The sequence below is a fragment of the Paenibacillus sp. AD87 genome, assembly GCF_001659845.1.
GTDB lineage: Bacteria > Bacillota > Bacilli > Paenibacillales > Paenibacillaceae > Paenibacillus > Paenibacillus marchantiae.
The window spans coordinates 230,686-448,061 of record NZ_LXQN01000019.1 but is presented as its reverse complement, the minus strand read 5'-3'; the positions used below and the strand labels follow the sequence as shown (position 1 = coordinate 448,061).

Sequence of the window (217,376 nt, the reverse complement as noted above, 5' to 3'; positions counted from 1 at the left end):
CCGAAATTGTACTGTGTTCACCAGTATATAAGAGAAGAATGAGATTTTCATGAGAGTGGCCCGTTCTGTACAGATGTGGGCAAAATAATCGAAGCCTCGGTTCCCCTGCCCTCGGTGCTGTTCAGTTCAATACGCGCGCCCACGGCTTCTGCGATATCTTTGGCCAGGGAAAGTCCCAAGCCCGAACCGCTTGCTCCACCGCTGCGTGTTCTGGCCGAATCTACGCGATAGAAACGGTCAAACACCTTGGACAGTTCCTCTTCCCGCATACCGATTCCCTTATCCACAATACGTATCCGACATTCCTGCCCCTTTGCCTCCAGCCGGACTTCAATGGCATCCTCACTATATTTACGAGCATTGTCCAGCAAAATAAAAAGCAGCTGCTTCAGCTTGCTCACATCGCTAATCGCCCATATCCTGCCCGGATCATCACAGTGCACTTCCCGATGATAGGCTTCGCGAAATGCACGTGTGGAATCCAACGCAAGACGGGTGATATCCACCCGCTCCAGCTGTACATTCCACTGCTCTGGCTGCTTTGCCAGCAATAGCAGCTGCTCGGTCATCTCCCGCATGCGCACAGATTCGGACAGAATGGCTTCTACCGCCTCGTCGAATACTTCGGGTCGTTCCTTACCTCTTCGTTGCAGCAGACTGGCATAACTTTCAATGATGGTGAGTGGTGTTTTCAGTTCATGAGAAGCATCGGAAACAAAGCGCTCCTGTCGCTCGAAGTTGGATTCAAGCAGATCCATCATACGATTGAACGTCTGCCCCATCGTTTTCAGCTCATCCTTGGATTTTTCATCAAGCGGAAGCCTCTTGAACTGGCCGCTCGACTGGATATCACTCATCGTACGTGTCATCTGCTGGATCGGCCGTGTCATCCGGTTCGCCAGAATACGGCTGGAGATGATGGCCGGAATCAGCGCGATGATGGTCACGGCAACAAGAACCGTACGAAGCACAGACAGGCGATTCTCGGTATCCTCAATGCTCTCGGTGACTTGTAGATTCACCACTTCTCCGTCCGGCCAGATCACTGGAACAGAGACCCAGACATAACCGATTTGCTCAACTTGGGTATACTCGGATTTTATTTCGCTTTCGTACTTGTAGGAAAGCTTGCTCAGCTGCTCCTCTGCTGAGGTCGTCACCGGCGGGGAGCTGGTGCCGTCTTCATTGACGATCCGCAGCATGCCGTCCACCGGCGCGTAGGCCCGGAGCAAGTCGTCCGGCGGAATGGAACCGGCAGACTGGCGCACTCCTTTTACAATAGACTCGGCCTCAGCCTCTACCCGCTTGATCTCGTTATCGATCGACATCCGTTCGAACACGATATACACCGACAGGTTGACGGCAATCAGCAGCACGGCAAACAATACGGACGAATATCCGTAGATTCTGCTGCGCAGACTCATACTTGCTCCTTCAGAACGTAACCAACACCCCGAACGGTATGTATTAAGGGTGGTGTGAATCCGTTATCGACCTTTTTGCGCACATAACGGATATACACATCCACCACATTAGTATCTCCATAATAATCGTATCCCCAGACGGCCTGAACAATCTGGTCCCGGCTCAGCACCCGGCGCTGGTTTTGCAGCAGATACACCAATAGATCGAACTCACGCGGGGTAAGCTCAATCGATTGACCATCCCTGGATATCTCACGGGTTCCTTCATTCAGCTTCAATCCACCTGCGGTGAGCCAGCCTGTCTCATTTTCCGCCGTGTGCTCCGATGATTGCGCCGTGTCCCGTGGGACCGAAGTGGCAGAGTGGGCAGCAGCCGATGCAGCACTCAGGCGCAGTGCAGCGCGTACTCTCGCGAGCAACTCTTCAATACGGAACGGCTTTGTAATGTAATCGTTGGCTCCGAGATCGAGTCCGGATACTTTGTCCTCCACAGAGTCTTTGGCTGTGAGCATCAGAATGGGCACGGTCGCATCTTTGGTACGTATCCGTCGCAGCACTTCAACCCCACTCAGACCCGGCAGCATAATATCCAGCAAAATCAGATCCCATTGCCCGTTCCCATAGATCTCCAGCCCTTCCGTTCCGCTGCCTGCCTTGCCTACCTGATATCCCTCATACTGTAATTCCAGTTCAAGCAGGCGTGCAATTTTGGGCTCATCCTCGATCACCAGCACGGCTTCATTCATGCAGAGCTCCCCCTCATTCCATCATTCCATTCTCCCGTTATATTACAATACGAATTACAATTTACCTAAGGCATCCTCAACCAATTCATCCCCAGCGATCAGATCAAAAGCCATTCGATAAGTCTTCTCCTCCTGGAGGGAAGCAGCGATTACACGAGCCACATCTTCACGTGGAATACTTCCCGGTTTCAGATCTGTTCCTACAGAGATTTTGCCGGTACCCGGATCATTTTTCAAACCACCTGGACGGATAATGGTGTAATTCAGATCACTTGCGAACAATACCCGATCGGCATAATGCTTCGCCACGTAATACGGCTTAATGGCGTCCGACCATTTCTCTCGCTGATCTGCCCCAAACGCACTGACCAGAATGTATCTGGTAATTCCCTGTTGCTGTGCCGCCTCCATTGTTTTCACCGCACCATCGAGATCAATGAGCAATGTTTTGTCTTCGCCCGTAGATCCACCGGAACCCGCTGTAAATACAATGGCATTGTGGTCCTTCATTGCCTCGGCCAGATCATCCACGCTGCCTTCCAAATCGCCAATTACGACATTGGCACCTAGCTGCTTCAGTGCATCTGCCTGCTCCGGTTTGCGAATCATCGCAGTGACCTGATGTTTCCCTTCCTGTGCCAGTTGCTGCACCAGAAATTTGCCGATTTGTCCATTCGCTCCAATCACTAATACGTTCATATGTCATTCTCCTCTCGGTTTTCCTTTTTATAAGCTAGCTTTTTTATAAAACAGACTTGTCTTTAATTTAAACGAAAGCCGACGCTTCTAAGCGCCGGCTGCTATGTATTACTACCGTTCAGCGCATCTGGCAAGATGCGGATAACACGTCTTTCCTTTAATATACCATACACCCTATACGGTTATACCGAGCACTTTTTTCTTCAATACATATCTGATAACAACGGTTATACTTCCGCTTTCACTTCATTGAACTTAGCCCCTATGCCAAACGGATGCTGGTTAAAAATAAAAAAAGGCACCCCAAGTGGGGTGCCTTTCTGCTGCATGGCGTACAGATATTAGTAAGCCAGTGCAAACAAACCGTGAATATGAGCAAGGTAACGGATGTTACTTGCTTCTTTCATCATGGTTGCTGGCAGACCTTTCAGACGAGTCTGGTTGCCACCGATCATGCCGACAGCATCCTTACGACCCAGACTTCCCAGTGTACCGGAGAATACTGGTGTGAAGGATTCCATTGCGCCACCTTTGAACATTACGCCCAAGTTGTGACCAATAGTTTCACCCATTTGCCAAGCCAATTGTGCTGTTGGAGGATATGGACGAGCGCCTTCGCTAGGGAAGACCACTGCGCTGTCACCAGCAACAAACACGTCTTTATGGGATGTGGATTGCAGTACTTCCGTAACTTTCGCACGGCCACGATCCACTTCAATTCCGCTGTTGGCAACAACTGCATTACCTTGAACGCCGCCTGTCCATACGAGTGTGTTCGTAGGGATCGAGCTTCCGTCTTTCAGCAGAACTTCATTTTCTTTCATTTCGGTAATCGCTACGCCAACGATGAAGTTAACGCCACGTTTTTCCAGACTCGCTTTTGCACGCTCAACCAGTTCTGGCGGGAATCCTGCCAGGATGGAAGGACCTGCTTCAACCGTGTACAGGGAAACTTCTTTGAAGTCGATACCTTTTTCTTGGCATACAGCCGGAAGAAGGTCAGCAAACTCACCAACAAGCTCGATACCTGTCAAACCACCGCCACCGATAACAAACGTAGCGTCTGCTTTGTTTCCGGATTGTTTGTAAGCATCCAAACGAGCTTCCACGTGTGCACGAATGCGGTTAGCATCGCTAACGGATTTCAGCGTGAAGCTGTACTCCTGCAATCCCGGAATTCCGAAGAATGCCGTTTCACTGCCCAAGGCAACAACGAGTGCATCGTAAGAGTAAGTAGAACCGCTGGTCATGAGAACTTTTTTCTCGTCCGGCTTGATTGTATCCACCGTATCGATTTTCAAGTTCACATTTTTACCACTCAGCAATTTTTCGAGTGGAAGGGCAACTGCTTTTTCAGCAATGCTTCCTGCTGCAAGACGGTGCAGTTCCGTAATAATTTGGTGCGTAGGGTAACGGTTCACGACTGTAATAGTCGCTTCTTCCGGTGTCAGGTATTGACGCGCAGTCAGCGCAGTCAACAGACCACCGTAACCTCCGCCCAAGATCAAAATTTGCTTCGACATATCCATCCTCCGTTCTTCTAATCTTAACGTTGCTGTTGTTGACGCTCGTTCAGGATGCTCAGGAATGATTGAGCAAAACGAAGCGTTTGTTGTACGTTTGGATCTTTAAGCATTTTGAGCATAGCGAACAAACCAACCGAAGTTTGCTCAGCTTGCGCACGATCACTTGCTTCGATGGCAGCAGAAGCTACACCTTTAGCTTTGTCTACAACAGGTTTAGCAAACTCGCCCATTGCGCTCATTGTGTCGCTGATCAGAACTTTGTCTGTAGCTACGCTTTGTGCAAAGTCATAAGCTTTGGTCATAGCAGTGACCATTTCAGCCAGTTTAGGCAAGTTCTCCACCAGAACGGTCAGAGACTCCTGTACCTCAGGCTTCATCAATTGATCCAGTACGTCCAAGGACTGGCGTTGGGAAACGTCGGCACCTTCTGTAACCGGCACCTCTTGTTGAGTAGGCGATTGTGACATAAGAGAAAGTCCTCCTTTACTTTGGGATAGAAGTCCGCGACTTTCATGATGCCTGTCAAGCAGAGCCGAACCACAAATACATCCAATACAACTAAATGTACCAAATTTCACACAATAGAATGAGCATAGCCCAAGGGCCGTTCCCACATCGTGTATTGTATCTTGGGTCTATTGCGGACAACATGTGTTGACGCAAAACGACAAGCAGGCCGAAACCGAACTCTATACCCCTATATTACACCTCTTACACATGAACATGAAAAAGAAATTTTTTACACTTGTGAAGATATTGTGAACATTGTAACAAAATCGATTTTTTTGTCAAGCATTGTGGTCGGATTAAAATCGATTATTCTCCTGTCCCAGATCCGTCATCCTACCACATGTGGTAGGATAACAAGATCACATATGACCATATGTGCGATATGTACACAAGGAAGGATTTTTTCAACTAAATTTTTCAGGAATTTTTTTCCAAAACCATGAATTTCATGCAACGAAATTGGTCACTGTCGTTATTATGCAGCTAGGGGTGCAGCCTTATTCCTGAAATGACATCATTTCTTGTTCAAGTATGAACCTATCTTGGCATGAAAGCAAAAAAGACAGAAAGAAGGCCTGACGGATCGTCCTGCCTCCTGATATTTCTTTCACTGTTCGCCAGATCTGATCGTTACATTTAGGTCACACCATAACAATTTCCGGGGAATGCTGAGCCATTCCTTCAAGCAACGATTCTATTGCAACGACGGCGGCTCGCTCCAATTCCTCCACCTCCAGAAGTATCGAGATAGCTTGATCGGCATGAAGCTTCTCATTAGGCCGTCCTCCATCTGGAAAAGGAAAACACTGTTTGAGCATGTTTAACCTTTGGGACATGTTTCGATATATTTCTTCCGCCTGAAGACAGAATGGCATCAAGCTGGAATAGTCGGGAGTCGAAGCCCACTTTAGAGAAAGTTCTTTGAAAAATTCACTTGCATAACGTCTTGCATCCCTCAAAACCGCAATGTTATAGGCGTGACCGTTCGGCTCTACCCGTCTACATTCTAGGGCTTCTCTCCAGACCGCATAAGCAGCCAGACCACTGACTGTGTTCGGCAAGGTATACGGGTCCTCCCCACGATAATGAGCCAAAACATCCGTCAGTGCCGCGCGCAAGTTCATTTCTCGTATCATGCCATCTGATTCCGCTGCCAGTACAAATACTTCCTGATTCACACCCCGGCCTACATGATCATAAGGAATTATTCCTGATTTAATAAAATCTGTACCGTATAGGGTCCGGGCTGCATCATCATAGCCATAGATCAATCCGAATTCAGGAATATTCAGGTCCCATACGACCGCCGGAATCCCCCGATGAATGGAGTAACGGATCAGGGAAAGGGCCCGAACCAATCTTGGATTTAGCAACCTTTTCCCCTTCGCTTTCTCCTCTAGCATCGAAGGATCGACCAGATTGGCATTGAGTCCCGCTTCGCTCGCCAAAGCCTCAACCGCATGGGAACGATAACCCATATGGTGCAATCCTCTGGTAAGTACCTCTTTGAAGTTATAGGCGGTGGGTCCAGCGATATGTATGTCCTGAGGCAGGATGGTCAGACGAAAAGAAAGTCCACTCATCCCCATAACCATGGGGAGAGATGGAGATGAACCGATATAACCTAACATCTCGTGAATGGATGCTGCTGCCGAGTTCCAGGTTTGGGGAGCCCGAAACGAAAGGGGTTCCTCCAAAATCAATCGATTTTGTCCGAGTGAATTCCACTCTGCCAGCATTTCTTCTACGGATAAATGAATATGAAGCTGGGACACTTTTTTACGTGAACGGGACAGAATTTGATACGCATTGGCACTTGTCAGATTGAATTTACAGGCAATTTCTTGCGGTGACAGCTGCTCCATCCAATACGATGTGAAGACCTGTTGCTCTCTTTCATTCAGACAACCCAGCAGCTTGTAGAGATTATTTCTCATTTCCTGCTGAGCAACAGCTTGATACGGATCATAGCCTGTTTCCTGCGATCTCCGTTCGGTGTTGTTCAGAAGATGATTCAGCGTCATGTCGAGCGAGTCTTGATCGCTCCATGAGGCGTCATCGGCTCCAAATGCAAGGAAAGAAGAAAAATGTTGTTCACGCTGCTGCTCTCGGCGTTGCATATGTGAGTACGCCTGATTACGCACAATGCGCTGCATCCAGGCCATAAAACGCTCGGCATTCTGAAGCTGCCCCATATGAATGAACGCCCGAATAAGCCCATTCTGTAAAATGTCTTCTGCGAGATAAGAATCATGTGTAAGTGCTCGCACATAACGGAACAATTGCCCACGGTAACGGTGAATCAATTCACCAAAAGCCTCTGTATCGCCAGTTTGGGCTCGTTGGATAAGCGCGACATCCGACTCCTTTTGCCGATTCTCGAATGTCTCATCTTCCCCTGGCCTGATATGGTGATTGTCAGCTAATTCATCCATGTGTATCTCCCTTTCTCATAGCCTTGCTTCAATTACATTATTCCATCTTCAAAATAGCATCTTCGATCATGGCTTCCGTCTCCGCGAGTGCCACCATGATTGTCGCAGCAGCCTCCCAGTTCCGGGAGACAAGACGGGATTGGCATTCCCCGAATTGGCGGGATTGTGCGTATTTCAAAGCAGAAAGGTCAGGATGGATTGTTTTAAAAAACAAGCCATAATCATGGGCACGACGCGCGCCTACTGGCAGAGCAAAATACACATAATGAGCCCACTCATTACCATCGATTGCTTCAGCACGAACCTGCTCCGCCTTATGCAGAATTGCTGAAGCTCCGGTTCGTCCTTCCTGTGCAGCAATATCATGGATCTGTTCTGTAAGGGTTGATTTGAACCAAGTAAAAGCACGGCGGTTAATCTCCTCCAGATCAGGCTGTTCAATGCGTTCAGGACTCCACCATCGTCGATACACACCGCTACTCCACGGGAATTCAGACTCCCATGCTTCCTCAAGTGTATCCAATGTCAGGAAGACATTCGGGAATCCAGCCGGGTCATGCAGGCATATTTCATCGCCCTCCATATTCAGCGCCACTACATAATGATCGCAACCACCCAGGTTGGGAGAGTTGGGATTGTAGACAAGTTTGCCCATATCCAGCGGACCCATCATCACAGGACCCTGCTTCAAAGCCTCTCTTAGCTCATCTACAGGCATCTCTGTGCCCCGTGATTGCACACTTTCGCGCACACTAAATCCCAGAATGCTCATCGCCTTGCTGATGGCCAGATCCGGACTAGAGGTACAGTTATCAAAAAAGAGAAGGTCTTCCTGCGTTCGAAAGGCCCCTAGTGAAAAGCCACCAACTGTTTCAAGCAGACCGGGGTCTACCTTTTCTCCAATGGACGACAGCAGCATTGAAGCTGAATTAGCGTAGCAATATGCACCATTCCCAATATAATTGCTCATATCATAACATCCTCTCATTTCTTTAATGAAGCACGCGGTTATGCAATGCCTATACTTATACTGACCCTTCGTACTGATCATTTCTGACAGAATATCCAGAACAAATTTCTGCCCTTATCACAATAGCAACGTTTAGAATACGGGCATCCCGGTTAATAAGGACTACACCAGAAACGAAGGAGATGTTCGATATGAGTAATTCAACTAGCGATAAAATCAAAGCAGGCGTAAACAAGGCCAAAGGCGAAGTGAAAGATCAGATCGGTAATGCGACTAACAACAGATCCCTTCAGGCTGAGGGCAAGAAAGACAAAGCCAAAGGTGCTGTGCAGGACAAAATTGCTGATGTAAAAAAACATCACTAGATCCATTTGTTAAACGTGAACACGCACGACAATTCGTGCAGTAAATATAAGATCATTGCCCGACCGTCCATACCGGCTGAAAGCCGGGATTCGAAGGGGGCGCAAAAAAGCCAAGGAAGGTGTTATTCACTACACCCTTCCCTGGCTTTTTTTGCCCTGGTTAGATAGCCGGAACTGCATATCTCGCCATATCGATAATAAAACTGCGTGCTTCTCTTGTCGTGTGGTATTCACGGGTGAATTGTCTTACCCATTCGGGATGTTCCTGATACCATCGAAAGGTCTGCTCCAGCCCCTGCTCCAGCGTCGTCTGGGGGAACCATCCGGTCTCTGATCGTAACTTTCCAGAGTGAACGACCAGACTCGAACCTCTGGACTGGGTGGGCTCATGCTCCCGAATTTCCGCTGTTCCATTAGAAGTATGCAATTGTTGCAAATGATCTCCGATCTCTTGCATGGTCGTTCCTTGCCCTGTCGAAATGTTATAGATCTGCTGATCTTGTCCATTCAGCATAATCTGTTCAATCGCTCGCAGTGCATCATCTACATACAAAAAATCACGTACAGCCGATCCCTGAATATCCAGAGGAAGGCCGTCCATCATTCGGCCAAAATTACGCGGGATAATCCGGTCCGGCAACTGCCAAGGTCCATAGAGATTGGTCAAACGAAATATTTTTACAGGAAGCTGGTAACATTGAGCGTAGGATCGTGCGAGCATCTCACAGGCTACTTTGGAAGCGGAGTAAGGGGATACCGGAGCATATTCATCGGATTCATGATACACTCTGCCCATCTCCCCTCCGTATACCTCAACAGATGAAGCCAGCACCACGGGAATATGGTGATCGGAAGCGTATTGCAGAATGGCCTGTGTACTGAGGGTGTTGTTACGAAACACTTCTCCGGGGTGATGATACGAATAATCTACGTGTGGCATCGCTGCCAGATGAATAATATAGTCTGTTTCGTGCGGCAAGCTGAATCTGTCCTTCGCGAGATCACAACAGATAAAGGCCATCTCATGAAGTGGAGAGCTGTGAACAAGCCTCTGACAATAATCATCCTGGTCCACCAGGGTGATTCGATGGCCCTTTTGCGCCAAATACTGTGAAAGGTTAAACCCTACAAATCCAGAAGCCCCTGTAATGACAATATTCAAGCACATTCCCCCTTGGGATTAATACAACAAGTTCACTGAAGAGAGTCTATGTTCTGATTATAACCTTAAAGCGATACATTTTGTATCATTTTACAATTGTTTTTTGTTCTTCACCAGAAATAAACGGGTAATGCCATAGAGAGGTGAACTTTACGATGAAAGAGGACATGAACAATATACAAACGATGTTATTTCAGGACGATGGTGTGATCCCCAATCATCCGAGTCTGCCTGTACTTCTGTATAAAGGAATTTGGGCAACAAATTCAGCTCGTGCAGAGTCGTTGCTGAACCAAAACGGATGGGGAAACAGCTGGATTAACGGTGTGTTTGATTATCATCATTTTCACAGCAATGCTCATGAAGTACTTGCAGTGGTGAGTGGCTCGGTTGAGCTCATTCTTGGTGGGGAACATGGAAAGGTTGTGTGTCTTCATGCAGGAGATGTGGTCGTATTACCTGCGGGAACCGGACATAAGCGGCTGAGTGCGAGCCTTGATTTCCGCATTGCAGGGGCCTATCCAGGTGGCATGAGCTATAATACCCGAACGGGTGAACTGGGGGAGCGTCCCAAAGTTCTGCGTGAAATTCAGGAGGTTCCCATCCCGGATACAGATCCAGTCTATGGACAAGAGGGGCCACTATTGGAGTTATGGAATCAGAATAAGGCATGAAAGAATAAATGGACTGCTCCGGGATAAAAAAACTACCGGGAACAGTCCATTTCGGTTACTGGGGGAGCCTCACACTGTAGAATCGCATGGCGTGTGGCTTCCCTTCCATCTCAAGCTGTCCTTGTATGATCAACTGTCGAACACGGTATTCAATGAATGCGTCTCCGACAGCTTGTTCAAGATGGCCCAGCACCTCACCTACGACGCGGGCTGATTTTATAAACTCGCCAGGCTGTCTGGTTAACGTGACCTCTCTAGCCTTCTGCATAATGTACTCATCGATCGCGTCTTCGGGCACGCTCTGAATCTCGCCATCCTTCATTAATCGCAGAAGTCCAGGCTGTACAGCCAGATTCACCCACTCTTGCTCCATGTGTTTTCGTTTCTCCACAGATAACGGTTCAGCATTCACACAGTGTTGCCACATCGATAACAACTTCTCAGAAAAAATTTCAGCTGTTCTAGGAACATCATACTGAACTTCAGAAGGTTTGAATAATTCCTGATATAATGCACCGGTATCGATCAAATAGATAGGCCCCAGCCTTTTACGCAGCAAATGCATGGCATATAAAAGCCCCGTTCTCTCATGAGCATTATTCGCATACCAGATGGTGATTCGCGTATCTTCATCAATTGAACTCAACATGTTATTTAATTGAATCAGCTCATCCATGCCTTGGACGGCATAACTTCCATGCTCACCCAAATAAAGTTTCTCAAGTAGCCAGAGGTGCCTGCGGTGTAAATCCGCCTTGTTCGTCAGATCGCCCAATGGACCGATGGCATAGTAGTCATTCATTGAGAAAAACCGCCGCTCCAAGCGCCCTGGAACCTTGCCCATCGCAACCTTAATGCTGCCTAGCGGCGATTCTCCAATCGCTATATGAATTTCACGTGGTTTCTGTGCCATCAATGCCTGTTTCTCAGCTTTCTCCCGGTTCCGATTCTCGTCCAATGTATTAAGTATCGACTGAATTTTCGTTGCAAAATGATCAGAATGTTCTTCCGCTGACTGAACACTGACTTCCCTTTCTGCAATGAGATAAAGCGTACGCAATAACGAACGCAGCTCGTCCTCATCCATACGGTACAGCTCCTGATCAAAATCAAAGACATTGTCAATCATGTTTATCCCCCTCTAAACAGTCTGAACAGATAGTCATCTCCACACTTAACCATTCAAAATCGAGTACGTATTTGTATCATCGTAAGTTTACGAAGAAATAGACTTTCCAGAGGAATGACTCCGTTCATTCATTTCCTCACGATTGGATGACGAACGGGTGAAGTGCCGCTCCAACTTCCGACTTGCCCACAGGGATACTGCGATAAACAGCAACACGCCGCCCCAGCGCACAGGGTGTTCCATAAACTGAGCTACATTGGAACCGATATACGTCACACAGAAGATCATAATGGCTTTGCCAAAACTCACCGCAAGCAGGAAGGACATTAATCTCATCCGCGCGATACCTGCCGCAACATTGATAATTACGAACGGACCCACTGGAAATATACTCAGCAAAAATACATAACTGAACGCATTCCGCCGAATCCATACCATACTGCGCTGCACACGGGGTTTGTTGGCCCAACGTTCCACAAAAGCCGATTTCCCAATTTCTCGTACAATCAGGAACGTAACGGTACATCCCAGGACCATCCCGATCCATGAATATAAAAACCCTGCCCATAGCCCATACACTGCTCCGTTAACCCCAACAATGAGCAGTGTAGGCAGCGGGGGCACGAATGATTTCATAAAGGTAAGCAAAATTGCAGGTAAAGGGCCCAGGGAGCGGAACTTCTCCAGCCAAAAACGAATATTCTCTTCCGTAATATAGGACATGATGTCCAAAGATGCCGGGTTCATCTGCTTCCCTCCAATCTATACAGTTCAAATTTTCTAAAGATGTGGTGCCCATTATAAAATACATCTGGTAAACCGATGTGAAGTTTCACGACTCACTTCTCCCCAGTATAACGTACATATGAGCGCTGTACCGTTGTCAATTTGAAGAAATTTCACCAGCGACGCTGAAAAACAAAAAAGCACACCCGGACCTGTTCAGTCTTGGTGTGCTCTATATATCGCATACCCGCTTGAAACCATTGGTCAACAAGCTTGGGGCAGTATTTGTATTTCGCATAAACCGTTTATTCTAGCTGAGCTTCCTGCATTGCCAATTCATTCAGCTCTTCCTGATGCGCAGCATTCCACTCGGGAATACCGGAACGCATGAATTCCTCGGCATCCATCGCTGCTTTGGACTGATTACACAGATTGCAGGCGCAGACACAGTTAAGTGGGGTGGTATGCCCACCTTTGGCTCGCGGCAGAAGATGGTCGATCGTGTCTCCATACGATCCACAGAAGTAGCAGGTATAGTTATCACGGGTCAAAATAAACCGTTTGAAATCCTTGTTGCTAAACAATCGGCGGATCGTGTACCGATTAACCACAACAGCGGCTTTTTCCTTGACCAGCGTGACCGCCAGCTCCATATCCACTTCCTGATGCCAGCGCCGTCCTTTGTCTGTCTTGCCCCGCATGCGCACCATACCCTGCCGATTTGTCCGAAGCGATGCCGGATCTTCCGGGTCAATCGCTACAGGCGCCGACGGAGTATGACGGCGGTGACGGCTTTCCGTTCCAGCCCCATTACTGCGGCTGGAATGTGCAGGCGCCCGCTGCCCGGATGATCCGGCACGGGCTACGTCTTCGCCGCCCGCCTTAGGCGCACGCTCCTTGCGTGCCGGGCGCGGCTTCGACCCGGGCGAGCCTGGCTGGCGCACGGGTGCAGGAGGCGCAGCCTCCATGGCCGTGCCCGGCGCTTGGCCGGGGGCGGGCTTTGCAGCAGCGGCAGGCTGCGCGGCTGCTGCTGGGGGTCCGGCGACCGCGGCATCGCCACGGTCGCTCAGGTTCGGCACACTGGCCTCAGCTATGCTGCGGGCCTGTCCTGCGCCGGACAGCAGCGCAGCAGCACGTTTGCGGCGCCGCTTGCGTTTGCGCTTGGCTGCGGTCGGCTGATCCGCAGCCCCTGGCTCTGCTGCTGGGCCTTGCGGCTTAGCTGGCAGCAGAGCCTTCGCCGCCGCAATCTCCTGCTCGGCGGCCTGATCCGTGCCAGCGGCTAGACGCGCGCGGGCACGCTTCGCAGATGGATCCGCATTCGCTGTATGCACCTGCGAATCCCTGTCTTGCAGATCAGCCCCCGTCTGAGGCTGATCTACAGTCTCGCTCTCCTTGTCAGTTCGGGAGAGCGATTCCGTTTGCTCATTACCCGACTGCAACTCTGGACGCTTCGCCTTCCTCCTCCTTCTCCTCTTCTTGCGGTTGCCCGAAGACGAAGAGACAGTTGAAGAAGCAACGAAGTCAGCCGTTTCACCTTCCATCGAAGAAGATGAAGTTACGGACGGCTTTGACTCCCCATTTCTTTCTGAAGTAGCAGCAATAAAAGACGTACCATTTGCTGTATCGACGATCCGTTCTGCTGTATGACTTGCAGATGCAGAAGGCCGTGCAGCCGCAGCACCTTTATGACTCTTTACTGCCTCATCCGTAGGCCGGATTGAGGTGTTATCGTTATCCGCGTGTCCACCAAGCTGACGACAGTAGCGACAAGCGCCACGTCTGGCTCCGGGGCCAGCCCGCTTTCCGGTTCTTCGTCGAAATTCGGACAAAGGTCGCTTTTGCCCGCAATACATACATGTCTTGGTCAGTTGCGCTTCATGTTCCGTCATTTCCTGCCGGAAAGGGGCCGAGCCCATCTCCATGTTGTCACCTCGGTTCCGTATGAATCCGGTTTCTTTCTATTGTATCACATCTGCTCGCCAACACACTCATAGCCAGATGTCCCATAGTCTTTTGTCTTGTACTCCTGGGTCTGCCCAACGCATTCGTGAAGGATGTGTTCCACATATTCCAATATATCTTGCATCGGTTTCCCGCATTGTTCACATGTTGTCATTGTTCTCACCTTAATCCTGTTCTTAAAGTTCTCTGCTTATCAAAGCATAAATTGTGTTCCGCCTTCTCATTACCCTTCGCTTATGAAAAAGAAACCCGTTCCCCATGTATGAATCTAATCGGCAATCAAAAAAACCGTTCCCCGCTCAACCCTAATGGTCGACCAAGAAACGGTTTATTATTCCTGTATTAGCATAAATATTTTAACGAACGTCGAGTTGTCCCGAGTTTTGTTGTGGTACCAGACGTGGCTTCGGTTTTGGCAAATTGCCGAAAATCACCCATGCAAACGGAACAAATCTTGCAGTGAGTCCAACCACAATCCACGATGCGATTAACGCCACACCAAAACCTCCGGCGTACCACAGATGAATCAGCCAGGATACCCCGGTTTGTGGTGGATAATTCCGATAGACCAACAGGAAGAATGGATGAATCAGATAAATACCGAAGGACAATGCCCCAAGCCGATTGAGCGGCTTAACGATCAGCGATGGTCCTTTACGATAGAGCAGGTACGCAATCTGAATGAGCACCAGCGCACAGGCGAACGTATGCAGATTCCAGAAAAACTCGTACCACAGCGTGTTATACGTCGCAATTTTCAGGCGCAACAGATAATAAATGTATACATGGCCGAGTCCGGCAAAAATCCATACCGCCCACAGCACAATCCATGAAACTACACGAGCTTTAGTTGCATTTTCCCGACTAATGACAAACCATTGTTTAATCTTCGGAAAGTATACCCCGATAAATGCACCCAGCATGAAATAAGAGAAGTACGAGAATGCCCAACTTCCCTTGTTCGGCACCTGGAAGCCATATTTATTACTTACGATAAATGCCCACTGAATGAGCAACCCAATCGGTACCGACCATTTGACAACTGAGGGATATTTCTTAAGCAGCCACAATACCAACGGGAATAAAAGATAGAATTGCATATTAATAAATACAAAGTACAGATGCGTATACGCCTTGCCAGTGAACAGTTTCGTTATGAAGCTTACTGCTGATTCACCGAACGGACGGCCCTGATAATGCGTGAAGTGCAGGATAACAAAATACATTAATGAAAATAGAAAATACGGTAGTAAAATGTAAACAAATCTTTTTTTGTAAAAATTGCTGACCAGCTTCTTATCTAGCGGACGAGAATAATAGTTATAGAACAGTACAAAACTGCTCATGAAAATAAACGTTGGTGTACCATATTTCATAAAAATATTAATAAAATTGTACAGCCAGTAATACCCTGAACCCGTCATGTCTACCGTCGCATATGAAGTGGAATGCACACACAGCACGCCGATGATAGCCATTGCCCGTACGAGATTCAGCTCTGGGATTCGCTCTCTTTTGATTGTTTCACTCATAATTAGCGTTTCTCCTTAATATGTTTCGTTGATATGTCTAAGATGACTTAATACGATAAGCACACTATCTATTAAAAAGCATAAAGCTTAAGATGGGTAGTCCAAATTCTTAAAAGTTCCTAAATATTCAACATGTTTCACAGTCTTTTCATGTCTATATATGTAAAAAAGACCGCTATGACGCGGCCTGCGAGCATGTTTCGTATCTGTCCAAAATATTGCTGGTTCACTGGGATGAAAATGGTAAACTTCAATGCTGACGACTGGCTAGAATTTGTTTATAGATCTCAATAGCCGATTGTCTTGATGTTTTCAGATCCACAATGGCATCCTGGCGAGGCTGATGAATCTCTTTGCTATGCAAACCCTTCAGGTCAGGCAGCCATTTGCGGATATAATCCCCTTGGGGATCATACTTCTCTGACTGTGTCACCGGATTGTTCACCCGAAAGTATGGAGCTGCATTCTCGCCAAGTGATGCACACCACAGCCAGTTGCCCCGGTTTTGAATATTGTCATAGTCACGGAGCTTACGTCTGAAATACGCTTCACCCAGCGTGTATGGGCACTGCAGATTTTTTGTAAGAAACATTGCGGTCAGAATACGAAGCCGATTCGGCATATGTCCAGTCTCATTCAGTTCCGTCATCGCTGCGTCGATAATCGGAATGCCTGTTTCGGCCTTGCACCATCGTTCGAAGTGAACCTCGCTGAGCGCCGAAAGATCATAAACTTTTTCATATGTAAAATAATGACTCTCATACACTGCCCGATACAGGTAGAAGTCACGGAAACACAATTGTCTGATCCATTCATCCGAATGCTCCGTGCGTTTCGCAGCATCGTACATCTTGCGGATGGATACAGCCCCCACAGCTACATAAGAACTGAGCCGGCTCGGTTCATAAGCTTCATATTCATCCCGATGGTCGCCGTAATCGGCAATTCTATCAGATAAAAATCCATCCAACATTAGATGAGGATCATTCAAATCAGATACATCATATGCCAGCAATTGTTGTGGTACCTGGAAGGTCTCTGGCCATTCTATCTGCTGATCACTGACCTTCACCTCTGCAACCGTAGTGGTTGAAGCTGGATTGGGATGCTCATTCATGAATTCCACCCAGCGTCGGTGGAAGGCAGCAAATACTTTATATGGCTCGGACTTGCCCGTAAAATCAGCGAATCCCTTCAAATCCATCAGCAGATGATCCGTCAGCTGCGTAAATGTGACTTCTCGTTCCTCGGTTACCTTGCGTATTCCACGGTCCCGTTCAATTGCATATGGGGTCATATCCCGATGAACTACAACTTCATCTATACGACCTTGCATCTGTTCGAGAATATAATCAATCACCTCAGCTGGTTTGCCATAAGCCATGTGCAGCGTACGGCCTGACTCGCGGTACCGCTTACCAAGCTCTACAGCATGCTGTAGAAAATTCACTCCACTATGTTCCTGTTCACGACCTTGCCGCAGCAGAAACGGATCATAGATGAGCACATGCAAACTCTCTGCATCCTGGTTCCGCAAATAATCGAATGCGACTAGATCATCTGTACGCAAATCTTTGCGATGTATGAATAACTTCATGCTTCATCCTCCTGCTGAACTTCTGCCTACTTTGCCGTTAAATCTTCATACAGCCTGCTTGTCTCCGGCTCCGGTTGATGTCCCAGTTCCTCAAGCAGGGTCAGCGTAAATGAATGATATATTCTGAGTATGGCTTGTTGATCATCCATGGATGCACTTACCCTCATCATTAATCGGCAGATTTCTTCGGCATATGGCTCCCGTTCCTGTAGTTCACTCAACTGCTCCATCGCTTCCTTGCCCCGTCCATGCTTCATGTCCCATTCCGCGATATCCATAACCAGTCCTATATACTTACTTCTCAGATCTCTCGCTTTGGCTTGAGCCCAGCGATAATCATGCTCCTCCAGATAGTCACCACGGTAGAGCGGGACGATATCCCGCAGTTGATCGACATTGTCTGATGTAACGTCAGCGTATGCCATACCTTGCTCGAACTGCTCTACATCACTCACCAGATTACCCGATAACAAACGATAGCGGTTCATGTTGTATTCCAACTTGCCCGTCATGTTCCATTCTTTCAGCAGTTTACGGATCTGATAAACGGAAGTATGCAGATGCGTTAGCCCTTTCTCTTGCGAGACATCCGCCCACAACTTATCGAGCAGAATCTCTTTGCTTACCCAATCCCCTCTATGGTGAAACAAAAAAGCAAACAGTTCTTGCGATTTGGCTGTGCGCCACTTGTGCTTCTCTGCTTCCTGATCCAAGCTTCTGTAGATATCCAGATGTTTAAAAGTAAGCAATCCAGGCACACGGGTATCCAACTCCACAGCCTCAGATTCCTGAACCTCAGCGGTTGCAGCAACCTGAGAGGATGAGGATATCATGCCTGCGGCAATGCGATCGATTGTTTTGGCAAGCCTCGCTGAACTTACCGGCTTCAGCACATAATCCAGCGCCTGAAGTTCAAAGGCTTCAACCGCATGATCGGCGTAAGCCGTTATAAATATAATGCGAATACTGCTGTCCAATTGCTGTATATATTCAGCCGCTTCCAGTCCATTCATTTCCGGCATGCCAATGTCCAGAAACACAACGTCCACACGCTCTTTTGCCAGAAAATCCAGACCGGCACGGGCTGTTGAAAAACACTGCACGGGGGTAATCCGCCCATCCGATCGTAACAGGCGTTCCAGATGAAGCTGCGCCGGTTTCTCGTCATCGATTACAATGGCTTTCATCGCTCTTCCAGCCTCCTGCCGTGAATTATTCAATGGGAATACCGATTATCTTGGCATTCGTTTAATAATCTGTTAACCAAATTCGCCTAACTCGGCCCATTATTTGGAACCATTTTTCTTCTCCACAGGTATGCGAAACCGTATTAGCGTTCCTTTCCCCGAATGACTCTGAATCTCCAGCCCTTGACCATATAAAGACAACAGGCGCCGATTAATATTCTGTAGCCCTACACCTCCAGGACCTTCGATTCGCCCTGAACTTACCTGAGCCAAACGCTCAGGAGGTATGCCTACTCCATCATCCTGTACCACAATGACGATGTGCTCATCCTCCCTGGTAATGCCCAGGTTAACCGTACCCCCTGCAGCACGCTCCATCACTCCGTGACGAATCGCATTCTCCACAAGCGGTTGAATACTAAGCGGTGGCAGGTAAAGACGAACATCTGGGTCGATATCATAATGGACCACCAAACGTTCCTCGAACCGTGCTTGTTCCAGATGTACATAGGACTCCACTAACTCCAGTTCCTTCGCCAGCGGAACCAGTTGGTCGCGGTTCTGGAAGTCGAAACTTCCCCGCAAGTAATGACTCAGTTCAATAAGCAAATCGGTCGCTTTATCCGGATTGACGGCGCATGTCGCTATGATGACGTTGAGCGCGTTATATAGAAAGTGCGGCTTGATCTGGGCTTGCAAGAAAGCCATTTCCGTACGAACAACCTCCTGTACCGAGGTACGCATCTCAATTAACGTCCGTACTCTTGCACGCAATTCACCTGCATCCACAGGTTTGCTCAGAAAATCATTTGCTCCTGCCTGGAATCCCATTTTGATATCCTCTGGCAGCCCACGAGCTGTCAGCATTAGAATGGGCAACTCGGACAAGGAACTGTTCTCACGAAGCTTGCGACACAGCTCAAGCCCGGACATTTGCGGCATCATCCAGTCTGTAATGACAAGATCAATGGAGGGGTGTTCTTCACGAAGCTTCAGTGCAGCTGCCCCGCTATCTGCTGCAATGACACGGTAACGTTCCGTTGATAGAAGATTGAACAATACCTGTCGATTCACAGGATCATCGTCCACAATCAGAATGGTATGCTCTGCTTCCAGATTATCATCCGTCTCATCCCAATCCACGGCTGCTGCCGTATCCTGCGTTCTTCTTTCTTGAGTAGATACATATTGGGCTGCAACAGGCCTCGAACTCGCTTGCAGCAAAGGAAACTGCACAACTGGCAGGGTAAAATGAAAGGTCGAACCTTCACCTGGCTCCGAATCTACCCAGATGGTCCCTCCGCCAAGCTCGACTAGTTTGCGAGTGATACTCAGTCCAAGACCAGTTCCCCCGTTAACCCTCTCACTTGTTCCATTGCCCTGTTCGTAAGACTGAAATATGTCTTCCAGTTTATCTTGGGTGATACCGACACCTGTATCAGCGACAGATACCGTCACCATAGCTCCATCCACACGAGCATAGATACGAATCTCACCCTGCTTCGTGTACTTATACGCATTGCCCAGCAGGTTGTACAGTATCTGCCTTAGGCGATCCTCGTCCGCTTCAACCAACGGCAACGCTGGAGGCCATTGCTGGATCAGTACAACCGGTTTATCATCTTCAAAGGTAAAACCAGAGACTTCAACAACCGTTCGGGCAACGGACTCGAGGTCCACAGCACTCCGTTTTAATTCAATTTCACCATTTTTGAGCTTGGAAAAGTCCAAAATATCGTTTACCAGCAGCGAAAGCCGCTTTCCAGTTGAGGTGATCATGGACAGATTTTTGGCCTGCTTGGGGGTGACCGCTCCAGCCGCCCCTTCCAGCATCGATTGAGCAATGTTAATGATGCCATGCAGGGGAGTTCTCAGTTCATGGGACGTATTCGCCATAAACTCATCCTTGAGACTGTCGATGGCAAGCAAACGTTCAGACAACGCTTCAACTTCACGGAATGACTGTGCAAACCGAATCGCTGTTAGAATCATCTGTGCAAAGACAAATAACAGCAGTTCATACAGTGCTAGAAATGTCGTATCCACGGTAGTGAAAGCACCAACGGTGTGCAGCACAACCACCATGAATATACTCATCATGCTCATCAGGACAAAATGACCGTCATTCGGTTGCTTTTTCAGCCAATGGAGCATCGCTCGCAGCGTGTAACCAATCACCACGAGTGAGATCAGCAGCATGGGCAGCTCCAGCATGGAGAACAGAACAGGAGACAATGTTAGACCCACCGTGCATTGGACGAGTACCAGAACCACACCCAAGCGAACAAACCATTGATGAACAGCTCCAGGTACAAGCGCATCCATATAACGGAGCAAGAAATAATACGCAAGAGCCGCGCTGATTAGTTGAAGCCGCAGAATTTCATTATTTGTTAAGAACGGTAACAGGGTTCCCAGCAACTTCTCTCCATGAGTCAATGCGTACATCGCACCGGACAGGCTGAATAACCCCAGATACCGGAGCTCTTTTTCACTGCGCCGCAGCCGGAAGAGCATCAGGAAGAAGGCCGCTGGCAGAATAAATCCGAACAGTGTCATCAGATCCTTGAGCCAGTCCTGCTGTTGGCCTTTCAGAATGCTGTGCTCGTCTCCGAACAAAATGGATGCAACAATGCCGCCAGACGAGTAGCTGTAATTCGATACCTGAATGATAATATCTGCGACATCACCTTCTATGGAGGTAAATCCCGTAAAAGGCAAATTGAGCTGAATATCGGTATTTTCCGTTGTACCTGGCAGCCCTTTGCCGCCAATCTCTTTGCCATCTATGAATAAACGATGGGCCATGCGGATATTTTGAGTACGTATCCCATAATCGTTCTTCTCTAATCTCGGGGGAATGCGAACACGCAAATGATAGGTCCCATACCCGTGCGCCTCTCCAAGAGTTCCATTCCATCGGGATGGGACATGGATGGGGAGAGGCTTGGAAAGTGGCTTGCGTCCGGAGACATCCGCCTCAAAGTCAACGGGTGCCAACAATTGGCCCGGATAGAAATCCCACGTACCATCCAGGGAAGCAGCCCCCTGTCTATCGAAATTCCAGCCGGTCAGGTCCATAACCCCATCATTCGCATGAGGGTTGCCGCGCTCGGTAAATATCGTTTGTACAATGGAACCCAGAGGAAAAACAACAATACATATAAAGCTAATGGTGAGCATAATCCAGTGTTTTCTCATCTATGTAATCCTTCCGCCTCCATGGCGAGAGACGTCTAATTTTGTCGTTTTATACCTATAACTCCATGTTACACGTTTCTGTTGCTGACGGAAATAGTTCTTACATGATATTTTAACGTCAAAAAAGCCACAGGCTCAGCTACCGGAATGCAGACCGGAGTAAGACCTGTGGCTTTCTTGAATTTGTTGACTATCTGTTTTACTTCTCTCGTTTCCTTAAGCTTGTCCAACGACCTGGGCCAGTTTCTGCACGATTCCAGCCCATCCCTGCTCCATCCGTTCACGAATGATGGCATGAGCCTGTCCAAATTCAGTCAGTTTGTCCGCGTCCCAGCCACTGTGAATCAAGATAAAGTCGGTGTCTTGTCCTTGCTCCGTCAGTTCAAACGTAAGCGTCCAGTCCTTACCCCATTGGAATGACAGCTTGCGTGGCGGCTGAACTTCCGTAACTTTACACGGTGATTTTCCGAAGGGTCCAGCTTCCAGTATAAATTCATGCCCTTCCACTGGCTCTAGATTGCTTGGCATAAACCATGATTCCAAGCCTTTTGACGTCGATACAATCCCCCATACTTTCTCCACAGGCGCGTGAAGCAACAGCTGCTCCCGAATATCTGGCAATGCACTTGAAGATTCCATGATATCTCTCCTTCTAAATGGATATAACTCATTGTTCAAGATTAGATGATGTGTGTCAAATATATTCTGCTAACAACAGGTACTCTGGCAGGCGCTTTGTTGACCGGCTCTCAAAGCCACCCTATAATTGGAACATATTACATAAAAGGTGTGTGATTTCTCATGATAGTCTGCTCTGAAAAATTCAATTCCAACCGTTGCCGGAAGGGATAAACATCTCACAACCACTCCCTTCCGCATTCTCATTTTAATTATGTTGTGGAGGAAACGTTACATGTCTTTTAGTTATTATGGTCCATTATGTACCGAGGTTTATAATGCCACCAAACCCGTTGGTCAATCTCTTGGAGGCGATATTGAATTTTACCGTGATTATCTGATGAACTGCAATGGACGCATCCTGGAAGCGATGTCTGGTTCAGGTCGAATGCTAATTCCATTACTTGAGGCTGGTTTGAACGTAGACGGTCTTGATTATTCAACGGATATGCTCGATTCATGCCGTGCTCTTTGCTCCATGCGGGAATTGCCCATGCCTGAATTGTTCGCTGCTGATCTGGAGACACTTGATCTTCCTTACCGGTATGAAGTCATTATAATTGCCGCAGGCTCCCTGCTGCTTATTCAAGACAGGCAGGCTTCCATAAAGGCACTGCGTAATCTGTATCAACATCTGGAACCGGGAGGTCGACTCGTGCTGGACCTCTTTCTACCCGATGTAGCGAATACGACCTCACACTACTCAGGTACCCCGACTGTTCAATTACCGGATGGCGATACGATTACAATGGAGAGCAAAGACATCGAAGTCAATATGCTTCAGCAGTACAAAGTAAGTCTGATACGCTACGAAAAGTGGCGCCATGGCACCCTCATAGCCACAGAACTGCAACAGCTTGCATTACGTTGGTACGGTGTGGAGGAGCTGCGCATGATTCTGGAACAGATCGGTTTCATCGACGTTGTTGTATATGCTGACTTCGATCCCAAACAGGCACCTTCGCGTTCTGATCAGAAATTTGTGTTTGAAGCTACACGTGGAGTGCCCTCGAAGTGATTTCACTTTCAGGCCAAAGCGCTAACGAATCGATCTCACCGGGAAGGATCCAAGATCGAGGAAGTAACGCGCCTACGATTCGTTAATCCGTAAATCTGTTGAAATTGCAGCGAATAGCAGCTGCTCGGTTCGTTAGATTGTAATGACGCTAAAAAGGGATGTCCTCCGTCATGTTCATGACCTATGGGACATCCCTTTTTAATTGCATTTATATAAATGTTCTAATTAAGATCAGTATCCGCGGGAATACGGCTGTGCAATAGCCGCTTTATCTTTGCTAACACCCAGTTCCAGAGCTGCATGAGTCGCCCAGTAAGGATCACGTAACATGCCTCTGCCAACTGCGACCAGATCTGCATCACCGTTGCCGATAACTGCTTGAGCCAGAGCTGAATCCTCAAGCATGCCTACCGCAATGACAGGAGCGTTCAGTTCTTCACGGAAACGACGAGCAAACGGCACTTGGTAACCAGGGTAGTTACCCGGTTTACGTTGTCCGGAAGGTCCTTCACCACCGGAGCTAATGTGGAACATATCCACGCCTGCTGCCTGATAGGCACGGGAAATTTCAATGGTATGATCAATATCATATCCGCCATCAGCGTACTCCACTGCCGAAATCCGCATAATCAGAGGCATATCTTCAGGCATTTCTTTTTTCACTGCATGAATAATCTCGACACCAAAACGGGAAAGATCCTGTCCATACGCATCCTCGCGATGGTTCATCAGCGGAGAATGGAACTGGTGGATGAGGTAACCATGTGCACCATGTAGCTCAATAGCATCGACCCCAGCAGTTACTGCGCGGCGTACACCGTCCGCAAACTTCTGTACCATGGCTTGTGTTTCCTCTGTAGTTAAAGCATGTGGCGTATTGAAGCTCTCTCCAGGGAAGGTAACCACCGATGGAGCTACAGGTCGAGCCGCATCCTCTGCTTTACGTCCAGCATGCGCGATCTGAATCGCCACCTTGGAGCCATAAGCGTGAATGCCATCCACCAGCTTGGTAAAGGCAGGAATGTGTTCATCTGACCAGATGCCCAAATCATTGTCGGTAATACGTCCGTCTGGATCAACATCCGTCATCTCGATCACGATCAACCCTGTACCCCCAACCGCACGACTTACATAGTGTACCTGATGCCAATCGTTCGGAATACCGTCTTTGGCAGTAACGGAATATTGGCACATCGGTGCCATGACGACACGGTTATTTAGTTGAAGTCCCTTGAATTGATACGGGGAAAATAATTTCTCTGTCATTTCAATTACATCTCCTATTCAATATGATGATATATGTTGAGGCAATTCCTTGTTTTCCAGATCGGAAAACAGCTGCCCATGCTTGCCGCAGTTGTCCTGCTCCAAATCCTCAATAACCATTATGAACCTAACCTATAGAAATACAAGTACGTACTTTTTTGTGAGATAGTACCCTTTTTTATACCTAGTTGACCCTTTCCTCTGATGCATTCACCACAACTCGAAATGACCCCAAAACATGATATGATAGCCATACAGACATACAGGTTATACTATACCCAACTATATTAAACCGAGCCGAAGGAGCGATTACTGGTGAAAGATATTTTAATTCAAAGACTGACAACCTATGCTCAAATGGATACACAATCCGATGAAAATAGTGAGACTTGCCCTTCCACACCAGGCCAGCTGGTCTTGGGTAAATACCTGGTTGAAGAATGCAAATCCATTGGATTGCAGGAAGTGACCATGGATGATAATGGCTACGTGATGGCGACATTGCCATCCAACACCGACAAGGATGTTCCAGTGATCGGTTTCCTCGCTCATCTGGATACAGCAACCGACTTCACAGGCAAAGATGTCAAACCACAGGTAATCGATAACTATGATGGACAGGATATTGTGCTGAATCAGGAATTGGATGTAGTGTTATCCACCACTGATTTCCCTGAACTGCGTGAATATAAAGGCCACACCCTGATTACAACAGATGGCACAACACTGCTTGGTGCGGACAATAAAGCCGGTATTACCGAGATCATGACGGCAATGGCCTACCTGATTGAACACCCGGAATTAAAACACGGAAAGATTCGTGTTGCTTTTACCCCGGATGAAGAGATTGGCCGTGGGCCGCATAAATTCGATGTGCCTGCTTTTGGCGCCAAATATGCCTACACGGTGGACGGCGGACCTCTCGGTGAGCTGGAATACGAAAGTTTCAACGCGGCGGCTGCCAAAATTACAGTACGGGGCACCAACGTGCACCCGGGCACAGCCAAAAACAAGATGGTCAATTCCGCTAAAATTGCGATGGAGTTGAACCGCCGATTGCCTGCGGAGGAAGCTCCCGAATTCACAGAAGGTTATGAAGGATTCTATCATTTGTTATCTATCGAGGGAGACGTCGAACTGACCAAGATGAGCTACATCATCCGGGACTTCGACCGGGAGAAGTTTGAGAAACGTAAAGCGTATTTGTTGGATGTCGTGGGCGAATTGAAAAGCAAATATGGCGAGAAAAGCATTTCCATTGAATTGAATGATCAATACTATAACATGCGTGAGAAAATCGAACCTGTGCGCCAGATCGTCGATATTGCACATGAAGCGATGACTCGCCTGGATATCGAACCTGTCATCCGCCCAATTCGGGGAGGCACAGACGGTTCCCAGCTCTCGTACATGGGTATGCCTACACCCAACATCTTCACGGGCGGGGAGAACTATCACGGCAAATTCGAATATGTATCGGTGGATAATATGGTGAAGGCCACACAGGTCATCGTGGAAATTGCTCAATTATTTGAACAGCGTGGAGATATTTAATTCAAACATAAAGCTACAGCACAGCAATTCAAATGGATCATCCACCGACAGGTGGATGCAGGACACCCTCTGGCATAGGACATGCAGAGGGTGTTTTTGTCGTACTAATGGATTAAGAATGCTGTATAATAGCAGATCTATCCTTATTTATTCGTACATATTACCTCCCGCAATTTCGCGCAACTGATCCAGATTACAGATGACAATGTTGCGCTGTTCTTTGCGGATGATTTCACGATCGCGGAGGTCATGGATGACCCGGTTCAAGTGTCTATAGCTCGTGCCCAGCATATCCGCCAGCTCTGTTAGCTTGGAGGTCTGGATTTCTTCTGTGATCTGCTCCCCCTGCTCCATCGTGGACAACAAATAGCTTGCAAAACGGCTCTCGACAGGATAAAGCAGATTAAGACTCGACAGATTCGAGAAGGTATATAATTTGTGGGTCACATGACTGAGCATAAAATGGAGAAACTTCGGGTTTTCAGCATATGTATTCTTGAGATAGCGATAGCTTACACCGAGCAGCAGGCTCTTATTGACGGATTCCACCGTGTTTTTGGCTTCCTTGCCATTGACCAGCTCCAGATCACCTACCAGCGCAGGAGGCATACTGAAACGAAGCAACAAAGACTTGCCATTCGGCAGTGTTGTATAAATCTTGAGCTTACCCTGGACGAGAAAATATAATCGTTCGGGCCGTTCACCTTTGGCACATATAATCTCACCTTTGGAGGCTTCGAGCAACCTTAATTCAGCAAGCGCAGGTTCGTCGAGCACCTGATCCAGGCCATGCTCCCGCGCAAGCTGGCGCAGCAATCCAAAGTCCATAATTTCTCTCATCTCGGATAAACCCCCTGTGTGAATCTACATATACAATGGACACATGTCCCATAAACGATATAGGTTCGTACAAATATCTTGATATAAAAATAGTTACAACTAGATTTTATATCCAATACATTCATTTAAATGGGAAATATTCTAAAAATCAGCCTTCAAAATGACAATATTTTATGAAAAAAGGAGTACATGATAGCGCACTCTTATCCGATGAAAGATAAAGCAATAAGCATAGTTACAACTGCTAATTTAGAATCCAAATAAAGAAAGGATGGTTCGACCTACTATGAACGTTGTAGATGCCCTTTTGAAAGTAATGCCTTATATCCGTCTGATTCTTAGAGAACCAGCCAGTCTAACGGTGTATGATCACGAGAAGGTATTGTATTCTGTCTCCACCGAAAAGTTCAATCTCGGATTCAACGAAGGCGATCCTCTTTTGGATGGATATAAGAACTTTACCGCTCTCAAGAACGGAAACGAAGCCTCTCTGACCCACCTGCCGGCAGAATACTACGGTATTGAGCTGGATGTCCTTAATATACCGATCTTTGATGACAATCATCAGGTCGTTGCTATTTTCTGCGTATCGTATGATCAATCGAACCAGAATCAGCTTGAAGCTATTATACAAGAAAACCAAACGATTAATGGAAACCTGGTTGAAATGGTCCAGCACGTTGCCGCTCATGCGGAGGAATTGCAGGCCACCAGCGAACAGATTCTGGAGAATACACGCCTGGCGGTAAAGAATTCGTCTCAGATCAACAAAGTTGCCGGGTTCATTCGTGAAATTTCTGAACAGACCAACTTGCTTGGGCTCAATGCCGCTATCGAAGCTGCGCGTGTAGGTGAAGCCGGAGCAGGCTTTGGTGTGGTCGCAACGGAAGTGCGCAAACTTTCTGTCGATGCCAAACAGGCTACCAGCGATATTGATATCAGCTTAAAAGATGTACAACAGGTTATTAAACAGATGGAAGTCGAAGTATCCCAGATTGCAGCTTCTTCTCAGGAGCAAGCCACGCTCGTATCCTCCTTTACGGATGTCATCGAGAAGCTGAATGAAGCCGGAGAACGCATGAAAGCTCTGTCTGAACAACTCATCAGTTACTCTGTGAACGATTAAGGGCAGATACATCGCCCGATAGGACGGTTACCCATTCCACCAGATATACTGAACATTAACTACTTTATATGTAATAAACAGGACTTGGAGTCCCCGTCCCCGTGACGGAAATTCTAAGTCCTGTTTTTTCATTTGTCTTTTTATCGTAGTGTATGTGGATCTCTTGTTGTATTTGTATCCGTTATTTCTTCGTTATTTAGCAACTTCACTTCATTTTGTTCCTACTACCTCGGCCTCCGACTCCCAGCATTCCACTTCGCCCGGAATGTGAATACGGTCCCGAGTAAAGATCGGGTCACGTCCTTCGGCCTTTTGTTTCTTGTAATCTTTCAGCGCATCGAATGTCACCTTGGACAGCATCAGGATGGCAATCAGATTCACCACAACCATCAGCCCCATGAATAGGTCCGCCAAATCCCATACCAGCTGGACCTTGGCAACGGCACCGAACAGCACCATCGCGATAACACACACACGGTATACCCACAGCCAACCTTTATTGGATTTGATAAACTCAATATTGGTCTCCCCGTAGTAATAATTCCCGATGAGCGTACTAAAGGCAAACAGGAACACCATCACTGCCAAAAATCCGGACGCCCATGAACCCATATGCACACTTAATGCCGCTTGAGTTAATTCAATTCCACCCAGATTGGAACCTTTGTATACACCTGATAGCAAAATAATCATGGCCGTGCTTGTACAAATGACCAAGGTATCCGTCAACACGCCAAACGCCTGAATAAGCCCTTGTTTGACCGGATGTGTTGTATCCGCCGTAGCCGCAGCATTCGGCGCACTACCCATACCCGCCTCATTGGAGAACAAACCACGTTTGACACCATTCATCAGCGCGGCTCCAAGTGTACCACCAGCGACCTGTTCAATGCCGAAGGCATTTTTCACAATCAGCGCAATCATGGCCGGAAGTTGTGTGATGTTCGACAGAACAACAAATGCAGCCACGCCAATGTACAGCACAGCAAGGACAACGACGATATATTCGGACGCCTTGGCAATCCGTTTAACACCACCCATGATGATTGCCGCAAACACAACGGCCATAATAATACCTACCGTCAACCGATCGATGCCGAATGAATTTTTGAATGCGACTGTAATCGTGTTGGACTGCACAGCATTAAAGACCAAACCAAACGACAACGTAATGAGAATTGCGAACAATATCCCCATCCATCGTTTCCCGAGGCCACGCTCCATATAATAAGCCGGCCCTCCGCGGAATCCGCCTTTATCTTTGATTTTATAAATTTGAGCAAGCGTACTCTCCACAAAACTCGAAGCCGAACCAAAAATTGCGATAACCCACATCCAGAATACAGCCCCTGGTCCCCCCAGTGCGATTGCCAGTGCAATACCGGTAATATTCCCGGTTCCCACGCGGGCCGCCATACTGATACAGAATGCCTGAAACGGCGAAATTTTGCCGGGCTCCTTGCTCTTTGGCTCCTTGAGCACTTTCACCATATCCCCAATCATGCGGAATTGCATGAACCGGGTCTTGGTCGTAAAATACAAACCACATACGACCAACAAGATGATTAACAGCTTGGACCACAGAAAATCATTGAAAACTGCAATAATATCTTGTATTGTTTGCTCCATTGGCTATGCCCCTTTTCGTTGACGGTTCGTTAAAAAGCGTTCCCCAGCTGTATGACTGAGCGAAAAATTCTCATACTACTTCATAAAGGCATGCAGTTCTATCGCTCCAGACGGACAGATCTCTGCTGCAGTACGATAGTTAAGAGATCGTTTGCACCATTCTGCACATCTCGGAATCCACATTTTCGGGTGTTACCTATACTACAGGGGCATCTACGGAAACCGACAAATACCTACACGGAAACATTTAAATTTTTTATAAATAAGCAACGTTTATCCATTCACTGTTACTTTATCTGACATATCCGTCAGCATACACGGGTCTTCACATCGGGATATACAACCAAGTATGATAATAGGGGACATTAATAGCAGGGAAAGATCATTTATAGATGCAGAGAACGGAATATATAGGAGTTAACTTAATCAGAAAGGAGGACACGGAAATGCGTTATTTTATTGTGGATGATGATCCTGGGGTTCGATCCATGCTGATGGATATTATTGAAGATGAGGGGCTCGGCGAGATTGCTGGGGAAGCTGAAGATGGAGCTCATATTCATGCTGAACTGCTGGAGCTGCATAAGGTGGATGTTCTGCTGATTGATCTGCTCATGCCGCAGCGAGACGGGATTCAGACGATACGTGCACTTGAAGGAAGGTTCGATGGCAAGATCGTGATGATCTCCCAGATTGAGTCGAAAAATATGATCGGGGAAGCCTATTCGCTTGGCATCGAATATTATATTACGAAGCCGATTAATCGGCTGGAGATCCTGTCTGTTCTGCGTCTGGTGGACGAACGTCTGCGTATGCAGCAATCCATCGCAGATATTCAGCGTACGCTGCAAGGACTGTCCAGACTGCAATCTTCCGAACGTGCTTCAACACCAGCCCCCGACAAAACGATTACCACAGCAGGACATTTCCTACTATCCGAGATGGGCATGATCGGAGAAGCGGGCAGCAGAGATTTGCTGGACATGCTGGAATACCTGGAGCAGATTGAAACGGAGGAGCATAAGCTCTCTCCATACACGTTCCCATCACTTAAGGATATCTTCCAGAATGTAGCCATACGCAAACTGGGTTCCGATGCCTCACCAGCGGAAGTAACGAAGGAGATTAAAGCATCTGAGCAGCGCGTTCGCCGTGCAATTTTCCAAACATTAAGCCATGTCGTATCGCTCGGACTCACGGATTACACACATCCGAAGTTTGAGAATTACGCGTCGAAGTTCTTTGACTTTACGGAGATTCGCAAGAAAATGCTGGAACTACAAAACAATGTGGAGCCCTCCTTGTCCCAGACCCGCATTAATACCAAAAAGTTCGTTCAGGTACTGTATCTGGAAGCCAAGCGGCTGTTGCATTGAGGAGTAACAAAAAAAACATGCGCTCATGATTGAACTGGAATGATACAGCATTCGTTCTTCCTGCTGTCTATTCCAGCTATTATCATGTGCGCATGCAAAAAAAGCTCATCTATATCCATCAAGCCCTCGGCTTGCTTAAGTGCATTCGATTATACTCATTGATCAATTCATCCAGTACCATGGACTGCTGAAGCACATCGGGATGTCCAAATCTACCCTCGTTATGCTCTACCAACATATGAAGGTTATGTCTGGCTTTCTCTATTTGATTTTTCAATTCCAAACTCATAACCATCGCGTCTAATCCCTCCCTATTTCTGTGTTACATTTTAGGTTTTCCTGTCAATCTATAGTTGGATTAACATATGGCATAGTTCACATGGATGTTTTGTATCCTTCTCCAATTTTTGAAAGTCTCTAAAGCTATCCCTAGAAGACGATCCGAAAATGGCTCTGCAACGCCTAATTGAAGGCCAGATTACAATTTCATAAGCAAATTTTCCCCACTAACTTCATATTCAAACAGTTGTGTCATTATTGTGTATGTTAAAAAACCAAAAAAACACCTCTCTATCTACAGGCTTACCCAAGGGGTTACCCTATACCGATAGAGAGGTGCTTCATCGTTAGATCACTTTAATTCGTTGATCCATTCCACAACATATTCATACTATCCCTTCTTCCAGGGAATGCACATGTAATTTTCCGTCTTTTTCCACCAAAAAACCGATCTCTTCGTTCTTGATCTCTAACACAAGCCTTACAAAGGAACGGATAATGCCCCAAAAGGTAATAAAATCCCTTTTCATACGAAATACATTCAGGTACAATAGGGCGACGTGTGTGTCCGGACCAGGCGGATACGAATTACGAAGTATAGAGGACGGTTCAGTTCGAACGAATCATCCTGATTTGATTATTGGAGGCTCATCAACACCATGCAAACCGATTCACAGACTAAAGTCAAAATCATAAACGCCGATCCCAGCGCGATGGGATTATTTGGGTTGGCCATCGTCACTCTGGTCGCTTCCTCCCAAAAGCTTGGCATTACAGACGGCCTTAGCTACGCCATTCCTTGGGCGATTTTCCTCGGTGCCTTTGCCCAGTTGTTCGCTTGCATTCAAGATTCCAAACGCAACAATACCTTTGGTACAACTGCCTTCGGCGCATACGCATTCTTCTGGTTCGCGATGGGTGCCAACTGGCTGATCAAAATGGGCGTGTTTGGCTCCACTCTTGCGGAACAGGCAGATGGCAAGCAGCTCGGATTTGCTTTTGCCGGATACCTCGTGTTCACCCTGTTCATGACGCTGGGTGCCGTGGAAGCCAACAAAGTATTGCTCATCATTTTCATTCTCATTGACTTCCTGTTCCTTGGCCTGACCTTTGACGCTTTCGGCGTAGCTCCTCATATCTTCCATACCATCGCAGCTTATGCTGAAATGGGAATTGGAATCGTGTCGTTGTACGGCACAGGTGCTTCCGTACTGAACGCTCACTTCGGCTATACGTTCTTGCCCATCGGCAAGCCGGCTGGCATTTTCAGACCCAAGGCTTAATATACAGCATCAAACCGCCAGCGCGCCGGTCCGCGCCTGGCGGTTTTTTTGAATTATGCTTCACTTGAATAGGGATGTGACCGACACCTATACTAGAACTAACATATAGAGAGGATGGACGTGGCATATCTTGCAGAGTCCATCAGCCATACTGTCAGGAGGACTACAAAGAATGAGAGAGATACCTAAACCTACGGAATTAGATCAAGTGGAGAGAAAGTATGTGCGCGAAACACGTTGTTTCAAGACGGCAAGAGTATTTCCAACCGATGTAAATAACCATAATACCTTGTTTGGCGGCAAACTCATGTCCTATATCGATGACATTGCATCCATCGCCGCATCCAAGTTGTGCCGGGTCAATACCGTTACGGCTTCGACCGATTCGGTCGATTTCTTGTATCCGATTAATCCGACGGATTCGGTGACGTTGGAATCCTTCGCATCGTGGACGGGACGAAGTTCGATGGAGATTTTTGTGAAGGTGATCCGCGAGGATCTGAAGACGGGGGAGAAGAAGATTGCGGCGACCGCATTCCTTACCTTTGTCGCTTTGGATGAAAATAACCGTAAACTCATTGTCCCTCGCATCATTCCGGAGACGGAGGAAGAGAAGAAATTATACGAGACTGCTCCAGCCCGGGCGGCCATGCGGAAACAACGGCGGGCAGAAAGCAAGAACTTCGCCGACTTCCTCACCGTTAGTTATCCTTGGGAATAAGAGAATCAGGCACGCTATTCAGTCCTGAAGCATGCGTTCATGAATGGTCCGGCCCTTCTGCCCTGGTTCAATCAGGAGACGGGTCGGTTTGATGTTAATTAGCGCGGTCAGCTGTTCTCCCATGTAGTGGGAAGAATACTTGAACCCAATCTCCGCCCAGTGCATAATCACACCAACGGTCGCAGATACCAGGTAACTTAGCATGATATCGTAATTAATGGTGTAGTCGCTGTCTTCGGTCACCAATACAAAATCCTCGGTTAAATATGTTCTGAACATATTGCAGAGTCTCGTTCCCATATCCCCATGCATCGTCATCAAGGCTCGAAAGATATCCTGATGTGCTTCGATATATTCAAATACAGGCATCGTTGATGGCAGCAATGCCGTCATATCCACTTCTTTTAACTCGGCGTAAGGTGATTCATAAGCTTGTCCCACGCCCTGCATGAAATCATCCAGAATGAATTGCAATAGCTCGGGTTTACCAGGAAAATGTAAATAGAACGTTCCCCGGTTATAATCTGCCCGCTCCGTAATGTCACGAATCGTGACGGCTTCAGCTCCCTTTTCCAATATCAAAGAAACTGCCGCAGCAATGATGGCATCCTGCGTTCTTCGTGCTCTCCGATCCTGAGGGTGTTCGATAATCAACATTCCCACCTCCTCTGTCCATTATTGTAACCTAAATGAACACCGCTTACATCTCTGTCCGATAGCTGACATATGCGCTGTCAATGATGATTGTCACATTACTATGTATATCTTAACATTGAGATAGGAACGTTAGACCACAGGTTGAATGTTCACTCACAGTTCACCTGATTTCATTTTATAAGGAGCGAATACATGATGAGTACATCATATACCCAAACAGCCGTGATTACAGGAGCAGCCGGAGGCATCGGTAAAGAATTGGCACGCCGCCTTGCTGAGCGCAAAATTAATCTGGTGCTGGTCGACCTGAACGAAGAAGCCATCCAGCAAACCATCACGGATCTGAAACTCGACAAGGAGCACGTCATTGCGGTGAAAGCAAACGTATCTCAGGAAGCCGACGTGAAAAACTATGTGCAGCAAGCACTTGATACGTTTGGTCGTATCGATTATTTTGCCAACAATGCCGGCATTGAAGGTCCAACCGGACTGATCGAGGATCTGAGCGTTGAAGCGCTCGACCTCGTATATAACGTCAATGTGCGCGGCGTATTCCTTGGTTTGCAGAACGTCATCCCTGTCATGAAAAAACAAAAATCTGGTGCGATTCTGAATACCTCTTCCCTCGCAGGTCTGATGGGTGCTCCAGCCGTATCTCCATATATTATGTCCAAACATGCCGTGATTGGCCTCACCCGCACAGCAGCGAATGAACTCGCGCCTCATGGTATTCGGGTTAACGCGGTATTGCCAGGCACCATTAATACCCGTATGATGCGTCAAATCGAAGCAAACTCCGGTAATGTGGAAGATTATCAATCAGCTACCGTATCCGCAATTCCGATGGGCCGCTATGGTGAACCGGAAGAAGTCGCAGCCATCATGAACTTCCTGTTATCCGAAGAAGCTTCGTATGTCACCGCTTCGCTCTATACTGTCGATGGCGGTATGATGGGTCAATAAGAAGAATGTGGCTAGCCTAACTTGGCTGACGCTTTAAAAGGTATTTCCGAGTGTACAATCCAAAATGACCTCAAATTCCACAATAACGTGGAGGCTGAGGTCATTTTTTTAATAGATTGATTTAAATTTAATCCACGTAGCCTGCGAGACCTTTTTCCATCAAGTAGTCCATTTCAGCATCCAGTATGCCTTCAACGGTTAGTTCATCCAGCTTTACATCTTTGCGGCTCAAAATGTAGTCGGCCAGATCGTCACCGTCGATATCCACGTCGCCTTTGGCATTTTCATGCGCCTTGTTAATGTACGCCTGCTCATGCTTCAGGACAAGAGCGATATTCGCTTCGCTTGCCTTCGTCTTCTCTGCAATATATGCCTTCATTTCCTGTTCATTCATTGAATTTGCTTCAGTCACGTTAAAGTCAGCTCCTTGATTCATACGTTCTGTTGCCATTGTAGCATAGGTTAACCCACAACAGACATGCCTTATTCCTTATCCCTAGGATAAACGAACGTAAAATGTTGCACCTTCCCCTACTACACTGCGGGCGTAAATCTCACCTTTGTGCTGTTCCACGATCGACCTTGCAATCGCAAGACCCAATCCATGTCCACCATGTTTCCGTGCTCTGGAGGCATCCGTGCGATAGAAGCGATCGAAGATCCGGTCCAGATGTTCGTGCGCAATGCCTTCTCCCGTGTTGGAAACGGCCAGCACAACGTCATTGTTCTGTTTCTTCAACGATACGTTGACCGAGCCCTTGGCTCTGGAGTATTTCACAGCATTATCGAGCAAAATCAGAATGACCTGCTTGATCTGTTCGCTGTTGCCATGGACCATGAGCTGCGGCTCAATGCTGTAGTCCAGAGATATATTTTTCTCAAAAATTACGGCTTCCATCGTCAAAATAATCGTCTCCACCGCATCGCTCATATTGAATTTGGCATGAATCATCGAGGATCTTGAATCGTCAATTTGAGTCAGATATAACAGATCATTCGTCAGTCCCGACATGCGTTCCGTCTCCGACTTGATGTAATGCAGCCATTTAGCTTGATTCTCAATCGTATCCTCCCGGTTCGCGAGAAGCACATCTGTGTTGGTATTAATGATCGCCAGCGGCGTTTTCAATTCATGTGAAGCATCGGCTATGAACTGCTTTTGCTTCTCAAAGGCTTCCTTAACCGGGGTAATGGATCGATTGGCGAAATAGCGGCTCAGGAAATAGATAACGATCAGCATGATCAAACCTACGACGGCAAAAGTATAAATCAGATTCGTAAGGATGCCCTGTTGGGCCGTCACATCGATGAACACAATCATATGCCCTGTGCTGCTCGGGTCGATCACATAAGCCCAGTCCGTTCCATTCAGTGTAAACTGTCCGGTCTTCCGATCAAGATCTTCGACTTTATTCACCTTTTGCAAAGCTTCAGTATAGAACGTGTCATCCATATCAAACCTGGAGTGTGCATCGGTGATTTTCCATTCACTGTCCGTCTTGACCATGAACGATACAGAGCGTCCTGGCGGTGAATTCGGATCACTCCCCGGTGCTCCATCGGCAATGGAATCGGATGGCTGAGATCCTGCCACTGAACCCCTGTCATCACCGCGCGGCATCTTGCTGGAGTTGTACGGACCATGATAGAAATCCGACACTTTGAACAACTCCATGTTGGTTTCCCGCTGTACATTCTGGTACGTAATGATGTAGATCGTGGCAAAGGCAACCAGCATCATAATCGAGATGGATACCAGGTTCACGATCAGAAATCGGTTTCTGAGTTTCTTGAACATCAGGACGTCACCTCAAGTACGTACCCCACACCCCGAATCGTATTGATGCGGACCGAGGAGTTCAGGAAGGTTAATTTTTTGCGTAAAAACGAGATGTACACCTCCACATTGTTATACTCCACTTCCGAATCGAAACCCCACAACTTCTCAATAATCTGCTCTTTGGAAGTAATGGCCTGTTTGCGCGTGATTAGCAGTTCCAGCAGTTCATTCTCTTTCAGATTCAGCTTGATCTCCTTGCCTTGCACACTCAGCTTCAACTGCGTCGTGTTCAGTTCGATGTCACCGAACTTCAGTCCATCCTCTGGAACGACTTCTCCCTTCCTTCTCAAGGCTGCCCGAATCCGTGCGAGCAATTCCTCCGTGGCAAAGGGCTTTGCTATATAATCATCGGCTCCATAATCCAGCCCGGTCACTTTGTCTGAAATTTCTCCTTTAGCTGTGAGCAGAATGACAGGCGTATGATTGCCTTCGCTGCGCAGTTTCTTCAGCACGGTAATCCCGTCCATTTCCGGCATCATAATGTCCAGCAGCAACAGATCATAGATTCCACTTAGCGCGTAATCCAGACCCGATCTCCCGTCATGCACCATGTCTACAGAGTAATTGTGTTTTTTCAATATTTGCGATACGGCTTCTGCCAAATGAACCTCATCTTCCGCAATTAGTATTCTCATCGGTTCTTCATTCCTCTGCATGAATTGGTTTCGATATATGTCAATCTATTATACCAACGATTGTAGCAACCGAACCTTGAATCAATCTTAATTTCAGTTTTTTCGCGAACTATTAAAGGAAGGTAAAAAAAGATCAACAGAATGTAAAATCATTTAAGATTCATTCAAGGTTGGCGCTCTAAGATACAGACATGGAAGCAATACACGATGCAACAAAACATACAAAACATGGATGAAAGGACTGAACCCCAATGGCAATTGAAGTATTCAACCGATATGAGAGCAAGTATCTCCTGACAGATGAGCAATACGAGAACTTCTACACCGATCTGCTGAAGTATATGGAGCTGGACGCCTTTAACAAGAAACACGAGTTTTACTCCATCAGCAATCTGTACTTCGACACTCCGCAGGACTCCCTGATCCGCGCAAGTCTCTCCAAACCCAAATACAAGGAGAAGCTGAGACTACGGGCATACGGAGTTCCTGAAGAGAATGCGAAGGTATATCTGGAGATCAAAAAGAAAGTATTTGGCCTGGTGAACAAACGCCGAACTGCCCTGAAGCTGGATGAAGCCTACGAATTCGTTCGGACAGGCAAAGCGCCTGATCTCGCCGATTACATGAACAAACAGGTTGTCGAAGAGATCAAGTATTTCCTCCGGCTGTACGATCTGGAACCAAAAGTATATCTGGCGTATGAACGCAAGGCACTGTTCGACAAGAACAGCCGCGATCTCCGCATCACCTTTGATACCAACATCCGCAGTCGTAGATACGATCTGAAGCTGGAGCAAGGAGATTATGGTGAGCCGCTGGTGAAAGACGGACGCTGGCTGATGGAAGTCAAAGCCGAGAAAACCGTTCCGATGTGGCTCTCCCAACTGTTATCCGAACACGGTCTTTACCGCACCGGATTCTCGAAATACGGCAATGAGTACAGACATCTGGCCAGAACAACCAACCTGAACTACCAGACTGAACGAGAATTGCTGCCGGGTACCGATTTCAACCCATCCATAGAACAAGAAAAAACAATCACAGAAAGAGAGCGTGTCCTGTATGCTTGATTCCATCTTTAGTTCTGCACTAACCGATACAACTCTGACCTTCAGCAATGCCATTGTTACCATCGGCCTTGCCATCATTATGGGGGCCATTATCAGCCTGACATACATGAAGACCAATCAAAGCACCTACTCCCAAAGCTTTACACTAACTATGGTCGTCTTGCCAGTCATCGTAGCCATCATCATTCTTCTGATCGGCAGCAACATTGCCCGTGCATTCAGCCTCGCGGGTGCCTTCTCCATCATCCGATTCAGAAGTGCGCCTGGTGACCCGAAAGACATTGCTTATGTTCTGTTCACCATGGCTTCCGGTCTTGCCTGCGGTGTAGGCGCATTCGGTTATGCCGTAATGTTCACCATCATCCTGTGTGTACTGATGTTTGTCCTGAGCCGCTTCAACTTCGGAGCGAAGAAAAGCCAGCAAAAAACGTTGAAAGTGACTATTCCCGAGAATCTGAGTTACGAAGAAGCACTGGACGAAGTATTCCACAAATTCAATGTCGTACATGAGCTCAAAAAAATCAGAACAACCGAACTTGGCAGTCTGTACGAGCTGGTCTACAACGTAACCATTCATGAAAGTGTCAATCAAAAAGAATTCCTCGACATGATCCGTACCCGAAACGGTAATCTGGATATCTCGTTAACTATGAGTCCAACAGCCACTGAATATTAAAATTCGAAGGGAACGATATAATATGAAAAAGAAAATCATAACTGGCAGCAAACTGTGGTCCGTCGCGATGATTACTGCAATGGTTACGGCTTGCAGCGCTCCGGCAGCAACCAACAGCACTGCAAACGCCGCAGTGTCAACGACAGGGACAACCAAAACCGTATCCGTCAGTGAACAAACCTCGGTGAAGTATGCCGATCTGGTCACAATGGATGCAGACGATACCAACGTTAGCTGGAGTGCAACAGATTCCACAACGATTAAGCTGAACGGGACGACCGCTTCCATCACAGGATCGGGTGCAAAAGCAGCAAATGGATCAGTAACCATCTCCGCAGCGGGTACCTATGTACTTAGCGGCAAGCTTACCGATGGACAGATTGTAGTTAATGTTGCTGATAAGGGCACCGTACATCTCGTATTAAACGGAGCAACAATCAATGATAACGACAGTGCAGCCATCTATATCCAGAAAGCGGGCAAAGCTATCATTACGCTGGAGGAAGGAACCGAGAATGCTGTCTCCGATGGCAAGACATACGTATACGCCGACGCTACAACGGATGAGCCGGATGCAGCCATCTTCAGCAAGGCAGACCTGACGTTCAATGGTACAGGCAAGCTGACGGTTACAGGCAACTACAATGAAGGTATTACGAGCAAGGATGATCTGAAAATCGTCAGTGGCACAATTAACGTCAAATCTGCGGATGATGGCATCAAAGGTAAAGATATGGTGGCCATTCAAGCCGGTACCATTACCATTGATTCAGAAGGTGACGGCATTAAATCCACAAACGATACGGATACGACTAAAGGCTTCGTTGCCATTGCTGGAGGTACATTCAACATCCAGAGCGGCAGCGACGGCATTCAAGCGGAAACCGCATTGGTTACGGATGGCGGCACATTTAACATCGTAACCGGAGGCGGCAGTGCCAATGCACCAGAAAAAGTAGAAGAAGGACCATTTGGCGGCGGCGGATGGGGTGGCGGTACACCTCCAACCGATATGGGTACACCACCGGATGGTGAACCACCTGCTGATATGCCGAGCAATAATGGCACGAACGCAACAGGCGCAGCTCCATCCAGCTCTACAAATGCCAAAGCACCTGCTGATTCCACTGCGGATGCAGACACAAGCACAACAACAGAAGAAGAAACGACGAGTGCCAAAGCACTTAAAGCTGGAGTTGACCTCACCGTCAATGGCGGTACGTATACGATTGATTCCATGGATGATTCCCTGCACAGTAACAACAATGTAATTGTCAATGACGGCAAGTTCAGCATTGAATCCGGTGATGACGGCATTCATGCAGATCAGGAGCTTACCATTAACGGCGGAACGATCACCATTGCCAAGAGCTACGAAGGCCTTGAAGGTGCAATCATCACCCTGAACGATGGGGATGTGGATGTGACTGCATCAGATGATGGCGTGAATGCTTCGGGTGACATAACTGCAACTGACGCTGATGCTGATGCTGCAACCACTGCAGATGACAGTACTAAAGCAGCCGATACCGATACAACTGCAGTCTCCAACACTTCTGTTACAGAGACGACTGGCACAACATCAACTACGGATCAGTCCAATCAAAGTACAGACGCGAATAGCAATGCTCGCCCACAAGGCGGTGGGCCAGGTGGTATGCCGGGTGAATCCGCCAGCAACAGTGAGCTTCATATCAACGGCGGTTCCCTCACCGTAAATGCAGGCGGCGATGGACTGGATTCGAATGGCTCCATCTATATGACAGACGGAACGGTCATTGTGAACGGTCCAACGGATAATGGCAACGGTCCACTCGACTATGATGGTACATTCGAGATGAGTGGTGGATATTTGGTCGCTGCCGGCAGTTCCGGCATGGCACAAGGTACATCCGATACATCAACTCAAAATACAATCGTGATGACATACCCTGAAACACAAAAAGCAGGCACACTCGTTCATGTGCAAGACAGTGAAGGCAATAACATCCTGACCTTTGCTCCAGCGAAAGATTATCAATCTGTTGTGGTTAGTTCCCCTGATCTGAAGAAGGATGGATCTTACGTGATTTACTCCGGCGGAACATCGACGGGCAAAGCATTGGATGGACTCTATACAGACGGAACGTATAGTGGTGGAACCAAAGTGGTTGCCTTCCAATCCACAAGCAATGTAACTTGGGTGAATGAATCTGGTGTAACAACTGCCAATTCAGGTATGGGTGGTCCAGGCGGAGGTCGCGGCCAAGGCGGATTCGGAGGCGGCAGAAACAGAACAGAGTCTGGTACATCGGGCACAACAACCAACACCACAGGTACAACGGATAGCGCAAAATAAGCTAAGATTCCGACCATAAATGACCCACATAAAAAGATGATTTAAAAAACAAGGGATGTCCCATAAGTCATGAATATGACGCGGGCCATCCCTTGTTTTTGATATTTTGTTCTCTAACGAACCTGGTACACGCTATTCACTCCCATTTCCCTTGGTTTGAAATCTAACGAATCGCCGTGACGTTATTTCGTCAATTGGGCCGATTTTGTAGGTTCTGACAACGTATTGTGAAGGAATAACGTTACTAAGGTTCGTTAGCACTCAAAACGTATACACATACACCTTGGTGCGCAGCGTATCCCGGCATGTAATCGTCCGTAGCGGTATCTTTCCTGGCAATGCAAAACAGACGCTAATCACCTTTGCTCCCGGAGGCAGCTCCCGAGTGAACTTGTCGACGAGTCGATTCATTGCTCCAGGGAACAAATAACAGATGACGCAATCTGCGTGTTCATATGAACTGGTATAGATGTTGCCACGGATGAATCGCAACCGTCCCTCCAGAGAGTGGCGCTTTCCCTTCGCTCGCCGTAAACGGACACTTAGAAAAGCTATCAGTTGGGAGGCCCATAAGGGAACAATTGAATTCTCAATACCCGTTAGCCGTTTGCCTGGACAATGCCTCACTACGTCCAGTGCGAGCGTTCCCCAGCCGGAGCCTGCTTCAATCACGTCACCGTAACCGGGAATACGGTTGACCTCTTGAATGACTGCCTGCCTGACGATGCTGGATGTGGGCATCGGTGAGATTCCATTTTCCCAACTGACCAGCACGATGGATACTACCGATATAAGTGTCACCACAGCAATCAGCCATGGGATAAATTGAAATATGAACATAACCTCAACCCTTTGGATTTTAATTAAGAGGTGGCATTTGCACCTTCATCATAACAAAAGAAGCTTCCCCAGGTCTAAAAAACCTGACAGAAGCTTCCTTCTTCTTATTCTATTTTGGCTGTATCTCCATTCCATCCCGCTGCTCATTCCACGCATTCAGTCCGGCACATGGGACTTCATGTATACACCCTTTTTGTACACCGATTTGATTGTAAAATGTACGCCCAGCTTGCGATTCGTCCGGTAGATCAGCGAGTTAATCTCGTCAATGCCTACCGGTTCACTCTCCAGCATGCTTCTCTCCGGCCACACTTGGCCGACAATCTGCTCCCGTGTCACAAAGTGATCCAACTGGCTGTACAATAGCTTGAACAGTTGGTACTCCTTCTTGGACAGTGGAATCTCCACTTCTCCAATCTGCACCGTTTGCAGGTGATCCTGTAAACGCACGCCTTCGCCCAGCAGGTCAGATAGCCGATATTCTCTCGTTTCTTCGAGATCCCCTTCTACGCGGAGCTGAATCAAGCCGTTGACCAGGGTCAGGCTGTCTCCTTCGGCAAACGGGTATTTCTCATAAGGAACGAGGCGCTGCCCGTTCAATTCCGTTCCATTTTTACTATCCAGATCCTCAATCCAAAGTTGCTGCTGCACATCATAATGAATGCGGCAATGCCGCTTCGATATCAACTGATTGTAGACAGACAAGTCCAGTTCATCTCCACCCGTATAACGCCCCACTGTAATAGAACGCCCCTGGCTGACATAAGCGAACGAACCGTCACTTTCCTGCCCTGGCGTACGAATGACGATTTTTGCCGTCTCCCGCATGTTATTCTCCCACCTTCAAATATCACTCTATCTCTATGAGCGTCCCGTTCATAAATAATGATAAATTCATCAGATTTGTTCCATTGTTTGCATCCATAATAATTTATATAGTGTATACAGGCATCGTTATATGCTTTTCTCTACTATACCAGACGTTGTGCCTTTTTTCTCATAACAGTCGTATCCATGCCCTGCCCAATCAACAAGAGAGGTCCCTCATCATGAACAAAAAAAACATTTTCATATATGTGCTGCTCGCCTTCACCCTGTCCATTACATTAACGGTGCTCTCCCGCATCAATGATGATCGCGGAGAATCACTGAAAGGCACAACCACAACCGAAACTTCATGGTTGCAACTGAATACCCAGCCGTAAGTATACTCTATTATAACGTGATCAACAGAAAAAACGTTTCACGAATGTCATCTTATGCTGGGTCATGCTATTCTGAATGAGGTTCAGATCATAATCCGTTCATCAGAATAAGGCCCCTGGACGCTAAAAACCAGCGCTCAAGAGCCTCATTTTAATGCATATTTATGATATGGATACCAAAAGTTCATCCGATAATGACTTATGTCAAAAGCGATGTTGCAACGGCATTCCCCGCCCTCAGCGCCGCTTTTTTCTGATACCAAGTTTCCTCCACCCATACACAATAAGAGTTACAGAGCCAGCAATCCATAATAATTGCCATAACATGATACTCAGATCAAATCCCATGTTGTATCCCTCCCCCAAAGATTGTGAATGCTGTATCGAATATCCTAAAATTGGTTTTTTCCATCCTACGGCAGATCGGATTCATTAGACTGTTCTATCTCTCTAGCCTGAATTTCCTCCATCCGGCTCGACACCTTCTGATACAGATAAGAAATGCCAAGCAGCAGTACGCCAAAGCTGAAATAGGCAATGATCTTGCTGCCCGATGTAAGCAATCCCACATCATAGAACACCATTTTCCCGGTGGAAAACAACGTCAGGCCCAGACCGAGGCGCCGAATCATCACATATTTTCTTCGGAACCCGTAGGCGATGTACAGGATCGCAAGCAACAGATAGATTAGGCTAAATAACAGCCCTACATCTCCCCAATGAAACTGGACTGTCAGGAAAACGGTGATGACACCCAGCAGATAGACCCCTGCGATAACCGGATACCATTCAACGCTCTTGAACTGCCCGCGGATTGCCGTGATCAGCAGATCCCTTCCTGCAAAGAACACGCCCACATTAAAGATGATTAATACGAGTAAACCTACGACTTCAGCCGCTGTATGCTGCTGAACATCCGACTGAAGTGCCGGCATGGATAACGTTACTGCCAGTGCAATACAGCAGCCCACCGCATGCAGGAAGACGATGTAACCCTGCACGATCCGATCACGCAAAAGCCTCACTTTACTCAATCCATAGGCCATGGCAATGGTCAGCGCAGCGAACATCAGCCATTTGTAGAACAGGTATAACAGGAATGAGTCATCAACTGCTTTCATATACAATTCATTCGATTCATACAGCACATATAACCACAGATTGGCGAGTGTGATGTACTTGAATGCATTCAAAAAGCCAAGCTCTATCTGGCTATAATGATATTTCTCTCCGGATAGGGAGCCGTTGCGATCCAAGGCGTAATAGAGTGTAATAAGTAGCGCACCCAGCGTGATGCAGGAGTATTTTAGCATGAAATAGGATTGCTCCCCCATGATGAACAGCACCAGCACGTCATAGTACACAAAGGTGAACATGCACAGAAGCACGATTCCCCATCCAGCACGTTCCACCAACTTGAACCGCTTCAGATGTCCGAGCGTAACCAACAGAATTCCTTCGATCAGCCAGCCCATAGACAGCCACTTCGCACCAAACTGGAACGGTATAATCAGAATGGCAAAGGTCAGTGAAGTCACGTAGAACAATAGAAGGGTCTGCTTTTCCTGAGGCATCCTCTGCTGGATAAAACGGGCGAGCCCGAAATAGACCAGAGCAAAAATCAGAGCAAGCAAACCTTGTGCGTCATTCCAGCCCGCTGCATCGAACAATACATATAACATCAGGCAGCTGATGCTCGTATTCATGGCGAGCAGTGCAAAGTCCCACCAGGTTAACTTCACCCGATGTTTAAACGGATACGCCAGTGTAATGCCGAGATATAATGCAAATGTCACAATGGAATACACCATGCCAATCTTCTCACTTGGTGAGAGCCATAACAGGATGAGCATGGACGGTGTGTTGAACAGAAAACTGATATAGTGCACGATTGGCCATCGTTTGCCAAATGAAATCAAAACAATAATTCCGTTTAAGAGCAGAAGATAGATCATGGCAACATACACAGCCGAACCTTGAAGGCCGAAATAGGCCATGTAGGAGATTAACGGTAAATACCCTCCAACCAAACCAAGTGAGCAGATGGTCCTGGACTGATACCTCAACGATAGCAGCACGGATATGGCCGAAACCAACACCGACAAGGCAAGTCCCGTATATAACCCGATAATATGCAGTAAAAAGTAACTGTAGAAGATCGAGCCAAATAGAACGGAAATCCCACCTCCCAGCAGCCCCATCGCGAACGTCTGACGCTTGCGGCGGAACAGCCACTCACCCCCGGCAAGCATGAGCACGCCGAGCAGGAAAAACGCGCCGCCTTTCATCTCATCGTTGAACCAGGTCGCATATGAGTAGCGAAAAGCCGCTCCAACGCCAAGAATAATGAGCAGGATGGCGACCTTATTAATCCAGCTCAGGCCAATCTTCATCTCCATCCGGTTCTGGCGAATGCGCCGCTGAATGGTCTCTTCGCTTAAGCCTTCTTCCGCCATATGCTCATATCCTTGTTGCATCTGACCGCGTAGTGCCTCTTCTCTCTCCCACAGGGTCTGTCTATGCGCCTCAATTCGTTCCTGCACCTCAGCAGCCAGATGAGCAATTCTCTCCTTCATCTCACGGGCATCACCCTGAAGTTCCTCTGAAGCTCGGTTGAATATGGCATTCAAATTCACTTTGGCGCGGTGCTCATGCGCCACGAGCCGATCATTATGTACACTCGTCTTTCCCCGAAAGTAGGTCTCCATCTTCTCCTGGGATACACGAATGAGATTCAATTTCTCATCCAGCATCTGTTCGGATAGAGCCATGCGAAGACGGGCATTCTCCTCTTCCATTTTCCGTGTGCGTACTTCAAGCTGTTGCAGCTTGAGTTGGTGCGCTTCATATTGCGTTCGCAGTTGTTCGTTCTGCACGATCAGGTCATCGGATTGATAGTCCTGAAGCAGAGCATTATATTCCTTTACCAGCTGCTTCTGCTGCTCCTGAACCTGGTGAAGCCGATCCTTGAACTCTTTCATGAGCTTCCTCCGTTGGTTGATGTTGAATTCATCCCCTATATTTTACTATATTATGGAACAAATAAAGATGTTCTTACCCAAAGAATAAATAAAAAAAACATTAGCATCCTGTTGTCTCTTAAACAACTTATGGATATACTAATGCTTCGCTTCTATGTTTCTGTCCCCAAAATTAAATTTCCAGTTCTCATTAGAATAAAATTAGTTCGGTAAAAACATTTTTGAGTTAATTATGAATTTAACTCTATAAAATCTGTTTTTCGAATAGAAATACTACTTTTGACAAGAGTCCATCTTTTATCCATAAAATTCTGTACTAAAGCCACTTCTGAATATACTTCGTCTAATTTCTTATCACTAACTATTCCTTTATCCATCTCAAAACTCAAGGAGTATTTAACAGTTTCATCATTTAAATCTTTTTGTGTAAATCTCAAATTTTTAATATAGGGCATTGTTTTTTTTGGTAATATATAATTAATCTTGGATTTATTATTTTTCGTAATCACTGCATACATAGTGTACTTTCCTTTTTCAAAACTATCGTGATATTGTTCTATAATCATTAAATCACTTTTGTAATTAGAAAAATCATCCATACTAAACTTTTCTAGATAATACTCACCCACATCAAGTTTTAGATCAGTACCATTTTTTAAATTTATATACACATTATTGAAATAAGGTATGAAGTCATTTAACTGTATAACTAATTTATTTTCTTCTTTGTTAATGATCGTTACGTCTTTCATGACTTGATCTTTATCAGCATAAAGTGAAATATGATCTATATCTAAATTCTCAATGGCGAATGTAAATGTCAAAGTTATATTCTTCTTTTCAAAAGAATCTGCATTATAAATGAAATGATTTTCGTTAGATACATCTAAATTTCTTAGTTTGTTGTACAACTCGTTTTGTTCCGAAGATTGACTAGTTTCTTTAATTGATAAATTTTCGCTTTTAGTAGAACATCCATTTATAAAAATGACTGTAAATATTGTAAGAAAAATCAGTTTATTAAATATTTTCATTCATTACCATCCTTATCTTTTTAGTCCTCCTGTATGAAAAGGAGGACTAAAGTTAATAAAATTTCTCACATTGGATGAGTAAATATCCATTTCTCAATTCCACCATTATTGTCATAACTTGAAGCCGATAAACGAATTTCAGGCCCCATTGATCCATCATCAGAATAATTATCAGTATACATATAATTTCTTTGAACAGCTTTTACTGCTGTTTTAAGTTGAGTAACATTATAGCCCGGTACAATTACCTCAATATTAGTAGTTCTACTAAATGTTGCGCCTACCTTCATGGACATATCTACCTCTGCAACACTGAAAAAACCAAATTTTGTGCTACCTGATAATTCAGCAGTCATAGATGATGTAGTGCTTACAGACAATTTCGCTGGCTCTTTACTATAATTATTTGTTGTATCGTAATCATGCCCCGTATAGTAAGATGACTGACTAACAAGTGTCCATTTATTAATTCCCATTGTGCTAATCACATCTTCATTTAACTTTTCAACTTTAATGTTTCTTTTAGTCTGTTCCAAATCAATTTTTTTGATATCATCTTGTGTGTAATAAGGCAGCCCATCTATGTACTTCTGCCCATTTTTAACTGTTTCTACTGGAGCTCGGTAGTGCGTATCATCTTCACTAACCGAATCGGCGAAAGCACTAATCGCAAATAGATTAAATGCTAGCCCTCCTACCAACAAAGTTTTCATTATTTTTCTCACTTAAAAACCTCCATCTGTATTTTTTTGAGCCAACTAACCATATAACAAAAAATTATAATTTAATACATTAATAGTTAAATTAATCATAAAGACTATATTTCGACAATTTTTTTAGTTAATAATTCTTATTGTATTTATATTTTCCAGTTCTACTAACTCAAATATTAATACTCTTGAAAAAATATAATTAATAATCAATATTAGTCATAATATATTTTAACTAATATTAAGAAAAGAAGCCCCAGAAATATTAATCTTCTTTGGGCTTCTTTCTAAATTGTCCTGATAACGTATATTGTTAATGGAAGTCTGTTGCCAATAAGTTACGCCGGATCTTTCGTATCCGCCGTCTCCGGCTCCATAATTTCAGTGGCATCCGGGTCCAGCCAGTTGGCAAGCAGGGTCCGCACATATTGCAGATCACTCTCTGACAAATCATAGTACCATGTGCCGCTACGCGTTGCGCCCTCACCCTTCAGCATGTAATTGCTGATTGTTGGCGTGCTGTCTTTCATATATAGAGACTCGGCAAATTTCACGATGAAATCCGAGTTCATGTTGGTTGTAAAATTCGATCCAGCGATTTGGATAACGTCCGGGATCTTGGTCAGGTTTTTGACCTCAAGCGCACGATTCATGAAGGCACTTAGAAAAAGACGGTGCCGCATCGTCCGATTGAAATCGGAATCTTCCCGGTAACGCACATAGCCCAGCGCTTCTTCGCCGCTGTAGATCGGTTTGTTCGCTTCAACAAACAGCTTCTCATGTGCTTTCGATTTGTTCTCAATATTTTTCTTAATCGGCAATTCAACACCGCCAACCGCATCAACGATATCCTTGAGTCCGTTAAAATTAATCGCGGCATAGAAATCGACTTTGTTTTCCAACAAATGCTCCACGGTATCCATCGCCATCTTGGCTTCACCATGTGCATAGGCTGAATTAATCTTCGACTTCACATCCCGGCCGATAATATCGGTGTAGGAGTCACGTGGAATCGACAGCAGCAACACTTTATTTTCTTCCGGACGCACAACAGAATAGATCATGGTATCAGAACGGCTTGGTTCGTTATCCCGTTGGTCAATTCCTAGCAACAACAGCGAGAATGGATTGGTATGTTCTACAACGGGTGCATCCTTATCGCCAACAGGCTTGAAGGATTCATCGAGCGTTTCCTTTACGGTTTCCGAAGCAAACAGATTAAATGCAAACACAACGAGTTGCTTTTGATAGATAAATCCGAGTCCCCCCAGCACAATCAAAGTACTCAGGATGATAATCAAAGGTTTCTTCCATCTCTTCTTCGGTTTCTTCGGCTTCCGTCTGGTTAAATGTGCGGCACTGTTCTCCATCATATCTCCTTTAATAACGGTCTTAGAATCATTTAACTATATTAATAACACGTTTTCAATAGATTACGTTATAATCTGCTATACAAGAAATGACACAGAAGGAGCGATGAACGATGGAATATCGACGTTTGGGGAATAGCGGACTGCGCGTTTCCGCACTTGGACTCGGCACCAATGCCTTTGGTAAACGGGCGGACGACCCGACTTCGATCCGCATTATTCATGCGGCACTGGATCAGGGAATCAATTTTATCGATACCGCCAACATCTACGCCGGAACAGAATCGGAGCGGATTATTGGACAAGCCTTGAAGGGCAGACGGGAAAACGCTGTGCTTGCTACCAAAGCCGGACTTCCCCGGCATGAGGGTCCCCATGGGCGCGGTTCCTCCCGCTATCATTTGCAGCAAGAGCTTGAACATAGCCTGCGGCGTCTGCAAACGGACTATGTGGATCTGTATCAGATCCATACTTTTGATCCGCACACACCGCTGGATGAGACGCTGCGCACATTGGACGATATGGTCACTTCCGGCAAAGTCCGCTATATCGGAGCTTCCAACTATGCAGCCTGGGAGCTGATGAAGGCCCTTGCTACCAGCGAACTAAAAGGATATGTACGTTATATCTCGACCCAAACCAGCTACTCTCTGGCTGATCGCACACCTGAGCTTGAACTTGTACCGATGTGTCTTGATCAAGGCGTAGGTATCATTCCATATTTCCCGCTGGCTGGTGGCATTCTGACAGGCAAATACAACGGTGAAGCGAGCGTGCCTTCCGGTTCCAGAGCGGATACCGATCCGGCCTTCAATCGTTTCCTGCTGGAACACAATATTAAATTAGGTGAGCAGGTCAGCGAAAAGGCATCGGCGTATGGCTGCTCTCCAAGTGTCCTGTCGCTTGCATGGCTGCTGGCACGCCCTGCTGTTTCGACGGTTATCGTTGGGGCAACGAGCACGGAACAGCTGGAGCATAATCTGGCTAGCCTGGACATGAAACTGACCGATGATATAATCTCGCAGCTCGATCAACTCAGCGACTCTTTCCGTCATGGTAAGCCATTTGCGACTTATCGGATTAATTGAACCAATACAAAAAACCTCCCGGCTAAAAAGTCTGGGAGGTACAACTTCACTACACTCTGTAGTCTAATAAAGCATAGAAAAAATCTTTCTATGAATTAAACATCTGTTTTATGTTGGATAAATTCCTGCATGATTTCCATGTATTCATCCTTACGATCACTTAACACATCAAAGAACACCTTGTCCGCGGCTTCAACAAGATGAATACCTTCAAGCGCCAAGCGGGTTCCTTCCGGCGTTGTTGTAATAATATTCGCACGGGTATCAGTAAGATGACGCTTGCGAGTTATCAACTCTCTCTTTTCAAGAGCACGGAGAACTTGAGAAGTAACGTTAACATCCACATTGGCAAATTGCGCAAGCTGGACCTGAGTTACTCCTTTACCCTCGTTGTCGCGTTCATTGAGCCACACACAGGCATGTAATAATACAAATTGGGGTTGTGTTAATTCCAAAGGCTCGAGCACCCTGCGTATTTCCTTTTGCCACATCGTAGTAACCTGCCATAGCAGATAACCCGGACTTTCCTGAGCATTTTTATATCGTGAGCTTTCCATCTCAATATACCTCCATCATTACACCTTGAGCTTCATCTTTTCTTATAACGTTTGTCGGAACGCATGTGTTTCAACGTAGTACATTTTCAGCGGAAAACATTAACGCGAAGGAATAAATTGCTTGACCCATTGGCCAAATCCATGCGGATTACGACTCTGAATCAGGACTGTCCCTTCACCCCGAAATCGGCATACAAGCCCTTCTCCACTGGTCACGCTGGATAACCAGCCTTGTGATGCTTTCTCAATACGATAATCCATATAATTGGGCCATGCCACCAAATGGGCATTATCTACGATTACTTCTTCACCCGCAGCCAGATTGATCGTATGGATTGCACCATAGGATGATAGGAACACGGTTCCTCGCCCACTGATCTCTATAATAAAGAAACCCTCTCCCGAGAAGAGACCTTTCTTCAAGTTTTGCATTTTGGTATTCACCTGGATGCCTTCCGTTCCGGCCAGAAATCCATCTTTCTGTACGTAAAGCGAATAGGAGCCATCCAGTTCAATCGCCTCCACATCCCCCATGCTGGAGGGTGACAACAGAATCTCCGCAGATCCCCCTGCAGCCGTTAATTCCTGAAAAAAGAATTTCTCGCCGCTGATCATTCGTCCGAATCCGGCAAACATACCGCCTTCAGCAGATCCCTTCAAGTCAACGGTTGGTGTCATGGATACCATGGCCCCGCTTTCTGCCTTGAACCGTTCTCCCCGTTGCAATTGCACTTTAAGCATCGCAAATGCACCATCATATAGAATTTCATAGTTCACGGCTTCATCAGCTCCTTATTGTCCGTGTTAAAATCATTTAACCCATTATCCTCCAACACTGAGAATTTGTCTCCGTATTCCTTAATAATGTGCTGATCTCCCCAGTTACAAAGGGCATTTAGAATCGGTTCCAAACTTCGGCCATATTCACTCAGTTCATACTCCACCTTGGGAGGTACCTGATTATATACAATGCGGTTCACAATCCCGTCATCTTCAAGCTCTCTCAGCTGCTGCGTTAACATTTTCTGCGTAATTGCGGGCATAATACGCTTGAGATCACTAGTGCGTTTCTTTCCGTGTGTCAGATGGCAGAGGATAACACATTTCCACTTGCCACCGATGACTTCAAGTGTCGCTTCAACTGAAATATTATACTTCTTTCTGATCATGCTGAATGTCCTCCCGGAAAATGTTATTCATAAAAGCAATTGCTATATAGGCACTAAAAAGTACGTAGGGTACTAAAAAGTACGTACTATTCATTTTATGTCGAATAACTCATAATAGCATTTGCCGGTACGTAAATCTACATTCTGGGGAGTTGAACAAGACATGTTACATGATTCAAAACGCAGTACCTGGGCACTGCTGGCGCTGGCAATCAGTGCTTTTGCCATCGGCACCACTGAATTTATCAGCGTTGGACTGCTGCCCCTTATTGCAGATGACCTGGGCATTTCCGTAACGACAGCGGGACTGACCGTTACTTTATATGCATTAGGCGTAACCTTCGGGGCACCAATTCTGACCTCATTAACGTCAACGGTGTCACGCAAGACGCTGCTGCTTGCCATTATGGTTGTTTTTATCGCTGGTAACACCATGGCGGCGCTCTCGAGTGGAATTACCATGCTGCTCATTGCTCGAATTGTCTCCGCTCTGGCACACGGCGTATTCATGTCCATTGGTTCCACCATTGCGGCAGACCTGGTACCTGCAAACCGCCGGGCGAGCGCCATTGCCATCATGTTCTCTGGCTTGACCATTGCTACCGTAACCGGTGTACCGCTGGGTACTCTCATCGGTCAAAACTGGGGCTGGCGCGCAGCTTTCATTCTTATCGTTGTCGTAGGTGTTGTGGCCTTCATTGGCAACATGCTTCTCGTGCCATCCACGTTGCAACGCGGAACGCGAACTGCCTTCCGAGAACAACTGAAGCTGGTGACAGGCGGACGGTTGCTGCTGGCTTTTGCCATTACCGCTGTGGGATATGGGGGAACATTTGTAGTGTTCACTTACCTGTCCCCACTGTTGCATGATATCAGCGGGTATTCTGAGAAAACGGTCGCGGGAATTCTGCTGCTGTACGGGATCGCCATTGCTATCGGTAATATTATTGGAGGGAAAGCCGCCAACCGCAATCCGCTCCGAGCACTCTTCTATATGTTTATCATTCAGACCGTCATTCTGGGCATACTGTATTTCACCGTTCCATTTAAGCTGGCAGCATTACTCACCATACTCGGCATGGGTCTGCTTGCCTTCATGAATGTGCCAGGGCTTCAGATGTACGTCGTGACACTCGCAGAACGATATGCTCCACAAGCCAAAGACGTCGCCTCCGCCTTCAACATCGCAGCCTTTAACGCAGGTATCGCAATCGGGGCATATTTGGGCGGTGTAATCACGGACTCCATCGGTCTAATTCATACCACATGGGTTGGTGCAATTATGGTTCTCGCCGCTGTTCTTCTGACTGGCTGGGCAAGAGTGCTTGATCGTAAAGATCCCTATTCTCCTTCTGAGATGTAAGACAGGACCGTCAGAAATCAGCCTAAACATGCGTCTTTCCAGTGTTAAAGTTACAACTCGGAACCGGTTTCGCCCTTTATTTTAATCTAGTATAATACGTTAATTCGAATTTAATCTACTATGACTTAATGAAGGATATCAGGAGTTATCGTTTCACATCGTTACTACCATTTTGATTCATAATATGAGGAGGACTTCACATGACAGCACAACATTTACAATCTACAGTAGCTTTAAATAACGGCGTTCATATGCCTTGGTTCGGACTTGGTGTATTTCAGGTAGAAGAAGGATCTGAATTAATCGAAGCCGTCAAACAAGCGATTGCTCACGGTTACCGCAGCATTGATACAGCCGCTATTTATGGCAACGAATCCGGGGTAGGACAAGCCATTGCCGAGGCATTGAAAGAGAATAATCTGAAACGTGAAGAACTGTTCATTACGTCCAAAGTGTGGAATGCAGACCTCGGATACGAAGAAACTCTTGCTGCTTTTGATGTCACGCTGAACAAACTGGGACTGGAATATCTGGACCTGTATCTGATTCACTGGCCAAAAGCAGGCAAATATAAAGGCGCATGGAAAGCGATGGAGGAGCTGTACAAAGCAGGTCGCATTAAAGCCATTGGCGTCAGCAACTTCCAGATTCATCACCTTGAAGATCTGTTGCAGGATGCTGAAGTGAAGCCAGCAATTAATCAGGTAGAGTACCACCCTCGTCTGACCCAAGCTCCACTTAAAGCATTCTGTGAGAAAAACGGAATTCAATTGGAAGCTTGGTCCCCGCTGATGCAGGGTCAACTTCTGGACAATCCAGTTCTGACCGAAATTGCCACTGCGAAAGGTAAATCGGTAGCACAAGTGATCCTGCGCTGGGACTTGCAAAACGGTGTCATCACCATTCCCAAGTCTACCAAGGAAAAACGTATCGTCGAGAACTCTTCCATCTTCGACTTTGAATTGTCCAATGATGAGATGGAGCGTATTAGCGCTCTGAACGAAGATGTTCGCGTTGGACCCGACCCGGACAACTTTGATTTCTAATTGAAGATTCAAATTATGTCGGAGTATATTTCTTCTAGATAAACTAAGTAGGGCAAAGCCTTGTTGGAGCCTGCTTTGACATACCATAGCCAAAAACCACCGGATCAAGAGCCGGTGGTTTTTGGTCTTCCCTTTTCTTATCTTCTTCTGTTTAGCGCCGAGAAACAATCCATGTGTCATATTCTCTTTCCACTAACTAAGCTCGCCAACACTGCACATTTCAATTAAAAATGTTGTATTTCAATTTTTAACTATTGAAGCTGCCACAAGGCAGGAACGTTGGATGGTTCCCATCCTGCCAAGGAGGTGTGGGGCTGCAAACATTTATACGTCTTGCCGCTATATGTGACCAGTTGTCCCGCAGTATAAGCTGTGTTGACCTGCCATGCGGATACACCAGGATTTGTCGTTTCGGCGGCTGTCTTCACACTCACCGCGTTGCTCGCTGCAGACACGTTACCTGCCGCATCCTTTGCTTTTACCGTAAATGTATACGAGGTATCCGCAGCAAGTCCGCTGATCGTTGCCGTCGTACCGGTTACCGTTGTTGCCAGTGTCGTTCCGTTGTACACGTCATAACCGGTTACACCCACATTGTCAGTGGATGCCGTCCAGCTCAGCGTTATGCTGGATGTCGTTTGCGCGGTCGACGCAAGGTTCGTTGGTGCAGTTGGTGCTTGCGTATCGCCTCCCGGCTGAGCCGTTGTACTTACAGTTACAGCATTACTGGCTGCAGACAGATTACCTGCCGCATCTTTTGCTTTTACCGTGAAGGTATATGAAGTACCCGCTGTAAGTCCGCTGATTGTTGCTGTCGTTCCGGTGACCGATGTCGCAAGATTAGCGCCATTATAGACGTTATAACCGGTAACCCCTACATTATCCGTTGAAGCATTCCAAGCCAGCGTCACAGAGTTTGCCGTCACACCTGTCGAACGAGCATTCCCGGGTACGCTTGGTGCCGTCGTATCTACTGGTGGCACTGTACCTCCAGTAGGCAGATCGGCTTTCAGTTTGTTTTGAAGTGTTTTGTTACGGTCACCGCTGAGCTCCCAGAACATCGCTCCGCCGAGTCCTTTGCTCTTGATATAAGCCGTTTTATATCCAACGGACTCCGCATCGTCATAACTGATAAAGCGCTTGTTGGACGCATTATAGAGATATGGCACTTTGGCTGTGTCATTCCAGTAACGCGTGTACCCGTTTTTGTTGATGTAATTGGCTTCCAGATCGTAGAAGTCAAAGGAGCCTGCTTCCCATGTTCCAACGGAAGAACCACCCGTGCACGTCTGATACTGGCCGTTGCCTGCTTGTGCGCATCCATCCCAGCCACGGCCGTAGAATGGAACACCAAGCACGAGTTTAGCGGCCGGTACGCCTGCATCCAGATGCCCTTGTGCTCCAGCTGCCACATTAAATGTATTGGCATCTGGCACGCCAGCAGCTGAAGCTGCAGGATCATAGTTCAACGGCGCATTATGTGCGCTGATCTTTTGCCAAGCCCCGTTAAAATCGTATGTCATAATGTTAATCCAGTCGACGATGGCAGCAATTTTTGCAAGCTCCGTATTGGCAGCATAGGTCGCAGACGCACCGCTTGCAATCGTAAGCAGATACTTCTTGCCGTCCACAGCTCCCGCTGCATCCAATTTTTCACGGATTTTGCTCAGGAGCAATGTGTAGTTTTGCTTATCTTCAGGACGTTTGCTGTTACCATCGAGTCCGCCTGATACCGGGTACTCCCAGTCCAGATCTACCCCGTCAAAATTGTATTTTCTCAGGAAGTCCACGGCAGAGTTAGCAAAGACCTCCCGGGTTGCAGCAGTCGCGGCTACATCAGAGAAACGGTTGGACCACGTCCATCCTCCGACGGAGATAATAGTCTTCAGGTTAGGATTGGTTTGTTTCAGCTTGTTAAGCTGATTGATATTACCTGCAATGGGCTGATCCCACGTATCCCCTGCAAATGTCTTGCCCGTATCGATCCATGGATCGCCGAGCACAATCGTTCCGTTCGGAACATTGATCGTTTGGCTTTTTTCATTCTGGCAGGTCCAGGTTACAGGATTGGGGCCCGAAGGGTCCGGATTTCCATGAATGCCGTTCCAGCAAATATCAGCAAACGCATAGTTGATATGCGTCACTTTGGTCGGGTCGATGTCAGCTACATTATAGTTTCTGCCGTACGCAGCCCAGGACGGATAGTAACCAACAATTTTATAAGAATCTGCTGCTTCGGCCGTAGCAGGTTGGAGCGCGAAGGAAGGAACGATGACCGATAAGAGAAGGGACAGACCAAGGACAAACTTTGCAGTCTTCTTAAAAGCAGTGTGTTTATTTAAATGTATCATTTAATACACAACCTCCTCTGTCTTTTGCGTGCTAAGCCCATTCAGGAATGGACGATGTGCGTTCGAGAACTGGTTATTCGTATACGCGTCCCAGTTGATTGACCAGGTCATAATGCCCTTGAGACCGGCATAGCCCGCAGGCTGGCGCAAGGTATAGGAACCGCCGTATGATACTCCTTTGATCAGATAATTCAATGCCTTTTGCAGCTCAGCTTGCGCCGTATAGCCGCCTCCAGCCGCTTGCTGGGAAGCTGGTACGCCAATCGCAATTTGGTCCGGGCGCAGAGGACTAAAGAATGGACCCGAGCTTCCGCCTACGTTAAACCCTTGAAGCAGCATATCGGCCATGGCGACATGGAAATCGGCTGTCCCTTGAGCGTAAGAACGTCCATCCAGCCCCACCATCGAACCGGTGTTATAGTGCTGCACATGAAGTAGGGTCAGGTCATTGCGCAAGGCATGAATCACTGGAAGATACGCCCCCCAAGGACCACCATAGTTCAGATATCCGCCTTGTACATAGGCCGTTTCCGGTGCAGCGGTCAGGACGAAATTAGCACCAAAGTGTGATTTAAGCGCTTTCACACCGTTAATCAGGTTAACGATCTTCGGAGTCGTTGGACTGCGGAAGTCGGTATCGCCCGCATTTAAAGACAGAGAGCTTCCTTCAAGATCGATGTCGAGACCATTGAATCCGTAAGTCGAAATAATGGATTTTAGGGAATCCTCGAACTGTTGTCTCTTGGTCGCATCTGTGAGCTCAATCGTGCCATTGGCTCCTCCCATAGATATCAGTACCTTCTTCCCTTGGCTTTGAAGGTACGCAATGTCCGACTTGAACTCTTCTACCGTAGCGTTATACGGAGTAAAAGCGAGCGTTCCGCTGCCGGGTGAAATCGGCTCGGCAAAGGAGACATTAATAACATCATAGGCTGTTGAAACGTTGCGCAGTTTAATGTTGGTAGAGCCATTATCGAAGTTGTGCCAGTAGCCGATCAGCCATTTGCTGCCGCTAGGCCCAGGATTCGAAGATCCGGTGGAAGTGGTAACGCTGAGAGAGGTGCTTGCTGCGGACAGATTGCCTGCCGCATCTTTTGCTTTGACTGTAAAAACATATGTGGTACCAGCTGTCAGTCCTGTGACTACAGCCGTAGTCGTTGAAGTGTTCGCCGCGAGAGTACCGTTCCGGTACACTTCATATCCGGTTACGCCCACATTATCCGTGGAAGCGTTCCAGGTAAGATTGACCGATGTATCCGTGACGAGGGATGAGGTTAAACCTGCAGGGACGGTAGGTGGTGTCGTATCCGGAGTTGGAGTTCCTCCTCCCGTACCTTCCCCGACGTATTTCCACAATGCGGGCACATTTGAGGGCTCCCATCCGGTCAAAGCCGTATGGGGCTGAATACATTCATAATCTTTATTTAAATAGGTTACTAGATCTCCTTGTTTGTATGCGGTGCCTGCCTGCCACTGGGCAGCGGCATCTGCTCTTGGTGCAAACCACGTAATAATCAGAATAAATGCCAAAGCGAATGTAATGACCGGGCGGAATCGAACAGCTTGATTCAAGCAAAATCCCTCCTGTATTCAGATTATTTTCACCTTGCAAACAAAGCTTCACTGGTGCACTTACATGTGATCCGCGATCTATAGAGCTTATAAAACCGTCTGACGATGAGTATCGCTTCACTCCCTTCCCTTATCAAAATGGACCTTCCCTCTCGTTTTCTTTTTTTGCAGACATCATCCAAATTTACAGGGAATTTACAGATCCTCACCCTGTATTTAATCAGTAAAATGCAATTGAGATAAGGGATAAATTATTTCTATGGGGGGCGAAAAATGTAATATACCGCGCAAAAAGGCCGTCTACTAAGTCATTAAGAGACTTGATAGACGGCCTTTTTTTATTTTTATTTTATAAATAAACGGATGTATTACCACGCTTATTTTAACTTCGAGGAGACTAGTTCAAATGACAGCAGACCTTCGAAAGGTTGCCAACCATCCTCCCCGGATAAAATAACAGGCACAGTATATTCGGCCGCTTCCTGATCACTGAGTATTTTCGCCCATGGAACTCTCCCCATCACACTTCCGGCCCCAGGTCCGGCACTATGATATTCGAAGTACGCTACCGTCGCTTCCGCATCGTTCTTGTTCCAGTTATGCCAACCCTCCTGCTTCACATGCGCCCCCATCCAGCAGTTCAGGAAGCAGACTTTGGCATGATTTCGCCACGGTCTGCCTAGATATACGGACTGAGCGGGGGCGTTGCTGGTCAGGTCACAATCGATAAACACATAGCCATAACGTGCATCCTCTGGTGTGGAAGCAGCCGTGATCCAGCCATTCACTTCTCCCTCTGCAGCAGCAACATCGCTCAAGCGATTCTTCGCAAAAATCTCACAGCCCTGAAACACAGCCGTAGCAGAGCCAAAAATAAAATCCACATCGCCCTCAATGAAACAGTCCTCATAATATTGGCGCAGCTTCCGCCGCTCTGCCCCGTCACGCGGCCCCCCGAAGAAACTCCGGTCAATGGGCTGCTCGGGCAGCGGTCCGGTAAAGATCGTGTCCTGGTGACCTATAAATCGGCAATGCCTGAAGGCTGCACGGTCCCCATCCACGTAGACAGCCAACGCCTGACCCACCTCACGACCAGGTCCAGCCGAGTTGATGAAGGAAAGTCCTTCAGCGGTGAAATCATCTGCACCAATAAAGGCCGTGTACGAATGAAAGGTATGATACAACTCCCCGTTCGGGAACTTTTTGAGCGCATAATCATCATACATGATGATAGTCTGATCAGCTCCCGCACCGACGAGGTGAACCATCGGCTTCTCGATGTGTAGTTTTTCAATATAAGTGCCTGGCTTTATGCGAATCGTATACTTTTCAGTGCAGTCGGCCGGAATCGCATCAATGGCAGCCTGAATAGTGGGAAAATCGCCGCTTCCGTCCGCAGCAACCAGGTAACCATTCCTGTACAGATCCACATCTGATCCATGTGACAGAGGTTTGTTCATGGCAATCGCTCCATTTCCAGCGCAGCCAGCAAGAGCGGTGCCATGCCCATGAACGAGTCACTTACAATCTGCTCGCCGACATAATAACTGTATGAACCATCCCGATCCAGACTGAGCCCTGCCCCGTGACAGATCGCGTTCAACTTCACGCCTTCCTCCGTTTCTTCCATCAAACGGGACGTCAGTCCATGCCATCCCTTCTCTGCGGCCTGCCTGAAATGCGGCTCAAGGTAACGCAAGCGAACGCCCTTCGCCATGGCATACACAAACATGCTTGAACCGGAAGCTTCCAGATAATTGCCCTTGCGGAATCCCTGGTCCAGCACCTGGAACCAGAGCCCGCTCTCCTGCTCCTGTACACGTACCAATGCATTACACATGCGCTCGAAGATGCCAATGATTGTGCCCCGTTTCGGATGATGAATCGGGAAGTGCTCCAGACTATCCACGATCGCCATCGCATACCAGCCCATCGCCCGGCTCCAGAAGTGTGCGGAGCATCCGGTTACGGAGTCGGCCCAGACCTGCTCCTTCGATTCATCCCAGCCATGATAGAGCAGACCCGTGCGCGGATCACGCGTCTTGCGTTCGATTAGCAAAATCTGATGAGCCACTTCATCCCACAGATCAGGTCGGTCAAACGTCTTAGCATAATGCGCCAGGAATGGCGACGACATATACAATCCATCCAGCCACATCTGGAACGGATAGATTTTTTTGTGCCAGAATCCGCCCTCCGACGTTCGGGGCTGTCCTGCGAGTTGGGCTGCGAGCAGATGTGCGGCTTCAGCGTATCGCTGATCGCCGGTGGTTTCCAGCAATTCGAACAGGTTCTTGCCCTGATTGATCTGATCCAAGTTGTACTCTTCCAGGGAATACGTTCCGATGGAACCATCCTCCTGAACATACAGATCCATATGTCTTTTCATAAAAGAAACGTACTCGTCCTTGCCGTATTGCTTGCCAGTGCGTGACATTGCCATTAGCGTCATCCCCTGAACATATGCCCACCGTTCCGAAGGAAACACATGATAGCCCTCTCCATCGCATTGCTGGCAAATCATCTCCGCTATTCGCTCCGACCAAGATAACTGCGTCTGTACTTGCATAAAAGAACCCCTCCCTGGACCTTGAATGTTGTACTCAGCCTATCCTTAATGCTCAGACACCTGCTGACGGCAAACTGCCGTCGAATTGCGATGATTCAGCTTCGGTTGGATAATCACCGGATAATCCGTCTGCTCATCACGGATCAACGATACGATCAACTCTGCTGCCTGTGCTGCCAGTTCATCCAGCGGCGGGCCAATGGTGGTTAGCGCCACCTCGGCATACTGCATATCCGGCAGATCATCATAACCGATTAACGAAATATCATTCGGCACATTGTAGCCGGCTTCCAGCAAAGCCCGCAGCGCGCCTCGGGTCACCAGGTTGTTCAAGCCAATAAATGCCGTTGGCGAATCTGATTCAAACGTATAATTCCGAATGGCAAAATAACCATCCTCCCAGGAGGAATGTGCAGGCAGCACATGGCGTTGATCAAAATCAAGGCCTGTGCGCTGCAACGCTTCCCGATATCCTTCAAGCTTGATATTTTGGGAGTTGCCAATGAAACCAATTCGGCTATGTCCCAGTGATTTCAGATGCTCAACCGCTTTGTATATGCCCTCTTTCCGGTCAATCTTGATGTAAGGGGAATTCGGGGCTTCATCTGTACCAAGCACAAAACATGGCATGTTGAGTGTCGCGAACTTTTTCCAGAAGGCATCCCGATTGTCCAGCGCATAATCCCACAGGATACATCCATCCACGCGAAGCTGGCTAAAAACATCCAGCCCATCATCCGCGACGACCAAAATCATCTGGTATCCCCGCTTCTTCAGCTCCGCGTGCAGATTGCCCGATATATTCGAAAACAACGGATTGCTCAGTTCATCAAGAACAAAGCCAATAATGTTGCTTCTGCCGGTGGAGAGCTGCTGTGCCATAATGTTTTTTCGATATTGATGCTTCTCCGCAACCGCAAGCACCTTCTGCCGCGTCGCCGGTTTGATACGGGGATCACCGTTGAGCGCCTTGGATACTGTGCTGTAGCTCACTCCCGCTAATTTGGCAATGTCCTTAATGGTTATCAAAATCAATCAACACCTCTCAACCCTTGGGAAGCTTATTGCTGTGCAGCCTTATACCGGTCATATTGCGCTTGTCTGCCGGCAATAACCTGCTCAATGTTCATTTTTTTCAAAGTTTCAATATAGCTGTCAAACTGATCCAGACTGGCATCTCCGCTTATAAATTTGAAGTTCATCTCTTCCACATACGTCGTAATATCCGGCATGGACATGCTCTCTACACTCGCCTCATCCGGCAGAGCATATACGAATGGAAACGGTTCGTGGATGTAGGGCTCCAATTCCTTGTCGAGCTTGGCATGCCATTCGGCCACAACGGAATCCGCCGAATCGGTAGACTGAATGTTCGGCAGATTCACGGGACCAATGCCGAGTTTCTGGATATAGTCATTATCTTTGCCTTTGTCCGTGAATGTCTTCACGCCATTCTCTTCGGTGTACGTATCGTCCTTGATTCCCCACGTATAATACGTCTGCGCTTCTTCACTAACCGCATAATCCAGGAAACGGAAGGCAAGCTCCGGATTCTTGCTATCTTTGGAGATTCCAAAAATTCCACTCACAGGAGTACGTCCAATATAGAACTGGTCTCCATGCGGTCCTTTCAGTGGCAGAATGCCTTTGAAGATGGGCTCCGTCGGATCATAATCCTTGAACAGCGGGCTGTAGACCATCGACATGTACCAGCTAAAATTAAACGTGGCTCCGGTTACATCCTGCGAGATGCGGGAGGTCACCTGATCACTTGTGGTACTGGCATAGTCCACCCCGAGCAATCCTTCTTTGTACAGCCCGTTCAGGTATGTCAGATATTCCTTGTAGGCAGGCTCATAATAGCTGAAATGTACCTTACCCTGGTCATCAGCATAGAACTGATTGGACAGATCGAGGCCAAAAGCAGGACCAAATGCCATCGGCACAAACTTGGATTCCATGGACAGCGGTATTTCATCCGCCTCGCCGTTTCCGTTCGGGTCGTCTGCCTTGAATTTGCGCAGCATCGCTGTGAACTCATCCAGTGTCGCAGGTTCGTTCAGTCCCAACTTCTTCAACCAGCGTTCATTCACCATAAACAAGGGCATGTAGTTTTTCGTAAGCGTTTGCTGCGGAACATAATACATTTTACCATCTGGCGTCGTTAAACTGGCTTTGACGGATGGGGATTTGTCGTATATTTTTTTGAGATTCACACCATACTTCTCCACTAGGTCATTCAGCGGAATAAACAGACCACTGTTAATGTATTTCATGAGCTGATCCTGATCCGGCAGATAGACGATATCCGGCAATCCTGTTCCGGCCGCAAGCCTTGGATTCACCGCATCTGCATAATTCTGCGGCGGAATGAGATCCCAATCGACTGTTACCCCGGCATTACTCTCAATTTTCTTCACAATCTCGGCAGTAGAGAGATCCACGTTAGTCGTCCATGCGTTAGTCCCGAGAATCGACAGCTTGGCATCTTTCTGGTCCGTTACCGGACCTGCCCCTGTGTAGTTGAACGCTGGCTCCGAGCTTGGTGAAGCACTGCCCTTATCTCCCCCTGCTCCTGTACTGCTGCTGCATCCGGCGAGACTGATGGCAAGAATCACCGCGAGAACACTTTTTCTTCCGGCCCCTCTGATTATCATCCGTTATTCCTCCTTGTTATGAACAACCTTGGGTGATGCATAGTGATCAATAAGGCTATCCTTTCACGGCTCCGAGGGTAATCCCTTTGACGAAGTACCGCTGGATAAAAGGGTAGATCGTAACGATTGGCAGAATGCTGACCACAATCGACACATACCGAACCTGAAGTGTGGACACCGCGAGCGCACCTGTGGTCATCGTGCCACCCATTTTTTGCATGACCTCCGGTGATGCCATGATCAGCACCCTGCGTAGGAACATTTGCAAGGGCTGCATATCCTGTTTGCCCAGATATAGCAGGGCTGAGAAGAAGTTGTTCCAGTGGAATACGGCGTAATATAGCGTCAGCACAGCAAGCGTTGGCTTGATAATGGGTATCGCCAGACGATACAGCATCGTCAGTTCATTGGCCCCGTCTATACTTGCACTTTCGAAGATTTCATTCGGAATACCCTCAAAGGCTGAGCGGCAAATCATGACGTTAAACGTAATGACCAGCACAGGAAGCACCATCACCCAGCGGGTGTTATATAGCCCCAGTGACGTAATCAGCACGTAGACCGGGATGAGTCCACCCGAGAAATACATGGTGAAGGCGATGAAAAAGTTCAGCTTTCTGCGCAGGAAAAATTGCTGCCTGGATAACGGAAATGCAGCGAGGCACGTAGCTACAATATTCAGCAATGTACCTATAACGGTGTACCACAGGGTGTTATAGAAGGACACCCACAACTCCCGGTATTGGAGCACCATTTTGTACCCGGACAAGGTGAATCCTACCGGCCACAACGCAACCTTTTGTTTATCAATCGCATCAACTGAGCTGAATGAAATGCTGATCACGTACAGAAAAGGATACAGCGTAACGACGATTGCCAATATGGTCAGCAGGTAGACAAATCCGTAGAATAACCGGTCACTTCTCGATTTTTGCATACAGGTCTCCTTTGGGTCGGGATATGGTCTTACCAGAGTGACATCTTGGTCAGGCGCCGGGTCATCGTATTAGCCGCAAACACAAGCACAAAGGTGATAATGGAGTTGAACAGGCCAACGGCTGTCGCAAATCCGTAGTTCTGTCCTTCAATCCCCATCCGGTACACGTAGGTGGATAACACGTCTGCGGTCTCATAGGTAGCACCGTTATAGAGCAGATATACTTTCTCAAATCCTACGCTCATAATGCCGCCAAGCGACAGGAGCAGCAGGATGACAATCGTTGGCTTGATGCTGGGAAGTGTCAGGTGCCATAGCTCTTGGAATTTGTTGACGCCGTCAATTTTGCCGGAATCGTACATTTCGGGGTCAATGCCCATAATGGCTGCAATGTAGATAATGGAGCTGAAACCAAAGCTCTGCCAGATATCGGAGCTGGTGAATATCGTTCGGAACCATCCGGCGTCCATCATGAAGTTCACTTTCTCCATACCGAGCTTGGCAATCAGGGTGTTCACGATCCCGTCCGTGGGTGACAGGAAGTTAATAATCATGCCTGCGACCACGACGGTGGAGATGAAATGCGGAAGGTAGGTAACAGTCTGGGCGAACCGCTTAAACGTCTGATTCTTGATCTCCACAATACAGACAGCGAACAGAATAGGAATAGAGAAGCCAAACAGGAGTGGCAGGAAGGCGAGCAAAAACGTATTGCGCAGCAGCCTCCAGAAGTAGATGGAATTCACGAACTGATCAAACCACCTCAGGCCCACCCATTCCCCGCTAAACATTCCCTGCCCAGGCATGAAATTGCGGAAGGCCAGCAGCATGCCCGGCATGGGAACATACATGAAGATGACGTAATACAGAAAAATGGGTGAGAACATCAGCAGCAAATATTTATCCCGTTTGATCAGGCTGAACAGCGTGGACATGCGATTTTTCAATTCATAGCACTCCCCTTCACATTAAAATTACAACGTTTGAATTCTTAAACAAAAACATGTCCCATCATTCTTAATTCAGATCATCCCCTTATATAAGAAAACCATAACCCACCTTTACAAAAGGGATATTACGACAGTTAATAAACGATTGAATACGTAGATTTAAACACAGAACCATAATTACAACGTTGTAATTTCTCCCCAAATGTATACGCTTACACAAACTATTTTTCCCATCTTAGCAAAGACCATCTGGTTTGGCAACAACAAAAATCAGTGTTTGCCTACGAAGAGATCTGCATGCTTTTGCCGATCTAGGAGACAGGTTAGCGGGCAAAAAAGGCGCGAAAAAAGGGCAATGAACGTATTTCTTTCGTTCTGCCCGTTCTTGTCCTGCCTACGCCGACGTTCTGGCGCAGCGCAGGATTGTTTTATTTTTGAAACGTGTACCCTTGGCTTCAACCTCTTCGGATTCTACATCTGGTTTCGATACTCCATCGGTGTTACACCCGTCACGCGCTGAAACGCTCTGTAGAACTGACTGACATTGGAGAACCCCAGCCCAAAGCTGATGGTGGTCACAGAATCTGTTGTATGGCGCAGTCGTCGGGTGGCTTCCTCCACACGCAAATTCAGCACGTACTGATACGGCGTTGAACCTGTCAGTGCCTTGAAGGAACGCATAAAATGATATCTGCTCTGGTGCGCAACCGCCGCCATCGATTCAATGTCCATTGGACTTGTATAGTCACTGTGTATATACTCCAGCACGCGCCGCAGATGGGGGTCAATAAACGCGCCGCCACCGTTGCTGCTTGTTTGCTGATACAGATTTTGAAGCTGCCCGTAAACCAGACCAGACCCCACGCTCCCCACCACACCTATTCCTGCGGTTGCCAGCGTCAGGTTATTCCCATTCGGTTCACCAGTCAGCATTCGTCTAAGATAGGTCTCTACTGCAAGCTCCGTTTCCTGTATCTGCAATGGTTCAGGCGCATCGTCCAGCAAAATGGCGTTCCAGCCTCGAAATAGTCTGCTAATTTCAGCAGGATCGAAGGTTTGTGTGGTCCGAAATTCGGTCTGCGCCCCTTGCCTCCCTGAATCCTCCAAGCCGCCAACTGGCGGATTACGAAACTTGATCACGATAACCGCGGAATCCGAACCAATCTCGAAAAAGTGCTCCATCCGGGGATGTGCAATAATCCCTAGTCCTGCTTGTAGTGGATAAGCATGCTGTTCCTGCACCAGATGGCATTGCCCTCTTACAGGCAACGTAACCTGATACCAGTCATCATGCACATGGGGTTCATTGGCGAATCCACCAGAAGCCTTCCACAATTCCAATCCATTCAGCATCATATTTAATTCCATCGTTTCCTCACCTGCTGACATTATAGCAAATCGTGCTCACTTTCCAAGCACTTTTCACAAAGACAATATCTGTCTGTATCTTTTATCATGGTAAAAAAATAATTCGAGGTGATCTCCCGTGGCACAAGCCGCTGTAAGCAAAATGCAAATCAATCACTCCGCCAATTGGGCGCTTGCCGGAGTCAGCTTCGCCCATCTGCTGAATGATGCGATGCAGACCGTTGTTCCGTCTGCTTTTCCGCTTTTCCAGCAGACCATGCAGCTCAGTTTCGCCCAGATGGGCTGGATTGCCTTCACATTGAATATTACCGCATCGGTTCTACAGCCGCTGGTCGGTTATATGTCTGATCGCAAGCCCATGCCGATCCTTCTGCCTGGCGGCATGTTGTTCTCCCTCATCGGTGTTCTCGGCTTTGCCTTGTCTTCCGAGCTATGGATGCTGCTTGTCTCCGCAGCATTGATCGGCATAGGCTCATCCATTCTGCATCCCGAATCCTCACGCGTTGCCCATCTGGCGGCAGGTCGAGGACGCGGAATGGCACAGTCCATCTTCCAGGTCGGTGGCAACACAGGTCAGGCTCTCGCCCCGTTGCTGGTTGCCTTTATCCTGCTCCCGCATGGACAGCTTAGTTTTCTGTGGCTAATGGCTTTTGCCCTAATCGGGATCTTTATCCAGTCTTCCGTTAGCCGTTGGTATAGAGACAAATTGGCGGATAATCGCAGCCGTCAGCAACAGCCTGTACAGGCAAATGGCATTGTGCAGCCTGCTGCCCAGCCTGTAAGTCGGGGATTTATCGCTTTTACAATGGGGATCCTCATCCTGCTGCTGTTTTCCAAATTCGTTTATATTGCCGGCATGACCGGATACTATGCCTTTTATTACGCCGATGCGTATAACCTGCCTCTTTCGCAGGCCCAGATCTGCCTGTTCGTTCTGCAATTTGCGGGTATGGTTGGAACCCTGCTCGGCGGCCCACTGGCTGACCGTTATGGACGTAAACCGATGATCTGGTTCTCCATCGCGGGTACTGCACCATTTTCACTGCTGCTGCCTTATGCGGGACCTGCTCTATCCATGGTATTATGCGGCATCATCGGTTTGATTCTGATGTCCGGCTTCAGTGTCATCATTGTCTACGCACAGGAATTGCTGCCGCGTCATATTGGGACGGTATCGGGATTGTTCTTCGGCCTGTCGTTCGGCATGGCGGGACTCGGCTCGGTTGTGCTCGGTTCCCTGATTGATGTGACCAGCATTTCATTCGTCATCAAGCTATGTTCTTTTTTACCGCTGCTCGGGGTATGTGCTGTATTCCTGCGCCGGGATCGGCCAAGAAACGCCTAATATGCATTGAAACGTCAGTCGTTTTGTGACTACAATAAGGTCAGGATAATGGAGACAGAGGCTAAACAGAAGGAAGGAATAACCCATGATCATTGATGTACAGCATGTTACTTGGAAAAGGGGACCAATCACCCTGTTGAACGATGTCAGCTGGCGTGTAAACGAAGGCGAACATTGGGCATTGCTTGGCCTGAATGGTTCCGGTAAAACCACACTCCTGAACATGATCACCGGATATCTCTGGCCCACAGAAGGTACAATATCCGTGCTCGGACACCGTTACGGGGATGTGGATTTGCGTGAGCTGCGGAAGTCGATTGGCTGGGTCAGCTCCTCCCTTCAGGAAAAATTATATGGCACCGACCGCACCCAGTATGTCGTGATTAGTGGCAAACACGCCACCATCGGACTGTACGATAAACTGTCCGACGAGGATCTGGATCAAGCACGAGAATTGATGCATACGCTCGGCTGTCAGCATCTGTGGGATCGCGAATACCGTACCTGCTCCCAGGGGGAGAAGCAGAAGCTGCTCATTGCCCGAGCCCTGATGGCTAACCCGCGTGTTCTCATTCTGGACGAACCTTGCAATGGGCTCGATCTGTTCTCTAGAGAGCGGCTACTTGAAAGTATCAGTGAGCTGACGCAGAAGCCGGATACCCCTTCGCTCATCTACGTGACTCATCATACGGAGGAAATATTGCCTGTGTTCAGTCACAGCCTGCTGCTCCGGCGGGGTGAGATCGTGAATAGCGGATTAACCAGTGAGTTGATGAACAAAGACGTACTGAGTAACTTTTTTGAATCACCTGTGGATGTGGACCGACATGGAGAACGTGTATATGTCAGAGCATCGGATAAATAATTTTTTATATCTATTCACAGTCAGAATAGTCGAAGCAGCCCAAAATCTTATCCACATGTGGACAGGTTTTTGGGCTGTTTGGCTATATAATGAATTATCCACAATTTTCTGTGTATTATTTCCGGGCAGAGAGGAATAAAAACAACGGAATCCGCTGTCTGCGCAGGTACGTCTCCTCGTTCACAAAATGCTGACGCTGAGGCGCCGATTCCCGCAGATGCTGTACTTGAAATCCTGCCTGTTGTAATGCCATATAGTAGGATTCGATGGAGCGATGCATTTTTTTCACCGTACCTCCAAGCCATTGCTGCTCACGAAATCCCTCCACAAAATACTGATCGACAACCCAGTTGGTTCGCACCCCTGAAGGCTGCAACGTGGACGTGATCACAGGATGTTCTACCGAAAATACGAATGTGCCATTCTCTTTTAACGTGTGGTATACCTTGCGAAATAGGCTGTCCACATCCTCAATATAATGAATCGCCAGTCTGGATATGACCAGATCATATGTATCTGCGGGATAGCTCCAATCTTCCATATACGCTTGCTCAATCTGTGCGTTCTGACCCTTTATCGATTCATTGGCTGCCTGAATCATATTCACTGAACCTTCAATTCCCGTATAACTGCCACCACGGTGGGCGGGACCCAACAGTTCTGCTCCGAACCTCGCATCCCCACAGCCGAGATCCAATATGCTCAAGCCCCCAACGTCTCCAACTAACTCCAGCATTACAGGCTTCTCCAACGTATCATTGGCATTCTCCTGCCACTGCCGGCGTTCCATATACTTCTCGAAATTGGCCCCATCTTCGTAAAAGTCTGATCCCCGTTCGCTCATTGCGCAACCCCTCCGTTACTGTAATGAAGTTCAGCTCTCATATTCAGCCTGGAAGATTATACAGAATATCGGCATAGGTTTCTACAGCAAAAAGGCTGTCGCCCGAAATACTCCAGCAGACAGCCCTTACGTATTAGAAGTAAGCTCATTCAGATTGATCCATATAAGGTCGGCGGCCGCCCTTTTTGACGAATTTCCAATCCACCTCAATATTGTGGCGCATCCGGCGCAGCAGCTTAACCGCAATCTCAATCTCTTCCTCCGTTAAGCCCTCCAGCGTTACCTGGTCCGAATGAACACCCTCCCTGCGGATGAACTCCCAGGCTTCAAGACCAGCATCAGTCGGATATAACAACTTATTCTTTTTATTACCCATTGCCGACTGTTTGACGACAAACCCGTCCGCTTCCAGTTTGCTGATGGCTCTGGCCGCAGTGGTCCGATCCACTTTGATTAATTCAGCGAGCTGGTTGGGGATAATACCAGGATTCTCACATATGCGATAAAGATACAAATACTGTCCACGAGACAAGTTTAAATGTTGGAATTCAACGTTGCTGATTGAATCCAAACAGCGGGCAATCATGCCGATTTCACGCAACACTTCTTTTTTTTCAGTCAATGGATTCACCCCTCTATAAAATTGTTGCATTCGCAACATAATTGATGATATAACTGAATTGAATCAGTTTAAATTTTAACCATGATAAAACATCGAACAGGTATATATTCAAGCTATCTACCAGTTTACCATGCCAGAATAGAATTACTATTGACTAAAGGAGAAACATTCATGAATACAACTATTGTTGAAGCTAATAACCAGGAATTGCTCGATGCCTGCTTCGCCATTCGTACCGCTATTTTTGTTGAAGAGCAAGGGGTGCCGGCTGAGGACGAATTCGATGCTTATGATGCACTGGATACGGAAGCAAAACATATCCTGCTCTACGTAGACGGCGTTCCTGCCGCCTCTTCCAGACTACGTGTGGTCGAAAATGTTGCCAAATTGGAACGGATCTGTGTCATGATCGATTATCGGAAACATGGACTTGGTCGTGTGCTGATCGATAAGCTGGAGCAGATGGCTCTCGCTCAAGGGCTGGAGAAAGCCAAGCTGCACGCACAGGTACAAGCCTCCGGGTTCTACGAACGTCTCGGATACACGGCAGCCTCGGACGTATTCATGGAAGATGGCATTCCTCATCTGCTGATGACCAAAAAACTGAAATAAATACAAAAAGAGCATCCTCAAAGTTCAAGAATAAGACTTTGGGATGCTCTTTTTAGTTTCTAATGAACCCAGTCAGTGCTATTAATGGAGATTCAACCATTTTGGGATTGTAACGAACCGTACACACCTTATTTTCTGCTTTGCAAACTAGCTTGCACCTTCTATGTCAATTTGACTGCAATAACGTGATTGAAGTTCGTTCGCATTTCTAATTCACGTATTTTGCCACAATAAGGTGCGATGAGTTCGTTAGAAATGCTCCACTTGGGAGAGTATTTACTAAGCATATATCATGACAAAGAAGCCAGGCGTTAACCTGACTTCTTCTCTTGCATCCTTATCCCAAAGCCAGACGACCTGGCTGAGATTCGGCAGCGTTATTTTTCATCTGTTTACTGCGCAATTGTCCGCAGGCCGCATCGATATCGGTACCATGTTCCATGCGTACAGTAGCATTAATGTTATTCTTTTTCAGTGTATCATAGAAGCCCAGAATGGACTCTTCCGTGCTCCGCTGATACTGACTGTGCTCATCCACCGGATTGTACGGAATCAGATTGATACTGACCATACTCTTGCGGCTGGACAACAGTTCAGCCAGTTCGGCCGCATGTTTCCGCTGATCGTTGACGTCTCGGAGCAAAATATACTCAAACATAATACGCTTGTTCGTCGTAGCCAAGTAATAATCCACCGCGTCCATCAATTGTTCAATCGGGAAGGCCCGGTTGATCTTCATGATATGTGTCCGCAGTTCGTTATTCGGTGCGTGCAGGGAGATCGCGAGATTGACCTGCAGACTGCTATCTGCAAATTCCTTGATCTTATCAGGCAACCCACTCGTGGATACGGTGATCCGTTTGGCCGCAAGCGCCAGTCCTTTACGATGCTTGATCACTTCGATAAAGTCAGTCATGTTCTGGAAATTGTCAAACGGCTCGCCAATTCCCATTACGACCACGTTAGTTACCCGCTCGCTTTGACCAGCTGCATCAAGATACTGTTGTACGTGCATAATCTGTTCCACAATCTCACCACCGGACAGATCGCGGCTCTTCTTGATCAGCCCGCTCGCGCAGAAGCTGCAACCAATGTTACATCCCACTTGAGTAGTTACACATACAGTGAGACCGTATTTTTGGCGCATTAAAACTGTTTCAATCAGATTACCGTCCTGCATACGCAGCAGAAATTTCACGGTGCCGTCAGCGGATTCCTGCTTCACATGTTCACTCAGCGAGTTCATCGTGAAATGCTCGGAAATGACATCCAGACATTCCTGACGCACGTCCGTCATGTCTGTAAAATCGTGCACACGCTCCTGATATAACCATTCCCAGATGCGGGAAGCACGGGATTTCTTCTGTCCGTGCTCCGGCAGCCAGTCACGTAATTGCTCTAATGTTAATCCATATATGGATGATTTAATCATGTTATTGTCCTCTTTTCGCAAAAAGCATATGCTTATCGGTCTATCGAAAAAACCTCTACTCTGTATTGTCCCAAAATTGACGAGGGAACACAAGGGCTTTTGCATTTCTTCCAAGAGGTTTTATCAATGGCAAATCTGCACAGTAACTTACTTCTCCACTTCAATTCCCAACCGTTTAGAAGTGAATAATACCGGAGGTGTGCAGCAGAACAAGAAGCACCAGGATTGGCGCTATATAACGCAGCATGAACAGCCATACCCGGAACCAGCCTGCACGCAGGCCGGAAGCTTCGGCTGCCTTTTTCCAGAAGTATCCGGCAAAAATAGTAACGAGCAATCCACCAATCGGAAGTAAAATGTTGGACGCCATAAAGTCCATCCAGTCGAACACACTCTTCGAGCCAATCTTCCATTCAGGGAATAACCCGAGCGACAATACCGAAGGAAGCCCAACGATGAAGACTGCAAGTGAGATGGTCCATACGGAACGACTCCGGCTCCAGGATAGTCTCTCCATGAAATATTTCACCGGAACTTCCAGCAAGGATACAGCCGAAGTTAACGCCGCAATCGCTAGAAGCACGAAGAACAACCCACCAAACACGAAGCCCAGCGGCATAGCCGAGAAGGCTGCCGGCAGAGCCACAAAGATCAGCGACGGGCCCTGATCTGGTGCAATCCCGAAGGAGAATGTCGTTGGGAATATGATCAGACCGGCAATGAATGCATAGATCAGGTCACCCGCACCGACAGCAATGGTTGCTGCACCGAGCGATTGATTTTTATCAACATATGAACCGTATGTCACGAGAATACCCATACCCAGCGATAGGGAGAAGAAAGCATGTCCAAGCGCAACCAGCGCAGATTCGGTCGTGAGCTGCGAGAAGTCAGGATTCAGGAAGAAGGAAACTCCCGCACCAGCTCCTGGCAAAGTCACTGCACGAACCATCAGGATAATGAGCAGAACGAGCATCGCTGGAATCAGCACTTTGTTAAATTTCTCGATCCCATTCGATACCCCTTTGGCTACGATCCAGCCTGTAATCAGAACTGAAATCAGCTGCCAGACAATCGGCATATAACCGCCTACAAAATCACCAAATTGCCCAGCATAGTCAGGATTGTTATACAGCGTGCCGCTGAATGACGTCACTGCATATTGCAGCGTCCAGCCTGCAATGATGACATAAAAGGAAAGAATGATAAACGGCGTCAATACTTGCAGCAAACCAGCCGCAAGCCACCCTTTTTGCCCACCCGCTTTAATAAAGGCCGTAGCCGCGCTACCTCTGCCGCTACGACCAATCGCAAGCTCAGCCAGCAATACGGGAAGACCAATCAATAGGAGACAAACGATAAAGAGCAGGAAAAACGCCGCTCCCCCGTTCTCTCCCGTAATATAAGGAAACTTCCACATGTTGCCGAGACCCACTGAACTACCAATGGCAGCCAGGATAAATCCGGCCTGTGAGAAGCGTTCACCTTTGCCCGGTTCGTCTTGATTCAAATTGGAATTACTGGACTTACTGAAATTCATTATATCTACTCCATCTGTTCTAAGATTTTCCGTTATTATATAACAGTCATCCACTCAGGTCATTCGAAAATCGAAATTAATCGAAATGTTATTTATTTACAGGAATGTCTACATTAAATATGCTGCCCTTGCCTTCTTCGCTTAACAAAGCAATCTGACCATGATGGGCTTCCACTATCCACTTCGCAATCGCAAGCCCTAGACCGTGTCCTCCCGGACCACGTGTACGTGATTTGTCCCCACGATAAAAGCGATCGAAGATTCGCTCCACATCCTCCGGCCTGATGCCAACTCCCGTATCTGTTACAGACAAATGGAAGATAGGACATCCATCTTTATCCCGATCCGACAGCACGACGCGAACCTCCCCACCCCGTGGAGTAAACTTCACGGCATTATCCAGCAAAATGGTCAGCACCTGTCTCAGTTTCTCCGGATCGCCATTGAGAACCATCTTATCAGGCCCTTCCAGCTCCATTCGAATGCCCTTTGCCGATTTGAGACGCCGAATGGATTGCATCGTCTTTTCGGCAATCGGACGAAAATCGAAATCCCGCTTGACCAGTTCAAGCTCATCCGAGTCAGACCGTGCCAGAACGAGTAGATCTTGCACCATACGTGTCATTCGCCTGATCTCATCTTTCATATTGGAAAGGGTTCTTCTGGCAAAAGAAGGTGCGTCCTGTCCAAGCTCCAGCTCAAGGGCGTTAACGGATGCCAGCAGCACGCTCAGCGGCGTGCGCAGCTCATGAGAAGCATCTCCTACAAACTCACGTTGTCGATTGTAGGATTTCACAATAGGAACCATCGCTTTACGGGACATCAGCCAACCGATGAGACAGGCAATAAATACAAACAGAATCGCCAATAAAATTAGCAGCATTAGCAGCCTGTGCAGCAGTTTGTATTGCGGCGTTACATTAATACCCGCATAGAGCGTCATTTCTGGACCATTCTTGGTCAGCACGTTCTGGCCGGTTACCATCAGATGGAGAGTCGATGGTGCAACGGGTGCAGCATCTTCCTCTCCGTTATCCAATACATCTGCGGGAACGCTCAGGCTTACCTCTTTAATCTCCTTGGCACGTGGTTTCCAGTCCTGTACAAGCCCCAGAAGGTCTGAACGCATCCCGGGGAACATTTCATTGCCTGAGATCACTTTGCCGTCCGAACCGAGGACATAATAGAAGAACTGGTCACTGCCCGATCCCCATAACCTTCGATTATCCAGCGTATCTCCGGCCTTGCCTTCTTGCATATTCTTTTCCACCAAAGCCCGCTCAACCGCAACGAGAGATAGAAGATTATCCTTCTGACCATTGATGACAATGTAAGATAGCAGAACATAGACGACACCTACAAATAGTGCAAGCAGCACAATCGTCAGGCTGCTGTATGTGAGGGTAAGTCGGCCCTGCGTACGACCGAACAAATTCCCTTTAGTTCTCCCTCGGTCAATGCCTTGCCTGCCTTCACCTATTCGTTTTCTCTTATTCAAGCTTGTAGCCCACCCCTCGGATGCTATGGATCAGGTGTTGTTTATGGAACAGCTCAAGCTTTTTGCGCAGTAGCTTAATCGTGGCATCCACAATTTTGGTCGAAACGTCCGAATCATACCCCCAGATCCGTTCCAGAATTAATTCGCGGCTGAGGGTAGCGCTCTTGTTCCGTAACAACAGATCCAGCATCTGAAATTCACGAGGGCTTAACTGGATGACCTCCTCTTCCATACTCAGCGTCAGGCTGGAACGATTCAGGCGCAGACCATCCAGCTCAGCAACCTCTTCCAGCAGCGGTGCATAATTACGGCGACACAAGGCTCTCAGCCTGGCTTGAAGCTCTTCCAATTCAAATGGCTTCACCAGATAATCGTCTGCTCCTGCATCCAATCCCTGAACCCGGTCACACAGCGCGTCCTTGGCGGTTAACATCAAGATTGCTCCAGCATAGCCGTTCTCTCTTAATTTCTTGCATACGGATAGCCCTGTCCATCCAGGCAGCATCCAGTCCAGTACAGCCACATCATAATGAGAATCTATGCAATAGTGATAGGCGTCTTCCCCATTTTCCACCCATTCTACAGTCCCAAAGCCGGTTTTCTCCAACATATGAACAATCAACTCACCCAACAAGGAATCATCTTCAGCAAGCAGTATGCGGTGTGTAGTCAATGTGAACCTCCTAAGAAGCAGTATGTGATAAAGACGAGCACGCCAACCCTGCCCGGTTTAATTTTCAAACATTCTCGCACTTCCAGATGGTCCGTGTCCAATACATCGCGTTTGTAAAAATACCCCAGTCTGTCTTTCTCCGTTTTTTCACCTTTCGGGATTACAGTAAGGGTGCAACAAAAAATAAATCAAAATTAGGAGTGAATGTACAATGAAAAAATGGATTCCTGCCATGCTGGGTGCAACGATGATCTTCTCTGCCACATCGGCTTCAGTATTTGCCGCCACCCCGACCGCTGTAACTCAAGTCTCTGCTGCAACGAATGCCAAGGTGAGTTCGAATGGATATAATATCAGTCTGGATCAGAACTCCCTGTGCTCCAATACATCGCTGCAAAAAGTACTCGGCCTGAGCAAAACGGAATTGCAAAAGCAATTCCAGGCTGGTAAAACGTTGGCGGATCTGGCTAAAACAAAGGGCGTCAGCACAACTAAAGTAACCAACGCCTTGTTGCAGCCACAGCTGACCAAGCTCGCAAGTGATCAGAAGTCCGGCAAGCTCACGCAAGCCAAAGTGGCTTCTATCAAGACAGACCTGACCAATCAGCTGAATAATTCCCTGACCAAAAAAGTGACCACCGTAACGACGGTAACAACAACGTCTACGACCACTTCAACCACATCCAAGACGGCTGCGGCTACAGCAAAATCAACGGATACCACGTCATCCAATAACCTGACTAGTCTGAATAAATCTGCCGCGGCATCTGCACTCAACCTGTCGCAAACGGGGTTGAATCAGCAAATCAAGGCTGGTAAATCCATCGTTGATATTGCCAAGGATCAGGGCGTAGACAAGAGCAAAGTCATTAATACCATCGTAACCAAAGAAAAAAGCTGGGTCACTTCTCAACTGAATGAGTCCTGGAAAAACACGACCGGTACTTTAACCACAGAGCAGCAGCAATTCAAGGACAGCGGTTATTTGGCCAAGGCTGCCCAGTTGTTCAACACATCCGCAGATGAGCTGCAAACCCAACTGAAGAATGGAAAAACGTTAACTGCGATTGCCAAAGAAAAAGGCGTGGATTCCAGCAAACTGACGGAAACACTCCATACCTATGCCAAACAGCAAGTAACCGAGCAATGTAACCAAGCCAGCTAATCCCCTTCCCCATTAACCCCAAACTACCACCAAACCACAAAAAGAGAGGGTCCTGTTCACAGGACCCTCTCTCCATCTATTGCAGGATACATCTTTTCACTTCCTTGGCTTTCAGCAAACTTTAAGCTTCCATCCGAGTAAAACATGACCCAAAATTCATCCCTTTTTCAGCTTGGTCACCTATACTTGCACCAATCTCAATCGCCCATGCTGAGGAGGAGAAGGATGAACACACTGAGCTACAGAGATCCAAATACCCGATGGAACAGGCATTTCTGGCTGTATGCGGCTCTAATTTTCACTGGCGGTCTATTGCTGCGTTTGTACCTTGGAACACAATTCAGGGGTTATATCGGAGATCAGTCCCTGTTCGTCGATTGGATGAATGCCGTCCACCAATACGGGGTTCGTGAATCATACCTGTATGGAAAAGATCAGAACTATCCCCCATTGTTTATCTTCATTCTGGGGTTGTACCGCTGGATACTGGGTGGGCTCGGCATAACCGCCTCAGCTGGCAATCTGTCCATGAAAATACTGCCTATCGCCTTTGATATGCTGTCCTTGGCGGTCTTGACTCTTACATTCAAAAAGCTAAGCTCTGGCAAACGTTTGGTGCTGCTTGCAGTTCTTTCCTTCAACCCCGGTCTGCTGGTCGACAGCGCCATGTGGGGACAGATCGACATCCTGCACAGTACATTAATGGTGCTGTCTACCGTTCTGCTGCTATGTAATCCTCTATTGGCGGGTGTATTGTTCTCCGTTGCCCTGCTGGCAAAGTTTCAGGCGATTGTCATTGTTCCGGTGATCGGTATTGTATTACTACGCCAGCTTTATCACAGGCGATTTCGCGGCACGTTTCTATTTGTAGCAGGATTAATGATGGCTATCCTGCCTGTGCTTCTCTATTTTGCTGCAAACGGAACCCTCGGCACCATGCTGACCAACGCCTACGGAAGCGCCGTTAATATGTATCCGCAGCTTTCGCTGAACGCCATGAATATCTGGTATCACCTGCTTGGTGATCCGGGAACCAGCGATGCTACGGTGTTGTTTGGCATAGTAACGTATAAAATGTTTGGTCTGCTGCTGCTTGCCATTGCCGTGGTTGGAGTAGCGGCCTATCTACTGCTGATTAAGGAAATTCGTATTCCATCCCTGCTCATTGCAGGTGCAGCGGTGAATCTCGCCTTCTTTATGCTGCCAACGGAAATTCATGAGCGTTACAGCATACCTGCTTTGTTATTCTTGGTTCTAGTTCCGTTCTTTGAACGTAAATGGATGTACGCTGCAATCACCTTCTCCCTGACTACATACGTAAATATTGCCATGATCATGAGCACGGGCTCTGGTGGCGACTTTGGAGCTGAGGAAGGGCTATCTCGCATCGGTGGTGAGCATGGTAACTTTGGCGGAGGACATGGAGCGAGCTTTAGCATGCACGGTTCGGGACTGACCAATGACTTGATGTACAGCATGGGTATTTCCATTGCGATGATCCATATCGTGATCCTGCTCTGGGTTGTATTTGCCATGACCCGTGAAATTCTGGATGGACGAAAAAAACGTAGCTGAATATTATTTTGCAAGAATAAAAAAGAGGTGTTCCAACAGCCATTTCCATGGTTGCCGAAACACCTTTATTCCCATTAAATTTTAATTTCAAGCAACTCATATTTGATAATGCCCATAGGCGCATTGACATGAATGACACTGCCTACTTCTTTGCCCATCAGTTCTTTGCCAAGCGGGCTTTCGTACGATATTTTGTTATCAGCAACATCCGCCTCGGCCGGACCAACCAGCATGTATTCAATCTTCTCGGCGAATTCGATATCATTAAGCAGGATGGTTGAGCCAATGCTTACTTTGTTCGAGTCGATATTGTCCGAAGTGATGACTCTTGCTTTGGTCAGCATTTTCTCCAGAATCAAAATGCGGGTTTCCATAAAAGCCTGATCATCTTTGGCTGAATGATACTCACTATTTTCCTTCAGGTCACCGTAACTGATCGCGAGTTTCAGACGCGCCGCCAGTTCCTTACGCTTCACCGTCTTTAATTCCCTCAGTTCGTCCTCCAGCTTTTCCAAGCCTTCCTGTGTCAAAATCACTTCATCATTAGCCATTTTTTCCATCTCCTAATCTTGCTTTCTATCTATATTCTAACCTATATCCACTCCAAACGGTTAACATACCAAGAAAAAGAAATAACGCTCCCATTGATGGAAAGATGTGTATGCGTAACCTTTACTGTTACTTACTATTATAGGTAATAAACCTAGAATCATCTCAATACGATGTCGCATTTTTTCTATAATGGTCATTATTGCCATATAAAGTCTTCTAACCTACAATAGACGATACTGCTATCGAAGGAGGAAATATTTTGTATGCAACGATTCAATTCATAGGACTCTTCCTGATCCTTCCTGCTGCCTCCGGGTGGATTATGTTGAATAGTTTCCTGAAAAAGGCTTCGGGAAATGGCCGAAAACTTCTCAAGGTGTTCGAATTTATTTTTCTGACCATCACTCTATTGCTTTTCGCAGCAGGTCTTGCAATAGACAGTATGGGTGTTCAGGGAGGAGAACCCTTATCCATGTATGAAGACTCCGGCCTGATGGCATCCAATTACGCCACGCTGGATCACCGTAGTCTTCTTGTCCTTTTGGTCACGTTATTGCTTGGCTTGCTCGCTTATTTAGCAATGTTCACACGTCCAGGTAAGCTCTCACCGATCATTTACACCTTATGCAATAGTATCCTTGTATTAAATATCGTTTGGGGTATCGTCTATATCACGCATACTAGCATTGCTTGGTACACCGAGACGGGTATGTTCTTGATGTTTGCTGTGCTTCTGTTGCAGAGCAGCTATCTATCACTTATCTTCCTTTATATTGGTCGATTGAAACGTTCATGGGATGGCTTTATCGAGGCTACTCTGGTTGAATATCCAACGTCATTGGATATGGAGCATTTACCAAAATGGCAACGACTGCTATACCGGTCTATCATTCGCTTTCATACCGCCCCGATAGTGTGGACCATTCTGATGTTTCCCATACAGCTTGTTATACAATTGATCCTTGTTCTGTTTGGACAACGCCCGGATAGCGCCATTCGCGTATTTCTGGATACAAGCAGCTTCAATTACTCCAGACTGCCGGCTCCACCGCCAAATATGATTCCCGGTGATGGGCACTATCTATGTACAGTTGCAGCCGGTGGACATCAAAAATGGGTCAAACCCGTGCGAGCAGGCATACGACATGGCCACATCATTCACGTTAACCGGCAACTCATGATCGCCAACGCATTCGAGCATGTTATGGAGCAGTATACACCGCGGTTCCATGGCTTAGTTCGAGGTTTGTACAATCGCTATGGATATCCAATTAGTAAACATATTCGTTCCAAATGGACCGCCGATATCGTCTATCTATTGATGAAACCGCTCGAGTGGCTATTCCTCATCGTCCTTTATACAACAGACGCTCACCCTGAAAACCGAATTCATATCCAGTACAGTGAGATGCGAGGAAAATATACACGTTTCTAGAAAAACGGAATTTTAACTGTACCGGTACAATTGAACCAAACCAGTGTATTCATTTCATCCGTTCACTTTTACAATGAATTCAGGGCAGCAGCAATTAATAATACGCCCACTACATGACTCGAGGTGATCTGGATGAATGTTACATTGACTCCATCTGAAATACAGGCCTACCTGAAACGGATAGGCATTCATAATATCAAGGAACCCGCCCTGGAATTCCTATCCGAAATCCAGCAGGCACATGTGCAGCATCTATCCTGGCAAACGGTCGATATTTTTGCAGGTCGGCCTGCGGGCATTGATCTTCAAGAATCGGTCCAGCTTATATTGCAAGGCCGCAGTGGTTACTGTTTTCATCTGAATGGCGCATTCAGCATTCTGCTTCGCTCTCTGGGATATACGGTGCATTGGCATCGTGCCGGAGTTCAGCCATATGGAGAGCAGCCACGTGTGAACTCGTTCCATCTAGGTCTGTCGGTCTCTTTGCCAGATGCAGACCCGAATGTGGAACGTTGGATTGTGGATGTCGGTCTGGGCGGCATGCCCTTCGAACCGCTTCCTCTTCGTTATGGAACTTACGGATCGGCCCCGTTTACTTATACATTAATGCCTTCATCTGTTGCTCCTGGCGGATGGAGACTTGAATATGAACCCAACGGGCCAAGTGAGGGTGTCGACTTCGCTCCCGAAGAGCTTACCAGCCTGGAAGAGTTCATGCCCAAGCATGAATTCTACAGCCAATCAGCCGATTCGCCTTGGCATAACGCATTTTTGCTCCGTCAGAGGCATGCTCTCCAAAGCAACGAACTACGTGGATGTATGCTCCGGACGCATGACCGCGATGGTATCCGCAAAAAGGAAATTCAAACCTACACCGAGTGGAAAGACGTATTGGCTGAGAAATTCCACGAACCGTTGGTGAATTACACAGAAGTGGAACGCAAAGAAATGTGGGGACGGGTACAGGCTGCACATGAAGAATGGAAAAGAACACAGCAGGTATGAAGCGGCACGCGAAGACCCGATAAACCGATGATTATAAAGGAAAGTGTGCAATCCATGCCGAATACATCGTCAGGTGATAAATGATGATAACGATTCAAGTTCTTCAAGTTCCGGCAGAATTGCCCGAGGCATACTGGAACCTTTTTGTATCGCACGTATCTGAGGAAAGACGAGGACAAGCTTCACGTTTTGTACATCAGGCGGACGCCTATCGCTCTGTTCTGGGTGAAGTGTTGACCCGTGTGGCGCTGAGCAAGTTGACTGGCCTAAGGCCGGGAGAACTTTCGTTCACCCGTAACAAATACGGCAAACCTTCCCTCAGTCTCAGTAACTATGCTGATGTTCAATTTAATGTCTCGCACTCCGGCGATTGGATTGCTTTAATCTCTGGCGGTGACGCTGATCTGGGTGTGGATGTGGAAAAAATAGCGCCCATCGATATGAAGATTGCAGAGCGTTTCTTCTCTCTCACGGAGAGCGGATTCCTGGCTGCGGAGCCCGCCGAGATGCAACTGGAGACCTTCTACCGATTATGGACGCTGAAGGAAAGCTACATCAAGGCCGTCGGCATGGGCCTGTCCATGCCACTTGATTCATTCTCCATGATCCGCAATGCTGACGGGAACTGGCACGCGCCAGAAGCAGCCGCATATCCATTCCTCAGCCTGCGACTGGATCACGGGCATATGTTAGCAGCTTGTTCCGCAGGAGAAGATTTACCTACCCAGCCGGATGTCATCACAATCGAAGAGTTGTATCAGGCATTATTATGAAGGAGGGGTTACAAACCCCTCCTTCATTTTTTACATTTTATCAAAATGTGCATTAATCCCTTTCCGAACCATAATTTTCAAAAAAATGATTAACATTCTGTCCAGTTAATGGTACTATAGGACCAAAAGGAAGAGAAGTAGGTAATATAGATCAGGTATTTATAACTATTTTCTACAGTACATACTTGTTAATGCTCGATTCTCTCTCCATTTATTATTTTAGAAGGAAGTGGACAAATGCATATCTTTTTGCAAAACAATGCAGGTGTGACCAAAAACGTTAAGGTTGGTTTCAGCTGGACAACACTCTTTTTTGGATTTTTTCCTGCGCTTTTCCGTGGTGATTTGAAATGGGCTGCCATCATGTTTTTGATAAGTGTTGCTCTTGGAGTCTTCACTGTGGGCATCGGAGCTTGGGTTAGTGGAATCGTATTCTCCTTCGTTTACAACAAAATTTACATTAAAGAATTGCTGGAAAAAGGCTACCGTCCTGCAAATGCTGAGTCTCAAGCGGTTCTTGAGAGAAATCAGATTATTGCTCGAGCAGCATAAAACCTTAGAAATGAATGTAAAAAACATAGCAATTAATATTTTCATTGTAGATTTATGAATTAGCACTCATGTAGAAATATCGAAAAGTCCCCGGCGAACCCGCCAGGGACTTTTTAGTATCCAGTGGACTGCATTCACGCACTCCTGATCTGAATGGATATCATATTCATCTGCCAGGCTACAGGACTTTACCTTTCGATTGTACAGACGATTCCTGTGTCAATGATGGAGATTTCTTTTGCCTCCGAAAGAGACCCTGACCGCTGTTTTTCCGTATCGTTGCAGCCGCGTCAGCATCACTGATTTTCAGGGCAAAGCATAGACCAATCAACAGAAACGCAGCAGCCCCCAGCAAAGCCAAACGGTACGCCAGCATATTCGGCTCCATCGCTCCAGCCGCAGTCACCGTCGTTGTACCCACGCCAGCCAGAACAGCAGACAATAACGCCATTCCAATAGCGGAACCCAGCCGATTTTGCACCGTGAACCAGGTGGAGGCTCGTCCCATGGAAGGAGGCGGTATTTGGGCAAACGAAGCAATCTGTACCGCGCCTACCGTCTGTCCCAGGAAAATCCCTACACCAAACAATAACGCACGAATGAACCACGGATTTGTATCCACTGTGATTTGACTAAGCGTAATGAAAATGATAGCCGTGCAGATCAGACCCATGGATATCAGCTTACGCGGACCCAGCCGCGGATATGTCCAGGGCACAAGCTGCGAAGCGATCATAAGTCCCAAAGCTTCCGGAAATGTGGTTAGCCCTGTCTCCAGCGCAGAGGCGTTTAGCACGTTTTGATACATCAACGGAAATACATACAACATGCCCAGCAGACCCGCTGCTCCGCATACGGATACCAGACCCGAATAGCGGAATAAACGGTCTCTCAGCAAACGCAGATCAAGCAAAGGCTGCTTCGCGCGCAGTTCGGCAAACACGAGCAACGTGAGCAGGATGATCCCTGTAAGGCCGGCTCCAATAATAAGAGGGGAAGTCCACCCTCGCAGCGGACCCTGACTAAGAGCGTACATCGTCAGGGCGAGTCCTGGGGCAGATAATAACCACCCCGGTACATCCAGTCGACCGGCTCCCTGTTCTCTGTGCTCCTTCAGATACAGCATTCCGAAGATCACCGCCGGAATGCCGACGGGCAGATTTACATAGAAGATCCATCGCCAAGAAAGCTGGTCCACAATTAATCCGCTCACAATCGGCCCCAGGGCCGGGGCCAGCGCAATGGGCAGTACGAGCATTCGGGATACCTTGGCCCGTTCCTGGGGAGGAAAGGTTCGAAACAGCATCGCCATCCCTACAGGAGTAAGCAGACCACCCCCTGCACCCTGCAAAATGCGAAAGAATGTCAGCGTACTTAATTGATCGGCCGTTGCACAGAGTGCAGAGGATATCGTAAACAGTGCCAATGCAGATAAGAAAACTCGTTTCGTTCCCCAGCGATCACCAAGCCATCCTGCAACAGGCAGGAATACAGCCAAACTCACCAGATAACCCACATTCAAGGTACCCGAGGCAGCCGGGGGAATCCCCAGCTCCTCACTGATGGTTCGTAACGCTACGTTCAAGACCGTTCCATCCATGGCTACCATAAACATCGCCAGTACGTAGACAATGCTCACGATGACCTTGGGATTCAGACTGAATTTCATCTGCTAGCCTCATGAACAGCCCCAGGCATACCGATTTCATCACAAAGACTTAACGGTTTCAGGTCTGTCCATTGCTCGGCGATGTAATCGAGGCATACCCGGCGCTTGGCTTTGCTTAGCATTACAGTCCAACCCGCGGGTACTGCAAGAGATGCAGGCCAGAGGGAGTACTGCCCCTCCTCATTGATTAACACCAGATAATTGCTGTCTTCATATTCAAATGGGTTGCTCATCGCCTTATCCTCCTATTTATGTTGAATTTCGTGCTGGTTCAGCTCCTCCAGCTTGGCGGCCAGTGTTCGGCAGATTTCCTCCAGCGGTCCAGGCTGACAGAGGTCTTTGTGACGGCAAGCGATATCATGCCGTTCCAATTGGCCTCCGATATACGCATTCCACATTTCCGGTTCAATCGGGTCAAACCAGTCCGGAATAATGGTGGAACGGAAGAAGATCAGATCCCCCTCGAATCGGGATGGCGTATAGGCCCCCAAGATCCGTACGGAATTTTCATAGGTTTTCCGCAGCTTCATGATTGTCTCTTCATCCAAACTTGCCAGTGCACTGCCCTCACTGCGCAATATGCGCATAGCCGTTGCCATATCCAGCGGTCCATCCCCAATGCTGTCCGGATCATAACCACCCAGTGCAAGCAATGCCGTTAACGCTTCTTCCTCATCCGGTTCTCCGCGAATCGGCAGATAGTGGCTCGGATACGCATCCAGCATGGCGAGAAACTCCACTTCTTCCCCTTCCGATTGCAGCTGCACCGCCATGGCCTGCGCAACATTGCCTCCGAGGGACCAGCCCAGCAGGCGGTATGGCCCCTCAGGCTGTACCGAGCGGATATGGCGGATGTAGTCTGCCGTCATATCTTCCAGTGTAGACGGAAGTTCCTCAACCTCAGCAATTCCTCTGGCCTGTAACCCGTAGAGCGGATACTCCATGCCCAGATGTTTCATCAGCCCGGCGTAACACCAGCCAAGTCCTCCTGCGGGATGGACACAGAATACAGGCAGATGCTCCCCATGCGTTCTGAGCGGCAACAGCACCTGAAGCGAGCTTTTTCCGGAATCCGAATCCATCTCCAATCGCTCCGCCAGTCCCGCTACCGTAGCTGTTTCGAACAAAATGCCGATGCCCGGCTCCCGTCCCATCGCTTCACGAATGCGGCTCATTAAGCGAACAGCCAGCAGCGAATGGCCACCCAGCTCGAAGAAACTGTCGTCAATACTCACACTCCGCATCCCCAATACTTCGGCAAACAAATCACAGAGGATCTGCTCCTGCGGGTTGCGAGGCGCTCTGCCACCTGCCGTTAATTGCATGTCAGGTGCGGGAAGTACCTTGCGATCCAGCTTGCCATTCGGTGTAAGCGGCAGGCTCTCCATCGCTACAACCGCAGATGGAACCATATAATCCGGAAGACTGGCAGACGCATGACGACGCAAGGCCGTCGATTCCGATATCGTCCCTGTGTCCGAAGCCGGAACGATATAAGCTACAAGACGTTGATCCCCCGGCTGGTCCTCACGGACGATTACAGCAGCCTGGGCCACGCTTGGATGCCTTGCCAGCACTGCTTCAATCTCGCCAAGCTCAATGCGGAATCCCCGAATTTTCACCTGCTGATCCGCCCGGCCCAAATAATCGAGAGAGCCATCATGCAGACGCTTCGCCAAATCTCCTGTCCGGTACATACGAGTACCTGCCAGACCGTATGGATCAGCAACGAATCGCTCAGCTGTAAGATCAGGTCGGTTCCAATAACCACGAGCCAGACCTGCTCCGGCTACATACATTTCTCCGGTTACTCCTGTCGGTACAGGCTCCAGTTGACCATCAAGCACGTATACCCGAAGATCCGGTATGGCGCATCCAATCCAGCTGCTCGCACCTTCCGTAGAACTGCCTGCATGCAGTTCCTGGTAGCTGACATGAACCGTCGTCTCGGTGATGCCATACATATTGATGAGTTTTGGCGCATCATCAGCATGGCGTTCATACCAGTCATCCAAGCGACCAAGCTCCAGTGCCTCGCCTCCAAAAATGACATAACGGAGTGCGAGCCGCTGTCCCCAGGCCGGATTTTCCCGGTCAGCCTGCATGAGATGGTAGAATGCGGATGGCGTCTGGTTCAATACGGTCACCTTTTGCTCAGCAAGCAACTGCAGGAACGCTCCAGGTGAACGGCTGATCTCATGAGGAACAACGACTAATCTCCCTCCATGCAGCAGCGGTCCCCAGATTTCCCAGACGGAGAAGTCAAATGCATAGGAGTGGAACAAGGTCCACACATCACTCGCGTCAAAATGGAACCAGTGCTGCGTGGCATCCAATAAACGGATGACATTGGCATGCGGAATAACGACCCCTTTGGGCTTGCCTGTCGAACCCGAGGTATAGATCATATAAGCCGGACTCAGAGGCGTCACACGCCCATTGCGTTCACTATCCGCAGGGTTTCGATCATCCAGCATCCCTAATTGATCCAGGATATGCGAATCGTCCATATTAATACACTGAATTTCCGCCACCTGCGGAAGCAAGGTGTTTACCTCTGTACTCGTTAACATTACTTTCGGTGCTGCGTCTGTCAGCATATGTGTCAACCGGTCTGCCGGATAATTGGGGTCAAGCGGCAGATATGCGGCCCCTGCTTTTAGCACAGCGAGAATGCCCACAACCATTTCAACGGAGCGAGGCAAGGCCAGTGCTACCATTTGTTCCGGTGCCACACCTTGACCGATCAGTAATCTGGCAAGCTGATTGGCTCTTGCATTCAGCTCCCTGTAATTCAAGGTGATATCCTCACAGGTCATGGCAGTCGCTTCCGGATGAGCCGCTGCTTGTATTTCAAAGCGCTCGGCTATGGTCAGTTGCGCATCCTCACTTAGCGTAAAAGACCATTCTTTTTCAAGCTGCGCCTGCTCTGTCGGGGTCACAACATGAAATCTGCTGATTCGTTCATCCAACTGCTGCACTGCATCTTCAAGTACCTGCATCAATCGGACCACAAGTTCACCTGCAGTAGATTCCCGGAAGAGATCTGCACTATATTCCAGCACACCTTCAATTCCGCCTGCAGATCCGTTATGCTCACGCTGCTCTGTCAGCTCAAGGGTTAGATCAAATTTGGATGAACCCACACCATGCATGCGGGTTTCCGCCGCAATATCCGGCAGATCAAGACGAATATCCGGTGTATTTTGCAGCACAAGCATCACTTGGAAGAGTGGATGTTTGGAACGGGATCGAGGCGGATTCAACACTTCAACCAACCGTTCAAAGGGCAGATCCTGATGTTCATATGCAGCCAGATCGACTTCTCGCACACGGGCCAGCAGCTCGCGGAATGTTGGATCACCTGAACTGTCAGTACGCAGCACAAGGGTGTTAATGAACATACCCACGACTTCATCCAGCGCATCATCGCTCCGTCCAGCAATCGGTGTTCCTATCGCGATATCCGTTCCTGCCCCCATTCGGGTAAGCAGCAAGGACAGTGCCGAGTGCAGCACCATGAACAGGCTGACTTTATTTTCCCGTGCGATGACCATCAATTGCTCATGCAAACGTTGACTGATCGTAAATGGCACCGATCCACCGCGATAACTGGACACGACTGGACGGGCGTAATCCGTAGGGAATGTAACCTGCTCCGGTAAATTGACCAGCTGGTTGCTCCAGAATTCCATCTGTCTTGCAATCAGACTGTCCTGCTGTTTCTCATCCCCTAGCAATTTCTCCTGCCACACCGCATAGTCGGCATATTGAATGCGAAGCGGCACCCAGGCAGGTGAAGAACCCCGCAAGCGTGACGCATAAGCCTCCGACAAATCGCGGATGAGCGGCGACAATGACCATCCATCCCCGGCAATATGATGGAGCAGCAACAACAGCACATGCTCATCCGCGCCGATTCTGAACAACTCGGCACGAATGCCTGGTTCAGTGGAAAGCTGGAAGCTGTAGCGTGACGCTTCTGTCAGAAGCTCGGGAAGCTCCTGCTCGGCAGCAGCGGTTACATTCAATTTCACTTTAACGTCAGCAGCATTCAGAATATGCTGGCTCGCAGATCCCATTTCAGGCGGATACAACGTTCGTAATGTCTCATGACGGTCTACAATATCCTGCAGGGCGTTCTCCAGAGCATCCGTATCCAGCTTCCCGGCCAATCGGGCAACCAGCGGAATATTATACGTCGGATTGGCGCCTTCCAGACAATACATGAACCACAGTCTCCGCTGGGCAAAGGAGAGCGGAAGCTCCCCCTGACGTGAAACAGGCTGAATAACAGGTCTAACCGATTTTGCCTGATCCAATCGTTTGGCTAGGCCTGCTGCGGTTGGAGCTTCAAATACACTGCCAATGGTCAGATCTGCACCGAATACATCACGGATACGTGCTGTAATTCGTCCAGCCAGCAGGGAGTGCCCACCCAGTTCAAAGAAATCATCGTCAATGCCCACACGACCAACACCAAGAATCTCAGCGAACAGACTGCACAGAATTTCTTCTTGTGGCGTGCGCGCCTCCCGTCCATTGGCATTTGACAGCAAAGTAGGCACAGGAAGCCGTTTGCGATCGATCTTTTTATTCGGTGTCAGCGGCATCTCAGGCAATAGCGTGAATGCAGAAGGCACCATGTGATCCGGCAACGCATCGGCCACGTAAGCTCTTATTTCTGCTAAATCCATACGATTCTCGAGTTCAGACTCAGCCACTACATACGCTGCCAGTCGATGGTTCCCCGGTTGGTCCTCGCGAGCCATGACCGTGACCTGAGCTACGCCAGGATACCTGGAGATTACCGATTCAATCTCGCCCAGTTCTATCCGGAAACCTCTAATTTTGATCTGATGATCTGCACGACCCAAATAATCGATAGAACCATCCGGCAGCCATTTCGCCAAATCTCCTGTACGGTACATCCGACTGCCTGGCTGACCGAAGGGATTGGCTACAAAGCGTTCTGCGGTCAGATCAGGCCTGCCCAAATACCCGCGCGCAAGCCCTTCGCCTGCGATATAGAGTTCCCCTACTACACCCGAGGGTACTGGCTTTAAGCCTTGATCCAGCACATATAGCTGCGTGTTGCGAACCGGACCACCAATCGACGGTTTCCCCATCGCCCCTGTGTCGAACGATGCAGCCGTGGAATAAATGGTCGTCTCGGTCGGGCCATACTGGTTATTGACGTGACACCCCAGTTCCTGCAAAGAAAGCTTCAGTTCCTCCGTCAGCGCCTCTCCTCCGGTAATCACGGTTAGCCCATCGAATCGCCCTGGGCGGCTCGTCACCAAAGACTGCCATAACGTAGGCGTAGCCTGCATGATGGTGGTTCCCAGCTCTCTCATCTTCCCAGCCAGAGCTACCGGATCAAGAATCGTCTCTTTGTGTGCAATATCCAGCCGGGCACCCGTCGTAAGCGGCAGAAATACTTCCAGTACAGATATGTCAAAAGCAATCGTGGTCACCGACAGCCAGTGGTCCTGAGGACCAACCTGTAGTCTTGTCTTCATATCCTCAAGCAGATTCGCCAGCCCCAGATGGGTTACGGCTACGCCCTTGGGCTTACCTGTGGAGCCTGAAGTGTAGATAATATACGAAGGATTGAGCAGAGAAGCTGTACTTGTCAGATCATCACCTTCGGGATTACTTCCAGGCCGGCGACTCACTGCCGTAGCAGTATTCGGTTCATCCATGACCATCATCGGTACACTGGATGTTGTCGGCAGATTGGAAACATGGTTCATTTCCGTCACCACACAAGCAGGCTTGGCATCCTCCAACATGTAGATCAGACGCTCTTCGGGATAGTCAGGATCAAGCGGCAGATAAGCGGCCCCCGTTTTGTGGACAGCCACAATGGCGATGACCACTTCGAGCGAACGAGGCAGAGCAATGGCCACCCGCTGTTCCGGTCCTGCCTGATATCGTTGTATCAATTCATGAGCCAGCTGATTTGCCCGTTCATTCAGCTCCGCATACGTCAGGGATTCCCCCTCGAATGTTAGCGCCGTTGCAGAAGGCGTGCGGCGTACCTGCTGTTCAAACCGTGCTGCCGAATTGCTTTCGCCCGTCACCTCTCCTTTTCCATTCCATGTCACCAATACTTGCTCGCGTTCGGCAGGGAGCAGCAATTCCAGTCGTCCCACCATTTCCGTCTCCATGCCTTCCTGCATCACCAGGTTCAGAAGCTGCATATATCGAAGCTGATGGTTCAGCAGTTCGGAATCATTGTAGATAGACGGATTCGCATCAAAATCAATACTCAGCCCATGACCATGTCCTTGGTCCACCACATGAATGGACAGATCGTCTACCGGGCCCGTGGACAGGTTGTGAATCATACCGCGCTGCCCCGCGAAGTTCAATTCATGATGGAATGGCATGACATTAATCATGGGTCCGAACAGGCGACGATTCTCTCCAAGCAGCTTCAGATCACGCCGCAGATCCTGGTGGCGATAGCGTTGATGTTTGCGTACCGCCCGAATCTCCTGCACAACTTGTTTCAGCAGCTCTGACACGGTCAGATGTGACTCTACATTGAGACGCAGCGGAAGTACATTCATGACCATACCCGGAACCCGCAGGGATGTTGATCCCAAACGGCACATCACGGGCAGGGCCAGCACAACATCGGTCGCCCCTGTCATTCGGTGAACGTAAATGGACGTTGCCGCTACAAACAAATCCGGCCAAGTCACACCGAACCTTGCCGCTGCCGCCTGTATTTGCTCACGCTGCGAGTGTGTAAGCAGACCGCTCTGTCTCAGGAAATAGGTAGAGGTTCGCGGAGCCCGTTCCCCCAGGCTGACTACATCCGGTTCATCTGCATACCGATCCATCCAGAACTGACGATCCTGCTCCTTGTCCACTGAGCCAAGATAAGCCTCGTCTTCCTGAAGAACGGCTGTCAACGAGCCAAACGACGCCCCCTGCTGCACTTGATCTACACCTTCTCCTCTTACACTTGCAGAGTATAGGCTCGCCACCCTGCGGGTAATCAGCGAAACGCCGTATCCATCGATTGCGATATGATGAATGCGCTGGTACCAGTAATAACAATCATGGCTCACCTGGAACAATGCCTCCGTGAAGAGTGGACCTGTCGCCAGATTGACGGGATTGGCCAGATCATTTTTCATCCAGGCAAGTGCTGCTGTGTGGGGCTCCGGTTCCTCCCTCACGTCGATGACATGAAATGTCCAATGATCCGGGTTGCTGTTCAAAGACTGCCATGGACCTTGTTCATTTTCGCCATAAACCATATTCAGCGATTCTGCTTCCGAAACGGTCTGTCGCACACTTTCTTCGAATCGTCTGGCGTCTACGCTACCCTCGATGACCACATACTCGGCGGTATTGTACATCGGATTGTCCAGATTCAACTGCTGAGCGAACCAGATGCCGGACTGTGCAGAGGACAAGGGCCAAGCCGTGTCCCGACTGTGCGACGTATGCACTGCCCCGCTCAAAAGTAGTCTCCGTTCGGAAGTACCTTATTTTTGGCCTTATCCAGCAATGCTGCCCATGCAGCCAATGTAGGCAGCTCCGCCAGATCCACGAACGTTACCCCCGCTCCTTCCACTCGAAAGCGCTCAGCCAGACTCATAATACGAATGGAATCGAGTCCCCACATCTGGATCAGATCATCGTGCTCTCCAATGTTGGCAGGCTGCTCCTGGAGCATCTCTCCAACCTGATTTCTCAATGCTTCCAACGTGACTTTTTCAACGCCATGACTTCCGTCCTGAATTGGCTCTGCTGCGGATGCCGTTTGCTGCTCAGCCTCCGATACAGCCACCTGAGCAGATGCAGCATAGGAGCGTTCCCCTTGCTCACCCACTTCGGATTTCAGTGCTCCTTCATTTCCGTCAGCGGCAGAATCATTTAGCGATTCAAGTAAACGTCCGGTTGTCAGTGTTACCGCGCACCTTTCTGCTGCATACGTCAGGGCCATGCGATGTTTTTCCGCCGAGAAGTCAGCTACTGCATCCGCAACCAGGAACGCCTGAATGTCTCTCATAAAGGCTTCACAAGAGGTCATCAGACATCCGATATGAGCATAAATACCGCAAACGATCAGTTGATCACGGCCATCCCGCTGCATTAGTTCGAACAGTTCTGTTTTCTGGAAGGCGCTATATCGCCATTTGGTCATGAACGTATCCTGCGGAGCGGGTGCGAGCGCATCAATAATCTCTTTTTGCACAGGTCCTCCATCAATTCCCGCACCCCAAAAGTCCAGCTGTAACCCACGCTGCTCCGGAGTCTGTCCGCCCGGTTGTGCGGAGTAGACCACCGGAATGCCAAGCTCATGACACTTCGAACGAAGTTGTGAAATATGATCGATCAGCTCCACAACAGGGGATTGCCCTGCCGTAAAGGCGTTCATAAAATATTGCTGCATATCATGGATCAGGAGTACCGAGCGCTTCGTATCCGGTGTCCATGTTACCTTGTTGACAGGAAGCTCCGACTCTACAGGCATTGCATAGGGTTGAATCTTTGGAAGTGCCATGAATATCCCTCTTTTCAGCTTTATTTATCACAATCATGTTCATCACTGCGCTGTAGTGCTATCTATCAGTCGTTACAATCAGGAGATGGGCTGTTTAGCCGTAATCATCTCACGCAACGCTTTTTTGCTTACTTTGCCAACTTGAGTTTTGGGAAAAGACTGCACAAACTCAATCCGATCCGGTATTTTATAGCTGGCCAGACCCCGATTACGTAGAAAAGATTTCACTTCGGCAGCTGACGGAGCTTCACCGCTCGGCACGATAAATGCACAGGAGCGCTCGCCCAGATATTCATCCGGCATGGATACCAAAGCCGCATCATGCACAGCAGGATGCGCCAGCAGATGATTTTCCACTTCCTCGGCTGCCACTTTATCGCCGCCACGGTTAATTTGATCCTTCGCCCGTCCTTCCACAACGAGATATCCACCAGCCGTAAGACTGGCAATATCTCCGGTACGATAGAAACCGTCCGTGGTAAACGATCTGGCATTATGCTCCTCAGCCTTGTAATAACCACGAATTGTATAAGGCCCTCGTGTCAGTAAATGCCCCGAATGTCCCTGTTCCACATCCATGTCCTCGTCATCCACAATTCGTACTTCGTCATACGGAGACATCGGCTTGCCCTGAGTGTTAACAATGACATGCAGCGGATCATCCAAACGGGTGTAGTTCACCAGCCCCTCCGCCATTCCAAATACTTGCTGCAAGGTGCTGCCTAGGACGGGTTGGACACGTGCAGCCACCTCGGCGCTGAATTTGGCTCCTCCAACCTGAAGCACCTCAAGTGAAGGAAGTTTAATCCCCCGGGTAGCCGCCGCATTCAACCATATGAGCGCCAGTGGTGGTACAAGAGCCGTTATGGTCACTTTATGGCGCATAATGAGTGGAAAAGCTTCATCCGGGCTGGACCCACGTGACAGTACAATGGTTCCACCTGCGTACAGCGTACCCAGGAAGCCGGGTGAGCTCATCGGATAGTTATGTGCTATAGGCAGAACGGCCAGGTAGACACTCTCTGGGGTAAGTCCGCAGACTTCCACACTTCTCCGCAAACTGTAGATGTAGTCATCATGGGTGCGGGGAATCATTTTGGAAAGTCCGGTACTTCCACCAGACAACTGTAGAAAAGCAACATCGGAAGAGACTGGCTCATGAGGCAGTGTGATTGGTGCTGCATAGACATCTTCCAAAGCCGTGAATCGCCCCGCTTCTCCCGCCACAAATACTTGCCGAAGTCCCGGAACCTCTGCCTGAACCTCTTCTGCCAGCGTACGGTAATCAAACCCTCCATCCTGATCAGGTATCACGTATGCTACGGCCTCAGAGAAACGGGCAAAATACGTAATCTCACTCTTCCGGTGCAAGGGAAGGGCGTATACAGGCAGGGCACCAATGCGGAATAGGGCAAAACATACCTCGATAAACCCCGTAATATTGGGCAGCTGGATAATAACTCGATCATGCTGTCGTATTCCTTTGGCATATAAGCCAGCGGCCAGACGATCCACCCGGTCGTTCAGCTCCGCATAGGTTAATTGTTGTTCACCACTGACAACGGCTACCCGATTGCCATATAGTTCAGCTCGCTGACGGAGCATGTCTCCAAACGTAATTCCTTCCCAGCAGCCTTCCTGACGATAACGTTCGGCAACTTCCTCAGGCCAGGCCTGAAATCCTGACAGCATCGTTCATTCCTCCTTCATACTGGACACAGATGAATCCAAACCCATGGCAAGCAGCATTGTTCCGAATTTCGCCGAGGTCTCTGCCAGCTCCGCTTCTGCTGTAGAACCTGCAACAATACCCGCTCCAGCGAACAGTTTAAGCGTTCTTCCTTCCACTTCCGCACAGCGAATCGTTACAGCCCACTCGCCGTCACCGTCACTGTCACACCAACCCACCATGCCGGTGAATAATCCACGTTCAAAAGGTTCCTGTTCTCGGATGGCTTCCCGAGCGGCCTGTACAGGCGTTCCACAGATTGCTGGTGTAGGATGAAGAGCAAACGCAAGTTCCAGTGATGATGTGTTCACATCAGCAAGCTCCCCGTGAATTTCTGTAGATAAGTGCCACATGGTACGTGTCTGGATCAAGGAAGGTTCTGCCGGGACGGATAGCTGTTTGCACAGCGGACGCAGTGCTTCCGCCACAGCCTCAATGACTACGGCATGTTCATGGCGATCTTTGGCTGAAGCTAGCAGTGCTTCTGCACGGCGGCGGTCCTCAGCGGGATCTTCACTCCGGGCAGCAGACCCGGCGAGTGGATTGGCTCTCACTTTGGACCCTCTCCGGGTAACCAGTAATTCGGGGCTCGCTCCGATATAAGTCCGCTGGGTTTCTTTTTCCGCCTCCACACCAGCGTGTTTATCCGTTGTTATATTACCTTTTACTAGAGAGAGTTTCGTCATCGGAACAGCAAATGTATATCCGTGTGTGTTATCCCTGAACAAATTACGGAGTAACTGATGCGTGTCCACAATCGTCTGTGAAGTCACATGCAGTGTACGGGATAACACAACTTTGTGGAGATTGCCTTGATTCAGATCCATCAAAACGTTGTTTACGCTTTGCTGAAATATGGCTCCGGCAGGTTCTTCACGTACCGCGCAACCCACCGCGGCTGGACGTTTTTCCACCAATGCTCTGGAGTCCGGGGATAGGGGTTCAGCCCATTGGATCTTTTCTGGTACGAATAGCTCCGCAGAAGAATGTATCGGATCGAACGGAATGGCGCCGACCACAATCGGTTTCGTTTGGCCCGAGCGTCTCGCCTTTTCCATCAACTGCTCCATCCGGTTAATGAAAAGCTGCGTTTCTTCATTCCGCTTTTGTTCACTAACATTAACCGCGCCCATGGAGTCAGGTGTATTCCCTTCCGATGCCTCCATGGCAGACCATCGAATTTGTTCCCCTTGAGCTAACAGGGTATGTTGCGGTGAAGACCAGAAAAAGGACGTCCCTTCCTGATATTGTTCCAGAAGGTGTAAGGCGGAAGTTGCAGCAACCGTACCCGCTTTTGACATGATTATCATCTCCTTATCTTGATTCAGGCACCTAGCGTGGCGCCTCCGTCCACACACAAGTTATGCATCGTAATATGTCTAGCCTGATCCGATACCAAAAAAAGCACACTATCCGCTATATCCGATGGCAACGCCAGCCTGTTCAGTGGTATGCCCAGTCGGTATGCTTGCTGGGAACCCGCGATAACGGCCTGTGCTCCCTGCTCATCCGCCCACAATGCACGCTGCATATCGGTATCCGTCGAACCTGGAGATACAATGTTACAGCGGATATGATCTGAGGCGTATTCAAGAGCCAAACATTTGGTGAACATGGTTGAAGCCGCTTTGGAGGCTACGTAGGCGGACATATGCATCCGGGGCACACCAGAAGCATTTGAACCGACAGTAACGATCGCCCCCGACTGACGTTCGGCCATGTATCGCACCACAGCACGTGACATGTAAAATACACCATGTGTATTCACGTCAAAAGTTCTTGTCCACTCTTCATCGCGGAGCTCACTCACAGCCCCCGTGTATAGTACTCCCGCTGCATTCACCAAAATGCCAATCGGACCTAATGTATTCTCAATACGCTGGATTGCATCTTCGACGAATTGATGATTAGATATATCCACAGGACAGGCTGTTGCTTGATAACCCTGACTATGCAGATCTGTGACCAGTTGATTCAACTGATCCTCTCGTATGTCGACAGCTGCAACAATAGCGCCCTGCTCAGCAAGCAATCTCGCCACGGCTGCACCGATGCCTTGCGCAGCACCGGTGACTACGGCTACTTTTCCATCAATTCCTGTGTAACTCACTCCTGTTCCTCCCTTGCATTACTGCTCCCTCTCCTGTTGGAGAGATATGTTAGCCTGCTGAACCTGATTGGATCATCCGTAAATCCGTCACATTTCGGTCCACTTGCCTTTCGCCCAATATCACGTACCGATACCTCTGATTGAGAAATACTGTCGTCTCTTTCCTCCTACGACTCCGGGCTGCAGGCAAAACGCATCGTACGACTAATCAGAAACGGTAATACGGATACATGGTTTTCTTCTTCAAACTCGGTATATTTAATGTCCAGACCCGGCTGATTCAGCGCAGATAACCGTTCTGTAAGACTCGAAGCCTTATCATTGTTGCGCGCAGGATGCGTCTTTTCCTGTTCACCCATGCCAATCCACACCTTGACGTTCACGGGATGCTGCTCCAGCCGTGCGACAAATTCCTGTTCCTCCGCCAGCATGACGTTCTGATTCCAGTGAAGCGAAGGGCTGCCCGCAATGTAATAGCGAAAAGCTTCCGGTTTCTTGAACAGCGTATGCAACACGAACAATCCACCAAGGGAATGACCAAAAATAGCCTGTCTGCTCCGATCAATCCTGAACTGCTGTTCCATATCCGGCTTCAGCTCTTCTTCAATAAACTGCAAGAATTCATCGGCTCCACCCTGTTTTGGTAAAGGTGTTCCATCCGAATTCTGGGTATATTCCGTTGTGGTCTGCGGGGTAAAGTCATAGTAACGGTGCGGTGAAAAAGGACCGGCCGTTGGATACCCGATGCCAACAACAATGGCCGGAAGTGCTCCGGTCTTCTCCGGTCTGCGGCCCTGTACACGAACGGCTTCGACCATCGTGCCAAACACCGAGTTGGCATCCAGCAGATAGATCACCGGATATCCCGAAGGCGGTGGTGCTTCTGCCGGTTGGAATACCATGATCTGATAGGCATGATTGCCGTTGCGCGATTTCATGGTCCATTGTTCGGCGCGTGGAATCTGTACGGTACTGCGTGCGATATGTTCAAGGGTGCCAGATGCGGGTTGATTGGGCTGAAACGTCATTACGGATGGTTCCTCCTCGTTGTTCTGCGTATATAAGTTGAATACTGAACTAAATATGTTTTGTATGAGATTGATTCTCATTACCAATTATAAGAGAGTAAATCCGGCTGTCCCATGGACGATATCCAGAAATGATTTTGATTATCTCCATATTTCCACATTTTTGCAACTGACTTGGTTACCCCTAAAAATAAAAAACTCCCTCACGGAATACCTGAAACGCTGGAATTGGTCCGGTTTCTGGCACTCCGCGGGGAGCTCTGGTTCTCATATTGCGATTTGCGATTAATCCATGGATAGATTTCCTTGATTATTGCGTTAACGCCTTCAGCGTGTCGTCAATGACATGACCATAAGCAATCAATCCGCCGCCCAGCCACGGAGCGGGCTCGACTGCGTATACATGTCCAGCTTTGACGGCTGGCATGCTGTTCCATACTTTCGTATCCGTCATTTCCTTCATGCTCCCCGGACCCTGTTCCACCGTGAAAATAAAGTCGGCATCAATTTCAGGCAATACCTCGGTCGATACCGTTGCGCTGTTCTCCGTTTGCACCAGTGCAGGCTTGCCAAGCCCCAATTGCTGATATACCACGTAACCGCTAAAGTAGTTACCACCCATCATACTGATCCCGCGAGGTGCAAAACGAATAATCGCTGCTTTCTTGCCTTCGGTCACTTTGGCGAGCTTGGCCTTAGCATCATCTACCTTCGCATGATACGTTGCAATAGCTTTTTCAGCCTCAGCCGTTTTGCCCAGCAGATCACCAATTACCTGCAAAGATTTCTCGACATCACCCGAAGCATTCGTAAATACGTAGGTTGGTGCAATTTTCGAATAACTCTCATATACACCGTTCTCGGCATATTGGGCCGTGTGTAGAATAATGAAATCTGGATTGTACGCCATCAGTGCTTCTGGGGAAGGCAGCCCACTGGAGAAATCGAGTGTAGGTATCCCACTCAACTGATCCTGAAGGTAAACATGTCCTTGCGTACCACTCGCCCATTGGGCTACCGGTTTGACACCCAGTGTCAACAGGGAGTCTTCTAGGTACGGTGCAAAAACACGCTCTGTATGCTCAGGAACGATAACATCATGTCCCAGATCGTCTTTGACAGTTCGTTCTCCTTTGGTTTCTTCCGTATTCCCTTCGGTTACAGCAGTCCCTGATGAGGCCGTGGTCGAAGCCTCCGTTGTTGGCTGCTCTTTCTGTGCTTCTCCCTCAACTTCTGATTTTGAGCCACAGGCAGACAGCAGACCCGCAATCAATACCAGTACGAGCAATGCCGAGAAACCGGCACTACGAAATGGACGAACGGAACGTGGTCCGTTACCTTTTTTCTGTTTAAACATGACATATCCCCCTTGATAAACATTCTCATTTAGATAGATGGATTATATGTCATGTAGCCCGGGAATCACCATGGACGTTATCCAGATATACATTTGGACAATATCCCGTGAAAATCAGCAGCGCTTCATCCAGCATGCGCATCACGCCTACGGCAGAATAGTCAAACCAGGGATCACCTGTAATCAGATGAATCTGGTATTGCCTTACTGCCTTAAGCTGACGCCATACCGGCGAGTGCTGTAGACTGAGCCAATACGCCCGCGATGCGGCCTCAGGACACACCATAACAAGAATCCGATCTGGATTTAACGCAGCCAGTTGCTCCAAAGTTAACCGTGTGTTGGCCTGAACATCAGGGAACGTCTCCAGTTGTAAACCATTATTGTACAAGACTTCTTCAATGCCGGGATTTCGATACAGATACAGGTGCTGGCCATACACTCGGACAACGATGACCTTCTCTCGGCCCACTTTCTGTTTTACGGAATCCCGTGCCTTCTCGACTCGCTGATTGTATACGCTAATCCACTGCTCTGCCTGTTCTTCCCGTTCCAGAAAAGCAGCAATCATGCGTAACTGCGCACGCCAATCCAAGTGATACTTCGGTACAAAACAAGAAGGTGCAATCTCAGCCAGCTTGGACTGATCCTGATTACTGATCTGATCCGTACCGACAATAGCGTCTGGCCGGATATGAACCAAACGCTCCACGTTGGCTTCAAATCTCAAGCTGGTATACGGGTCTGTCAGTCTCAAATGTGACTGAATCTCTGTTCGGTGCGCGTTATAATAATAAGCGGTCCATTTGGGGTCAATCGGCGCAGCGACAGGCATGACATTAAGCGCCAGCAGCTGTCCAATGATGCTGGAGGAGCAGGTGGCGATGCGTTTTCTCGCATTTTTGGCATAATCCGAAGGAGATACGCCCACTTCCTTTTTAAATTTGCGGCTAAAATAATACTCATCGCTATAGCCTACTCTCAGCGCGATTTCACGGAGTTTGTACCCTGTTTCTTTCAGATATCGTTTCGCACGATTGATGCGAAGATCGGTCAGATATTCCATTGCACTCTGCCCGTAGGTCTTCTTGAACAGGTCCACGAAATATTTCGCACTGATATTGGCTTTGTGGGCGAGATCTGCAATAGACAAGGGTTCGTCATAGTGCTCATCCATATATACTTTTACCTTGGCAAGATCCGTCTTGGGACTGCGGCCGGTAACGGGCAAGTGCGCAGGGGTCTGCGAATCATTTTCCAGTAACATGAGGCCACTCCTTTCGATCTGCTTGATCGGTTTGATATAAAATGTACATGGCAATACAGCCGGTACTATATTAGTACTAACGAAAATGATAATCATTATCAATTAAAATATCACATTCTTTTCCATTCAGTCAATCCATATATGGAAGAATGTACACAGTTCGATGTTAAGACTATCCCGTAAACAGCAAAAAAGCTAACTGCGTGTTTTGGGCACGTGTTAGCTTTTGATGATGAGTTGCATGATTAAGTTTGCAAAGATTTGAAGTAATTAATCCCGGCTCCGCAGCTTGCCGAGCAGACGAATAATTTCAATATACAGCCATACCAGCGTAACCATCAATCCAAATGCACCGTACCACTCCATATATTTCGGAGCACCGTTGTCGGCACCACTTTCAATAAAATCAAAATCAAGTACCAGATTCAGCGCGGCCACAATGACAATGACGACAGAAATGCCGATTCCGATCAGGCTGTTGTCATGCAGATAGGGAACGGTAATCCCGAACAAACCAAGAACAAAACTGAGGAGATACATAATCATGATACCTCCGGTTGCTGCCACAACCCCCAGCTTGAAATTCTCCGTAGCTTTGATCAATCTTGTCTTGTATGCCATTAGCAGAGCGATAAAGACGGCCATGGTCAGCAGCGCAGCTTGCAACGTAATGCCGTTGTACAAGTATTCATACGTAGCCGAGAGTGCACCAAGGAACATCCCTTCCGCTACGGCATAGATCGGCACAAGGTAAGGCGCTGCAACAGGTTTAAATGAAATAATCAATGCGAGGATAAATCCGACGATCGCCCCTCCATATGCAAGAGGAAGCACTTCCTGCCCATTGAAAAACATCATCCAGGATGCAAATGCACTGCCCAGCAGGATTACCAGCGTAATAAACGCCTTATTTACCGTACCGTTGATCGTCATTCTAGTCTGATACCGATCATCTCCATATCCTCTGGAGTCTTCAAACGTACTATCTTTGAGTGTGGGGTTACCGCTACGTCCGATCAAAACAATCACCTCTTCTATGTATTTGGTTAATCCTGTACTACCATCTCTACGTTCTACATTGCCATTTCTACGAACTACATATTGATTTGCATATTGAAAAATAAAGATTCTAATGCTTCCAAGCAGACGTGGGATGCAATCCGCAGATCACATCCTTGTCTGTTGACGCAAGGCATAGGCTATATGTCCCAAAACTTTGCGAGGAATACTTTACGCTTTATTCAGCACATTCCATCATTTGATTCCAATTCTTAACGCTCTTGGGGCATATTCGAGATACTTATTTGTACAACACTTTATCTACATTGTATTTCGCACGCATCGTGTTGATGATATAGGTCTCGTAAATTTCGCGATCCACCGGATCTTCAATAACGTACACTTCAATGGTGGTTACTTCCTCGCGGTGTGACTTCATTGGTGATACGGTATCTTCAAAATGTTTCTTGATGCGCGGTCTTAATTTTCGTGCTTTCCCGACAAATAACAACTCACCAGCGGCATTGTAAAACATAAAGATACCGCCCTGTTCCCGCGTAATCAGGTGGAAATCGGTGAATCCGTAAATGTGGCTAAGCTGTGGATCAGCCTGCTTCGTGATGGTGACATCTGGTGTTGGCACAGTAATATTAATCAATAGGTTCACTTCCTCATTATCTATAGGTTTACATCCTATCATATATTATAAAGGGAAACCATTTCATTAATAAGAAGCAAGATTCAAGCTTTTTTCAACTATTACGACAAATATTTCAAAAAAAAGGTTAACTTCCCTGATTCAAAGTGGTACTATAGGGTTATGAGGAAGAATTTGGGCACTAAGACATATGTCTTTATATCTACTTCCGTCTATTGTACCCCATGATTGATCATCTTTTTCATACTGAATTCTGTTACGCGCGCACGACAAGAGTACAGTTAGCAAGAACTTAGCCTTATAGCTTTAAGATTCATCATCTAATCGACCCTTGCAGCAAGCAAACGTAGAAAGATCCTAGATTTACGAAGCTAGTATAGCATTGGATTGACCTAGGAAGCCTGCAATTATAGCCGTACGAGAGTAAATAGACACACGTAGAAGGACAGATAGCTATCGATCCTAGAGAGACTAGTCACGCAACGCCAACCTAGAAAGTTATAGCAGCAGCACTATAAAAGATGGATCACGTTTCACCCCAGCCCGGCATGATGCCAGGGCTTTTTTACGTTTGCGCAAACAACTAACCACTCCCGCAGGGAAACAGAGGTATCGTGGTTCTTTCTGCGGGGGTTATAATATGGCAAGATAGCAAATAAGGGAGTGATGGGATGTATTCCGATCTGCAATTGACGGAGGACCGCCCTGTATATATACAAGTCAAAGATTATATGAAGCGATTGATGCTCAAAGGCGGCCTGCAAGCCAAACAAAAGCTTCCTTCTACCCGAGAACTCAGTACACTCATGAAAGTTAGCCGCAGCACGATTCTGCTGGCCTATGCGGAACTGGAGGAAGAAGGCCTGATCTACGCGGTTAAAGGAAAAGGCAATTACGTTAGTTCCACCATTGATGCACCTGAGGCAACATCCGGGTGGCAGCTGGACTGGAACGAACGTGTCAGCGACTATGCAATCCAGGCGGAGCAATATGATCTGATGAAGCATGGCTCAGGATCGGAGCGCGGTGAGATTTCATTTACCAGCATTGCGCCCGATGAGAAGCTGTTCGATATGCACAATGTAAAGAGAGCCTTCCTCGACCGGATGTCGCTTGAAGGTGAAGTACTGCTGAATTACGGATATGCGCAAGGCTACAGGCCTCTTATGAAGTATCTGCTGCGCTATATGGAAAATAAAGGTGTCGACCTAACTGGCAAGGATATTCTGATTACTAACGGATTTACGGAAGGTTTTGATCTGGTACTGGGTGCACTTCGCAAAAAAAGCGGCAGGGCCCTGTGCGAAAACCCGACACATCATACCGCTGTTAAAAATCTGAGGCTTCATCAATTTCATCTCACCGGTGTGGATATGGAATCAGATGGTCTGGACCTGCGGCAGCTGGAACGGGAACTTGCAGCAAACCCGTATGATCTGGCCTATCTCGTACCCTCCTACCACAATCCAACCGGGATCGTCACATCACCTGCCAAACGGACAGAGATCATTCGATTGATGAACCAGTACCATGTGCCGATTATTGAAGACGGCTTTAACGAGGAATTGCGTTATTCCGGTTCCCATGTCTCCCCTCTGATTGCCAGTGTGGGCAAAGGGAATGGTCTCGTGTATCTGGGCAGCTTCTCCAAGGTGTTGTTTCCGGGGCTGCGGGTAGGCTGGGTCATTGCGGATGCGGCGCTGATTGATTATCTGGAAAGCATGAAACGGGCGCGCAGCATTCATACCTCGACGCTGGATCAGTCACTGCTCTATCAATATCTGAGCAACGGCAATTTCGAGAAATATTTGAAGCGGGCCCGCACGGAATATAAGCGGAAATATGAGCTGGTCGTTCGCTGCTTGCGGCAGTATCTGCCGATGTGCCGGGTTTCCGGTGAAGGCGGCCTTCACCTGTTCGTCCAATTCCCGCCGGAATATCGCACAAGAGAGCTACTGGCGGCTTGCAAGGCAAAAGGCGTTACCTTCATGCCCGGGGATACCTTTTATCTTGAACCGGGCCAGGGACAAAACACGATGCGTTTGGGCTTCTCCCGGGTCAGCGATGAGAACATTCGCAAAGGTATTCGCATCATTGGCGAGACGGTTGTTCAAATGAGATGAGGAGGATTCACATGAAAGTTGGCGTTATTATGGGTGGCACATCTTCGGAGCGGAATGTTTCCCTGCTCACCGGACAGGAGATGATCAACCATCTGGATGGACAGAAGTATGAGGTTATTCCGGTGGAGATTAACAGCAAGCGTGATCTCATTGAGAAAGCCGCAGGATTGGATGTGGCACTGCTCGCTCTGCACGGCAAATACGGCGAGGATGGCACGATCCAAGGCACCTTGGAGTCGCTGGGTGTTCCTTATACAGGCTGTGGTGTACTCGCGAGCAGCGTATGCATGGACAAAGATATGTCCAAACGGCTCATCCAGCATGCGGGTGTACCTACTGGCGAGTGGCTTCAGGTAGGCAGTCTGGATGAATTGTCATTAACCGCTGTGCAGCAGTTAACGTATCCCGTTGTGGTAAAGCCCAATTCAGGCGGTTCCAGCATCGGTACACAAGTGGTTCAGGAACCCTCGGCTCTTCATGCGGCTGTAGAAGCAGCACTCGTCTGGGACGAAGTCGCCATGATCGAGCAATATATTGAGGGAGAGGAGATTACCTGCGCCGTTCTGGATGGTCGGATGCTTCCCGTAGTCTCTATTCATTCAAATGCCGAGTTTTTCGACTATACTTCCAAATATAATGATGGCGGCGCTGAGGAGCAGGTCGTCCAATTGCCTGCGGATTTGCATAAACGTGTAGAAGCTGCGGCACTAACCTGTTACCGGGTGTTAAAATGCAGTGTCTATGCCCGCGTGGACATGATGATTCGGGACGGCATGCCCTATGTGCTTGAGGTAAACACACTGCCGGGACTTACCCGAAACAGTCTGCTACCCAAAAGTGCAGCCGCAGCTGGTATTTCCTTTGCCAGTTTGCTGGATTCCATCATTGATCTCTCGTTAAAAGAACGTCAAAAGGAGGCGACTCGATCATGAGTCTGAATATAACGATTCGTAACAGTTCCACCGAAGATTTGCAGGATATGGTCATTTTGATGGATCAACTCGGTTACCCAACCACGTATGTCGAGATGAAGGAGCGTTATTCGCACATCGCTGCAGATTCAAACTTTGCAACGTTGGTTGCCGAAGTCCGTGGCCGTGTCGTTGGACTGATTGGTCTACAGACATCCTACCTATATGAAAAAAACGGAAGACACTGCCGTATCATGGCTCTTATCGTGCATGATCAATTCAGAAGCTCCGGCATCGGTCGTCAGCTCATTCTGGAAGCAGAGCAATGGGCAGCCTCTCATGGCGTGGATTCCTTATCCCTGAACAGCGGAAATCGTCCGGATCGTGAAGCTGCGCATGAATTCTACCAACAGATGGGCTTTACCGCGGGAAGCACCGGCTTTAGCAAAAAGCCGCAGGCTTTGCAGCATAGCTGACTATTTACAAAGTAACATCAAAAAAACGCCCATTTCCAACACAAAGGTCGGAAACGGGCGTTCTCTATTTCGCTATAATTAATTTATCTTTTGGCCTTCATGGATTCATACGCAGCAAGTAACTCCTCTATAGCCACTCCATTAATCTTCATTCCTGCCACCTGACACTGTTCCAACTGTACGTCGGATAGATCACAGTCATTGAAATGACTGCCCTTGAGATCACAATGCCCCCAACGCATGGGTACTCTGTCTTGGCCGAGATGTGTATCCTGAAAATGAACACCATCCAAAGCACAGAATTCAACCTTGCTATCTGTTAAACGCAAATCGGCCAATAATATGTTGGTCATATTCAGATTGGTGAATTTGCCCCCACTCAGGTTGCAATCGGTCATCCGGATATCCCGAAGATTGCTGGTGCTGAAGCGAAGTGAATCCAGATCAGCTTGGTAAAATTCAGTAACCGTCTCATCCTTAACATTGGATATTTCCTCGGATGGGAGCTGGATTACAGGCTCTATTGTTATGATTTTCTCATATCCATATTCATCTTCAGACGCATAGAGACAGATATAACCCATTTTCTCATAAAAATGATGATTATCCCGCTGTCTTCCCGACGTCTCCAGCTTCCATATCCCAATCTCCGGGAATTCGGCCTCAACAAGCCTGATGACCTGAGATCCTATACCCCGACCATGACAAACGGGATCAATAAAGATTTTATCCAGTCTCGCATGCCTACTTCCCAATACATTGACACTGACTCCACCAACGGTACATCCATCCCATTCTATAACGTAATAGTCCCATTCACGGATCACGTAACTGTGCATACGAACAGACGAATAGCCTGGTGGACAAAGGTTGCTGTCCGGAACTGTGTCTCCTTTAGCCCAGACCTTGATCGCATAATCAAAGGCTCTGGTGCATATCTCCGTAAGCACTTCAGCATCCTCTTGGCGTGCACGACGAAGTTGAACTTGAGATTGCAGCCCCAGTGAAGATGCTGGTGCCGGCTGTACTTTATATCGCTCAAAATAATCGTAATCAGCCTGATCCGAAAGTTTTCTGCGAGAGACGTAACGAAATCCAGCATGCTCAAGCACCTTGCGTGAAGGCTGGTTAAATGGCTTCACAATGCCCACGATTCGGTCCAACAGAGTATGTTCGAACAAGTATGTCGTTAAGGCATTCACTGCTTCTGTGATATACCCTTTATTCCGATAATCCCGTGAAATGGCATAAGCCACTTCACGATCATTACTATCAAGCATGTCATTGGGAAACACACCACACCAACCAATGATTTGCTGATCTTTGTTGTGTACAACAGCCAGCATGACCCGTACATCTTTCGGATCGAACTGCTCGTAACTGCCAACAACAAATTGCAGAAAACCATGCAGCTGTTCCTCTGTCATCCTCCATTCGGGAAGAATATCCGTGATTTCAGGTTGTCGGGTTAATGCATACAGCGCGCCCTGGTCTTCCAGCGTTATTGGACGTAATGTAATCGAACTGGATTGGATGATTAATTGACTTTTCATATATAACACCTCTGGGGATTTATTTGGGATGGCACGACAAAGAGGAGCACCTCCAATAGAGGCACTCCCCGATTCGTTTCATCATTTCAGAAACGCCGAAGCTCCTCGTAATGGGTCAAAAAGGACACACGTATCCCGTTAATGGTCTAACGGAATTTTTTCACTGTGTTCTTTCATGATCATTACGAGAAATCTGGCATACTCTGAAATCCCCTCTCAACCTAAGACTCACATACAAATCTTACTTATGGCCGGTCGATGAAAATCCAGCCTGTTTCTTTTTCCTTATCTACAGATGCCCCAAGAGATTCGGCCATAAAGCGCAGCGGGACGTAAGTTTTGCCGTTTTTGCCCACATAAGCAGGTTCGACCATTGTTACTTCCTTGCCTGCAACGGTGGCCTTCTTGGAACCCACAGTCAGGACAATCTCATCGCCGGTGATATCGTCAATAACGACGATTTTATCCGACCCTTTGGTCCATTTCACTTCAGCATCCAATTCCTCGGACAGATAACGAAGAGGAACAAATGTTGTATTTTTAACAGTGACTGCGCCATAGGTTTCGTCGTCCGGATACAACATGACATATTTACGGGTGATTCCCGCTTCATCCTTCAACAGCTGATACACAAGTGAATTGGAATCAAAATTGCGCAACATCTGACCTGGCGTGATATCTCCCTGCATCAGATCAATTGCACCAGCCGTTTTGTCCACGGCATCCACAGTTACTGGTCCACCAATATTCCACAGTTCACTGTCACCATATACGGATACCGATTTGATTGGCAGATCTTCAGAAGCAGGCAACGCTACTTTGAAATCATAATTCTGTTTACGGATATTCAGTGCGCTGTCCAGATAAAAGTCCAATTTGAGATTGGTCTCAGTTCCGAACACCGTCTTCAATTCAGGTGTTTCGGTCAACAAGTTGGCTAGTTCCTTGTCGTAATTGGCAAGAATCTCGTCAAGACCGCCTTTAATCATTTCATACAATGAAGCAACTTCGGCATCCCGTGATTCGCTAATCGTAGAAGGAAGGGCACTGCCGTCGCCAATATCAACCGTGTTGAATGTAACGAGGATAGGGTAGAACACATCATACAGATCTCCAATCAGATCCTTGAGTCCTTGCTCATCCTGAGCAACACTTGTCAGAAACGGTTTAACCATGGCAAGAAGCTCTTCTCCACTGATCTCCACATGCAGCTTGGAGAGGCTCAGCGATTCACCGTTAACCGATTCCTGTACCGGCGTTACGGAAATATTTTTCGGGTTGGACAAATGCTTCAGCGCAAAGGTCAGCAATTTCGGGGAAAGCTCCTCGATCTGCTTCTCCAACGCCTTCGTATCTAGCATAGGAAGTGTGTCATCCTCCAAAGATATGTATAGAGGCTTTTGCGCTCCGTCTACATCAATGACCATTTCCGATTTATCCATCGACAGATGGAAAGGTAATTTCTTTCCTTGCATACTCAGTGTACCTTTGACAGACGCCGTGTTGGAGTCCTTCACTTTGGCATCTTCAATATCCAATGAAACGGAATTAATGAGTTCAATCATTTGAAGCGCATCCTCATCGACGAGGTTTGCTGTAGGTTCAATTTTTATATGCATCGACTGTTTGGATTCACCGGACTTGACGGTTGTGCTGTTGACAACGGCTTTGCTAATATCTACGCCACCTACGGCCTGACATCCCGTAAGCGTAACCATCATCAAAACGAGTGGTACGGCAATCCACTTCAATAGCTTGTGATTTTTGATACGATCTCCTCCTTAGGAAAAATGTGGTTCACTCCTATTATGAGGGTTATAGGTAATTGTTGTAAACCGGATCGGTAAATAAATACCAAAAAGAGGCCGAACGATGGTCCGACCTCGGGTATGACGTATATTTAAAATTTGGTGTAATTGGCTTCAACAACACTATGCCTAGTCCAATCATAAACAGTTGAGTTTATTCTTTTTCCGTATCCTCTGCCTCAGTGTCCTCATCGGATTCTTTACCATCGGTACGTGCAGGGGTTTCAAATTGATCCGGTTCGTCGTCTTGAATGGCTTTGTTCTCTTCATTCTGGTCTTGTGTCATATCGTATTCCCTCTCTTCTACCGGATTTTAGGCAACAATCTGTGCCTTGTTTCTATCAATAACCGGAATAATGAAAAATTAAACAGACAGAGGTGGGAACTTAGAAAATATAAAAGACAATTCCGTTCCCGCTTGCAGCCGTTGCCTGATATAAAGCCTGAACATCATTCAGTGTCTGAACGATCTCCTGGAATGTCTCCTCTGCGTCCCAATCTTCCATGACAGGATACACGCCCTCAGCTACCATTTGTTCCAGGCTAAACCGTTTCTTCAATTCTTCAGGTGTCAGTTGTTCTAACGCCATGTACGCCTCGAGCACCTGTTCATTGTTCAGCAGGAACAGATCCATGTCTGAATAGTTGCCCAGATATTGTTCGCCTGCCAAAGGGACCACATATCCCAGAGGAGGCTGCCCCTCTACCACTTCACCAGTCAACGTAAACTGAAGCATCTGCCACATTTTATCGATATCCAGCTCGACCGAACAATCATGAACACTGACCTCACCTGACTTAATGGATTCAACCAATTCTTTGGTGACAACATGATATCTGCCGGACATGCCCATACCTTATCCCTCCTATGTATGTACTTCTCTTCTTTCCCATTAACCGTGCATGTTGTACAAGAATCGGGGTAAAGAGGTGGAAAGGAACAATAATCTTCAAGAAGGAGCGGAATCCATGAAAAAGTTTGATTACAGCCTCAATTACGAGGAGCTTGATCTGCGCAAGCAGCCTGAACTGTATACCGTTGGCCGGGGAGAGCAAGGAGTATTAATGGTGGAGCCCTACAAAAGCGAGATTCTACCGCACTGGCGGTTCAAAACACCTGAAATTGCGAAAGAATCCTCGCAGAAGATCTACGAACTATTTTTGGAGTATAAGAAAAAGGATGACTTTGTCGGTATGGATATGGCACGTAAGTTTCTGCAAATGGGCTATACGCGGGCCCGACGGTATACGAATCATAAAGGCGGACGCAAATACTCGAAGGAGGACGGCTCCATCCTGCCTTATCAGAATGATAAGGTGAAGGCTGAATCAGCAGCCATTTTCAAAGCACAATGGGAGATCGCCAAAACGGATCCGGATTATGTGAAAATGAAGCAGGAGCACCGGGAAAAGTACGAGTCGGAGAACGCGCAGAAGCATGGGTGAAAATACATGATTTATGCAGACGTTCATTTTGATATAATGCAATACATCAAGCTTCACACACGAGATTAACGATGTATACCCATCCAAAGGAGCCCTCATGAACCCACCTAGCCACCATTTCGTCCTGGCACTTGTTTGCATCACCCTGTGTCTGTTTATTCTGCTTCCTTTGCCTGCCTCTGCAGCCAAGTCTGAACTTGCCAGACAACATGAAATGACAGCCTTTGGCCCGCTACAAAGCGATGTTGACGGGATGCAGCCGGGATGGAACCTGGGAAATTCTCTGGATACGGTCGGACCTGATGAAACGTATTGGGGCAACCCGCGAGTTACCCGGGAACTGATACAGCAGATCGCTGCTCAGGGATACCGAAGTATTCGCATTCCCGTCACATGGGATGGGCATATTGGGGACGCACCAGACTACACTGTTGATCCAGCCTACATGGCTCGTGTTCAGGAGGTTGTCCAATGGGCGCTGGATGCCAACCTCTATGTCGTCGTGAACGTTCACCATGATTCCTATCTCTGGATCAGCCAACTGGAGAATAACCACGATCAGGTGCTTTCCCGTTATAAAGCAGTATGGACTCAGATTGCCAAGCAGTTCAAAGATGAACCTCGTAAGCTGATGTTCGAGAGTGTTAACGAACCGCGCTTTAACCGCGGAGCAACAAATGCCGGAGATATGGGCTCGGGCAGCAATATTGATGAGGCACGGCAGTTGGAGCTTTTGCATGAATTGAACACTGCATTTGTTAAGTTGGTACGGCAAACAGGTGGAAATAACAGCGAGCGCCCGTTGTTCCTGCCTACGCTGGAAGGTTCACCAACACAGGTGAGACTCGACAGTTTGCGGCAGACAATAGTGGGGCTGAAGGATCACAATCTGATTGCTACGGTGCATTATTACGGATATTGGCCGTTCAGCGTTAACATTGCAGGGCATACCACCTTCGATACGGATACGAAAAATGATGCGGCCAGCACGTTCAATAATGTGTACAACACGCTAGTTGTTCAAGGTATTCCGGTTATTCTTGGTGAATATGGCCTGCTCGGTTTTGACAAACATACGGATGTCATTGAACAGGGAGAGAAGCTGAAATATTTTGAATTCATCGGTCATCAGTTAAAAGAAAAAAAGATCACGTCCATGTTATGGGACAATGGTCAGCATCTGAATCGAAAAACATTCCAGTGGGCTGACCCGGATTTATTTCAGATGATCCAAGCTTCCTGGACAGGACGTTCTGCCGTAGGAGAAAGCGATCTGCTCTATTTCAGACAAGGTTCGCCTGTGGGAGACAGACCATTGACGATCAAGTTAAACGGAAACAAGCTGGTTGCCCTGTATGCGGGTGAGGAGATGCTGAAAGCTGGCACGGATTATTCGTTCAGTGGCAACACGTTAACCGTCAAATCCACTGCGTTATCCCGGATGATCAGCTCAACTCAGAAGCTTGGGAACAATGGGATACTCACAGCGAAGTTCAATCAGGGTGCAAAATGGAAATGGAATGTGATTGTGTCCACGGAGCCCGAGTTGGGCGACGCAACAGGTATAGTAGACTCCTTCTCCATTCCCACCCAGTTTCAAGGTGGTCAGCTTGCCACGATGGAGGCTGTGTATACATCCGGTGAGAACACAGCGCCACAGGACTGGACACCGTATAAGGAATTCTTGACCACATTTGCTCCTTCTTATGAAACGAATGAAATTAAGCTACAGCCCGATTGGCTCAAAGAACTGCACGCTGGACAGATCGAGCTGACATTTCACTTCTGGAGTGGTGAGCTCATTCGCTACACACTGATTAAGAACGGAAATCAGGTGACTGGCAAGGTACGCAATAATTGAAACTGTTCGCAGGTTGAGATTGTACGACCCGTTGATTGCAATGGGCTCTGCTGGATGCAGCAGCGTGACCTACACAGTATTGAAGATTGTTCAAATAGAGACGCTGCCAGTGGGGTATTTCAGCTGGCAGCGTCTTTGAGTTTGGTAGGTTTGGTATGGTTAAGCCTGTGCCTTTTGCGGCTTGCCACTCTTCGAACGGGGCCGAAGCATACCCCCTACGATCCTCAGCATTTGTCTGCGCGGCATAAGGCGGGCGAACTGGGCCGTCCAATAATTGGAGGCACCTGGCACAGCATACGGCTTGCCTGACTCCAACGCCCTCATCGCCACTTCCACAACATGCTCAGGCGTATCCCGTTTGCCTACCGAGGCCTCTTCGGCTCCTACTACGTCAAAGAATGAGGTATCGGTTGAGCCAGGGCATAGAGCCAAAAACTTAACGCCTCGTTTCCGGTTCTCTTCATACAACGCCTCTGTAAAAGAAAGAACGAAAGATTTCGTAGCCCCATATACAGCCATGTATGGATCAGGTTGAAAAGCAGCTGTTGAAGAAACATTGATGACGGTACCGTTCCGTTTTTGCAGCATGCCTGGCAGGAAAAGATGGGTCATGTTCATGACTGCGAGTACATTCAGCATAATCTCTTCCTGCTGCCGTGCACCATCCACCTGCTCAAACATTCCATGCGTGGCAAATCCCGCATTGTTGATTAATACATTAACCTGTATGCCCCGATTCATACATTCCTCATAAACGTGTTGTGGTGCATCCGCCTGGGATAGATCCGCTACAATCACTTCCGTCTTCACTTGATAGGTTCGCTCAATCCGTTCTGCCAATTGACGCAATTTGGACTCCGATCGGGCCACCAAGACCACATGTTTTCCTTTTGACGCCATCTCCAATGCAAAAGTCTGCCCAATTCCTGAAGAAGCCCCTGTAATGAGTACCCATTGATTTTGAACCTGCTTCATATCTCATCCACCTTTTCAGAACACTCGTTTTTTATTGGAAACACTGTTTTCTAATGAAATCATCGTACTCTCTTGTCTTCGTACTGTCAACTTCTTTTGATCATTTGACGATTTCCAGCGTAAAACAGTAGAATGACGATAAGAAACACGGTTACCGTTAAACAACAATATGGATGTATGAGGATGAGATAGATGAAAGATCACAATTCGGGTTCCAAAGAATCCGCTCACACGGTCACTACCTTTCAGGAAGCCAGACTCCAGCACTCCGAAAACCTGCGCCAAAATATTGTGCATGCCGCCGCATCCTTGCTGCAAGAGCACGGCCCCGAAGCCGTTACAGTTCGGCGCGTGGCAGAACGAATGGAGTGCTCCACCAAAATCATATATAACCTCTTCGGCAAGAAAGAAGGGTTAGCTAAATATCTATATATGGAGGGGTGCTCCCTCCTATCCCAATCGTTTGAATCCGTGCCGCAGCAAGCATCATTCGAGAATTATTTTCGCGATCTCGCTTATGCCTACTGGGATTTCGGAATTACACAATCCAGCTTCTATCAGCTGATGTTTGGCGGTTCTTTTGCAGAATTCAAACCAGATGCAGAGAGTCTGCAAGGAACAGCAACTGCACTCAAACAAATTACGTCCCTGGTTGCGGTCTCAATTGAGCAGGGAATGCTTAAGGAGAACGATCTCTTGCTTGCAGTTCGTATGATCTGGGCCCCTCTGCATGGCGTCATCCACCTGTACCTGGGAGGCCATATTGAGAGTGAAGAGGCCGCGAAACGGCTATATGATCATACGTTGTCCATGGTTATTCTTTCTCTTGTTGGAGTATCCTCCAAGGGCTAAGCCATGAATGGATAAGGAAACGAAAGAAGGAGCAGGCACTTCATCGCTCGGATGAAGGACCTGCTCCTTTTTTTAATTAGATCTATAAGGGATTACCATTACCAATTAACGCGTGGTTTCGTTCTCAGCTTCCCAACGCGAGATTTCAGCACGGACTTTGGGAGCCACTTCTTTTCCGAGCAGTTCAATAGCTCTCATTACCTCCTCATGCGGCATCGTGCCGAGGGGAGTGTGTAACATGAAGCGTGTAATACCAACTTCTTTACGTAGATAGATAATCTTTTGAGCAACGGTATCCACATCACCGACATACAGCGCGCCTTCCAGACTACGTGCCGCGTCAAAGGTTGCACGGCTATAGTGTCCCCAGCCGCGTTCACGGCCCAACATATTCATTACTGCCTGAGCTGGAGGGAAGAATTTCTCCACAGCTTCATCTGTTGTATCCGCAATGAAGCCATGAGAGTGAGAAGCAACGGTCAGTTTGGAAGCGTCGTGACCTGCATGTGCAGCTGCTTTTTTGTACAACTCCACCAGTGGTGCGAATTGAACAGGACGACCACCAATAATGGCGAGAACAAGCGGTAATCCAAGCAGACCCGCGCGGACAACCGATTCCTGGTTACCGCCACTCCCGATCCATACGGGCAGCTTCTCTTGTACCGGACGCGGGTAGATGCCCAGATTGTTAAAGGACGGGCGGTGTTTGCCTTCCCAAGTAACTTTTTCCGAATCACGCAGCTTTAAGAGGAGCTCCAATTTTTCATCAAATAATTCATCATAATCATTCAGATCATACCCGAACAATGGGAATGATTCGATGAATGATCCCCGCCCTGCCATAATCTCCGCACGCCCATTCGAAATACCGTCCAGCGTTGCAAAATCCTGAAATACCCGTACCGGATCAGCCGAAGATAGCACCGTTACAGCGCTGGTTAGGCGAATGCGTTTGGTCTGTGAAGCTGCGGCGGCCAAAATGATAGCGGGTGATGAAGCGGCATAGTCGGCACGGTGATGTTCTCCCACGCCGTATACATCCAGCCCCACCTGATCTGCCAAAACGATCTCTTCAACGACGTCGCGAATACGCTGCGCATGACTTATAAGTTCTCCTGTTTTTATATCTGGGTTCGTCTCCACAAATGTACTGATTCCGATTTCCATTGTCTATTCCTCCCTGGTATGAAGCGATCCGTCGTTCATCTAACCTATTGTAAGTAGATCACCTTTTGTTATTTATCTTAATATTGAACTATTTTGAGGAAAAATACAAGTGCCCCCTGTTTTCCAGAGGGCACTTTCGTGACATATTCTTCTCAAAATCCAATGATTTAATGATTATTTCTTTTTCCCAATGTACAGGAGATGAGACGAGATTCCCAATATCGACGGGTCTTTGGCCGCCTCAATCATGTACTGGATCAACTCATCGTATTCCCCGCGTTCTTTCCAATATTGCTGCTGCTCTTCTGTGAGCATAGCTCTCAGACTGGACGATCCAATCAGGTCTACCGTTTCGAATCCGTACTGCTCCATAAATGGGTTAATATCCTGAATGTTGAAATAGTACGCCCCCGTAAACCGTCCTTGATCCAGATGATCGAATGTTCCCTTTTCCACAAAAGAACGGATAGCTTCCATGTGGTCATGTGGTTTCCATTGCTGCGGGGATTGCAAAGAGGTAATGCCCATTCGCATACGGCTCTGCATCGCTACAAACACAGTTCCCCCACGCTTGGTGACCCGATGCAGCTCCCTTACCGCAGCCACTCGCTCTTCTTCCGTCTGCAAATGATACAATGGCCCAAGCATCAGAGAGGCATCATACGTCTCATCTGCAATGCCGTTCAGATGGGTCGCATCCAATACATGGAAACTGTCAAACTGCTGTGTCAAATCCAATTCCTTTGCCTTCTGCTGAGCCATATCCACAGATGCAGGGGTCAGGTCTGACAGCGTGACATGGTATCCGAGCCTGGCAAGCTCCATCGCATATTTGCCTGGTCCGGCGCCATTGTCCAGCACAAGTCCGGTTGCCGGAAGTGACTCTCGGATATAATGCATGTTAATGATGAACTCCAGCGGTTCCCGATCCAACCTTCCCCACTCGTCAAATCTGGAATAATACTCAATCACACGTGATCTTTCCATGATTCTGCACCTGCCTTTTCTCAACATTAAGGCCATATAAAAAAACAAAAACCTGCCACCTCAACTAAGAGGCGACAGGTCTGACCTTCGCGGTACCACTCTTCTTGATCCATGAACAGGATTGGAAACATCATACTCCAACCTATCCTGCCATAACATCTCAGGACCTGATGACGGAGGTTAACCGTCAGGATCTACATGAAGTCAGCGTATAGCATCATTATCAATATCGAGCCCTTTCGTGTGCTGAACAACGACGATACTTACGTAACTACGATTCAATCCTGCTGCTCACAGGTGAGTTGGGGATAGGTTGGACTGCCTTGCACCATAACGACAGTTCTCTGGACCAAACCTTGTGCCTTAATACTCCTGATCAATGCATTTGACTGTTAAATTTTACTCAGTATAGTACTTCTAAATATTTCCTGTCAATTCTTATTTTCCAGTTGCACAGCTACTTCACGTTCCGGTTCTTCTGTGCTGTACATCCACGGATATACGATTGCTGAATCCGATGTGTAATTATTATACCGATCAATACCCAGGTTTTTTCCGTCACCGGCAAATTGAGTTTTGGCAGGAGTACCATAACTTCGTTTGCCCTTCTGGATCGTATAGGTCTGATTAATTCCACCAAAATGTAGATCATCACTATATCTCTCCACGTACAAATCACCGTCTTTACGGTAATATGTCCAATGGATTATAGAACCGCCCAGATTTGAATCAAGGTACTGTGGTTTCTCCCCAATCTCGGATAACATAATCGGCTCAAATTCACCCTGAAAATAGTTGACTTTATGGCGAGCGTACAAGGTCATTGGTGTATCTTGGTTGATTTCTAGACCAGAGGTCACTTCGAAGCGCAGTTCCGCTTCATGTGCCGGATCGTCCGACGGCCATACCCCTCCAATTAACTGGCTGCCATTTACATCAAGTGTGTATTGCAAATATGGTAATTGCATGAAATATTCGCTATGAGTAACGATCAGCCTGATTTGGGTGGGTGTAATTATGGCTTCCTTGATGACTGCTCCATCCGACTGCTGATCCAGAGGTATATTTAGCACTCTTTTACTCGTACCACTAAGCATCTCTGTTTTATCCAGACGTATACCAATATCCAGTGATTGCTCCATTTTGCCTTCTTCTTTACTGTAAGCCAGTACATAACTTGCTGCTTGTTGCTTCAACTTTTCCAAGTTATAGAACTGTTCCGATATATATTCACCATGTTCTCCCGGCTTTCCATATATGCCCGCTGCATTCCCTTCCAAAATCTGTCCTTTCTGATCGTATATCTTTACATACGGAAAGGCATAGTCACGTACCTCCGGTTGAACAAAGGTTAATGATGTAGACAACATCATCTTATCTTCCTTTTCATTGAATGCGCTCACTACAAGTTCACCCAAACCATCCTTATTGATATTGAACACCTGTGATTGTTGCTGAAAAGGATTTAGGGTAATTTCCTTTTCTTCCGGAACTAATATTTGGATTCCACCTACAGTGAAGTCGACATTCGCTTCTTTTCCTGATGGTGTCCACTCCGTCTCAAAGTACCCTTTAAACTTTCCATCGGTCTGATCAGGAACATGGTAGTATCTTCCCTTGATTAGCTTACCACTCTCATCCCGCAGGCCAATAGAAGGGAATTGTAATGTATCACCTCTGTACTTACCAGGGTCCAATGTGTACAAAATAACCGTGCGATTATCATCGGAAAAGGCTGTATCCAGTGTTAAAGTCACACCGTTGACCGTTACGGACTGATTCAGTTTCTGTCCAAGATCCTTTTGCATGGCATTCTGGATACCACTACGGTCATTTAAAAGTTCACCCCAATTATAGTGGACTGCTGCATATACTGGCGTCGCCATGAGAATAACTGCAGCGGTTCCTATCAGTGCAGTCTTTTTCCATTTGATCTGTTGCGGCAGATGTTCTTTATTCTCTGATACATGAAGCTCTGGGCAACGCTCCTGATCCTGTTGAATCTGATTCCACATGGCATCGAAATCGGGATAGCGAATATCTGCATCATTTTTCAGATGACGAGACAACAGATTTTCCGTATGCTTCACTATACATTTCCCCTTTCTGATGTTGCTTTCTGGCTTGATCCCATTTTTTCCTAAGCAATCGAATACCCTTATACACTCTTGACTTCACCGTTCCCAGTGGCACTTCCAGAATCTCTGCAGCTTCCGATAAACTTAATTCGTTCATATAACGCAGCAGAATCGCTGAACGTATCTTTTCAGGTAGCTCATGAACCCATTGCGCCCAGACTTCGGAATTCTCCACCTGCTCGATCAACGTATCAACCGGGGCAGCGGTTCCTTGAGGAGTGAGAATAAACTGCTTTTTCTCCCGCTGCTTGGCTGTGCGTTCCCTCTTCAGAAAGTTAAGACAATGATTCACCGTAATTCTCATCAGCCATGTCTTCATGTATTCAACCTTCTGCCAATCCTGACGAAACACCGTAATAAAAACATCGTGGCATACATCTTCTGCATCCTGAGCATGATGGAGCATGTAATAACAAGTTCGGTACACATCCTTGTTGTACATCTCAAACAATTCCTTTTCGTTCAAAAGCTTTCCCTCCTTTCTCTGCATCAGCCTTTTCTAATCTATAGACAAAGCCGATCCTTCAAAGGTTCATTCTTACCCTTTCTCCATACAACAAAAAAGAACCTTCACTTCCACAGCGTTGCAGAAATGAACGTTCTTTATGGTTTAAGACAAGGCCAATAACATGGCAATCCAGCGTGCCAAAAGAGAAGCTAGATTTTTTTCACAAACTCGGACTTCAGCTTCATCGCGCCCAGGCTGTCGATTTTGCAGTCGATGTCATGGTCACCGTCAATCAGACGAATGTTTTTGACTTTGGTACCCTGCTTAACTACCAGTGAGCTGCCTTTCACCTTCAAATCCTTAATGACCGTAACGGTATCGCCATCATTCAGGACATTACCATTGGAATCGCGTACTACTTTAGTTTCTTCCGCATTCTCTTGTTCAGACGCTAGCGCCCATTCGTGCGCGCACTCTGGACACACCAACAAATTACCGTCCTCGTACGTGTATTCGGAATTACATTTGGGGCAATTAGGCAAATTAGACATATGTATTAAACTCTCCATTCATTTTGTGGCTTCCTCGCAAGTATACGGGAATGCAATCTATTGTTCCACATAGGGCACGCTGGTTAATTGATTTTAAACTAAATTTAAGATTGCCCCGCCCCCTGATTTAAGGGAGGTTCCTTATACTGAAGCAATAAAAGAAAAATGGTGGAGCATCACAACGAAATACTCTTCTTAAAAGTCGTGTCTTACACGAAATGCTGATATATATCCTATAAAAGGAGTTTCTGCTCATGTCACCCTATGTTTTTCCTGTCCAAACGGCTTTCTTTATTTTTGTCCTGATCGCCATGTTTCTGCTGGTTCCTTGGTTGATCTACGGATATCGGAAAGATGGATTTTTTAGCTGGTCGCGGTTTGGGGTCAGCTTCTCATTTATTTTCTACCTACTGGCTGCGTATTGTCTGGTTATTCTTCCTTTCCCGACTACTCGTAATACATGTGCACAGCAAGCAGCGGATACCGTATATTACAACCTTGTTCCGTTCACCTTTGTAAAAGATATTATGAAAGAAACACCAATCGTCTGGTCTCAACCCGCCAGCTATATGGGAATGATTCAGGGCAGAGCTTTTCTGCAGGTTCTGTTCAACGTAATGCTTCTCATGCCACTTGGCGTGTATATCCGTTATTTTTGGCAAAAGAGATCGTACTGGAAACAGGCTTTGTTAAGCGGATTCAGCTTATCCCTGTTCTTTGAGATTACCCAGATCACCGGCTTCTACGGTTTTTATGATTGCCCGTACCGGCTGTTTGACGTGGATGACCTGTTACTGAATACTTCAGGAACGATACTGGGATTTTTCGCAGCTCCCATCTTGCTTGCCTTATTCCCGTCTCGAGCAAGTATTCAGGAGAAGAGCGAGCAGATTCTGGAACAAAACAAGGTCTATCCTGTGCCTCAATTACTGGCACTTATCATTGACGGTGTAGTTGTTGTATTCCTGTCCAATCTGATGTCCATATTTAATTGGAGTAATACAAATGTGATCGTCAGTACGCTAAATACGGCGATCGCCATGCTGTTTGTATTTTTCTTTATTCCATCCTTGCGAGATGGCAAGACTCCAGGGTCTGCCCTCATGCGGTTCAGATATGTTCACCGGGATACTGGGGAGCCTTCCAGCGCATCCCTGTTTAAAAGGTTGCTGGCACTTTACGCCCCTTGGATCTTGGTCACCGTAGCTCAATTCATAACTGATTATGCCTTTCTGAACGAAAATGTAATGCTCGAACCTTATAAGGTGTGGATCTCTGTCGGAATTTTTGGTCTGCATATGCTTATTCTCTTGGTGTTGTTCGTGCATGTCATGCTGGTGCTGTTCTCCCGAGGCAAGCGTGCGTTTTACTGTGATGATGTGTCCAAGACACGAGCTTCAAGAAAATAAAATTCCTGACTCACAACACTCACAGCACATAGTTTCAGATGACAGATAGTACCGTAGCGTTTGCCATTAAAGCCGGCAAGTTTGATCCATCGTAAAAAAAGGTGTGCCTCGTCAGCCAATGACGAGACACACCTTTTGTCTATGTTGAGATGAAGTCCAAACAGGGTCGAACTATAGCCCCAGCAGCTCACGTTTGGAAGCTTCCGGGTCATGGACCACCTCTACTTCATGATTGAATATCAGCGTAGCACGATCATCTTCGTAGGCAGGCCAATTTACTCCTGCTGTCTCAGGCTTGCCCTGCTTGGCAAACGAAATCCATGCATCCTGCACTATACCCGCAAGTTTTACCGCGGCAGCATCCGGTTCGGCATTCATAAACTTCAATACAGGTAACGTATTAAAAGCAAAGAAGATATCGATGCTATGAATTGATTTATGCAGCAGTGGATGCTCCGGCATCACCCAATCAAAGCGATACATCCACACAGGTGCATGTTTCTGCTGAGCTGCCGCATATTGCACAGCCGAGCGCCAGAAGAATAGATCCGTCATCACCTGGGCCTGGCCATCTGCAGTTTTGGGATAACTGTCCGCAATGGCTGCCCGATTCTCCAGATCAGGTGTCATAAAATCAACAGCCTTCACCATGTTGATCTCTTCGGAGTAAGGCACCTGAGGCTGAATGAACAACGAGCCTTCATGCAAAGTGGTTCCGATCAGTACAGGGATATCCTGTGCCGCGCCCTCTTCTACCGCCTGAAGAGGCGACTTCGGAAGTGTAACTCCATCCAGTACGGGCTGGAACAACAGGGCCATCCCTGCACCGCTTTGTTGTTTAACCGTCTCGCCAGCAGCGATGATTTGCTCCACTGGAATGGTTTTGAGTTTATGCAGGTCATCTGGTGTTACACCCAGAACCTTCAGCATGCCATCACGAATGGCTGAAGCCTGCTCTGCTGGCACGACTTGTGAGGCTCCACTTTGCATAATGGCACGATGGAAAAATCCTTTGGCTGCTGGCATCGCCATCAACGCCGCAATACTCATGCTGCCCGCAGATTCTCCGAATACAGTGACGTTATGCGAATCTCCGCCAAAAGCTTCGATGTTGTCCTGTACCCATTGCAGCGCAGCAATCTGATCCAGTAAACCCACATTAGATGCAAAACCATCTCCAAGCGGAGCCAAATGCAAGAACCCTAGCGGCCCCAGGCGATAGTTGATCGTCACGACGATAACGTCTCCCCGGAGGACAAGTTGTGTTCCATCGTACATGGGCTGGCTGCCAGCGCCTGAAACGAAAGATCCGCCATGAATCCATACCATTACGGGAAGTGGATCATGGCTTTCTTTTTCAGGTGCCCAGATATTCAGGTAAAGGCTATCTTCCGATTCCACCGGAGGCTGTCCAGATAGGCCCTCGGCTTGAGGATTTCTTGGCTGTATATTTTCAGGACCGAATTGTTTCGCCTCCCGAACTCCGTCCCACGACTCGGGTGGGATTGGAGCCTGAAAGCGTAATTCACCCACGGGTGGTGTAGCATAAGGAATGCCTTTCCATACACTCGCTCCATGCAGAAGCTCTCCTTGAACCGTGCCATATCTTGTGTTTACTTGAAGTTCCCTCATGCGCACATACATCCTCTCTACTGATCGATAGTTCCAGTTTACGACTGGTATTGTTCAGATCTGGGTGTAACTTTGAGCTGATGAAATTCTGTCTCAAGGTTTATTAAATAACGTACACGAAGAATAATTTTGTATTGCTTCAACGCCCTTTCGTATGTACTGGCGCGTTTCCACTAATTTGAGTATAGATCTCCGCGATACCCATTTACAAGTTTGTCCAGATTCAAGTACCACTGCTACGTTTCACGTGGAACTTTTACAGCAATAATAAAGACTCCGCTTCAATTAACGAGCGAAGTCTTCTATTGCTGCCCTGCATATTCCATCAACTTACCCGATGTATGGATCAATTACCGCCGTTTACTTTTACCGGATAATGAACCGTATATTCTGTGCCTTCAATCCAGCTCCCGGTCACATGATTACGTCCCCTAACGACAACCCGATCACGGTATACATCCACATGTAAACTCTCACTTCCCTCCAGATGCTCATCCTCATCCGTCCAGAGATAAGCTACAGAGGAAGCATTAAACATCGTTGGCAGCTGTCCGCCACCTTCGTAAATGGTATGCTGAGCCTCTAATTGCCAATGGGTGTGCCCAGAGAAGAGAATGACCTGCGGATAACGACTTAGAACTGCCTTTAATGCTGCGTCCTCATTCACACCATACCAACCCTGTTCCTTCATGGAACCCGCGACTGTATCCATCAGTGGTTGATGGAGAAAGACAAAAATCGGATGCTCAGGTAATGCTTGTTCCGACAGTTTGGTTTCCAGCCATTGCAGTTGATCGGCAGACATATCACAATCTTTTGGATGAGGCTGCTCCGTACCCAGGAAGATATAATGATATCCATCGATCCAGTGGTCGTGGTGCGATCCGTTCATACCTGTGATTGCTGTAAAATTGTTCAATCGCTTCTGCCATAACTCTTCAATCGAGATCGATTCTTGCAGTTTTTCAATATCATGAGCCTCGACTTGGCCCATATCCCCTGAATGCCCCAACACTTCGCCCACCTCATGCTGGGTCATTGTGGTCAAATTCAGCGGAGGATCTCCCCATAAAATGGCTCCGATATCATGATTACCTACGGTGTAACGTATTGGAGGCAGTGATTCGCCGTGAGCCTCCAATATACGCTGCAACTCCTGGTATTCTTGCAGCAGTCCACGATCGGTCACATCGCCCACATGCATAATTCCGCTGCTGCCATGGCTATACGTTGCGATGTCTTCCAGCGCTTTCTCCAGATGACGATTATGGATATGATCGGCCTGCTCTCTCACATGCGTATCTGTGATGACCTGGAAGCTGACTATCGGTTGTTCGTGTTTATTTTCATAATCCATCAGGAATCACTCCATTTCAGTCCAATAATGCCAATCAGAATAAAGCCCATCCAGACGATCGACATCGCCTTTAGACGTTCTCCCAGAAAGTAATGTCCCACGATCCCAATCAATGTAATGCCTACGCCCGACCAGATGGCATAAGCAACACCCAGCGGCATATACTTCACAGCAAAATTCAATAGGGTAAAGCTCGCTCCATAACAAGCAAACATAAGAATGGAAGGCCATACGCGGGTAAAACCATCCGAGACCCTCATCAGAATCGTACCGCTCAGCTCCAATCCAATCGCTAGGGCAAGTAGTATCCATCCCGTATACGAATGGTTCGTCATCGGTTTACCTCGACTTCCAGCAATTCATCAAACGAACGAACCGTAAGATCCGCGAGCTTGATATGAGCAGGTTCGCCGACAGCAATCTTCCAGGCAGCTCCGGCAGCACGAGCCATCTCCATATCACCATCCGTATCGCCGATCACGACAACTCTTGCAGTAGGTACACCCAGACGCTCACACGCCAGCAGCAACATGTCAGGAAACGGTTTTCCCCGTCCAACCTGATCCGTTCCTACAACTACGGTGAAAAAAGATTCAATCCCCATCCACTTCAAATGACTTAGGGCATTTTCTGTCTCATCCGCTGTGACGACACCCATTTTCAGTCCTTTGCTGCGACAGTGCTCAAGAAAGGCAAGAACGCCTGGGAGGGGCTGAGCAGGGCGCTCCTTATTCATTGCGTATTCTGCCTGTAGCAAACATTCCCTCACAATAATTTTCGCTTCCGCCCAGCTTAATCCTGCACGATAGCCATGCCAAGTTAATACGGCGTAGACTTCCTCCATCGTTCCCATGGCAAGGGGTCCTCGCACATCATAACCGTTCATTCGTCCCTGCTCATCATGGAATGTTCCCCATATATGAGGAATCTCTACTGCAGTGAACTGAAGGCCACGGGCAGCAAGCTCTTCCCGGAAGTTCTCCATCACACAATCGGTCCAGAAGCCCCACATGGCTGTAAAATCAAGCAATGTCCCATCCTTGTCAAATAAAATAGCCTCAATTGGGGTAGAAAGGCTCCCCAGAATTAAATCGGACATCGGTTACGCTCCTTGTCTGCTGAATTACTAAGTCAGAAAAGCGGCACATATGACTGACTGCACCGCTCCTCCAAGTTAAGCTGTTTCCTTTGTTATTTCACGCGATCCAATTCTTTTTGAGCCTTTTCTTTGGCTTCCTTCAGCGCTTGTGCCGCTGGAATGTTATTAATCTGTACCTGATCTGCCGCATCCTTCAGTGCATCATTGATTTTGCCTCCGGTCGGGTCCTGGAACGGAGCCGAAGCATGGGAAGCCTGCTGCAGTGGAACCTTGATTTGCGGGTTCTCTTCACTGAACGTTTTGAAAGCAGGATCTTCTTGAGCAGATTGACGAACTGCAATGTAACCTGTGTTCATGGACCAAGCTGCTGTATTCGCTGTTTCCGAGAAATACGTCAGCCATTTATAAGCTGCTTGCTGCTGTTCCGGACTTGCTTCGGCCGGGATACCAGCCATGATCGCACTCGCTACAGGTTTGCCTTGGCCTACACCTTCCCAGCCTGGTTGTTCCAAAGCTGCAACGATGCTGAAATCCAGATCTCCCTGGTCACCGCTGGAACCGGTGTATCCAGCTGCTTTATTTTTCATCACATCATCAATGGTTTTGTACCAGTACTCCCAGCCTTGGCCGCCAAAATGAATACCCATAGTCTTGTCCTCATTAATCCACTTGCGGAACAGCTCCCACGTCTCTACCCATTCCGGTGAATCAATCGTTACGGTCTTGCCGTCATCACTCAGAATTTTCCCGCCTTTACCCAGCACGGCGTCGATCATGTTATCGCTACCCCACATCGGCTCCCAGCCGTAGAAGGTTGTTTTGCCATTCTCCTGCTTGCTCATCTTCGCTGCCGCTTCAGCAAGTGCCTCCCACGTGGTCAGAGTAGCAGGATCGATATTATTATCTTTCAGCGCATCCATACGGTAATACATGATCTGAGTTGTTCCGTACATCGGTAAGAAATATTGCTTGCCGTCTACTTTTCCCTGCTCCAGGAAGGTTTGCACGTAATCTTCCTTGTTAAAGCTCTGATCGGCGGCGATCAGCTCATCCAGAGGTGCATAGTAGCCTTTGCGCGCCCAGTCGATATTGGAGCTTAGTACAGCGGCGGGTACTTTTTTCGAGGCAATGGCAGCCTGCAGTTTCTGTTCGGTCTCCGTGTAATCGGCTTGTACAATCCCTTTCACAACAACGTCGTTCTGGGATGCATTGAAGGCGTCAATCGTCTTCTTCATGTTATCTCCCAGGTTACCACCCAGACCATACCAGAACTCAATCTCGACCGGACTACTTGATGCAGAATCAGCTCCATTCGCAGCTACTGCATCTGAACCCGTGCCCGTGCCGCTATCGGCAGAGGAACCACACGCGGTGATCAGGGCAAAACTCGCAGCCAGTACCAGCGACATGCCCCCTCTCCACCTGAGCTTTAATTTGTTCCGCCATTTCATACTCGCTTGACCCAATTTCATTTTGATTCCTCCTATATAAAGTATGTTGTGAAAATCAGTTCTTGTTCACGCCGGCAGTAATATTCACACTCTGCATGATCGTTTTCTGGGTAAACAGGAAAAGGATAAGCAGCGGTGCGATGGTAAAAGCACTGGCAGCCATGATCTGCGGCCATGCCAGACCGTAGGCTCCACCTTCCACGAAAAAGCTGCGCAGACCTGCGGATACCAATTGCAGATTCGGGTCTTTGGTAATGAGCATCGGCCAGAAATAGTTGTTGTACTGGTCAATGAAAGTAATCAACACCATCACGGCAAACGACGAACGAACCAGCGGCGTCATAATGGTCCAAAGAATGCGGAAGTGCGACGCTCCATCCAACTGGCCGGCTTCCACCAATTCGTGGGATACCTGCATGAACGCCTGACGAATCAGGAAGATAGAGAACACACTGACACAGTTGGACACAATCAGTCCGGTATAGGAATCCAGTAATTTAAGTTCGCTGAGCACCAAATAACTGGGCAAATAAACGGCGGTACTCGGAATCATGTAGCCTACCAGAATCAGTCCGGTGAGAACCCCTTTTATACGAAAACGCATATGGGTGAGTGCATAGGCCATCATGCTGGAGTTAATGACCTGGATCAGACAGATCGCTGCCGCTACCCCTGTACTGTTCAGAATGTAACGGGCAAATGGAGCAGACTGCCACGCATCCACATAATTGTTCCAGCGGAACGTTTCGGGCCAGAAGGTTGGCGGGAACTGCCAGATCTCGTCATTGGTCTTTAAACCGCTAATGACCATCCAGTAGAACGGAAATGCCATCGTCAGACTCACCAGCGCAAGCAGCAGATAGCGAAGTGCGGTAGCAAATCCTTTTCCTGCACGAGGGACCTTCCGTTTCTGCACTTCCTCACGACTATTATCTTTTCTTGTTTGGTTGCTTAGAGTGGTCATGTTCATCAATAGTGCACCAGGCGTCGGCCGAGCAAGAAAGATACTCCTGACAGCAGAACGCAGATCAGAATAATAACAACGGCGATGGAAGAAGCCTCGCCCACATTAAAGGACTCAAATGCAGATTGATAATACATGTAAAGCAGTGTCCTTGTTGAACCCGCCGGTCCCCCTTGCGTCATCACATTGATCTGGTCGTAAGCCTGAAGCGACTGGATCGTCAGAATGATGGACAGGAAGAACGTGGTGGGTGAAATCAACGGCAGTGTAATGCTTCGGAACTTGTCCCAGCTGCCTGCCCCATCAATCGATGCCGCTTCAAGCAGATCGGATGGCAGGTTACGCAATGCGACCAGATAAAATACCATAGACCAGCCAATCGATTTCCACAGCGTGACGATGAGCACAGCTACCAGTGCCCAGTTCTGATCTTTCAGCCAGCCGATCGGGGATATGCCGACCCAGCCAAGCAACAGGTTGGCCAGCCCCACTTCAGGTTCGAAAATCCATGACCACGCAATGGAGACTGCGACTGTCGGAGTCACCCAAGGGGAGAACAGCAGCGTCCGGAACAAGCCGGAGGACTTAATCTTGCTGTTCATGAGCATGGCCAGCGCCAATCCACCCACAATCGTAGGCACTACACTTCCAAGACCGAACAACAGCGTAACTTTTAATGAACGGTAAAATTCAGAATTGGTTAGCAGATAGCTGTAGTTATCCAAACCGACGAATAATTTGTCAGGACTCATGAAGTCCCAATCCGTAAAACTCAGATATACAATGTATCCCAAAGGCCCAAGCCAGAAAATGAGTAATGGGATAAGGGCAGGAAGGGTGAAGAGAACCGCTTCTGTCTCCCTCCATAATTTCACACGCAATTTGCACACTCCTAATCGTCCAAATTTTATTTAATTTCTCTAAAAATCATGCCTTTAAACTCCCTTTAATCTCTTGTGTACAAAAATGATTGTATAATACATTTGAAAAAACTAATTCCGGGTTATGTTAAAATAACGCGAGGTCATGTAAAATATGAAAAAGAAACAGGGAGTCCCATCCATATACTAGAGGTGAGATTGTGGGAAAAGAAGCTGCCGAGGACCAGAACCATTCGTCGTTGTCCTATCGGCCCGAGCTGAGGGAGAAAGTCATTGACGCCATTGCCAATACCATGGATCTGTATGGAGTCAATCATTCATTTGGTGAACTGTATGGCATTATGTATTTTGAGGATCGCCCCATGACGCTGGAAGAGATGAAAACGTCCATGAACATGAGCAAAAGTAATATGAGTTATGCTGTACGTTCGCTTACCGAATCTCAGATGATCTATAAATTGGAGGAAAAGCGGGAACGCCAGGATCAGTATCTGGCCGAAACCAACTTTTTCCGTACGTTTCAGAACTTCTTCGGGGCCAAGCTTCAACGGGAAATCGACGTGATGCAGGAAAGCCTTCGGGAGGTCATTCCGCAGTTATCGGAGATTATTCTCGCCAGAACAACTCCGCCGGAGGAACGGGAAGACGCTTTGCGCGATTTGCATAAACTTCAGCATGCCGAGCAGTATTATGAGTGGTTGCAGGGATTTGTAGACCAACTGCGGGATGGTGTTTTTTACAAAGACGCTCCACATGAAAGTGATTAAACACGCTAAGGAATCATATACGCCTTATTATGAAGAATAGCATTCACTTCGTTCGTTAAACTAAAAAAGCCAACTCGGCGAGCAACGATGTGCTTGCTGAGCTGGCTTTAAATAATTAAAAGGGGAGCCCCTCCATGTCTTCATGGTTGGGGCTCCCCTTTTGTTATAGATATGGTTATCTTATTTCTGTGCCGCAGCCTCAATGTCTGCATAAGCCCAGTGTGTTGCAGGTACGTCTGTAAAAGATGGTGTAGTTACGCCTGTTGCCGGCTTCCGTTTGAACAGTATATTTAATACTTTCACGGCTTCAGCACGAGTCAGTTTGCTGTCCGGTTTAAATGTACCATCGTTATATCCGGTCATCAGGCCAGCCGATTGTACGTAGGCAATTGCATCGGAAGCCCACAGGTCGGCGGACACATCTGTGAATCCTGTACCATCTGTTGCTTGTGTTGTGCTGCTTGTTGTGTCTGCGCTTTGTTGCTGTATCCAGCGGTATGCAATGGTCGCCATTTGTGCACGGGTAATCGAACCTTCGGGTGTAAATTGAGTGGCGTTCATACCGTTCATGATGTCTGCGGATTGCGCTTTTTTAATATCACTCGCTGCCCAATGGGTAGCAGATACATCGTCGTAGTTTACAGCGTTCGAGGATGCAGTTCCCGCTTCATCAGACAGATTACGAGCCAACATCGCTGCCATTTGCGCACGGGTTACGAATGCATCCGGACGGAAATCCGCACCAAAACCGTTGATATACGGGTTGTGCGAGCCTTGGGAAGCTTTCAGTCCATCCACCACAACGAGGGTAAACGTGCTGAATTTGTTAACTGTAAACTCGATGCCTTCACTGGAATCGCTGAGCTTCACCAGCTTACCTTGAATCAGCTCTTTCGTGCCGTCACTATGTTCAATGTACACAGCCAGGTTGTCCAAAGCTTGCTGGCGGGCAGCAGGATCAGTTGGCAGACTGTCGCGCAGCGGCAATGTCAGTGTTACTTCATGGCTTTGCATATTTGTTTCGATTTCAACTGGACGAGCCAGTACTTTCACGTTTGAATTTGGAGTAATCTGTTGAATCAACTGCTCTTTCTTCGCACGTTCTTCCACTTCTTTACGCTCGGATTCCTTTTTCAACGGAACGACGAGGAAGTATAGATCCTGGTCGAATCCGGCAATCGACTTCGTTGGAACCGAGATAATAGCGTTCTCTGTGGAAATCTCAAGATTAAGCCCACCATCATTCAGCTGTTTCACCGCTGCTTTTGGCAGTTCAATGCGTGTCTCAGACACAGCATCTTTGGCGTCAGGGATGACAATGCGTGCCGTGTTCATGTTCAATTGCTTCGCTTTTTCCACCGATTCCTTAGCAATCGCCTCAGACATTTTCACGAGGTCCTTGATCGTGCCGTCTGCCTCGGTTGTACGTGTAATTGGTGTTTTGGTGAGATTGGTGCCGTTCGCTCCGTTCACGTCCACGACGATTTGTTCCTGCTTGGTCGTCGGTGTAGTCGTTACAGGTGTAGTCACTGACGATCCACCACCTGTGCTTCCACCCGTGTTTGGTGTTGAACCATTTCCGTTATTGCTATCGCCATCCGCCGTGAAGACAATCTTCACCGCACGTCCTGGCAATAAGTCACTGATGGCTTTGTAACGAACCCATACCGTTTTGTCACCGCTAAAATCAAATTTCTGAATAGAAGCAACATCAATCCAGGTCTGTTTGCCATTGAGGGAGATCTCCATCGTGTCATTCAAGCCCGTTATGGTGTTGGTGATATCATTTCCCGTTACATTAGGAGCCGTAAAGAATCGGTTGATCACATATTGTAGATTCCCAACATCCTCGTAGCGGTCTTGTTCATTAAGCACCCATTCGGCCAGTTCTTTTCGGCCTTCCGGGCTGAGATCAGCTCTTTTGGACAAATCAAGGGCACCTGTACGTCTAAATTTATAGTTATCGAAGAATGCTTCCCCTGCAATCCATTCGTTCATGGCATGATCAAGCCATTCATCCATTAGCGGAATAGAAGTAGCATTCTCAAAGGATTCCAAAGGCATAGAAAAGAGACTCAGTACAATCTCCGGATTAACAATATTCCCTTTAAATTCTCCTTCCAACCTTTCAAAAGCCACCTGATGCAGGTATTTATAAGCAAAAACACCTTTATCTACTTGGCTACGGTCCAAATGTTGTTTCCCCAGGCTGCGCAGCACATATGTTTGTTGGTCATTAAAATAATCTGGTCCATCCGCCAACTTTTGTGCAAATAAATCCAGTTTGTTTTTAAGAACGTCGAATTCCTTCTGCCCCCAGATGGATTGTGCCAGAACAGCGAGTTCAATCATATATTGAACCTGATCTTTATTTCTATAATCGTTCTTCACATAATCAATCAGGAAACCAGCAATGAATTTCTTAACTTGCAAGGATTCATAGTATCCATTCGGTAAATTAATTTCCAGATCAGGATTTTCCACGGCCAGAATCATACCATCGATATCGTTGCTACTCTTTGCAGCATTTACAGCAGCCAACGCATCAATTTCATTACCAGGGAAAAATTCGTTAAATGTAGTCTGAATGGATTCAAAGCTGGTATATCCACCCATCGGTCTTTCAGTAAGCATATGATCAGCCAACTGTTCCTGCTCTTCTGGTGTCAAGTTATCCATTTTTCTTGTATCCAAAGCGAAGCTCGTTATCGGAGTTCCTGGATTCGCTTCGTTATAAGTCAGAATATTCTCATGAATTTTATTTAATTTATCCAGTGACGTTACCATTTCCTCAGTCGTATTTGCACGATTAATGAAAGGTGTATCTTCCACTGCTGTGTCTATATATCTCAAAACGCTTGAAATGGAAGATGTTTTTTTGAGTTTAAGTTCGTATAGATAAGCCGTTGTGCTTTTATCTACCTCGGAGGCAGTGCTATATGCAGCAATGAGTGGATAGAAATTATCTTCAGCACTCGGATAATCAAAATGATTTATTCTTTCTGCTTGCTTACTATACAGGTCATTAAGTGCAACTAATGCATTCGGTCCATCGATTTGGCGAGTCACTTCAAGAGCTTTCAGAGCTAATTGCACCAAGAACTCAATTTGCCCCTTTTTCTCATATCCATAGCTTGTTGGCGCTTCGATATCTAATAAGTATTTTGCAATAGCCTCCTGATCTTCTACAGGCAAAGATTCAAAATCAGGCGTGCCAATGAATTGCTTATTACTAAGCAGCAAGATAGCTTCTTGAATAAAATCATTGCTGTTACCCCGGTCTGCTTTCTTTTTGAGCTCGTTATACTGATCCAACAAAGAATCACCTTCAGGCTCGAAGAATGCATCAAATACAGCTTGCAGCTGTGTCACATCGTCGTAACCTTCAACTGGCCTGTGTTCAATCATCCACTGTGCAAGATCCGCCCTTTTCTGATCATTGTTCTCTATGGTAGACATTTTCTCCATATTAACTGGAAAAGGCTGAACGGTAACTGAGGGATCCATCCCGAACATCATAGTCATGAAATAGTGCCCAAACATGCTATCTAGTGTAGCTTCCATGTCCGAAATATTATTCGGAACATTAATAGGAAGATATCTTGACAGCAAATCCATTAATAATTCGATTTGTCCATTATAATTGATTGGCGTTTCATATTTTCCTAAAGCAGGTCCAAACATCACGATATTTGTATACATCACCTTGTCGGCGCCTCTCAACGTGCTGTAAGTAGCACTCTCCTCAACCATGGGTTCTGCTTGGTCAGAAGGGAGAAAACCACCAGCATGGCTATACAAACCATATATCTCATTTAAAATATACTGTACAGTATCTGGACTAGTTTCTTTAGGCAGCTTGACCAAGTTATATAATAGTGCAAAAACATACTCTACTTGGCTTTGATTCTCATACTCTATCTCACGTGGCAGCAAAAGAATCATTCCTCGTACCAGTTCATTCTTTTGCTCTTGAGTCAGCAGGTTATAGGTAGTCATTATATCGGTAATATCTATTAAACTTCCGCTTGTCAGGATACTTTGGACACTTGAAATTGCTCCTTCAATATCCTCATATGAATTCCTTATTTCATTAAGGTGCTCCAATGCGGTAGGAGCTGGACCCGCACTTGCAACCCCTCCCACACTAACTACCTGTAATACCAAAACTACAGCTAATAAACAACTTATAAGCTTCTTGTAATACATAAAACGTTGTCCTCCTTGTCTCATGTTTTTTAGGCATCATGTCTAATTGCCTATCAATCTAGGTCTAGTGTAGTACGCAACTCTGAACGGATTCTGAACATTCACTCCAATAAACGGAAAAAAATCCGGCCTGTAGGTGAAAAACAGTCCGGATTTCAAATATTTTTCGTCATTATTCATCATGTTTACTTCTTCATTTAATTATAGAGTCCTATATTCTATAAAAATTAAGATTCTTGTCACGTCGTCCCTATACTCCTCCACGCTCCCTGTATAACAAACAGGTAGACGCATCAAATCATCGTATATCCGCCATCCACAAACAATGTGCTTCCTGTCGTAAATGTATTCGTCATAAGGTAAGTAACCGTATGTGCAATCTCCCCATTGTAGCCCACACGCTTGAGCACAGACAGCCTCTCATAGTCTTTAAAATGTTCACCGCGAGGTGTACCCTCCTGCCCCTCTCGCCAGATGGTTCCGGGGGACACGACATTCACGCGAACAGGCGCGAGCTCCACTGCAAGTGCTTTGCCCAGACTTTCAATCGCTCCGTTACACGCAGCGTAAGAGGCCCCGCCCTCCAGTGGGCGTTGGCTGAAGCCGCCCGACATTAACGTGATCGAACCCGAAGCTGATAGATACGAAGCTGCGTATTTGGCAGCAAAATATTGAGGCCAGAACTTGCCCTTGAAACAGCTTTCGGCCGTCTCTCGATCTGAAGTTAACGGACCACGGGTGTATGCAGCTCCAGGGGTGAACAGGTGATCGAATGCACCAACCTGATTGAAAAATTGTTCGATTTGCTTTTCATCCTGATTGTCCAATACGTACACTTCGATGGACACCGTGCCAGTCTTGCCTTTGCCTGCGACACGAGCAATCTGCTCCCTCGCTTCCTCTAATCTGGTCTCCGATCGTCCCGCGATAACTACATGTGCACCAGCCTCAGCAGCCTGGATTGCCGTTGCAAGTCCAATTCCAGAGCTTCCTCCTATAATCACGACACGTTTATTCTCCAATGTAAATGAACTCATTCTGCATCTTCCCCTCGTAGCGCCAGAACTTTCGTTGTACCAGCGTTTTGTTCATTATTATCGAAAAGATTAGCCCTGAACAGTACGCAATTGGATCGTACCAGGTACGAAAATTCGTACTATTGGAACCAGATGACACAGTTATTCCTGCCCAATTCACATAGACAAAACAAGCAGAACGCGAAAAAATCAGGTATGATGAAGTTACATATAGTTGTTTAAATTGAGGTGAATACTATGGATTTACAGGAGCCACGCTTACAAGGTGTACTCGTTACGTTGGAAGCCATTAATGGAAAATGGAAACCGCTCATCCTGTTTATTTTATTGAAGGAAGGCACGAAACGATTTGGTGAACTAAGACGCATGATTCCCGATGTAGCACAGGGCACGTTAACGAAACAGCTGCGGGAGCTGGAACAGGATCAGATTATTGTGCGCACTCTCTATGGCGATGTTCCACCGAAGGTCGAGTACAGTCTGTCCGAACACGGGCAGACGATTGGTACGCTGTTGGATGGCATGTGCGGCTGGGGCAAGGCTCATCTGGAGTATTTGAACGGAACCAAACATATGATTACTGCGGAGAAATTAGTCGAGGAATCCCATAACGAAGCGAAATCTGAATAAAAACTCATGCCTTCATCTCTGTTAGCAGACGAGATGCCAGTATTGCCATCTGTTATGAACAGGCTACCCCACATAACCGAGCCACAGAATGTTAAGAAATCAGACCCAATTTTAGCACTCTCGCAATATTCTCGGTTGTACGTTCCACATTCTCTGGGCCTTCGCGCAGAAGTTGTTCCAGATCAGCCGCCCCCGGCACAATACCGAACACCGCGTCAATTCCTTCAGTGTACAACGTATCTATCCCTTCACCAACGTAACCTGCAATGGCGATAACTGGCTTGCCCGCTTCCTTTGCAGCACGCGCTACACCGTAAGGTGTCTTGCCAAATTTCGTTTGAAAATCAATGCCGCCTTCGCCCGTAAGCACCACATCCGCATGTACCAGCTTGTCACGCAATCCAGTGTATTCAATGACAATTTCAATGCCTTTGCGCAACACAGCCTGTGTAAAAATCAAAAGCCCTGCGCCCAAACCACCTGCCGCACCAGCACCCGGCACATCACGTATATCCTTGTGCAGCTGCTGCTTCACCACATCTGCATAATGGGAAAGATTCGCATCCAGCGCCCGTACCATCTCTGGTGTAGCCCCCTTCTGCGGCCCAAACACCCGTGAGGCGCCATGCTCCCCGCATAACGGATTCGTTACGTCGCAGGCGACAATGAACTCCACATCCTGCAATCGTTCATCCAGCCCAGTCACATCGATATGTGCCAACTGATCAAGTGCCCCACCTCCACGTGCAAGTGGATGCCCGTGTGCATCCAGAAAAGTTACGCCAAGCGCCTCGGCCATGCCTGTACCCCCATCGTTGGTCGCACTTCCACCAATTCCGATAATGATTTTGCGAATACCCTGATCCAGACACGCCCGAATCAGCTCTCCCGTGCCATAGGTTGACGTGCGAAGCGGGTTCCGGCTTTCCATGGTCACCAGATGAATGCCGCTCGCCGATGCCATCTCAATCGCCGCCGTTAACCCATCGCCCATAATGCCATATTGCGCTAATACAGGCTGTTCCAGTGGCCCGCTCACCTCTCTCTGGTAAATTACGCCGCCAGAAGCATCCACCAGCGACTGCACGGTGCCTTCGCCTCCGTCAGCCATCGGTACATGAATATAGTTCGCGGCTGGGTAGATTTTACGCAATCCTTTTTCCATCGCCACACATACTTCTTTCGCTGTCATGCTTTCTTTAAATGAATCCGGTGCCAGTACAAATGTCGTCTCTCTCATCTTCTCACACCCCATCCGTGTTATTAAAGGATAAACCCTACTTGTTGAACACGCTTTCATTATAGTTGCTGGTGAGCCAAATAAATATTGATGAACAGACGAAATTCATTGTGCATGTGCACAATGAATAATGGCAGGACCGAATATCCTACCACCCATACACTAACGTGCTTCGCTGCTACTTAGAGCAGCACACGGTGTTCCATTATATTTTTCATACTGATATGGGATTTGGATGGCCCAAGCTTCACAAGCGAGTCTTGGAACTCAGCAAGCTCTTCAATGGTTGCCGTCTGTACCTTGATCAGATAGTTGTACTCACCGCTAATCCGATATAAATCCGTAACCTCAACAGCCTGTTCACAGAAGTGAACGAATTCCTCACAATGCTCTGTTTTGAGTAAAATAAACGTCGTTGTCCCACGATTTAGTTTGGCCAGATCATAGATGGTTGAATATCCCGATATGACCCCATTTTCCTCCAGTTTGAGAATTCTCTCCTTGACCGAAGGCTGGGACATGTTCACCTCTTTGCTAATCTGTACAATTGGCATGCGAGCATGGTGCTGTAGCAAGCGCATGATCTGCTGGTCGATCTCATCTATAACATAACCCATTTGTAGACCCTCCCGAGAATCAGGCTAATTTAATAAGTTTTTTGGGATAAAAGAGCTTATAAACTGCAACTCTCACCCCATTATATCCTTTGATATCGCATGGTTCCAATGCAGCGTTCCCTTTATACTTTAGAAAACAATCTGAAGAAGGAGTGATGAGCATGAGTGTAAACGGACTTGCTCACGTTGCCATTCAAGCACGTAATTATGAGGATACCCTCTCATTCTATACGAATGTTTTAGGATTTAAAGTTGGTCACTCCTGGAGTCTGCCCGCCTTCCAAATTACCGAGGCGTGCATGCTGATCTCACCGGATCAACGGACCTGCATTGAACTGTTTGACCCCGGAGCCGTAATCGCGGCCGAAGGTGAACCAGCAGAGTCTCCCGAAGCAGTAAAACATGGGGCATTACTGCATTTCGCCTTTTACGTAGACCATGTGGAAGAGATCTACGAGCGAGCGCTTGCTCATGGTGCAAAACCATATATTCAACCCGATTGGATCTCACTTGGTGAGCCCCCACTTCAAGTTCGAAATGCGGTTGTGCATAGTCCAAATGGTGAAGTGATCGAATTCCTCGAAGAGGTTGATTTTGACCGTTCCTCTACATCATCTATCTAGCGTTACACAAACCGAACAGCCTGTTGCGCGGAAATTCGTGGCGGCAGGCTGTTTTATAATATGTTTTTTGAGCGATAGGACAGCGAGCGTATGGGCATAAGACATACTCCTTGCCCTCATTCCCCCTCTTCAATACCCGGCTTATACTCCTTTAACTTCCCTTCATACACCAGCTGCAGTTGTTCACTTTGGCGAAAATCATCCGGGGTCACCAGCGCAGGCAGCTTGTTCCACAGCTTGATGCCTGAACGCTGCAGAATCTCGGCAACAAATTGCGAGCAAAAGTAGGAGTTGCTAAACTCTACTGGCTCCTTCAACGTAATACCAATCACACCAAGCAGATTGTACATATATTTCTGACGGCTGCGGATGAAGATATGCAGCACCCGTTTCATTTTTTCCACTTCACGCTCCGTCACCTGAAGCTCATAAATCACACATGTGGTATTTGGATATTTACTGTATGTACCTGTCTGAATATCTTCCTTCACAAACCCGCCGTTCAGCGGATTGCTGGGATGCTTGCGACCAAAGCTGTACAGCTCGGATAATTCCCGGTCAAATGAGATGGAGGCATGATTGTATGGCGCTCTGGTGTAACTTTGAATGACTTTGGTAAACAACGTTCCCGTATTCGTAAGCAGGATATAGATGGAGCGTGGTTCTGTCATAACGAAATTTCCCCTTATCAAGTTGGCACTATTCCTTCATAATAACATAGGTACCCTATATTGGAATCTTACTTCTGGATAAGCAGGTGATTGTACTTGAGCAGTTCACTCTTTACCTTAACACTGATTTTTATTGCTTTATTGGTCATACATATCGTGTACAAAATCATTACGAAGCTTCAGCCGGATAAGGATTATTCGGGCATTGGCAACAAAATCAAAACCTGGTGGGGCATGTTTGTCATCTTCTGTCTCGCCACCCTCTTCAATCCGATTGTCTCCCTGATCTCCCTTATGGTACTCACCTTTTTCGCGCTGAAAGAGTACTTCTCCATGATCCGCAGCACCCGCAAAGCTGATCGTAGGTTGTTTCTATGGGCGTATCTGGCGATTCCGGTACAGTTCTACTGGATCTATATTGGATGGTATGGGATGTTTATCGTGTTTATTCCGCTATATGTCTTCCTGGTGTTACCTCTGCCACGTCTAATTAATAAGGGCACGGTTGGTTTCCTGCGCAGTGTCAGCTCGACGCAATGGGGATTGATGCTGATGGTATTTGGACTTAGTCATCTGGCCTACTTCCCGTTCGCAACACCGGAATATGGCTCAAAGTTGGTCTTGTTCCTGGTCGTATTAACCCAGCTGAATGATGTGGTGCATTATCTGGCCTCGCTCTATCTGGGCAAACGCAAAGTGGTGCCCACGGCCAATCCTTTTTTGACATGGGAAGGGTTCGCCTGTGCATTCGTTATAACCACCACCGCCTCTTATTTCATTCACCCTTACCTGACTCCGTTTGATGCACGTTTCGCGCTTTTCATCGGTGTGTTAATCGCTCTGGCTGGGTTCTTCGGAAGTCTGACGGTTTCTGTTCTGAAGCGGGATTTGTTAATCGGGGATGACAATAAGTTCGATGCGCTGAAAAAAAGCTACCTGAGCCGGGTCGACAGCCTGACGTACACCTCTCCGGTCATGTTCCACGTGGTGCGTTATTTCTTCGACTTCATGTAGACGGAGTATCCGTTACAGATACGAGATGCCGAAACACTCAGTCGATAGAACAAAGTGTAAGCTTGCAGATCAATAAAAAGCAGCCTTTACGGCTGCTTTTACTCATTTATGGGAGAAATGAAGGCGCACGTACAGTGTGTCTGTTTCATTTTCCATTTTTGAATTAACAGAAAGCACCACACACGGTTATGATCTGCCCGATTATTTTAATTTAATTTCCTTCTCCGAGGTCACTTCTTTCCCCTCTTCATTGGTGAACACAAACGTCGCTTTGCCGCGTTCACCCTTCATCTCATCCGAATAAATAAATCCGGAGAATTGCCCGTCACCACTGATATAAAACCCTTCTTTTCCATTCGCGCCATGCTCGATTGCTTCCTTATAGGAGTTCACAATCGTTACCGTGTTGGACGTCCAGCGCATCTCGGATAAAGCGTAGCCTTCAGGAATTTGTTTTATCGCAAAATCAAAGCTATTGCCTTCGGACGGCTTATCCGTCTGGTCAATGACGATCATGACCTGTTCTTCCGCATCAGCGGAGGATTCCGATTGGGCCGTAGGCTTGCCTTCATTAACACTTTCGTTCGCCTGATTATTGTTATTCTTCGCCTCCATATTGGGAACGGAACTATTCCCCGCTTCCTCTATGGGCTGCTTCGATTGTGGATAGGCGTGTTCCTGTACGGATTCGTTATTGTTTTTTGCCCCACATGCGCTGGTCAACAGCAGAATACATAGAACAGACACCCAGAGAATAGATTTATTTTTATTAAGATTCATATTGGTACTCCCTCCATTTATCTAAAGTAACAAACCTTATGCATTCATCCAAAGAGAACTTTCCAATCAGCACCTTCTATAGTAATTACTACACCATATCGTCTCACATTAAGCTCCATATTATGTAAATGAGCACTAAATTCAATTCGTTATTACACTTCGATGAACCCTGAAGTGTTGGCGTGTTACCCTGAAAGGGTCAAAAAAACATGCTATTTGAGGGGGAAAAAGGTTGAATCGCTTTGCTTTTATGATGCTCGTTATACTCGCCACTTCGCTTATGGGTTCATCCTTTGCTGTGGGCAAAATCGGATTGACTTATGTCTCACCCATTCTGCTGGTCGGCATTCGATTTACGCTCGCTGGAGGACTAATGGCGCTCTGGGTGCGAAATAAAAATCTTCCCGTGACCGCGCCTGACTGGCTCCGGTTATTCGTCATCGGTCTGTTCCAGACGACGGGTGTGATGGCCTGCATTTTCCTGAGCATGCGTACTATTCCTTCCGGGCAGACATCCATTCTCACATTTACAAATCCGCTATTGGTAGTTCTTCTCGGGAGTGTATTTCTTGGTCTGAGATATCGGGCATACCAATGGTTTGGGGTGCTCATCGGTATAACGGGGGTGTTCATCACGCTTGGATTCCATCTTCAACTCTCGGGGGGAACGTTACTGGGTGTGGGTTCTGCCTTGTCCTGGGCGATCGCTACCCTCTTGGTCAAACAATGGGGCTCACACTTCAGCACATGGGTGCTAACGGCATATCAGATGTTATTCGGCGGAATAACGCTGTTATTGCTCAGTTTTACCATGGAATCAACAAAACTCATCCTGAACACCACGTCCATAGGGGTGACTCTATATCTGGCGATCCTCGGTTCCATTGTGCAGTTCGCTACGTGGTATTACCTGTTAAGCAAGGGCGATCCGGGCAAGACAAGTGCGTTTCTGTTTCTTGCTCCATTTTTCGGGGTCTTATCCGGCTGGCTGCTTCTGGGCGAAGTCATTCGGAATTACGTCTATATGGGCGGGCTATGCATATTCCTGGGGATCTTTCTGGTAAACTGGACTGGACGAGCAAATAATAAGGACGTATTGATAAAATAAAATATTCGTGCCTGATTTTCGGCGATGCCCTGCGCATCGTTTTTTTATAATATCAATAAGGATAAACTCTACTGATATAAGGACGTGCGCCCAATGATTTCTGCTGAACTGAAAGAACAATACTATCAGGCTCTGGTTGCCAAGGATTCGGAATACGAAGGTTTATTCTATGTAGGCGTCAAGACGACGGGTGTATTCTGCCGGCCTACATGCCCCGCGCGAAAACCAAAATTCGAAAACTGTGAATTCTATGAGACGGCGCAGCAGGCATTGCTTGCTTCGTATCGTCCTTGCCAGCGCTGCCGCCCGTTGTCTCATCCCAATCAGGTATCTGATGTGGTACGCGTATTGGTGGAAGCCGTGGAGATCCATCCGGAGAAACGCTGGAAAGGCCAGGATTTCAAGGCATTATCCATCGACGAATCCACCGCCAGACGTCAGTTCAAGAAGCGATTTGGCATGACCTTTGTCGAGTATGCCCGTGCCCGTCGCATGGGACTGGCTCTGAAAAATATTCGCTCCGGTCGCACGGTCATTGATGCCCAGCTGTCCACCGGCTACGAGTCTGGCAGCGGGTTCCGGGATGCCTTCTCGCGAATCATGGGCGCAGCGCCTACACAAGTAGATGAAGAACATGTATTGAAGGCGTCCTGGATCGACACACGTCTTGGACCCATGATGGCTGTAGCCGATGAGAAAGCATTATATCTGCTCGAATTCGTGGATCGAAGAGGTCTGGAGCGCGAGGTGGAACGATTGCGCAAACGAACGAAGTCAGCCATTGTACCTGGAGTAACAGATCCGATTCGTTCCATTGAACGGGAACTTGCACAGTATTTTGAAGGCACGCTAGCTGTATTCCATACCCCGTTGTTCTGGTTAGGAACACCATTCCAGAAGAGTGTATGGGAGCAATTGATTGCGATCCCGCCGGGGGAGACGAGGTCATATCAAGATATCGCGAATGCACTGGGTAAACCCACAGCATGTCGAGCGGTAGCACAGGCCAACGGAGCTAATCAGCTAGCTATTGTTATTCCTTGTCACCGTGTGATCAATGCTAGTGGTGAACTGGGTGGATACGGAGGAGGCCTGACACGCAAAAACTGGCTTTTAACTCACGAGAAGCAGGATAGCTGAGTACTCAATAGATAAGAAAAGAACGGCAAGTGATATGAAGGATACAGCTATGTAACGGAGGAGATAAGTCTTATGAGTACCCTACAAGAAAAAGCGATGATGTTCCACCAATCCCATACCAAAGGCAATCCATTGGTTCTGGTCAATGTCTGGGATGCCGGGAGTGCACTCGCCATCCAATCTGCTGGAGCAGCAGCAATCGCTACTGGAAGCTGGTCTGTAGCTGCTGCCCACGGTGAACAAGATGGAGAAGCGATGCCATTCCAGCTGGTACTGGACAATCTGGCCCGGATTACAGCGAGCGTGGATTTGCCTGTTACGATCGATATTGAGGGAGGGTATGGCAGGTTGGCGTCAGAAGTGAAGGGAAATGTGAGCCAAGTGATCCATCACGGTGCGGTAGGAATTAATATTGAGGATCAGCTCCCCTCTGGCGCGGGACTGTACGCTGTGGAGGAGCAATGTCTGAGACTGTCGGCTGCCCAGGAAGCTGCGGAGCAGGCAGGCATTCCGCTGTTCATTAACGCCCGCACAGATATCTTTTTGCAAAATGCACCTGAACGACACAATCACGCTCTCCTGGAAGAAGCACTTATTCGCTCCAAGGCATATGCAGAAGAAGGCGCCAGTGGTCTGTTCGTTCCGGGCTTACAGAAACAACAACTGATTCAGGAATTGTGTGAACGTTCGTCGCTTCCGGTCAACGTGATGGTTACATCCCATGAACCTTCACCGAAACAACTTGCCGGGCTGGGTGTGGCACGCGTAAGTTATGGACCTTATCCTTATCTGCAAGCGATGGAACACCTGAAAGAACTGGGGCAAAGTATTCTATCTGAAAATTAACAGAAAGGCGCGCTTCTCATTTTCCACTAGAAGGAAGCGCACTTTTCCACGATATTCATTTAATGCTACTATTACAAGCGATCATCTATGATGTGAATCCTCAAACAGGTGCTATACTGCGCCTGTTTTTTGATGCTTATCTTTTCACCTATGTATGTTATAATCACCACTACCCAACACTAACAGGAGGAAAATATGCTTAACGTTGAACAAAAGCTTGAAGTGCTACAATCGTATCCCCAACTGCAACGCAAAGATGTTTCTCTCGGCCGTGTTAATTTCCACTACGAAGAAAGTGCGTACGAGAAAAAGATTGTTGCTCTCCATATTCATCCTAACGGTAACGGTTATATCTATGCAGGGCTGCTGCCCAACTATGAGACCGATAATAAAGGATTCGTCAATATTCGTGATTACTCCGAAGCAGATCTACGCACGCTGTTAGATGAGACAATCAAAGCGATGTCAACCAATCCCAACGCAGTAGAATTAGAAGTGCCAGAGCCAGAACAAGAAAAAGCTGCTCCTACATTGGCTACAACCTCTACTGCTGGCGGAACATGGATCGATGAAGATGGACATACACTTACTTTAAAATATGAAGATGACATGTGGTATGTGTATTCCGGTGTTAATCTGGATATGGCTTTCGAATCTCGTAGCGAAGCAGGCGAGTATCTCAAAGAAGAAGGATTCAAACCACAAGCTCAAGCTTAACTCATACAAAAAACACGAGGCGTGTATGTACGCACTCGTGTTTTTCTGATCTTATCAGTCTTTTCTGCCTTTCATTGTAAGCGGTGCATTCTTCATCATGGGGTACGTGCTCAGAAGCAAAGCACCTCCAATGACTCCCAGAGCGGTGAACAATGTCATGCGATTGACTCCCGCAATCCACAACATAAACTCACTAAGATCGGTCAAAGTAAATACCAGCGTGACGATTAAGCTAAATCCAAAGAACAGACTGAAAAAATTGCGCATCCCCAATCTGATCCAACAGACGGTTGAAAAGATGGACAGTCCCAGCACGAGAAAACCAATCATCAGATCGATCCACAAATAGGAGAAAAAATGATATTCGCTTGAGTACAGCATGCCTGGTTGATAAAAGGTTACGCGAAGTGTTCCATATTCAAGGAGAAGATGCGTAATAAAATAGATTATATTCAGGATGGTAATTGTGCCTATGACCATCCAAACCGAAATGATATAGAAGGATTTCATGAACTGAATGCGTGTACTCCCTATACCTATTGCAACCGGAAACAATGTAACGATTCCCGCAATCGCAAAAGCACAGATCCCTCCATACATTGGACCACAAAGTTGTGTAGTATAAGCAATATCGAAGATGAATCCAATGGCCAGATAGACTACAGTAAGCATAAGGGTGATGAAGGAGAAGATCATCAAATACCAGCGCATATCATCCAGAATCAGCCGATTCGTACCTTTCACTGAGTTCATCGCTTAATCCCCTCCTGATTACGCGTCCTGTTAACCAAATAATCCTGTAATGTCGCCTTCTCAATGGAAAGCCCCTGCGTATGAGCGATGTCTTTCCACGTTTTAGAATATGGCTCATCAATCATCACTTTCAAGGTCGATCCCATCTGGGAAGATTCTATGACCTTCACGTCTGCGGTGACTCGATTGATATCTTCTATTCTCCCTGTTAGAAGAACTCCTTTTTCGCGCATCTCTTCCATCGACTGATTAAACAACACTTCCCCTGCTTGCAGAACGATAAGGGACTCACATAAAGGCTGAATTTCCTCAATATGATGGCTTGATATTAGAATTAGACGCGGGTTATCTTCATAAGTCTCCAGTAAAGCATTGTAGAAATATTTACGTTTCTCAGCATCAAGTCCATTGGTGGGCTCATCAAGAATCGTTACCCTTGCGTTACTGGCAAGACCCAATATCATCTGAGCGGCGGTCTTCATGCCTTTTGAGAATTTGACGATCTTCTTCTTCTCTGGTAATTCGAAGATGTCGATTAGTTGCTCGGCAAGAGCCTGATTCCACTGAGGATGGAAGTATTGACCGAATCGAACCATGTCCTTGATCGTCCAATTTCTACCCAGAGGATGGTTCTCCTGGATATAACACAGGTTCTCCTGCGCAGCCAAGTTATTGTATGGATCCTGGCCCATCACTTGAATGGTTCCAGCATCAGGTCGGTTATGGCCTGCGAGTAGACTCATCAGGGTTGTTTTGCCGGCACCGTTTCTTCCCCACATTGCACTGATGATCGGCTCATTTTCATGCAAAGTAACGTTGTTCAGAACCGGCGTTTTTGTTTTCTGATAGCTGTAGTTCATCTGCTCGATATGAATCATAACTCACTCTCCTTATCCTTCTTGCCGCGAATCAAATCAATAATCATATCCTCATTCATGTGAATCCGTCTGGCCTCTTCAAGTAAAGGTTTAATATATTCCTCGTAGAAATGCTGTTTTCGCTCAACAAGCAACGCTTCCCTGGCTCCCTTCGCAACAAACATTCCAACACCCCGCTGTTTGTAAATGATACCTTTGTCCACGAGCGTTTGAAGCCCTTTGCGTGCCGTGGCTGGATTAATATTGTAAAAGCGAGAGAGCTCATTGGTAGACGGAACCTGTTCCTCTACCTTCAATCTGCCGTCTACAATGTCATCCATAATCATCATGGATATCTGATGAAAAATGGGCTGAGATTCATCCAAATTCGATTTCATGCGATTCCAACTTTCATTCATCGTTAATTAGTTAGTCGGTTAGTTACTCATGTGACTAACTATAGTATACGGAAACCAATATGTAAATAGGCGAACCACTAATTAATCAAATTTTTCATTTTGGCTCGATTGTATTGATTAATAAGACCGTCCAGAACTACAGATTGCTGGATGACTTCAGGATGAAGCAGACTACCGTATTCCGACTGTAAGCGGTGAAGCTGTTGTCTGGCTTCTTCGATCTGTGACATTAACTTCAAGCAATCCATAGTACCCCTCCTTTTTGTCATATTTTAGTTTATTATGCCAATCGATAGGCCGCAAGGGGTACGACATACTTATTCTTCCACCAGACGCAAAAAAAGACGCCTCTGAATGAATATTCAGAAGCGTCCCTTGGCTTAGGCTTATGTCCCTAAACCATGGTCATTAGTTCGGTAAATTGAAGGGTTCGGAACTTCCTCAGTGGGGACAGGTCCAATAACAGGAGCAACGATGTTCACCACTATACTACATGTAACTATCAGCAAAGCCAGCTTTCTCTTCATTGAGTTTCTGCACCTCACTAATCAAAATTTTGTACTGCTGTATAGCTGTGTCAGACGCATAATCCCTATATTGCTCAAATAGCCCGACACCTCTAAGCATACCTCGTCCGTCACTAATTTCAAGTGAAAACCTCAAACTATCAAGAACAAAATCTATTCCCTTGGCAAATTCATCTTTTTTAAGGTAATAGGTTCCCAATCCTGCCAACAGACGAACATAGCGATCATCCGTTACCTGTTTGCTAACTTTCCCAATTCGATTACTTTGTTCTTGATAAGTGAAGTAGGATTCGTATTCCTTTAGTACATAGTCAATATTCATATCATAGCGATTTGCAGCTGTTACAATGTCACACAGTGCAGGGAAAATCTCATTTTCTTTCGTTGAGATGTAATCGAGATAGTCAGGCAATATCTCAAACTGTCCAGCCATTAATTGATATATATAGCGATTTCCTTCAGCCCATTCCTGGAATTGATTAATGACAACCAGCTCATCCGAATCAGGCTTTTTTACCCAACTGTAGTCCGTATATAAAGAAACATATTTCAGTGCAATTTCATAATTATTTAGATGGAAGTTAGCACTTCCAGATGCCAAATAGGCATACATAATATAAAAGATAATCGGTCGTTTCGTCTCTTCCTGTTTCCGTCTTCCATTCAACTCATAATGAATGGTCGCTTTTACTTTCAACTTTTCAGAGAGCTCCTGAACCTTGCTCCACCTGTGAAGAGATGCAAAGGCATTGATCAGTTCGTTAAGCGCATCCAGCTGGTAGCGTTCATCCAGCCGATCCACATAATACTCAAATTGAGCCGCAATGATTAGATTTCGTTGCTGATCATTGCTCAGCCCCAATCTGAATAGTCGATACTGACATAGTGCAAGCCGTTCAGAGTGTTGCATTTTCTCACTTTCGGCTATCGTTTCATATAGTAGAACGGCCGGTTTGAATTTACCAGCATGGTAGAATTCTTCAGCCAGATCAAATAACAAAGGAATATAAGATAGATTATCCATCATCAACCGGATAACATCTTCAATACAATTCAATTTATCCAATTCTGCACATCGATGAAGGAATGGTCCCAGTCTTCGCCAGTCAGGGGCAGCATGGACAAAACACTCATCTATATACAATTCATAGAAGTAACCTTCTTCAAGTCTCATAGCTGAAGTGATTCGATCCAGCTGCTGCATCGCAATCGGACGATTCTTATTCAAAATGTTGCTCAGCGTACCCGAGTTAATTCCTGACGTTTCCGAAAAAAGACTAATGGACATCTGCTCACGCTTCAGATAACTCTCTAAATGATCGCGTATCGTGGTTGTCGGCTCCAAACTAACACCACCCTCCAAAATAAAAAACCATAAACAGGATTAACGGTATGCAAAAGTAATTATATGTAATAATTAAGCAAGGGTCAATAAGATAAATTCAACTAATTTGTATTAATTACAAAATAATCCTTTTGTTAAAATAGAGGCCCTACCCTTATTTTATACCGGGAACGAATAAGCATCAAATAAAGGATAAAATAAAAACACGAGCGCTATATACGCTCGTGTTTTACATGCAATACAGCAGATCATTCTGCTATGTATTGATTTGGGTTTAAGGCAGCACATTGCCAGCTGCACGATAGATTTCGTACCACTCTTGGCGTGTAAGGTGAACATCGCCAGCTTTGATGCAATCCTGCAAACGCTGGATGTTCATTGTACCTGTCACGGGCTGCATTTGCGCCGGGTGACGCAGCAACCAAGCAATTGCGATGGTCGTGTTGCTCACTTCATATTTTGCAGCAATCTCGTCGATCTTCGCATTCAGTTCCGGGAACTTATCGCTGCCCAGGAATACGCCCTCGAAGAATCCGTATTGGAACGGGGACCATGGTTGAATCGTGATATCATGCAGGCGACAATAATCAAGAATACTGCCATCACGGTTAACCGCGGCATCGTTCTCCATATTTACGTTGATTCCACTGTCAATCATCGTGGTATTGGTAATACTCAACTGCAGCTGGTTGGCTACCAGTGGCTGTTTAACATATTTTTTCAACAGTTCGATCTGGTTCGGATTCTGGTTGGATACCCCGAAGTGACGCACTTTGCCTTCGCGTTCCAGCTGGTCAAAGGCTTCAGCCACTTCTTCCGGTTCAACCAAGGTGTCCGGACGATGCAGCAACAAAACGTCCAGGTAATCGGTTTTCAAGCGTTGCAGAATGCCATCCACCGAATTCAAGATGTGCTCTTTGGAGAAATCAAACATGCCTTTGCGGATACCGCATTTGGATTGAAGGATCATATTTTCACGAACCTGGGGATTCATCTGCACAGCCTCTGCAAAGATCTCTTCACACGCTCCGTTTCCATAAATATCAGCATGATCGAAGAAGTTCGCGCCTGCTTCCATGGCGGAATGAACAAAATGTTCAGCTTCTTTGCTGCTTAATGAATTAATTCGCATGCAGCCAACGGCTACAACCGGTATTTCGAGTGCGCTGCTGCCAAGTTTAATTGTTCTCAAGATGATTTCCCTCCATATTCGAATAGTATCGTACATTCATTCTCATGATCTTTGCCAACTAGTATATACTTGTCTTCCGTCTATGATTGTGACACAGAACTGCAATCGGTTTCAATGGAATTTTAGAATTCTTATATGGAATAATGGAGGTTTTTTTCAGCATCGTTCCTCCACCTATACTTCTTCCGGGACTATCACTTCAATATGCCGAGGCAATACACTGATTTGAATGGGCAGAGAAGGCCCTTCTTCCCCATCCACATTTGTGCGAATGGCTTCTGTAGAACGGACGTGAACTTCTTTTGCTGTAAAATAATCAACATCCTTATGGTTCTTCAGGTTGCCAAACAACAGGGACGTTCCGAGTGTTACCGTATTAAAGACATTCATGCTACGGATCACAAAACAATGAATTAACCCATCATCCACCGCTGCTTCTGGGGACAATTTCTCAAAACCTCCAACCGAATTGGTCAGTGCCGCGAGGAAAAGTGGAGACTCCCCTTCCCAAAACTGCCCGTCATACTCAATAGTTAGTGGCTTGGCCGGTGTATTCATCAGATCTTTCAATCCTTCTTTCAAATAAGCGAATGAACCCAGCTTCGACTTCTCTTCCGATGATACCGAAAACAACGCCTCTGCCAATGAACCCGCTGCCACCACGTTGGCAAACAGACGATCATTGATTTTACCAAGATCCACCTTATGGATCTGCTCCGAACGTAACTGCCGAATGGCTTCCTCCGGATCAAGCGAGATATTCAGCGCACGCGCAAAATCATTCACCGTACCCAGCGGCACCACACCCAGTCTGGGACGATGCTCCTGATCCATCATGCCGTTAATCGTCTCATGCAGCGTCCCATCTCCTCCGATGGAAATGACGAGATCACAGCCATCTTTGCAGGCACTCAGACAGTAGTTGGTCGCATCTCCCTCACCAGCCGTCTCATTGACCACCACTTCATACTGCTGTGATTCAAGAATTTCTTGTACCTGGGACACATATTGCTGAGCCTCTTCTTTACCCGACGATGGATTACTAATGATCATGGCTTGGCGCATACCTGCATCTTCTCCTCCAAATGGCATTCTTACTTCATCTATACCCTTTCTGCCATGGAGTTGAATAGCATCTGGGGAAGTTGTACAATTTTTTTTGAAAAAGATAGCTGGAAGAGTGCAGTATGGGGTTTGTATCATATAGAATAGAAGTAGATGTTCTACCTGTCATGAATTTCTTGTTCCTTTTGCCCTATGATGGGTTAATTACTATAGATGTGTTTTTATTCGTGCCTGCATAAGTTAAACTGATCCATTTACACTTACCACTCCGATGGCAGAACAACCTTCCGATCACTGTTATCCCCGGATTTCTTTGATTCCCTTTTTCTAAAGGGAGAAATCCCGTGATAAAGGTGACCGCTTCGCTTCTTCAGGTTTTTTCTGCCCTCTCCGTTATCGTGTAAATATTGTTTTCACCTTATATATCATCGAAAAAAATCAATCTGTTCGGAGTATTTTATAATCTCAAAATCGGAATCGGAGGGAATTCATGCAATGAGAAGAATGACTCTACTATTTCTAGTCTTCATCCTGAGTCTTGGGGCGGCTGGGCAAGCGATGGCCTATACTACGGCAGACTTGGGCGAAGGAATTATCAAAGATCCTGCACTGGAGAACGGACTGAAGCTGATCCTGAACAAACCGGTAGATGCCCCTCTAACCTCATCCGATCTGGAGCAGCTGAACGTGGTGGATCTGAGCAATGCAGGCATTCAAAGCCTGTCCGGTCTGGAATACGCCACGCATCTGACTCACCTCCGGTTATATGGCAATGAGATTGAAGACCTAACACCGCTGGCGCATCTGACTCGGCTTCGCGAGGTTGACGTTCGCAATAATTACATTACATCGATTGATGCACTGGCTGATTTGAAAGACCTGGGACGGCTGTATATCAGCAACAATTCCATTTCTTCCTTAGAAGTTGTACGTGGATTCACCCGATTACATACGTTTCACGCCAGCGGTAACCAGATTACTAGTCTCTCCGCACTGGCGGATGCAGATGATCTTCAATGGCTTGAAATCTCGAATAATGCGATAACGGACCTGACACCACTGGCGGATAAAAGAAAACTGAAACAGCTCAATGTGGCCAACAACCACATTCATACACTGGATGTACTGGCTGATCTGCCGAATACACTTCAGAAGCTGAATGTGGCAGGCAACGAGATTTCCGATCTGATGCCCTTGAAGCATATGACACGCCTGCAGGCGCTAGACTTCTCCGGGAATCAGGTTCAGCATCTGGCACCCTTGGAAGACCTGGTAGGGTTGAAAGAACTGAATGCGGAGTCCAATCAGATCTATGATCTGGAGCCATTACGCCAGCTGTCCAAGCTGGAAGTACTGAAACTGTCCAATAACCGGGTGTGGGATCTGACACCGATTGCCGGTTTTACTTTTACAAGAAACAGCTCTGCAAATACTAATACGATAACGGATATCTCGGCTTCCACTTCCTTATCGTCCGGTACGCAGACCTCGGTCTCTGAACCGGAACCTGCCGGACTTACGGTGCAAAATAATTATCTGGATGTTGCGAGCGGCAGTGACACGATGCGCCTGCTAAACCAGATGAATGTGCGGGAGCAGAAGCGTACTCCACAGGGTAATTTCCAGCGGCTTATTGAAGGCTCTACCACAGCCTATGTCGGGGATCGTGCTTACGCACTGGAGGCTGCACCTTTTATCGATGAGGGACGGACCTATGTACCGCTCCGTTTTGTCTCCGAGCAGTTGAATGCCAGCGTGAACTGGAATCCGGATACACAGGAGGTTCAGATTGCGCAGAATGGTACAGTAGTTCGGTGGACCGTGGGCAACAAACAGGTGATTGTAGACGATACACTTGCGATAAACGATGCACCCCTGTTGATGAAGGATGGAAAGGCGTTTGTCCCGGTACGTTTTATTTCGGAGCAATTCAATACGACGGTTGCGTATATCGGAAGCAGCAAAACGATTCTGATCTTCGAAAACAAAGCGCAGGACGAGAATGTACAACCTTAAATTAAGCAAAGCATAATCAAGTACCAGGCACTTATCTCAACTTATCTCAATGCACAATTTCGAATTCATATACCCTCCATGTAGATTGTTACATGCACAGCGAAGTCCCCGTCTGAACATCAGCGGGGATTTTTGATGAGGATTAGGCTGGATACGAGCACGCGGGATTCGAATGTTTAATCGAAAAAACGGATGCTGCCCAGAGTCTGTCTGTATTCACTGGGACTCATGCCAGTCCATCTTCTGAACTGCCGACTGAAGTGCGCAAGACTGGAATATCCAAGCATGGTAGCAACCCGAGTGAGGTTAAGATCAGGCTGGTGTATCAGCTGCTTGGCCTCGTGAAGCTTCAGTTCGGACAAATATCTGCGCGGGGAGATGCCGTATACTTTCTGAAACGTCTCCAGTGCATATCCAGGGCTGATTTGAAGCGAGGCCGCAATCTCTTCCATCCGAATCTCCTTATCCACCAGCCCTTCCCGCTGGATATTCCCGACATTGAACCGACTTTTGATTGCCTCGGCAATCAGTGTTGCATAGTGAGCTACAGTAGGCGATACGCCTTCTTGGGATCGAGAGGAGCTTTGCTCTGCCAATATCGCCAGAATCTCCAGCAAACCAGCCTGCATACGGAACAGATCCGATGTTGTATATTCTTCTTTGTGCTGAAGCAGATCCACCCATTTCATCATGACTTTCGTTAATCGCTGGTTATCCTCGCCGCCACATGGGAACAACATCTGCATATGTCGACTCATCTCCTGGCGAAACAGAACCTCATCTACATTGAAATGGGCAATAAAGTAAGTTAACCCCTGCTCCTGATTGCATTCATTGGTATGTTTGCATCCAGGCGGGATAAGCAATATATCTCCTGCTTGGAGATCATAGCGGATATTCTCCAGTATCGTCGTCTGCGATCCTTCCAGAATTAGTATCAATTCAAAGGCCAAATGCGATTCCAGCGGCACTTGCCAGCCCTGCTTTACCTTCTGCATGTGAGCACCGAACAGCTTGACGTTCCAGTCCGTCGCAGGCAGCCATCGGCTCTCCGGAGATAGATAAGAACGGTATGGTTCAGGAATGATCATGCATTTCACCACCTTGGATTAGGGCAAATTTTACGCGGTTCAGCGTATCTTCTTTTGCAATGGGACTTGATATACTGACTGTACATCATACCTGAGATTCAAGCGAGGAGGAAATTCCGATGTCCCTGACATTACATGGTTATTCCACTACACCAGATCATGCGTGGAAAGAGATCTCTTATACATCTACAAATGAAAACGCAAATTTAAAACTCACAGGTGAACAGCATCAGCTTGTAGAAGGATTTGGCGGTTGCTTTAATGAGCTTGGTTATATTGCCCTGTCCCACTTGAATGAGGAGCAGCGTCATGACGTATTTCATTCCCTCTTCCACCCGGAAGGTGAACATAAATTCAACATCTGTCGCCTGCCCATTGGCGCGAGTGATTATGCAGAGCAATGGTATAGTCACAATGAGGTGGACGGCGATGTGGCCATGGAACATTTTACGATCGAACGTGATTTCAAATATCTGATTCCATACATCAAAGAGGCCCTGAGCTATAATCCGAATCTGCAATTCTTCGCCTCGCCGTGGAGCCCGCCCACCTGGATGAAATCACCGAAAGCCTATAACTACGGCACGCTACGCTGGGAGAAAGATATCCTGGAAGCTTATGCGCTGTATTTCGTCAAATTCGTACAGGCGTACAAGGACGCTGGCATCACCATCCATCAGGTCCATGTACAAAACGAAGTCATCGCGGACCAGAAATTCCCTTCCTGCATATGGACAGGCGAGCAGCTGCGCGAGTTTATCGCCGATTACCTGGGTCCTGCTTTTGACCAGCACGGTCTGGATACGGAAATCTGGCTGGGAACGATCAACGCACCTGATCCATGGGAAGAATTGATCAAGAAGAGAACAAATGATTTTGACGAATATGCCGGACTGGTGCTTAGTGATCCCAAAGCGTACGCCTATATCAAGGGAGTTGGTTATCAGTGGGCTGGCAAAAATGCCATCCAACGTACAGCCGCGAGCTACCCGGAGCTTCGTTACATGCAGACCGAGAATGAGTGCGGTGATGGCAACAATTCGTGGAACTACGCCAAGTATGTATTTAACCTGTACCAGCACTATTTCAGCAATGGAGTGAATGCGTACATTTACTGGAACATGGTTCTGGAGCCGAAAGGCCGTAGCACATGGGGATGGGAGCAGAATTCCATGATTACGGTAGACCCGGATACCAAGGAAATCATTCGGAATCCCGAGTATTATGTGATGAAACATTTTGCTCATGATGTCGTGCCTGGTGCGCGAAGAGTAGGAATGTCTGGAGCCTGGAGTGGCAAAGCCGTAGCTTTCCGCAACCCGGACAACAGTCTCGTCATTGTCATCAACAATCCATTCAAGGACAGCCGGGACCTGCATCTGGCATATGAAGGGCAGACACTCCGGTTCGAGCTGGAGGCTGATTCCTTCAACAGTATTATTATTTCCCAATCCTAATACCCATTCAAACCACGAAATAGCGTCATGTCCCCCTACTTGATGTGGGGGATATGACGCTATATTCTTGTGCAAAGTTATGGAAAGGAATGACTCTGTAAATGATTTTGCCTACCTCGCTTAAGGATTGTTCGCAAGATAATTTCTCAGCCATTGCAGCGCTGGACGCTCTGTACCATTGGTATTCACCAAATGGGAACCGTTCACCCAAGTCTGACCTTGATTAAAGCCCCACAACGTCACACCTTTAACGGCCGAATGCTGCCAGAGCACAGGGAATTTCTGCTGGTAGCGCTGCAGCTGTGTGTTATCATCGCCGGTTATATCCAGTTCGGATACATAGATCGGCAATCCGGTTGCCGCAAGTTTGTTCAATACGGTGTTCATTGTACTGACAGATACGTTATCCATATTAAAGTAATGGCACTGGATACCGATGCCATCAATCAGACCTCTGCTCTTCAAGATATTGATGATCTGAACGTATTGATCAGCTGCATTCGGATCGCCAATAATCCCATATTCGTTCAGCAGGAGTTTGGCGTTCGGGAAAGCTTGTCTTGCTTGCTCAAAAGACCAAATAACCCAGTCCCACCCTGTCGCTCCATCCCCACCTATGGCGTTACGATAGGAAGGTTTGGCATGTAATGGTTCGTTAACTACATCGACAAACGCGGATTTGGAATATCTCTGACCTGCTGCCTTGATCCACTGGATTACTTCAGCTTTCTGATCTGCAGCGGAAAGTCCACTAATCCAACCTGGCTCCTGACTCCCCCAGACAAGCGTGTGAAACTTGAACGGAAATCCATTGTTGTTGGCATAATTGTAGGAAATATCTGCCTGAGACCAGTTCATATTGTTACGCGTGGCTTCGACTGCGCCCCATTTCGTTGAATTCTCCGGCGTTACCTGATTCCAATAGGGACTGAAATTGGAGGGAACACTGCTCGCAATGATATTACCCAAAAACTTGCTTCCTTTGGCCAAACCTGCACTCACACTGCCTACGGCTACAGATGTGGCAAGCACACCCACTAATGCCAAAGCACCCACATTCTTAAACCATTTGGACTTGAACATGATCTTCCTCCTTTGAATTTTAGTATTCGATTCGATAGTAATCGCTTACAAATTTCATTTTACTGGATATATTTGTAATTATCCATGTAGAAAGTATAGCTTGTCCCTCGAAAAGTATAGATGTTGGGCACTAACCTGATGACTTAACCAAATGACTTACACTTTATTATATTTACAAATCTATAAATATAGATATAATGTAATTCTGAGAACTTATTATATCGGCCATATATTTTTATATAGGTGAGGAGGCATTTTTTAGTTTAATATATCTATTTTTCTGTATATATAAATATATTTGGAGGTCTAGACTTTAACATGAAATCGAAATCACAACAGGTTAATCCGTTACTCATCCTCATTCTGGCGCTCGGTGTATTCGCCATCATTACTACAGAAGTCGGCATTATCGGAGTACTGCCCCTGATCACGCAGAAATTCAACATCACCGCTGCACAGGCCGGATGGCTGGTAAGTATTTTCGCTCTCGTCGTTGCAGTGTCTGGCCCTTTCCTGACTTTGCTCGTATCTGGTATCAATCGTAAAACCATTTTGTTAACTGCCGTGCTATTGTTCGCCATTTCCAACGTAGTATATGCCTACACAACCCGATTCGACATGATGCTAATCTTTCGGATTATCCCGGCCATTTTCCATCCAGTCTTCTTCTCCGTTGCTCTCGTCACGGGTGCCAAGCTGGTCCCACCGGAAAAAAGCAGTCAGGCCGTTGCCAAAGTCTTTACCGGAATCACTGCCGGCTTTGCATTTGGCGTGCCCCTAACTTCCTATCTTGCGGAACGATTCTCGTTGGAGGCTGCGTTTTGGTTCGGAGCGGTTGTCAGTATCATTGCTTTCATCGGTATATGGATATGGTTGCCCTCGATGCCTGTGCAAGAGAAGATGTCTTATGGCAAACAGATCGGCATTTTGCGTAAACCTGCGCTGTGGCTAAATATTGCTACTGTCATTTTTATTTTTGCAGCGATGTTCTCCGTATATAGTTATTTCGCCGAATATCTGGGGCAAGTCACCCAAATGGGCGGTTCATGGATTAGTGTGATGCTCTTGGCCTTTGGTGTTATTATGATTGCCGGAAATTTGGTATTCGGACAGCTTCTGCATCGGAATATTCCGAGAACCGTTCTCCTCTTCCCGGTGCTATACATGGCGGCTTATTTATTCGTTTTCTATGCAGGTTCCTATTTCATTCCGATGATTATCATGGTGTTCGTCTGGGGTGCGATTCACTCTGGCGGTCTGATTGTCAGCCAAACTTGGCTTACGACGGAGTCTCAGGAAGCACCTGAATTCGGAAATAGCCTCTTTGTCTCTTTCTCTAATCTGGGAATTACCCTCGGTACCTCCATTGGTGGCTGGTTCATTGCCCAACTTGGAATCCATCAGGTCATCTGGAGTGGAATTATCTTTGGTCTGCTTGCTTTAGTATCCATCGTTGTCAAAATAAAATTTTCCACCTCTCGTAGTCGTAGTTCAATTGAAACGGTATAAGAGTTAAGTGATCCGATCAGGAATGGAGCATTTTACGTTCAAGTATTAACTTCATCTGGGCATCCAGTTGGTAAGGCATAGATATGGGATCGGTAACTGCGAATTCCGTATACTCCGTCATATACACCTGGTTTTGCCTCACTGCAGGCATTTCCTGCCACCAGATGCTGCTCGACATATGTTGATACCGCTCCGAATCCAGTACCGTCAGGAACAAGTGGTCTCCTACATAGGATGCAACTTGCTCCTCTGAGATCATGAGATAAGCCTGACGGTCAATTAATTCCTTCTGTATACGTTCAGGTGCCTGGAGTCCAAGGCCATCATACAGATTGTAGGCTCCTCTGCACCAGTAATTCCCGAACACATAGATTGAGTCATCGCGTATTTCCATCACAGAGAACGTATCCGTACTCTGAATCATACCTTTCAACCGCGATCTCAGGCGCTGTGCCTTGCGCTCATATTGCTTCATTACCTTCTCCGCTTCAAACCCCTTACCAAAGACCTCACCAAGTTTCTGTAACAATACGAATGGCTTGTCGTCGTTCTGTGAAAAAATATATGTCGGCGCTATTGGCGACAACGTATCGTACTCCTCCTGATTTCCAACCAGAATCATCTCTGGCTGCAAATAGGAAATTTCCTGCGGGTCCAGCGGTACGCTGTTGACCTTATGGAAACTCGTACTCAACTTGCTTAGGTAATGCTCATTGGCTAGATTTTTGGCTACCGCTGCTGGGCGGATCCCAAGGGCAAGCAAATGACCGAGGCAACTCATCACACAGATGTTAGATGAACTTTTCCGATGGTTAAGAATGAACTGGCCCGGCGAGATTCCTTCCATCTGTTTAAATCGACGATTGAAATAGTATTCATCCCGATATCCCACCATAGCGGCCACCTCCTTCATACGCTCCCCGCGTAATAGCAGTTGTTTGGCATGTTCCATCCGCAGAGTTGTCATATAATCCGACAGATTCGTTCCTGTCAGCTGCCTGAACCAATGGGTAAACCTCCGCTTGCTAATCCTGGCCTGATCTGCCAACTCATCCACGGTAATTTCCTCGTTGTAGCGGCCTTTTAGCTGCGTAATGATCTCGGATATGTTCGCTCTTGTATGCTCACTGGAGACTTCTCCTTCGTGCTCAGGGGTATCTTTCAGTACCATGCTCATCAATCTCTGAAACTGGGTGTGAATGCCGACTCGTTGTTTGCGATCCTGCGCCATACGGCGGTTTTCAATGGCCCGGATTCGCTGCACTATGGATCGAAATCCGGCCGTATCCGTTTCGCGGGTCTCTATAAGGGAAGGGGACATTTGGCGCTCAGGATCATGCAATGTAAATGCGATTAACCACACGGATAACAACGCCTCTTCATTCATCCGAATCTCTACAGTGTGTCCCGCATTGATGACCAGGGGCACCCCATATTGCAGTTCATTTATCTTACCATCGCAAATGAGCAGACCTTCCCCCTCCTCGACCACAATCATGAGGTCGGTGGTTAGCGTTTGTCGTGGAATGCCATCTTTATGCGATAGATGTTGTAGAGCCAACCCGTGAAGTTCGTAATAAATGTCGGGAACAACGTACCGGGTTTTGAGATGAGTCAGATCCACAGCTAGCTCTCCTTTTTTCTGATAACCATTATCAATTAGAGTCATCATAACCCAACTCTTCCTTGGTTATCAATGACCGAAACATGCCCACAACCAGCCTATTAATGCAAAAAAAACGTCCTATTATTCCATTGAATGCACCCTTGAACCGCATTACACTTGGTTTATTGATAATGATTATCAGTAAATGTTTAACCATACAGGGGGATATTCATGATACACAAAATGTCGAGATTCACCACGTTGCTCACCTTATGTTTGATTGTATTGGTTGCAACAGCTTGCGGTATAACAGCCGATACAACAAGCAATACAGCACAGACCACCAGCCAAACTGAGGAAAAAGGAACCCAAATGGCGACTGATGCCTATGGTAACCAGGTGGAGATTCCCATAGCGCCCAAACGTATCGTATATACAGACAACACCGTTGGGGATCTATTAATTTTTGGTATCAAGCCTGTAGGTGTGGTACAGCAAGGTCTGCAATACGCGACGTATAAAGACGAACTGAAAGATGTTGCAGATATCGGCTGGCCGCCAAGTCCGGAGAAGATTGTGGAACTTCAGCCCGATCTGATTATTACATCAACTCCTGACCAAAAGCAGAATGAGACACTCTCCAAGATCGCTCCGGTTATCCTGACCAATGAATGGGACCCTATGCCTGATCGGATCAAGCGACTGGGCGAATGGCTCGGCAACAAGCAACTGCCTGAAGAATTTCTCGCACGTCATGAAGCTGAGATTGTGAAGATGTGGACCGCATTGCAGCAGGATGGCACCATTCAGAAGGACGAGACGGCATCCGTATTTCAATACATGATTGGCCAGAAAAGATTGAGTGTGTACACGACCAGTTACCTGACCGGTTTTGTCTATAACAAGGATGGATTCAAGCCAACCACAGCGATTCAGAAAATGATTGATAACCCGGATGACTATGGCTATGCCGATATTTCCACCGAACAGCTGCCCGAAATTGCCGGAGACCGGATTTTCATTGTGTATTACAGTGACGAAGAATTGAAGGAAGTTGAGAACATGACCAAGGGTCCCGTATGGAGCCAACTACCCGCTATCAAAGAAGGTAAAGTATATTTCGTGAATGGTGGGCTAGGTATATCAACAGATCCGCTGGCGAGGGAAGAACTGATCAAACAACTTCCTGTGATGCTCAAAAAATAAAGGGTTTCTGCCCAACGAATCATGGAGGTTAGCGATGAAAGATTCACTTGAACGATATGATGTGACCATCATCGGCGGAGGACCCGCCGGGTTATACACGGCTTTTTATAGCGGAATGAGAGAACTGAAGACCAAGGTCATAGAAGCACAGGATGAACTGGGCGGAAGAGTCCTGACCTATCCTGAGAAAATGATATGGGATGTTGGGGCCATGCCCCCAATTCGTGGGGAACAACTCATTGCCCAGTTGATTGGACAAGCCCACACATTTGATCCGACGATTGTGCTCGGCCAGCGGATTGTCGGCATGGAGCGTCAGGAAGATGGAACCATCCTGCTCACCGCTGATCACGGTCAGCAACATCTGACCAGGACCGTTATTCTGGCCATTGGCTATGGCGAGCGCCAGAACGTCAAGCTTGAGATTGAAGGAGCAGATCGCTTCGAGGTGACCAACCTGCACTACACGGTTCAGGAGTTAGAACGATTCCGGGATCAGCGGGTACTAATTTCGGGTGGAGGAGATTCCGCTGTGGACTGGGCCAATGAGTTGCAGTCCATTGCCAGCAGCGTAACGATCGTTCATCGCCGGGATCATTTTGGCGGTCTGGAGCGAAGTGTTACGATGATGAAGAACTCCTCCGTCCAGGTTCGGACACCCTATACCATTGAAGCGCTCCACAGCAGCGACGGGACACAAATTGATCGTGTATCCCTCCTCCATACTGAGACGTCAGAGCGAGAGCAGTTGGAGGTTGATGCGGTCATCGTCAATCACGGCATGAAGTGCAATTATGGTTCCATCCGGAATTGGGGTCTGGATCTCGGTGAGTGGAACCTGGAGGTGGGAGCCGAGATGACGACCAACGTTCCCGGTGTATTCGCTGCAGGCGATTTTGTAGCCTATGATAGTAAAGTTGAATTACTGGCAGGCACTTTTACCAGCGGTATTCTCGCACTAAACAGTGCTAAGCGATATATACAACCAGATGCTTCACTAATGGCATATGTATCTTCACACAATGAGCTGTTCAAAGAGAAAAACCGGGCTTTGGGTATGGTTGAGGAAGAAGTTTAAACATATAGAGATACGCGTAGAGACCACTCTGATCACTCCCTATGGAATTTCCATGGAATGATCCAGAGTGGTCTCTTTTATTTGTCATTTTGTGGTTTACATTTACCAAATGTTTATCTAGTATTAACTCCAATAACACATATCTTTACATAACACTAGATAACAAGGGAGATTACAACATGCGCAAATTTTCGCCGAAACGTTACGCCGGATGGCCCTTATCATTCCTCTTATGTGCCTCCATCCTCTTCGCACCTTTTGCCTCCACTCCGGCTCAGGCTGCTGAAGCAGACAAGGAAACCAAGATTACGTTGCTGGGAACATCAGACATTCATGGCCGATTTATGCCGTGGGACTATGCCCTGGACGGTCCGAATCCGACAGGCAGCATGACGCAGTTGTACACGATTGTAAAAAAAGTACGTGCTGAGAATCCGAATACGATTCTGCTGGATGCAGGCGACATGATTCAGGACAACTCGGCTGAACTGTTCAACGATCAACCTCAATCTCCCATGATGGTCGCAATGAACGAAATGAAATATGACGCATGGGTTATGGGAAATCATGAATTTAACTTTGGATTGGACGTATTAGAGAAGATTTCCTCACAGTTCAAGGGACAACCCTTGGTAGGTAACATTTTCAAAGAAAACGGCGACCGCTACATGCCTGCTTATACGATTATTGAGAAAGACGGTATCAAGGTTGGTGTCATCGGAATGAACACACCTATGATTACGGAGTTCGAGAAAGGTACGGATCACCTGGACGGCATCATTGTCAAAGATCCTGTAGAAGAGACCAAGAAGGCCATCGCTGAGCTGAAAGGCAAAGTGGATGTCATGGTTGGACTCATGCATATGGGACTGGATAACGAGAACGGGAACCCGGGCACCGGGGTCACGGATATCGCCAATGCCAACCCGGAGCTGGCTGCCATTTTTGCCGGACACATGCATACCCTGATTGAATCCCAAACGGTTAACGGCGTATTAATCTCCGAGCCGAACAAATATGGTTCACATATTTCACGGATTGACCTCACGTTTGCCAAAGAAGGCGACAAGGTTGTACTGAAAAGCAAGGAAGCTCAAGCACTCGCTGTAAAAGCAGCTGATGGCTCTTATGAAGTGTCCGATCCCGGACTGGAAGATACACTGCATCCGTTCCATGAGTTCGCTCGTGCCGATGCCAACATTGAAGTAGCTGAACTAAAAGGAACCAACCTGGTGCCAGCAGATGAAATCAAAGGTATTCCTGCTGTGCAAATTCAGGAGACACCACTCTCAGACTTCTTCACTGAAGTCATGATGCATTACAGCGATGCCGATGTTGTTGCACATCAGATCGATAACGATAAGGCCAAGTTGGATGTCGGACCGATCAAGAAAAAGGATATCGCGTTCAACTACCAATATACCTTTGGTGAAGTAACGGTATATGAAGTGACCGGACGTGATCTGAAGGATTACATGGAATGGTCTGCGGGTTATTTTAACTCCACACGTCCTGGTGATGTGACGATCAGTTTTGATCCGAAACGACGTGCTTCCAAATACAGCACCGACGATTTCTTCGGTGGAGTGACGTATGAGATTGACCTGACCAAGCCCTACGGCAGTCGGATTACGAACCTAAAATACAGTAATGGCAAAGTGGTTAAAGAAGACGATACGCTCAAGCTCGGCATGAATGCCTACCGGATGGAAGCCCTGATTGCCAAAGGTGGGGCACTGGAAGGACGTAAGTTCAAGCAGTTATGGTCCTCCAAGGATGCTTCAGCATTTGGCGAGATTCAAGGTACGATCCGTAACCTGTCCATTGCTTATCTCAAAGACGTGATGAAGGGCGTTTACGAACCGAAAATCCAGCACAACTGGAAAATCACCGGTGTTGATCTGACAGCACCTGCACGTGCAGATATCGTAGAGCTAATTAATGATGACATCATGTCTGTTCCTACAACGGAAGATGGCAAGTATACCAATATTGCGTCCATTAACATTTTGGATACGGTGACTGAAGAAGAAATGACCGCACTTGCCTCCAAAGCGAACGTAGGTATCGCGAAATTCTCTGGCGTGAAAACCAAAGGTGAGTTCTATCAGGAGCTGAATAAGGCTCGTAAGGCGTCCACAGGCAGTGGTGAGGAAGAGACTACTACACCTGAGAAGCCGACGACACCAACAGTACCGAAACCAGACACATCGAAACCTGGAAAACCATCGACATCACCAGGTACAAGTAAACCGGGTACAGTCGTTAAAGGTATACAAGCCAAGGTTACTGCGGCCTACCTGAACATGCGCTCCAGCGCTTCATCCAAAGCCAAAGTAGTTACTGCCGTACCGAAAGGCACCGTCCTTGAAGTAATCAGTACAGATAAGTATGGCTGGGTCAAAGTGAAACTGGATGGACGCGTAGCTTATGTCTACGGAAAATACGTAACTATGCTGAAATAGATTGCCAGTTGACGACTTTAGGTAATTAATCTATTCATAAGAAAGACCTCCTCCACAATGCATGTGGAAGAGGTCTTTTACTTTTTTTGGATTTTAGAGCCATATGTTACGTGTTCACCTACTCCTGCGCCAAGCTTCGCACCTTTTTCACAAACTGCTTCAGCCTGATTCCATTCGTTTGTTTGGTGAATTCAAGCGCCTCGTTGGAGAACCCCTCATAGGCAGAAAGGACATAATCCCCATCGACGATATAGTACATACCATAACGAGAGAAGAAATAACCTCCATGTTGCTCGGACCCTACTCCCTTTTTGATCGCTGTAACTATTCTCTGACCAGGCATAAGTTTAGGCTCAAGCGCTGCAAACGCTGCGTTATAGAACAGTAATGTTTCCTTGGCTACATCTCCTCCTGTAATCACTTCGTGCACCTTTACTTTGTAAGAGACGAACTCAGCTTCGTAGGGAGTCATTCCCGTATTCTCCTGCTTTTCTGCCATTTTGCGTTCAGGTGTATCTGATTCAGTGGTCAACACCATACTGAAATTCGGCAGGACGTTCACAACCTCTGCCACAACAACTGCATCTGAGAAGTCCATGATTTCTCTAAAGGTCACTTTTTTCATCCATGGAGTCACGAGAGACTGTGGCGATAATGGGTAGTCCTCCCTCAGTTCCTGTAACCGTTCTGGGGAGAGAACATCTAAAAAATCTGATTCATCATCCGAGTTAGAAAAAGGGGCCGAGCAACCCAATAGAGCGAGTGTTAACGTGATTGCAAACAACCAACACACTACACGAAGTTGTATCACGCACCCTTCTCCTCCTTAGCGTTTACTCGCCTTGTATTAATCCCGCTTGACGTCCCAGCTTGCAAGCATACCTCTCGCCATTTCCATATTCGACTCTTCTCCAGTGATTAACGCAAACTGTGCAACGATTGCCGGGTATGCCGCCCACTGCTCCCGAATATGCTCCAGCATCCGAGGCCACACCCTTCCACCTGCCTTCTCATAGCGATTGAGCAAATCCCGCAAGCCTTCCTCTTCGAAGAGTGCATAATAGATGACAAAATCCTTACCCGGGTCGGCAATCTCCGCCTCAGTCCAATCAATAAGTCCAGTAACACGCTGGGCATCGTCGACGATAATGTGCGGTGGGTGCAGATCACCGTGGTTGAACGTGGAGTGCTCAGGCCAATAGCTGTCCGTTGTCAGCCAAGCTTCCCAACGCTTGGCCAGTTGATCTGGCACCTCAAAGCTTTGTTTAATCCCCTCAATATTGGCTGCAAAAGCTTTACGAGCTTCTGTAGGCGTCTTGCTGCGCACTCCGCCCTTTACCGCCTCATCAAGATCAATGTTGTGCAATGCGGCAAGGGTAGCAGCGAGCGAATCGAAGAAATCATCGGATAAGCTTTCCTGTGGAAATCGCCATGCGTACCCTCCCCCTGCCGGATCGACGACCGCAATCGGATCTCCATCAAGTAAAGGATAAGCGATCAGTTCCGGCGCACAAATCCGCCACTCCGGTACCTCTACCGGAAGATGGCTTTTTACAACCTCTAGCACCTTGCGCTCATTTTCAGCCCGCTCCCATACATCCTCACGCCGTGGCTGGCGCAGTATCCACTGTTGTCCCTGTCCATCGGTGGCAAACGCTACCCGAAAGTCCATACCTGACTCGTTAATTTTCATGGATTCCTCAGCAATATGAAGCCCGTTCTGTGCAGCTAAAGATTTTAGTTCCTTTGGAAATTCCAACTGCTCATTCACGTTCGATTTTGTCATTTCAGGATTTCCCCTTTACCTCAATAAAATAAAAAACACAGACATCCATGCCTGTGCAGTTCATTTTCGGATATTGGGTGTACCTGAATGCTCGCAGAAAAATAGTAGTACACTAAAGAACTACTCTAAACGAGCGTTTCTTTAATGACTAGCGGCATACGTGTAAATAGGCAAACCGATCCCGATGAGCTGCACACAGGCAGAAACACAGCAAGCGCAAACAAACGTTTCGCCATACTATCTCCATCGGATAAAATTTGCCACACGTATCCCTCCGTTCCGTAAGTTACCCATATGTTAACATATTCCATTTTTCGATTCTAGCTTAAATGGTGGTTTTTTGTTATTTTTTCAGCGATGTGTAGGAACTTTGTTGACTCAGAAACCGTAACTGTCCCTTTGGATGGAGCCTTCTTCCGAGGAATCCTACAGCCCCGAACGTGCCGTAGAATTATGGGACTGGAGTTCAGAAAGAGTTGGTTTGCATCATACGATTTAAACATCATTGTGAATTACTCCGTTAACCCACCTGCATATAGAGTATAATGAAGAGGTATACGATAAATGTACGGTGCAATGCTTGTATATAAGCATATTGCATAATTCGATTCCAAACGCTCCCGTGTACAAGTCGCTTTAAGGAATTATGCAATATGCTCTTGTATTCAAAACTAACGTAAAAGAGGTTAACGATGAGTAAGCAACAATTTAAAGATTATGGACTTGGCGAAGAAATCGTAAAAGCGCTGAATAGCCTGGGCTATGAAACCCCAACTGAGGTTCAAACCAAAGTTATTCCAGTAGCCCTTGAAAATAAAGATCTTGTGGTCAAATCCCAAACAGGCAGCGGGAAAACAGCCGCCTACGGCATTCCAGTCTGTGAGCTGGTAGATTGGAACGAAAATAAACCGCAGGCTTTGATTCTCACGCCAACCCGCGAGCTGGCTTTGCAAGTGAACGAAGACATTACCAATATCGGACGCTTTAAGCGTATTAAAGCAACCGCACTATACGGTCAGTCTCCTTTCCATGTTCAAAAAGCTGAATTAAAACAAAGAACACATGTCGCTGTAGGTACACCTGGACGGGTATTGGACCATATCGAACGTGGCACCCTGCCGCTGGATCGGATCTCATACCTTGTCATTGACGAGGCGGATGAGATGCTGAATATGGGCTTCATCGAGACGGTTCAATCCATTATTCAAGCACTGCCTAGTGAGCGAGTGACGATGTTATTTTCCGCGACGTTCCCTGAAGATGTAGCCAAGCTGTCACGCAAATACATGAACAATCCGGTCGAAATTGAGATCAAGGCAAGTGGTCTTACCACAGCCACGATTGAACATGCCGTGATTCACGTGCCAGAGGTGAACAAAACGGCGCTGCTTCAGGACCTGTTTATTGTTGAAAACCCAGATAGTTGTATCGTGTTCTGTCGTACGCAGGAGAACGTGGATAAACTGTTCCGTGTCATGGCTGACCTCGATTATCCAGCGGATCGCATCCACGGAGGCATGGAACAAGATGAGCGCATCGAAGTAATGAATGCATTCAGAAGAGGACAATTCCGTTATCTGATTGCAACGGATGTAGCCGCACGCGGGATTGATATCACGAATATTACCCATGTCATCAACTACGATATTCCTTTGGAAAAAGAAGGATATGTACACCGTACAGGCCGTACGGGTCGCGCAGGGAAAACAGGTAAAGCCTTTACTTTGGTTACCCCGAAGGATGGCAGACGTCTAGCCGAGATCGAATCGTATATCGGATTTGCCATTCCTGTCGTGAAAGCTCCTTCCGAGGACGCTGTGGACCGTCGTCGGGAAGAGTTCGAGAAGCGTTTGAAGATCGTACCTGAACGCAAAAAGGACAAGCGTGAACAGTTGAACCAACAGATCATGAAGCTGAACTTCAACGGAGGCAAGAAAAAGAAACTCCGTGCGGTAGACTTCGTGGGCACCATCGCCAAGATTGAAGGCGTCACTGCAGACGACATCGGGATTATTACCATTCTGGATAATGTAACCGATGTGGAAATTTTGAACGGCAAAGGCCCACTCGTGCTTGAGGTTATGCAGAATACAACGATCAAAAAGATGCAGCTCAAGGTTCGCAAAGGTCATAAATAGATTTTGAATCTGTTTAAATAGAGTGTTATTCAAAAAGGGATAGTAGCTTATTTTATAAGTCTACGATCCCTTTTTTATATATTGAATGAGGTAAATCACTCGCTATCGCCGCTATATTCAGGATAAAGTTCCATTTGTTCATCAGGGTACACATTGTTCACTTGTACAAGATTCCATTTTTATTACACTAAATATGTAAACGCTTCACAAAGGACCGATATTAGGAGGTGTACGTAATGGGCAACAGGAAAGCAGTCTGGTTTCTGGTCTTCGCGCTCACGCTAACCATGTTTGGTGTTCTTCCAGAACGGACCAGCGCGACAAGCGTGACCATCACCAACGGTTCCGATTGGCTGGATACTGCAGGTAACCCCATTCAGGCCAATAGCGGAAACATTCTGAAAGTCGGCAGCACGTATTATTGGTACGGAGAGCATGCGGTCAGCGGTAAGTTTGACAGCGTTAATGTCTATACTTCAACCGATCTGAAGAACTGGACGTTTAGCAATGCCATACTTACCAAGGATTCGGCCACTGAGCTGGCCTCCAGCAAAATTGAACGTCCCAAAGTCATCTACAATGCCTCCACGAAGCAGTATGTGCTATGGGCGCATTACGAGAACGGTACTGATTACAATCTGGGGCGGGTTGCGGTAGCGACCACCAGTACACCGAACGGAAAATTCACGTATGAGGGAAGTTTTCGGCCTTTGGATTACGAGTCACGCGACATGACTGTTTTCGTAGATACAGACGGTACAGGCTATCTGATCACAGCATCCCGCAAGAATGGCGGAGCCAATGATACCATGGCTATTTTCAAAATGAACGCCAGCTATACCGGTGTGGACTCCTTTGTCGGTTGGCAATTCGAGAACGCATACCGTGAAGCACCTGCCGTTGTGAAAAAGGGCACTCGATACTACCTCTTCACCTCCCAGGCTGCTGGCTGGTATCCGAATCAGGGCGCGTATGCAACCGCATCGTCCATGACAGGCACGTGGTCCGCTCTTACACCTTATGGCAATCCATCGGCCTTCGGCTCCCAGATCCATGATATTGCCACCATTACAGGCAGCAACACCACATCCTATATTTATATGGGCGACCGCTGGAATCCACTCAACCTCGGTGAACATAAACATATCTGGCTTCCTTTAACCTTGAATGATTCAAACGGAACCGCCTCTCTGGAATGGTACAAAGAGTGGAATATCGATGCTGTAACAGGCACGGTAACGCCACCTTCTCTTGTTAATCACGCCCAAGGCAAAACAGCTACCGCCATCTCCACAGCCTCCGGCTCATCTGCATCCAATGTCAACGACGGCAATTATCAGACTTCTTGGGCAGCATCGTCCAATACCTGGCCAGCATGGTGGCAGGTCGATTTCGGTGCACCGAAGACCCTCACGGAGATCGATATCTCCTGGTTTATGTATAAAGGATCGGAAGGCTATTATAAGTACAAAATTGAGATCAGCAACGATGGCGTCAACTACTCTTCGCTGGATCGAACCATCAATACCACCTATGGGTTTACGACCGACGCTGTTCATTTTACCGCCCGGTATGTACGTATCAATATGGTCAACGCTGTCCTGTGGAACAATCCGGGTAACTGGTACACCCCAACCCTTCACGAGGTCAAAATGTTAGGCCCAGCAACACCTGATGCGACGAATTACAGCCGTTTCAGCTCCTTCAATTATCCGGATCGGTACATCCGTCATTCCAACTTCACTGCACGGATCGACACCAACGTCTCACCTGTACTGGATTCCCAGTTCCGCGTCGTACCCGGCTTGGCCAGCTCTACAGGCATCTCACTGGAGTCTATCAACTTTCCTGGCTACTTCCTGAAGCGCAACGCCAGCAACAAAATCGTACTTGAGGCATACACGGATACCGCCACCTATAAAGGAGATGCCACATTCCTGAGCAGCCCCGGCTGGGCTGACAGCTCCAAAGTATCCCTCCAGTCGTATAGCCAGCCCGGATATTACATCCGACATTACGACTACGTATTGCAGCTGGACGCCATCAATGCCTCCAGCAGCGCAACGGTGAAGGGTGACGCCACGTTTGGGCGAGCTGATTTTTAGTTTAGAAATTGGAGATGAGAATGAGCATCCACATCTCGGGAAAGAGGCTGCTTCTTCAGGAATCTTAACTGGAGACATAGCCTCTTTCAGCTTTACCAAATTCCTAATTCGGAATGGGATAACCCTATTTGATATTGATTGAGAATGCAGGTTTGATTAAGGCATAATCTCCGGCCAGACTGGCTACCGGCCGCCAGTTTTCTATTGCTATTTTATAATCACCCGCATAAGCCTCATGATCAACCTGAGCCTGCTCTACTGTTCCAAGAACCAGATGATCTGTACCCACCTCAATAATCCGATCCAGTGTAAGTTCAAAGGCAATCGGAGCCTCAAGCACGGAAGGCACATTCACACGTTTGCCCGGATTAGGCGTAACACCTACCAGTTCGAATTCATTTTCCCCCGATGACACATCAGCTGACGATTGCTGCATCGACTCTACCAACGATGATGAGACCATATTAATCACATACTCACCTGTCTCCCGAATATTAACCAGTGTATCTTTGACGGTACCCTCCCTATCGCCTACGCCTGGTCCAATGGAAATGAGCAGTGTGGGTGGGTTGCGCGAAGCCACGGTAAAAAAACTAAAAGGCGCCAGATTAAGAACCCCATCCTTACTCCTCGTGGAAACCCATGCAATAGGCCTTGGCACCACGGACCCGATCATCAATTTATACATTTCCTCTACAGAGAGACCTGCTGTTACAAACTCATTAGCATCATGTTTTGGCAATCTTTCTTGTCCTTTCTTCCACTCCCATTCACGGCTCCTTCGGTTTACAAACTCCAATGGGACAAATATAGTTGATTTAAGAATATACACATATTCAGTACAAAAAAAGTACGCACTTCAAAGTGCGTACCTACTCGAAGGAGCGTATCTACGATGGATAAACCAAGTACAACCAAGGAGGAAGCACTGACTCCATTTGACTACACCCTGTCCATTATTGGAGGAAAGTGGAAGATGAAGATCATGTATCAGCTTGCCTTTCATGGGGTTACACGTTACGGAGAACTCAAGAGACGTGTCCCTGGAATTACGTATAAGGTGTTAACCTCCCAACTGAATGATCTGGAGAGCGATGATATTGTGAAAAGAGTGGAGTATGACCAAACACCACCAAAGGTGGAGTATTCCTTAACACTCAGAGGGCAGAGCCTGATGCCGATTCTTGAGGAAATATGCAAATGGGGAGTACACAACGTACCGGACTCACAGACTCTAAATGAATTATTATAGCTTATTGACGATATCCAAGAATGCCTTCATATTGTATGTGTCGTCCTGAATACGCCATTCTCCTTGTTCCTGTAAAAAGGTAATCTCCCCTTCTAACGGAATGGTCTTCGTTTCTTCTCCATCATAATTCGTAAATACCAAATTTAGCGTGTACTCCACGAGCATCCAATCATTTTTACTTTCTTTCATCTTCGCTTTTATATCTTCAGCATGCAGTGACGCATCTTCTTTGTCTGCCACCTGAAATGGCAACCCCACACTATTTCTTTCAAGATTCCGTTCAGTCAGGAAAGGCTTCAAGATCTCTTTTTTGGCTAGCACCTTCTCTACGGTTAATAATTCTTCACCCTCCGTGTTATCGACTGCAAACTCCGCCTTTTTATATTCCAAGGTCATTTCAAGAGCCTGCTGTTCTTCCTGGGCAGATGCCTTTTGGTTCGTCAATATACTCAACTGATTAGTTGAAGATGGAGCTGGCTCTTGAATATTCTCGGTTTTTTTGGACTCGTTACACCCCATCATTATGACAGACATCAGAGTAACTGTTCCGATGATATAATTTAATTTACGCAAAATCATCCTCCATCCTGTGCGTTCTTGTTATTGACTACAGCTGAATACATAAGCAGGCGGCAGGTTACGGTACACCCTTGTCATGCTTACGTTTTCGAAAAATTGCTTGAGTAATCCCCGTTTAAGTAACGTGTACTGAAAAGTGATGAACTTGCCATCTTGTTTCAAATATTGCCTTGATTTAGCTAAAATGTCCAGTGATACCTCCGCAGGCAGACTCGCAAAAGGCAGTCCGGATACAATGTAATCAACCTTGTTCAGTCCATATTGTCGTATGTGCAGATCGACATGCACGGCAGAATCATGAATGATGTGTACATTTGGAAGATGATCGTACTTTTTGCGAAGTAACTGGCAGAAGCGGGCATTGTTTTCAATCAGGATCAGAACCGTTCCTGGCTGCATGTTTGCAAGCAGCATTTCCGTAATCACTCCCGTGCCCGGCCCATACTCCACAATGCATGATGCACGGTCAAATGCGATGTCTTTCACCATTTTAGCTGCCAGATATTTTGAGCTGGGGGCAATGGCCCCAATCCATCGGGGACCCTGGATATATTGCTTCAAAAAAGATAACCACTCCATGCTGTCCGACCCCCTAAGTTGATTTCTGAGATCCGTATAGAATTCAAATCTAAAGAAGCAGTCGATGAAACTAAGAAGAATAATGAAGATTTGCGACCTTGGCATGTTATATCATATTCCGGAAGGACAAACCTTGCGAATGCTGCCGGTTAAAAGCGTAGAAATATCCACAAACAAAAAAAGAGCCTACCAGATTACTTTTTAGGCCCTTAGATATAATCAAATATATTATCTAAAATAACGATTAACGGTTTGAAAATCTGAAGATCAACTTTTCTCCATCATGCGTTTGGTCCTGAAGCTCCACATAGTTTCCCTGGGTATAGTTCGATACAGTTTTTCGCCAAAAGTGTTGACCTACTTTATTTTTCTCCGAAGGATTCGTGAACAACTCCCACCGGCCCCGATACCTCTGGAATACCTCTTTTGCAGCGTGCTCTGCAATCCCCACACCTCTGAATGGCTGCATTAGAAAGAATTCATGTACAAAGAAATCCGTGTCTGCCGAACAATGCGGCGCAGTAGCAACAAATATAAAACCTGCTGGTACGCCATCTACTCTAATCAAAAATGCATAGAGGACATTCGGTTTTTCCCACCATATGTTCTGGACATCATATTGATCTTGCAACGTTTTATAATCATCACCCATTTCGAAAATCCCATGTTTATTCGGAGTGTGTTCTGTTTTCAGCCCATAATGTCCGGATAAATCATGAAGGTATAGAGGATACATGTTTTTGATGATATATGCCTCATGGTTATGCGCTAACTGTACTTCAATTTTCATGTTGTTCCCCCCACAGATAACGTAATGTTTTGTTAGTAACAGTTCTATAATCTCATTGTATTGGTCTCCTTTCGCACAATATAGGCAGCAAACCATTTAAACTAATCCCTACACAAAAAGCCACATTCGATATCTCGAATGCAGCTCTAACCCTTAAATCACTTTTTGGAATATACAATTTTCTTGATACTGTCGATGGACAAACAATATTTTTCTATGAGCTGGTCGATGGACATACCCGCAACGAATAGCTGGCGAATCTCATCGTTTCTTTGCTTCAAAATCATCCGGCTGCCCGAATTCTCGCCCCACTTTTGATGGGCTTCCTTCGGTTTAGGGATATACACCAATCCACCAGGAATGTGGCGCTGGATCTCCTTTAGCAATGATTCCGGAAAGATCGTGTCTGCGTTAATATATTTCATATTTGCTCCGCTCCTTAAAAGTTAAGATCTTTAAGGCAGCAGAGTCAATCGATGAACACTTGTTATACGCATTATAGTGGTATGGCGGAAATAGATTTCAAGCTCTATACAAACAACCGCCGTTGTTCATCGCATGGACTCTGCATAGAGCGGATCGTGAAACTTCTTATGAATTGAATCATGGTAGCCCCCCATTCGGTGAATCCTATATAAGTTACTTTCATGGTACTCTTATATGTTCCATATGAGAACACAATATCCTTTACAACATTCCGTACTGGTTCAAACTCCGTTCCAGCATCTCTCTCACTTGTTGTTGCAGCTCCAGCGGCTCAATGACCTTCACTTCAGGCCCATAGGAGAGCAGCTTCCGCGCTGTAAAAGGAAACTCCTCAGGCGGGACAAGTCCTCTCCACTCATTCCCTTCAACCGACTTGAACAGTACATCTGATCCTGCCATTCTCGCCCCAAAATCCGTGAATTGCAGCACCACTTCTACGCTTTTTCTGTTTTCCTTATAATTCAGCCACTCTTTCAAACTAGGAACCGACTCGTCGATAGAATCCAGCATAACCAGCTCCTGCATGCGATCCACCCGATACAACAGCACCCGATCCTTCCTCCTGGCCGGCATATACCAATACCCGTGATCGTAATAGATGCCGATGGGGAAGACCTGTACTTTTTTATGTCCCTGCCGGGAATGATATATAAATTCAATCTCTCTTTGATCTACTGCCGCGCCTAATATCTCTGTTGTTACTGCCTCGACCTGTACAGCATGATATTGAAGGAACGTAACGTGCTGCCTCATCCGTGTAATCAGATCCTGTACATCCTGAGGTAAAGTTGAATAATATTCCTCGGCGAGATGCTCACGAATCGATCCATACGGAAAATCCGGGACGTTCTCCAAATATTCAATCATCATAAACAAACCCAACGCCTCATGCTGTGTGAGTTGAAGAGGTGGCAAAATCCGATTAGGAAGCACTCGATAACCCCCGTTCACTCCAACCTCCGTATACAAAGGAAAGCCCAACTCCTGCAGATCATTCAGATCTCGCTGGATCGTACGGATCGACACCTGAAAACGCTCCGCCAATTCACGAGCCGTAAATTTCTTTCTCGAATCCATGAGTCGCATCAATGCGAGTTTTCGATTATTCATATTCACCCCACCTAACTACGTCAATATTTGTCATAGTTGGAGTGTATCATATATTTCAGAAGGGAGCGATTGATATGTCTAACAATAAAGTCATGTTATATATTGCGATGAGTCTGGATGGGTACATTGCAAGACCGGATGGTTCGGTAGACTGGCTGTTCGATGTGGAAGGTGATGGTGGCGATAACGGGTATGGCAAGTTTTATTCATCGATTGGATCGGTAGTTATGGGACGTCTTACGTATGAAGAGGTGCTCAAGCTGTCAGAGGATTTCCCCTATGCGGATCGCCCGACATATGTACTTTCCCGTTCCCAACAAGCCCCTGCGCCACACGTACAATTTACGGACGAAGCTGTAGAGAACCTGATTCCCCGGTTGAAGCAGGACTCCAGCGGTGACATTTGGATTGTTGGCGGAGGCCAGCTGGTGCAATCCGTTCTGGAACAACAACTGCTCGATGAGGTTGAGATTGCCATTATTCCAAAAATCCTTGGCCAAGGAATCCCCCTATTTCCAACAGGGACGGTACCAACCCATTTCAAAATGATTCATACACAGACGCTGGGGCAGATCATTTCGATCCGCTATCAGGTACAAGGGAATTAATCGTAGTATAAACATCTCCACCCGATGTATAAGGTGTACTAAAAGAAGAGCCAGACCTCTCTAATTCAAGAGAGGTCTGGCTCTTCCGATTTCAAATGTAAATTAAAATTATTTTAAAATTCCCTTTAGATATTCCGCTAACGCATCAGCAGTCCTTCGATGAGATATCTCACCCGGATGACTTCTGGCGCCTACCGTCTCCTCGGTCGTATTGGGAAGCTGTATAACCGAGACTTTCGTATCTCCAGCCTGTTTCGTATAAGCGTCAACAGCACGATAGATCGCTGGTATCATCGGGAATCCAAGCATGCCGTATGCCCATACGAGATGCGCCTCAGGATTGTTTTTTCGAAGTTGAATTAGGAAGCGGGTCACGGCATTCTCAAAAGCAGCCAGATCCTCTTCATAGTAAGTCCCGTCTTCGTTCAGGCGTTGCTTGTACACCTTTCCGGTAGCGGGGTCCTTCCATTCTGGTGTCTGAAAGGCTCCTCCATCATTGCTTCCCAGATTAATCACCACTACATCCGGCTGCCAGGAATTAAAATCATGCTTATCCCCTGCGCCAAGTGCTGCGTTCTTATCTCCGGTCACCAATCCACAGACTTGCTCGTAATAATCAGGGATATTGGCATTCGGATTGTTATCCCAACTCGTCAGCACACCCCACCCGCTCTGCGAGATGACGCGGTATTCTGCATTCAGCGCTTCTGCTGTCATGGCCGTATAATTATGTATGGCACTGAACCACATCGGAATCCAATCCTCTTCCGCTTTGGCCCCGATCGCACCTTCTCCAGATGTAATACTGTCACCGATAAATTCAATCTTGTACGGTTTTTCCTCTACAGGCACGAAGACACCATCCGATTTCACCGCATGAATCTGCAAGGAACAGCCCGGATCTCCATTCATGGCCTGTACATCTTTGACGATGCGTACATTTTTCACCACATTCTCGTTCATGCCTCGGAATATGCAGACCCAATACTTTCCTGCTATTAACATCTGTCTGCTCACCGGGACACCGTTAATCAGAATGCTGATCCAAGGTTCATACAGGTCATAATCAGACTCGATTTCTACCCACAACTCAGAGCCTTTTACATGAAGTTCAACCGCGCTTCCGGTCCAAAATAAGGTTAAGGGCGACCGTTGTCCTGTCGTTCTGCCATGTACTTTGAGATTGCTAACATCAGACAACGCGTACGTTTGTAATTTCTCATTAGCCTTCACGATGTATTTCCTCCCGCATAATTATTGCCCCAACAGGGCAGTCTCATATGACTAGATTTTGAGAAAATCGTCTACATGCTTCTGGTATTGCTTGTACCAGATTTTCCATTCTGCTTCACGAGACTCCAAGGTACGGCCATCCAGTAATGCCTCAATGACGTTCAGGCAGACATGCCACCCCGCTAAATCTTTAGGTGTATGGCTTGTGATGTGATGGATGGTTTCGAGCAGCAACAGACGACATCCATTCGGCTCTGGATATAGCTCAAACCGAACCCGGTCTTCTGCCCAGGTATATTCGAGAACAGAGCCAGGGATAAGCTCGATAATGTTGAGTTCCTTAAAGGTACCATCCGACATATTAAACTTGATGCTTCCACCTTCCCGAAGATCCGTTACTTCGAGTTCGGAGAACCATTTTGCAAGCTTTTCGTTTTCCGTCAAAAAGGACCATACATCCTCCGCAGCATGCTTCCAATGACGTTCAAAACAAGCCAGGGTGCCGTTCGGTACTCGCTTCAAATCTGCAATCATAATGGTACCTCCTCCATAAGGATAGATCATGACTTACCACTCTAAATATGAAATTAATCGATATTATGCAAAGCCTGAAGTGCTTCCTCTTTGTTTTTCAAAAAGAAAACATGCTTGCCATGGTTGCACTCATAGATGAAGTCTCTGGGGCTTTTGCTGTTGTATCCGTCAAAATCTCCGACTATGGCAAGTTTAACCTGGTAATTCACATATTTCTGCAAAATATCACCTGCAAGTTTGGTCTTCAATTCGAAGAAATCTTCGGTGAGGTTGGATTTATCAATCAAGATTTTATGAGCGTCATCTGTGTAGTTCACGGAGGCCATCAGATCGAGAGCGTCTTGAACATTGTTAATAACGACGTCATTACTTTCGATGATGGCAACCTTGGAGCTGCCCTGTTCATCAATGATTATATTCATTTTAACCCACCTTCCCCTTATTACATTATTGGATTAATATTCGGTCATCCATAAATTGAGTGATATGAAGTACGGCATGCCGGATATACTTGCTATCTTCATAAAGCTTGCTTAACATAACGCCCCCCTCGATAATGGCGATGATGTTGCTGCTCACTTCCTCCAGTGCAATATCTGCTCTAAATTCCTTTTGCTCCATACCCTGAATAAGGACCTGTGTCAGCTCATTCAGCAGATTGGTCATGGCATGCTGTGCCCTTTCTTTCAGCAAAGGGTGTGCATCGTCACTTTCAACCGCAGTATTTAGTAGGGGGCATCCCCCTTCAAGTGTATTGTTTTCCATCATATCAATATAAACGCCGCATATGGCGAGTAGTTTGTCTTTGGAACTTGTGACGCCTTCAAGAGCCTGTGAGTGGAATTGCAGCATCTGTGATACCGAGTAATCAAAAGCAGCCAGTGCTATCTCATCTTTACTTTCAAAATGATTATAAATCCCGCCCTTGCGAACGCCGCAACGTTCTATAATCTCAGACAGGGAGGCACCGGTGTATCCCTTGGTGTTGAAAAGTGCTGCCGACTCACGAATGATATGTTCTTTGGTGATTTGGCCTTTGCGCAAAATGCTCCCTCCGTTTCCATTCATACCGATTGGTCTTAAAATATCATACGCCTATGGCTTAATACAAGCACGCATTCATACACATGGTATACATGAAAACGAAAAATCAAGGATGTTGCATGAGAAGCACGGTTTATGTTATTTTAAAACAGACCGGTCGGTATTATTTTGCCAAATACATGTTATATCTAAGGAGAATTTTCGCCATGACGCTAACCATTCAGCACATCCGCCATGCTACCTCCCTGATCACCATACAAGGGAAAACGATTCTGCTCGATCCAATGTTAAGTGATGCGGGAGAACTTCCGCCTATCCCCTTCACACGTCATATTCGTAGAAACCCAACTGTTCCAATATCTGTGCCACTAGAAACTTTCGAACACATTGATGCGATCCTCGTTACACATTTGCATGTTGACCACTTTGACAAGACGGCAAAGAAGATACTCAATAAAAAGATACCTGTACTTTGCCAGCCGGAGGATCAACAACGCATTATATCGTGGGGGTTCGAGAATGTATTCCCTATCGAGCAGTTCAGACACTGGGAGGGTATAGACTTTACAAGAATTCGTGGTCAGCACGCAAAAGGAAACATCTCCAAACTGCTTGGCCCCGTATCCGGGTTTATCCTGAAGACACCTGACGACGGATCGTTGTATATTGTGGGTGATTGTGTCCTTACAGATCAGATTAAGCACGTGTTCGAGCAGCACAAACCACGGATATGCATCGTCAATGCACCCAACGCTCAATTGTTATTTGGTTCCGTCATTACAATGATACCCGATGATATCAGTACAATCTTGAAAATTTCACCTTCCACCAAAGTTGTCGCTGTACATATGGATGCCATCCGACATTGCACTTCATCAAGAAAGGATCTATTACAGTATATAGAACAGCAGCAGTTATTAGATTCAGTCGTGATTCCTGAGGATGGAGAATACATTTACTTTTGAAATATAAAAAGACTGGCACAAAATAACGCCCTATATTCATCACCCACGATCTGGATAGAAAGCGTCGTCTGCACCGTCCTCATTAATAAGATTGGCTTTTGGAATGGATACGACAAATGTGGAGCCCTTTTCGCCTTGCGGCGCCGATTTCACGCTAATTCGGCCTTCCAGAGACTGAACGATATCACGTACATGGGACAGGCCAATTCCGGTTGCTGCAATGCCCACTTCATTGAATTTGGTTGTATAACCCGGTTCGAAGATCACGTCTCGCTTTGCCTCGGGTACACCTTTCCCAGAATCGATGACTACAAATTGCACATCGGCTCCCTCTTCCAATACTCGAATCCGAATCGTTCCGTCGTTCTTAATAGCTTCCACGGCATTGGCGATCAGATTATTCATTACAGTTAAGAGAGGAATATAGTAAGGGGAGTCGCAATCATATTGTTGCTCGATATGGATTTCAATCTTTTTGTTCAACATTTCACTATATTTCCGATTTCCCTTGGTCGCAAAGTTCAGTACCTCGGAAAGGCTCATATTCACTGATTTTTCACTATCGTACAATTTCAACAGACCTGCAAGGATACGTTGGGAGTCTTTTTTGACCTCATGAATCTGTTGAGCAATGCCGAGCGTCCGCTGGCTGTATTGGTTCAAGTCCTTCTCTCTGAGATCGCGATAAAGGTCGTAGCTGTCCACGGCAATGCCTTCAATCGTATTCATGGCTTTTTTCAGATAAAAGACTTCACCGTACAGACCTGAGTTAACGCTCAGCATCTGCTCCATCCGCTTCTCCTGCTCAGCATGCAGCAGTCGCATCTGCCTCACCGCAAAGCTGTTATACAGCCCGATAATAAAGTAACTTCGCAAACCACCGAGCACCAGCAGATAAAGCCATTCTTTCATATAAAAGATATTGGTCCCACTCAACACACCGCGAATGAATAGCTCCACGAGATTCGAGGAAAAATCAATACACGTAATCAATCCACCTAGCACAAGAGGCGGTATCTCATGGAATCTGTTCTTGAGTTTGCTGAGGCCATAGGTGAACACGACATAATACATTCCCGCGCCCAGATTATCCTGCATGCTTTCGATGATCGAGATCGAATTCACATGATTCAGTAAGTCAGCTGATTGAAAAATGAAGTTTGCAATCCCCGCCAAAATCCCCGTCTTCACATAAGAAAGATGCGGCATAAGCATCAGCAAAAATAAAAGTATACTTACACCCAGACCAATCCGGAAGTAATCTTCTCGAAAAGGATTTATTTTAAAAAGCGCTCCCACAGCTGTGGCAAAAGCAACTGCAGTCATTTGCACATTTTCATTTCGAACCCAATTGCGCATCATATTCCACCCACCATACATCCGATTAAGTAAAAATACTAACATATGAAGAATCCTTTAGAAATCCTGTAGCTTAAAATAGTTACGATTTTTGATTTTACAAAATTTAATTGTATACTATAAATTACATATCCATTAACTCAACCAGATGAACAAAGAGAGGATGATTCCGCATGTCGGATGCCAATCAGCTATTCGGACAAGCCCTGGTCAAATCACTAGTCGGAGAACGCGGACATATTCGTATCGCACGCGCTCTACCGGACATTAGCGCAGAACTAGCTAGTCGCAAACATGAACATATGCCATACAGTATCTATCAATTGGTGAAACATATGCATTACTGGCAACAATTCATGTTGGAGCATTTGGAAGGAAGAAAGCCGCAGCTTCCAGCGAATGTGATGGAGAGTTGGCCGGAAGATACGGGTCCTCAGGATGAAGCAGCGTGGGAGGCAGATATTCAGGCCTTCCTGGACGGGGTAGATCGAGCAGTAACGATTGCCGAAACGGTGCAGTTGGATGATTCTCTGCCGTATTTCCCAAGCGAAACCAAAGCCGGACTTTTGCGCAACATCGCATCTCATAACTCGTACCATCTGGGCGAGATTGTGCTGCTGCGTCGCTTCTACGGGGCATGGCCACCACCAGGAGGCGGTTTCCCAGCGTAACCCTATTTACATCCGATCAATTGGACGAATTTACAGACACATACATCTAAGCTGTGAAAGGACGATTGTTCCTTTTACAGCTTCTTGTGGTTATAGGCAAGTGACATCCATTGAAGTGCAGATTATAACGCTCATATCCTGCTCCAGGCTCATATATTACTTCAAAGTACGTATATGACTTTGAGGTGCGTACTTCTCATCCTTCTTTTTCTGACCCACAATATGAACAGAAGAAGAGAGGAGCATGTCCATTGAAAACCGAACAATTGGTTACCCGTTACACCGCGCTTGTCATCGGTGCTGGAGGTGTCATTGGAAGAAACCTCATCGATTATCTGATGACACTTCCGCAATGGGATATCATTGGTGTATCTCGCCGCGGAGGAGAAGATGCCCCCAAGTTACGTTATATATCAGCTGATTTACTGAACGAAGCAGACACACAAGACAAACTGAGTCATTTAACGACCGTTACGCATATTTTCTACGCCGCGTATCAGGATCGCCCAACCTGGGCCGAATTGGTACAGCCCAACTTGGCCATGCTCGTCAATGTGGTGAATACCATAGAACCGATCGCTCCAAATCTCCAACATATTAGCCTAATGCAAGGTTATAAAGTGTACGGTGCACATCTGGGTCCATTCAAAACACCTGCCAAAGAAACAGATGCACATCATATGCCCCCTGAATTCAATGTCGATCAGCAAATGTTTCTCGAGAATCGGCAACCCGGAAGTAGCTGGACCTGGTCAGCCCTGCGCCCGTCAGTTGTATGTGGATTTGCCCTGGGTAATCCAATGAACCTTGCCATGGTTATTGGCGTTTATGCGTCTATCTCCAAGGAGCTTGGCTTGCCACTTCGATTCCCTGGGAAACCAGGGGCGTATCATTCGCTTCTTGAAATGACTGATGCCACATTGCTGGCTCATGCAACTGTATGGGCAGCAACCGAACCTCGCTGTGCCAATCAGGCATTTAATATCACCAATGGCGATCTGTTTCGCTGGAATGAGCTATGGCCCAGAATCGCTGCATTTTTCGAATTGGAAACCGCACCTCCACTCCCCCTCTCACTTGCAACAGTGATGGCAGATAAAGAAGATCTTTGGAAATCCATGATTGAAAAGTATGGTTTGGTAAACACCCCTTATGATGATGTCTCTTCCTGGGTATTTGGTGACTTTGTCTTCTCGTGGGATTATGACTTCTTCGCAGATGGTTCCAAAGCTCGCCGCTTCGGATTTCATGATTTTATTGACACTGAGGCTATGTTTATGGATATTTTCAGAAATCTACGTGAGCGCAAGATCCTTCCGTAAAGTAAATAAAATGCATAATAAGCCGATTCGTGAATTCCAGAATCGGCTTATATAAGTTCCTCAACGGTCCGTAGTAGTTGGCGGCTTAAACAGAATTTTTCCTCGATCACCATAAACATTCTCCACGTGTATATCGCCCCACCTACACATCAGATGAAGAATCTCTTTAAGACTCCACCCATACTCTGTTAATTCATACTCCACTTTAGGCGGGACCTGGTGATGGGAAATACGGACAATGACCCCCGCCTCCGTTAGTTCACCAAGTTGCTGAGTCAACACTTTCTGGGTGATTGCAGGGATCAGCTTCATCAGCTCACCATTACGTTTCTTGCCAAAGGTAAGATGGAATAGAATAACGGGCTTCCACTTTCCCCCGATCACTTCAAGAAAAGCTTCAACTGCGGTGTTATATACTTTGAGCGGTTCCTCCATATCACCCTCTGTCTCCCTTCCAGGCTATTTTTCAATCTCCCGATTCATCTTCTCAAAAATGTTTACTAATTGGGCACGATCTTCTTCGGTCAGTTTCTGGAATAAATTTTTACGCAGCTTCTGCCCCTCCAATATTGCTCTTTCGAGGACTTCGATCCCTTTGTCAGTAATGTTCAAATATATAATACGGCGGTCAGCTTCATCTACCATTCTGACGGCTAATTTCTTGGCAACCAGCTTATCAGCTAAATAGCTGAGCGTAGGTGGGGTCAGGCCCAATAGCTTGGCAATATCCGAAGGTCGGCTTTTTCCATTTTGATTGAGATGACTGAGTACAAGCACATGAGAGACACCGAGGTCCTCATTAAACGATTTGTTCCACTGTATAATCAATTTATTGGTGAAATTGTCCATGTTGTGTATAAGCTCAAAAATGTTCTGTTCTTCCATGTGTTCCTCCTCGCAAAAATAAAACAACAGCCCTTATTCAACTTAAGGGCTGTCATCATTTTACACGCTATTGGGCTGAGTATCCACCATCGATAACCAGCTCAGATCCTGTAATGTAAGAAGAATCATCCGAAGCCAGGAACAATGCAGCGTTGGCAATATCGATAGCCTGCCCCAGACGTTGCAGAGGCGTTGCCTGAACGAGTCGGTCAAGCAGTTCCTTCGATGTGTTCAAGGCTTGAGTCATTGGTGTTTCGATGATCCCAGGGAAGAGAGCATTCACCCGAACACCTTGACGACCAAAAGTTGTTGCCGCAGCTTTGGATAATGCGCGTACTGCCCCTTTGGATGCTGAATAGTGGTTAAAGCCTTGTCCAATCAATGCGGTGTATGAAGAGATATTGACGATGGAACCTTTCTTTTGTGCTGCCATATACGGAGCTACATGTTTCATACCAGCAAATGGGCCAAAGCCATTAATGGAGAGCATTTTCTGCCAATCCTGCGCATTGATTTCCTCAAACGGCTTCTCTGAAGAAATGCCTGCATTGTTAACCAGAATATCAATTCTACCAAAACGTTCGTTAACTACTTTGGCTAAAATCTCCCAATCTTCATCGGAGGAAACATTCAACTTCATTCCGTACACATTCTCTTTTTGGCTTGCTTTCTCCAGCGCTTCCTCATTAATGTCTGCAGCAATAACGATGGCGCCTTCCTTTGCAAAGAGATCAACCATGCCTTCACCAATTCCTGATGCTCCACCTGTAATGATAGCTACTTTATTATCTAATCTTCCCATATGAAACGCTCCTAACGTAATTTATTTATACGATGCTGCTTTAGTTGCTAGGCGTATTGTGTGATTTCATAAACTGTTCAAAATCCGGAACGGTTGGGTTGGCAATATAATGGCCGCCTTCAACCTGGATGGTCTGTCCGGTCATGAATTTGGACTCGTCTGAGGCCAGAAATAAGACAGTGTATCCAATATCATCGGGTTCCCCGTGATAAGGCAGCGCGTTATATTTTGCGAACATATCCAATACATCCGGAGGCATATTATTCTGGGCTGCCGGGGTCAAGATCAATCCAGGTGCGACAGCATTGCAACGAATGTTATGTTTGCCATATTGGGTGGCAATATACCTTGTTAGATTCACTACTCCTGCTTTTGAGGCACCGTAAGCAACCCGCACCGCATCGCCTGTAAAGCCAGCCATGGAGGCCGTATTAATGATGGAACCCTCACCCGCTTCAATCATATGAGGGATGGCGAATCTACAGCCGAGCAACACGCTTTTCAGATTCACGTTCATCAGCCGATCCCACTCGTCCAGATCTACGTTAACCACGTCCAAATCCTTCTTCAGGTTAGTCAGGCCAACGTTGTTGAACAGACTCGTGAGCTTACCATATTGCTGCACCGTAAAATCCACAGCTTCCTTAATCGAAAATTCGTCTCCGGCATCAACAAAAACGGCTACTGCTTCTCCGCCTTGAGCCTGAATATTCCCTGCCGCTTCTTTTGCCCCATTGACATTGAAATCAGCAATAACGACTTTTGCTCCTTCTCTCGCCATCAATTGGGCTGCGGACAATCCTATTCCAGAAGCGCCTCCAGTTACAAGGGCTACTTTGTCTTTCATTCTCAACATGGTTCTCAAGCTCCTTTCATAAAGAAACCGAAAATAAATAACAGTTCTATTATTTAGATGTCTAAATATTAGATGTCTAAATAATAGCAGAGGAATTGTCTTTCTGCAACGCATGTGGCCCTGTATCCTTATTTTGGATGCCTTTAGCGAAGCAAGTGAAGTGTATATAAATACAGCCCTCAAGGATTTGAGGGCTGTATTGCATCATGTTTCTTAATCAATGTATTGATCCATGTATTCTGAAAATTTTGATAATGTCACTTTTCATTCTCCAGCCCAGATTCAGGATAAGGCTTGCCCACCGTATCATCTGGTGTCTGAACGTACCACTGAGCATATGTGGCGTTACCAGAATCGGAATCGGATTTCTCTGGCTTACAAGTAAACTGGTACGCAGATATATCCTCTCCGCGTAAGGTTACAGTCACGGCAAGCTCTGGGTCGCCCCAGCTTGGATATTTACTGCGGTACTGTGCATCAATAATTTCACTTTGAAAAGAAGGGCTGGTCATAAATGCTGTGGTTTGAGTGAAAAGTCGATGAATCTCTTCTTCAACCGGTTCTGTTTTGACCGTATATACGACTTCGACCCGAGGTGTGGAATAACGAATCTCCGTCTTTTGAATAACAGGAAAATCTTGCTCGATATCCTGCCGAAAAGATTTGACTTCTTCTGAAGAGACGTTGGTGTAAGAAGTACATGCCGTCAAGAAAAGAACCAGAGCCAGAATATTCACTACGTTCAATATTCCTGAACAATGTTTGATGCCAGACATACAATCACCGGCTTTATTTGAAATATATGAATCGTATGCAGATAAACCTCCCTCAGCACTCCTATTAAATTAATTCAACAATTCAACACAGTCATACACCCACCCGGCACTTAACCAATTGCCCAAGTCGCTGGAGCCGCTAATTGGCGTAATGGTTACCGTGTTGGACCCATTAACAAAATAGGATGCCGGTATATTCCAGGAAAAGGTTGTATTGTTGCCTCGGTAGGTCCCAATCGTAAAGCTACGAGAGTTCGGTTGGGAGGAGGCTGCCGGATTGGTTAACGTCTGACCGTTAATCGTTACGCTGGGTCTTCCATTGTTGTATGCTGCCGTAATACCGATGTTAAGTACATGCGAAGATGCCGCTTGGGAAGAGTTCAGGCTAAAGGTAACGGTTGTGGGCGAGTTTTGTCCCCGGAACTGAATCGCAGGGAACTTGTTGGTTGCACTGCCGGTGGCATAACTGACAGGGCCCCAGCTTGGATTACGGCTATCGGAAGGATGACGGATCGGAATTGTCTGGCCGTTCAGGAACTCTGACGGTGTACCATCCCAATTCCCAATGCGCCAGATGCTGGATGCTTTACTTGGGTCATTGTTAATCGTACGCGTATTCAGCGTTGTCGTTGATCCTCCAGTGACGTTCACACTTTCGGTATAGACGGCCAGTTCCCCCTTATACACCGTCATGGTGTATGTACCTGGAATCATGCTGTATTTGGCAGCCGCCCCGCTCGAAGAGGCATTCACCCAATATTGGGCGTTGCTGTTGGCAAAACCAACCGTATATGCATAACCCGTATCCATGCCAGAGAGCCCGTTAAGCACGACATTACCTCGGCTGGATACCCAACCTGTCAGGTTCAGACTCGACATCCAGCTAAAATCAGGTACGCTTGGCGTTGCACCGGTGGTGAAAATCAAGGCATACGGCCCATGCAGACCCATGCGCCAATTTTCTGTCTGAGCATGTCCTGAATTCATGTAATTGTAGACCTCCGTATCCCCACCACTCTGGAACTGGATATCACGGAAGAACGGACCTCCCGAGCTCTTCTCTCGGTCGCCATAGGCCATAAACACGCCCACACCAATCCCCGTAACGCCTCGAATGGTCAGATCCTTGGCCTGGTCGTTGCCGTAATACTTCGAGGTACTCTGTCCGTTGGCGTAACCAAAAACATCCTCGCTCTCAATCGCGCCGGTGTTATTCCGATTATTCGAGTTGGCCGGAACCCCTGTTAACACGCTGCCGTTACCCCGGAAAATATAGCGCAATTCACCCACAGACGGTTCTGCTGTGACATACGTTGCCATATAGATAATGTTCTCACCGCCACGTGATGCATAGTAGTGGGTAAGCGTGCTGGTTGAGACGGTGATCAATAGGGTTGATCCCGAAGGAGATGTGTTCCAGGTTACATTGGCAGAGCCCAAACCAGAGCTGATATGGGACCCCTTGCTGGAGCCGTTCAGCTCTGTTCCGTTCATTTTGGCAGATATGATATCGCCATTGGTTTTATTCACCGTGTATACCAGACCTGCTCCTGTGTTCACTTCAATCCTCGACCCGTTATCCGTAACATTGATGGTGGCTGCGTGTCCGGTGGATGTTGGATATAATACCGCTGCTGCCATCATCACCATTAAAAGAAACGAACTGAATCCCTTCTTCACTAAACGTCTGCTCACGAGCTAATCCCTCCCTGGAATCGTTTTTTAACGTTTTCGTAATGGGCCAAAATCAGATTTAAATATCGTATATAAGATAGCTGAATTAAAAGTAAAGCGCTTACAATATAATGTATGACAAACGAGCCTATGTCTCATCTCGGTATTCGTGATGCATGCGGTATATCCATATGGGTCAACTTTCTTCCCTATCGTCCTCTTATGACAACACCTCCTGTATCGGAATATCTGCATCCAACTTACTGGTAATATCATTAAAATAATACCATTATATTACATACCGTGACAATGAAAATAGCTATCAACCTGCCGTAATCTCTCTCTGTTTTTTTGTATCTTATACTCCTTACGGGCAATGTGGAAGATGGCTGAGCTACCTGAACGCAGCTAAACAATACACCGGCGATCTCACCATCAACATTACGTTCTTCTTCTACCGCATGGAATGAGAGGATTTCAACTGAAAAAGCTGCATCCTTTGTGACGGATGCAGCTCTTCAATATTTTGTATAACAGGAAGCTACAACCTTCTTTACAGTGAACCCTCAAGGTTTGCAGGTTGATTTCCCTCATTCACCAGACCTTGAATAAAGGTCTCAACATTGGGCGCAAGCCAAGTGATCTTGTAGCCTTCTGCTTTATTCACATAGACAACCTCGGGCTCACCGGCATTGCCGGATTCACGATAATCCAGCATCACGACCTCTGAATCGGAAGTGCACTCACACAGAATGACACCGATTTCGGGGTACCCCCCTTGTTCGATGATCACCCGGCTTCCAGCTTCTCCACACAGTGAATGTGCCTTTTCCCGTCCAATACCCAGGATATTCGATATTTCAACTTGAATCTTCCCATCATTCTCCGCCTGACTAACCGGAAAATAACGATAGTGGGGAACACCACCATTATGTAGTTTCATCATGTTCACATAGAATGTCGGCAGCTTGAACACCAATTGATCCTCCACTGCTTCAATTTGCACTTCAGTAGGTGGGGACAACACATATTGATCGACGTTTGCTGGACTGTCATTCCAGAAGCTCGTCGATTCGGCATGGATACCAGGCGCAGCTTCAATGGTGATTTCAGTCACCGAGTGGACTGTATCCACGGGCTCCTCTACCACTTCTTCTGTAAGCTCGTCTGCTGTTTTATTCCGAATCCATTCCAGGAACTCCTGTGTATCCTCATCTCCCGGCTCCAATCGGTCCGCTGCTTCGAAAGCTTCACGCGCGTTCTCATATTGCTCCAAATAATAATACGCCAGACCAATGCGGTAATGCCAAAGCGGGTCATTTTGTCCCTCTGCTTCAACCGACAGGAATTGCTCCACTGCCTCCTGGTAACGCTCCATATTATTCAACGCTCTACCCAGATGGTTGACCAGAATATAATTCCGCTCCTCTTCCGGAACCTCTGTAATCGCATCTATAATCTCTTCATAATCATCCTGTTCATGCCAATCCTCTAGCCGTTCCAAGAGTTCATCATTCATTGATCTTGCCTCCCTGTCTTATTCGTTGTAGAAATTATATCATTTAGGCGCTGCCCACTCCAAAAAAGGCGATTTCCACCAACTTAGCTCCAGATGAAATGTTCAACTTTCGGGACGATAGAGTGTCTCTTTTAATATCTTTGTGACGAACGCGGTTTTATTATCACAATAACGATCGATATCGGATCGATACTGCGCCGCTAACCTGATTTTTAATTGTTGGTATTCATTGCGCGCCGTCTCATTATCTCTTAAATAGTCTCTTAACGCGATATGTTCCAGATACCCTTTTCCATCCTTAGGACAAACATATAAATGATACTTCATATGTTCATCTTGAAAGGTCCTTTGAAAGGCTTCTCTTCCCTCAATGCCGAGATTCCCTTGGTATTCGTACCCTTGTAGTGCCAAACGCTTAATAATCTCTGGGAGTACATCATAGCTATCACTGACAACATCCAGATCGATAACGGATTTAGCTGATAAACCCTCAACCGATGTACTGCCCACATGCTCTACTCTTAGAATTAAGTCACCAATGTAACTGATTATCATTTCTTTTATCTGTTCAAAAGCGACTTTCCATTGCGAGTCGTAAGGAACGACCTCAATAGTAGGTGTTTTTTCGGCCATGATGATCCCCTCCCTACATCCATGGTATTCATTATCTCCCATCGTTCATGTTGAATTCACAATTGTGTATTACCGTTAGACAATACTTCAACTACAGTCGTCAACATTCACGAGGAGGATATTCCTTATGTATCAGATTATTATTGAGTTTGTAAGTATCTTTCTAGCCGGCATCCTGGCTGGTGAAGAGTTTGTGGTACGTTATGGAGTGCATGTGTCCCTGGCTAAGCTGGATGAACCTTTGCAGATTCGTGTTCGCCAAGCACTAATACTAAAATTGCGTTTACTTGTACCTGCCATCTTTCTACCCACGGCCATTTCAGGCGTTGCAGTACTCATAATGAGTGGTTCCGAACCCGGATTCAGCTTCCGCTGGGCAGGCGTTCTTGCTTTACTTATCTTTATTTTGACTACGCTTATCGGAACCGTGCCTATTAACAAAGGGGCGCTCGCCTGGAACCCCGAATCACCACCAAGTAATTGGAAGCAGTTAGTGAGACGATGGGAGCGTTTAGATGTGGTTCGTTCTTCGGCGGCAATTTGGGCCTTTGTGTTCTTCTTGACGGCATTGGCGCTGCAATTAGTTGGAAATTAATACGGGCCTTGCTGCCTATTCTTATTTGTTATTCATAACAAGAGAATACTTATTGAAAATCCAGGAGTCCTTCAACTCGTTTACAGCACGTTGGCTGACACGAACGGATGGCTTCTGCTCTTGCATGGCATCTACTCCAGGTGCGGAGAAACGCAGCAGTTTGGTGATTTTTTTAACTCCGCTCGCCACCTCTTCATAAAACGCATAGGTTAACGGCAAATGCTCTCGAATATCTTCGTATATATAGTACTTCCCCTTCTCATCCTCCAAATTGATCTGAAAACCTTTGGGGAGCGACAGGGTAATGCACGGTAATTCATCCTCAGCCCATTGTCCAACATAGGGGAAGTTAATTCCTTCGTTTTTGACGAAAAATCCGGAATTGTGCTGATCCAGCGTAATCAATACTGAATAGGCGAGATATGGGTGATACCCCTCCCTTTTCTCTGCTGCGGTAAAAAAATGATAAAATTGCTCATATCCTTCAAGCACCTGATTCGTATCATATTGAGTCTGATCATAACTAGGACGGATAAACTTTGCTCGTTTCTGTTCAAAAAGTGCCAAAAAGCTTTTAAATTCATCCGGTGTTATGAAAAATTTCAGCTTATAAAATCCACTGTGTTTTAATCGATCCAATTAGCTCACCGCCAAATATAGACTTATAAAAACCGATCTCGTTTGCAACGTCAAATCTAGGATGCAGTTTGATACCTACTTCCACAATTTCAACATATTATCCTGCTAAGGAAGCTCTATTCCTCCCTTACCCTAGTGTGAGTGTTTGTTATCGGAATATAGGACATTCTCTATGAATAAAAGTAAAAAGGGCGAAAATGGTTCGCATTACACGAACCATTTTCGCCCTTTCGAATTTATTAAGAAATGCTATTCTCTTCAACCGAGTCTTCCACTCTCGCTCAGAGCATACACATTCTTTCAACCACTATGTTTACAAACCTTCGATCAGTGCCTTGATTGAGCTGTCACTCTCCAGTGCACGGATGATAATCGTCACAGCTTCAGCCCGTGTAGCTTTGCCGTTCGGCGAGAACACGGAAGAGGATAGCCCTTGCACCAGATTGGCCGATGAAGCCTGCGCAATTGCCGCCGCTGCCCAGTTACTGCTGTCCACATCACTGAAGCTGGCCGGAGTGCTAGTCGCAAGTGCGTTCAGATCAAGCACACGAGCAATAATCGTCACCATCTCAGCGCGGGAGATCGTCGCATTTGGTTTGAAGCTGCCGTCTGCATAGCCGGTAATGACTCCCTTGTCAGCCAGGGCGCTGATATATCCGGCTGCCCAGCTAGACTTCGTATCTTTGAAGCTAACCGAAGCCGAATTCTCGCCAAGACCAAATGCCCGGGCAATCATTGCGGTAAATTCAGCTCGGGTGACGGACGCATTAGGCCGGAACGAACCATTCTCGTAACCATCCACCATGCGTAATTTCACGGCAGCACCAATACTTCGGTTGGCCCAGTGACCAGAAATATCACTGAATGTCTTTTGCTCATTTTTCGTTGCCGCTATGGCTTCATTAACTGTCTTCAGTACCGCTTCCTGGCTCACAACACCTGATTTGAACGGATTAACCTGTGTTGCTGGCGGTACCGTTGGTTCTGTTGTAGGAGGTGTGGTAACCGTACCCGAATCTGTTCCAGAACCTGTTGATGGTGTGGATGGTGTTGGTATAGTGACGGAGCCACCACCTGTACCAGGTGTAGTCGGCGTTGTTGGCGTAGTCCCCGGATTTGTTGTATCCGTAATCGCCAGTGCAATGCGGTTGCTCTCATATTTCACCTGGGCATTATATTTGCTTGGCAGGCCATCCACCTGAACAGAGGCGAACTTTCCGCTTTGCTGATTGGCGCCATGGCTTACAAGCGTAATCTCACCTGCGCCAGGTACATAGCTGCTGGCAAAATTCACATGCAGAGTTCCGGCAGTGTTTACCGTACCTTTAACGTCGAGCACGTCATTTGCGGAAGCCACGTTGAGCTCCAGCGTACCGTCAGCAGCCTGCGCGAAGTTGCCTTCGATGTTCCATTTGCCAGTTACGCTCTCCGTAACCGTACCCCCGTTGTTGACTACATCGCCACTACCGAACGCAGTAGCTGTATCACCTTCCAATGTGCCCGCGCTAACCTGAGTACCACCGGAGTACGTATTAGCCCCCCGCAGTTTCAATGTACCGCTGCCTTCCTTCGTCAGCTTGCCGGTACCGGAGATGTTGTTCCGCCAAACGTCCACTGCGTTAAAACCACCCTTGCTGGCATCCATCACTACCGTTACATCACTGTTGAATGCGCCATATCCGTCTGCCGCAGCGAACAGATTGAGGCGTCCCCAGCCTTCGGGATCATCCAATACAGGGTAGCCGGATGCAATTCCGGTTGTCGCCAGTACAGCACGACGCTGATCTGCACTAAGGTAAGGCTGTCTGGTCTCAAGCAGCACTTCTGCTCCTTTAGGGACTGGCATAGGCTCCGTTGTGGAACCGATCTGCGGGAAACCATAGGTCAGACGTTGGGTATACTCGGCCTTGTTTTTCTCGTAGTCGGTAAATCGGTCTTCTGCTGTTCCGGTCTCCTTCAACAGTACATTATGTGCCTGATCGTAAGCTGCCTGCTTCAGCTCAGCATTCTCCGGATCATTCAGAGCACCTGCTGCGAGGGCAGTTGCAAGTACACGACCGCCCATGACATCCAATGGGGAGTGCATTCCGGCAACAACTCGGTTGTTGCCCATCTCCGAAGCACGGGTTACCAACTCCTGAAAACGTTCAGGCACGGCATAAGCGAATGCAATTGCGGCAAGGTAGGACGCATTGGTATGCCCGCTCGGGAAGCCGCCGTCCGAGGCTGCCTCCGCCTCATCTTTGATTGCCGGTCTCAGCGTTGGCACAACAACCTCATGAGTATTCAACCAGCGGAACGGACGCATATAACTGAAGAAATTTTTGGAAGGGTTGGTTGACGCCGCATTACCGCGCAGGGCTCCAACCAGATCTACCATTTTACCTAGCTCGGAATCGGAATTTCCGGCTTTGTTCGTTGTATTACCATCGTCATACTTCTTCGTTGTGGCATCGTCCGGGATACTCGTAATGGTCGTATATGTGCCCGATTTTTCACGATATACATCAGCCAGTGAACCCAGACCCTCGGTTGCACCGTAAGTTTGATTTGTACGATCGGTATAGTACGCGGCATCCTCCTCCGCTTGAGTGCGGTTTGCTGCGATATCCGCTACATATTGAATGTTATAGTCCAGTATGTCGGGCTGAACCTTAGTGCCATTGTTCCAGGAAGAACCTGGTGTCCAGAGATCCAGGAACTTGGACAATGTACCAAGGGCCGGGTTGGTCTCAAGTGTAGTGTTCGATGAGTTATTATTCTTATACGTATCTACAAAATAACCCCAAGCCGGCTCCTGCGGTAATGGAACTTGCGAATCACTTGGCGCCGCAAGCGCAGCACTTGATGCAATTGAATTGGATATGAGCACGACACCCATAGCAGCGGTCAACATTTTCTTTTTGTTTTTGTTGGCTTTCGTTTTCAAATCTTTTCGACTCCCATCGTTTGGTAGTTGGTCTCGAATCGGTCTCAATGTAGCACCCGTCACGTTTAACCAGCAATAAAACAATTTCGCCATTGTATCAATTTCGGAGCAATATCGCCTGTTTTCGACATTTAACATTCCCTTCATATAAATCGTGAACTTTGGTGGAATCAGGTAGTGTATAATCGTCGCCGGGAGGAATGCCTCATGAAAAAATGGAGCTCCGCATGGGCGGGTTTGGCGATTTCGTACGGTTCCATCGTGGTCGTCATTGTGCTGCTTATATGCTCTTTCTTCTATATCTATTTCTCGCGCAGTTACAATGAGGAATTGCAGAACAAGAATCAGCTGATTCTTGAAAATACAACACGAATCATTGAAGGAACGATCCTGCAAAGGGTGCAGCAGATCTACCTGGACTTGTCACTCGACAAGTCTGCGGATATTCGACTGTTCGCGGAACCATCTACTCGAAGCGGGCTAGACAGCGTCATTGACCTCCAGGAGTTACTTAAGTCCAAGGTTGCCGGCAACGCGGACATGATTCAGGCCATACATCTTTATTATCCTGGACAAAACATCATGCTATCGTCGCTATACGGCCTGCGCTATAACGCCGATCAAGGGGAAGGTTCGGCTTATTATTCAGATTGGCTTCAGGATATGCGGGCCAGCAAGCAAAATAGCCTGTGGACGGCTTCACGTCAGGTACCGCAGGACATTTTCTCCAGCGTGCCAGGTGGCACAGCTGACAGTAGCAACGCCCTGTTGACGTACACGCACAGCTATCCTTTTCAGTCCACAGGCGAAACCGGTGATGTCTATATTGCAATAGATGTAAAAGAAAGCGCGATTAGCAGCATCATAGAGAATATGATGCCCTCACAATACAAAAGCACATTTATCGTTAACCATATGGGTAACACCATTAGTAATGCCAATACCGACACTCTGGGGCAGCCAGGCGAATACGGTGCGAGCATCAAGAAAGCACTACAGTCTGGAAACGCGAAGGGCAGCTTTGACGACAAGATCGACAATACATCGGTTGTTGTGTCCTACCAGACCCTGCCTTCGACAGGATGGACTATCTATAGCGCAATGCCGGCCAGCTTCTATTATGAGCAGTCGATCATGGTACAGAAGCTCATCCTCGGCATATGCATGATCGCCATCGTGATCGGTCTGGTGCTGTCAGCAGTTTTGCTCAGAGCGAACTACAGCCCGATCAAACGCCTCGTCAGCCGAATTAAGGACCTATCCGGACCGGCAACAACGCATATTACGAATGAATACCGGCTGATCGACAGTGCCTTCATGCAATTGAACGATAAGGTGAGCAGCCTTGAGGAAACACTGCTGGCGAACAGTCCGGCAATCAAGCATAACGCTGTACTGAATCTGCTCCATGGCGGCTATAGCCGAGAACAGTGGGCAGAAGAACGGACAGCACTAGGCATCTCACATCCATATCACGCATACAGCTGCTTGCTTCTGAATACTGGGGTAGCCCACATGGGACTTAGCTCGGAGAATCTGCCATCCGTCATATCGAGATTTATCCATGGGCTGGAGTCGCTATCCTTGCCAGATAGTCGCCTGATTGCCGAGGAGCTGCCGGACAAGAAGCTGGCGGTTATTCTGTGTACGGATATAGCGTCTGAACCGCTGCTGGGCAAGCTGTCCCAGCTTCTATTGTCAGAGGCACGACAGCAGTTCCAGCTTGATATCCAGCTGTCGTCAGGCTCCTGGGTGCAAGAGCTGGCCGATGTGCATAGAAGCTTCAGCGAGGCCCAGGCGTTGATGAAATACGCGTATTTCCTGCCCGAGCTCCATATCCTGAAGGACCGCAGCATTCTCCAGCGGGAGCACAATATGGACGAAATTCCGCAGGCCATGCTTGCCAAGTTCAGAGACAAGCTTCATGCCAGGCAGCCGGATGAGGCCGTTGCCGCCGTTGACCAGTTCATTGCCACGATGAGGGAAGGATTATATCCCGCAGACTATTGCCATTTTATGCTGGCGAATGCGGTATTCGTCTACTCGGATGTCGTGAAAAATGCCCGTTACAAGCATCCCATTCAGCTCGGTAATCCCGATCTGTACCATGAGTACATCAGTATCGCCAATATCGTGGCATATCGCGACTGGCTGGTGGAGTCGATCACGGTATTTATCTCCGAAACGGAGAAACGGAACAGCGACCGGGCCGTCTCCACCATCGGGCTCGCCAAACAATATATTGAGGAGCATCTGTCTGAAGATCTGTCACTGGAGGCCGTAGGAGCGCAGGTGTTCATCAGTTCCAAATATTTGAGCAAGCTTTTTAAAGAGGAGCTTGGCGTTACCTATACTGACTATGTCACCTCCCGGCGGATGGAACGGGCCAAAGTACTGATTGAGAACAACAACATGACTATTGAACGGATCGCAAGCTCTGTCGGTTATGGAACTACTGCCTATTTCATTAAACGGTTCAAGGAAATGTACGGCTGTACGCCGGGCCATTATTTACGCAAGACTGCTTCGGCAGGAATCGCGGATGCTGGATCTTAAGGTGAGGAAGGGTTACGGATGAAAAAAAAGGGATGGCTGCGCGTTACAGCGCTTCTCGCAATGCTGATTCCGGTAGGCGTGATCAGTATCCTCAGCGGCTGCGATCTGCCACTCGGGCAGAAGACCACAACGGATAAGCAAGAAGCCGATTCGGCTTCCCCCAATCCGCGCTACCACATTTCATGGACGATGCATCAAAATTATCCGGTGCCGGAGGATGCGGAGATGCTCAAGTACGTGGAGGACAAATTCGATGTGGATCTCGATGTGTGGAATCTTGAAAATAACAAATATGAATCCCTTCTCGACATGAAGCTGGCCCAGGGTGCCATTCCCGATCTGTTCCGTATCCGCCAGCCGCAGGACCTGCTGAAGTACCAGCAGCAAGGCGTACTGGCCGAAATTCCTGTTGATATGCTCAACACATACGCCCCAAACCTGATGCGGATCATCCGGGAAAATGCGCCTGCTTACGAAAATGCCGGAAGGATTGACGGAGCCTATTATGGTATTCCCGTCATTAATCCGACCAACATCTATCGCACCCCGGTCGTTTTCCGGCAGGACTGGCTGGACAAGCTCGGCCTGTCGGTGCCGCAAACGCTGGCTGATTTTGAGAAGGTGATCTATGCCTTCACCAACGATGATCCTGACGGCAATGGGATCAAGGATACCTATGGCCTGTCCAGCGAAGGCATGAACGTTGTATTTGGCGCCTTTGGGCAAATCGTTTTCGCGGATCAGCTCTACTTCAGCATGAAGGATGGAGAGCAGGTCATAGGTGCCCTTCAGCCCGAAATGAAAGAAGCACTGCAATATTTACGCAAATGGTACCGGGACGGCGTGATCGATCCTGAGTTTATTACCGGGGAGAATAAGGGCAGCTACAAACACCTGTCCCACGCCTTTATTAACGGCAGAATCGGAATGACATCGATGGGCAATTATTATCACTGGATTCAGGATGGTGATTACCTGGACTGGAGTTATGGTTCGAATGGTCATGCCGTAGAGACTCCGGTGCAATCGACCTTTAACGTGAAGGAGCTGACCGCCAAGAACCCAGAAGCCCGGGTGGTGTTCGGCAGACCTTTTACCGGACCATACGGGCAGCGCGGCTCCAAGGGATACGATATGTTAATGAGCTTCACGGCCATCGGCGCCGATGCCGTCAAGGAACCGGGCAAGCTTGCGACAATCCTTCGAATTCTGGATGATGTCAGCGCAAACCCTGATCCGAACGAGGCAGCTACCCTGGCCTTCGGCGTGAAGGGCAAGCACTGGACTTGGACTGATACGTTTCCGCAGAACACAGTCATTCTGCCTCCGTACGATAAGATGTTCAGTTATCAGAACGTAATTGGCGCCAATCTGGGCATGACCGTGCCCCTGAAGCAGACCGGACGACGAGAGCAATGGGCTTCGACCCTCGGCCTGAATCAGGACGGCATTTACAACTCGCTTGAGGTAGCAACCCCCTCCCTTGCCAAAAACGGAGCAGAGCTGATCAAGCTGAAGAACAAGGCCTACATCTCCTTCATTACTGGCGAGAGACCGCTGAGCGAATTTGATAATTTCGTGGAGGAATTCATGGCCGCAGGCGGCGCGAAAGTACTGAGCGAAGTGAATGAGTGAACAAATGATTATGAGACGAAACAGGATATGAGACTTTGAGTTACATGCAGTAAACAAAACGAGAAAAGGCTTCAATAACCCGAAGCCTTTTCTCGCCAAATAATATACAGTTTTATAATCATGTTATTTATTTGTTTATTTGAGCAAGTTCACTAAAAAACACCAAGAACATACTAAACAAAATAACCACAAGAATTGTAAAACTAATACTGGCTAACGTTACATATTTTTTTGAAGCTTGCGGGTTGATAACTTTTGAAAAAAAATATACAAATACATAACTAAATATAGCAACAACTACAAGAATTAAAGGTGTAATAGTCATAAATTCAAAACCTCTCATTTTAAAAAGTCAGTTTGTGTCCATGTCCAAGTAAATGAAGTTGGTCTGGCTTCGTCATAATTAAATCCAAGACTTAATGAAACAGAAGGCTCTTTAGAAAAAGTAAATTGTGGGGAGGTAACTGCGAGCCTCTTATGAAAGTAGTTACCTACCATGGAACTAGTAATCTTATTCCCACTATTATCATGTCCTACTTGAAGGGTCATCGAGGCCGCTCCTTGATGCTCTTGTTGAAGACCTCGACTTACTAAGTTAACATCCCATCCAATTCCTGTTCCAGGCTGGATGGTTTCATAACCTGTTTGTGTGACTCCTCCTGATGTGTTTTTCTTATCGGTATAATAAATTAGTTTATACCAGTGCTTGGCAGAATTATTTACTACCGAATAATTATTGTTCCACGCTAATCCAAACTTATCAACACCAGAAAAAGTTGGGCTGTACTTCCAATTCCAATTATAATTCACTGTAAATTGTGCTATCCCTTTACTCGCTGTTCTTATACGACTCACAACTAGAGTATGAGAAAAATTTGTATCTTGTAAGGCTTGTGGACTAATTGAACCTGAAGTTTTAGAATCGGTGATATTATCTTTAGCTGTCTGGCTAGTTACATAGACAGCACCATCATCAACTAAATCTTTTTTTTGCTCAGGGATAAGCAATGAGATAACACTCTCCGGATAACCATTCTCTCTCAAATACGCATCATACGAAGCTTCTTCCTCAATCACAGAGATTTCAGGCTTTATATTTTCTGAAGACAAGCCATCTTCTATACTTGATGTTGAACTAGGGTTAGCTAATACACTACTTGAAAAAAGTGAACTTAATAATAGAGCGGCTAATAAGGACATTCTTAATTTCATTTTTCTTCCTCCGTTTTAATAAATACTTCCAACTGGCACGTCAAAGGTAACCCCCTAGATTTGCAGTATGATCTGGTATACAAATAATCTATATAATTATTAACATTTGCATTTCCAAAACCAGAATTCAATATCTAAAGATCATATAAAAAGGATCCATTATGCCGTAGGAGTAACCCATGTTATCAGAATTACATTTCTTAATATATCCTTCTAAAATCCTATTTTTACTGTTTATTACATCTATCATTAGTCAAAATCGGTCCTATTGTCCTACGATAAAATCCTCATCCGGAACCGTTTGATCTAGGCATCGCACGGTCTTTTCACCATCAATGACAGAAAAGAGCAGCTCTCCGCTGCTCTTTTTCATATTCACATGTGATGGACTCAAGCCAAATACTCGGCCATAATCTGCTCGATATCAAATGGGGTAATTCCTTGATCCACCGAGTAGATCGTATCGGCCTGATCCATCGTGTCCACTAGTTCACCCCTGGCCTTGGCATGAAGCGAGAACAAGTCGTAGAGATCCGGTTTGCGTAGCGTGGTCAGGGCTTTGCCCATCAGGACCATCCCTTTTTGATTACCCTCGACATTATTGTAATATTCCGGGTGTCTAGTCAGTGCCAGATCCGTCCAAATGACCGTACGCTCTACCAAATCCATAATGACGGGAATCGCGATCTGCGTATCTGCTGTGATATCAATCTTGTTTGCCACCGTAGACGGCTCGAAGATCTCACCAGAACCCGGCTTCTTCCGCATCATCCAGCCCACAAAGCATTCCGGCAAATCGCAATATGGATGACTCGTAAAGGAAAGCAGACTCGCCACCACATAACGTCCACCATAATCAACAATTGACGGAATATGCAGGTCAATGAACTCGCTCGCACCATGAGGCGCTGTCACGATATCACCGCTGTGAACAGCCTTGTAGTTGGATGAACGCAGATTCGTATAGGAGATGTGCTCTACATAGTTCCAGTTCTCATCGTACATCACCGCAGACAGATCGATATCCACGCGCCCCGTTGCTTGACCATTCACGTTCCCTTCCTTCCACCAGTTGAAGAAACGAATCGTATCTCCCTGGGCCATCGGCACCCGGCTTCCCCGAACAATCGTATGAAGGGACTTGCTCGCCGATCTTTGGGAAAAGGGAACCAGATAATCATGGAGCTGTGGATCGACATACGTCTTTCCAAGCGAAGGAAGGGCGGCGAAACGCTGCACCAGCGCCTGCTCACACATCTGCACGACGGCACGACAAGTGTCATCGTCCATCTCGGGAAGCTGATTCGGAATGGCGAAAGCCTTCGCTACATTGCCTTTCGGGAAAAATACACGCAGATCCTGCGGTTCATTACGCCGGGCAAAATGCTCCCTCACCTGCAACAAAACCGGGGTCGATACGTGCTCCAGAATTTCTCCGAACGCCAGCAATACATACTCCTTATCCGTGGTAGAGCGCAACAGGTGATCCAATCTTCTCGCAAATTCACCAGGGCGCTGCTTCAACAGCTCAATCAAACTCCACACATTATGGTATTGAAAGGCCAACTCCACACTTCCGTTAAAGGTCGCAAACGGCTTGTTATTACGTAAAATATCAAAAGCTTCCTCGCATCGCGGGTACCGCAGCTTATATTCAGATGGATGCAGAATTTCGCCCAGACGAATCCAGCGATTCTTGTAACGAAGCATATCCTCCGTAATCGAACCGCATTGCTCCAGCAAACCGAGCAACAGGCGTCTCTCACGCCGCTTGAATTTACGGAAAGGCGAAGCTAGAGCCAAGCTGACATCCCCACCCGACCAAGCCACAGCGAGACGAAGCACATCGGTTGCCGTTCTGAAATACGGGCCGATACAGTCCATATTGGCCTTTTCATACTTTAATAAGGAAGCTACTACGAACCCCACATTTTCCTTGAAAGGAATCTCGGCTGGTAACAGCGCATCCACTTCATCCGGTTCCGCATGCTCCAGCACCGTATCGATATCTGCTTTGTCTGTCTCCGAGATGGAGCCCTTCGCTTCAATTAGTTGACGGATGAGCGTCTGAAAGCCTGCCTTGTCGCCGAGGCCAATGACTTTCAGGTTTACTTTATCCAGCAAAGGTACTCTTTCCACGGGTTCACGATTCGGATATGCCAAGGTCAGATAATGAAGGATGGCATTCAGGTAAAGCTCCACCTCATCTTCCTCCATCACCTGCTCCGGGAATCCAGGGTACATCGGTTTGTAGTCCACATGCGCGCCAACCATGATTCTCAGATCAGCCACAACCTGGGCAACCAATGCTTCAAATTGTTCCTTGGATAATGTTCGCACGGCTTGCATCAACTCATCCGAGAAGGTGTATCCAAGCGTTTCAATATTTTTAAGGGCTGTCGCCAAATAAATCTTCGGCAGATGTTTCTCCCCTTGTTCTTGCTCGATCATGAGTTTGTTCGCTCTGCGCAAATAGATGGTATTGTTCATGATAAAAGAGTCCAGGAAAGCCATATCCCTACAATTGGTGGTCTGATGTAGAAGGAAGGAATATGATAGCCTGGACGCCTCCTCTCTGAATTGAGATCTTCAGGAAAGCGGCAACCCTAAGTTCGCCAATGAAGTTAGAAGGAAGGATCGCCATAGCCTGAAGGCCAAAGATCCGAGGCTTGTGACCCGAACCTTTGATGAACCCATCATCTCAGATTCCACGATTTCCCAACAGGGCGAAAGTATTACGACTGGTTAAATCAATGGGAAATCTCTGACTTGCGTAGAGTAGTTCTGGAGAGCAGCATACAACTGGTGGTAAATAAAAAAAGAGCTAAGCACGGTTTTAGCCGGCTTAGCTCTTTATCACACGCATGGTAAACAGGTTACATACAGCTCGTTACATCCGAACGACTGATTTCTCAGCCGTCAGCCCAAGCACCCGAGCGGTTGACGCATGTACCTGGTTTAGAAGACTAAGATTGTCAACCAGTGACTCGCCATAGGAAGGAACCATTTCCTTGATCTTTGGTTCCCAGGCATCCATATGCTGCGGGAAGCACTTTTGGAGGATCTCCAGCATCACGTGAACCGCGGTTGAAGCACCCGGTGAAGCTCCGAGCAATGCCGCAATCGAGCCATCCGCCGCAGTGACTACCTCCGTGCCGAATTGAAGCGTTCCTTTGCCGCCTTGAGCCGTATCCTTAATCACCTGCACACGCTGGCCCGCCAGCACCATATCCCAATCCTCGGTCTTGGCATCTGGAACAAAGTCCCGCAATTCGGCCATGCGTTGTTCCTTGGATAACATCAGCTGTTGTATCAGGTATTTGGTTAGTGAAATTTCTTTGACACCTGCCGCGAGCATCGTGAGCAAGTTGTGCAGCTTCACGGACGTAATCAGATCCGCGTTGGAGCCCGTTTTTAAGAATTTTGGCGAGAACCCGGCAAACGGTCCAAATAGCAGCGACTTCTGATTCTCAATAAATCGGGTATCCAAATGCGGAACAGACATTGGCGGAGCACCCACCGAAGCTTTTCCATATACTTTGGCATGATGCTGTTCCACGACTTTCGGATTTTTGCACACCATGAAGATGCCGCTAACCGGAAAACCGCCAATATGTTTACCTTCAGGAATGCCGGATTTTTGCAACAAATGTAAGCTGCCGCCCCCTGCCCCGATAAACACAAATTTCGCCGTATGGCGCTTGACTGCACCACTGCCCAGATCTTTCACTGTTAATTCCCAAGATCCATTGCTTGTACGTTTCATATTCTTCACGCTATGTTGGTAGTGGATATCCACGTTTTGGCTCTTTAAGTGTTCCATTAGCATACGCGTTAAAGCACCAAAGTTAACGTCCGTACCGGAGTCAATTTTGGTGGCTGCAATCGGTTCATTGCCCGTGCGGTTTTTCATCATCAGCGGAATCCATTCCGCCAGTTTTTTCTTATTATCCGAGAATTCCATGCCAACGAATAAAGGATGTTTCGATAACGCTTCAAAGCGTCTTTTTAGAAACAGGACATTCTGCTCTCCATGTACATAACTCAAATGAGGGAGCGGCATAATGAAGTCCCGCGGATTACGAATCAGATTGCTTTTGACGAGATAGGACCAAAATTGCCTTGAGATTTGAAAATGCTCATTCACCTTAATGGCTTTGCTAATATCTACGGATCCGTCTGGTCGTTCAACGGTATAGTTAAGTTCGCACAATGCTGAATGCCCGGTTCCGGCATTATTCCATTCGTTGGAGCTTTCCTCCCCCGCACTGGCGAGCTTCTCAAAAACCTTAATATTCCAGTCTGGTGCCAATTGTTTAAGCAAAGTTCCCAAAGTTGCACTCATAATTCCGGCACCAATCAAGATAACATCTGTACTCGTTTGTCCCTGGCTCATGTCTACCGTCCTTATATCCTATATTTGCCAAAAGGATGTAAGCGTTATCGATTTGGCATTGCAGCAAGCCCCATTCTTGAACAGGCCCGCCCCTTCTCTGAATGAATATAACCTTGATCTAGTGTATCAATAATATGGGTCAATTTAAATATGCAATTTGAAGATATTTGCTATTCCCTCAGTATACGCTAGTTTATGTCAGATAGATAACCCGGTTATAGGGCTGAAAGATTAATTTGTTCAATAAAAAGAGACAATTCTGGTTGCGTGGCCTGAATTGTCTCTGAAAGTTGGTTTTTGGGTCTTAAATTTATATCTACTCTTCGTAGTCATCCTCCAACTTGGGTATAAATGGCGAGAGAAAAGTGTCATGATGCTCCTCGATCTCGCCCCGAATTAATGAATACACCTTAAATTGATTTGAAAATTCCAAATCATCACTATCTCTTACATAAAGAACGCCATAAGAACCAGGAGCTATTTCCCCTACCTTTTTCAATAATTCGGTTGGATCATACTTTGATACAGGCTTGTGATTATTGAGACCCGCTATCCAAAGTTGAAAATCACCATTTACTGCTCTTAAGTCCAAAACGCCTGAAGGCCACTCTAACTCTTGCACATATTCTTTAAGCTGTTGAATAACCAATTCATATTGATCCTCATCTTCTTCAAAAGAGGCACTCTCTCTAATTGTTGCCCATCCATGATACTCGTACATATTCTTTCATCCTCTCATAATTAAAGGGGTTTAGTATCGATGATTATTTCTACTTTGTATCTATCAGCATATTCATTTAATTGTCTTATCACTCTATCGTCAGGTTTGCCATCAAAATGAAAATAAGCTTTTCTCCCTGTCTCAATGGCTGCTTCTATTGTAGCTTTAGCCTGTTTTCTAAATTGCTTATCTAAGCTATTTAATGGTGGCTTCGTTTGAGCAATATACTGATCACTTACTGTGTCAAATTCACGCCCATTAGGATCATTATTAAATTTAACTCTAGACTCACCACTAAGTTTTTCTGCTAACATATCAGCTGCTTTATCTTCTTTTGGAACCTTAACTAATCCACCAGAGTATTGTCCAGTGTTTGTTGCTATGGATTTGCTCTGTACATCAGATATTTTCACTTTAGTCGTCTCTGCTTTTGATTCAGCCTTCTTTATATTATTCTTAATTTTTGCTGCCAAACCGGATGACGATGTTCGAAACGGTCCTGAACGTCCTGGAAAGCTCCCGCGAACCATCTGAATCGCCATAAACAGTTGGGCAAACTTTAGAGAGGTAACCATGGTTCGAGCATAAGAATCAGAGACATTTTCTCCTGTATAGGGATGTATTCCGTTCTGGAATGCCTTGATCTGTAGTGAAAATATATCATCTCCAGGTGGTTCAACCTTCACACCTTCCATGCGATTAACATCCAGATGTCCATGATCCTTCTCATACGCCTGAAGGGCAGCCTGATCCGCATCACCATCCTCGTTGACAGGCATCCATACCCACTTACCAAACATATTGATTTGCGCCATCCGATATCCCTTATCACCCGAGCTTGAATCACCTGCTGAATTGGTCATCATTGCTGCGGCACCGACTGCTCCAGTTGCACCACCCAGACTTACCAACTGAGCATCTGCATCCTGAAAACGCGTGGCGATGTCCTTCAATTCGTTGGATGTATTCACCATACTCTCCAGCGCTTTATCCAGTATAGGGCGTGATTGCTCAAACTCATAGAAAAACCGCTCCTGCGTTGCACCCATCCACATTGTCTGAATGAACATGATCTGTCTCGTCAGATCACCACGTATACTCTCCAACTGTTGTCTGGCTTGATCCACCTGGTTCGATACTTGATGTAGTTGTTCAGGGGTAACTTTGATTGTACTCATTACGTTTCTCCGCTCATTTAAAATAGGATTATCCTATGTTAGCAGAAGTTTGTAACATAGACCATCCAGCTAACATCCTGATTTAACCATTTCTAAGACATAAGCTGTACACATCATCGGTGCTATGGTCCTATATGCATTTACCCATTTCAAAGCACTTATCACCAGCAAATAACCCCATTACCCTATCTCCTCCAAAAACGTCCGATACCGCCCAATCTGCTCCTCCGTCGCATCTTCCCGCAACGATTCTAGTAGTGACGCGCATTTTTTGAAATACCGATTCATCTCAAGCTCATCCGCTAATCTAAGTGCCTGCAAAGTGAACTCCACCGCTTTCTTTTGCCTTCCCATGCATTGTTCGTATAAAGCTCGGTGATAACAATAGTGGTACATATCTGCGTTGTTTGAAGAATCTAATTTTACACCAACACCCTGAACCTGATTCGCAAACATATGTAAAACTCGATCAATCTGCCAACAATACCTGACTGCCGCCTCAATGATCGTTCTCAGACCTGCTATACATTCCTCCGGATGCTCTAGCAGAAAATTCACATACTCCTCCAACAGCTCTGCATGCCCCGCTTCAATCTCCAGCGCATAACGATTCACCTGTGCTCGATGCCTCAACTCCTGCACTACCTGCGTTCCCGCCTCATCCAGCTCTTCCATCCACCCCGGCTCTGCATACTGGTCGATACACGCCCGCGCCTGATCCACCTGTCCCATCTTCTGGTGAGCCAACCCTCGCATCTGGAGGCTGAACCCGTGGTAATAGATCAACGGATGCTCAGTATGGATGTATTGTAAAGGTAATCCCTTGGTACGGTGCTCCTGTCGCTCTTCATGAATGCACTGCACACATTGATACAACATGTCCGCCCTCTCCATTACCTTGTTCCAATTTTCAAAAGCAACAGCCATGTCCAACATTTCAACAATGATGTCCGGTTTGAATGATTTTAGGATAGATTTACGCAAAAGGAAGCCTCCTTTATTATCTATTATCAAATCATTGTATAGTTAAATCAAAAGAAGATCAATATAAATTGTACTTATAAGTACTATTATATTCACAATCAATTTGTATCTGTTAGTCTGTAACGATTCTATAACCTCTTCTAACCTTAAGTGGAGGTGATCATATGAATTTACCAGAAAGTGTAGGGAATCGAATACGCGAGTTAAGAAAGGCCAAGGGTTGGACTCAAGAACAACTAGCAGAAGCAGCAGGTCTTCATTACAGCTATATTGGTGGGGTTGAACGGGGAGATCGAAATATTTCTCTGGAGACTCTAGAAAAAATAATAAATGGATTTCAGGTTCCTGCTGAAGAAATCTTCAAATTCAACGAAGAATCCGAATACAAAAGAGCTTTGGATGAACATATAACATTAATAAGTGGTAAAAACGCAGATGAAATCGCATCATTAACGAAAATTAATAAAGAGATTCTGAATACTATAGAAAAGCTACAAAAAAGTTCTGATTAAACACATCAGCATCGAAATCAAAAAGAGTGGAGTAACCCTCACACTCTTTTTTAATTTCATGAATCTACAAAACAACACCCTCAAACTCCGCAAACTCAATCCGATTACGCCCATTCTGCTTCGCTTGATACAAAGCCTTATCCACCGCAGCGAACAACTGAATCAGATACCCCTCCGGATTGTCCGGGACATGCTCACATTCGAAATCCTCAATGGACAGAATTCCTATGCTAATCGTAATGGACACCTGTTCGATCTCGTGATCCACCACAATGAGGTTCGACTCCACCGCTAATCTCACACGTTCCGCTATTTGTTGGGCTAGTTGGCGTTCGGTATGCGGAAGGTAGATCATGAATTCCTCGCCGCCATATCGCGTTAGAATATCGGTGCTCCGAATGGATTCTTTCACAGCCTGAGCCGTGCGATGCAGCACTTCATCCCCGATGACATGTCCGTAGCGATCATTGATCGCTTTGAAGTAGTCAATATCCAGCAGTATGAGTGAAAACGGCGTTTTATATTGAATGTTGGTGATGACCTCGTGATTCAGATGTTGGGTCAGATAACGGCGATTGTAGCAGTTCGTCAGACTATCCGTGAGGGCGAGTTCTTCCAGCTTGCGATTGGCCTCGGACAACTCCAGACGAATGCGATCTAGGGCATGATTACGCTCCTGAAGCGTCTCATTCTGCCTATTCATTTCTTTTACATAGAAGCGCTCTTGAGAGACATCCTGGAACGTAAGGATATGACCCATGGGTGCGCGCGCAGCATCCACAATGGGAGACGCTTGGAGGATATAATGACGGATGTCATCCCGCCCCACGAGTACTTCAATTTGAGACAAGGTATTGTCTTTTTGCTTATACTCCTCCAGGAACTTCTGGCGGCTGCCCTCAACACGAACAGAACCCAGAAATGCCTCCATATCAAAAGAATCTCCCACATGCAGATCCATGAAGGATCGGGAGGCTTTGTTCAATTCAATAATCATCTCATTCTCATCCAGTACAAGGATGCCGTAAGGAATGGTATTGATTACATCCTCATGGGCGATGGAAACCAGATCGAACACATTATACCTTTTAATAACATAGACGAAGAAAAGGTCGGACACGAAAATCCCCAGCGAAGTCAGTCCGGGAATGATAAACGGTAAATACGCTCTTAGAACCACATTAAGTAAAGCATCGATTGTTGCAAAAGCAGCCAGCACGAATATGCCCCATAGCGTAACTTTCACCTGATTTTTAATCATGGAAGACGTTCGAGAAGAATAAAGTGCCCGGAATAAAATAAAGAGGGACGTTACAAAGTAACTTACGAGTATAGCCATGACAACCCAGAACCAGTGTCCATATTCCCGCTCGATATAACCGCCTTCAAGTGGAGTTACAAACCAACCCCATGGGTTCAGGATCACGCCAACCGCTCCAATAACCGCAGGGATGAACAATAGGAAGGATCTTTTTGGGCTTAATCGCTCCGCTTCACCCGTAATGAAGATCGTAAGCAGCAGCCAACCGCTCCCTAGTAAGGAAACGGCGACAAAAGATAACGTAACATAGAACAACTGCAAGCCAGGGTCCTTCGTCAACGTACTCGCAAATTGACAGAATGGCCAGAGCATCATCAACCCATGAAACAAAAAGTAAACCTTATGTAAGTTCGTAATTCTAACCGTAGCAAAAACATATACGTATACACCAAACAATAGGACGAATAGAAAGAGATCATACCATACTAATGGGCTCACGAATCTTCTCCTTTTTGCATGCGACAACGAAGATAGTATTGAACTGGGTTATTCCTTAACGCTATGTGAACCTTCGATAAACCTATAAAAGATATTCCTATATTATTGCTATTGGTTAATTTAACCACATCTTATCACACCGCTAATGGGGTGAGTAGCCCATACAATGGCAAACCAACCAACCTCTGTTTGAATTTTGAGCAATTTTTGCGTTTTTGTGAATGAAATTGAACGTTTAGATGTAAACCGAGAGGAAAGAAGACCTTGTTAGCTGTCGTAAGAGGTAAGCAGGTACGTATGTAGAGCCCTCCGTCACCGGACGGCCCTCTCCTCATTCGTGTACAGTAGTCAAAGGCAAATTGTCCGAGAACAAATCCGGATTATCTTGGAGCATGCTCGTGATTACTTCCGTCAACAAGGCCGCATCACACACTCTGACAACCGCATCGCCAAGCTGCCCCTTACGCATCGCACCTTTACGTTCAAGAACGTCATCCACTTTCCAAAAATGCTCCGACCATGACAATCCGCAATGTCTCCGAGAAGGCACCGAAATTTCGGTTCCATCGGGTAAAACCGTGCGTAACATCTCAGGCTCATCCGTTAATCTGCCCGGGATGTCGACCCATTCTTCGATACCATGGATAAACGTATTCCGTTTCAGATCAACGCCGACCAAAAGGATCGTGGCCTTCCGATCAAGCAGTTTGCCCCAGGCTGAGCCTCTCGCACAAGGTGTATCGAAAAGATGATCGTCCTTCGTAAATGCTTCGGCGTCGCGTCCCAGAGCAGCTACCGAATGTGTAGGGTGCCAAGAACGTACTACTTCAGGTCGTTTGCGAAATAGCTCAGGCAGAATACCGACGCAGCATGGCGAAGATTCCACGTGGAACATCGGATTGTCCGCATTGATCGTGGACCATGTATGCGTTGGCAATACCAGCAGTCCGTCCTTCATATACTCGGTCAATGCATCCAGCACCGTATCCGCACCGCCTTCGACTTCGCCCATGCTTTTCATGGAAGAGTGAATGAGCAGCGTCCCTTGGTCGTCAATGCCGAGCTGACGCAGTTGGTGGAGCAAACTTTCTTGCGTATGTATCATTAATAGATAACCTCCTTTGGGCTATTATAGCAAAATAGAACGTAGACGACGGTACTAACGTTATCCTTTGTATTGGAGAGAGCACGAGACCCGTTTCAGGCCATACACCATGCGCCTCACGGCAAGACAAAGGGCCGGGGAACCCCCCGGCCATAAGGAAAGAATTTGTATAAGTTCATGAATAACAAAACTATTTAATCACAACATACTCCAGGTTCACCAATTTCGCATAAGTCACGATTTGATCCGTAGTCAGGTTCAAGGAAACCACGGTATGGTGACCGCCACCATTCTCGATCCATGCTCTAACCCCGTCCTGGAAGTTGGGCTTCACATTCCACAGTACACGGGCTACCGGCAGATTAGGCGCTGGAACCGTCGGTTCAAATGCAGACACTTCGTTGATCAACAATTTGTAATGCGTTCCGAAGTCTGCCATGGATACCACGACGCCTTCTCCTGCTTTGCCATCGAATACGAGACGTGCAGGATCTTCCCGATCGCCAATACCCAGTGGGGACACGATGATTTTAGGTTTGTTGCTGGCGAGTGTCGGGTCTACTTCAAGCATATGGGATTGAAGGATAGCCTCTTGACCAGCTGCCATCTCGTACGTGTAATCCTCCATGAAGCCCGTGTTTTCGTTATGGGCCATAACTTTGAGCAAGCGGTCGAGTGCAGCCGTTTTCCAGTCACCCTCTCCAGCAAAGCCGTACCCTTGAGCCATCAGACGTTGAACAGCCAGACCCGGAAGTTGCTTCATGCCATGCAGATCTTCGAAGTTAGTGGTGAAGGCACTGTATCCACCCTCGTCCAGAAAACGTTTGATCGCAATTTCATAACTTGCTTGTACACGTACGCTAGCTTCCCAAGCTTCCTTACTGTTCGTGCCATAATCGAATTCATACAACTCTGCATACTGAGCGATCAAATCATCGATTTCTTGCTCCGTTACGGCATTCACGTATTGCACGAGGTCGCCGATACCGAAATAATCGACAGTCCATCCGAATTGGATCTGTGCTTCTACTTTATCGCCTTCGGTTACGCCCACATTGCGCATGTTATCACCGAAGCGAGCAACCTTGATGTTAAAGCTTTCATTATAAGCTACCGCTACGTCCATCCAGTCAGCAACCTGCTGCTGCACTTCTGGACGCTCCCAGTAGCCAACGACGATTTTATTTTGTTTTCTCAGGCGTGCATTGATGAAGCCATATTCGCGGTCACCGTGAGCCGCTTGGTTCAGGTTCATGAAATCCATGTCGATGGTCGCCCATGGAATGCTTTCATTGAATTGTGTCGCGAGATGAAGCAACGGTTTTTGCAGCAATTTCGTACCCCGAATCCACATTTTTGCAGGCGAGAACGTATGCATCCAGGTGATCACACCCGCCACTTCGTCGCGATAGTTCACTTCTTTCATAATGTTCGTGATTTTATCTGCGCTTACTGCCAAATCCTGCAATACGAGCGGGTATGGCAAAACGCCGCTTGCATTAAGAGCATCCGTGATTTTTTGTGCATTGGCCTTCACCTCACCCAGTGCTTCTTCCCCGTACAGATGCTGCGAACCAACGACGAACCAAAACTGTTTACCTGCTGCTGCTGACATGTAATCATCCTCTTTTCATTTTTATAGTTGAACAAATGGGTTACACTTACCACTCCGATTGCAGTACCATCTTCCGATCGCTGGTTATCCCCGGATTTCTTTGATCAATTTTAATAAGGATGATATCCGGTTATAAAGGCGAGCGCTTCGCTTCTACAGATTGGTACTGCACTCTCCGTTATCGTGTAAAAGTTTGATACAACTTCATTGGTAGTAGTAACAAACAACTTATTCGCTTGAATTATTATCAACCGATCGCTACATAACCAAATTACTTCTGTCCGTAATACGCGTCTTTTCCGTGTTTCCGCAGATAGTGTTTATCCAAAATGCCTTGCGGCAGTTCTTTTGCAAAGTTATTCAATTGCCGCGCATACAGGTTCATTTTGCATACTTCCTCCAGTACGACGCTGTTCACAACCGCCGACTTGGCATCTTTCCCCCATGTAAACGGTGCATGTCCATGAAGCAGAACTGCCGGGATTGCCATCACATCCAGCCCGCGCTGTTCAAATGTTTCAATAATGAGACGGCCCGTCTCAGCTTCGTATCCCCGATCAACTTCATCCTGGTTCAAGAAACGCGCACAAGGTACGGCACCATAGAAGGTGTCAGCATGCGTCGTTCCCATCACAGGTACGTCCAATCCGGCTTGTGCCCAGATGGTCGCCCAGGTGGAATGAGTATGCACAATGCCGCCGATTTCCGGGTAATGTTTGTATAGCACAGCATGTGTCGCAGTATCCGAAGAAGGCCTCATGTCCCCCTCTACTACATTGCCGTCCAAATCCACCACTACCATGTCGCTCGCTTTCATCTTATCGTAGCTGACACCGCTCGGTTTGATGACAAACACACCACTTTCCCGATCCATCGCGCTGACATTACCCCATGTGAACTTCACAAGTCCGTGCTTCGGCAGCTCGAGATTCGCTTCATAGACCTCTTCTTTCAGTTGTTCTAACATGTGTTAGTCCCTCCCGTTCTCTACCAGATGATCCACCGCCGCCTGCTCAATTGCGAGGCCCTTCCGATAACGTTCGATAAATGCTTCAAACCCTTTGACATCCGATGCATCCGGTGCAACTTCCTCACCCTCGACATCACTGAAGACCTTCTGCTCAAGGAACACATCCAGACTCTCCTGCTGATCTTTGTTGATCATGTACGAGGCCAGAAGCGCCATACCCCATGCGCCGCCTTCACCCGCTGTAGACATGACTGACACCGGCACGTTCATCGCCGAGGCTACGATCCGCTGACCGACGACAGGTGTCTTGAACAGACCGCCATGAGCCAAGATGCTGTCAATCGCCACATGCTCGTTCTTCGTCAAAATGTCCATGCCAAGCTTGAGGGCACCAAAAGCGGTGAACAGATGTGTGCGCATGAAGTTCGCCAGATTGAAGTTGCTTTCCGGTGAGCGGACGAACAATGGACGGCCTTTGTCGATGCCCGTAATGTTTTCACCCGAGTAATAACCGTAGCTCAGCAAACCGCCACCATCCGGGTCAGCTTCCAACGCCTTATTGAACATCACGCTGAACAATTTACCGGTGTCGACTTCGTATCCCATCGCCTCGGAAAATTCACGGAATAATCCAAGCCAGGCGTTGATGTCACTGGAGCAGTTGTTGGCATGCACCATGCCTACCGGACTGCCGTCTGGTGTCGTAACCATATCGATCTCGGGATACACTTTGGACAATTCCTTCTCCAAGACGATCATTGCGAACACGGAGGTGCCGACGGAGATGTTGCCCGTACGCTTCCTCACGCTATTCGTTGCTACCATGCCCGTTCCGGCATCGCCTTCTGGCGGACAGAGTGGAATGCCTGAATGCAAATCATTTGAAGGATCGAGTAGCTTGGCTCCCGCTTCGGTTAACTCACCAGCATTCTCACCAGCGAGATACACTTTGGGAAGAAGGTCCTCGACCTTCCAAGGATAACCTTTGCTTGCGATCAGCTCATCGAACTGCTTGATCATGGCCGGGTGATAATTATGCGTAGACTCGTCGATTGGGAAAATGCCCGAGGCATCGCCGATACCGATGGCTTTATTGCCCGTCAGCAGCAAGTGTATGTAACCAGCCAGAGTTGTCAGGTGATCGATGCGAGGCACATGGGTCTCTTCGTTCAAGATCGCTTGGTACAAATGAGCGATGCTCCAGCGTTCCGGGATATTGAACTGCAGAAGATCCGTCAGTTCTCTCGCAGCTTTCCCGGTAGTCGCATTGCGCCACGTCCGGAACGGCACCAGCAGTTCTCCCGCGCTATCCAGTGCGATATATCCATGCATCATGGCAGAGAATCCGATGGAACCTACCGTTTGCAACGTGATTCCATATTTCCGCTCTACATCTTGCTTCATTTCACGATATGCAGTCTGAAGACCTGTGATAATATCCTCCTGGTTGTACGTCCAATATCCGTCTTTCAGGAGGTTCTCCCATTCATAACTGCCTGACGCGATGGTCTCAAAACGTTCGTCTATCAACACCGCTTTGATCCGCGTCGATCCAAATTCGATGCCTAGTGAAGTGGCTCCCTTGGTAATCGCTTCTTTCATATCCACATGACTCATGATCACGTAGTCCCCTCTCTGACCACAGTAGGTAAAAGTAAAAATAGTTTTGGCTTAAAGATGATTGAAATAGATTCATATTTCGATTCATTGAAAAGAATGCGCTTTCCTTTTCTGACAGCCTTAGTATATTTTTTGTACGTACATTTGTCAATAATATATAATAGTTATACTTACATCAGTCAAAATGTAACGTCTAAACGATCTCATTTCTGTGCTCAAAAGTTTATGTTGTAGGGTACACATCTCTATCTCATGACGGAAATTGTACGGTTTATTTTGTAAAACTAGCTGCTCCATAGCCATTCGATTCGAATCATGATAAAATATGTACGTACAACTATGAATATGACGATGTTTTTTTATAGATAAGTAACGATGAAAGAAGTGGACTGCGTGAAGCCAAAGTATCAGGTCATCATTGACGATATCAAAAGCAATATCCTATCGGGAACCTATAGCGTAGGTGAACAAATCCCTACCGAATCCGCACTGCAGGACAGCTATAACGTGAGCCGCCAGACGGTACGGAAGGCCATTTTGGAGTTATCGAACGAGGGTTTTTTGAGAAGTGAGAAAGGTTCCGGCACCTATGTGAGCAATCTGTATCGATCCAGAACCGGCGGGAACACGATGAAAAAAACAATCGGCGTCATCACGACGTATATTTCCGATTACATCTTCCCCTCCATCATCCGCGGCATTGAAGGCCGATTAAATGAAGACAATTATTCGTTGCTGTTAGCCAGCACCAACAACGACGTTGCACAAGAGAAAAAAGCGCTCGAGATGATGCTCTCTTACGGTGTGGATGGCCTGATCGTCGAACCGACCAAGAGTAATCTGTACAACCCCAACATAGCGTACTACCTTTCCTTTAAAGAGCAGGATGTACCGTTTACAATGATCAATGCCTTCTATGAAGAGCTCGAGGTACCTTTCTTCTGTCTGGATGACGTGCAGTCCAGCTATCTAGCTACCCGGGAACTGATCGCCAAAGGACATAGCCAGATCGGCATTATCGCGAAAATGGATGATTTACAAGGGAAGTATCGGATGAAGGGATATATCAAAGCGCTGGGCGAAGCCAAGTTACGGTTTCATCCCGAGCAAGTGCTTTCGTTCGATACGGCATCGAAGCCGGACCTCTCCACCAATCTGGAGGTGTTTCTGGAGGAAAACAGAGATGCGCTAACATCCCTTGTCTGTTACAACGATGAGGTAGGGCTGGAAGTCGTACATGCATGTAGAAAGCTGGGGATTTCCATTCCTGACGAGTTATCCATTATCGGCCAGGACAATTCTTATATCGCCAAGAACGCCAACATCAAACTCACGACATTAACTCATCCCCAAGAACAAATGGGCCGTGACGCTGCGGATTGGGTCATCAAGAAACTGCAAGGCAAAAAGGATCTGCCCACCAACACCTATTACCAGCCAGTGCTGGTTGAGGGCGAGACAGTAAAAGAGATTGAGTTGGAATAATATTGGGACTAAGGTTTGATTGATAGGGATTGCTCCGTTAAAGGAGTAATCCCAGCCTCAACCACCCGCCTTTTGTTCGTCGACACCATGTTCTTGCTGAAAATGAAAAGGCTGCCGTAATGGCAGCCTAAGATGTTTTGCTTTAGTCTTTCTTTTTAGCTAAAACGGTAACTAAACTCATAAGGAGTATCTCTCTCAATGGAGAGGCCTCCATTATTTTGTGATACCATTCCAGAACGTCAACTCGTCAATGGGCAGTCGAGTAGTCGGATGCCCCGGTTGCGAAGCTTTGCCGATGGAAATGAGAATGGTTGGAACATAACGATCGGGAATATCGAACGCTTCAATAAATTTATTTTTATCGTATCCAGCCATTGGAACGGTATCATAACCACGCGCTTTGGCGGCGAGCATGAACTGCATCGATAATAGACCACAATCAAATATTACGCCGTCCTTGATATATTGAGAATCCATGCTTCCCAGCATTCCCTTCATGTTGGTAACCAACGAATCCTTAACTTCCTTCGTCATATAACCAGCTTCTACAGAAGCGTCGTAAACGGAATCCACCTGTTTGATATACTCCAAATCACCCAGCACCGCAATAACGGCCGAGGCATCTACCACCTGCTGCTGGTTATTCGCGATGGGAAGCAATTGTTCTTTCAGAGCCTGATCATTAAAGACAATGAATTTCCATGGCTGCATATTCGCGCCAGATGGAGCAAGGGCTGCTTGAGTCAGAATATCTTTCAATTCCTCCTCTGAAATGTTGACCGCAGGATCGTAATGCCGTACAGAACGTCTTTCCTTTACCACTTCCATGAAGCTTTGCTCTTGTTTTACGCTCTCCATCCCATTTTGCCTCCCATTTATATACTGTGTATTATTTAACACAGTTAAAGATAAAAAAATAAACCACTTAACTGTGCTAATATAAGCACAGTATATATGTGGATGGGAATGTTGTCAATTCTCCATTATCGGACTCATTCGTTTGGCCATGTCGGCAATGGTGTATTTTCGCAGGATTTCCAACACGCTATGATTAATTTCCCCCGTAATATCGTTGAACATGTCATGCATCTGCATACCAAAGGAGTGATCGCCTGTGGAATCCAGCATTCCTTCACACAGCGATGCCTCGGTCTGAAGCGAAAGATATATATCGGCTAGTGTCACTGATTCCGGCGGCTGCTTCAT

At 47.0% G+C, this 217,376-nt stretch carries 190 protein-coding genes (1 of these 190 running past the window's edge); 58 read left to right on the top strand and 132 right to left on the bottom strand.

From position 1 onward, the window contains the following. Window positions 1-47 precede the first annotated feature (47 nt). The 7 genes from gpAD87_RS25705 to gpAD87_RS25675 form a co-directional block, all read right to left on the bottom strand. Window positions 48-1,424 carry a sensor histidine kinase gene (locus tag gpAD87_RS25705; protein ID WP_064641677.1) on the bottom strand — a complete coding sequence of 459 codons (1,377 nt, stop codon included), beginning with the start codon at window positions 1,422-1,424 and terminating at the stop codon, window positions 48-50. Next, window positions 1,421-2,170 carry a response regulator transcription factor gene (locus gpAD87_RS25700; RefSeq protein WP_064641676.1) on the bottom strand — a complete coding sequence of 250 codons (750 nt, stop codon included), beginning with the start codon at window positions 2,168-2,170 and terminating at the stop codon, window positions 1,421-1,423. Before gpAD87_RS25700 ends, gpAD87_RS25705 begins: the two co-directional genes overlap by 4 nt. A gap of 54 nt (window positions 2,171-2,224) precedes the next feature. Continuing rightward, on the bottom strand, window positions 2,225-2,869 hold the full coding sequence (locus gpAD87_RS25695) for an SDR family oxidoreductase (protein WP_064641675.1): 645 nt from the start codon (window positions 2,867-2,869) through the stop codon (window positions 2,225-2,227). 341 nt (window positions 2,870-3,210) lie between these two features. After that, a complete protein-coding gene (locus gpAD87_RS25690) occupies window positions 3,211-4,392 on the bottom strand; it encodes an NAD(P)/FAD-dependent oxidoreductase (protein WP_063568226.1) in 1,182 nt (393 codons plus the stop codon). A 23-nt stretch (window positions 4,393-4,415) separates the two neighbouring features. Further along, window positions 4,416-4,862 (bottom strand): DUF1641 domain-containing protein, encoded by a 447-nt coding sequence (locus gpAD87_RS25685; RefSeq protein ID WP_024629786.1) that lies wholly within the window; start codon window positions 4,860-4,862, stop codon window positions 4,416-4,418. Between the two features lie 684 nt (window positions 4,863-5,546). Continuing rightward, window positions 5,547-7,340, bottom strand: coding sequence for an RNA polymerase sigma factor (locus gpAD87_RS25680; RefSeq protein WP_082935350.1), 1,794 nt, complete (start codon window positions 7,338-7,340; stop codon window positions 5,547-5,549). 37 nt (window positions 7,341-7,377) lie between these two features. Further along, window positions 7,378-8,310, bottom strand: coding sequence for a hypothetical protein (locus tag gpAD87_RS25675; RefSeq protein ID WP_064641674.1), 933 nt, complete (start codon window positions 8,308-8,310; stop codon window positions 7,378-7,380). A gap of 191 nt (window positions 8,311-8,501) precedes the next feature. On the opposite strand from gpAD87_RS25675, the gene gpAD87_RS25670 reads away from it, so the two are divergent. Then, window positions 8,502-8,675, top strand: coding sequence for a CsbD family protein (locus gpAD87_RS25670; protein ID WP_064506464.1), 174 nt, complete (start codon window positions 8,502-8,504; stop codon window positions 8,673-8,675). Window positions 8,676-8,835: 160 nt separating this feature from the next. Here gpAD87_RS25670 and gpAD87_RS25665 read toward each other — a convergent pair whose 3' ends face one another. Further along, window positions 8,836-9,843 (bottom strand): NAD-dependent epimerase/dehydratase family protein, encoded by a 1,008-nt coding sequence (locus gpAD87_RS25665; protein ID WP_082935349.1) that lies wholly within the window; start codon window positions 9,841-9,843, stop codon window positions 8,836-8,838. A 161-nt stretch (window positions 9,844-10,004) separates the two neighbouring features. On the opposite strand from gpAD87_RS25665, the gene gpAD87_RS25660 reads away from it, so the two are divergent. Next, a complete protein-coding gene (locus gpAD87_RS25660; protein ID WP_157258586.1) occupies window positions 10,005-10,511 on the top strand; it encodes a cupin domain-containing protein in 507 nt (168 codons plus the stop codon). A 55-nt stretch (window positions 10,512-10,566) separates the two neighbouring features. On the opposite strand, the gene gpAD87_RS25655 is transcribed toward gpAD87_RS25660, so the two are convergent. The 8 genes from gpAD87_RS25655 to gpAD87_RS25620 form a co-directional block, all read right to left on the bottom strand. Then, window positions 10,567-11,640, bottom strand: a complete 1,074-nt coding sequence (locus gpAD87_RS25655) for a DUF1835 domain-containing protein (protein WP_064641672.1) — start codon at window positions 11,638-11,640, stop codon at window positions 10,567-10,569. 87 nt (window positions 11,641-11,727) lie between these two features. Further along, window positions 11,728-12,387, bottom strand: coding sequence for a TVP38/TMEM64 family protein (locus gpAD87_RS25650; RefSeq protein ID WP_064641671.1), 660 nt, complete (start codon window positions 12,385-12,387; stop codon window positions 11,728-11,730). A 284-nt stretch (window positions 12,388-12,671) separates the two neighbouring features. After that, window positions 12,672-14,255 carry an HNH endonuclease gene (locus tag gpAD87_RS32925; protein WP_331710931.1) on the bottom strand — a complete coding sequence of 528 codons (1,584 nt, stop codon included), beginning with the start codon at window positions 14,253-14,255 and terminating at the stop codon, window positions 12,672-12,674. Window positions 14,256-14,684: 429 nt separating this feature from the next. Further along, window positions 14,685-15,860, bottom strand: a complete 1,176-nt coding sequence (locus gpAD87_RS25640; RefSeq protein ID WP_064641670.1) for an acyltransferase — start codon at window positions 15,858-15,860, stop codon at window positions 14,685-14,687. A 250-nt stretch (window positions 15,861-16,110) separates the two neighbouring features. After that, window positions 16,111-17,457, bottom strand: a complete 1,347-nt coding sequence (locus tag gpAD87_RS25635; protein ID WP_064641669.1) for a cryptochrome/photolyase family protein — start codon at window positions 17,455-17,457, stop codon at window positions 16,111-16,113. Between the two features lie 26 nt (window positions 17,458-17,483). Beyond that, a complete protein-coding gene (locus tag gpAD87_RS25630; RefSeq protein ID WP_063567778.1) occupies window positions 17,484-18,644 on the bottom strand; it encodes a response regulator in 1,161 nt (386 codons plus the stop codon). Between the two features lie 99 nt (window positions 18,645-18,743). Beyond that, window positions 18,744-21,845 carry a hybrid sensor histidine kinase/response regulator gene (locus gpAD87_RS25625; RefSeq protein WP_064641668.1) on the bottom strand — a complete coding sequence of 1,034 codons (3,102 nt, stop codon included), beginning with the start codon at window positions 21,843-21,845 and terminating at the stop codon, window positions 18,744-18,746. A gap of 216 nt (window positions 21,846-22,061) precedes the next feature. Beyond that, window positions 22,062-22,484 carry an SRPBCC family protein gene (locus gpAD87_RS25620; RefSeq protein WP_064641667.1) on the bottom strand — a complete coding sequence of 141 codons (423 nt, stop codon included), beginning with the start codon at window positions 22,482-22,484 and terminating at the stop codon, window positions 22,062-22,064. Window positions 22,485-22,758: 274 nt separating this feature from the next. Between gpAD87_RS25620 and gpAD87_RS25615 the strand changes: the two genes are divergently transcribed. After that, window positions 22,759-23,541: a class I SAM-dependent methyltransferase gene (locus gpAD87_RS25615; protein ID WP_064641666.1), complete on the top strand. Its 783-nt coding sequence runs from the start codon at window positions 22,759-22,761 to the stop codon at window positions 23,539-23,541. Window positions 23,542-23,772: 231 nt separating this feature from the next. Here gpAD87_RS25615 and gpAD87_RS25610 read toward each other — a convergent pair whose 3' ends face one another. Next, window positions 23,773-24,807, bottom strand: a complete 1,035-nt coding sequence (locus gpAD87_RS25610; RefSeq protein WP_064641665.1) for an NADH:flavin oxidoreductase/NADH oxidase — start codon at window positions 24,805-24,807, stop codon at window positions 23,773-23,775. Window positions 24,808-25,122: 315 nt separating this feature from the next. Between gpAD87_RS25610 and pepT the strand changes: the two genes are divergently transcribed. Further along, window positions 25,123-26,361, top strand: coding sequence for a peptidase T (gene pepT / locus gpAD87_RS25605; RefSeq protein ID WP_064641664.1), 1,239 nt, complete (start codon window positions 25,123-25,125; stop codon window positions 26,359-26,361). Window positions 26,362-26,508: 147 nt separating this feature from the next. Here pepT and gpAD87_RS25600 read toward each other — a convergent pair whose 3' ends face one another. Further along, on the bottom strand, window positions 26,509-27,201 hold the full coding sequence (locus gpAD87_RS25600; protein ID WP_064641663.1) for a Crp/Fnr family transcriptional regulator: 693 nt from the start codon (window positions 27,199-27,201) through the stop codon (window positions 26,509-26,511). Between the two features lie 271 nt (window positions 27,202-27,472). On the opposite strand from gpAD87_RS25600, the gene gpAD87_RS25595 reads away from it, so the two are divergent. After that, a complete protein-coding gene (locus gpAD87_RS25595; RefSeq protein ID WP_063567771.1) occupies window positions 27,473-28,327 on the top strand; it encodes a methyl-accepting chemotaxis protein in 855 nt (284 codons plus the stop codon). A 210-nt stretch (window positions 28,328-28,537) separates the two neighbouring features. Here gpAD87_RS25595 and gpAD87_RS25590 read toward each other — a convergent pair whose 3' ends face one another. After that, window positions 28,538-29,956 (bottom strand): alanine/glycine:cation symporter family protein, encoded by a 1,419-nt coding sequence (locus gpAD87_RS25590; protein ID WP_063567770.1) that lies wholly within the window; start codon window positions 29,954-29,956, stop codon window positions 28,538-28,540. Between the two features lie 446 nt (window positions 29,957-30,402). Here gpAD87_RS25590 and gpAD87_RS25585 point away from each other — a divergent pair, with 446 nt between their 5' ends. Then, complete coding sequence (locus gpAD87_RS25585) at window positions 30,403-31,332, top strand: response regulator (RefSeq protein ID WP_064641662.1); 930 nt, start codon at window positions 30,403-30,405, stop codon at window positions 31,330-31,332. Window positions 31,333-31,450: 118 nt separating this feature from the next. On the opposite strand, the gene gpAD87_RS25580 is transcribed toward gpAD87_RS25585, so the two are convergent. Then, window positions 31,451-31,627 carry an aspartyl-phosphate phosphatase Spo0E family protein gene (locus gpAD87_RS25580; RefSeq protein WP_053782597.1) on the bottom strand — a complete coding sequence of 59 codons (177 nt, stop codon included), beginning with the start codon at window positions 31,625-31,627 and terminating at the stop codon, window positions 31,451-31,453. Between the two features lie 643 nt (window positions 31,628-32,270). Between gpAD87_RS25580 and gpAD87_RS25575 the strand changes: the two genes are divergently transcribed. Next, window positions 32,271-32,894 (top strand): acetate uptake transporter, encoded by a 624-nt coding sequence (locus gpAD87_RS25575; RefSeq protein WP_063567767.1) that lies wholly within the window; start codon window positions 32,271-32,273, stop codon window positions 32,892-32,894. 208 nt (window positions 32,895-33,102) lie between these two features. Next, complete coding sequence (locus gpAD87_RS25570; protein ID WP_063567782.1) at window positions 33,103-33,615, top strand: acyl-CoA thioesterase; 513 nt, start codon at window positions 33,103-33,105, stop codon at window positions 33,613-33,615. 18 nt (window positions 33,616-33,633) lie between these two features. Here the strand turns inward: gpAD87_RS25570 and gpAD87_RS25565 are convergent, their stop codons facing one another. Further along, entirely contained in the window at window positions 33,634-34,272 is a 639-nt protein-coding gene (locus gpAD87_RS25565) for a TetR/AcrR family transcriptional regulator (RefSeq protein WP_064641661.1), read from the bottom strand. 195 nt (window positions 34,273-34,467) lie between these two features. Here gpAD87_RS25565 and gpAD87_RS25560 point away from each other — a divergent pair, with 195 nt between their 5' ends. Then, the gene (locus tag gpAD87_RS25560; RefSeq protein ID WP_064641660.1) at window positions 34,468-35,235 is read left to right on the top strand and encodes an SDR family NAD(P)-dependent oxidoreductase; all 768 of its coding nucleotides are present in this window, start codon (window positions 34,468-34,470) and stop codon (window positions 35,233-35,235) included. A 127-nt stretch (window positions 35,236-35,362) separates the two neighbouring features. Here gpAD87_RS25560 and gpAD87_RS25555 read toward each other — a convergent pair whose 3' ends face one another. The 3 genes from gpAD87_RS25555 to gpAD87_RS25545 are packed head-to-tail and all read right to left on the bottom strand — an operon-like array spanning window position 35,363 to window position 37,710. Then, window positions 35,363-35,686 carry a hypothetical protein gene (locus gpAD87_RS25555; protein WP_231952847.1) on the bottom strand — a complete coding sequence of 108 codons (324 nt, stop codon included), beginning with the start codon at window positions 35,684-35,686 and terminating at the stop codon, window positions 35,363-35,365. Between the two features lie 45 nt (window positions 35,687-35,731). Next, a complete protein-coding gene (locus tag gpAD87_RS25550) occupies window positions 35,732-37,033 on the bottom strand; it encodes a sensor histidine kinase (protein ID WP_064641659.1) in 1,302 nt (433 codons plus the stop codon). Continuing rightward, entirely contained in the window at window positions 37,033-37,710 is a 678-nt protein-coding gene (locus tag gpAD87_RS25545) for a response regulator transcription factor (RefSeq protein WP_063567761.1), read from the bottom strand. The genes gpAD87_RS25550 and gpAD87_RS25545 overlap by 1 nt, the downstream gene beginning before the upstream one ends. A gap of 251 nt (window positions 37,711-37,961) precedes the next feature. Between gpAD87_RS25545 and gpAD87_RS25540 the strand changes: the two genes are divergently transcribed. The 3 genes from gpAD87_RS25540 to gpAD87_RS25530 are packed head-to-tail and all read left to right on the top strand — an operon-like array spanning window position 37,962 to window position 41,794. Next, complete coding sequence (locus gpAD87_RS25540) at window positions 37,962-38,780, top strand: polyphosphate polymerase domain-containing protein (protein WP_063567760.1); 819 nt, start codon at window positions 37,962-37,964, stop codon at window positions 38,778-38,780. After that, window positions 38,773-39,456, top strand: a complete 684-nt coding sequence (locus gpAD87_RS25535) for a DUF4956 domain-containing protein (RefSeq protein WP_063567759.1) — start codon at window positions 38,773-38,775, stop codon at window positions 39,454-39,456. The genes gpAD87_RS25540 and gpAD87_RS25535 overlap by 8 nt, the downstream gene beginning before the upstream one ends. A gap of 22 nt (window positions 39,457-39,478) precedes the next feature. Beyond that, a complete protein-coding gene (locus gpAD87_RS25530) occupies window positions 39,479-41,794 on the top strand; it encodes a carbohydrate-binding domain-containing protein (protein WP_064641658.1) in 2,316 nt (771 codons plus the stop codon). A gap of 261 nt (window positions 41,795-42,055) precedes the next feature. Here gpAD87_RS25530 and gpAD87_RS25525 read toward each other — a convergent pair whose 3' ends face one another. Then, on the bottom strand, window positions 42,056-42,634 hold the full coding sequence (locus gpAD87_RS25525) for a class I SAM-dependent methyltransferase (RefSeq protein WP_064641657.1): 579 nt from the start codon (window positions 42,632-42,634) through the stop codon (window positions 42,056-42,058). A gap of 156 nt (window positions 42,635-42,790) precedes the next feature. Continuing rightward, complete coding sequence (locus gpAD87_RS25520; RefSeq protein ID WP_063567756.1) at window positions 42,791-43,462, bottom strand: FHA domain-containing protein; 672 nt, start codon at window positions 43,460-43,462, stop codon at window positions 42,791-42,793. Window positions 43,463-43,683: 221 nt separating this feature from the next. Here gpAD87_RS25520 and gpAD87_RS31975 point away from each other — a divergent pair, with 221 nt between their 5' ends. Next, the gene (locus tag gpAD87_RS31975; protein WP_157258566.1) at window positions 43,684-43,839 is read left to right on the top strand and encodes a hypothetical protein; all 156 of its coding nucleotides are present in this window, start codon (window positions 43,684-43,686) and stop codon (window positions 43,837-43,839) included. A gap of 413 nt (window positions 43,840-44,252) precedes the next feature. On the opposite strand, the gene gpAD87_RS25515 is transcribed toward gpAD87_RS31975, so the two are convergent. The 4 genes from gpAD87_RS25515 to gpAD87_RS25500 form a co-directional block, all read right to left on the bottom strand. Beyond that, window positions 44,253-46,820 carry a DUF2339 domain-containing protein gene (locus gpAD87_RS25515; RefSeq protein WP_064641656.1) on the bottom strand — a complete coding sequence of 856 codons (2,568 nt, stop codon included), beginning with the start codon at window positions 46,818-46,820 and terminating at the stop codon, window positions 44,253-44,255. A gap of 230 nt (window positions 46,821-47,050) precedes the next feature. Further along, window positions 47,051-47,854 carry a hypothetical protein gene (locus gpAD87_RS25510; RefSeq protein WP_064641655.1) on the bottom strand — a complete coding sequence of 268 codons (804 nt, stop codon included), beginning with the start codon at window positions 47,852-47,854 and terminating at the stop codon, window positions 47,051-47,053. Between the two features lie 65 nt (window positions 47,855-47,919). After that, window positions 47,920-48,567 (bottom strand): hypothetical protein, encoded by a 648-nt coding sequence (locus tag gpAD87_RS25505; protein WP_231952844.1) that lies wholly within the window; start codon window positions 48,565-48,567, stop codon window positions 47,920-47,922. Between the two features lie 335 nt (window positions 48,568-48,902). Further along, window positions 48,903-49,937 carry an LCP family protein gene (locus gpAD87_RS25500; protein WP_331710928.1) on the bottom strand — a complete coding sequence of 345 codons (1,035 nt, stop codon included), beginning with the start codon at window positions 49,935-49,937 and terminating at the stop codon, window positions 48,903-48,905. Window positions 49,938-50,047: 110 nt separating this feature from the next. Between gpAD87_RS25500 and gpAD87_RS25495 the strand changes: the two genes are divergently transcribed. Further along, on the top strand, window positions 50,048-51,022 hold the full coding sequence (locus gpAD87_RS25495) for an aldo/keto reductase (RefSeq protein ID WP_064641652.1): 975 nt from the start codon (window positions 50,048-50,050) through the stop codon (window positions 51,020-51,022). Window positions 51,023-51,117: 95 nt separating this feature from the next. Here gpAD87_RS25495 and gpAD87_RS25490 read toward each other — a convergent pair whose 3' ends face one another. From gpAD87_RS25490 to gpAD87_RS25480, 3 genes are all read right to left on the bottom strand, one after another. Further along, the gene (locus gpAD87_RS25490; RefSeq protein WP_064641651.1) at window positions 51,118-51,579 is read right to left on the bottom strand and encodes a MarR family winged helix-turn-helix transcriptional regulator; all 462 of its coding nucleotides are present in this window, start codon (window positions 51,577-51,579) and stop codon (window positions 51,118-51,120) included. A 99-nt stretch (window positions 51,580-51,678) separates the two neighbouring features. Then, window positions 51,679-52,356: a TIGR00266 family protein gene (locus gpAD87_RS25485; RefSeq protein ID WP_064641650.1), complete on the bottom strand. Its 678-nt coding sequence runs from the start codon at window positions 52,354-52,356 to the stop codon at window positions 51,679-51,681. Then, on the bottom strand, window positions 52,353-52,748 hold the full coding sequence (locus tag gpAD87_RS25480) for a winged helix-turn-helix transcriptional regulator (protein ID WP_063567750.1): 396 nt from the start codon (window positions 52,746-52,748) through the stop codon (window positions 52,353-52,355). Before gpAD87_RS25480 ends, gpAD87_RS25485 begins: the two co-directional genes overlap by 4 nt. A 163-nt stretch (window positions 52,749-52,911) precedes the next feature. On the opposite strand from gpAD87_RS25480, the gene gpAD87_RS25475 reads away from it, so the two are divergent. Together gpAD87_RS25475 and gpAD87_RS25470 are read left to right on the top strand one after the other, a co-directional pair. Further along, window positions 52,912-54,111, top strand: coding sequence for an MFS transporter (locus tag gpAD87_RS25475; protein WP_064641649.1), 1,200 nt, complete (start codon window positions 52,912-52,914; stop codon window positions 54,109-54,111). 200 nt (window positions 54,112-54,311) lie between these two features. Beyond that, the gene (locus tag gpAD87_RS25470) at window positions 54,312-55,157 is read left to right on the top strand and encodes an aldo/keto reductase (RefSeq protein ID WP_064641648.1); all 846 of its coding nucleotides are present in this window, start codon (window positions 54,312-54,314) and stop codon (window positions 55,155-55,157) included. 251 nt (window positions 55,158-55,408) lie between these two features. On the opposite strand, the gene gpAD87_RS25465 is transcribed toward gpAD87_RS25470, so the two are convergent. The 9 genes from gpAD87_RS25465 to gpAD87_RS25425 form a co-directional block, all read right to left on the bottom strand. Then, entirely contained in the window at window positions 55,409-57,508 is a 2,100-nt protein-coding gene (locus gpAD87_RS25465; protein ID WP_064641647.1) for a glycosyl hydrolase family 18 protein, read from the bottom strand. Beyond that, entirely contained in the window at window positions 57,509-59,080 is a 1,572-nt protein-coding gene (locus gpAD87_RS32840; RefSeq protein ID WP_064641646.1) for a chitinase, read from the bottom strand. Window positions 59,081-59,457: 377 nt separating this feature from the next. Further along, window positions 59,458-60,540, bottom strand: a complete 1,083-nt coding sequence (locus gpAD87_RS25455) for a pectinesterase family protein (RefSeq protein ID WP_064641645.1) — start codon at window positions 60,538-60,540, stop codon at window positions 59,458-59,460. Beyond that, the gene (locus tag gpAD87_RS25450) at window positions 60,537-61,649 is read right to left on the bottom strand and encodes a glycoside hydrolase family 88/105 protein (protein ID WP_064641644.1); all 1,113 of its coding nucleotides are present in this window, start codon (window positions 61,647-61,649) and stop codon (window positions 60,537-60,539) included. The genes gpAD87_RS25455 and gpAD87_RS25450 overlap by 4 nt, the downstream gene beginning before the upstream one ends. Before the next feature lie 45 nt (window positions 61,650-61,694). Continuing rightward, window positions 61,695-62,678 (bottom strand): LacI family DNA-binding transcriptional regulator, encoded by a 984-nt coding sequence (locus gpAD87_RS25445; protein WP_063565929.1) that lies wholly within the window; start codon window positions 62,676-62,678, stop codon window positions 61,695-61,697. 32 nt (window positions 62,679-62,710) lie between these two features. Further along, on the bottom strand, window positions 62,711-64,306 hold the full coding sequence (locus gpAD87_RS25440; protein WP_064641643.1) for an extracellular solute-binding protein: 1,596 nt from the start codon (window positions 64,304-64,306) through the stop codon (window positions 62,711-62,713). A 55-nt stretch (window positions 64,307-64,361) separates the two neighbouring features. Next, the gene (locus gpAD87_RS25435; protein ID WP_064641642.1) at window positions 64,362-65,243 is read right to left on the bottom strand and encodes a carbohydrate ABC transporter permease; all 882 of its coding nucleotides are present in this window, start codon (window positions 65,241-65,243) and stop codon (window positions 64,362-64,364) included. Between the two features lie 29 nt (window positions 65,244-65,272). Continuing rightward, entirely contained in the window at window positions 65,273-66,190 is a 918-nt protein-coding gene (locus gpAD87_RS25430; protein WP_063565906.1) for an ABC transporter permease, read from the bottom strand. Between the two features lie 474 nt (window positions 66,191-66,664). Beyond that, the gene (locus tag gpAD87_RS25425; RefSeq protein ID WP_064641641.1) at window positions 66,665-67,561 is read right to left on the bottom strand and encodes a helix-turn-helix domain-containing protein; all 897 of its coding nucleotides are present in this window, start codon (window positions 67,559-67,561) and stop codon (window positions 66,665-66,667) included. Window positions 67,562-67,679: 118 nt separating this feature from the next. On the opposite strand from gpAD87_RS25425, the gene gpAD87_RS25420 reads away from it, so the two are divergent. Further along, on the top strand, window positions 67,680-68,906 hold the full coding sequence (locus gpAD87_RS25420; protein WP_082935346.1) for an MFS transporter: 1,227 nt from the start codon (window positions 67,680-67,682) through the stop codon (window positions 68,904-68,906). 85 nt (window positions 68,907-68,991) lie between these two features. Then, window positions 68,992-69,771, top strand: a complete 780-nt coding sequence (locus gpAD87_RS25415) for an ABC transporter ATP-binding protein (protein ID WP_024629731.1) — start codon at window positions 68,992-68,994, stop codon at window positions 69,769-69,771. Between the two features lie 115 nt (window positions 69,772-69,886). Here the strand turns inward: gpAD87_RS25415 and gpAD87_RS25410 are convergent, their stop codons facing one another. Together gpAD87_RS25410 and gpAD87_RS25405 are read right to left on the bottom strand one after the other, a co-directional pair. Continuing rightward, entirely contained in the window at window positions 69,887-70,615 is a 729-nt protein-coding gene (locus gpAD87_RS25410; protein ID WP_064641640.1) for a class I SAM-dependent DNA methyltransferase, read from the bottom strand. 145 nt (window positions 70,616-70,760) lie between these two features. After that, entirely contained in the window at window positions 70,761-71,267 is a 507-nt protein-coding gene (locus gpAD87_RS25405) for a MarR family winged helix-turn-helix transcriptional regulator (protein WP_064641639.1), read from the bottom strand. A gap of 141 nt (window positions 71,268-71,408) precedes the next feature. Here gpAD87_RS25405 and gpAD87_RS25400 point away from each other — a divergent pair, with 141 nt between their 5' ends. Continuing rightward, window positions 71,409-71,849 carry a GNAT family N-acetyltransferase gene (locus gpAD87_RS25400; protein ID WP_064641638.1) on the top strand — a complete coding sequence of 147 codons (441 nt, stop codon included), beginning with the start codon at window positions 71,409-71,411 and terminating at the stop codon, window positions 71,847-71,849. A 337-nt stretch (window positions 71,850-72,186) separates the two neighbouring features. On the opposite strand, the gene rlmN is transcribed toward gpAD87_RS25400, so the two are convergent. From rlmN to gpAD87_RS25380, 4 genes are all read right to left on the bottom strand, one after another. Beyond that, on the bottom strand, window positions 72,187-73,281 hold the full coding sequence (gene rlmN, locus gpAD87_RS25395; protein WP_064641637.1) for a 23S rRNA (adenine(2503)-C(2))-methyltransferase RlmN: 1,095 nt from the start codon (window positions 73,279-73,281) through the stop codon (window positions 72,187-72,189). A gap of 175 nt (window positions 73,282-73,456) precedes the next feature. Then, window positions 73,457-74,821, bottom strand: coding sequence for a sodium-dependent transporter (locus tag gpAD87_RS25390; RefSeq protein WP_063565896.1), 1,365 nt, complete (start codon window positions 74,819-74,821; stop codon window positions 73,457-73,459). Window positions 74,822-74,909: 88 nt separating this feature from the next. Then, entirely contained in the window at window positions 74,910-76,319 is a 1,410-nt protein-coding gene (locus gpAD87_RS25385; protein ID WP_157258565.1) for a sensor histidine kinase, read from the bottom strand. Continuing rightward, window positions 76,312-76,992, bottom strand: coding sequence for a response regulator transcription factor (locus gpAD87_RS25380; protein ID WP_082935344.1), 681 nt, complete (start codon window positions 76,990-76,992; stop codon window positions 76,312-76,314). The genes gpAD87_RS25385 and gpAD87_RS25380 overlap by 8 nt, the downstream gene beginning before the upstream one ends. Window positions 76,993-77,203: 211 nt before the next feature. On the opposite strand from gpAD87_RS25380, the gene gpAD87_RS25375 reads away from it, so the two are divergent. Next, complete coding sequence (locus gpAD87_RS25375) at window positions 77,204-78,157, top strand: hypothetical protein (protein WP_064641636.1); 954 nt, start codon at window positions 77,204-77,206, stop codon at window positions 78,155-78,157. A 225-nt stretch (window positions 78,158-78,382) separates the two neighbouring features. Next, window positions 78,383-79,732, top strand: a complete 1,350-nt coding sequence (locus gpAD87_RS25370) for a hypothetical protein (RefSeq protein ID WP_064641635.1) — start codon at window positions 78,383-78,385, stop codon at window positions 79,730-79,732. 74 nt (window positions 79,733-79,806) lie between these two features. Here gpAD87_RS25370 and greA read toward each other — a convergent pair whose 3' ends face one another. Continuing rightward, window positions 79,807-80,283: a transcription elongation factor GreA gene (greA, locus tag gpAD87_RS25365; RefSeq protein ID WP_063565893.1), complete on the bottom strand. Its 477-nt coding sequence runs from the start codon at window positions 80,281-80,283 to the stop codon at window positions 79,807-79,809. A gap of 260 nt (window positions 80,284-80,543) precedes the next feature. On the opposite strand from greA, the gene gpAD87_RS25360 reads away from it, so the two are divergent. From gpAD87_RS25360 to gpAD87_RS25345, 4 genes are all read left to right on the top strand, one after another. Beyond that, window positions 80,544-81,719 carry a DUF6688 domain-containing protein gene (locus gpAD87_RS25360; RefSeq protein ID WP_082935343.1) on the top strand — a complete coding sequence of 392 codons (1,176 nt, stop codon included), beginning with the start codon at window positions 80,544-80,546 and terminating at the stop codon, window positions 81,717-81,719. 132 nt (window positions 81,720-81,851) lie between these two features. Further along, window positions 81,852-82,724 (top strand): arylamine N-acetyltransferase family protein, encoded by an 873-nt coding sequence (locus tag gpAD87_RS25355; protein WP_064641634.1) that lies wholly within the window; start codon window positions 81,852-81,854, stop codon window positions 82,722-82,724. An 80-nt stretch (window positions 82,725-82,804) separates the two neighbouring features. Continuing rightward, window positions 82,805-83,497, top strand: coding sequence for a 4'-phosphopantetheinyl transferase family protein (locus gpAD87_RS25350; RefSeq protein ID WP_082935342.1), 693 nt, complete (start codon window positions 82,805-82,807; stop codon window positions 83,495-83,497). A 237-nt stretch (window positions 83,498-83,734) separates the two neighbouring features. Further along, a complete protein-coding gene (locus gpAD87_RS25345) occupies window positions 83,735-84,049 on the top strand; it encodes a hypothetical protein (RefSeq protein WP_024629712.1) in 315 nt (104 codons plus the stop codon). 178 nt (window positions 84,050-84,227) lie between these two features. Here gpAD87_RS25345 and gpAD87_RS25340 read toward each other — a convergent pair whose 3' ends face one another. The 12 genes from gpAD87_RS25340 to gpAD87_RS25285 all read right to left on the bottom strand — a co-directional run bounded on the left by gpAD87_RS25340 (window position 84,228) and on the right by gpAD87_RS25285 (window position 103,396). Continuing rightward, window positions 84,228-85,718 carry an MDR family MFS transporter gene (locus tag gpAD87_RS25340; RefSeq protein WP_064641632.1) on the bottom strand — a complete coding sequence of 497 codons (1,491 nt, stop codon included), beginning with the start codon at window positions 85,716-85,718 and terminating at the stop codon, window positions 84,228-84,230. Further along, on the bottom strand, window positions 85,715-85,951 hold the full coding sequence (locus tag gpAD87_RS25335; RefSeq protein WP_064641631.1) for an MbtH family protein: 237 nt from the start codon (window positions 85,949-85,951) through the stop codon (window positions 85,715-85,717). Before gpAD87_RS25335 ends, gpAD87_RS25340 begins: the two co-directional genes overlap by 4 nt. Window positions 85,952-85,963: 12 nt before the next feature. Further along, entirely contained in the window at window positions 85,964-93,202 is a 7,239-nt protein-coding gene (locus gpAD87_RS25330) for an amino acid adenylation domain-containing protein (protein ID WP_231952842.1), read from the bottom strand. Further along, a complete protein-coding gene (locus tag gpAD87_RS25325; RefSeq protein WP_064641630.1) occupies window positions 93,199-94,248 on the bottom strand; it encodes an isochorismatase family protein in 1,050 nt (349 codons plus the stop codon). Before gpAD87_RS25325 ends, gpAD87_RS25330 begins: the two co-directional genes overlap by 4 nt. 78 nt (window positions 94,249-94,326) lie before the next feature. Then, a complete protein-coding gene (locus tag gpAD87_RS25320) occupies window positions 94,327-95,940 on the bottom strand; it encodes a (2,3-dihydroxybenzoyl)adenylate synthase (RefSeq protein WP_064641629.1) in 1,614 nt (537 codons plus the stop codon). 3 nt (window positions 95,941-95,943) lie between these two features. Further along, the gene (gene dhbC, locus gpAD87_RS25315) at window positions 95,944-97,278 is read right to left on the bottom strand and encodes an isochorismate synthase DhbC (protein ID WP_064641628.1); all 1,335 of its coding nucleotides are present in this window, start codon (window positions 97,276-97,278) and stop codon (window positions 95,944-95,946) included. 23 nt (window positions 97,279-97,301) lie between these two features. Next, window positions 97,302-98,087, bottom strand: a complete 786-nt coding sequence (locus gpAD87_RS25310; RefSeq protein WP_064641627.1) for a 2,3-dihydro-2,3-dihydroxybenzoate dehydrogenase — start codon at window positions 98,085-98,087, stop codon at window positions 97,302-97,304. A 167-nt stretch (window positions 98,088-98,254) separates the two neighbouring features. Continuing rightward, complete coding sequence (locus tag gpAD87_RS25305; protein ID WP_064641626.1) at window positions 98,255-99,115, bottom strand: alpha/beta hydrolase; 861 nt, start codon at window positions 99,113-99,115, stop codon at window positions 98,255-98,257. Between the two features lie 310 nt (window positions 99,116-99,425). Further along, the gene (locus tag gpAD87_RS25300; protein WP_064641625.1) at window positions 99,426-100,472 is read right to left on the bottom strand and encodes an ABC transporter substrate-binding protein; all 1,047 of its coding nucleotides are present in this window, start codon (window positions 100,470-100,472) and stop codon (window positions 99,426-99,428) included. A 49-nt stretch (window positions 100,473-100,521) separates the two neighbouring features. Next, a complete protein-coding gene (locus tag gpAD87_RS25295; protein ID WP_064641624.1) occupies window positions 100,522-101,739 on the bottom strand; it encodes an AraC family transcriptional regulator in 1,218 nt (405 codons plus the stop codon). 270 nt (window positions 101,740-102,009) lie between these two features. Further along, window positions 102,010-102,759 (bottom strand): Bax inhibitor-1/YccA family protein, encoded by a 750-nt coding sequence (locus gpAD87_RS25290; RefSeq protein ID WP_064641623.1) that lies wholly within the window; start codon window positions 102,757-102,759, stop codon window positions 102,010-102,012. A gap of 280 nt (window positions 102,760-103,039) precedes the next feature. Next, window positions 103,040-103,396 carry a nucleotide excision repair endonuclease gene (locus gpAD87_RS25285; RefSeq protein WP_064641622.1) on the bottom strand — a complete coding sequence of 119 codons (357 nt, stop codon included), beginning with the start codon at window positions 103,394-103,396 and terminating at the stop codon, window positions 103,040-103,042. Window positions 103,397-104,067: 671 nt separating this feature from the next. Here gpAD87_RS25285 and pdxR point away from each other — a divergent pair. The 3 genes from pdxR to gpAD87_RS25270 are packed head-to-tail and all read left to right on the top strand — an operon-like array spanning window position 104,068 to window position 106,906. Continuing rightward, a complete protein-coding gene (gene pdxR / locus gpAD87_RS25280) occupies window positions 104,068-105,519 on the top strand; it encodes a MocR-like pyridoxine biosynthesis transcription factor PdxR (RefSeq protein ID WP_064641621.1) in 1,452 nt (483 codons plus the stop codon). A gap of 11 nt (window positions 105,520-105,530) precedes the next feature. Continuing rightward, on the top strand, window positions 105,531-106,451 hold the full coding sequence (locus gpAD87_RS25275; protein ID WP_064641620.1) for a D-alanine--D-alanine ligase: 921 nt from the start codon (window positions 105,531-105,533) through the stop codon (window positions 106,449-106,451). Next, on the top strand, window positions 106,448-106,906 hold the full coding sequence (locus gpAD87_RS25270; RefSeq protein ID WP_231952841.1) for a GNAT family N-acetyltransferase: 459 nt from the start codon (window positions 106,448-106,450) through the stop codon (window positions 106,904-106,906). The genes gpAD87_RS25275 and gpAD87_RS25270 overlap by 4 nt, the downstream gene beginning before the upstream one ends. 83 nt (window positions 106,907-106,989) lie before the next feature. Here the strand turns inward: gpAD87_RS25270 and gpAD87_RS31610 are convergent, their stop codons facing one another. The 4 genes from gpAD87_RS31610 to gpAD87_RS25255 all read right to left on the bottom strand — a co-directional run bounded on the left by gpAD87_RS31610 (window position 106,990) and on the right by gpAD87_RS25255 (window position 111,121). After that, on the bottom strand, window positions 106,990-108,459 hold the full coding sequence (locus gpAD87_RS31610) for a GNAT family N-acetyltransferase (RefSeq protein WP_082935341.1): 1,470 nt from the start codon (window positions 108,457-108,459) through the stop codon (window positions 106,990-106,992). A gap of 245 nt (window positions 108,460-108,704) precedes the next feature. Beyond that, a complete protein-coding gene (locus gpAD87_RS25260; protein WP_231952839.1) occupies window positions 108,705-110,210 on the bottom strand; it encodes a copper amine oxidase N-terminal domain-containing protein in 1,506 nt (501 codons plus the stop codon). A 211-nt stretch (window positions 110,211-110,421) separates the two neighbouring features. Beyond that, entirely contained in the window at window positions 110,422-110,553 is a 132-nt protein-coding gene (locus gpAD87_RS32835; protein ID WP_256336468.1) for a hypothetical protein, read from the bottom strand. A 100-nt stretch (window positions 110,554-110,653) separates the two neighbouring features. Beyond that, window positions 110,654-111,121, bottom strand: a complete 468-nt coding sequence (locus gpAD87_RS25255; RefSeq protein WP_064641619.1) for a YfbM family protein — start codon at window positions 111,119-111,121, stop codon at window positions 110,654-110,656. Window positions 111,122-111,236: 115 nt separating this feature from the next. On the opposite strand from gpAD87_RS25255, the gene gpAD87_RS25250 reads away from it, so the two are divergent. Both gpAD87_RS25250 and gpAD87_RS25245 read left to right on the top strand, forming a co-directional pair. Then, on the top strand, window positions 111,237-111,713 hold the full coding sequence (locus gpAD87_RS25250) for a DUF4385 domain-containing protein (RefSeq protein ID WP_063565875.1): 477 nt from the start codon (window positions 111,237-111,239) through the stop codon (window positions 111,711-111,713). 97 nt (window positions 111,714-111,810) lie between these two features. Then, entirely contained in the window at window positions 111,811-113,574 is a 1,764-nt protein-coding gene (locus tag gpAD87_RS25245; protein WP_064641618.1) for a cellulase family glycosylhydrolase, read from the top strand. 159 nt (window positions 113,575-113,733) lie between these two features. On the opposite strand, the gene gpAD87_RS25240 is transcribed toward gpAD87_RS25245, so the two are convergent. Continuing rightward, entirely contained in the window at window positions 113,734-114,549 is an 816-nt protein-coding gene (locus gpAD87_RS25240; protein ID WP_064641617.1) for an SDR family NAD(P)-dependent oxidoreductase, read from the bottom strand. A gap of 192 nt (window positions 114,550-114,741) precedes the next feature. Here gpAD87_RS25240 and gpAD87_RS25235 point away from each other — a divergent pair, with 192 nt between their 5' ends. Beyond that, window positions 114,742-115,401: a TetR/AcrR family transcriptional regulator gene (locus gpAD87_RS25235; protein WP_063565872.1), complete on the top strand. Its 660-nt coding sequence runs from the start codon at window positions 114,742-114,744 to the stop codon at window positions 115,399-115,401. Between the two features lie 105 nt (window positions 115,402-115,506). Here gpAD87_RS25235 and gpAD87_RS25230 read toward each other — a convergent pair whose 3' ends face one another. The 5 genes from gpAD87_RS25230 to gpAD87_RS25210 form a co-directional block, all read right to left on the bottom strand. Further along, window positions 115,507-116,568, bottom strand: coding sequence for an LLM class flavin-dependent oxidoreductase (locus gpAD87_RS25230; RefSeq protein ID WP_064641616.1), 1,062 nt, complete (start codon window positions 116,566-116,568; stop codon window positions 115,507-115,509). A 174-nt stretch (window positions 116,569-116,742) separates the two neighbouring features. Next, window positions 116,743-117,555 carry a class I SAM-dependent methyltransferase gene (locus tag gpAD87_RS25225; protein ID WP_064641615.1) on the bottom strand — a complete coding sequence of 271 codons (813 nt, stop codon included), beginning with the start codon at window positions 117,553-117,555 and terminating at the stop codon, window positions 116,743-116,745. Between the two features lie 431 nt (window positions 117,556-117,986). Beyond that, entirely contained in the window at window positions 117,987-119,645 is a 1,659-nt protein-coding gene (locus tag gpAD87_RS25220) for a DUF4179 domain-containing protein (protein WP_064641614.1), read from the bottom strand. Next, window positions 119,602-120,159 carry an RNA polymerase sigma factor gene (locus gpAD87_RS25215; protein ID WP_064641613.1) on the bottom strand — a complete coding sequence of 186 codons (558 nt, stop codon included), beginning with the start codon at window positions 120,157-120,159 and terminating at the stop codon, window positions 119,602-119,604. The genes gpAD87_RS25220 and gpAD87_RS25215 overlap by 44 nt, the downstream gene beginning before the upstream one ends. 191 nt (window positions 120,160-120,350) lie before the next feature. Next, window positions 120,351-120,692: a zinc ribbon domain-containing protein YjdM gene (locus gpAD87_RS25210; RefSeq protein WP_064642005.1), complete on the bottom strand. Its 342-nt coding sequence runs from the start codon at window positions 120,690-120,692 to the stop codon at window positions 120,351-120,353. Window positions 120,693-120,946: 254 nt separating this feature from the next. On the opposite strand from gpAD87_RS25210, the gene gpAD87_RS25205 reads away from it, so the two are divergent. After that, window positions 120,947-122,101: a VanZ family protein gene (locus gpAD87_RS25205; protein WP_064641612.1), complete on the top strand. Its 1,155-nt coding sequence runs from the start codon at window positions 120,947-120,949 to the stop codon at window positions 122,099-122,101. Window positions 122,102-122,272: 171 nt separating this feature from the next. Here gpAD87_RS25205 and gpAD87_RS25200 read toward each other — a convergent pair whose 3' ends face one another. The 7 genes from gpAD87_RS25200 to gpAD87_RS25170 all read right to left on the bottom strand — a co-directional run bounded on the left by gpAD87_RS25200 (window position 122,273) and on the right by gpAD87_RS25170 (window position 129,485). Continuing rightward, window positions 122,273-123,733 carry a carboxylesterase/lipase family protein gene (locus gpAD87_RS25200; protein WP_064641611.1) on the bottom strand — a complete coding sequence of 487 codons (1,461 nt, stop codon included), beginning with the start codon at window positions 123,731-123,733 and terminating at the stop codon, window positions 122,273-122,275. 346 nt (window positions 123,734-124,079) lie between these two features. Beyond that, window positions 124,080-125,090 carry a metallophosphoesterase family protein gene (locus gpAD87_RS25195; protein ID WP_064641610.1) on the bottom strand — a complete coding sequence of 337 codons (1,011 nt, stop codon included), beginning with the start codon at window positions 125,088-125,090 and terminating at the stop codon, window positions 124,080-124,082. Beyond that, window positions 125,090-125,425: a DMT family transporter gene (locus tag gpAD87_RS25190; protein ID WP_063565864.1), complete on the bottom strand. Its 336-nt coding sequence runs from the start codon at window positions 125,423-125,425 to the stop codon at window positions 125,090-125,092. The genes gpAD87_RS25195 and gpAD87_RS25190 overlap by 1 nt, the downstream gene beginning before the upstream one ends. Next, the gene (locus gpAD87_RS25185; RefSeq protein ID WP_064641609.1) at window positions 125,422-126,189 is read right to left on the bottom strand and encodes an HAD family hydrolase; all 768 of its coding nucleotides are present in this window, start codon (window positions 126,187-126,189) and stop codon (window positions 125,422-125,424) included. Before gpAD87_RS25185 ends, gpAD87_RS25190 begins: the two co-directional genes overlap by 4 nt. A gap of 92 nt (window positions 126,190-126,281) precedes the next feature. Beyond that, window positions 126,282-127,661 carry an ABC transporter substrate-binding protein gene (locus gpAD87_RS25180; protein WP_064641608.1) on the bottom strand — a complete coding sequence of 460 codons (1,380 nt, stop codon included), beginning with the start codon at window positions 127,659-127,661 and terminating at the stop codon, window positions 126,282-126,284. A 34-nt stretch (window positions 127,662-127,695) separates the two neighbouring features. Beyond that, a complete protein-coding gene (locus gpAD87_RS25175; RefSeq protein ID WP_231952837.1) occupies window positions 127,696-128,610 on the bottom strand; it encodes a carbohydrate ABC transporter permease in 915 nt (304 codons plus the stop codon). Next, the gene (locus gpAD87_RS25170) at window positions 128,610-129,485 is read right to left on the bottom strand and encodes a carbohydrate ABC transporter permease (protein ID WP_063565861.1); all 876 of its coding nucleotides are present in this window, start codon (window positions 129,483-129,485) and stop codon (window positions 128,610-128,612) included. Before gpAD87_RS25170 ends, gpAD87_RS25175 begins: the two co-directional genes overlap by 1 nt. A 200-nt stretch (window positions 129,486-129,685) precedes the next feature. Between gpAD87_RS25170 and gpAD87_RS25165 the strand changes: the two genes are divergently transcribed. Beyond that, entirely contained in the window at window positions 129,686-130,252 is a 567-nt protein-coding gene (locus gpAD87_RS25165) for a GbsR/MarR family transcriptional regulator (protein WP_064641607.1), read from the top strand. A 180-nt stretch (window positions 130,253-130,432) separates the two neighbouring features. Here gpAD87_RS25165 and gpAD87_RS25160 read toward each other — a convergent pair whose 3' ends face one another. After that, a complete protein-coding gene (locus gpAD87_RS25160; protein WP_197521515.1) occupies window positions 130,433-134,251 on the bottom strand; it encodes an S-layer homology domain-containing protein in 3,819 nt (1,272 codons plus the stop codon). A 503-nt stretch (window positions 134,252-134,754) separates the two neighbouring features. Continuing rightward, a complete protein-coding gene (locus gpAD87_RS25155; RefSeq protein ID WP_064641605.1) occupies window positions 134,755-135,498 on the bottom strand; it encodes an SDR family oxidoreductase in 744 nt (247 codons plus the stop codon). Window positions 135,499-135,735: 237 nt separating this feature from the next. Between gpAD87_RS25155 and gpAD87_RS25150 the strand changes: the two genes are divergently transcribed. After that, window positions 135,736-136,128 (top strand): winged helix-turn-helix transcriptional regulator, encoded by a 393-nt coding sequence (locus gpAD87_RS25150; protein WP_082935339.1) that lies wholly within the window; start codon window positions 135,736-135,738, stop codon window positions 136,126-136,128. A 91-nt stretch (window positions 136,129-136,219) separates the two neighbouring features. On the opposite strand, the gene gpAD87_RS25145 is transcribed toward gpAD87_RS25150, so the two are convergent. Both gpAD87_RS25145 and gpAD87_RS25140 read right to left on the bottom strand, forming a co-directional pair. Beyond that, the gene (locus tag gpAD87_RS25145) at window positions 136,220-137,368 is read right to left on the bottom strand and encodes a glycerate kinase (RefSeq protein ID WP_064641604.1); all 1,149 of its coding nucleotides are present in this window, start codon (window positions 137,366-137,368) and stop codon (window positions 136,220-136,222) included. 182 nt (window positions 137,369-137,550) lie between these two features. After that, the gene (locus gpAD87_RS25140) at window positions 137,551-137,985 is read right to left on the bottom strand and encodes an Lrp/AsnC family transcriptional regulator (protein WP_064641603.1); all 435 of its coding nucleotides are present in this window, start codon (window positions 137,983-137,985) and stop codon (window positions 137,551-137,553) included. Between the two features lie 161 nt (window positions 137,986-138,146). Between gpAD87_RS25140 and gpAD87_RS25135 the strand changes: the two genes are divergently transcribed. Next, on the top strand, window positions 138,147-138,608 hold the full coding sequence (locus tag gpAD87_RS25135; RefSeq protein WP_064641602.1) for a VOC family protein: 462 nt from the start codon (window positions 138,147-138,149) through the stop codon (window positions 138,606-138,608). 116 nt (window positions 138,609-138,724) lie between these two features. Here the strand turns inward: gpAD87_RS25135 and gpAD87_RS25130 are convergent, their stop codons facing one another. After that, complete coding sequence (locus gpAD87_RS25130; protein WP_064641601.1) at window positions 138,725-139,279, bottom strand: hypothetical protein; 555 nt, start codon at window positions 139,277-139,279, stop codon at window positions 138,725-138,727. Between the two features lie 96 nt (window positions 139,280-139,375). Here gpAD87_RS25130 and gpAD87_RS25125 point away from each other — a divergent pair, with 96 nt between their 5' ends. Further along, complete coding sequence (locus gpAD87_RS25125) at window positions 139,376-140,293, top strand: phosphatidate cytidylyltransferase (RefSeq protein WP_064641600.1); 918 nt, start codon at window positions 139,376-139,378, stop codon at window positions 140,291-140,293. Window positions 140,294-140,494: 201 nt separating this feature from the next. On the opposite strand, the gene gpAD87_RS25120 is transcribed toward gpAD87_RS25125, so the two are convergent. Next, a complete protein-coding gene (locus tag gpAD87_RS25120) occupies window positions 140,495-141,073 on the bottom strand; it encodes a hypothetical protein (protein WP_064641599.1) in 579 nt (192 codons plus the stop codon). 232 nt (window positions 141,074-141,305) lie between these two features. Between gpAD87_RS25120 and gpAD87_RS25115 the strand changes: the two genes are divergently transcribed. The 4 genes from gpAD87_RS25115 (at window position 141,306) to gpAD87_RS25100 (ending at window position 144,884) form a co-directional block, all read left to right on the top strand. Continuing rightward, window positions 141,306-142,181 carry a DMT family transporter gene (locus gpAD87_RS25115; protein WP_064641598.1) on the top strand — a complete coding sequence of 292 codons (876 nt, stop codon included), beginning with the start codon at window positions 141,306-141,308 and terminating at the stop codon, window positions 142,179-142,181. A gap of 93 nt (window positions 142,182-142,274) precedes the next feature. After that, window positions 142,275-143,321: a bifunctional transcriptional activator/DNA repair enzyme AdaA gene (locus gpAD87_RS25110; protein WP_064641597.1), complete on the top strand. Its 1,047-nt coding sequence runs from the start codon at window positions 142,275-142,277 to the stop codon at window positions 143,319-143,321. A gap of 72 nt (window positions 143,322-143,393) precedes the next feature. Then, window positions 143,394-144,167 (top strand): isocitrate lyase/PEP mutase family protein, encoded by a 774-nt coding sequence (locus tag gpAD87_RS25105; protein ID WP_064641596.1) that lies wholly within the window; start codon window positions 143,394-143,396, stop codon window positions 144,165-144,167. A gap of 195 nt (window positions 144,168-144,362) precedes the next feature. After that, window positions 144,363-144,884, top strand: coding sequence for a hypothetical protein (locus gpAD87_RS25100; protein ID WP_064641595.1), 522 nt, complete (start codon window positions 144,363-144,365; stop codon window positions 144,882-144,884). 54 nt (window positions 144,885-144,938) lie between these two features. Here the strand turns inward: gpAD87_RS25100 and gpAD87_RS25095 are convergent, their stop codons facing one another. The 7 genes from gpAD87_RS25095 to gpAD87_RS25070 all read right to left on the bottom strand — a co-directional run bounded on the left by gpAD87_RS25095 (window position 144,939) and on the right by gpAD87_RS25070 (window position 151,042). After that, entirely contained in the window at window positions 144,939-145,637 is a 699-nt protein-coding gene (locus gpAD87_RS25095; RefSeq protein ID WP_064641594.1) for a hypothetical protein, read from the bottom strand. Beyond that, window positions 145,634-146,515 (bottom strand): ATP-binding cassette domain-containing protein, encoded by an 882-nt coding sequence (locus tag gpAD87_RS25090; protein WP_064641593.1) that lies wholly within the window; start codon window positions 146,513-146,515, stop codon window positions 145,634-145,636. The genes gpAD87_RS25095 and gpAD87_RS25090 overlap by 4 nt, the downstream gene beginning before the upstream one ends. After that, window positions 146,512-146,892 (bottom strand): GntR family transcriptional regulator, encoded by a 381-nt coding sequence (locus gpAD87_RS25085; protein WP_064642001.1) that lies wholly within the window; start codon window positions 146,890-146,892, stop codon window positions 146,512-146,514. The genes gpAD87_RS25090 and gpAD87_RS25085 overlap by 4 nt, the downstream gene beginning before the upstream one ends. 98 nt (window positions 146,893-146,990) lie before the next feature. After that, window positions 146,991-147,161, bottom strand: coding sequence for an aspartyl-phosphate phosphatase Spo0E family protein (locus gpAD87_RS31605; protein ID WP_082935338.1), 171 nt, complete (start codon window positions 147,159-147,161; stop codon window positions 146,991-146,993). A gap of 241 nt (window positions 147,162-147,402) precedes the next feature. After that, window positions 147,403-148,785 carry a hypothetical protein gene (locus gpAD87_RS25080; protein ID WP_063565846.1) on the bottom strand — a complete coding sequence of 461 codons (1,383 nt, stop codon included), beginning with the start codon at window positions 148,783-148,785 and terminating at the stop codon, window positions 147,403-147,405. Window positions 148,786-149,059: 274 nt separating this feature from the next. After that, entirely contained in the window at window positions 149,060-149,977 is a 918-nt protein-coding gene (locus gpAD87_RS25075) for an aldo/keto reductase (RefSeq protein ID WP_063565845.1), read from the bottom strand. A gap of 174 nt (window positions 149,978-150,151) precedes the next feature. Beyond that, window positions 150,152-151,042, bottom strand: coding sequence for a diacylglycerol/lipid kinase family protein (locus gpAD87_RS25070; protein ID WP_064641592.1), 891 nt, complete (start codon window positions 151,040-151,042; stop codon window positions 150,152-150,154). A gap of 495 nt (window positions 151,043-151,537) precedes the next feature. Between gpAD87_RS25070 and gpAD87_RS25065 the strand changes: the two genes are divergently transcribed. Then, window positions 151,538-153,058: a leucine-rich repeat domain-containing protein gene (locus gpAD87_RS25065; RefSeq protein ID WP_064641591.1), complete on the top strand. Its 1,521-nt coding sequence runs from the start codon at window positions 151,538-151,540 to the stop codon at window positions 153,056-153,058. A gap of 176 nt (window positions 153,059-153,234) precedes the next feature. Here the strand turns inward: gpAD87_RS25065 and gpAD87_RS25060 are convergent, their stop codons facing one another. After that, window positions 153,235-154,149, bottom strand: a complete 915-nt coding sequence (locus gpAD87_RS25060; protein WP_064641589.1) for an AraC family transcriptional regulator — start codon at window positions 154,147-154,149, stop codon at window positions 153,235-153,237. Window positions 154,150-154,268: 119 nt separating this feature from the next. On the opposite strand from gpAD87_RS25060, the gene gpAD87_RS25055 reads away from it, so the two are divergent. Next, window positions 154,269-155,606, top strand: a complete 1,338-nt coding sequence (locus tag gpAD87_RS25055) for a glycoside hydrolase family 30 protein (RefSeq protein WP_064641587.1) — start codon at window positions 154,269-154,271, stop codon at window positions 155,604-155,606. 120 nt (window positions 155,607-155,726) lie between these two features. Here the strand turns inward: gpAD87_RS25055 and gpAD87_RS25050 are convergent, their stop codons facing one another. Beyond that, window positions 155,727-156,689, bottom strand: coding sequence for an endo-1,4-beta-xylanase (locus gpAD87_RS25050; protein ID WP_064641585.1), 963 nt, complete (start codon window positions 156,687-156,689; stop codon window positions 155,727-155,729). Window positions 156,690-157,007: 318 nt separating this feature from the next. Here gpAD87_RS25050 and gpAD87_RS25045 point away from each other — a divergent pair, with 318 nt between their 5' ends. Then, window positions 157,008-158,198 carry an MFS transporter gene (locus tag gpAD87_RS25045; protein ID WP_064641583.1) on the top strand — a complete coding sequence of 397 codons (1,191 nt, stop codon included), beginning with the start codon at window positions 157,008-157,010 and terminating at the stop codon, window positions 158,196-158,198. A 16-nt stretch (window positions 158,199-158,214) separates the two neighbouring features. Here gpAD87_RS25045 and gpAD87_RS25040 read toward each other — a convergent pair whose 3' ends face one another. Next, the gene (locus gpAD87_RS25040) at window positions 158,215-159,870 is read right to left on the bottom strand and encodes a helix-turn-helix domain-containing protein (protein ID WP_064641581.1); all 1,656 of its coding nucleotides are present in this window, start codon (window positions 159,868-159,870) and stop codon (window positions 158,215-158,217) included. Window positions 159,871-160,035: 165 nt separating this feature from the next. On the opposite strand from gpAD87_RS25040, the gene gpAD87_RS25035 reads away from it, so the two are divergent. The 3 genes from gpAD87_RS25035 (at window position 160,036) to gpAD87_RS25025 (ending at window position 164,553) form a co-directional block, all read left to right on the top strand. Next, window positions 160,036-161,010 carry an ABC transporter substrate-binding protein gene (locus gpAD87_RS25035; RefSeq protein ID WP_064641579.1) on the top strand — a complete coding sequence of 325 codons (975 nt, stop codon included), beginning with the start codon at window positions 160,036-160,038 and terminating at the stop codon, window positions 161,008-161,010. Between the two features lie 34 nt (window positions 161,011-161,044). Beyond that, window positions 161,045-162,088, top strand: coding sequence for an NAD(P)/FAD-dependent oxidoreductase (locus gpAD87_RS25030; protein ID WP_064641577.1), 1,044 nt, complete (start codon window positions 161,045-161,047; stop codon window positions 162,086-162,088). Window positions 162,089-162,267: 179 nt separating this feature from the next. Beyond that, window positions 162,268-164,553 (top strand): 5'-nucleotidase C-terminal domain-containing protein, encoded by a 2,286-nt coding sequence (locus gpAD87_RS25025; protein WP_064641575.1) that lies wholly within the window; start codon window positions 162,268-162,270, stop codon window positions 164,551-164,553. 118 nt (window positions 164,554-164,671) lie between these two features. On the opposite strand, the gene gpAD87_RS25020 is transcribed toward gpAD87_RS25025, so the two are convergent. From gpAD87_RS25020 to gpAD87_RS32655, 3 genes are all read right to left on the bottom strand, one after another. Next, complete coding sequence (locus tag gpAD87_RS25020; protein ID WP_064641573.1) at window positions 164,672-165,364, bottom strand: hypothetical protein; 693 nt, start codon at window positions 165,362-165,364, stop codon at window positions 164,672-164,674. Window positions 165,365-165,400: 36 nt separating this feature from the next. Further along, window positions 165,401-166,339 (bottom strand): macrolide 2'-phosphotransferase, encoded by a 939-nt coding sequence (locus gpAD87_RS25015; RefSeq protein ID WP_064641571.1) that lies wholly within the window; start codon window positions 166,337-166,339, stop codon window positions 165,401-165,403. A gap of 125 nt (window positions 166,340-166,464) precedes the next feature. Beyond that, window positions 166,465-166,605, bottom strand: coding sequence for a hypothetical protein (locus gpAD87_RS32655; RefSeq protein ID WP_157258564.1), 141 nt, complete (start codon window positions 166,603-166,605; stop codon window positions 166,465-166,467). Between the two features lie 426 nt (window positions 166,606-167,031). Here gpAD87_RS32655 and gpAD87_RS25010 point away from each other — a divergent pair, with 426 nt between their 5' ends. Further along, window positions 167,032-168,477, top strand: a complete 1,446-nt coding sequence (locus gpAD87_RS25010; protein WP_064641569.1) for a DEAD/DEAH box helicase — start codon at window positions 167,032-167,034, stop codon at window positions 168,475-168,477. A 287-nt stretch (window positions 168,478-168,764) separates the two neighbouring features. After that, entirely contained in the window at window positions 168,765-170,582 is a 1,818-nt protein-coding gene (locus gpAD87_RS25005; protein ID WP_231952892.1) for an AbfB domain-containing protein, read from the top strand. Window positions 170,583-170,706: 124 nt separating this feature from the next. Here the strand turns inward: gpAD87_RS25005 and gpAD87_RS25000 are convergent, their stop codons facing one another. Continuing rightward, the gene (locus gpAD87_RS25000) at window positions 170,707-171,258 is read right to left on the bottom strand and encodes a flavin reductase family protein (protein ID WP_231952890.1); all 552 of its coding nucleotides are present in this window, start codon (window positions 171,256-171,258) and stop codon (window positions 170,707-170,709) included. A 219-nt stretch (window positions 171,259-171,477) separates the two neighbouring features. Between gpAD87_RS25000 and gpAD87_RS24995 the strand changes: the two genes are divergently transcribed. Continuing rightward, window positions 171,478-171,834 carry a winged helix-turn-helix transcriptional regulator gene (locus tag gpAD87_RS24995; RefSeq protein WP_064641566.1) on the top strand — a complete coding sequence of 119 codons (357 nt, stop codon included), beginning with the start codon at window positions 171,478-171,480 and terminating at the stop codon, window positions 171,832-171,834. Here the strand turns inward: gpAD87_RS24995 and gpAD87_RS24990 are convergent. From gpAD87_RS24990 to gpAD87_RS24970, 5 genes are all read right to left on the bottom strand, one after another. Next, window positions 171,829-172,407, bottom strand: a complete 579-nt coding sequence (locus tag gpAD87_RS24990; RefSeq protein WP_064641564.1) for a hypothetical protein — start codon at window positions 172,405-172,407, stop codon at window positions 171,829-171,831. The genes gpAD87_RS24995 and gpAD87_RS24990 overlap by 6 nt on opposite strands. A gap of 27 nt (window positions 172,408-172,434) precedes the next feature. Further along, entirely contained in the window at window positions 172,435-172,992 is a 558-nt protein-coding gene (locus gpAD87_RS24985; protein WP_064641562.1) for a class I SAM-dependent methyltransferase, read from the bottom strand. A 244-nt stretch (window positions 172,993-173,236) separates the two neighbouring features. Next, window positions 173,237-173,782, bottom strand: coding sequence for a GNAT family N-acetyltransferase (locus gpAD87_RS24980; RefSeq protein ID WP_064641560.1), 546 nt, complete (start codon window positions 173,780-173,782; stop codon window positions 173,237-173,239). 158 nt (window positions 173,783-173,940) lie between these two features. Continuing rightward, window positions 173,941-174,207, bottom strand: coding sequence for a CD3324 family protein (locus gpAD87_RS24975; protein WP_064641559.1), 267 nt, complete (start codon window positions 174,205-174,207; stop codon window positions 173,941-173,943). Window positions 174,208-174,469: 262 nt separating this feature from the next. Beyond that, window positions 174,470-175,378, bottom strand: a complete 909-nt coding sequence (locus gpAD87_RS24970) for a helix-turn-helix transcriptional regulator (RefSeq protein ID WP_064641557.1) — start codon at window positions 175,376-175,378, stop codon at window positions 174,470-174,472. Between the two features lie 74 nt (window positions 175,379-175,452). On the opposite strand from gpAD87_RS24970, the gene gpAD87_RS24965 reads away from it, so the two are divergent. Beyond that, entirely contained in the window at window positions 175,453-175,986 is a 534-nt protein-coding gene (locus tag gpAD87_RS24965) for a dihydrofolate reductase family protein (RefSeq protein ID WP_442950744.1), read from the top strand. Window positions 175,987-176,094: 108 nt separating this feature from the next. Here the strand turns inward: gpAD87_RS24965 and gpAD87_RS24960 are convergent, their stop codons facing one another. Genes gpAD87_RS24960 through gpAD87_RS24945 form a run of 4 tightly spaced genes read right to left on the bottom strand, consistent with a single transcriptional unit; the run spans window position 176,095 to window position 178,797 of the window. Then, window positions 176,095-177,219 carry an SGNH/GDSL hydrolase family protein gene (locus tag gpAD87_RS24960; RefSeq protein WP_064641555.1) on the bottom strand — a complete coding sequence of 375 codons (1,125 nt, stop codon included), beginning with the start codon at window positions 177,217-177,219 and terminating at the stop codon, window positions 176,095-176,097. Between the two features lie 51 nt (window positions 177,220-177,270). Continuing rightward, on the bottom strand, window positions 177,271-177,753 hold the full coding sequence (locus gpAD87_RS24955; protein WP_064641553.1) for an SRPBCC family protein: 483 nt from the start codon (window positions 177,751-177,753) through the stop codon (window positions 177,271-177,273). 53 nt (window positions 177,754-177,806) lie between these two features. After that, window positions 177,807-178,175 (bottom strand): DUF4180 domain-containing protein, encoded by a 369-nt coding sequence (locus gpAD87_RS24950; RefSeq protein WP_064641552.1) that lies wholly within the window; start codon window positions 178,173-178,175, stop codon window positions 177,807-177,809. 25 nt (window positions 178,176-178,200) lie between these two features. Beyond that, on the bottom strand, window positions 178,201-178,797 hold the full coding sequence (locus gpAD87_RS24945; protein WP_064641550.1) for a TetR/AcrR family transcriptional regulator: 597 nt from the start codon (window positions 178,795-178,797) through the stop codon (window positions 178,201-178,203). A 206-nt stretch (window positions 178,798-179,003) separates the two neighbouring features. Here gpAD87_RS24945 and gpAD87_RS24940 point away from each other — a divergent pair, with 206 nt between their 5' ends. Beyond that, complete coding sequence (locus gpAD87_RS24940; protein ID WP_064641548.1) at window positions 179,004-179,762, top strand: MBL fold metallo-hydrolase; 759 nt, start codon at window positions 179,004-179,006, stop codon at window positions 179,760-179,762. Between the two features lie 39 nt (window positions 179,763-179,801). Here the strand turns inward: gpAD87_RS24940 and gpAD87_RS24935 are convergent, their stop codons facing one another. Further along, window positions 179,802-181,124, bottom strand: coding sequence for an ATP-binding protein (locus gpAD87_RS24935; RefSeq protein WP_231952835.1), 1,323 nt, complete (start codon window positions 181,122-181,124; stop codon window positions 179,802-179,804). Window positions 181,125-181,294: 170 nt separating this feature from the next. Between gpAD87_RS24935 and gpAD87_RS24930 the strand changes: the two genes are divergently transcribed. Both gpAD87_RS24930 and gpAD87_RS24925 read left to right on the top strand, forming a co-directional pair. After that, window positions 181,295-181,792, top strand: a complete 498-nt coding sequence (locus gpAD87_RS24930) for a DinB family protein (protein WP_064641547.1) — start codon at window positions 181,295-181,297, stop codon at window positions 181,790-181,792. A 251-nt stretch (window positions 181,793-182,043) separates the two neighbouring features. Then, window positions 182,044-183,114, top strand: coding sequence for an SDR family oxidoreductase (locus tag gpAD87_RS24925; RefSeq protein ID WP_064641544.1), 1,071 nt, complete (start codon window positions 182,044-182,046; stop codon window positions 183,112-183,114). A gap of 60 nt (window positions 183,115-183,174) precedes the next feature. Here gpAD87_RS24925 and gpAD87_RS24920 read toward each other — a convergent pair whose 3' ends face one another. From gpAD87_RS24920 to gpAD87_RS24885, 8 genes are all read right to left on the bottom strand, one after another. Beyond that, window positions 183,175-183,549 (bottom strand): winged helix-turn-helix transcriptional regulator, encoded by a 375-nt coding sequence (locus tag gpAD87_RS24920; protein WP_063565814.1) that lies wholly within the window; start codon window positions 183,547-183,549, stop codon window positions 183,175-183,177. A gap of 24 nt (window positions 183,550-183,573) precedes the next feature. Then, window positions 183,574-183,999 carry a MarR family winged helix-turn-helix transcriptional regulator gene (locus gpAD87_RS24915; RefSeq protein ID WP_064641542.1) on the bottom strand — a complete coding sequence of 142 codons (426 nt, stop codon included), beginning with the start codon at window positions 183,997-183,999 and terminating at the stop codon, window positions 183,574-183,576. Between the two features lie 67 nt (window positions 184,000-184,066). Further along, window positions 184,067-184,801, bottom strand: a complete 735-nt coding sequence (locus tag gpAD87_RS24910) for an SDR family NAD(P)-dependent oxidoreductase (RefSeq protein ID WP_064641541.1) — start codon at window positions 184,799-184,801, stop codon at window positions 184,067-184,069. 40 nt (window positions 184,802-184,841) lie between these two features. Further along, on the bottom strand, window positions 184,842-185,657 hold the full coding sequence (locus gpAD87_RS24905; protein WP_064641539.1) for an SDR family NAD(P)-dependent oxidoreductase: 816 nt from the start codon (window positions 185,655-185,657) through the stop codon (window positions 184,842-184,844). A 257-nt stretch (window positions 185,658-185,914) separates the two neighbouring features. Then, window positions 185,915-186,433 carry a hypothetical protein gene (locus gpAD87_RS24900; protein ID WP_231952833.1) on the bottom strand — a complete coding sequence of 173 codons (519 nt, stop codon included), beginning with the start codon at window positions 186,431-186,433 and terminating at the stop codon, window positions 185,915-185,917. 69 nt (window positions 186,434-186,502) lie between these two features. Continuing rightward, window positions 186,503-188,128 (bottom strand): rhamnogalacturonan lyase B N-terminal domain-containing protein, encoded by a 1,626-nt coding sequence (locus gpAD87_RS24895; protein ID WP_064641535.1) that lies wholly within the window; start codon window positions 188,126-188,128, stop codon window positions 186,503-186,505. A 532-nt stretch (window positions 188,129-188,660) separates the two neighbouring features. Then, window positions 188,661-189,626, bottom strand: coding sequence for an SMI1/KNR4 family protein (locus gpAD87_RS24890; RefSeq protein WP_064641533.1), 966 nt, complete (start codon window positions 189,624-189,626; stop codon window positions 188,661-188,663). A gap of 102 nt (window positions 189,627-189,728) precedes the next feature. After that, window positions 189,729-190,259, bottom strand: a complete 531-nt coding sequence (locus gpAD87_RS24885) for a GrpB family protein (protein ID WP_064641531.1) — start codon at window positions 190,257-190,259, stop codon at window positions 189,729-189,731. Between the two features lie 127 nt (window positions 190,260-190,386). Between gpAD87_RS24885 and gpAD87_RS24880 the strand changes: the two genes are divergently transcribed. Then, complete coding sequence (locus tag gpAD87_RS24880; protein ID WP_064641530.1) at window positions 190,387-190,854, top strand: anthrone oxygenase family protein; 468 nt, start codon at window positions 190,387-190,389, stop codon at window positions 190,852-190,854. A gap of 21 nt (window positions 190,855-190,875) precedes the next feature. Here the strand turns inward: gpAD87_RS24880 and gpAD87_RS24875 are convergent, their stop codons facing one another. Then, window positions 190,876-191,493, bottom strand: a complete 618-nt coding sequence (locus gpAD87_RS24875) for a hypothetical protein (RefSeq protein ID WP_064641528.1) — start codon at window positions 191,491-191,493, stop codon at window positions 190,876-190,878. Window positions 191,494-191,806: 313 nt separating this feature from the next. Further along, window positions 191,807-194,389 (bottom strand): S-layer homology domain-containing protein, encoded by a 2,583-nt coding sequence (locus gpAD87_RS24870; protein WP_082935374.1) that lies wholly within the window; start codon window positions 194,387-194,389, stop codon window positions 191,807-191,809. Window positions 194,390-194,629: 240 nt separating this feature from the next. Between gpAD87_RS24870 and gpAD87_RS24865 the strand changes: the two genes are divergently transcribed. Further along, the gene (locus gpAD87_RS24865) at window positions 194,630-196,978 is read left to right on the top strand and encodes an AraC family transcriptional regulator (RefSeq protein WP_064641524.1); all 2,349 of its coding nucleotides are present in this window, start codon (window positions 194,630-194,632) and stop codon (window positions 196,976-196,978) included. An 18-nt stretch (window positions 196,979-196,996) separates the two neighbouring features. Further along, window positions 196,997-198,613 carry an extracellular solute-binding protein gene (locus gpAD87_RS24860; RefSeq protein WP_064641522.1) on the top strand — a complete coding sequence of 539 codons (1,617 nt, stop codon included), beginning with the start codon at window positions 196,997-196,999 and terminating at the stop codon, window positions 198,611-198,613. Between the two features lie 127 nt (window positions 198,614-198,740). Here gpAD87_RS24860 and gpAD87_RS24855 read toward each other — a convergent pair whose 3' ends face one another. The 7 genes from gpAD87_RS24855 to gpAD87_RS24825 form a co-directional block, all read right to left on the bottom strand. Beyond that, the gene (locus tag gpAD87_RS24855) at window positions 198,741-198,938 is read right to left on the bottom strand and encodes a hypothetical protein (protein ID WP_064641520.1); all 198 of its coding nucleotides are present in this window, start codon (window positions 198,936-198,938) and stop codon (window positions 198,741-198,743) included. A gap of 14 nt (window positions 198,939-198,952) precedes the next feature. Continuing rightward, complete coding sequence (locus tag gpAD87_RS24850) at window positions 198,953-199,825, bottom strand: hypothetical protein (protein WP_064641518.1); 873 nt, start codon at window positions 199,823-199,825, stop codon at window positions 198,953-198,955. Window positions 199,826-200,215: 390 nt separating this feature from the next. Further along, the gene (locus gpAD87_RS24845; RefSeq protein WP_064641993.1) at window positions 200,216-202,315 is read right to left on the bottom strand and encodes a TerD family protein; all 2,100 of its coding nucleotides are present in this window, start codon (window positions 202,313-202,315) and stop codon (window positions 200,216-200,218) included. Between the two features lie 400 nt (window positions 202,316-202,715). Then, entirely contained in the window at window positions 202,716-204,221 is a 1,506-nt protein-coding gene (locus gpAD87_RS24840; RefSeq protein ID WP_064641516.1) for a malate:quinone oxidoreductase, read from the bottom strand. Between the two features lie 316 nt (window positions 204,222-204,537). After that, window positions 204,538-204,942: an Imm7 family immunity protein gene (locus tag gpAD87_RS24835; RefSeq protein WP_064641515.1), complete on the bottom strand. Its 405-nt coding sequence runs from the start codon at window positions 204,940-204,942 to the stop codon at window positions 204,538-204,540. Window positions 204,943-204,962: 20 nt separating this feature from the next. Then, window positions 204,963-206,120 carry a WXG100 family type VII secretion target gene (locus tag gpAD87_RS24830; protein WP_064641513.1) on the bottom strand — a complete coding sequence of 386 codons (1,158 nt, stop codon included), beginning with the start codon at window positions 206,118-206,120 and terminating at the stop codon, window positions 204,963-204,965. A 180-nt stretch (window positions 206,121-206,300) separates the two neighbouring features. After that, the gene (locus gpAD87_RS24825) at window positions 206,301-207,104 is read right to left on the bottom strand and encodes a DNA-binding protein (RefSeq protein WP_082935337.1); all 804 of its coding nucleotides are present in this window, start codon (window positions 207,102-207,104) and stop codon (window positions 206,301-206,303) included. Window positions 207,105-207,268: 164 nt separating this feature from the next. On the opposite strand from gpAD87_RS24825, the gene gpAD87_RS24820 reads away from it, so the two are divergent. After that, window positions 207,269-207,616, top strand: coding sequence for a helix-turn-helix domain-containing protein (locus gpAD87_RS24820; RefSeq protein ID WP_064641512.1), 348 nt, complete (start codon window positions 207,269-207,271; stop codon window positions 207,614-207,616). Window positions 207,617-207,680: 64 nt separating this feature from the next. Here gpAD87_RS24820 and gpAD87_RS24815 read toward each other — a convergent pair whose 3' ends face one another. The 5 genes from gpAD87_RS24815 to gpAD87_RS24795 all read right to left on the bottom strand — a co-directional run bounded on the left by gpAD87_RS24815 (window position 207,681) and on the right by gpAD87_RS24795 (window position 214,682). After that, a complete protein-coding gene (locus tag gpAD87_RS24815; RefSeq protein ID WP_064641510.1) occupies window positions 207,681-209,375 on the bottom strand; it encodes a histidine kinase N-terminal 7TM domain-containing diguanylate cyclase in 1,695 nt (564 codons plus the stop codon). A gap of 331 nt (window positions 209,376-209,706) precedes the next feature. After that, window positions 209,707-210,480: an AAC(3) family N-acetyltransferase gene (locus gpAD87_RS24810; RefSeq protein WP_064641509.1), complete on the bottom strand. Its 774-nt coding sequence runs from the start codon at window positions 210,478-210,480 to the stop codon at window positions 209,707-209,709. A gap of 190 nt (window positions 210,481-210,670) precedes the next feature. Continuing rightward, window positions 210,671-212,095: an L-arabinose isomerase gene (gene araA, locus gpAD87_RS24805; protein ID WP_064641507.1), complete on the bottom strand. Its 1,425-nt coding sequence runs from the start codon at window positions 212,093-212,095 to the stop codon at window positions 210,671-210,673. A gap of 271 nt (window positions 212,096-212,366) precedes the next feature. Further along, a complete protein-coding gene (locus gpAD87_RS24800) occupies window positions 212,367-213,062 on the bottom strand; it encodes an L-ribulose-5-phosphate 4-epimerase (protein WP_064641505.1) in 696 nt (231 codons plus the stop codon). A 3-nt stretch (window positions 213,063-213,065) separates the two neighbouring features. Next, entirely contained in the window at window positions 213,066-214,682 is a 1,617-nt protein-coding gene (locus gpAD87_RS24795) for a xylulokinase (protein ID WP_064641503.1), read from the bottom strand. Between the two features lie 396 nt (window positions 214,683-215,078). Here gpAD87_RS24795 and gpAD87_RS24790 point away from each other — a divergent pair, with 396 nt between their 5' ends. Beyond that, a complete protein-coding gene (locus gpAD87_RS24790; protein WP_064641501.1) occupies window positions 215,079-216,170 on the top strand; it encodes a GntR family transcriptional regulator in 1,092 nt (363 codons plus the stop codon). A gap of 213 nt (window positions 216,171-216,383) precedes the next feature. Here gpAD87_RS24790 and gpAD87_RS24785 read toward each other — a convergent pair whose 3' ends face one another. Together gpAD87_RS24785 and gpAD87_RS24780 are read right to left on the bottom strand one after the other, a co-directional pair. After that, window positions 216,384-217,028 carry a nitroreductase family protein gene (locus gpAD87_RS24785; RefSeq protein ID WP_064641498.1) on the bottom strand — a complete coding sequence of 215 codons (645 nt, stop codon included), beginning with the start codon at window positions 217,026-217,028 and terminating at the stop codon, window positions 216,384-216,386. 114 nt (window positions 217,029-217,142) lie between these two features. Next, window positions 217,143-217,376, bottom strand: the 3' portion of a protein-coding gene (locus gpAD87_RS24780; protein ID WP_064641496.1) for an RrF2 family transcriptional regulator. Its footprint extends 216 nt past the window's final position; the window shows 234 of its 450 coding nt (coding positions 217-450); the start codon falls outside the window, past its right edge — the gene reads right to left on this strand; the stop codon is at window positions 217,143-217,145.

What these genes read in the sequence shown, in the direction of transcription:
- gpAD87_RS24840 (WP_064641516.1), bottom strand. Translation starts at nt 204,221, where the DNA reads ATGAGCCAGGGACAAACGAGTACAGATGTTATCTTGATTGGTGCCGGA.
- gpAD87_RS25685 (WP_024629786.1), bottom strand. Translation starts at nt 4,862, where the DNA reads ATGTCACAATCGCCTACTCAACAAGAGGTGCCGGTTACAGAAGGTGCC.
- gpAD87_RS25175 (WP_231952837.1), bottom strand. Translation starts at nt 128,610, where the DNA reads ATGAACATGACCACTCTAAGCAACCAAACAAGAAAAGATAATAGTCGT.
- gpAD87_RS25245 (WP_064641618.1), top strand. Translation starts at nt 111,811, where the DNA reads ATGAACCCACCTAGCCACCATTTCGTCCTGGCACTTGTTTGCATCACC.
- gpAD87_RS24810 (WP_064641509.1), bottom strand. Translation starts at nt 210,480, where the DNA reads ATGATACATACGCAAGAAAGTTTGCTCCACCAACTGCGTCAGCTCGGC.
- gpAD87_RS25105 (WP_064641596.1), top strand. Translation starts at nt 143,394, where the DNA reads ATGAGTACCCTACAAGAAAAAGCGATGATGTTCCACCAATCCCATACC.
- gpAD87_RS24880 (WP_064641530.1), top strand. Translation starts at nt 190,387, where the DNA reads ATGTATCAGATTATTATTGAGTTTGTAAGTATCTTTCTAGCCGGCATC.
- gpAD87_RS24795 (WP_064641503.1), bottom strand. Translation starts at nt 214,682, where the DNA reads ATGAGTCATGTGGATATGAAAGAAGCGATTACCAAGGGAGCCACTTCA.
- gpAD87_RS25370 (WP_064641635.1), top strand. Translation starts at nt 78,383, where the DNA reads ATGAACACACTGAGCTACAGAGATCCAAATACCCGATGGAACAGGCAT.
- gpAD87_RS24890 (WP_064641533.1), bottom strand. Translation starts at nt 189,626, where the DNA reads ATGAATGATGAACTCTTGGAACGGCTAGAGGATTGGCATGAACAGGAT.
- gpAD87_RS25465 (WP_064641647.1), bottom strand. Translation starts at nt 57,508, where the DNA reads ATGATACATTTAAATAAACACACTGCTTTTAAGAAGACTGCAAAGTTT.
- gpAD87_RS25320 (WP_064641629.1), bottom strand. Translation starts at nt 95,940, where the DNA reads ATGCTGTCAGGATTTCAGGCCTGGCCTGAGGAAGTTGCCGAACGTTAT.
- gpAD87_RS24785 (WP_064641498.1), bottom strand. Translation starts at nt 217,028, where the DNA reads ATGGAGAGCGTAAAACAAGAGCAAAGCTTCATGGAAGTGGTAAAGGAA.
- gpAD87_RS25050 (WP_064641585.1), bottom strand. Translation starts at nt 156,689, where the DNA reads ATGTTCAAGTCCAAATGGTTTAAGAATGTGGGTGCTTTGGCATTAGTG.
- gpAD87_RS25225 (WP_064641615.1), bottom strand. Translation starts at nt 117,555, where the DNA reads ATGGAAAGATCACGTGTGATTGAGTATTATTCCAGATTTGACGAGTGG.
- gpAD87_RS24950 (WP_064641552.1), bottom strand. Translation starts at nt 178,175, where the DNA reads ATGAATATAATCATTGATGAACAGGGCAGCTCCAAGGTTGCCATCATC.
- gpAD87_RS25620 (WP_064641667.1), bottom strand. Translation starts at nt 22,484, where the DNA reads ATGGAATCTTCAAGTGCATTGCCAGATATTCGGGAGCAGCTGTTGCTT.
- gpAD87_RS24970 (WP_064641557.1), bottom strand. Translation starts at nt 175,378, where the DNA reads ATGAATAATCGAAAACTCGCATTGATGCGACTCATGGATTCGAGAAAG.
- gpAD87_RS25590 (WP_063567770.1), bottom strand. Translation starts at nt 29,956, where the DNA reads ATGGAGCAAACAATACAAGATATTATTGCAGTTTTCAATGATTTTCTG.
- gpAD87_RS25675 (WP_064641674.1), bottom strand. Translation starts at nt 8,310, where the DNA reads ATGAGCAATTATATTGGGAATGGTGCATATTGCTACGCTAATTCAGCT.
- gpAD87_RS25110 (WP_064641597.1), top strand. Translation starts at nt 142,275, where the DNA reads ATGATTTCTGCTGAACTGAAAGAACAATACTATCAGGCTCTGGTTGCC.
- gpAD87_RS25510 (WP_064641655.1), bottom strand. Translation starts at nt 47,854, where the DNA reads ATGAAAATATTTAATAAACTGATTTTTCTTACAATATTTACAGTCATT.
- gpAD87_RS25255 (WP_064641619.1), bottom strand. Translation starts at nt 111,121, where the DNA reads ATGGGCATGTCCGGCAGATATCATGTTGTCACCAAAGAATTGGTTGAA.
- gpAD87_RS24885 (WP_064641531.1), bottom strand. Translation starts at nt 190,259, where the DNA reads ATGGCCGAAAAAACACCTACTATTGAGGTCGTTCCTTACGACTCGCAA.
- gpAD87_RS24900 (WP_231952833.1), bottom strand. Translation starts at nt 186,433, where the DNA reads ATGTCTGGCATCAAACATTGTTCAGGAATATTGAACGTAGTGAATATT.
- gpAD87_RS25025 (WP_064641575.1), top strand. Translation starts at nt 162,268, where the DNA reads ATGCGCAAATTTTCGCCGAAACGTTACGCCGGATGGCCCTTATCATTC.
- gpAD87_RS25000 (WP_231952890.1), bottom strand. Translation starts at nt 171,258, where the DNA reads ATGATCGGGTCCGTGGTGCCAAGGCCTATTGCATGGGTTTCCACGAGG.
- gpAD87_RS24940 (WP_064641548.1), top strand. Translation starts at nt 179,004, where the DNA reads ATGACGCTAACCATTCAGCACATCCGCCATGCTACCTCCCTGATCACC.
- gpAD87_RS25100 (WP_064641595.1), top strand. Translation starts at nt 144,363, where the DNA reads ATGCTTAACGTTGAACAAAAGCTTGAAGTGCTACAATCGTATCCCCAA.
- gpAD87_RS24855 (WP_064641520.1), bottom strand. Translation starts at nt 198,938, where the DNA reads ATGACTATTACACCTTTAATTCTTGTAGTTGTTGCTATATTTAGTTAT.
- gpAD87_RS25495 (WP_064641652.1), top strand. Translation starts at nt 50,048, where the DNA reads ATGGAATATCGACGTTTGGGGAATAGCGGACTGCGCGTTTCCGCACTT.
- gpAD87_RS24835 (WP_064641515.1), bottom strand. Translation starts at nt 204,942, where the DNA reads ATGTACGAGTATCATGGATGGGCAACAATTAGAGAGAGTGCCTCTTTT.
- gpAD87_RS25120 (WP_064641599.1), bottom strand. Translation starts at nt 141,073, where the DNA reads ATGAATCTTAATAAAAATAAATCTATTCTCTGGGTGTCTGTTCTATGT.
- gpAD87_RS25435 (WP_064641642.1), bottom strand. Translation starts at nt 65,243, where the DNA reads ATGCAAAAATCGAGAAGTGACCGGTTATTCTACGGATTTGTCTACCTG.
- gpAD87_RS25180 (WP_064641608.1), bottom strand. Translation starts at nt 127,661, where the DNA reads ATGAAATTGGGTCAAGCGAGTATGAAATGGCGGAACAAATTAAAGCTC.
- gpAD87_RS25525 (WP_064641657.1), bottom strand. Translation starts at nt 42,634, where the DNA reads ATGTTCATATTTCAATTTATCCCATGGCTGATTGCTGTGGTGACACTT.
- gpAD87_RS24820 (WP_064641512.1), top strand. Translation starts at nt 207,269, where the DNA reads ATGAATTTACCAGAAAGTGTAGGGAATCGAATACGCGAGTTAAGAAAG.
- gpAD87_RS25560 (WP_064641660.1), top strand. Translation starts at nt 34,468, where the DNA reads ATGAGTACATCATATACCCAAACAGCCGTGATTACAGGAGCAGCCGGA.
- gpAD87_RS25455 (WP_064641645.1), bottom strand. Translation starts at nt 60,540, where the DNA reads ATGAACAAACCTCTGTCACATGGATCAGATGTGGATCTGTACAGGAAT.
- gpAD87_RS25185 (WP_064641609.1), bottom strand. Translation starts at nt 126,189, where the DNA reads ATGTCCGATTTAATTCTGGGGAGCCTTTCTACCCCAATTGAGGCTATT.
- gpAD87_RS25065 (WP_064641591.1), top strand. Translation starts at nt 151,538, where the DNA reads ATGAGAAGAATGACTCTACTATTTCTAGTCTTCATCCTGAGTCTTGGG.
- gpAD87_RS25595 (WP_063567771.1), top strand. Translation starts at nt 27,473, where the DNA reads ATGGTTCGACCTACTATGAACGTTGTAGATGCCCTTTTGAAAGTAATG.
- gpAD87_RS25530 (WP_064641658.1), top strand. Translation starts at nt 39,479, where the DNA reads ATGAAAAAGAAAATCATAACTGGCAGCAAACTGTGGTCCGTCGCGATG.
- gpAD87_RS25670 (WP_064506464.1), top strand. Translation starts at nt 8,502, where the DNA reads ATGAGTAATTCAACTAGCGATAAAATCAAAGCAGGCGTAAACAAGGCC.
- greA (WP_063565893.1), bottom strand. Translation starts at nt 80,283, where the DNA reads ATGGCTAATGATGAAGTGATTTTGACACAGGAAGGCTTGGAAAAGCTG.
- gpAD87_RS25340 (WP_064641632.1), bottom strand. Translation starts at nt 85,718, where the DNA reads ATGAAATTCAGTCTGAATCCCAAGGTCATCGTGAGCATTGTCTACGTA.
- gpAD87_RS25355 (WP_064641634.1), top strand. Translation starts at nt 81,852, where the DNA reads ATGAATGTTACATTGACTCCATCTGAAATACAGGCCTACCTGAAACGG.
- gpAD87_RS25275 (WP_064641620.1), top strand. Translation starts at nt 105,531, where the DNA reads ATGAAAGTTGGCGTTATTATGGGTGGCACATCTTCGGAGCGGAATGTT.
- gpAD87_RS25425 (WP_064641641.1), bottom strand. Translation starts at nt 67,561, where the DNA reads ATGGAATTAAATATGATGCTGAATGGATTGGAATTGTGGAAGGCTTCT.
- gpAD87_RS25130 (WP_064641601.1), bottom strand. Translation starts at nt 139,279, where the DNA reads ATGACAGAACCACGCTCCATCTATATCCTGCTTACGAATACGGGAACG.
- araA (WP_064641507.1), bottom strand. Translation starts at nt 212,095, where the DNA reads ATGTCAGCAGCAGCAGGTAAACAGTTTTGGTTCGTCGTTGGTTCGCAG.
- gpAD87_RS25300 (WP_064641625.1), bottom strand. Translation starts at nt 100,472, where the DNA reads ATGTTTAAACAGAAAAAAGGTAACGGACCACGTTCCGTTCGTCCATTT.
- gpAD87_RS25035 (WP_064641579.1), top strand. Translation starts at nt 160,036, where the DNA reads ATGATACACAAAATGTCGAGATTCACCACGTTGCTCACCTTATGTTTG.
- gpAD87_RS25580 (WP_053782597.1), bottom strand. Translation starts at nt 31,627, where the DNA reads ATGGTTATGAGTTTGGAATTGAAAAATCAAATAGAGAAAGCCAGACAT.
- gpAD87_RS25005 (WP_231952892.1), top strand. Translation starts at nt 168,765, where the DNA reads ATGTTTGGTGTTCTTCCAGAACGGACCAGCGCGACAAGCGTGACCATC.
- gpAD87_RS25295 (WP_064641624.1), bottom strand. Translation starts at nt 101,739, where the DNA reads ATGTTACTGGAAAATGATTCGCAGACCCCTGCGCACTTGCCCGTTACC.
- gpAD87_RS31610 (WP_082935341.1), bottom strand. Translation starts at nt 108,459, where the DNA reads ATGAAAAGTCAATTAATCATCCAATCCAGTTCGATTACATTACGTCCA.
- gpAD87_RS24800 (WP_064641505.1), bottom strand. Translation starts at nt 213,062, where the DNA reads ATGTTAGAACAACTGAAAGAAGAGGTCTATGAAGCGAATCTCGAGCTG.
- gpAD87_RS31975 (WP_157258566.1), top strand. Translation starts at nt 43,684, where the DNA reads ATGAACAAAAAAAACATTTTCATATATGTGCTGCTCGCCTTCACCCTG.
- gpAD87_RS25375 (WP_064641636.1), top strand. Translation starts at nt 77,204, where the DNA reads ATGAAAAAATGGATTCCTGCCATGCTGGGTGCAACGATGATCTTCTCT.
- gpAD87_RS25095 (WP_064641594.1), bottom strand. Translation starts at nt 145,637, where the DNA reads ATGAACTCAGTGAAAGGTACGAATCGGCTGATTCTGGATGATATGCGC.
- gpAD87_RS25345 (WP_024629712.1), top strand. Translation starts at nt 83,735, where the DNA reads ATGCATATCTTTTTGCAAAACAATGCAGGTGTGACCAAAAACGTTAAG.
- gpAD87_RS25400 (WP_064641638.1), top strand. Translation starts at nt 71,409, where the DNA reads ATGAATACAACTATTGTTGAAGCTAATAACCAGGAATTGCTCGATGCC.
- gpAD87_RS24965 (WP_442950744.1), top strand. Translation starts at nt 175,453, where the DNA reads ATGTCTAACAATAAAGTCATGTTATATATTGCGATGAGTCTGGATGGG.
- gpAD87_RS24845 (WP_064641993.1), bottom strand. Translation starts at nt 202,315, where the DNA reads ATGAACAATACCATCTATTTGCGCAGAGCGAACAAACTCATGATCGAG.
- gpAD87_RS25440 (WP_064641643.1), bottom strand. Translation starts at nt 64,306, where the DNA reads ATGATAATCAGAGGGGCCGGAAGAAAAAGTGTTCTCGCGGTGATTCTT.
- gpAD87_RS25145 (WP_064641604.1), bottom strand. Translation starts at nt 137,368, where the DNA reads ATGAGAGAGACGACATTTGTACTGGCACCGGATTCATTTAAAGAAAGC.
- gpAD87_RS25410 (WP_064641640.1), bottom strand. Translation starts at nt 70,615, where the DNA reads ATGAGCGAACGGGGATCAGACTTTTACGAAGATGGGGCCAATTTCGAG.
- gpAD87_RS24980 (WP_064641560.1), bottom strand. Translation starts at nt 173,782, where the DNA reads ATGAAAATTGAAGTACAGTTAGCGCATAACCATGAGGCATATATCATC.
- gpAD87_RS24850 (WP_064641518.1), bottom strand. Translation starts at nt 199,825, where the DNA reads ATGAAATTAAGAATGTCCTTATTAGCCGCTCTATTATTAAGTTCACTT.
- gpAD87_RS24910 (WP_064641541.1), bottom strand. Translation starts at nt 184,801, where the DNA reads ATGGGAAGATTAGATAATAAAGTAGCTATCATTACAGGTGGAGCATCA.
- gpAD87_RS24905 (WP_064641539.1), bottom strand. Translation starts at nt 185,657, where the DNA reads ATGTTGAGAATGAAAGACAAAGTAGCCCTTGTAACTGGAGGCGCTTCT.
- gpAD87_RS25015 (WP_064641571.1), bottom strand. Translation starts at nt 166,339, where the DNA reads ATGACAAAATCGAACGTGAATGAGCAGTTGGAATTTCCAAAGGAACTA.
- gpAD87_RS25405 (WP_064641639.1), bottom strand. Translation starts at nt 71,267, where the DNA reads ATGCAACAATTTTATAGAGGGGTGAATCCATTGACTGAAAAAAAAGAA.
- gpAD87_RS25585 (WP_064641662.1), top strand. Translation starts at nt 30,403, where the DNA reads ATGCGTTATTTTATTGTGGATGATGATCCTGGGGTTCGATCCATGCTG.
- gpAD87_RS24830 (WP_064641513.1), bottom strand. Translation starts at nt 206,120, where the DNA reads ATGAGTACAATCAAAGTTACCCCTGAACAACTACATCAAGTATCGAAC.
- gpAD87_RS25210 (WP_064642005.1), bottom strand. Translation starts at nt 120,692, where the DNA reads ATGTCTAATTTGCCTAATTGCCCCAAATGTAATTCCGAATACACGTAC.
- gpAD87_RS25555 (WP_231952847.1), bottom strand. Translation starts at nt 35,686, where the DNA reads ATGGCAACAGAACGTATGAATCAAGGAGCTGACTTTAACGTGACTGAA.
- gpAD87_RS25520 (WP_063567756.1), bottom strand. Translation starts at nt 43,462, where the DNA reads ATGCGGGAGACGGCAAAAATCGTCATTCGTACGCCAGGGCAGGAAAGT.
- gpAD87_RS25540 (WP_063567760.1), top strand. Translation starts at nt 37,962, where the DNA reads ATGGCAATTGAAGTATTCAACCGATATGAGAGCAAGTATCTCCTGACA.
- gpAD87_RS25610 (WP_064641665.1), bottom strand. Translation starts at nt 24,807, where the DNA reads ATGACAGAGAAATTATTTTCCCCGTATCAATTCAAGGGACTTCAACTA.
- gpAD87_RS25615 (WP_064641666.1), top strand. Translation starts at nt 22,759, where the DNA reads ATGTCTTTTAGTTATTATGGTCCATTATGTACCGAGGTTTATAATGCC.
- gpAD87_RS25200 (WP_064641611.1), bottom strand. Translation starts at nt 123,733, where the DNA reads ATGAGGGAACTTCAAGTAAACACAAGATATGGCACGGTTCAAGGAGAG.
- gpAD87_RS25135 (WP_064641602.1), top strand. Translation starts at nt 138,147, where the DNA reads ATGAGTGTAAACGGACTTGCTCACGTTGCCATTCAAGCACGTAATTAT.
- gpAD87_RS25665 (WP_082935349.1), bottom strand. Translation starts at nt 9,843, where the DNA reads ATGTGCTTGAATATTGTCATTACAGGGGCTTCTGGATTTGTAGGGTTT.
- gpAD87_RS25625 (WP_064641668.1), bottom strand. Translation starts at nt 21,845, where the DNA reads ATGAGAAAACACTGGATTATGCTCACCATTAGCTTTATATGTATTGTT.
- gpAD87_RS24860 (WP_064641522.1), top strand. Translation starts at nt 196,997, where the DNA reads ATGAAAAAAAAGGGATGGCTGCGCGTTACAGCGCTTCTCGCAATGCTG.
- gpAD87_RS25655 (WP_064641672.1), bottom strand. Translation starts at nt 11,640, where the DNA reads ATGATTGACAATGTCTTTGATTTTGATCAGGAGCTGTACCGTATGGAT.
- gpAD87_RS25600 (WP_064641663.1), bottom strand. Translation starts at nt 27,201, where the DNA reads ATGAGAGAAATTATGGACTTTGGATTGCTGCGCCAGCTTGCGCGGGAG.
- gpAD87_RS25660 (WP_157258586.1), top strand. Translation starts at nt 10,005, where the DNA reads ATGAACAATATACAAACGATGTTATTTCAGGACGATGGTGTGATCCCC.
- gpAD87_RS25695 (WP_064641675.1), bottom strand. Translation starts at nt 2,869, where the DNA reads ATGAACGTATTAGTGATTGGAGCGAATGGACAAATCGGCAAATTTCTG.
- gpAD87_RS25700 (WP_064641676.1), bottom strand. Translation starts at nt 2,170, where the DNA reads ATGAATGAAGCCGTGCTGGTGATCGAGGATGAGCCCAAAATTGCACGC.
- gpAD87_RS25480 (WP_063567750.1), bottom strand. Translation starts at nt 52,748, where the DNA reads ATGATCAGAAAGAAGTATAATATTTCAGTTGAAGCGACACTTGAAGTC.
- gpAD87_RS25550 (WP_064641659.1), bottom strand. Translation starts at nt 37,033, where the DNA reads ATGTTCAAGAAACTCAGAAACCGATTTCTGATCGTGAACCTGGTATCC.
- gpAD87_RS24915 (WP_064641542.1), bottom strand. Translation starts at nt 183,999, where the DNA reads ATGGAAGAACAGAACATTTTTGAGCTTATACACAACATGGACAATTTC.
- gpAD87_RS25690 (WP_063568226.1), bottom strand. Translation starts at nt 4,392, where the DNA reads ATGTCGAAGCAAATTTTGATCTTGGGCGGAGGTTACGGTGGTCTGTTG.
- gpAD87_RS25515 (WP_064641656.1), bottom strand. Translation starts at nt 46,820, where the DNA reads ATGAAAGAGTTCAAGGATCGGCTTCACCAGGTTCAGGAGCAGCAGAAG.
- gpAD87_RS25640 (WP_064641670.1), bottom strand. Translation starts at nt 15,860, where the DNA reads ATGAGTGAAACAATCAAAAGAGAGCGAATCCCAGAGCTGAATCTCGTA.
- gpAD87_RS25575 (WP_063567767.1), top strand. Translation starts at nt 32,271, where the DNA reads ATGCAAACCGATTCACAGACTAAAGTCAAAATCATAAACGCCGATCCC.
- gpAD87_RS25335 (WP_064641631.1), bottom strand. Translation starts at nt 85,951, where the DNA reads ATGAGCAACCCATTTGAATATGAAGACAGCAATTATCTGGTGTTAATC.
- gpAD87_RS25630 (WP_063567778.1), bottom strand. Translation starts at nt 18,644, where the DNA reads ATGAAAGCCATTGTAATCGATGACGAGAAACCGGCGCAGCTTCATCTG.
- gpAD87_RS25535 (WP_063567759.1), top strand. Translation starts at nt 38,773, where the DNA reads ATGCTTGATTCCATCTTTAGTTCTGCACTAACCGATACAACTCTGACC.
- gpAD87_RS25030 (WP_064641577.1), top strand. Translation starts at nt 161,045, where the DNA reads ATGAAAGATTCACTTGAACGATATGATGTGACCATCATCGGCGGAGGA.
- gpAD87_RS25415 (WP_024629731.1), top strand. Translation starts at nt 68,992, where the DNA reads ATGATCATTGATGTACAGCATGTTACTTGGAAAAGGGGACCAATCACC.
- gpAD87_RS25070 (WP_064641592.1), bottom strand. Translation starts at nt 151,042, where the DNA reads ATGCGCCAAGCCATGATCATTAGTAATCCATCGTCGGGTAAAGAAGAG.
- gpAD87_RS25490 (WP_064641651.1), bottom strand. Translation starts at nt 51,579, where the DNA reads ATGGAAAGCTCACGATATAAAAATGCTCAGGAAAGTCCGGGTTATCTG.
- gpAD87_RS25350 (WP_082935342.1), top strand. Translation starts at nt 82,805, where the DNA reads ATGATGATAACGATTCAAGTTCTTCAAGTTCCGGCAGAATTGCCCGAG.
- gpAD87_RS25325 (WP_064641630.1), bottom strand. Translation starts at nt 94,248, where the DNA reads ATGGCACTTCCAAAGATTCAACCCTATGCAATGCCTGTAGAGTCGGAG.
- gpAD87_RS24865 (WP_064641524.1), top strand. Translation starts at nt 194,630, where the DNA reads ATGAAAAAATGGAGCTCCGCATGGGCGGGTTTGGCGATTTCGTACGGT.
- gpAD87_RS25150 (WP_082935339.1), top strand. Translation starts at nt 135,736, where the DNA reads ATGGATTTACAGGAGCCACGCTTACAAGGTGTACTCGTTACGTTGGAA.
- gpAD87_RS25390 (WP_063565896.1), bottom strand. Translation starts at nt 74,821, where the DNA reads ATGAATTTCAGTAAGTCCAGTAATTCCAATTTGAATCAAGACGAACCG.
- gpAD87_RS31605 (WP_082935338.1), bottom strand. Translation starts at nt 147,161, where the DNA reads ATGGATTGCTTGAAGTTAATGTCACAGATCGAAGAAGCCAGACAACAG.
- gpAD87_RS25650 (WP_064641671.1), bottom strand. Translation starts at nt 12,387, where the DNA reads ATGAACCCGGCATCTTTGGACATCATGTCCTATATTACGGAAGAGAAT.
- gpAD87_RS25565 (WP_064641661.1), bottom strand. Translation starts at nt 34,272, where the DNA reads ATGTTGATTATCGAACACCCTCAGGATCGGAGAGCACGAAGAACGCAG.
- gpAD87_RS24975 (WP_064641559.1), bottom strand. Translation starts at nt 174,207, where the DNA reads ATGAAATATATTAACGCAGACACGATCTTTCCGGAATCATTGCTAAAG.
- gpAD87_RS24930 (WP_064641547.1), top strand. Translation starts at nt 181,295, where the DNA reads ATGTCGGATGCCAATCAGCTATTCGGACAAGCCCTGGTCAAATCACTA.
- gpAD87_RS24955 (WP_064641553.1), bottom strand. Translation starts at nt 177,753, where the DNA reads ATGATTGCAGATTTGAAGCGAGTACCGAACGGCACCCTGGCTTGTTTT.
- gpAD87_RS25475 (WP_064641649.1), top strand. Translation starts at nt 52,912, where the DNA reads ATGTTACATGATTCAAAACGCAGTACCTGGGCACTGCTGGCGCTGGCA.
- gpAD87_RS25090 (WP_064641593.1), bottom strand. Translation starts at nt 146,515, where the DNA reads ATGATTCATATCGAGCAGATGAACTACAGCTATCAGAAAACAAAAACG.
- gpAD87_RS25205 (WP_064641612.1), top strand. Translation starts at nt 120,947, where the DNA reads ATGTCACCCTATGTTTTTCCTGTCCAAACGGCTTTCTTTATTTTTGTC.
- gpAD87_RS25010 (WP_064641569.1), top strand. Translation starts at nt 167,032, where the DNA reads ATGAGTAAGCAACAATTTAAAGATTATGGACTTGGCGAAGAAATCGTA.
- gpAD87_RS25235 (WP_063565872.1), top strand. Translation starts at nt 114,742, where the DNA reads ATGAAAGATCACAATTCGGGTTCCAAAGAATCCGCTCACACGGTCACT.
- gpAD87_RS32925 (WP_331710931.1), bottom strand. Translation starts at nt 14,255, where the DNA reads ATGACGGAACATGAAGCGCAACTGACCAAGACATGTATGTATTGCGGG.
- gpAD87_RS25545 (WP_063567761.1), bottom strand. Translation starts at nt 37,710, where the DNA reads ATGAGAATACTAATTGCGGAAGATGAGGTTCATTTGGCAGAAGCCGTA.
- gpAD87_RS25240 (WP_064641617.1), bottom strand. Translation starts at nt 114,549, where the DNA reads ATGAAGCAGGTTCAAAATCAATGGGTACTCATTACAGGGGCTTCTTCA.
- gpAD87_RS25250 (WP_063565875.1), top strand. Translation starts at nt 111,237, where the DNA reads ATGAAAAAGTTTGATTACAGCCTCAATTACGAGGAGCTTGATCTGCGC.
- gpAD87_RS25060 (WP_064641589.1), bottom strand. Translation starts at nt 154,149, where the DNA reads ATGATCATTCCTGAACCATACCGTTCTTATCTATCTCCGGAGAGCCGA.
- gpAD87_RS25190 (WP_063565864.1), bottom strand. Translation starts at nt 125,425, where the DNA reads ATGACGAACCATTCGTATACGGGATGGATACTACTTGCCCTAGCGATT.
- gpAD87_RS25230 (WP_064641616.1), bottom strand. Translation starts at nt 116,568, where the DNA reads ATGGAAATCGGAATCAGTACATTTGTGGAGACGAACCCAGATATAAAA.
- gpAD87_RS25450 (WP_064641644.1), bottom strand. Translation starts at nt 61,649, where the DNA reads ATGCAAGTACAGACGCAGTTATCTTGGTCGGAGCGAATAGCGGAGATG.
- gpAD87_RS24985 (WP_064641562.1), bottom strand. Translation starts at nt 172,992, where the DNA reads ATGGAGTGGTTATCTTTTTTGAAGCAATATATCCAGGGTCCCCGATGG.
- gpAD87_RS32835 (WP_256336468.1), bottom strand. Translation starts at nt 110,553, where the DNA reads ATGACACAAGACCAGAATGAAGAGAACAAAGCCATTCAAGACGACGAA.
- gpAD87_RS25045 (WP_064641583.1), top strand. Translation starts at nt 157,008, where the DNA reads ATGAAATCGAAATCACAACAGGTTAATCCGTTACTCATCCTCATTCTG.
- gpAD87_RS25040 (WP_064641581.1), bottom strand. Translation starts at nt 159,870, where the DNA reads ATGATGACTCTAATTGATAATGGTTATCAGAAAAAAGGAGAGCTAGCT.
- gpAD87_RS24920 (WP_063565814.1), bottom strand. Translation starts at nt 183,549, where the DNA reads ATGGAGGAACCGCTCAAAGTATATAACACCGCAGTTGAAGCTTTTCTT.
- pdxR (WP_064641621.1), top strand. Translation starts at nt 104,068, where the DNA reads ATGTATTCCGATCTGCAATTGACGGAGGACCGCCCTGTATATATACAA.
- gpAD87_RS25085 (WP_064642001.1), bottom strand. Translation starts at nt 146,892, where the DNA reads ATGAAATCGAATTTGGATGAATCTCAGCCCATTTTTCATCAGATATCC.
- gpAD87_RS25160 (WP_197521515.1), bottom strand. Translation starts at nt 134,251, where the DNA reads ATGACTACCTATAACCTGCTGACTCAAGAGCAAAAGAATGAACTGGTA.
- gpAD87_RS25500 (WP_331710928.1), bottom strand. Translation starts at nt 49,937, where the DNA reads ATGATGGAGAACAGTGCCGCACATTTAACCAGACGGAAGCCGAAGAAA.
- gpAD87_RS25270 (WP_231952841.1), top strand. Translation starts at nt 106,448, where the DNA reads ATGAGTCTGAATATAACGATTCGTAACAGTTCCACCGAAGATTTGCAG.
- gpAD87_RS24870 (WP_082935374.1), bottom strand. Translation starts at nt 194,389, where the DNA reads ATGTTGACCGCTGCTATGGGTGTCGTGCTCATATCCAATTCAATTGCA.
- gpAD87_RS25470 (WP_064641648.1), top strand. Translation starts at nt 54,312, where the DNA reads ATGACAGCACAACATTTACAATCTACAGTAGCTTTAAATAACGGCGTT.
- gpAD87_RS24995 (WP_064641566.1), top strand. Translation starts at nt 171,478, where the DNA reads ATGGATAAACCAAGTACAACCAAGGAGGAAGCACTGACTCCATTTGAC.
- dhbC (WP_064641628.1), bottom strand. Translation starts at nt 97,278, where the DNA reads ATGTCAAAAGCGGGTACGGTTGCTGCAACTTCCGCCTTACACCTTCTG.
- gpAD87_RS24935 (WP_231952835.1), bottom strand. Translation starts at nt 181,124, where the DNA reads ATGATGCGCAATTGGGTTCGAAATGAAAATGTGCAAATGACTGCAGTT.
- gpAD87_RS25505 (WP_231952844.1), bottom strand. Translation starts at nt 48,567, where the DNA reads ATGAAAACTTTGTTGGTAGGAGGGCTAGCATTTAATCTATTTGCGATT.
- gpAD87_RS25680 (WP_082935350.1), bottom strand. Translation starts at nt 7,340, where the DNA reads ATGGATGAATTAGCTGACAATCACCATATCAGGCCAGGGGAAGATGAG.
- gpAD87_RS25705 (WP_064641677.1), bottom strand. Translation starts at nt 1,424, where the DNA reads ATGAGTCTGCGCAGCAGAATCTACGGATATTCGTCCGTATTGTTTGCC.
- gpAD87_RS25305 (WP_064641626.1), bottom strand. Translation starts at nt 99,115, where the DNA reads ATGACGTTTCAGCCCAATCAACCCGCATCTGGCACCCTTGAACATATC.
- gpAD87_RS25635 (WP_064641669.1), bottom strand. Translation starts at nt 17,457, where the DNA reads ATGAAGTTATTCATACATCGCAAAGATTTGCGTACAGATGATCTAGTC.
- gpAD87_RS25195 (WP_064641610.1), bottom strand. Translation starts at nt 125,090, where the DNA reads ATGGATTATGAAAATAAACACGAACAACCGATAGTCAGCTTCCAGGTC.
- gpAD87_RS25155 (WP_064641605.1), bottom strand. Translation starts at nt 135,498, where the DNA reads ATGAGTTCATTTACATTGGAGAATAAACGTGTCGTGATTATAGGAGGA.
- rlmN (WP_064641637.1), bottom strand. Translation starts at nt 73,281, where the DNA reads ATGATTAAATCATCCATATATGGATTAACATTAGAGCAATTACGTGAC.
- gpAD87_RS25140 (WP_064641603.1), bottom strand. Translation starts at nt 137,985, where the DNA reads ATGGGTTATGTTATAGATGAGATCGACCAGCAGATCATGCGCTTGCTA.
- gpAD87_RS25055 (WP_064641587.1), top strand. Translation starts at nt 154,269, where the DNA reads ATGTCCCTGACATTACATGGTTATTCCACTACACCAGATCATGCGTGG.